Raw genomic sequence first — 230,686 nt, forward strand, 5'->3', positions numbered from 1 at the left:
TGTGTACAATTCATCTGAAGTCCTCCTTGGCATGATGGTAGGTATTGTTTGGCACCCCTGCATCATACCAAGAGGGCTTTTTTTGATCAAGTCCCCGGAAAAGCTCCTAACGGGAATGCTCCTTTGTTAAAACCAATAAGTGATGGTATCTAGCATGCCCAGCAATACCATCACAATTCCAGCGAGTTGCTGAGTGAGCTTCCCTACCCGTCTTCCCTTTTTCATAACAGTCCCGCTCAATCCTAAGTACCAAAGGATGAGAATGAAGAAAATAACCGGTACAGAAGTTCCGACCGCAAAGACGCTCGGCAACAACACTCCGTAAGACGTTGAGTATGCGAGAGGCATTAGCGTCACAAAAAAGAGAACAAACATCGTTGGACAAAAAGCCAACGAAAAGCCGAATCCCATGAAAAACGAACCGATTTTTCCTTTTGCCCATCTCTCTGGCACTCTGAACAACGTGACATTCCAATACATGTTAAAAACCCCTAATAAATACAAGCCTGTAAGAACAAGAATCGGGCCAATGAGCTTCCTTAACCATGGGAAATACAATGTTAGCGTACTTTGAATCTCCTTCCCCATCAGCCAAACGATCAAGCCTAACCCGGAAAAAGCGATGATCTTCCCGAAAATAAATAAAAATAGTTCTTTCCAGGCGATCTCCCTTTGCAAGGATTGGTTGCTATACAATGTGATTGCGCCTAAGTTGCTAGTCAGTTGGCACGGAGCCATCGCTCCGACTATGCCAAGAAGAAACGCTGACAAAACGGGAAACGCTGTTGTGCTGTTGGCCATGGTAAGAAACGGCTGGCTTAGCAAGTTGCTGATTTGGCTTAGGAATGAGTACACCCTTCTCTCACCCTCTTCATCCGTTATTCAATATTGTAGCAGCAAATTTTGCAAAAATGATGGAGCGATATATTGGGGCAAACAAAAAGACATGCGCCCGCATGTCCCTATATTTCCCCTTCCGATGCTAGTTTTGTCCAACTCTCACCATTATTTTTCGTCATAAAAATATCCCCGTTCATCGTAACGATCACTATTTCTTTGTCATTTGCTGGATTAGAAGCGATATATATGATATGGTCTTTTTCCTTCAACCTAGGCACAGAAAGAACTTCTTCTCGTTTTGTGTCTATTGATTGTTTAACGAGGATAGGCTGATCGTCCTCTACAGCCGCAAATACAATGAATTTTTCTTGGAACGCAAACGTCGTCGTATTGATTTTTCGGGTGAACCGTTCAAACGTATTCCCGTTATCCCTTGAAATGAAAACCCCCTCGGCTGTACTAATCCCGACTATATTTTCATCCGTTGGGTGAGCCGCAATCGTTCCCGCTGCCGTTTGCGGCAGGCCGTTCAATTGACTTGGCGACCACGTTTTACCGTCGTCTTTGCTGTAAAATACTCCTCGTCCAAGCGTCTCGTTTTCTTCTTGATTCACCACATAGATGGTATGGCTTTTATAACCGACCGTCATATAATGGAAATCGGATTCTTGATAAAATCCTAAATTCATTAATGTTTGTCCATTATCAAAACTTTTCACAAGACCAAGTGGATTTCCCAACGACGAACCTTCTTCCGGATGCCCTGATGAATAAAAGCCATCGTCTGTAGCCGAAAAACCCATATAATCATGTTTATTGGAAATCGTTTCATACCATTTATTGTTTCGGTAAACGAGCAGCCCTTCATGAGTGGCAAAGTAAACCGCATTTTGATTGCCTGCATAACCAACTCCATGCAAATGTTCGATTTTCCCTTCCTTTTTTTCCTTAAAGAAAGGATTATTGGTAACGGATACATTCGATTTTGCCTGCTCTTTGCTCGTGATAAACGCCTGCTCTTTTTCGTTGGACGATGAACAGGCGCCTAGAAGAAAAAGAGCAGATGCCATGATGATGGCTTTTTTCATTTTTGTCATGGATGCTCATTCCCCTTTATACATGGTGTAAACCGTTGCATATTTTTATATTTTACCGGATAAATTTGCAGAATGTATGGATTTCAATAACCTGTAACGATTTGAAGATATTTTATCGCCATTGTGAAATTAATCACAGCAACCTCCTCCGTTTGCCCATATCATGTCGGTAGACTCAACCTAAAGCAAAAGGAGGAAACCGCTCATGCGCAAAACTGCGATTGTATGGTTATCGTTATTGGCGATGTTGGCGTTTGTTCTCGGAGGGTGCACCAATTCCCCTCAAGACAAAGCCGAACCAAAGAAAAACGGGCAGCCAGCCGCCTCTGAACAAACACAAGAAACGAACAAATTCTACTTTACCGCCAACGAAGGCGGAAGCATTTCCAAAGTTGATGCCGAAACAAACAAAGTAGTCGGAACGATCGAAGTCGACGGCGCTGTCCACAACGTCCAAGTTTCCCCTGATGGAGCTATTCTCGGCGCTACGCTAGTTCCGGCCATGCACCACGGACATGACCAGTCGATGGATATGAAAGGAATGGCATTGTTTTATGATACGAAAACGAATAAATTAATCAAAAAAGTGGAAGTCGGACACCATCCCGCCCACATTGTGTTTACTGAAAACGGCAAATACGCCCTTGTGACCAATAATGAAGACAATAACGTTTCCGTTATTGATCTGGCGAACTACTCGGTCATTGCAACCATTCCGACCGGAAAAGGCCCGCACGGGTTTCGCATTTCCGACGACAGTCAATACGCATACGTCGCCAACATGGGGGAAGACAGCGTCAGTGTTCTCAACTTAACAACGATGAAAGAGGAAAAGAAATTCACCGTCGGATCCACTCCCGTCACCACCGGCATTACTTCGGACGGCAAAACGTTGGTCGTCACGTTGAATGCCGAAAATGCCTTGACCATTGTTGACGTAACCAGCGGAAAAGTCGAAAAAGTCCCTGTCGGGCAAGGGCCGGCCCAAGTGTACGTGTCCCCTGACGATGCGTTTGCGTATGTGGCGAATCAAGGGACGAAAGAGACGCCCTCCCATTCTGTAAGCAAGATAAACTTAAAAACGAAACAAGTCGTGGCCACGATTGAAACAGGAAACGGGGCGCACGGGGTCGTCACAAGTCCGGATGGCAAGTATGTTTTCGTGACGAATATGTTCGACAACACCGTGAGCGTCATTGACCAAGAACAAAACAAAGCCATCCAAACGGTTCAAGTAGGCAAAATGCCCAACGGGATCAGCATCATGCCGTAAAGGAAAAAGCAGCAGGTTGGACGTTCCAGCCTGCTGCTTTTTCTGCGGCACAACGAATTTTCATTTTTCCCTTTTCCTCGGGCTCAATACGGCAATATACACATTGCCATCTTGAATATAAGCGTCAAATGTATCTAACGGTCTTGGCGGCGGCCCCCCTACATTGATGCCATATTCGTCATATTGCCCCGCGTGGCACGGACATAAAAAGCGGGTGCCTGTTTTCTGCATGTTCTCCTCAGCATCTCCGACGGTGCACCCTAGATGGGTGCAAATCGGGGACATAATGAGCAAAGAACCGTCTTGATTTTTGTTAATGTACACAAACCCTTCCCGCTCCTGTTCGGTCCATGCATCTTTTATGGTGATTTTATACGGCACCTTTTTCGGAAATTCCCCTTTTTCTAATTCGCTTAGAGGACCGAGATTAGCCATTGAACTTGTATTGACCTTTTTCTGATCGTTGCTGCAGGCAGCCAGTCCTGCAGGCAATACCGAAACAGCCAGCAGTCCAGCCGCCCCCTTTAACGATCTGCTAAGAAATTCCCGTCGATTCAACATCAGATTTCCCCTCCTTGCCGTCTTGAATATAGGAGAGCTGCAAATAGGAAACGAATTGATTATCGTTTATCGCGCAATGCAAATTTTACTGCCCAATACACGACCAATCCAATGGCAAGCAAATTCAGAAGCCAGCCGAGAATGCCAAGGCCCATCATCCCCCAACCGCTCATCATCCCGCCCATCATCCTCATCACCCCCTGCATGATCGAAAAATCATTCCCGTCTATCGCTAGTCATTTCTGTCATCTTTTAAAACTAATTAGAACGCCAAATCCCTTTTTCCTTACCTTTACCATGTACCAATACTCTTATCCACACTTAATGCAGTTCAAAATCGGTTCACCACGTTTTCACCATCTTCCCCTTTTGCTTTACTTTTAGAATAGAGAAAAAGTGTGGAGAAAATATTGATAAAAACCTGCAAATATTTGTCAATGTTTTCACAAATACTCCGCCCTCTTTTCGTCGCCGCATCTTCTATTAGTCAAAACAAATGCCGAGAAAGTCTCGGCAGCCATCATCTTATGAAACTTTCACAAATCCAACCATCAGTGAGGGGCTTCCCGTTTCAGGGGGATAAATGAGCATCAAGAAAAACGGCATTGCTGCCGTTTTCTCTTCTCTCGTCCAACCCCAGGCGCCCCCGTTGCGTCAAACAGAGCGGCTTGCCGCTGGCCCTAGTTGTCTAACGCCATTTGAAACACACATCATTGAACTTCAGCAGTCGGATCTTTCCATAGTGAGGTTACAAAACCTTTTTTTGTACTTCCAATAATACTTTTTCAACGGATGATTCGCGTTCCAAGGCTTATTTTCCCCAGTGTAATGGATGATCGCCGGTTTCAGTTTAGGGATGGGATCGTACAAATGGTATGTTTGAAAATTCCATTTTGGATCCAACGGCAGCCATTGGCCGTGAAGCACCGCATTGAGCGCATCTTGGTCGCAATACCGAATACGGTCCCGGTGCGTACGAATGAACTCGATCACCTTTTCTTTCACGTGATGCTCGCGCCACATTTTTAAATTGATCAAAAGGACACCTGCATTAAAATACTTGGCCTCCTCCGGCATCAACAAATCCGCGTTTCTTGACTGTTTTATCCAACGATCCTCGACTGCGCCTAATAAATGCCCGTTAATGTCTGTATGCCATAGCTCCGTAATGTCCTTTTTGACAACGATGTCACAATCCAAATAGAGCACTTTCTCCACCGTCTCATCGAACAAATCCGGAATGGAAATCCGGTAATACGTTTCCTCTGTCAAATAGGCAAATGTCACAAACTCGCTGTACACGGTTGAGTCAATGCGGTGAAACTGTATTGTTGCCTCATATTTTTTTGCTAGTTTCGCTAGCCGCGCTTGATGCTTTTCGCTTATATTGCTGTCAATGACATGGATATGGATAGGGATTTTCGATGTTTTATTTTTTAAGAGCGAATATACCATCACGGCAAGCGGTTCAGCGTAACGGTCGTTGGAAACGGTCACAATGTGGATGGCCTCGTTTCGTTCGGCTTGTGTACCGCTTTTTTTGCGGTTCTCTTCTTGTACCGGTTGAAACATGCTTTCGGCGCCGGAAAGGACTTGTTTCATTTTTTCCTTGTTTCCAACCGCTGCGTAATACTGTTCCCGAAGCAGTAAATTGCGCTCGCCGTTCGGGTTGTTTTCATAGCCGACGACCGGATGCCATAAGTGATAAATCGTGTGCTCAAGCCGTTTATAATGGCCGCACAACGTATTGACGGCGCTGCTGAACGCATCATCCTCCCCTCCCCATCCGGAAAACCGCTCATCAAATCCGCCGACCGCCAAAAAGTGCTCGCGGGGGATGACATTGAATCCGCCGACATAAGTGAACGGCGACGTATGAATGATGTCAAAGTCCGCCACTTCAACCGGCCACATCGGGGGCGCACTTACGAGATGTTTTGAGTTTTCCTCGGAGATTCTGACGATTTTTCGGAAAGGGATGACCCACGGCGCATCTTGCAGATGCCGAATGGCCTCCTTCATCACTTCGGGATCGCAAAAAATATCGCCATCGACGATTACGAAGATGTCTCGGGTCGCCTGTTTGGCCGCCAAATTAATCGCCCGTGCCCGGTTAAACGGCTCATCGGTCGAGACTCCGACGCAAATTTCCGCTTCAGGAACCATCGTTTCGTAAAAAGTTTTAATCCAATTGAAATTGACGTCCCGAATCCCATTATCAGGTTTGTACGGGATGAGAATCGATACACGCTCAAACAATTGCACCGACCTCCCTATAGAAATATTGATGTATCAACGCTTCACAGTCTCTCCTTAACGGTCAGCATCAAAGCGCTTATGCCGATGGGAGCGGTTTTTCCCATAACGATTTTTTTAAGTATTTCAAATACTCTTTCGTGAACGGGCTTTTGGAATTCCACGGTTTTTCGGGGCCAGTAAAGTGGAGGATCGCTGCTTTTTTGGGCGAGAACTTTCGGCAATGGGCGGCGGTAAAGTTCCATTTATCATCAAGGCGGAGCCAGCGATTGTAAAGGACGGCGTTTAACGCATCTTGATCCATCAACGCCAGTTTATCCGGATTGGACTTGATAAATTGGATCAGTTCAGCGGAAATGTTTTTCTCGCGCCATCGTTTGAGGTTTATCAACAACAAGCCGGAATTAAAATAATGCGCATCTGGCGGCAGCGACAGACGGGCCATGCGAATTTCCCGATCCCGTTTGGTGACGACCCGCGATTCGTCTACTGCGGCTAGATCGTACCCATCAATATTCGTTTCCCACAATTCCGAGATGTCGGTTTTCACCATCATATCACAGTCCAAGTACAGCGCCTTGTCGATCTCTTCGCTTAACAAGTCCGGGATCATAATCCGATAGTACGCCTCTTTGCTAATGTACTTTTGCCCTCCCGATCCCGGCGCAACGTCTTTAAACAGCCCAACATCCACCTTCAGAAAAGTCACGGGCGCTTGGAACTTTCCGGCTGTCCTTTCTAGCTTTCTCATGCTAATCGCAGAAAGGTCTCCGTAAAGAATATAAATATGGATCGGGTAGTCCGGTTTTTTATGCGTTAATAGCGATGTGAGCATCACGGCCAAAGGTTGTGCATAATGGTCATTTGTCGCAGCTACAATCACCAAAATGACCCACTCCTTTTTTCCTATCCCCTGTTGTATTGTATGTGTGGCGAAATAGCCTTGCCTGTACAGTCGTCCATTTTTCAGGCAGTATCATGCATTCGGCAGGCGCGGCTCGGGCTAGAAGCGGACGGTGTGAATAACAGGCAGATTTCACAAAACAAGAAACTGGCAAAAAAAAAGCCGTCTGCCCTTCAGTCACATATAAGGTGTGGAAGTACAAATCGGGTTAATGTTTATCGATCGCAGTAAAAAAAGGTGTCTCGTTGTTTTTGAGACACCCTCCTGTTCTGCACGAGCAGCCTGCCGCATCAGCGCCCGACCCATTCGATAAACCGCCCGATCACTTGATCCAAAAATTCCACCGTCGCGGCATCAACGAGATTGCCCGCTTCATCGAATTTTTGGCTGGCGACATTCACCAGCACTTCGTTCCCGGCCGGCGGCAACACTTTCGCCGCCAGCCCCGGGCTTTGCAAGATCTGACGCAAATGAAGCTGGGCCCGGATCGTTCCCATCATCCCTGTTGACACCCCGGCGATCATCACAGGTTTATTGACCAACACTTTGTCCACACGCGACAGCCAGTCCAGCGCATTTTTCAGCACGCCGGGAACAGACCAGTTGTACTCCGGTGTTACGATCAATATACCGTCCGCATCCGCCACTTGCCGCTTGAACGCCGCCACGACAGCCGGCGGGTTGAGTTCATCATCTTGATTGTAATGTGGCAAAGCGCCGATATCGGCAATGTCCAATTGGAATTTGTCTTTGTACCGCCCCTTGATCCACTCTGCCAGTTTCCGGTTATACGATTCTTTCCGCAAGCTGCCGACAAGGGCAACTATGTTCATTGTTTGTCCCTCCTCTAAATCGGATTGATGGTTGATTTCACCGATAGCGCACTCGTTTATTCCTTTACCACCCGTTCCGTTGCATGTTCCACGGAACGATGCACCGTCTCCATTACAATTGTTCCCCATTCGTTGCGATGACGTTTTAATACCGGTAAAAATCGATCGCTTCGTGGTTCGGGTATGTATACTTCTCTTTATTAATGACCAACTGCACCCCTTTTTCCTTAAGCAGTTGTGGCCGCATCTTTCCTCCCGGAAGCACATCGGCAATGCTTACCCCTTTGTTGCCTTCGCCAAATCCTCCTTCGAACTGGTTGGCCGCCGTCGCCCCTCCCCATAAAAAGCCTTCAGGAAAGCCTTTGTGCATCTAATCCATGGCCCACTCCTCCTACCGGAAACAGAATTGCAGAGGGAAGGGAACATACAGTGTCCGTCCCCTCTCCACTAGCTTACCACAGTTTGGTGAAAAGATTGACCGCTAATGCTCCTTGGCCGCCGTTTATATGGACAAAAACAGCGGCCGCCATCCACGCTATAGACAAAAAACCACCCTTACAAAGGGTGGTTCACATTTGAAGAAACACGGATCGTTTGCCTTTTCGTCAACTCTTCATCGATGGTTAACAGCTCTTTTTTCTCCCAACTGACGAAGCGGTCTTCCCATAGCACATGGCACGAATGGTCATTGACTTCCAGCACGATTCCTCTGGCCCCATCGCAGGCGAAGACGACGCAATCCCCGATGTGGAACATAACGATCATCCTAACCGAAAGACGATCCCGTGACCGCCCCTCGGATACTCCCAGCGAATATTTCCGTACGGACAGCCGATGCGGCAGCTGCCGCATTCATGACACCCTTCATATCCGACATGCATCCGCGTTCCCTCCCATTTATACACGGCCGCTGGGCAGAAAATCGTGCAAATTTTGTCCGGGCATTTCGTCAGGCAAATATCGTGGTCAAGGACGTGAAGATGCGACCTCGTATCGGCATTAAAGCGGACTAAATACTGCTTTTCCTCAATCGTTGGCATATTCCCCATTACTTCATCACCTCCCAAACCTTCATCACATCCCGCGCCAGTTTCAGCTTCTCTTTCACCGAGCCAAGATCACGCCAAATGGTTTTCTGCTTCTCCCACTTTGAAGAGCCATCGACCGTAAACAGTTGGCTCGCCGCCCGGTTGAGCAGCGGAATGTACCGCTCAAAATATTGCGGGAACGAATCAAAATGGTGGGTCGCGTCTTTATACTTTTTCAAATCTTGGACGATAAAGCTTTCCATCAGCTTCAACCGATAGTGGTCAAGCATGCTTTCGGAAAAATCGTTGTATGTTTTCGCCATAATGATCGTTTCCGCGGCCAGGCGCCCGGATGTCATGGCCATATTCGATCCTTCACGGTGAATGGCATTGACCAACTGGGCGGCGTCCCCAACGACAAGCACGCCGTCACCGACGACTTTCGGCATCGAATGGTAGCCGCCTTCCGGGATCAAATGCGCCAAATACTCGACCGGTTCGCTTCCTTGGAGATACGGGCGGATCATCGGATGGTTTTTGACATACTCAAGCAGCTCATACGGTTTGATTTTATGTTTGATCAGCCCGGAAAGGAGCGTGCCGACGCCGATGCTTAAGGTGTCTTTATTGGTGTATAAAAATCCCGTTCCTAATATGCCTTTTGTCGCATCGCCGAGCAGCTCGATCGTGCATCCTTGCTCCGGCTCAAGGTTAAACCGTTCTTCGATCACTTTTTTATCGAGCTTGACAATTTCCATCACTGCGAGCGCGACTTCATCGGGCCGCCATTCGCGGTGAAACCCGAGCTGTTTCGCCAACAACGAGTTCACGCCGTCCGCCAGCACGACGACATCGGCATACACCTCGCCATCCGGCCGGTCCGTGCGGACGCCGATGACACGGCCGTTTTCCACGATGCATTCCAGCGCCACCGTTTCACAAACGAGCAACGCCCCTTGCTCGACCGCCTTCTCGGCAAACCATTGGTCAAATTTCGCCCGCAACACGGTGAAGTTGTTATACGGCTCGCGCCCCCATTCCAATCCTTTATAACTGAACGTCACCGCCGACTCTTTATCCATCAACATAAACCGCTGCTCAACGATCGGCCGCTCGAGCGGGGCCTCTTTATAAAACTCCGGAATGATGTCTTCCATCATTTTTCGATAAAGCACGCCGCCCATCACGTTTTTCGCCCCGGGGTATTCCCCGCGCTCTAAGAGCAGCACATTCACCCCGGCTTTGGCGAGTTCATAGGCGCACGCCGTTCCGGCCGGCCCCGCTCCAACGACAATACAATCAAACTTTTCAGGCATGGCGGACCCCCTCCTTCACATCAACGGATGCTCTTCGTTTTGGCATCTCTTCTTTCAGCCGTTCGATTAGCAGCGGCACAATCTCCAACGCATCGCCGACAATGCCGTAATGGCACGACTGGAAAATCGGCGCGTTCGGGTCTTTATTAATGGCGATGATCAGCTCGGAATTTTGCATGCCGACGATATGTTGAATCGCACCGGAAATGCCGATGGCGAAATAAATTTTCGGCGTCACCGTCACCCCGGTTTGCCCGACTTGGTGATCATGGCTGATCCATCCGGCTTCGACGGCATCGCGGCTCGCGCCGACCGCAGCGCCGAGGACATTCGCCAGCTCATGGATGAGCTGGAATCCTTCTTTGCTGCCCATTCCTTTGCCGCCGGCTACGATGATTTCCGCTTCATCGATACGCGCTTTTTTCACCGTTTCCCGAACGACTTCAAGCACTTTCGTCCGCATTTCTTCCTCATGCAGCTCGATCTGCTCTTCAACGATTCGGCCAGTCCGCTCCGGATCGGGACGAAGCGCCTTCATGACTTTCGGCCGAACCGTCGCCATTTGCGGACGGTACTTTTTGCACAAAATCGTCGCCATAATATTGCCGCCAAACGCCGGCCGGCTCGCCAGCAACAACCCGGTGTCCTCTTCAATATCCAAAATGGTCGTATCGGCCGTCAGTCCGGTCGGCAAATCAGTGGCAATGGCGCTCGCCAAGTCTTTCCCTGTCGGCGTCGCCCCATACAACAGCACTTCCGGTTTATACTTTTGACAACAGTCAAGCAAAGCGCGCATATACGGCTCGGTCCGGTAATGGGCAAAAATCGGGTCGTCGTATACATAAACGACATCCGCCCCATAGGCAAACAACGTCGGCGCGAGCGTTTTGACACCGCTTCCAATTAACACTCCGCCAAGCTCGGTGCCGCGCTTATCAGCGAGCGCCCGCCCAGCCCCAAGCAGCTCCAAGGAAACCGGAGCCACCGTTCCGTCTTTCACCTCAATGTAAACCCATATCCCTTGATAATCGCTTACGTTCATGGCCATATCCCCTCCCTATGAACAGAAACTATGAATAGACCCTACCTTGTCTTTCCCTAAGGCGCCTTTACGATGGGAACAGCTCTTTTTTCGCCAGCATGATGGAAAGCAGCTGTTCCACTTTTTCTTCCGCCGTTCCTTCAAGCATCTCGCCGCCTTTCGGTTTCGGCGGTGTCCATATTTTTGAAACAATCGTCGGGGAACCTTTTAATCCTAACTGTTTGCGGTCAACGTTTTCCAAATCATCGGCCGTCCAAATCGTCGGTTGATATCGTGCGGCTTTGATCATGTTCGGCAAAGGGGCAAAGGAGATATCGTTAATTTCTTTCTCGACGGTGAATAAACACGGCAATGTCGACTTCACGACTTCATAGCCATCTTCAAGCTTGCGGTGGACGATCGCGTACCCTTTTTCTTTGTTGATTTCCACCACTTTGTTGACGCCTGTAAGCGGGGGAATATTTAAACGGCGGGCGATGCCTGGCCCAACTTGGCCTGTATCACCGTCAATGGTCATTTTTCCGCAAATAACCAAGTCAATCGGTTGCTTTCTTGCCATCTTTTCCAACGCTTTCGCCAGCGCATAACTCGTCGCCAGCGTATCCGCCCCGGCGAACGCACGGTCGGAAATCATATATCCTTCATCAGCGCCAAGCTCAATGCACTTGCGGATCGCCTTCACCGCTTGCGGCGGGCCCATCGTCAGCACGGAAACAACGCCGCCGTACTTCTTTTTCAAGCGAACGGCTTCCTCGACCGCATGCGCATCATACGGGTTTAAAATCGCCGGAGCACTGGCGCGGTCGATCGTATTCGTCTTCGGATTGATCTTGGCGACCTTCGTATCCGGCACTTGCTTAATGCAAGCAACGATATGAAGCATACCTTCCCCTCCCAAATAAATTCTCTTTCTTTATAAATATTCTATCGCAATTATGAAATTTCTTGAAGTTTTCGACAGAAAATTTTCTATTTTGTTCAAAAACTTCTAATCCTGTCTGATAGAAACAAGCATTCCTATTATATAGATAATAAAAATGATATTAATATTGTTTTAACACTCAACTAACGCGATCCAACCAAAGATAAAACACTTTTTCAAAAAAATATACTCAATCACTCGCCGCCAGTGAACAAAACGAACGGCCGCTCCCTCCATATGGAAAGAAGCAGCCGTTCAAGGGGGAGTTCGCACCCGTTTCAAGAACATCCCGACGGTCATTTATGCGCCGCAGCCGGACGGTGCGGATGATTCGGGCGATGCATGCTTCCCATCCGCTCACGGAGATACGGCAATACCCAACGGTCCAAACCGTAGCGGCCCGCGTTCGCCCCGGCGACGAGAATGAACACCGTCAGCAGCACCATTTGCGGGTTCGTGCTCGTCGTGCCTGAAAACATAAAGGCGAAGTTCATCACCGCTCCCATGAGGGCGGCAAATGTCGTAAACAACCCGAGAATGAGTGCTAATCCAACGAGAAATTCGCCCCATGGCACGAGGAAGTTAAACAACCCGACGTTCGGCAGCGCCACATTTTCGATAAACGCCGCCCACCAGCTTTGCACGGCCGGGTGTTCGCCGGTCGCCTTCGCCAACGCTCCTTTCAAAAACCCGGTCGCATCAAAGCCATGCGTAATTTTCCCCCATCCTCCCATGAGCCATTCATACCCTAAATACAAGCGGAGGACGACCATCAACGCCGACGCCGTAACATGTTCGCGCAACCATTTGACCACCATTGCCCTTTCCCCTTTCGTTTTAAAAGATGTTCCTTACACTTTTATCATACTCCTTTTCCGAGCGGATGAAATAAGTTTGTTCACCATTTCACAATACGTTCAAAAAGTTATGGCCAAATGGTGAAAAGGCATGTGCGGCGGCAACGATATGAAGGGAAATGAAGCGAAAAAGAGGGACGTCCTTGCGAAAAAGCGATTTGTCGATTTCCCATAAGGTTGGAGAAGAACCCCGCTTTCCTTGCATCGTGGACTTCGAGTGGAGGGGCGGCAGCGCATCTTCTGTCCCGTCACTCCTGGCTGAGACTAACGAAGACAAGCCTATAGCTTGCCTTCGCCAAGCCTTCGTGTGACAGCCGAACACCGCCTCTTCCTAGGCGTATGTTAATCAAGGCAACGTTTTTCGATTTCGTCTCACTTACCGCGACTGTACAATCACCCCCGCAAAATCTCCTTGCAACACAACCTTTTCCTGTTGGTTTGTGCAGACAAACGATGCCGCAATCGCGATGCGGCCGTTTTCTTGCCGCTCGTATTTCCCGATCGTCACATCGCAACGGATCGTATCGCCCGTAAACACAGGCCGCAAAAACTCAAAATTCATCGTGCGGGCCAAGACATTGTAATCCCCACCCACCTTCGTCGGCAGCGTCGCCGTCAACAACCCTTGCACGACAAGCCGCCCTTGTTCATCCGGCGTGACATGGTGAACTCCCCTGTCGCCCGAAACCGCTGTAAACTGCCGAACATCCTCAACCGTAAACGTCCGCTCAAACGTAATGACATCTCCCGCCTTTAAGGACATCAACCTCTCCCCCTTGTGGTTATACCATTTCATCTTATAATCAGAATATTATAACAGAGTGGAAGGAGATTCAACGATGGCGGGACTTTTCGCTTTACTAGGTTGCATTTAACAAGGAAGTAGATACGACAATGGCGATCTAAAAGCAGTCCGCTCTCTTCCGGGGTTATGTTGCACTTTTTTCGTTCATACTATAATATACCACACCATTTTCACTTTACTTTCATTTTATTTGAACTTCATTTGAACTTTATTCTGAATCTTAGTAGAATGGAGGTGAGGAGGTGACATACATGACAACAGTAGCCGATAGGGAAAAAGCAGAGCGTTGGGTGCGACATCAAATTCAACAAATCAAAAACACTGCGCACCAGCACAAAGCAGAGGAGTTAGCCTCTTTTTTGAAATACTTAACGAACTTAATCGGGCGGATAGAACCACAAAAAACCGCAAAACTCTCTCCAGCGCTCGAACAATCACAAAGTCTAGAAGAACTTACTTCTTGGTTTGAACAGCTATGCGAATTTATGCTTGAAGCAGGAGAAAGTCATACGTTACCAAAAATGTACAAAACAAGTGAAGTGGCCAAATTCATGGGAGTAACAGTCGCGACTGTGAACAATTGGATCAAAGAGGGGCGAATTAAGGGCGTCATCAAAGAAGGAAAACACGCACACGCGAAAATCCCGGAAACAGCCATGTATAGGACATCATCGAATGAAGTCATGACAATCAAAGAAATCGCTAACCTCTATCAACAAGAACAAAAGCAGCGCTTGGTGCAAACGGCAGAACATGATGAGCTATTGGAAACCATTCGGTTTTTCTCGCAAAAATATGGCGGTACTTACGTTGAAACGCTGGTCAAAAAGGATGTGTTAACCCCACAGGAAGAGCGGGATGCATCGGAGTGGAAATATGCGTTGAAAAAGGCTGGTTTACTCAATGAGTAGAAGGCGGAGCCCATCTTCACGGGAACAGAGACAGGCAAAACTAAGAACCGGATCACAAACGAACAATTCCATTCCCACCACCTCCTGCCAACCAGCCAACGTTTTTTCTTTTCTGGAACGCGACTTTGCTGAAATTATCTTTGAAATTCGCGACGGCGGTGCAGACGGCCGTCTTTCAACAAAGAACTGTGCCAGAAAAACGATAATCTTTCGCAATGAGACGAAATTACATGTGACAGAATACGTGACCCCGGACGGCTGGATTGATTACTATTACTACGACTGGGTCACGCCGGAAGGGAAAACGATTCTGAAATGGCACTCAGAGCCCCATGACACGGACAAGCGATACCAAACCGTGACTGAGCCATACCATATTCATCTTCCCTCCTCCGAGATTTTGCACAACATGTATCGTCTATCAAACTTTGAACACCAAACGTTAAGAAGCATTATTGAATTCATTTTGTTGTTTGATAAAATCATGTCTTCTTTTCATGGATATTTTCCTTATCGCCAAAAGAAAAGCTAATTCTTCGCCCGGACTTAATCCAAGTTCGACAGCGGCGAGACAAACGAATGCCTCTCAATCCTTGCCGCAAAAAGGATGAGAGGCATTTTGGCAAACTTCAGGCTTGTATCTAGGCGCAATGGGGATCTAAGGTCTCCGAAAAAGATTCGATCCCTAGAACCCCCGAAAAGCTGCACCTGTTTGGCTATCAGTTTGATTGTCCGATCACCGAAATCCTTCTGCGTGTTTCCACCATCTCCCGCAGTTCTTCAATAGACAAGTTCCCCCGATGCAACATGGCGTGACAATTCGGGCAGACCGGGCGCAAGTCATCAAACGGGTTCACCGTATATTGCTCGCCGATCTCGCTTAATGGAATGAGATGATGAACTTCGATGAATCCTTTGCCGATTTCTCCGTAAACTTCTTCAAAATCAAATTGGCAGACGGAACAACGGTAGCCGTGCCTTTGCAGACAAAGCCTCCGCGCTCTTGCATTTCGCTCATAGCGATTAACGGCAACCAGCTTTTTGCCCCCTTCACGCAACGGAATGTCCTCAAGCTCGCTCGGCAACAACGCCCCCTCTTCATGACGATCCATTTCTTGCTGCTCGTACCGCCGCACCGCCTCACGCAATTCAGGGCGCAATTGCCAAGTGTACCTGCCAGGATGTTCCTCACCTAAAAATGGAATGTTCCACCATCTGACTTTCCCTTCCCTTTCCATCGGAAACTGAACGTCAGGGTATTTTCGAACAATACGGTTTCCCAATCTTCCTACTTGAGCGTTTAAAGGAGAATGGCTCACTTTGTTTAAAAAACGTGCTAACTCTTTCCCCGATGCACGGCAATCAGGAAAATAATATAAAGTTCGAATCAGCTCCACATCTTCTCCATGAAAAACACTCGGATCATTTAACATGGCCAGCCATTGATCAGCCGATATCGCCAGCGGCTCGTCATAAATTTTCATCGTCATCCCCCACAACGCAATCATGATTGGATCAAGCGAACAGCATCACCGCTGTCCGCCTGATGAACACAATACTTCTTTTAACAACTCGACCGCGTGTTCGTCGTTGGGATCATTTGTGCCAAGTTCCCCGCGGAAGGCTTTGTGGAGAATGGATTGTTTCAATAAATCAAGTTTTTCTTCCACGGCCAAAACGAGTTGTTTTTCATTCTCCAATTTCTCTAATAAGCTGTCGAGTTTCTCGGCGATGCGTTTTTGTTCCGAAACAGGAGGCAGGGGAACGATAAGCTCTCCGATAATCCGAGCATTGGCTCCCGGTTGAGCGATTCCCTTTTTTACAATAGTGATCTGCTTCCAATACATTGAGCTTTTTAAATAATTCCATAGGTAGTATGGGTTCAAATTATCATTCGTCGTCAATCGAATTAAATAAGAAGCAAAAACAGAACAAAATGGCACGTCATTAATCAAAAAACTTTTTCCAGTAGTTGCTCCTGTTCTTGCAATAACGATATCTCCTTTATTCAGTTGATATTTCCCTAGTAGTTTCTTGTCTATTTTACAGTATGGGACTGCTTCCCAATCAACATTGTCATTTTGTATATCCGTTATACGCAGATACTTCGGTCCTTCCGCCAAAATCGACGATGCTGCTGTGTATCCATATTGCAATCTTCTCAAACATGATTTTAGCTTGGTCCACGTCCAATTCCCCGGCACCTCATAAGGCCATTGTTCTTTTGGAATAACGTCTTTTTCACTTAGATCGTCAGACATTGCTAATATACTTTTCTCGCTCGGGTCATTTGTCCCTAGCTGTCCCCGAAACGCCTTGTCCAAAACCGCCGCCCGTCTTCGCTCAATCGACTCCTTCACTTCCTCAATCAACCGCTTCGCCTCGTCAATTTTCGCAAACAGCCGCTCGATTTTGTCGGTGATGCGTTTTTGTTCGTTTAACGGTGACAGTGGAAACGGAAGGTTTGACATAGCTTTAGGGGAAATCCTAGGTAAATTTATTCCATTGCTATTTTCGTTCGCATATTTTATTACGTATGGTAACCCAAGAAAAATGTCTAGGAGTTTATTTAATACTAAGTATCGGCTTCGGAATACAATAATATCTGTCGAAGCTACCCCTTCAAAATCCACAACTGTATGTTTGTTGAGGTAGGGACGTAACTTACCATACAATACGTCCCCTTTTTTAAATACAACTTTTTTACTTTTTAACCCTTGTGTATCACCTACTTCAACGATGCCACCTCCACTGAGTAAATGTTCTAAACCGATATATTTTTCTGCCCCAGTTGGCTGAATTTGTTCTTTTTCCTGTTCAAATATAGCTCCCAACCTCACCCACACCCAATTCCCCGGTACTTCGTACGGCTGTTCGTCTTTTGGCACGAGTGCTTCTTCGAGCAGTTGTTCGATGGATGGTCGTTTCGCCTTGCTCATCGTTCCCACACTCCGGATTGTTCAGCGACTTTGAGCGTTTCGTTTTTCGTAGGTTCGTAGCGGGGCGAGTGTTCGGCCGCTTTCAATTCAGCGATCACGTCTTGAAGCAGCGAGATGGCAAGCTCCAGCTTTTCCACCGCTTCTTCGGCGGAGTCGATCGGGTCGGGCAAATTGTCGTAGACGGACAGCGATTCGTCGGCGATCAATCCGATGTCGAGCGTGTCGCCTTTTTTGGCGATGTCGTCGCGGGTGAAGACGTTCCACCGTTCGTCGTTGACTTGGCGGCGGTCTTCTGCCGTGTAGGCTTCGATAAATCCTTCAAAATGTTCTTTCGTCAACGGATTCCGTTTACCGAAGGAAGGCATGTTCGTCCGCAAATCGTACACCCATACTTCTTTCGTATTGCCGACATCGGTTTTCCCGCGGGTGAAAAATAAGACGTTCGTCTTCACCCCTTGGGCGTAGAAAATGCCGGTCGGCAATCGTAAAATCGTATGGACGTTGCATTTGTCCATCAAGTCGCGACGAATGTCAGCGCCAACTCCGCCTTCAAACAATACGTTGTCAGGTACAACAACAGCGGCTCGTGCTTTTCCATTCGGTTTTAAAGCTCTGTAAATATGTTGCAAGAAATTCAGCTGTTTGTTTGATGTTGTAAAGGTAAAGTCTGTTCGTGTTGCCCGCTCGCCGCCTTTTTTCGTTCCAAACGGCGGATTCGTTAAAATCACATCATAATTTTTCAAACTCTCACCAAGTGATGAGAGGGTATCGCCTAACAAGATTTCTCCATGAATATCATGGAGCAACGCATTCATGACCGCTAAGCGATGCGTATCTCTGACAAGCTCCACTCCTGAGAAAGCTTTATATTTTTGGAACTCGATTTCTTCTTGTGACAAATCAAAATAATCATCCGTTTGCTCCCGAACATGACGGTCCGCCGCAATCATAAAACCGAACGTTCCAGCAGCCGGATCGTGACAACGTTCTCCCGGCTGTGGATTCACAAGTTCTACAATAACATCAATGAGGACGCGAGGCGTAAAATATTGCCCCGCTCCTGATTTGACTTCACTCGCGTTCTTTTCTAACAGTCCTTCGTACAAATCGCCTAAACCTTCTTGCTTCGCGTTGTACCAATCTAAGTTATTGATGGATTGAATAATTTTTTCTAGGTTCTTTGGTTCTCTAATATTCGATGTCGCGTCCGTATAAATTTGTTTTAATAATTCATTTCCCTCTTTTCCTAAATCAAGTAACAACTGTTGGTAATGCTCTTTTAGTTCAATCCCGTCTTTCTTCACTAATGAATCCCAACGATATTTTTCCGGAATGATATATTCTTGACCGGTCTCTTTCATCATTTTTAAGAACAACAAATACGTTAGCTCTGTCACATATTGATGATACGTAATGCCGTCATCACGAAGCACGTTACATAAATTCCATAGCTTTTGCACGATTTCTCTGTTGTTCATCTACGCTTGCTCCTTCTTAGAATAGTTGTATAAGTTGTAATTAATTTCCCGAATAATGTGAGGTAATTGTCCGTCGAAAATTTTATTTAATTGTTTAAAACCTCCGTGGCTTTTAAATGGCTCATATTCAAACGCTTTTTCCGGATCTGGATGAAGAACATATTCTTGCAGTAATTGCTTTTCAATGCGTTCGAGCCATTTCTTTTGCACCGGCGGCCATGCTTTCATTTGGTAAATTTTCCTCATGGCGTTTTTAATTCGGTCTTCATGGCTAATGAGCGGGTCACCTAGCGCTTGCTGGCGAATGAAGGCGATGACGTCCGCCGCGATGTCTTCGTTTTTCGCCTCCCGCCATGCCGCTTGCAGTTTTTTCTCGGAAAAGCCTTTTTGGTCCAATTCGAGCAGCAGCTGTTTCAATTCTTCTCTCGTTAACTCGGTTGGACGTTGACAAACAATCATTAAAGCTGGGATTTTGTTCATATTGTTGCGAATAAATTCACCGAACGATTGCAAGTAGTCATCTGGCTTTTCCGCATTTCCGTATCCGCGTTTAACGGCAATCAGCCGATCCTCATGTTGGGAAATATATTGCTTATTTTCCCGGTAGCGGTTTTCATCCATATAGCGGAACATCGATTTGTACTCTTTTAATTGTACAGGTAATTCATCCGGCTGCAAGGCTTTTACCCAATCGATAAACTCATCGACCGTTTTACCGCCGGACAGCACTTTAAAGTCTTGATGCTGCCGATCGGACCATTTTCGCTTTTTCCGCTGGATTTTGGCAATCATTTGTTCTTTTTGATATTGCAGATGTTCCGTTTTTTCTAGCCCCTCTAATTCTTCGACTAATTGCGTCAGCGAAATATTCGGGCGCGTCACGACCGGCTTCATGCTTGTGTATGGTTTTAAAGATTCGTAAATCCCAACCGCATCAAAAATTTTAAAGTGGTCTTTTTGGATGTCTTCGCATCTTCTCGTTGCGCGTCCTAACATTTGTTCGTACAGAATGCGCGAGCGAACACGCCGCAAGAAGACAAGATTCGTAATCGCCGGCACGTCCACACCCGTCGTCAGCAAATCAACCGTAACGACAATTGTTGGATATTTTTCGTTTTTAAAACGGCGGATCGCACCGGAAGGATCTTTAATCGAACCGGTAATTTTCATCACCGCGTTGTCTTCGACTTCACCGTATAGTGTTTCGAACTCTTCTTTTAAAAGGCGAACGACTAAGTCGGCGTGATCATCCGTAGCAGCAAAAATTAACGTTTTTCCTTCATCATCCGGAGAAATATATTTCGTCAATTCACGAATGATGACACGATTAAAGCTTTCCGTAATGACTTTTGTGTTAAACTGAGACACATCAATATTGACTTCGTCTTCTAAATATTCTTGGGAAATCGTTCCTGTCACCGTGTCATACACCTCGGCCGTTTCCCCTTTCGCCCACGTTATCCCTTCTTTTTTCAACACCGTTTCAAATTGGTACGGGGGTTCATGGTCGACTAAATAGCCATCCACTACCGCTTCCCGGTAAGAGTACGTGAAGACAGGCGGACCAAAGATCTCTGTCGTATGAAGTGCCGGCGTTGCCGTCAACCCGATGCGGACGGCATCAAAATAATCGAGCACTTTGCGGTATTTGCTGACATAGTCTTGATGATCCCTAAATTGCAGTTCCACCTCATCCATTTCTTTATCTAACGTATAGCCGCGATGGGCTTCGTCCACAATGATGCAGTCATATTGATCCACCGGCGGGATGTCTTCCGGGCGGTCGTTATAAAAAATTCGTTTTAGCATCCCTTGTACGGTAGCGATATGCACTTTCGTTTCGTCATCTGGTTTTTGATCGTACAACGATTGTAAGCTATAAATTTCGGTGAACGTATGGAAACTTTCCATCTTGCTTTCTTTAAAAGCACTTTCCGCTTGTTCCGCTAGCGCTTTTCGGTCAACAAGGAATAAAATTCGGTGAAACCGCTTTGCTTTGAGCAATCGGTAAATGAGGCCGATCGCCATTCGCGTTTTTCCTGTTCCGGTTGCCATTGCGATTAAAATGCTGCGTTTTTTCTCTTCCAGTGCTTTTTCAACGGCTTGAATGGCTTTCACTTGGTAAGGTCTTAATTTCAGATAACCAAATTTTTCACCACGCAAAAATTGTTCCGAACGTTCGATATCTTGCTCCAACAATTTTTTTAACCCGCGAGGAGTGTACCAACCTTGCAGCGGGCGTGGATGGTTCGTCGATTTTCGGGCATCTAAAAACCAAATGCCTGATTTTTGTTCGAGTTGTTTTAAATATGGCCGCCCATTTGTCGCAAAGAGAAATGGGACAAAGTAATCTCCCCACGGTTCATGGATCACTTCATCACCATGTCGAACGACTAATTTTGCATATTCTTTTGCTTGTTCAATGTCGGATGGAATATCTTTGCTGGCGCGTTTCGCCTCAATGATTCCCACTAGTTCAAGGCCAATAAATAGTGCGTAATCGGCGTAACCGCGTTTTAAAGGCCATTCCGCGATGGCCATGTTTCGTCCCTTTTCCGGACGAGCTCCTTTAGAAAACCGTAATTTTTCAGAGTCAGCCTCCCATCCAGCATCCCGTAACTGTTGGTCAATAAGAATACGGGTTTCTGCCTCTGTCAATTCAAAGTTAGCGACGGCGCGTTGAGAGAATTCACGTCGTTTTTGCTTTTCTTCACTGCTAATATATAGCTGTTCTTTCCGTATCTTTTCAAGCTCTGTTTTCAATTGAGCAAGCTTTTCTTCGTATGACTTGACGACATGATCCAACTCATCCGCTGATATAGATGCTTGTGGTGTCGGTTCAATATACTCTGGAGCTTGGAATGACCAATCGCCATACACTTCCATAAACCAAACGGCTATGCGGAACGCCATATGCAATAAAGCTTTTGCTTCGTTTACTTCTCCATAACCCGGATTATGTACCGCTTCATTCCCTTTCAACCGAATAACCGTAAATAAGTCATATATTTCTTTCGGGATAATTTGCTCGTAAAACAGAACTCTTAGACGTTCTTGCTGATCAGTTCCCCGTTCTTCCCGAATTTCTTCTAAAGCTAAAATATATTTTGTAATCGTTTCCGCAAATTTTCTCAACTCACTAATCGTCACGTTTGGATTTTGATATACATTCCGTTCCGCCGTTTCCCCAACACGGGCGAGAATTTCCCATTTTTCTTCTAAGAAACGAAAATTGTGTAACATATACACACCTCACCCATACATATTTCTCTGCGCACTCAGTCTAATACTTAATAAATATTTGCCAATACATTATTGCCTGAAAGAAATTATCATAGTTCTATTTTATCATGAAATTTACATTACTCTTATAGCACCATCAAGAATTTTGTGTAATGCAAGATAGATGGGGTGTCTCTGATCTGAGTTCGACAGCCACTAGGCAAACTTTTATACATCATCGCATTCCCTACTCCTTAAGAAACTCTATTATAACAACTTCAACTTCTTACCATCAGATGCAGAATAGTTTTTATAAATATATTCTGATAAAGCTAATGCATCGTCCTGTATTTTCTCCACATCCCATTTATCGTTGGATAAACGTCTCTTTGCAGTTAGCGCAATATTTCTATATCCTTTCTTTATTTCCCAATCATACGCAAAACTGACTTGTTGATTAGCTTCCATAAGTATGTCCCGGATTGTTTCAGCATGATCCTGTCTGCGTAGCCAGATGTTTGGCTCTCTTTGCCCATGGCCGTCACAACTCATAGAAGTATATAACCCGACTTTATTTAATGCAAATACTAGACTAGCAATGCCGCTATCCAAATCCAATATAGAGAGGTCATTGTCTGGATTATGATTCCATGCAACTGGGACTTCTTGTGGTCTGAAAACAGAAAACCAGTTCCATCCTTGTCGATGAAAAAACTCTATTTGCTGGAATAGTTCATCCGAAACAAGGGTATTCGGCTTCAGCCGAATCCCTTGTTCGCCAATGCTAACGCCTATTTGTAATGCTGTTAATAAACTGACCATTTCGATGAAGTTGGATTTTGAATACCATACATCCAAAACTAATTCTTCATCTACTACGTCCACCCAAAATCCTCGTCTTCTTAGACTATTTCTTAATTCAAGAAGAAGTTTCTTTTTCAACACTCATTCCCCCTGCTTTGTCATTGGTCGGATAAAAGCTCCGATGCCAAACTTTTGATAAGCATCAAAGTATTTTTGCTTCCTCTCTTCATAAGCTTTGCGAATTAATTCATCTGCTTCTTCCAGTTGTCTAATCATCTCCTGTTGCTGCTCAATAGGAAGCAAAGGCAACTCAATGGAACGAATATCATTTGGAGTTAGAACCGTTGCAATGGATCCGCTTTGATGAGCTTCAAAAAAGTATTGACCAATCGGACTTTCTAAGAAACGTTTGACGTAGACAGGATCGACTTCTTTCGTAGAATGAAGGCGAATGATAATAAACATATTCGATACTAAAATCGTTCCGTCGTATTCCGGAACAATGGCAATTTTCTGTTGGGTTCCCCTGCTTGACACTAAAATGTCCCCCGGCTGTGCGGTAACACGCTGTACATCTCTTGTTTGAATCGGAAATTCATCAATGGTTTCAAATCGTATTTCTCCATTTTCGATATCTCGTATTTGAATAACAGGGAATAACTCCCCGTCTGCACTTTCGATTTGTCTACGGGTTGGAAGATTCACGCCGCGGATGACCTCCGCAATATCCCCGATCTGCACAAGTTTTTCCGCTTCGCTTTCGTATTTTTTCTTATTAAAGACGATCTTGCCGAATTCTGTGTCCAGTTCCACATGAATGAAGTATAAGGATGGGTTTAAGTCCCAATTATTTTCGGCAATTTCATCTATAGCAACAATGCGTGAGTATTTTTCTTTGTTTTCATATTCCTCGAGCGTTTCAATGATTTTCTGGACATGTTTGGAAGTCAAATATTTCTGTGTTCTTGTCCGCTCATAATCCCCTTCGGCATTAATGAATTGCACTTTGCCTTTTTTGTGGCTTGGTTTATGTTTATTCAATAGAAGAAGCGCCACCTGAATACCCGTTCCGCTAAATAAATTGTTTGGAAGGGAAACAATGCTTTCGATTACATCGTCTTTTAATAAGATGGAGCGAATTTTTCTTTCTGCCGCACCTCTAACCAGTGTTCCAAAAGGAACGATTAATGCCGCTTTCCCTTCCTGATTTAAAGACGCCAATGCATGTAATATAAAGGAATAATCTCCTTGTGATTTAGATGGAAGATCATATAATTCAAATCGATGATAAGGGTCATTGATGGCAAACTCATATCCCCAATCTCTTAAACCGAATGGGAAATTCATCATAATATAGTCAAATTGCATCAGACGCCCATTTTCAAGCCATTTCGGGTCACGAATGGTATCACCTAATTTCATATCCCCCTGTTCTGGCAAGATATGATTGACAAACAAATTCAGCTTGCCAATAACATATAACTCCTCATTAATCTCTTGTCCATAAACAGTAATATCTTTTCCTTTGCCTTTAGCGTATCGGTAAGCATCAACCAGTATATTTGCAATTCCAGCAGTTCCGTCATATACGGATCCCGTGGTTGGCTTTAATGCCTGAATCATTAGCTGTGACAGACCATCAGGTGTGAAGTCATAACCTTTTGAGGACGCAAGCAGCTCTTTTATTAATGTTTCAAAAAAAACTGCCGTAGCCTCGCTATGTTGATACTCCGTTTTCGTTAATCCATATCGTTCAAGAAGAACCACTAATTTATAAAGAGTGGTTTCCTCGATGTTCTTGAATGTATCGTTAAGAAACACGCCAGAGAGTGAAGGCTCTATACTTTCAAGCATACGGTATAAAGATTGGATGGTCTCTTTTACATTTCCGCCGCGATTTTTAAGTTCTTCCCTTGTTATGATGTTTGTGAACTTCTCACCATATTTTTCATTCTCCATGGCAAAAAACAGAGTATGCAGCTTTAATAATTCGACTGTTAATCCTTTTTCCGCTTCAATTTCTTTCTTATTAAATTGATTTTCTAATTCATGAATAAATTGCAACGCTTTGTCGCGGCTCATTATTTTACCTCCTAATTTTTAAATAAAGTATTATTAATTCCTTTTTAATTTTAATACAAAAAAGAAACTTCCTTATTCAATAATTCCATTGTCGCAAGGATTGTCTTCAAAGACATTACTCATTATTTAATGAAGTAACTTATGGTTGACCATCCCTGCGTTTTTAATATAACATACAATGAAATTTTTGTAAAGGGTATTTTTAATTCCTTTTTAGTTTTAATACAATCCCCCCAAAAAAGTAAAATTCGGCCATGGCAAGGGCGGCTTTCCTATGCCTTCTTTTTTGTCCCCGCCGCCCTTGACGACTCTTCCGCACCTTTGGCGGGTGTTGGTCAAGGGTGAATCCGGCTCCCAGGATGCCTCACGATGCTCAATGCGATGATCTGTATGGAGTTTTCATAGAACTTTTGACGGTACCTACTTCCACATTTATAGATAAAACTCTCAATCACTAACTAGGACTTAACTATTCTCCTGTATCTAATTAGGTTTTCAAAACCTCTAGACAAAACATTTTAACCCATTTTCTCTACTTTTTTGGTTCTTCAGATTAAGGGGTGAAAACCGTTAATTTCGGAATTATATAAAGTAGACACATACTGCGACATAGGGGGATTTTAAGAATTCTTTTTGATGTTACTGTCCAGCTTCTTTGAGCAATAAAAGCAGAATAAGCCAACAGCTAAACTCAAAAAGGCTGGTACAATGGCATAAACGAAGAAGATTGTCCAAATAAATAGGTATCCACTTATTGCAAATATAAGCCAACTGGTAATAAGTAAAAAACTAGATAAAAACTCTTTCATAAATGTCACCGTCCTAAGAATGTAATTTAATTCTATCATAGGACTACCCATAATATCGGAATAACTTGTTGCACAGTTCGAAAAAAATAGTGTAACAAAACACTAGGGGATAACTAAACCTAAATTGTATTCCACCAGATGATCCGAATACCCTTTTTTAAAGTGAAGAAAAAATAACATGGACAGTAGATGAGGTAAATCGATTTCTGAATCTGATTAAAGATAGCTCTATAGATCCCTTACCTTCTTGCGATTTTCACAGGAATGCGATTTGCGGCATACACATGCAACCATCTTAATGCAGCAAGGAGAAAATCCAAAAGTGGTTAGCGAGCGGCTGGGACATTCTCGCGTTGGTATAACTTTAGATTTATACTCACATGTCAGCGATGATTTACAAGAGCAAGCGGCAGAGAAATTTGAAAATGCCCTGTTAAAACAGAGTTAAAATCCTTTAGTTGACTAAAGGTGCAAGTTTTGTGCAAGTTTTTAAATCACGGAGATTGCAACACAATTGCCAATAAAACGAAAAAGCTTGAAACCCTTGATACGCAAGGATTTCAAGCCTCTCATTTTAGTGATTCCGACTGGGCTCGAACCAGCGACCTCCACCCTGTCAAGGTGGCGCTCTCCCAGCTGAGCTACGGAATCATATTTTGCTGTCCGCTATCGAACACATTTTTTATTATATAGACGGGCCTATACATTGTCAACAACTTTTTTTAAAAAAATCGCTGTTCATGTTGAAAAAGGGGAAGAGGCCTTCCCCGTGAACTACCCGCCACCTACGCTTTGCTTAAAGGCAGGGCTTCAAGCGACTCGTGCTTGTTCGCCGAACGGCAAGCCGCACACAAGGACCCTTTACGCTTCCCTTCGCTCCGAAGATGTCCGTTCTCACCATCTTCGATCATATTCGTTGGCGAACGCCACCCGACATTTCTCTCCCACCTGCTCACTCGGTTGCCCCCTTCGCGTTCCTTGAGGCGGGAGACTTCTTTCGGAAATCTGTTAAAGAAACAGCCCGCGTTTGAACGGTTCGAGCAAGAGCGGAACATAGCGGCGGCGGGCGGTTTCGTATTGGGCGATGATGCGGTGTTGTTGGTCTTCGGCAAAGGCGACGGTTTCAAGCAAATCCGTTTCGAGCTGCGGGCTTGCGGTCGAAACGACGCAACGCTCAAGGCCGATGGAGGCGGCGAAGTCGAACACTTTGAACCGGTAGCCGAGCATGACGGCGGGGACGCCGGCGGCCAGGGACAGGACGTTGGCGTGGAGTTTGAAATTGACGGTGGCGGTGAACGGGCGGAGAAGGTGCAGCAGCTGTTGTTCGTTGTATGGCGCACGGTCGAAGGTGACGCGCTCGGGGCAGTTGATTTTCCGGTATAGCCGCTCGCAGGCGGGGCGGTCGTTCGGCCAGACGGTGTACAAATAAATGCGATAGCCGTTGGCGATCCACATTTTCGCGGCGCGGGCGAGGGTGTCTTCGACGAGCGCTTCGTTTTGGCCGAAAAGGCGGTTGTATGTCGTCCCCCAGTTGAGGCCGATCGTTTTTTCTTTATTTGGCGGTTCAGCTTGGGCAGGCGGCGCTAACAACAGCCCGGGATCACCGATGACGCGGACGTTTGAAGAGCAGGCGCCTAGCGTTTGCAATGCCGCTTCGCTGAGCGGGCCGCGGATGCCGGCGAAGGCGGCCGCGGCGAGGACGGTGCGGAACCGCTCGGCGTCGTTGGCGGAGAAATGGCTGCCGAGCGCGGGGTTAGCGCCCGCAAGCAACGCGGCGGTCGCGCTCGGGCCGATCCAGTCGATGCCGCTTCCCCATATCCATATTGGTTTTCCCGCTTCATGCGCCTCATGCAACACGGCCATATACCCCGGCAGCAACAGCGACCCGCCGCCGAGCACAACAGCGTCGTACGGGCTAATGTCTTTCCAGTTGACCGTAGGTGTGGACGGCGTGATGCGGACGTCGGGGGCGTATTGGCGGGCATAGGCAGCAAAAAGGTTCCATAACAGCTCATCGCCAACGTTGTGAAAGCCGAGCCAGCCGATGTACAGCACATGTTTCATCATCACGATTCCCCTTTCAATAAGGATGCATAGACGTCAAGCACTTGATCAACACACGTTTTGATATAAAACTGCTGCCTTACCCACTCCCGCCCGGCCTGGCCGAGTCGTTCGCGATCAGACGATGAAGAAAGCAGCCGTTTTAAATCTTGAGAAAGAAGATAGCGGCTGCACCCTTGACGCGAGCCGTGATCGCCGAAGTAACATTCCCACGCTTCGGCGTAATGGCTCGGTTCGACAATGCCGAAGTAGCCGTGGTTGCCGGCGGCGAGCACCGGTTTGCCGCATGCCATGGCTTCTAAAGCGACGCGTCCGGTGCCGACGACGGCATCAGCAAGCGAGTAATAGAAAGCCATATCGCGTTGTTCGCCAACGAGATGGAGAAACGACTCGCGGCACGTTTGGTGGATAAGGCGGACTAGGTTTTGCGCGTCGGAAAAACGCGGGCCGTCCCCGACCACGACGGCGTGCAAGTTCGGAAACAGCCGTTTCAAATCTTTGCACGCTTTTAAAAACATGAAACAAATCCCAGCTTTCGCCCAGGCGAGACGGCTGCTGTAGACGATGACCAAAGCGTCGTCCGGGATGCCGAGCGCCTGCCGCCCTCCGCAGCCGCGCGGGGCAAATTCGTTCATATCCACGCCGTTTGGGATGAGAACCCGTTTGGAAATGAGCGGGGCAATATGCCGCTCGACCGGCGGGCTGACAGCAATTGCGGCGGAGGCAAGACGAAGCATTTCTTCCAGCTCGGCGGGCGGGTAGTACGTGCCATGGGCGGTAAAGACGACCGGAATGCCGCGGCGGCGCGCCGCTAATGCGGCGAGGATGCCGGATGGGGTTTGATGGGCGTGAACGATCGAGATGTTTTCCTTCTTCATCACCGCTTCAAGTTGCTCAATCAGCTGTTGTTTCCGTTGTTCATCTATATCGATCGCCGTTGGAAAACCGATAAGGTGCAGCGGACAGCCCACTTCCCCGAAGCGGTTGGCCAGCGCCCCGCCGCGGGCGGCGACAGCAACATGAACACCGCGGGCTGCCATTTCCTTCGCCAAGCTGAAGGCGTGCGTTTCCGTCCCGCCGAAGTCAAGGCCATCAAGCACGAGAAGTACGCGCATCGTCAGCTCCCTCCCTTCTTATAAAACTGGCGCGAGCGCTGTTGCGGATGGCTGCGGTAGTAGTACAAAATGTCAGGCAAATTTTCCACTTCCAGCTTGGCGTTTAAAAATTTGACGATAAATTCATAATCTTCTGCCCCGTGAATCCGCCTTGTCGGCCCGCCGAGTTGGTCAAACACTCCGCCGCGAAACATGATCGTGCCATGGCAAATGCAATGTTTTCCTTCCGCATAGACGCGGCGGATGTCGCGCCCGTACGCGAGCCAGTTGGCGGGCGTCTTTTGCTCGAAATGGCCGTCGGGAAAGGCGGCGTAATTCGTGCCGACTAAGGCGATGTGCGGGTGCCGGTGTAAAAAGGAAAGTTGTTTTTCAAACCGTTCAGGATGGGAAATGTCATCAGCATCGTGGACGGCGATATACTCGCCTTGGCTTAAAAAATAACCGACCGTTAACGCGCCGGCAAATCCGACGTTGCGCGGGAGCTTCAGATAAACGATAGGGAAAAATGGGGAATGTTCGTTCATCCATCGTTTCACCGCTTCTTCGCTCCCATCGCCCGATCCATCGTCGACAATAATCGCCTCAAACTGGCGATACGTTTGCTTGATTAGCCCATTTAGGCAGTCTTCTATATAACGCGATGCGTTATAACACGGAATGACGACGCTGATGAAGTCTTTTTTTCGCTCTGGCGCCATCAGCAATCACCTCATTCACTATATATCCATTTCTCTTCTTCATCGTGAGAGTCGAACGCTGATTTTTTTGCAAAACAGTAGAATATACCCCCTCCTTTCTATCTTTTTTCCTATCGTTCATCCACCGTTTCTCCTGACAAAAATCGACCGTTTTCCCTACACCCCAATTCAAAAAATCGTTCTTTTTTCTCCGGATATGCACCCGTGTCGAATGAAAGAATCGCGCATAACGTAGTTAACGAACGAAAGAAAAGGAAGGAGGAACAGGCGTTGGGCCATAAACGTTTGCGTGAAGTAGCGAAAGAGTTGAAAAAGATCCGCAAATGGCTTGAAAAGCTAGACTTGGATGACTCTACTGTTGAACAGATTGTCTCTTTATTAGAAGACATCGCCGATCACGGAGGCGACACCGAACGGATTTTGCGCCGCATTCTTGACGAGGAGCAGGAACAGCGGGCCATTTTAGAAGATGAGCGGGAACTGTTGCAAGCCATTTTGGCCGAGCTGCGCACAGGAGCGCCACCCGTGGAAGATATTGGCGACGAGCTGGAGGACTTAATTGGGGAAAGGGTGGAAATCACAGTCAATTTCGGCCCGGTGGCCGGCACGGTCATCGCCGTCCGCACTGATTATGTCGTGCTTGAAGATGCGCTCGGGCGGTTCGTTTATGTTCCGTTTGCCAGCATTCAAGCCGTCGCCCGTTTGGACTGAAAGGAGGGAGGAAACGATGGACTTTGCGGCCACATTCGAAGAGCAGCTCCGCCGCCTCATCGGAGAGACGCTCCAAGTCGCGACGGACAACAACTTGATTGAAGGACAATTGACCGACGTCGAGGACGGAACGATCGAGATTCAGGCGGAAGCAGGCGGATATGAGCGGGAAACGCGGACAGTGCTCATTCCGCTGACGGCTGTCAATTTTGTCCGGGAAGTGTAGCGGGCGGCTCCCGCTTGGCTTTCCCTGACGGAACGACGACAACGAAGGTATGCACCTAAAAGCGGTGCATACCTTTGTTGTTACCGCGCAGGGATGGCCGATGGCCGTTCGTTGACATATGACAGCGCCTGCTCGAAATCGGCGATCAAATCGTTCACATCTTCCAGCCCGACGCTCAGCCTCAGCAAGCCGTCGGTAATGCCGCGGCGGAGCCGTTCGTCTTTCGGCATGGCCGCATGCGACATTTTCGCCGGATATGACAAAATCGACTCGACGGCTCCGAGGCTGACAGCAAACACGGGCAGGCGGACGTTTCGGACGAACGTCCGGGCTGCGTCTTCATCGGCGAGTCGGAACGACAAGACGGCGCCAAACCCGGCCGCCTGCTGGCGCTGAACCGCATGGCCCGGGTGGTGCGAAAGCCCCGGATAGTACACCTCTTCCACTTTCGGGTGGCGCGCCAAATACTCGGCGATGGCTAGGGCGGATTCGGATGACTGCTTCAGCCGGACGTGGAGCGTTTTGATGCCGCGCAGCACGAGCCAGGCGTCTTGGACGCCGAGGATGGCGCCAAAGGCGTTTTGCAGCTTGTAGAGCTGTTTTCCTAATTCCTCATCCTTCACAGCCGCCAGCCCGGCGACGACATCGCTATGGCCGGCTAAAAACTTCGTCGCGCTATGGAGGACGACGTCGACGCCAAGGTCAAGCGGCCGTTGCAGCGCCGGCGTCATAAACGTGTTGTCGAGAAACGTCAAACAGCCGTGCGCCTTCGCCAGCTTGACGACGCCTTGAATGTCGGTCACTTTTAACAACGGATTGGACGGCGTTTCCATATAAATGACTTTCGTGTTCGGCCGGATGTTTTCGGCCACGGCATGCAAATCGGTCATATCGACAAACGTATGCTCGATGCCAAACCGGTTCAACACTTCCGTGACCATCCGATACGTGCCGCCGTAGACGTCTTCGGTCACAACCACATGGTCGCCTTTGGACAAAAGCAAAAACGCGGTCGAGATGGCCGCCATGCCGGAGGCGAAGGCGAATCCGCGCACGCCGCCTTCTAAGGCGGCGATCGCTTCCTCAAGCGCCTCGCGCGTCGGGTTGCCGGAGCGGCTGTAGTCGTATTTGCCGAACGCGTCGAAATCAAACTGATGGAACGTGGAGGCGTGCTGGATCGGCACACTCACCGCTCCCGTTTCGCGGTCGACTTTCCATTCGTTATGGAGCAGTTTCGTTGAAAACGACCATTCCCGTTCCATCGCTCACACCTCTTTCATGTTTTTGAATGCTTGCGCCAGGTCGGCGATTAAATCATCGGCATGTTCGATGCCGACCGAAAAGCGGAGCAATCGGTTGCAGACGCCGTTTTGAATGCGGATGTCTTCCGGAATGTCGGCGTGTGTCTGCGTCGCCGGGTACGTGATGAAGCTTTCGACTCCGCCTAAGCTTTCGGCGAACGTAATGAGACGCAAGCTTTTTAAAAATCCGTTCACCCACTTCTCATCGGCAATCCGGAATGACAACATCCCGCCTCTTCCCGGATATAGGACGTCTATGACATCTTCATGTTCGCGCAAAAACGCGCTGATGCGCTTGGCGTTTTCTTCATGCTGGCGCATCCTTAGCGCCAACGTTTTCATCCCGCGGATGAGCAGCCACGAATCAAACGGCGACAACACCGCGCCGATGGCGTTATGGTACTCGGCCAACCGTTGACAAAGCTCCTCGCCCTTGGCGACAACAAGCCCGGCCAACACGTCGTTATGGCCGCCTAAGTATTTCGTCGCGCTATGGATGACGATATCGGCTCCTTCTTCAATCGGACGCTGGAGCACCGGGGTGTAAAACGTGTTATCGACGATCAACAACAGCCCGTGCCGCTTGGCGAGTTCGGCCACGGCAAGGATGTCCGCTTCCTGCATGAGCGGGTTGGTTGGCGTTTCCAAGAAAATGGCTTTCGTTTTTTCCGTTATCGTTTTTTCCACCGCACTAGGATCAGTGAAGTCAACGTAATGAAACCGAAGACCGTATTTGCGCCAGCCGCGCTCAAACAGGCGGTACGTGCCGCCGTAAAGGTCGGCCGATACGAGAAACTCGTCTCCGCTCTCAAACAAGGCGAGCACCGTCTGGATGGCCGCCATGCCGGAACTAAAGGCATAGCCTTGGTCACCGCCTTCTAGCTTGGCGATCGCCTCTTCGACGATTTTGCGCGTCGGATTGCCGGTACGGATGTAGTCAAACCCGGTCGACTCCCCGATTCCGGCATGGCGATAGGCGGTCGAAAAATAGACGGGCGGGTTGACCGTCCCGGTCACCGTTTCACTTCGGTTGCCAATTTGCGCCAACAATGTTTCCAGTTTCTCCATCTCATCTCTCTCCTTCTGCTGAAAAATTCTCTCGTGGTCAAACGGCCGACGGCCATGACGCCTAAAGCGCACCGCTGCTTGTCTCGGCAGCCGGACACCTCGGCTCCAACACGCCTCACCGGTCGGCGGAGCGGCCGCCTAAACAAAGGCAAATAAAAAAAGTCTTCTAAGAAGAAGACTTTTCCATACCCATGGTCATGCTTCTTCTTATCTTCCGAATTGAATGCTCAATTCGCTGGATTTAGCACCTGACCGGTTTCCGGCTGGTTGCTGAAGCTTCGCAGGGCCAGTTCCCTCCGCTTCTCTCGATAAGAACAGAACGTATATTTAATTTTGTTAATTTAGTGAACTACCCACTACCTACACTTCGCTTAGAGGTGAGGGCTTCAAGCGACTTGTGTGTGTTCGCCGAACGGTAAGCCACACACAAGAACCCTTTACGCTTCCCTTCGTTCCGAAGGTGTCCGTTCTCGCCATATTCGATCATATTCGTTGGCTAACGCCAACCGACATTCATCTCCCACTTTCACTTCACTTAGAAGTGGGAGACTTCTTTCGGAAAGACGTTAATTTATTAAAAAATGTAACGTATTCCGGCCGTTTTTGCAAGTCATTTTTTTGCCGCTGCCAATGTTCGGCAAATTCGCGAAAAATTCGCGCTCTCCATTAACATCTTTTCGCCAAAATATGTTACAATAACAGGTGAACTTATTGTGTTCATGGAGGATGGTCATGGCAGCCGCAGCAGGAACGATGCGTGATTATGCGCTTTACAGCGGGGAGCTTCAGGAGAAAATTGAACTGCTCGTGTATTTGCCAAGCAATTTTTCTCCGCTTCACAAATATTCTTTACTAATCGCTCAAGACGGCAAAGATTATTTTATGTACGGAAAAATCAAAACCGTCATCGAGACGCTCATGGACGAAGGAACGATCGATCGGACGGTTGTCGTCGGTATCCCGTATCGGAATGTGAACGACCGCTACGAGAAATACCACCCGGCAGGGCAAAAGCACGAGGCGTACATTCGTTTTTTAGCCCATGAACTCGTTCCGTTTTTGGATCACGAGCTGCCGACCTACCAAATCGGCAAAGGCCGGGCGCTGATCGGCGATTCGCTCGGCGGAACGGTCTCGTTGTTAGCCGGGCTGTTGTATCCGCATACATTTGGAAACATCGCCATGCAGTCCCCTTACATCGATGACTCGGTGTTGGCGCGTATCCGCGCGTTCCGCGATCCGTCGCTTCTTTCGATTTATCATTCCATCGGCGCGGAAGAAACAGCCGTGAAATCAACGGACGGCCGTGTACGCGACTTTATTACACCAAATCGTATGGCACGGGACTTATTTATGGAAAAACGGTACGCCTACACGTACCATGAGTTTGCCGGCGGCCATGCGTGGACGTATTGGCAGCCTGACGTGCCGAGGGCCGTATCCGCTCTTTTGTCGCTGTAAACCATTGAAATACAACCATCTAAGGAGGGAAATCGGGATGAAATACGGCATTGTATTATTTCCGTCAAAACGCATTCAAGACTTTGCCAACTCGTACCGGAAACGGTATGACAGCCATTACGCCCTCATTCCGCCGCACATTACGCTGAAATATCCGTTTGAGGCGGATGAGGGGCAACTGAAAGAGATGACGAAAGAGCTGCGCCGCATCGCGGCGGAAACGGAGCCGATTCCGGTTAAAGTGACGAAATTCAGCTCGTTTTACCCGACAAGCAACATCATTTATTTGAAAGTCGAGCCAAACGATGTGCTTGAGCGCCTCCATCAGCATCTGCACAGCGGCTTGTTTGCCGGAAAGCCGGAGTTTGTGTTCGTGCCGCACATTACAATCGGCCGCGATTTGCCGGGTGCGGAATATGCCGATGTTTACAGCCAGCTGAAGCTGCAAAACGTCCATTTTGAAGAGACGATCGACCGGTTCCACCTTCTTTACCAGCTTGAGAACGGGTCATGGACCGTCTATGAAACGTTTGTCGTCGGAGGAAAGGAAACGGTATAACATGAACATCGCCATTGGAACAACAAAAGATCGCCCCTTGTATGAGGACGCTTTGCATGTCCGCCGGCTCGTATTTATTGAGGAGCAAAATGTGCCGGAAGAGGAAGAAATTGATGCATTTGAACAAGAATCATCCCATCTCGTCTTGTATGATGGCGAAAAACCAGTTGCGGCCGGACGGCTTCGCTTGATCGGCGAAAGCATCGGCAAAGCGGAGCGCATCTGCGTTTTGCCGTCTTACCGCGGCCGCGGCGCCGGCCGGATGGTGATGGAAGCGTTGGAGCGGCTCGCGAAAACAAAAGGGGCAAAAAAAGTGAAACTGAACGCCCAAACACACGCCGAACCGTTTTATGAAAAGCTCGGCTACGAGACGGTATCCGGGGTGTTTATGGATGCCGGCATTCCACACGTCACGATGGTGAAATCGCTCGAATAAAAGGGAGCTTGCGCGCGCACAGCTCCCTTTTGCTTATTTTTTATTGTTCAGCATATTGGCGATCGTATTAAAATCAATTTGTTTGCCGCTATGGACGATCGTTTTGACGATCTGGTCTTCGAGTTCTTTCGGCACTTTTCGGTTGGCGATTTGCGCCACCCGCTTCACCACTTGGCGCACCGTTTTTTCATCGTTGAAATTGGCGTTTTGCAGCGAGTTGGCAAGCTCGAAAATGTCTTTCATGTTCACGCCTGTTTTTTTCTCAATGTTTTTAAAAAATTGCTGATCCATTTTTCTGCCTCCTTCTCCCTGTATATCGTATGACGCCTCCCTAAGAAGGTGCATCAAAGGGGAAAGAAAAAATACGAGCCGCTCCGCAGCGCCGAAACGGCCCGTATACGATTCGTTTTTTCCGTTAGCCGACAAATGCCGCGCCGACAATAATTAACAAGATGAACAAAACAACAATCAGCACAAAGCCACCGCCATAGCCAAAGCCGCCATAGCCGTAGCCATAGTACGGAAATCCGTAGCCGCAGAAGCCCATCCTCGTGCACCTCCTTCTCCGTTTACTGTATCGTATTCACCGGTCTGAAGCGACGTATGGGCGCACGCGTCATTTTGTCAACCAAATAGGCGGAACAGCTCGGCAAACTCCTTTTCCTTTTTCGTAAACCACTGCTCGATATAGCCTAAATTGCCTTGCACGCTTTTTAAAAACCCGTTGTTGAGTTTTTCGATTTCTTGCAGCTGTTTGTTGAAATCATTCCCCCATTGTTCAAACAAACGAATGAACTGCTCATGTCCTTCTTTTCTTGATGCAACCCACGCTTCGAGCGCTTTTTCCAGCTCTTTGCTCACACCTTTCCCCCCTTTCTTTCTGTTGTATGCAAAACCGGTGTCCGAAGGTGAAGGCGTTATCGTTCTTTTTTTCCTGCACCATATGGTAAAGTAAAGATGAACGATAACATGAAATGGGGGAAAAAGGCATGCAAAACATCGAAACGAACGATCAGTTCACGGCGGCCATTTCTGGCAGCAAACCGGCTGTCGTCAAATTTTACACAACTTGGTGTCCTGACTGTGTACGCTTGAATATGTTCATCGATGACATCATCCGCGATTACGGGCAATACGACTGGTTTGAGATCGACCGTGATCACTTTCCGGAACTTGGCGAGAAATACCAAGTGCTCGGCATCCCAAGCCTTCTTGTGTTCCAAAACGGAGAAAAAATCGCCCATCTGCATAGCGCCAACGCGAAAACGCCGGAAGAAGTGCGCGCCTTTTTGCAGTCGCTGCCTTCTTAGCCGCCTCTTCCCGGTCCATTTTGGAGCGGACACTCCCCGGGCGGCATGAATGCAGTCATTTTCGGATCATTGTTTTTTCCGTCTATACGGTCATAAAGAAGAGGTGTCCCGGTACGTTGCCTGGGACACCTTTTCGATCACAGAGCGCTTAATATTCGATCTCATCGTAATCTTTCGGCTGGCGTGTCAATTGCGGATCATCGAACATAAATTCAATCGAAATTTCCTCGTCGGTCGTCCGCGCCCGTTCGGGACGGCCATCTGTTTTCAGCTGAATTTGGATTTCCTCGTCCGTTGTTTTTGTCCGCTTATTTTCCATGATCTGATCCTCCCTTACCGCTCATTAATTTCGCAATAACGGCTCGACCTTTTGGATGAGCTCCGTCATTTTCGCTGCATTTTTTTCATAGACCGCTTTCGCCTCTTGCGAATCGGTTTGCAGTGCATACAATTCGAAGTCGGCTTGCACTTTTTTCATTGCCGCCAACAACAACTTTTTCTCTTGCGGCTCCGCCACTTGAATTTTGTCATCGTACAAATCAATCGTCAGCTGGCCATAGGAATCGACTTGGGCGAGGAAGACGTTTTCGACCGCCACCCCTTGTTTGTCAAGCTGTTCTTGCAGCCAGCCGCGGCCGAGCCCCATCGTCGCAAGCGGCTCATCCAAAATCATGCCGTCCATAATGACGGTTTGCGGCTCTTTTTCCCGCGGCGGGTTCGGAAATACATCGCCGACCGTGAGCGGCTGTTTTTCCCGCTTCAGCAAGACGTTGAGATCGCCGTTTGGTTCCAACAAGGCAAACTCCACGTCGGCCACACGAAACACGTCTTTTTTGCGCAGCTGTTCAAGCAGCTCGTCGACCGTGTATTTTTCCCTCTTTAAGTTTTCCTCTAAAATTTTGCCGTTTTTAATCAAAATGGTGGAATTCCCTTCGACAAAATCGCGGAACTTTTTATTGCGCAACGAAATGCGGGCGGCCAACACCGGAATGAGCGACCAAATTAAAATGCTCGTGATCCCTTCCTGAAGCGAAATCCCTAAATCGACGGACATTGTTCCGGCGATGTCACCGACCGTAATGCCGACAATATATTCGAAAAATGACAGCTTGGCCAATGGCTTTTTGCCAAGGATGCGAGTAATGATAAACAGTCCGATCAAAATACAAATGGAACGAATGGCGGCTTCTAACCATACAGGCATGGATCATGCTCCTTACTTTCCATGATATTGCGGCTCCTCAAACTCGAGCCGGCCAACGCGATCTTTCAGTTCAGCGATGATCTCCTCGGTTGTGAGCATCGCCTCATGAAACGTCCGCTGCGCTGTTTCGTCCTGGGATGTAAGCGCCAACTGCTGCAACCCGGCGTGAATCCCCTTTAAGCTCGCTAACGTTTGTTTTACTTGTGAAGCAACGGTCATATACGTCCCTCCTATCCTTTCGGGCGGAACAAAAGCGCCCCGATAAACCCGAAGACGATGGCGGCGGAAATGCCGGCGCTTGTGACTTCAAACATGCCGGTCAACACGCCGACAATGCCGTGTTTTTCCGCTTCTTGCATCGCACCGTGGACGAGAGAATTTCCAAAACTTGTGATCGGAATCGTCGCCCCGGCTCCGGCAAAATCAATCAGCGGCTCGTATAACCCGAACCCGTCCAAAATCGCCCCAGCGACAACAAGAATCGTTAATGTATGGGCGGGAGTCAACTTAAAGACATCCATTAAAATTTGTCCAATAACACAAATCAACCCGCCGATGACAAACGCCCAAAAAAACATGGCCAACACGCTACGCCTCACCTCCATACTCGATCGCCACCGCATGAGCGATGCACGGAATCGTTTCGTTTTGCTGAAACGACAACGGCGATAATAACGCCCCTGTCGCCACCGCTAAAATGCGCTTCAGCTCGCCGCGCCGCATCCGCTTAAGCAAATGCCCATAAATGACGACAGCGGAACAAGCCGCTCCGCTTGCCCCGGACAGCACCGGCTGACCGTCGCGGTAAATGAGCAACCCGCAGTCTTGATAGCGCTCCTCATCGAGCTCAATGCCGTGCTGACGAAGCAAATCGAGGGAAACTTGGCGCCCGATTCTTCCTAAGTCGCCCGTAACAATCAAATCGTAGTGCGATGCGTCAATTTGCATATCGCGCAAATGCGCTTCAATCGTATCGACCGCCGCCGGCGCCATCGCCCCGCCCATGTTGAACGGGTCGGCGAGCCCCATATCAACAACACGGCCAATCGTCGCTGCCGTCACGCGCGGTCCGTCTCCTTTCGGACTGACGATCGCCACCCCGGCTCCGGTCACCGTCCATTGCGCTGTCGGCGGCTTTTGGCCGCCGTATTCGGTCGGATAGCGGAACTGTTTTTCAACAGCGGCGTTATGGCTCGATGCGCCGGTCAAGATATAGTCTGCCCCGCCATAGTTGGTGATAAAAGCGCTGAGCGCCAACCCTTCCATCGACGTAGAACAAGCTCCAAAAACGCCGAGATACGATGGGCCGAGCGTCCGGGCGGCGAAACTTGTCGGCGTCATTTGGTTAATTAAATCGCCCGCAATCAGAAATTGAATTTTCTCCTTTTCCAATCCGGCTTTCTCCATTGCTTGAAACGCGGCTTCCTCAAGCAATACACGGTGCGCTTTCTCATACGACTCCTCGCCAAGCCACAAATCTTCATGCAGCAAATCGAAATCCTCAGCGAGGCGGCCGTTTGCTTCAAACGGCCCGCCGACGGCCGCTGTGGCAATAATCGCCGGCTTATTGGCAAACACCCACGTCCGATGCCCTTTTAACATTACAATCCCCCCCATTGTATGGCGATCGTTTTAATGAGGGCGACGACAAACGCGGCAAATGTGCCGAACAAAATGACGGAGCCGGCGAGCTTAAACATGTTCGACCCGACGCCGAGCACAAATCCTTCTGTCCGGTGCTCAATGGCGGCGGAAATGACGGCGTTTCCAAACCCGGTTACCGGCACAGCGCTTCCCGCCCCGGCGAATTGGGCGATCCGATCATAGACGCCGAGGCCGGTCAAAATCATCGAGATGAACACCATCGTCGCCACTGTCGGATTGCCCACCGTTTGCTCCGTGAAATCGAAAAAGTACATGTAAAAATACGAGATCGCCTGCCCAATTACACAAATGATTCCGCCGACAAGAAACGCGCAGGCACAGTTGCGGACGATCGGGCGCTTCGTTTCCCGTTTCTTTTCAAATAAGTGGTACTCCTGTTGAACCGGAGTTAACTTTTTCCGCTTTTCATTCGCCATAGTGACACCTCTTATGTCTGCTCTTTGCTCAACTTTTCAATGCGTCCGATTTCCCGGTTGACCTCTCTCCCATCCCAGCGTTTGTTGACCATCTTTGTTTTTAATTGCTGCGTTTTCCAAAAGATTTTCAAGTCGCTTGAGGAGATCACCTTATAGCCGGGAAACATCTGACGCAATCGGTCTTCAACGTCTTTTTCGATGTTCTTTCGGTTCCATCGCTGCATATGGGGAATTTGATACGCAACAAGCAGCCGGTCCCCGCTGTTGACCGCCACGACATCCCGGATGTCCTCGCGTCCGCGCAAATAAGCGGCAGCCCGCTCGGCCGGCCCTTGATCAAGCCTGGCTCCTTGTGCCGTCCCGGATGTTTGGGCCCGCATCAAATCCGCTCCTTGCAGCGATTGTTTTTGTTCAGTTTCCTCTCTCGCGCAGCCGCTGACTACCACGAAGGCGGCCATAGCTGCCAACCACCATTGTTTCATCGCCATCAACCCATTCGTTTTATGTATTTCTGTCAAGCGGGGAAAAGGTTGGCGTGCCGCCAACCTTTCCGCCCGAACCGCAACATTTGTCTCAACAAATGTTACTGTTGTTTATATTGTGGCTCTTCGTTTTGAATTTCTTGCACGCGCGAGTTCACTAAATCGATCACCGCTTGAGTTTGTTGGGCAGCTTGTTGGTAAAGCTGCTTCGCCGCCTGGTTTTCTGTTTGCAGCGCAAACGTTTCAAAGCTGGCTTGGGCGGTTTTTAGTCCAGCTAACGTTTGTTTTACTTGTGTAGCAACAGTCATGATTCGTGTCCTCCTTGTGTGGTGTAAAATTGGTGGTGACACTGATTAGAATGGTTTTTCGCCGTTAAATTATAATTGTCATTTACTGTAAAACAATCCACCTTCCTTTTCGCTTTTCAGACGCAAAAAGGGCGCCGTTGCCACAGGCGCCCTTGCCGTTTATGACTTTTTGTCGGTTTTGTCAGAATAACCGCGGCCGAGCGATGGGTTGTTTAAAATGCCGGCCATCACCAAAATGCTTAACAGCGCATGATACAGCTGCTCGTATTTGCCAAGATCGATATCGACGCCGAACGTCTCAAGCGCCAGCGCGGCAAACGACCCGACCGCAAGCCAAAGCCCGTAATTTTTAAAGCGCTCCACCGTTCATATCCCCCATTTGCTTCATGGCTAAATCCATGAGAACGGTCTCCGTTCCCCTTCGTCCCGATCATGATCCCCCTCGTCGCGTCCTTCTTCATCCCGTACATCTTCGATGGCTTCGATCTCAGCATCAGCACGATACGGGAACAGCCATGGATCGCGAATGCGTCTGCGCGGCACAATCACGACGTCATCGGCGTGAATGATCAGCTTATCGACGTGAATGACTTTTGCCTTTTTTCGATCTGACATGCCTAGCCCCCCTTCCTTTCGCCTAGTTGCACTGTTAGACTATGCAAGGAAAGGGAACGGAGTATAGGCGCCTCTCACGGCCTCTTGCTATTTCTTTACAATCGGCGGTCGGCCGCAACCGCATCCTCTCGGACGCCGCACGGGCTGAGTTGTTGAGGAAAGCACCCATGTCGTCGGTTTCGGCGGCGTTGGTTTCATCATGGCTTCATCCCCCTGTATAAAAAATGTATGGCTACTGCTATTGTATGGTCATGTAGGCCAAGGGTGCCTCTCATTTTTCTTTGCTTCGCTCCGGGCGGGGCGCAATAGCGTTTTCTTGCCTTAGTGTATGGAAAAACCAACTGTCCGGCCGTTCTTCCTTGTAGGCATCGCCCGTTTCTTCCGGTTGCGGTCGTTGTTGCAGCTGACGGCGAAGTTCGTCGTTTTGTTTCATCAGCTGTTTGATTTGTTCGTAGCGCTGTTCGCTTTGATACGCTAATTCCCGTAAGACAATATTTTCCGCTTCCACCTCTTTCAACCGGCGCTCTAGCTCGGCAATGTGTTCAATCAACCGTTGTTCATCTACTCCTCTTTTCTCCGTATTGATCGTCCCTTGTTTCTCTTTCATTCGTCATCTCCCCCTTTGTTTCGTCTCTGGCATGCGCGTGTCGGCAAAAAATCCGCATCTGTCCCAACACATTTACCCATGTCGTTCATAGTATACAGTAGTCCCAAACCATCAGGCGTTGGGGAATAAATGAACGATAGGAGGAACGAAGAAAATGGGCCATTATCACCGTCGCGATAAAGAAAAAGTATGCATCCGAACCCGCAAAGTTTACGACTGGGTAACGCGTCAAATTGATGTACCGTTACGAAGCTTCAGCGGCGACGATTTGGAAATGATTTTTCCACAGGCCAATTGCCAGCGGGAAGGAACAATTTGTGAATTTTTGTCAGGGCAAGCTATGGACCCGCAAGCGTTTACGATCCGCTGCTTCTTGACTGATGCTGAAGGAAATCCGATCGACCCAGTCGTGGACCAAAACGCGTTGATTTGCCAGGAAATTACGCAACCAAACGGCCGGCAGCCTGTAAACGTCACCCTTCCTTCTGGTGAAACCGTAACGCTGCAAAAAGTCAAGGCGCTCGTCAAAGGACACGTCGTCGTGCAAATCGTCAGCCCGACCGGCATGGTCATTTGCCAGTCGTCGCCAATTCCGTTTGCCACGGCGCAAACATTCATCTTATGCGCTCCAGAAGGCACGCAGCTCAATTGCCATATTTCTTTCTTCGAATGCGACACGAGCCTAGTTTGCACGGACAACTTTGCCCAGCTCGACGTTTCCATCACCTTGTGCCTCGAAGTCCAAATGGAAGCCGATGTCAAAATCGAAGTCGAAGCCCGTTTCTGCCAGCCGCGGGAAGAACTGGCTGAAGCCGTGCTCTGTCCGACGAACAAATTCCCGCCGCAATGCCCGGACGTATTCCCGGCAATGTAACGTCCTGCACCGTTCAGGCTGTTGTTCTTAACAACAGCCTTTTTTATATGGCATTTGCCCGCCGTGCATACATAAGATAAAAATGGAAGGGGTGGAAAGCAAGTGAAAAACACGAACGATGACCAACACCTCCGCCTGCAGCAGCTAATCATCCACTACCGATCGGAAGCTGCCTCATGCAAGCAACAGTTGCAGCAACTTGAAGCCGAACTAGCCAAGGAAAAAATGCGCAGCTCCTACTGGAAAGAAAAGTTCCGCGAAGCAGAAACGGTTAACGTGGAAACGTATGAGAAAAAAATCGCTGCCTTGGAACGCCAACTTTTGCTGTACGAAATCGCTTTGGAAGAGGCGGAACATAATCGCTCCGAATGGAAACAACCGACCGCCGAGCCGGCTGCCTCGGTGTTGGCGCTGTTCCACCATTCTGTTGTCATTCCACCGCAGCTTGACGAAGAAGACATAACCGTAATCGGCGATTTCATCATTCGCAACAGCGGGACAACGCCGCTTCACCATCTCATTGTCTGCCTCCGTCTCTCGCCGCCGAAAACGGCGGTGCTGAGCGGAAAAATTGTGCTGCCGCAAAGCGCCCGGGCTGAACAAGAACGGCTTGCCGCAAGCGGCGGAGAAAGCTGGACGTTCACACAAGAAAACTGGCGGGAAAAAGTGCGGCAAAACGGCGAATATTGGATCGCCCCGCTTCATGGCACCCCGCTTGAACCCGGGGAAGAGAGGCGCTTTTCCCAGTTTGAAATCGCCGTCCGCCCGTCCGATAGCACCCGATCGTTGACTGTTGACGGCTTTGTGTATTGCGCCGAATTGCCAAAAGGCGTTCCCGCGGCCAACCATATCTCCATCCAATGGTAAACGGTTTGGCCTTCGTTTCGCGCCGCCCGGCGGCGCGCTTTCTTTTCTTGGCCGGTCTGCTCTTAGGCCAGCTTTCTCCATCCAGGCGATCAACAACGCCCCCATGGTGGTGTCCCTTGTAAAGCCGCTATGGGCTTGCGATAGCTTCCATGTCCCTCTGACTGATCACGGTGTGGGTGGACGTTGCCTCTTTATGACAGCCATTTGCCGACGACGGTCTCAATGAGTGCTGCCCCTCCGGCAACGGCAAGCAACACGATAAGCGGTTGAAAAACGGACGGCCAAAGCATGACACCGGCGTAACAAAACGCTGCACACCATATTCCGGTGCACCAGTGGCAGCTTAGCAGTTCGCCGATCCAGCGCCGCAGTCCACCGCCCTTCAAAACAAGAAATACTTCTTTTCTTCCATCGGGAAGCTCCTCTTCAACCCATTCATGGAAAGGCCGGCGCAGCCAGTTCGTGATCGCATCATACACGACAAGTCTCGTCAGACGGAAGCTGGCCAAACAAAGAAGGATAAACGAAAACGGACCATCCATATTCCTCTCCCCTTTCCGCTGCCATAGTGGCCAAAAGGGGCACCTTTTCCCCTTCGCCTCATCTAGCGGCGGGCGAATTCGTCTTCGTGCGGACGTTTACCCAAACGCTCTCCTACGCCAATCATATGATGGAGTATAGGTTTTTAACACAAGAGACAAGAAAGGAGGCGACATGATGTATCATGTATTTTTCGACCGGCGGCCGGCCCGCTCCCGCCTTTCCCATGCTCTTTACAACCAACTGACCACCTTGCCGCCCAACACGGAAGTGAACGTGCATACCGCCAACGAGACGTATTACAATGCGCTTTTTCTCCGTTTCGAGCCGCAGACGAACACCGTTTCACTGTTGGTTGACCGTTTTTATGAAGACGGAGGGCGTCCGCTCACCCTCAATGCGGCTGCGATCACCGCCATTGATCTCCCTGCTTCCATGCGGCCGGCTCCGTCAACGAATTCAGATGACGAAGACGAATAAACGTGGGAAACAGCGTCGTCGGCTGGCGTTCGCACAGCGCAGCCGGCGCTTATTTTTTGGCGATGGCGTTTTCCCATCGGTTAGTGCGCTTGTCTATACCAACTCTCTTTCTTTTACATACACTTTTACTAATCGACAACTGCGCTAGGAGGAACTGACTTTGGCTTCGAAACGATCTCGTCTGTTATCCGACGTTTTAAGCGTTTTAAGCAATTACGGCCTATCGAAAACCGAGACTGATATCATCGGTGAGCTGAAGGAGGAAAAGGTATGGCTTGTACAAAACAAAAAAACGGGCAAACGGTATGTACTCAAGCGTCTAAATGAGGATAAAACCAATTTCCCCATCTTGCTTCATTCCAAACTGTATGAAACAGGCTTTCATGTCCCGGAAATTTTCCAAACCAAAACAAAACAATATTACGTTCACCGAAAAAACAGTTATTACTATTTGATGGATTATATCTCCTTAAGCGAAACAAGACCCTCTTTCCGGCAGCGAATTGAAGGGCTGGCCCGCTTCCATGCCGACAGCCTGTTTCCTGACTGGATCGGCTCCCACTCCCCTTCCTTTCCGAAGTCGAAGGAGGTGTTGCACGCACACCGTCAAAAAGTCGCGCAATTGCAGGAGATGGCGAAGGCTGCTAATGGAACTGCGCTTTCTCATATAATGAAACAGATGGCGCAACTGGCCAACCAGAGCTACGTACTGCTTGAAAAAAGTGATTTAGCCGACTTTTGCCTTGAGGCAGCGGAACGAAAAGCCATTTGCCATGGAGATTATAACAGCAACAATCTTTTATTAGCGGAGAACGATAACGTGATGATGATCGACTTTGACCGCGCCTACTACGGCCTTCCGCTTGACGATTTTCGTTTTTTGCTCATTTCGTTGACGAAAAATCCAAAAAACGATGTAATCAAGAGACTTGAGCCATTATTTGACCTGTACTTCTCCATCTGCTCGCTGTACGCTCCGTATAAAAACGTCTACTTAGCCGACGCCATGTTTCCGCACGTGTTTTACAGCGAAATGGCCATCGTTGAAAAACGAAAGCAGACGGCAAAGAACCGCTCGTCTTTAGACTTGCTCACCCGTCTCGCCGAGCAGGAAACGAAAAAATTCGCTTTTTTGTCCGATTTATTCAAAAGCGAGGGATCAAGAACATGAAACAAACGATCGCCCACTTTATCCATGAAAAAATGAAAATTAACCAACGCTTTATTTACAACCAAATGGTTCATCTAAAAAAATATCGGTCGATCATTATCGGATCGTTCGCTGATGACGGCAGCCACCCGTTTCCTCTTGTTAATTATTATCACCTCAACGATATCAACAATTTCGGCCGTTTCGTCAAAGAACAAAATATCGTAGCCATTCATGCTCATCACGGCAAACACGCCATTGAAATTCTCCCGCTTTGCATCACCCATCGCATTCCGCTTGTCGTCAGCATCCGCGGCCGCGACGGCTCCGCCAAAGGCAACAGCCTGCGGCGCAACCAAAAGCGGTATAGCCTGCTCAAGCAGCACGGGGCACTCTTTCTCCCCGTCTGCCGTTACCTAGCCGATGAACTTGTTACGCTAGGGTTTCCATCGGAAAAAATTCATGTCCTCTATGGCGGCATTGAACTCGATTTATTTCCGTATCAGGAACGGACGATCCCGGAACATGGGGACATCGTCATTCTTTCGATCGGCCGGCTCGTCGAGAAAAAAGGCTTTTTAACGCTCGTGCGCGCTTTTCAACGCGTGCACGCGAAACATCCGCGCTGTCGTCTTCGTATTATCGGCAGCGGTAAAGACGAAGAAAATATCCGCCGGCTCGTCAACGAGCTCGGATTGACCCCATTTGTTGAATTGCCCGGGGCTATGGATGCAGCCGCTATCGCGCAAGAAATGAACCGCGCCCACCTGTTTTGCCTAGCGAGTGAGACAGCCTCTGACGGGGACATCGAAGGCATTCCGAACGTGCTGAAAGAGGCGATGGCAAGCGGGCTGCCGGTCATCTCGACGAATCACGCCGGCATCCCTGAATTGATCGAACACGGACGCACGGGCTACCTCGCACCGGAAAAGGACGACAAAGAGCTGGCGAACGGCATCCGCTTTTTTCTTGAACATCCGGGACAGATTCCGTCGTTTACAAAACGGGCGCGCAAAGTGATCGAACAGCAGTTTGACGTCGCCAAACAAATTAAAGAGCAGGAACGGTTGTACGATTGGCTAAGAAAAAAAACCAGGTAGTCTTTACCTGGTTTTTCCTGTTCCGAACGGGAACTCCCCCGCTTCCAAGCGCAGGCATAGGCGGGGGAGCGTTCAACGTTCTTTCCAAACGGCCGAAAGCAGTGACATGTAACCGTCAGCCGTCCCGATGTCAAACCGTGTTCCGGCGATGAGTTTCCCTTGGCATCCTTCCTCGGCCGCCAGGCGACGGATCGCCTCGGTCAATTGAATTTCTTCTTCCCCGGGGCTTGGCAGCGTTTCTAAATATGAAAAAATGGCCGGTGTGAACACGTAGCGGCCGATGACAGCCAAGTCGGATGGCGGATTGGTTTTTGGCTTTTCCACCATGTCGGTGATGCAGTACGCGCCATTGTCAAGCGGCTCGCCGCGGATCACGCCGTATTTGTGCAACTCGTTTCTCTCCACTTTATTTAAACCGACCACGCTTTGTCCGCACCGCTCATAATGCTCAATCAGCTGACGAATGGCCGGAACCCCTTTATGCAAAACGATATCATCGGGCAGCAACACGGCAAACGGCTCACCGCCGGCAAACGACTTGCCAAGCCGGACGGCATCCCCCAATCCCCTCGCGTACGGCTGGCGCGTATAATAAATTTGGCCGGAAGGGATAAACTCCTCTTTTAACAAATGTGTCTTGTTCCGCCGTTCCAAAAACGCCTCGAGCTCTAAAGAGCGGTCAAAGTAGTCGACGATTAAACTTTTCGCCCGCGAGACAATAATGAGCAGCTCCTCAATTCCCGAGGCAAACGCTTCTTCCACAATATATTGGATCGCCGGCTTGGCCCCGACAGGGAACATCTCTTTCGGGATGACTTTCGTCACCGGCAATCCTCTTGTCCCATACCCGGCCGCGGGGATGATCGCTTTTTTAACCATGACTTCCCCCCCTTGTCTTCTATATCTTTATCGTATTCGCTTCCAAATGGCACGGAAGGTTGTCCATGGAAAATAGGCCGTCTGATTTCCAGCGTTTTAGGCGCTTGCCATGTGGCAAACAAAGGTTGTCCGTTAATACGCTATAAAAGCCGGAGATTTCGCGAAGGAGGCCTATTAGCATGAACATCTGCATCATCGGCGCTGGCTACGTCGGACTGACCACCGCAGCCGTCCTTGCTGAACTTGGGCATGAGGTGCATTGCATCGATCATGATGAACGGAAAATCCGTCTGCTCAACAACGGGAAAATCCCGTTTTATGAGCCGGGGTTAGAAGAGTTAATTACAAAAAACTGCAACTATTTAACTTTTAGCGGCCGCTGGGATTATATCAAACGGGCGGCCGTCATTATCATTTGCGTCGGCACCCCGCCGCGGCCGGACGGCAGCGCTGACTTGCGCTATATCGAGGCGGTGCTCGACCGCTTAGCCGCAACGATCGAATCGTACAAAACGATCGTCACGAAAAGCACTGTCCCGCCGGGAACGAATGAATGGATGCGCGCTGAGCTCGCCCGGAAAGGGGTGAAGCCGCATTTGTTCCGCATCGTATCCAATCCTGAGTTTTTGCGGGAAGGATCAGCCGTTTATGATATGCTTCACCCGGACAAAATCGTCGTCGGCCTTGAACCGGACGACGATCGCTCGCTCGCTGTCGTGCAGTCAATGTATGCCGGCATCGATGCGCCTTACGTTACGACAAGCCTAACCGGCGCCGAACTGATCAAATACGCCGCCAACGCCTTTTTGGCAGCAAAAATATCCTTTATCAACGAAATGGCACGCATTTGTGACGCATTTGCCGCCGATATCAACGATGTCGCCCGCGGGATCGGCTTCGATCCGCGCATCGGTCCACATTTTTTGCAAGCCGGCCTCGGCTATGGCGGCTCCTGCTTTCCGAAAGATGTCAAGGCGCTTGAACATGCAGCGCGCTCGCGCCATGTCGAACCGCATCTGCTGCGCGCAGTGCAGACAGTCAACGCCACCCAGCTTGACGTTTGTTTCAACAAGTTGAACAAAGAGCTGGCCCCGTTAGGCGGCAAAAAAATTGCCGTACTCGGCATCGCCTTTAAGCCGAATACAGACGATACCCGCTTTTCTCCTGCCGAAGCGCTCATCCGGCGGTTAAGTGAGGCGGGCTGTATGGTCGCCGCCTATGACCCGAAGGCGACGCTGCCAGCGCCGCTCGCCAATGTCAGGCAAGCACAGTCGGTGCACGAAGCGATCCAAGGGGCCGATGGCTTGGTCATCGCCACTGACTGGAAGGAATTTTGTACGCTTGACTGGGCAGAGGTAAAAGCGATCATGAACGGAACACTCGTCTTTGACGGTCGAAACTGCTTGGACCGCCGCGCTGTCGAAGAAAGCGGTTTACGCTATATGGGGGTGGGACGGGGATGAACATTCTCGTTACCGGAGCGGCCGGATTTATCGGCTCCCATTTATGTGAAAAACTGCTCGAAGATAACCGACACCGGGTGATCGGCGTTGACGGCTTTATCGGCCCGACACCGGCGCCGCTCAAGACGAAAAACGTCGCCCCGCTGCAATCCCATCCGCGGTTTACATTCGTTGAGACCGATTTACTGACGGCCGACTTGTCGGTGCTGTTAGACGGCGTAGAAGCGGTGTACCATTTGGCCGGCATGCCCGGCGTGCGAACGAGTTGGGGAACGGACTTTGCCGCCTATGCAGTGCATAACATTTCTGTTACACAGCGGCTGCTTGAAGCGTGCAAAAACTTGCCACTCAAACGGTTTATCTACGCTTCGACCTCGTCCGTTTACGGCGAGCAAAGCGGCAAGCTGTCTGAAACACTCGAGCCGGTTCCGCTCTCTCCGTACGGCATCACGAAGCTCACTGGCGAGCATTTATGCCGCGTCTATTTCCGCGAGTTCTCCGTGCCGGTCGTCATTTTGCGCTATTTTACGGTTTATGGCCCGCGCCAGCGCCCCGATATGTCGTTCCACCGCTTTATCCGCCAACTGCTCACCGGCCAGCCGCTCACCGTATTCGGCGATGGAACACAGTCGCGCGATTTCACCTATATTTCCGATTGCATCGCCGGAACAGCAGCCGCGCTCGAACGGGATCACGTAGTCGGGGAAACGATCAACATCGGCGGGAAAGAACGGGCATCGGTGAATGATGTGATTCGCTTGCTTGAAACGCTGACCGGAAAAAAAGCGACTGTCCACTATACACCCGCCGCCCGCGGGGAGCCGAAACAGACATGGGCCGACTTAACAAAGGCAAGGCAGCTGCTTGCATACGAACCGACCGTCACGCTCATCGATGGGTTGCAAAAAGAAATTGCCTACATCCGTTCGTTATACAAGGAGGCCCAGACATGAACATCGCTTACGTCTGCACAGAAAAGCTGCCTTCGCCGGCCATAAAGGGCGGTGCCATTCAGGTGATGATTGACGGCATCGCCCCGCTCATAGCCCGCCGCCATGAACTGACCATTTTTTCCGTAGCCGACCCGCTCTTGCCCCCCGAAGAGACGGACGGAAACATCCGCTATATCCGCTTTCCGAAGCTGACATACGAAGCCGATGTGGCGCGTGAGCTGGCCGCAAACTGTTTCGACGTCGTCCATGTGTTCAACCGCCCTGCGCCGCTTGTCAATTACAAGGCGGCGGCGCCGCACAGCGCCTTTGTGCTGAGCCTTCATAACGATATGTTTTCGCCCTTGAAGATCACGGCAGAGCAGGCGGAGCGGGCGCTAAACGCCTGCACCTTGCTGACCGCTGTCAGCGAATACATCAAACGGACCGTGACGAACCGTTACCCCATCGACCCCCGGAAAGTAAAAGTCATTTATTCCGGGGTCGATCTTGCGCAATACATCCCCATCTGGACGGAAGAAGGCCAGCGCATCCGCCGGGCAGAGCGCCAAGCGTACGGGCTTGCCGATCAAAAAGTCGTGCTGTTTCTTGGCCGGCTCAGCAAAACAAAAGGGCCGCACTTGCTTATTCAATGCCTTCCATCCCTTTTGGCGCGCCATCCTGAAGCCGTTCTTGTCATCGCCGGTGGAAAGTGGTTTAGCGACAACAGCCGCAGCGAATATGTCGATTGGCTGCACGAGTTGGCAGCGCCGCTTGCGGATCGGGTCATCTTTACGAATTACATTCCGCACAGTCATATTCCAAAACTGCTCTTAATGGCCGACGTGTTTGTGTGCAGCTCGCAATGGCACGAACCGCTCGCCCGCGTCCATTACGAAGCGATGGCCGCCGGCATTCCAGTCGTAACGACCAACCGTGGCGGCAATGCCGAAATCGTTCGCCACGGACAAACAGGCATCGTCATTAGCGACTACGCCAACAGCCAAGCGTTCACTGGGGCGATCAGCTATATGCTTGAACAGAAAGAACACGCCCGGTACATGGCCGAGACGGCGCGGGCTATGGTAGAAGCGAACTTCCAATTTGAACACGTGGCCAGGCGCCTTGAAGCCGTCTACGAAGAGGCGCTTGCCACTCATCGGCGGCAAACAGCCGGCCTCTAACTGCCAAAGCGCTTACGAAAAAAGAAAGGATGCCTGCTAGCTGCGCGGCATCCTTCTCTTTATCCGATTGTAAAGATGTTTCCCTTTTGATGCCCCCTTCCTGCTTTCGGTTGGGGAACAAGGGCGGAAGAAATGGCAAACGAGACAGCCATGCGCCGCTTGGACGGTTTTCCTCTTTCTTGTTCTGCCGACTCATGTTGTGTTGGACGATTGGCGGCGACCTGCTTCCTCGATGGCTTCAGTTGCCCGTTTTCCCTCTCCTCCGTCCGCCGCTCCTGCCTTTCCTTCGCTTTCTGTTTCGGTCGGCTTTCTTTGTTCGGCTTAGCGAGACGCTTTTCCTTTTTGCGTCCTGCAATCGGCGCGAGCGGGACAACTGCTTCTTGCCCCTCTCCGGCCAGCTCGACAAGGATGGGCGGCAAGTCTTCCACTGTTTCCTCTTCCTCCTCGGCACCAAGCAACAGTTGCTCAAAAAACTCGTTATCTTCCACCCATCCCCATCCCATCGGCCCGGGCGGGGAAAAACGGAACGACTGTAAATCGAGCTTTGGAATATGGCTCAATCTCTTACACCTCCTTTACAAAAGCGATGGCAACGGTGTGCGGCGGAGTGCATCTTGTTTTGTCCGCTCAACCGTGATGACCGTCTGCAGCTCCCACATATATTTTTCATCTGACCAATTGTCTTTCGCCCCTAAATAATATTTGCGGGCGATGGAGGCAAACAAGTGCGGAAACAACAGCTCCGCCTCGAGCAGCCTGTACTGTTCGTCGGTGAGTGGATGGGCCCGATGGTACGCTTGCAGCAGCCGCGCGGCCAAGTCTTCATCCCACACCGCCATCTTTTTCATGACTTTATGAAGCAGCACTTGGATGTCGCGCACCGGCAAATCGATGACGACTGCCGGGAGATAGCGCATCATCATCGTCTCCTCCGTTTCGACGAGATGTGACAAAGAAATATCTTTATGAATAAACCCTGTCCACCGGTCCGGACCAGCTGTCCATGCGGCGTACGTATCGCTTTGTAGTTGATCGGCCGCTTCCTTGCCCGCAGCGAGCATCGCACCAGCCATCTCCGAAAACAAGGCGGAAAACGGATCATCGATAAACGAATCAGCCATTTTTTTATAGCCGGACAGCTCTTGCAGCTTCCATGTATACGCCTTGGGCCACTTTCCGAGCCGGTTTCTCTTTTTCGTCTTCGAACTTGGCGAAAACTGTTGTGAGGCGACATGGAACAAACCGAGAAATTCGAACACATTTTCAAGCTGTTCAACATCGTAATAGCCTACTTCCTTGCCGCTGATGCCATCATATAGCGCGTACGCCTGTGTCCCGCCGGCGACACACAACCCCCCGTTTTTCGTCCGGCATAACGCCGCAATCGGAAATTGCCGCTGTTGCAAATGACGGTGCGCCTCGGCATAAAACAACATTCGCTCCGGCGCCGCCTTCTGTTGGCGCAACACTTTCTCCCCTTCGTCTGTAGCAACCGTCCAGACGGTTTCTTTCGGCCGTATCGATTGAAGTCTGATGTCTTCGATTTTGCATGGATACAGTTCAAGTACCTTAGCAGCAATCCATTGTGACTGCAATCACTTTACCCCCTTTCTGCCCCGTAAGCGCGCAACAGCTTCGCCGCTACCGCTTCCCAGCTAAATTCGCGTTCCGCTTTCTGTCGCCCGTATTTGCCCATTTGACTGGCGGATGACAGATTGTCAAACAGCTTGTTAATGAGTGCGGCGTACGCTTCGGGATTTCTGAAATCATTGACAATATACCCGTTCCTTCCATTTTCAACCACTTCAGGATTTCCGCCGCGGTTGCTCGTAATGATCGGCAACCCAGCCGCCATCGCCTCATAATGAACACGGGCCAGCGGCTCTTGCCACTGTGACGGACAAACGAACAAATCCGCCATCGTGTACAGTTGCGAAATTTGTTCCGGCTTGACGAACTGAATGAACATCGCATTATTTTCGTACAGCGCTCCGAGTGTGTACAAGTAACGGACGTAGCTGTTCACCTCATTGGCGCCAAACCATTTCGAGCCGACGAACACCATCACTGCTTCTGGATGCTTTTCGGTGATTGACGGCAGTGCTTCAAGAAGCAAATGGGCGCCTTTCACTTTGCTTAACCGCCCGACAAACAGCACGACTTTTTTTCCCTCAAGCCCGAGTTCACGACGGACAGCCGCATTGATTTTTGCTCCTTGCGCTGTCCATTTCGGTTGGAACGTCTTTATATCGACCCCTGAATAAACGGTCGCTACTTTTTCAGCCGCCTCCGGAAAACGGTCGCAAATGGTCGTCCTGATATAATCACTCACGGTGACAATTTTTTGAACGGTATGAATGCAATCTATCCCTTCGGCATAAGAAATTTTATCATCGCGGAACATTTCATTATGGACACTCAACACAATGGCACTGTCCGGCGAAGCATCATGGACATGGCGAACCCATTGCGGCCGGTTGCACACATGAATAATGTCATACGTTTCCGTACGCAGATGGCTCGCCACTTCTTGCACATACGTCTCTTGGGCAAACCGTCGATAGGTCACCCCATTTTTGTTCCTTTCCTCATTTGGCAATTCACGGTCGCGAATCGACAACACAGTGACGTCGTGTTTTCGCGCCATGATCGCCGCTGTCGCATCGAGATAAATTTGTGTCGCTCCCCCCCGGATGGCCGGCACGGGCAGTTTTTCAGTCGCAATCATGGCGATTTTCATGAAAATCCCCCATCCTCTAGAAACATTCAGGCAAAAGCTTGTTTTTATATCATACGTGTACTCCTTTCCCCCTGTGCATCCCCCCAACGCAAACGGGCATCCGCCAATCGCCCTTCTAGATAATGAATCGGCTGGACGTTCGCCTGTTTTTTCATCTCGGGATAAACGGCTATAGACAGCCGTCGCCACCGGCCATACAGTAGAAAAAAAGGAGAAAGCAGGGACTGACGATGGCTGACCAAACTATCTATTCAACCGCGCCCCCAGCCGCCAATGAACGGCTCATCCATATGGCGCGGCTGTTGTTAAAGCAGTGGGACGTAGAAGCGAGGGCGATCGACGTCGTGCAAAGCGGACAAATGGCACTCGTCTGGAAAGTGCATACCGATGACGGGCCGAAATGCTTAAAGCGCATTCACCGTCCGGAGAAAAAGGCGCTCTTTTCAATTTACGCGCAAGACGTTTTAGCCAAAAAGGGGCTTTATGTCCCGCGCATCATTAAAACACGCGACCATCGCCTATTTAAAAAGTACGGACCGTTTTTATTTGTGCTGTACGACTGGATCGAAGGGACACCGTTTGATTTGACTGTCCGCGACGATTTGACTGCTATGATCAACGCCCTTGCCCACTTTCATGTGCAGTCAACTGGTTACGAACCGCCGCCTGGCGTTCCAGTGTTCAGCAAACTCGGCAAATGGCCGAAGCATTATATGAAGCGATGCCGGCAGCTCGAGGCGTGGAAACAGCTCGCTGCATTGGATCGTGATGACCCGTTTTCCCGCCTATATTTAGAGGAAATCGACCGCTTTATCGAAAGAGGAGAGGAAGTGTTGCAACAGCTTTTAGAATCGCATTACGAAGCGTGGGTTGAGCAACTAAAGAAACGACCGTCGCTTTGCCATCAGGACTATGGAACGGGGAACTCGCTGCGCGGGGAAGACGGAAACGTCTGGATCATCGACCTCGATACGGCTGCCTTCGACTTGCCGATTCGCGATGTCCGCAAAATGATGGCTCCGCTTCTTTTTGAAACAGACCGGCAAGGAAAAGCAAAAGCCGATATGGTGCTCGAGGCTTATGAGGCGGTGCGCCCGCTGGCAACAAAGGAAAAAAAAGTGCTGTTCATCGATCTATTGTTTCCGTACGATTTGCATGAGCTGGCGGTGGAAAAATATATTCGGAACGTGCCCCTCGCCGAGGCGGAACTGGCCGAGACAATGGCATATGAACAGACAAAATGGGAGGAAATCAGCAGGCGGCTCGCTTCGTTGTAGAAAAAACAAGCGTTCCCAAGCCGGCAGACGCGTTTGGGAACGCACTCAACCGTAAACCGGACCGGCGGGCTGCGAATGCGCCCCAAACAGCATGTATGCCCGCCGACTTCTTAACGTCTTGAACAACGGCAACTCGGCGAAAAGAATCATTTGATCAGGAAACGGCTCGTTCGGGGGGCATTTCTAGCGGATTACTGCACAAACCCGATCATCGTCACCGAAAGAAGCTGCGCGCGCTCGATCACCGTTTCTTTCCCTTCTTCATCGGCAACCTCTAGTTCGGCCGCCGTGCACCGTTTTAATACGCCTTCATAGCTTTGTTCTTTCGTGGCAAATTGGCATTTGAGCGGCGGCAAATGGGCGGGCAGCCTCGTTAAAAAAGCAAGCTGCTCATCAAGCGTCATCGCCTGAAACTCCTTTTTGCTGAAAAACGCCCTCTGTTCCTCCCCCTCCCTAACCTGTTCAGCGGCGTCGCCCGTTTCTTTCTGTCGGGGCCGGTTCGTCCATGTAAACGTTTCCTGCATATGCGCCGCGGCCCGCATGGCCTTTGGCTGCACAATATAAAGCAGCGGCTCCGTTTCTACGACCTTTTGTTTTCTCATACAGCTCCCCCTTTCTACCGCTTGCCTTATATATGTATGCCCCAACGCGCGAGAATTGCCCCTAGACGGACAAAAAACAGCCGCCCCGTTGGCCGGGGCAGCTGCCTCGTTGATGTTCAATATCCTAAAATGTGGTACCCAGAGTCGACATGAATGACTTCCCCAGTTATGCCGCGCGACAAATCGCTGAACAAAAACAGGGCGGCATCGCCGACTTCTTCTTGCGTCGTGGTGCGGCGGAGCGGGGCGCGCTCTTCGATTTGTTTTAAAATCGTATTAAAGTCGCCGACCCCTTTCGCTGACAGCGTGCGGATCGGTCCGGCGGAGATGGCGTTGACGCGGATGCCGTATTTGCCTAAATCGTTCGCCAAATATTTCACGCTCGCATCGAGCGACGCTTTCGCCACCCCCATGATATTGTAGTTTTGCACGACTCGCTCACCGCCGAGGTATGTGAGGGTGACGATGCTGCCGCCCTCGGTCATGAGCTCTTTCGCTTCGCGCGCCACCGCGGTGAGTGAATAGGCACTGATGTTATGGGCAAGCAAAAAGCCGTCGCGGCTGACATTCATATACTCACCGCTCAAGTCTTCCTTATTGGCATAGGCGATGCAATGGGCGACGCCATGGATGACGCCGACTTGTTCCTTGATTTGCGCAAAACATTGAACGATGTCTTCATCGTTCGCCACATCGCACGGCAGCAGGAGGGAGCGTTCATCCTCAAGCGTATCGACCAGCGCCCGCACCTCTTTTTCAAACCGCTCGCCGGCGTATGTAAATACGAGTCGGGCGCCGGCGGCGTGAAGCGAGCGGGCAATTCCCCAGGCGATGCTCCGCTTGTTCGCCACCCCCATCACGACATATGTACGTCCTTCCAATGATAATGTCATTCGTTCATCCTCCTAATTGTCATTTATTATTAGTACCAGGTGTTAATTCTATTATAGGATATGCCAAGGACGATGTAAATGCACCGGCGCCCTTTTCCCTCCGCTTTCTTGATGCCAGCGGCGGTTTTTCCCACTTTGCAAAACAAGCCGAATTCGTTAATATGGTATATGGTACATTTGAATGGAGAGGATCGTTCCATGGATCATGATCGTTTTTCCCAATCGAAGCTCGATTATCATTTGTTGTTCCTTTTATTCTTAATGGCCGTCGTCAGCGCCATCGCCATTCATAGCGCGGAACCGATGCTTCCTGAGAAGCTGCAAAACGTCAACTTTGCCTCCAAGCAGCTGCAATGGTACGCCGTTGGCGTAGTCGTCATCGCCTTGACGATGATTATCGACTACGATCGGCTCTTTCAAATCGCCTGGTATTTATATGGGCTTGGCATGTTGCTTTTGCTCGGGCTCGAGCTGAACGTTCCCGGAACTGTCACGATCAAGGGGGCGACAAGCTGGTACAGCCTCCCGGGCGGGAACTTCCAGCCATCGGAGTTAATGAAAATTTTCATGATTCTCGTTTTGAGCCGCATCATCGTCAATCATCGGGAAAAATATCCCGAACCCATGATCCGCGATGATTTCAAACTGCTCGGCAAAATCGCTCTCACCGTCCTGCCGCCTCTCTTTTTGCTCGCTAAACAGCCAGATTTGGGGATGTCGATGGTGTTTACGGCCATCACCGCCACGTTAGTCCTTGTTTCCGGCATCCGCTGGCGCATTATTTTCGGCATCGTCTTTTCCGGAGTAGCGGCTGTGGCGACGGTAGTCTTTATTTTCTTTTATTTTCCTGATTTCTTCCATCAATATATCATTAAAGAAGATTATCAGTTAAACCGATTTTACGGTTGGCTTGCCCCATATGAATATTCAAACGAGCAAGGATTCCAGCTCATCCGTTCGTTGATGGCCATCGGGTCGGGGGAGCTGTACGGAAAAGGGCTCGGCAATTTGCAAGTGTATTTGCCTGAGGCGCATACCGACTTTATTTTCGGCGTCATTGCCGAACAGTTCGGATTCGTCGGTTCGAGCATCGTCGTTTCGCTCTTTTTCCTGCTTGTTTACCGCATGGTTCATATCGCGCTTGAGAGCAACGATTTGTATGGCAGCTATTTATGCGCCGGCGTCGTCGGCATGATCACGTTCCAAGTGTTCCAAAACATCGGCATGACGATCGGGCTGTTGCCGATCACCGGGCTGCCGCTGCCGTTTATCAGCTACGGAGGAAGCTCGCTCGCCACGTACATGCTGGCGATCGGCCTTGTCTTAAACGTCCATTCGCGGACGCGGAAATTTATGTTCGCGAGCGACGAATAGCCGCTTGCCGATCATCGGCAGGCGGCTTCGTTTTTGCCGTCCGTCTCCCATTTTGCGGCTATCTCGGCACAATCTCCTCTTTTCTTTCTATTGCCTGACGGACATACTGGTAGTACACCGACCATAGTGAGAAAGGAGCGCCTCTTATGGCCATTGACATTATCGGCGATATTCACGGCTGCCGCCGCGAATTTGCTGCGTTGACAGAAAAACTCGGCTATATCTGGGACGAAGGGATACCGATTCATCCGGACGGGCGGAAGCTCGGGTTTGTCGGCGATTTGACTGACCGCGGCCCCGAGTCGCTGAACATGATCAAAATCGTCTCCGCCCTTGTCGAGCGAAAGCTGGCTTACTATGTGCCGGGCAACCATTGCAATAAGCTGTACCGCTTCTTTTTAGGGCGCAACGTGCAAATCGCCCACGGTCTTGAGACGACCGTCGCGGAATACCACGCCTTGCCCCCGAGCGAACAAGAGATGGTCCGCCGCCAATTTATCCGCCTGTATGAGCAGGCGCCGCTGTACGCCGTTTTGGATGAGGGGCGCCTTGTCATCGCCCACGCCGGCATTCGCCATGATTATATCGGGCGGACGGACAAAAAAGTGAAGACATTCGTTCTATATGGGGACATCACCGGCGAAACAAACCCGGACGGGACGCCGGTGCGCCGCGACTGGGCGAAGCGGTATCGCGGCGCCGCATGGGTCGTCTATGGCCATACGCCTGTCAAAACTCCGCGGTTTGTCGGACGAACCGTCAACATCGACACCGGCTGTGTGTTCGGCGGTGCGCTCACTGCGTTGCGCTATCCGGAAATGGAGACCGTCTCGGTGCCGTCATCGATGCCATATGTTCCGGAAAAATTCCGTTCGTTCCCATAAACCGACGCTTCATTCGCGCATCGTTTCCATGAGGCGCGCCATATCTTGGGGAAGCGGAGCGGCAAATGTCAACCAGCGGCGTTCAAATGGATGGAAAAACGAAAGCTGGCGGCTATGAAGCGCCTGGCGGTCGATCATCTCCCGGTTTCCGCCATAGAGGTCGTCCCCGGCGAGCGGATGGCCAACATAAGCCAAATGAACGCGGATTTGGTGCGTACGTCCCGTTTCAAGTTGCAACGATACGTGCGTATAGCCGCGAAGCCGCTCGAGCACACGGAAATGGGTGACGGCCGGCTTGCCGTCTGCCCGCACTTCGCGGGCGATGATGCTGTCGCTTCGGCGACCGATCGGCGCCTCAATCGTTCCTTGGTCGTCAACGATGACACCGTGGCAAATGGCCTCGTATGTACGCGCTACGTTTCCTTTTTGCTGGAGCGTGGACAACAAATGGTGAACGTGGCGGTGCTTGGCGACGAGCACAAGCCCGGATGTGTCGCGGTCTAATCTTGTCACAATATGAACGGTGGAGTCGAGCTGCTGCTTTCGGTAATGGTGCAGCAGGCCGTTGGCAAGCGTTCCGCCCGGATGATGGCGCGACGGGATCGTCGCTAACCCGGCCGGTTTGTCGACGACAAGGACGTAATCGTCTTCGTACACGATATGAAGCGGCATCTCTTCCGGATCCATCCAATCGCTCGTCCGCTCCGGCGGAAACACAACCGACAGCGTCTCGCCGGCGTGCAACACGTGACGAACTGTGACCGGACGGCCGTCAACACAGAGCGCCCCACCATGAAACTTGATATCGGTGAGCGCCGTCCTCGAGATGCCCATCTCCTGCAAAAACTGACGCAGCAGCTTTCCATCATGCTGTTTGTCGATCAAAACGGTCAGTGTAAACGGCGGCATGTTCGTCCACCTTTCTATGGGAGTCCTGGTCAATCACCAACGCCCCACCTGTTCGCTGCTTCGCGCCAAACAGGAACACCGGCGCGTTTTCCTCCCGCCGAAGCAGCAGTCGACCGGCGCCGGATGGGCATCAGTCGGTGATGAACGAGTCGCGCACCCGCCGCCAAAACGGAAACGGCCGGAAACGGGCGAAACGCACTTTTTCGTCGGCGACCCGGCATTGAATGGATTTAACTTCTTTATGTACGAGCGACAAATGATCGACTGTAATTTGAAAATCGATATGATTGACCGGCTTTAGCAAGCACGTATGGTGCGCCGGCAGCACAAGCGGCGAGCCGATCGTCCGGAAGACGCGGTTGTTGATGGATGCCATCTCCGTCACTTGAATCGCTTCGAGCGACGGGTGCAAAATCGCTCCCCCAAGCGCCTTATTGTAGGCCGTGCTTCCGGTCGGCGTGGAAATGCACAGCCCGTCGCCGCGAAACCGCTCAAACAAATCGCCGCGAATTTCAACATCCATGACGAGCGTCCCACTTACGCATTTGACCGTGCATTCGTTGAGCGCTAAATACTTTGCCGCACTCCCGCCGTTAATGTAACGGATCGTCACCTCAAGCAGCGGATACTCCACCACTTGGTATGGTGTTTTAGCAATGGCAATTACGAGCTTTTCGATTTCTTCCGGCACCCAGTCGGCGTAAAAGCCGAGATGACCGGTATGAACGCCGACAAACGCCGTCTTGTCCAACCGGTGGCAATAGCGGTGGAACGCGTACAACAGCGTCCCATCCCCGCCGACGGAAATGACCAAATCCGGTGCTTCCTCATCGTAGCGCAAATCAAAATCAAGCAAATACGTTTTCATCTTTTGCGCAAGGGCGTTCGACGTATCGTCCCCTTTTGACGTAATGGCGAAGGCCAGCGGTGCATCGGTTCGTTTCATTGCCCTTCCCCTTTTGCTTCTTGTTTTCGTGAAAAAACAGCTTGCGCTTCTTGAATTTCAACGCGAATTTTTGACATCTCCTCATCGAGACGGTAGGCAGCCTCCGCCGCGCGCTGCAGCCGAGCTTTAATATCTTCCGGAAAGCGGCCGCTATATTTATAGTTCAGCGAGTGTTCAATCGTCGCCCAAAAATTCATCGCCAGCGTGCGAATTTGAATTTCCGCCAAAATGTTTTTCTCGCCGCGGATCGTCTGAACGGGATATTGAATCACGACATGATACGAACGATAACCGCTTTCTTTTTTTTGCGTGACGTAATCGCGCTCCTCAACGATCGTAAAATCGTTGCGCTTACGCAACAACTCAACGACCGTTTTAATGTCATCGACAAATTGACACATAATGCGAAGCCCTGCAATATCTTGCATCTCTTCCTCGAGACGGTCGAGCGGGATGTTTTTCTTTTGGGCTTTATCTAAAATGCTGGCAATCGGCTTCACCCGTCCGGTGACAAATTCGATCGGCGAATGAGCCTCAATCATCTCAAACTGGGCGCGAATCCCCCTTAGTTTCACTTTCAACTCCTCGACCGCCTGTTTATACGGGGCTAAAAACAAATCCCAATGGTTTACCATCGTATCACCTGCCTACATGTGTTCAGTCTGCCTCGGCATCCGCCAGCCTGTTTTGCCGCCCACGCTCTTCCCCCGCCCCCTCTTAAAGGCAGGCAACCGGCTTTCTTATTCGATCCAAAACACGTCTTGCACCGCTTGTTCAAGCATCTCGCCATAATTAGCATTGCCGCGGATATTTTCAAGCAAATAGGCTAACTCTTCACCAAACTGTTCGAGTTCGACCGCCCCTTCCCCGCTTTTCAGCCAAACGGGTTCGTTTTCCGCGAGCGTCTCCTTCAGCTCCGGCCACCACTCTTTCGGAATCATAACATAGAGAAAACGGTCGTTTGTCTCTAAAATATACACAAACGCCAATGCATCCGAATCAACGAGCATATGGCGTTTTGGCGTCACATGGGCGAGCGGAACCGGCACATCGTTAGCATACAGCCAAAGCCGGCTGTCTTTTCGCTCTGCCCGTTCAACGATCACTTTGTTGTTCATACTTTCTCTCCTTCCGCATCAACCATCCGCCCTTTATTTTACCATATTCACCCTATGTGGGCGAAATAATTGATATTCGCCGGAAAACCGTCGATAATAAAAGGAGACTGTTTACTTGAGGAGAAAACAATGCGCCAAGAAATCGAAATCGAATTCAAAAACTTGCTGACTGCGGAGGAATTCGCCGCCGTACGCGCCGCCTTCCGGTTGGATGATGGCGCTTTCCGCCGCCAGGAAAATCATTACTTTGACACCCCTTCGTTCGCCTTGAAAAGGCAGGCAGCGGCACTGCGCATCCGGGTGAAAGAAGGGCGGTTTACGCTGACATTGAAACAAACACGGGCGGACGGGTCGCTTCTCGAGACGCATGAGCCGCTCACCGCTTCCGAAGCCGAAGCGTTGCTCGCGGGCGCGCCGCTGTACGGGACGATCGCGGTCTTGCTTTCAGAAATGGGCGTTGACCCGCACAAGGTGCGCTGTTTCGGCTCTTTGATCACCGAGCGCGCCCAATGTTCGTACGAAAGCGGCCTGCTATGCCTTGACCGCAACTTCTACTTGCAAAGCGAAGATTATGAACTCGAATATGAGACGGACAACGCCAAAACGGGCGAGGAGCGATTTTTGCGCCTGCTTGAGTCGCTTGGCATCCCGCGCCGCCCGGCGCCAAACAAAATCGCCCGCTTCTACGCCCGGAAATGCGAAATGGAGGAAAGATCATGACCGTTTCACCCTTACAATTGCTCGTCGAGCTGCAAGCGCTCAAGACGTTCTCGCCCGGGCGTTCAAGCCTGTTGCCATCGCCCGCTCCGTCACTGTTTTCGACCTTGCTTGCTGAATACCTTAGCAACCAGGCGGAAGCGATGGCGAACGGCCGGCCACATCCCGATTCACCGCCTGCCGGCGGCAGCATCGCCGCCCGGGAAACGGGGGGGACGGGCGCTTCTGATGCACCGTCTTCCATTGATGCCCTCATCGTTGCCGCCGCAAACAAGTACGAGGTCGATCCGCGTCTCATTCGCGCCGTGATCCGCCATGAGTCCAACTTCCGTCCCGATGCGAAAAGCCGGGCGGGAGCACTCGGGCTGATGCAGCTCATGCCGAGCACCGCAAAAATGCTCGGTGTCGACGATCCGCTTGACCCGGCGCAAAATATCGACGGCGGGGTAAAATATTTGCGCCAACTTCTTGACCGGTATAATGGCAACATCACTTTCGCCTTGGCGGCTTACAACGCTGGACCGGGCCATGTCGACCGCTACGGCGACGTGCCGCCGTTTGCCGAAACAAAAGCCTATGTTGAGCGCGTGTTGCAAAGTTATCGCGTGTAAATGGCGGCATTGGAGTCACTTTGTTTGAGATAAACGTTCACTGTTGATAAAATAGCAATCAAATGACGACGAATGATTTTCAAGCAAAAGGAGCATCCGCAATGGGAGAACAATGGCAAACTCTTTATGAGGCGGTCGGCGGAGAGGAAACGATTACGAAACTTGTCGAAGCGTTTTACCGGCGCGTCGCAGCGCATCCGGACTTACGGCCGATTTTCCCCGATGATTTTACAGAAATCGCCCGCAAACAAAAACAATTTTTAACGCAATATTTGGGCGGGCCCCCGCTTTATACTGCCGAGCATGGCCACCCGATGATGCGGGCGCGCCATCTTCGGTTCGAAATTACGCCGAAGCGGGCGGAAGCATGGCTTGCCTGTATGCGGGCGGCGATGGATGAAATCGGCCTGGCCGGGCCGGCGCGCGAACAGTTTTATCATCGCCTTGTGCTCACCGCCCACCATATGGTCAATACCCCGGATCATTTGGACAGAAAGGAGTATTCCCTTGAATAAGAAGTTCGCTGGGAAAACGACGCCGTCTCACGTCCCTTCCCAGCCGTTAGGCAACACGAACAAACCGCTTGAGCTGTACTTATTTATCGATCCTTTATGCCCGGAATGCTGGGGGCTCGAACCCGTCATCAAAAAGCTGAAGATTGAATACGGCCGTTTTTTTACCTTAAGGCATATATTGAGCGGAAAGTGGGCGGCATTAAACACGCGCAAAGGAACCAAACGGGAAGCGATGGCCAGGACGTGGGAATGGACAGCCAATCGTTCCGGCATGTCGTGTGATGGAAACGTCTGGTTGGAGAATCCGATCTCAAGCCCGTTTGCCCCATCCCTCGCCATTAAAGCGGCAGAAATGCAAGGAAAACGGGCCGGCCTTCGTTTTTTGCGCAAATTACAGGAGCAGCTGTTTCTCGAAAAACAAAACGTCGCTGACTTGGCTGTACTGGCGGAATGCGCCGCTGAAGCCGGGCTTGATGTTGATGAATTTCTGCGCGACATGCATTCGCCAGGAGCGGCAAAAGCGTTCCAGTGTGATTTAAAAATCACCTCGGAAATGGATGTCGATGAAACGCCGGCACTCGTGTTGTTTAATGAAAACATTGAAGACGAAGGCATTAAAATTTCCGGATGCTATCCGTATGATATTTACGTCGAACTCATCGCCGAAATGCTTGGCTTCCGCCCCGAGCCGTCCCCTCCCCCTCCGCTCGAGTCATTTTTAAGCCATTTTAAATTTGTCGCCACAAAAGAAGTTGCCGTTGTATACAATTGGAGCATCCAAGAAGCGGAAACAGAAATGAAAAAACTGCAACTGAAGCAAAAAGTAGAGCGGGTACCCGTCAAACACGGAACGTTTTGGCGCTATATCGAAGATGCCCTGTCTTAAGAAAATAGAAAGAAAGAAGAAAGCCCGGCCGATGCCGGGCTTTCTTCTTGTTGTTAAGACAACAAAGGGGATGGGAGAAATTGTTCACGGTCAAACAAAGGGGTATCAGTTTTGTCTTCCGTTCACATCTTTATCTTAACAAACGCCGAAACAAATTGGCAACCTGTTTGCTCGTTTGTTCACATTATTGTCATAATTCGTCCCGCCTTCCCCTCCTGTCATGACGCCATAGACAATGGGCATATATTGAAGTAAAAACAACCGAAAAGGGGCGGGCGTTTTATGAAAAGACGAATGGTCTTATTTCTGTGGGCCGCGGCCGCCATCGTTGCATTTTTTCTCAATCTTTTGGGCCTTATGCAGCTGATTCCACTTTGGATGACGATGCCGCTCCTATTTTTCTCATGGCTTGGACTGCTGACAACTTGGAACCGCCGCCATCAATTTAAAGGGTTTCCGTCCAAACGGATGTGGCCATAACGCCACATCCGCTTTATTTTCCAAGCAGGCGCTCCATTTCCGCCAACTTCTCCGCAAACACTTGGCACGCTTGACGGATCGGCTCAGCGCTCGTCATATCGACGCCGGCTTTTTTCAACACTTCGATCGGGTAATCCGAGCTGCCGGCTTTTAAAAAGTCGATGTACCGTTTCACCGCCGGTTCTCCTTCCTCCAAAATCTGCTTGCTGAGCGCCGTTGCCGCGCTGAAGCCGGTTGCGTATTGGTACACGTAATAGTTGTAATAAAAATGTGGGATACGCGCCCACTCGAGGCCAATTTCCTCATCTACTACCATGTCATCGCCGAAATATTTTTTGTTTAGATCATAATAGAGCGATGTGAGCGCCTTGGCTGTCAGCGCTTCTCCCTCCTGCGCTTTCTGATGAATCAAATGCTCAAACTCGGCAAACATCGTTTGCCGAAAAACGGTGCCGCGGAACCCTTCAAGGTAATGGTTCAGCAAGTATAGCCGTTTTTTCTCATCGTCGATCGTTTTCAGCAAATGATCGTTCAATAAGGCCTCATTGCATGTCGACGCCACTTCAGCAACAAAAATCGAATAGTGGGCGTACGGATACGGCTGTGTTTTACGCGTATAATAGCTATGGACCGAGTGGCCGAACTCATGTACGAGCGTAAACAAGTTGTTTACGTTGTCTTGCCAGTTAAGCAAAATGTACGGATGGGTGCCATACGCCCCCGACGAGTAGGCTCCACTTCGTTTCCCTTTATTTTCGCGTACATCGACCCAGCGATTGTCAAGCCCTTCCTTGACGATCGCCACATATTCCTCGCCAAGCGGCGCCAGCCCGTCAAGCATATATTGCTTCGCTTCGTCGTATGTCACTTCCATTTTTACATCTTGCACAAGCGGAGTATATAAGTCGTACATATGCAGCTCGTCAAGCCCAAGCACGTTTTTACGCAGCCGCACATACCGGTGCAAAAGCGGCAAATGCTCGTGAATCGTGGCGATCAAATTGTCATAGACGCTCTCAGGAATATTGTTCGCATCTAACGCCGCTTCCCGCGCTGAGCTGTAGCGACGGACGCGGGCGAAAAAGTTATCTTTTTTCACTGTGCCCGCAAGCGTGTTGGCAAACGTATTCTGGAACTTCTCGTACGTATGGTACACGGCGCGAAACGCATCACGGCGAACGCGGCGGTCGGTGCTTTCTAAAAAGCGGATAAACCGGCCGTGCGTCACTTCCACCTCTTCCCCGTTTTCGTCACGGATCGTCGGAAAGATGAGGTCAGCGTTGTTTAACGCGCTGAATGTCGATGACGTCGCCTGCATGACCTCGGCGGCCTGCGCCAATAGCGCTTCTTCTTCAGCTGACAAAATGTGCGGGCGTTGGCGCGTGATTTCATCTAACGCATGCGTATACAGGCGGAGCGGTTCGTATTGCTCCAAAAATGAACGCAACACCGCTTCGTCAATGGCTAAAATTTCTGGAACGATAAACGCCATCGCGCTCGACGCTTCGCTATACAACCCTTTTGCCCGGTCGTTGAGCCCTTGGTAAAACGAGTTCGTCGTATCTTGGTCATAGCGCATATGGGCGTATGTATACAGCTTCCCAAGGCGCATCGACACTTCATCTTGGTATTGCAGCGCTTCATACATCACTTCCGGCGATTCGCTAAGCCGGCCTTTGTATTCGCTGAGCTTCGGGATCATCCCTTTCACTTGCTGAAACTCCTGTTCCCAAGCGTCATCGGTCGGGAAAATGTCCTCGAGCCGCCACGTTTCCTCGACAGGTATGTCGCTCCGGGACGGGAGCGACTTCTTTGCCTTATTCTCTTCCACCGTCATAGTCCCTCCTTGAACAATCGGTACATGGATTATTATTCACTATTTTCGCCCTTTTTTCCTGTTTTTTGCTCATTTTTCCCGCCAGTTCCAAACTCAAGCGCCGCCCAATATGGCGCAAGCGCCGGTATCCGGCGAATTTGCTCAAGAAGAGCAGCATCTTGGCGGATGACGTCCTCGACCGTCGCCGGAAACGACAGCGGCTTAGCCAAATAAAGTCCGCTTCCCTCCCCGCGGCGGAGATAGCCGAGCAAACTTAACCAATGCAAATATTCATGGACTGCCTGCCGGTAAGTGTCCGGCCCGGCAAGCGGCAACCGACGTGGTGCAAGCCGCCCGGTGCGGATTTTCTCGTCGATCCACCGGAACAGTGCTGCCAGTGTCATCGGCTTCCCCTCTTGACGAAGGAGCGGCAGAAGGACGTATGTTTGCCAAATGAATGGGGCCGTCTCCCATAAATAGCCGCGCGGAAACGGCCAACCGGCTTCGGTCGGGAACAGTGACGGGGCGATGCCGGCCTGGTAAAAATCAGCGCAAATGCGGCGCATCGCCTTATTCGGATAAAGCGGAAACGTCCGGCGCCATTGTTTTTTTCCTTCAAGCCATTGGTCCCAAAATGTCGGCGGAAGCGGCTGCGGATGGATAGCAGTCAGGGCAGCGAAAGACAATGTGGAAAGGGGATGCGAATCGATGGCGACCAACGTGCGGCGCACCGTCAGCGGCAACGGGCGGGAAAGACGGATGAAACGCTTTGTTTCCGGACTATAGTACCATACATGAGGAACAGCGGAAAGCGGAACGCCGTGGGCAAACAGCCATTGAAACCGGGAGAACGACACTTCATTTGGGCGTTTCGGCGAGCGCCGCAGGTGGTGCGCCCCTAACACCCAAAGCGGCCGGATGCCAAGGCGGCGGTAGCCGTTATTGCGTTCACAAAACAGCGATTCCTCAATGGTGGAACATTGGTATTCGAGGGCATACAGATGGGGGCCGTACCGAAATAACACATCGGGGCGCTGTCTGATGGCAGTCAAATACGGTTCAAGCTTCGCTTCAATCCCCTGGCGGACGAGCCAGGCGAACAAATCGCGCTTTCCGGTTAAATGCCGCTCCGACTCTGGTTCATGCTCGAACGGACAGACCGTCCCTTTCCGGTGAGCAAAATGCGGCAAGCGTTGGCGACCGGACCGCAGCACGACTTCTTCCCGACAAGCGGGACAAAAAAATGGTTCACCGTTTCTTAATTGCACAAGCCGCTCCGGGCTCCACCTTTCCGCTCCGGCAAGCGAAATGGGCCGGCCATCGGCTGAGATGGCGACAAACAAGGCAATCCCTCCCTTTCTTTTGTTGCTGTTTTTTCAAAGGCACACCTTTGTCCTCCGTTCGTCTATGGGTTCGGCAAATGCCCTTATGTTTCCTGCCGGCTTAGGCCGCGTCAATGAAAAAAAGCCCGCCGAGCCGGCGGACTTGGATCATATGTGATCAGAAAATGCTCCTACAGCAGCGGTGACAGCAGGCGGGAAACCGATTCAGCGATCCGCACCCGGAATGGACGCTGCTGAAACTGCTCATAGTCGATCAAAGAGGCATGACAGAAATCTTCTAAAAAATCGCCCACAAGTTTGTTGATGCTATCCGTATAGTACAAAAACGCATTCACTTCAAAGTTTAAATGAAAACTGCGCATATCCATGTTCGCTGTGCCGATCGAAGCCAGCTCACCATCGACGACAATCACCTTGCTGTGCAAAAATCCTTTTTCGTACTCGTAAATTTTCACCCCAGCTTCCAACAGCTCCGGAAAGTACGAGCGCGAGGCGTAAAAGACAATTTTTTTGTCCGGGCGTTTCGGCGCGAGCAGGCGGACGTCGATGCCGCTTAGCGCCGCCACTTTCAGCGCCGTTAAAATGTCTTCATCCGGCACAAAGTACGGCGAGGCAACCCAAATCGACCGTTTCGCTGACGTAATCATAGCAAAATACAACTGTTTAATCACTTCCCACTTTTGATCGGGGCCGCCGGCGATGAGCTGCACCCCGCCCTGGCCTTCCTCGACAATGAGCGGCGGCGACAAATAGTCCGGCGTCAACAACCGCTCGCCCGTCATATAATACCAGTCTTGCAGGAAAATAAGTTGCAGTGTCCGGACGGCCTCGCCCCGAATCAACAAATGGGTATCACGCCAAAATCCGAAATACTTATCTTTTCCTAAATATTCGTCCCCGATGTTCAGCCCGCCGACAAAACCGACGCCCCCGTCGATGACAATAATTTTCCGATGGTTGCGGAAGTTAATTTGGTTGCTTAATACCGGCAGACGCACCGGCGAGAATGGGATCATTTCGACTCCGGCTGCGCGCAGCTCCTCGATGTAAGCGTTTGATAGTTTCCAACTGCCGACGGCATCATATAAAAAACGGACACACACGCCTTGGCGCGCCTTTTCCATCAAAACACGCTTCAGTTTTTGACCGATTTCGTCATGGCGGACGATATAATATTCTAAGTGGATATGGTGCTCCGCTTTTTCGAGCTCGGCAAAAATCGCCGCAAACGTCTCTTCACCATTGGTCAATACCGCCGTTTGCGATGCCAATGACACAGGGTGCTGGCCGACACGATAGGCAAGATGCAACAGCGGGCGCTGATGGAGCGCTATCGGCAGCCGCTCGATGGCAATCGGCGACGGCTCCTGAAACTTCAACAGCACGGCCGCATCAAATTCGGCCTTTCTTTTAAAGCGACGTTGCTGCCAATAGTTGCGGCCGAATAATAAATAAAACAAAAAGCCAACAATCGGAAAGCTGCCTAACACCGCCAACCAGGCGATCGTCTGCGCCGGCTTCCGGTTTTCAAGCGAAATAACAAACGCAATAAACACAACCGAGCAAGAGATTAGTACACTAAAAATACCGAGAAGCTTTCCTTCCCAATAATCGTGTGTCAAGGCCAGCAGCAGGCCAACGATGCCAGCAAGAATGGCAACTCTTGATGCGTTTCTCAACCAAACCCCTCCAACTGATCATCCTCTTCCCTCTTTATACTGCACTCCGCGGCCAATGGTTTCATCCGCTTTTCTTCCCTTCCCTCTCCCACCATCCTTATTAGATGTTTCCAACAAAGAAAACGCCGATTTCTGGAAGCGAAATCGGCAGAATAGAAACGTTATCGAGTTGGAAAATATTGTTTTATTGTTTCGAGCGCGTTGTCGCCCATGATTTCGGTTCCGTATTCTTCGAGACGGTAAATCGTCAGCTGCGAATCATTTCCGTATTCCAAGAGAAGGCTGAGCATATTGTCGACTTCGTGTTCGGTATATTGTTCGCCAAATTCAACGAACAAATAATAGCGCCCTTCAAACCGGAACAGACGGTTCGACAAGCCGGAAAAGTCAGCGCGATGCGCCAAGGAGATGACGTCTTCAATGTCTTTAAACGAAAGCATAAACTGAAGAACATCTTGTTCTTCCCCGTCTCCAGAAGTATCGTTTCGGCCGAAATGGAAATGGTGACCGAACAGCGATTCAATCTTCTCATCAGCTGACAGCGAAAACTCGCGCCATTTTTCCTCCGGAATCGGCAGCTCCAGCTTGCTTCCGTCTTTAGACAACTGTGCTTTCGTCACCACTACTTCAAGCCCTTTTTCCAACGCCTGCACTTGAATCCAAAGCGGGCCGTCGAGCGAAAAATCGCTTTCACCATGGACCTCATCCATCATTTCCCAGAACAGTTCCTCACTTCGTTCCCGATTGTACCAAATTTCTTCACGGTCAAAACCGCGCTCCTCTATATCAACATACGAAATATAGAACTTCACTGTATGGTCGTTGATGCGTTCAATTTCCATCTTCTCAACTCTCCCTTCTAAACCAAAGAAATAAAAAAGGGAAGGGATCGTTCCCCTAGGCATTCTATTGAAATCAAAACTTATATCTTGTACTTTATATTTTATGACAAAAAGCGAAAGAAGGGAAATAAAAAAACGCGTTTTTAAAAATTGGTTATGAAACCGGCCATGCCCTACTATAATGATGATGAACACGGACGGAATGAGGGACGCCTATGGTGGATGAATATATCGTCTCGATCTTATTAATCATCGGCATCGATGTCATTCTAGGTGGGGACAATGCGGTTGTCATTGCGTTAGCGAGCCGCAACTTGCCGGAACAGAAACGGAACATCGCCATTATCCTCGGTACGGCGTTGGCAATCGCTGTCCGCATTTTCCTAACCGCAGCGGTCGTATGGCTGTTAACCATTCCATTTTTGCAGCTTGCCGGCGGCCTCATCCTCTTTTGGATCGCCTTGAAGCTGATCGGGCAGAAGGACGAAAAACCGGTCGCGATTAAAGCCGAGCCATCGCTTTGGAAAGCCGTCCGCACGATCGTTGTCGCCGATGTTGTCATGGGGATGGACAACGTCATCGCCATCGCCGGAGCAGCCCAAGGGCATACCGGGCTTGTCGTTTTCGGCTTTCTTTGCTCCGTTCCTATCATCATTTTAGGCAGCAAAATCGTCCTTTATGCCATGGAACGGTTTCCGTTTCTAATTTATATCGGCGGCGCCTTATTGGCTTACACTGCCGGAAAAATGATCGCCACTGAAGAGCGGTTGCACCCGTTTTACGATCCGCGCTGGGAACTGCTTTTTCCGGTCGCAGCGGCCATTCTTGCCGTTTTGCTCGGCTTTGCGGCCAACCGTCGGGCGCGCGCCATTCGCTGACTGGCACCGATAAAAAACTTCTACATGGCAGGCCATGTAGAAGTTTTTTTGTCACCCGTTCACTAGCCGCTGCGCTTCGCGGAGCTGATACGCCCGTACCTTGCGCGGCAGAAAGCGGCGGATTTCATCTTCGTTATAACCGACTTGGAGCCGCTTTTCATCAATAATAATCGGCCGGCGCAAAATGCCCGGGTTTTTTTGAATAAGCTCGTACAAATCTTGCAGCGGTAAACACTCGAGGTTAATGTTCAGCTTTTGAAACACTTTTGAGCGGGTCGAAATGATTTCATCCGTCCCCGTTTCCGTCATCCGTAAAATCTCTTTAATCTCCTCGACCGTAAGCGGCTCGGAGAAAATATTGCGTTCAACATAAGGAATATCATGCTTCTCGAGCCACGCCTTCGCTTTCCGGCACGACGTGCAGCTCGGTGATGTGTATAGCTTGACCATTTTGATCACTCCTTTTCACAAGGAATCCCTTGCTTTCCCAGCCCGTCGGCTGACGGGCGCATACAGCTATGCCCGCTTTAACAAGCCCGACGGCATAGCGATACGGCCTATGCCACCTGCCGGGCGGCCGGCCGTCTTGTTAATCATTTGCAAATTGAAATGACTTTAACATGATATATTATACAATAAATGAATGAAGAAAGATATAGTTTTTCAACGGATTGATGCAATTTTCTCTGTTCCCCTTCCAATGGGAAGAAAAATCCTCTACAATCAAAGTAGAAGAGAAAAGGGAGGAAAAACAAATGGCCGGCTATTTCGTTGATTTTGCCATTGCTTCAGCATTGATTGTCGGCATCACCGCCTTGATGGGGAGCGTGAGCAACACGATTGGAGAGCGGCTGTTTGGCCGAAACAAGAGAGAAAAGCATGTTGAGGCCTCTCGCCGCATTCAGCAAGGGTGGAATTTCGTCGGGGGAAAAAAATGACGCCCGGAAACGGGCGCATGGCATCACGCCGTCTGCTTCTCCGTTCGTATCAAGCGTCGGTGAAGAGACGGCGCTTTTTCATGCCCGCAGGAGCGGTTCCTTCCTGAACAAGAGCAGAGTTTAGGCATACATCGCCCGGTACCGCTTATACTCTTCCTCCGAACAAAGCACGAAATGGCCCGGTGTAATTTCACGAAATTCGAGCTCTTCCCCGTCTTGATAGCCGTGCTGTGCCGGGTCATAAATGATCCGCTTGCGCGTCCGCTCCGTTTCCGGATCTGGAAGCGGAATCGCGGAGAGCAGTGCTTTCGTATACGGATGGATCGGATTGCGATACAGCTCTTCCGACTCAGCGAGCTCCACCATTTTCCCGAAGTACATGACCCCGATCCGGTCGCTGATGTATTTGACCATCGACAAATCATGGGCGATAAACAAATACGTCAGTCCTTTTTCACGCTGCAACCGTTTCATCAAGTTCACCACTTGTGCTTGAATCGACACATCAAGCGCCGAAATGGGCTCATCGGCGATGATGAATTCCGGTTCGACCGCCAATGCGCGGGCAATGCCGATCCGTTGGCGTTGGCCGCCTGAAAATTCGTGCGGATAGCGGTTCGCGTGCTCGCGGTTCAATCCGACCGTCTCAAGCAGCTCATACACGCGCTGCATCCGCTCCTCTTTTGTTTTCGCCAGTCCATGAATGTCAATGCCTTCCGCAATAATATCCGCGACGGTCATCCGCGGATTGAGCGACGCATACGGATCTTGGAAAATCATTTGCATTTTCCGTCATACAGCCGGATGATCGTCCTTCCTGTCGTTGACTTGCCGCAACCTGACTCGCCGACAAGGCCGAACGTCTCGCCTTTATAAATATCAAACGTTACCCCGTCGACCGCTTTGACCACTTCACCACGGCCGGCCGGGAAATATTGTTTTAAGTTTTTCACTTCGAGCAGTTTTTGTTTAGCCACGCGGTTTGCCTCCTTTCCGGGCAACGATGTCAGCGAACTGTTTCATCCGCTCGCGCACAACGGCCGGCCGTTCCACGTTTGGCGCCATCTCGTGCAAAAGCCATGTCGCCGCATAATGCGTATCCGACACTTGAAACATTGGCGGCTCAAGCTCATAGTCGATTTTTAACGCATACGGGTTGCGCGGCGCAAACGCATCGCCTTTTGGAGGATTTAGCAAATCCGGCGGCGAGCCCGGAATCGAATACAGTTCCGTATCTTTATGGTCAAGGCTCGGCATCGAGGCGAGCAGCCCCCATGTGTACGGATGTTTCGGGTTGTAAAAAATCTCATCGACCGTCCCGATCTCTACGATTTTACCGGCGTACATGACCGCAACCCGGTCAGCCATGTTGGCAACAACCCCTAAGTCGTGGGTAATGAAAATAATCGACATACCTAGCTTTTTCTGAATGTCTTTCATCAGCTCCAAAATTTGCGCCTGAATCGTCACATCAAGCGCCGTCGTCGGTTCGTCGGCGATCAAAATTTTCGGGTTGCACGCCAACGCAATCGCAATGACAACACGCTGACGCATCCCGCCGGAAAATTGATGCGGATATTGCTTCATGCGCAGCTCGGCATTTTTAATGCCGACGAGTTGCAACAGTTCAATCGCCCGTTTGCGCGCCTCGTCTTTCGACAATTTTTGGTGTTTCAAGATCGCCTCCGTAATTTGCTTCCCGATCGTCATCGTCGGGTTGAGCGATGTCATCGGATCTTGGAAAATCATCGAAATTTTCGCGCCGCGGATCGACTGCATCTCGTTTTCCGGCAACTTCGTCAAGTCTTTTCCTTCAAACAAAATTTCTCCTTGTTTAATGCGGCTTGGCGGTGTCGGCAGCAGGCGCATAAGCGCTTTTGACGTCACCGATTTCCCAGAGCCCGACTCACCGACAATCGCCAGCGTCTCCCCTTTATACAAATCAAAGGTGACACCGCGGACTGCCTGCACTTCACCAGCATGAATATCAAAGGAGATGTGCAAATCGTTCACCTGTAAAATTTTTTCCACCGTCTTCACCCCTTCCGTCCGTTATTTGCGCATTTTCGGGTCGAGCGCATCGCGCAGCCCGTCAGCCAACAGGTTAAAGCTTAAAATAAGCAAGCTGATGACAATCGACGGGATAATGATCAAATGCGGATACGTTTGAATCGATTTATACCCCTCATTCACGAGCGAGCCGAGCGATGCTTCCGGCGGACGGATGCCCAGACCGATAAAGCTCAAAAACGCCTCGGTAAAAATGGCCGCTGGAATGGTGAACATCGTCGTAATGATAATCGGCCCCATAACGTTTGGAATCAAATGTTTAAAGATGAGCCGGGAATTCGATGCCCCAAGCGTCCGCGCTGCCAACACGTACTCCATGTTTTTCAGTTTTAAGATTTGTCCGCGTACAATACGCGCCATCGTCGTCCAGCCGGTGATGACCATCGCCAGCGTAATCGAAATAATCCCAGGTTCGAAAATTAAAATAAATAAAATGACGACGATCAAATACGGAATGCCGTTTAAAATTTCGATGATGCGCTGCATGACATTGTCGACGCGGCCGCCATAGTAGCCGGAAATACCCCCGTAAGCAATGCCGATAAACAAGTCAATCAAAGCAGCTAACAAACCGATATAAAGGGAAATGCGCGTCCCGTACCACGTTCTTACCCATAAGTCGCGGCCCAAGTCGTCGGTGCCAAACCAATAGTACTCTTTCACGCCGCGCTCTTTATATACATCGACGCCATTTGGATCTTTTCCATCCAAGTTAAGCCAACTAATATTCTCTAACACAGGGACTTTCGGAGGCAATTTTGCATGGCTTAAGTTTTGATCTTTATAAGAGCGCTCGCTTGCCATCGGTGCAAAAATCGCTAATAAAGCCAAAATGACAATCATAATCAGCCCGACGATCGCCGCCTTATTTTCACGCAGGCGAAGCCACGCGTCATGCCAAAACGTTAAGCTTGGGCGGTTGATTTTTTCTTGCTCACCGACATTTGGCGGGGCGGGCTGGAACCATTCCGGTGAAAGCTGATCGTATTGTTGTTTCGCCATCATTTTTTCCCTCCCGCTAAACGGATGCGTGGGTCAACAATTCCGTAAAGAATGTCCACAATAAAGATGACAAAGATCAATAACGCCGAATAAAACAACGTCGTCCCCATAATGACCGGATAGTCATTTAGCTCGATCGAGCGGACAAATTGCTCCCCAAGACCTGGAACGGCAAAAATTTTCTCAATAACCAGCGTCCCCGTCATTAAGTTGACCGCCATCGGACCGAGGATTGTGATCACCGGGATGAGCGAGTTGCGAATGGCGTGTCTCGTAATGACGTTGGCGTTGCTGATCCCTTTCGCCCGAGCGGTTAAAATGTAGTCAGAGCTTAGCACTTCAAGCATTTCCGTCCGCATAAAGCGGGCGATGTTGGCAATAACGCCGGCAGATAACGCCAACGTCGGCATAATCGTGTACGTAAACCCTTCCCAAAACGCGACCGGCAGCCATTGCAGCTTGACACCGATAAAATATTGCAAAAACCCGGCCAACACAAACGAAGGAACGGAAATCCCAATGACCGCGATTACCGTAGCTACATAATCGCCCCAACCGTTGTGACGGATCGCTGCAAAAATACCAAGCAACAAGCCGACAAGCGTGCCGAAAACGATCGCCTGGAACCCAAGCTGGGCCGACGGACCGATCCGGTCGCCGATCAACTCCGTCACCGGACGGTTGTCGTATTGGAACGAGACACCTAAGTCGCCTTGCAGCAAGTTGCCTAAATATTGCACATATTGAACCGGCACAGGCTTATCAAGCCCGTACTCTTTTAAAATAAGCTCCTTCTGCTCCGGCGTCAATTTTTCTTGGTTTTGCAGCGGCGATCCCGGCAACAGTTTCATTAAAAAGAATGTGACGGTGGCAATAACCAGCAGCGTAATCACCATATACACGAGTCGCTGGATCGTATACCGTACCATGGCGCACCTCCTCTTTTTCATTGAACATAACAATATTTTAATCTTTTATCTTTTTCGACATTTTTCGCCTTGGCAGGCAAAAGGAGAGTATATGCCCTTGCATATACTCTCCCCGGCACTTCATGCAAAACGTTTACTCAATATATGCCCATTTGTAGCTGTAGTCACCGCCGAACGGATGTGAAACAATGTCTTTCACATACTCGCGTTGCAAATATGCAGTCCCGCGCTGATAGAGCGGTGCAAACGGCATTTCTTCAAAGACGATTTTTTCCGCTTGCAACATCGCATCCCAACGGGCTTGCAAATCGCCAAGCAGCGTCGTTTTCGCCTCTTGAATCAACTTGTCATACTCGGCATTGGACCAACCCGTTTGGTTGTGCGGATTAGTGGTCGTCCACAAGTCAAGGAACGTCATCGGGTCTTGATAGTCCGGGCCCCAACCGGAGAACGACAAATCGTACTGCATTTTGCTTTCGAGCTCAAGCTTTTGCGCAAACGGCTGTTGTTTAATGTTAACCGTCAAGCCCGGCAAGTTTTGCTCGAGCTGTGCTTTAATATACTCGCCAATTTTTTTCGAGCTGTCGCTGTCATAGTTCAACAGCTCAATCGTGAATTGATCTTTGCCAAGTTCTTTTTTCGCTTGCTCCCATAATTTTTTCGCTTCATCCACGTTGTACGACACTAAGTCGCCATTCGCATCACGGAAGTCTTTCCCGTCCGGGCCGACAACAAACTCTTTCGGAACGGTAAAGTTCGCGACGATCGAGCCGTTGTTGAGGAGCGTATCCACCATCGCTTGTCTGTCAATCGCCATCGCGATCGCTTTGCGCACGTTCACATTGTTCAACGGTTCTTTTTTCGTGTTCATGCGCAGCCAGAAAAGGGACGGTTCCAGTTCTGTGCTGAAGTTTTTATCATTTTTGTACTTGTCAACGAACTCCGCCGTCAAGACGACGCGGTCAACTTGCTTTGTTTCATACAAGTTGACAGCCGTTGCCGTGTCTTTGACGACTTTGACGTTGATTTTTTCCAGCTTCACTGTATCTTTGTCCCAGTAATTCGGGTTTTTCTCATAAGTCCAGCCTTGTTCATGTTTCCATTCGCTCAAGACGAACGGGCCGTTGTACAGCGTCGTGTTCGCTTCCAGACCGTATTTGTCGCCTTGTGCTTTTACGAATTTCTCGTTTTGCGGCATAAACGTGCCGAATACGGTCAGGCTGATGAAATACGGAATCGGGTTTTTCAGCTCGACTTGAAGCGTGTAATCGTCAAGCGCTTTGACGCCGAGTTGGTCAACCGGCAATTTGCCTGTGTTGACTTCTTCTGCGTTTTTAATGTCGTACATAATGTACGCATACTCAGCCTTCGTTTTCGGATCGAGCACGCGCTTCCAAGCGAATACGAAGTCGTGCGCCGTCACCGGGTCGCCGTTGGACCATTTGGCATCCTGGCGGAGTTTGAACGTATACGTTTTGCCGTCCTCGCTCACTTCATAGCTTTCCGCCACCCCAGGGACCGGTTTGTTGTCTTTCCCTAAACGGTACAGCCCCTCCATGACGTTGTTCAAGACGATAAACGATACTTGGTCGGTAGCGAGCGCCGAGTCAAGAGACGGAATTTCCGAATAATCAAGCAAGTTCAATACTTGCTCTTTTTTCTCCGCCGGCTTCTCGCCGCCTTCGCCGCCTTGGGCGTTGTCATCCCCGCCGCCGCATGCTGCCAAGAACGTCGACAGCGCCAGAAGCAGAACGAGGAAGAAAGAAAATCGCTTCTTCACTTAAAAACCCCCCTTGAGTTTATGTAGTGTATTACAAATCTTCTGAACTATTAGGTTTCAGAAGATTGTACTTACATGCCCTATTATATCCTGTATTAGTATATTTGAAAAGAATTTTTTATTTTATTAAATAAAAAATTTTCGAATTACTTGCAAATTACCAGGAAGATCGGCTTGTATTTACATCTGCATTGTAACGATTTTCAACGCTAATGTAAATAAAAAATTTCTGTAAACATATTAGAAAACGCTTACAATATAATTTTTTTCCTTCCCCCACCGGTTCTAAAGCAAATTATTCCTTCACTTCCAAAATGGTGGTATATTTTTTAATATAACTTTGTTAATAATTTTAACAACCTTTTCACATAGTCGTTTTATGGTACAATAAAAGCGGCAATCAGAAAGGCAGGAGAAACGAGATGAAACAGATCGCTGTTCGAACCGGATGGCTCATCGTTGCGATGTTGACAACAAGCGCGCTGATCGTTTTCCGGCAAGGGACATGGACGGCGGTTTCCTTCATTAACGCCGCATTTTTGCTTTCTCTTGTTCCGCTGTCGCTCGGCGGGCTTTTATTCGTCTACGAGCGCGGGTTTTTCAACGGATTTGCTTACGGATTTCGCCGGCTGCGCAAAAGAGGGACGAAAGCGGAAAGCTATGTGGAGGAAATAGCGGGGGAGCATGAGGCAGACGAGCCCACCGGTCCGGTGCGGTTCGCTATAACGTATCCGCTCCTTTTTTCCGGCCTGCTTCTTTTTCTCGCGATGATCGCTGCCGGGTATGCAGTACAATGAGGTTGCAAAGACGGGGAGTTTCTCCTATAATAAAGAAACAAATATCGAGAAAGTGATGAGAAAGAAGAGTACATATGGCGACGCCTTCAGAGAGCTTGTGGGCGGTGCGAACAAGCGGCTAGCCATATGGAATGGGCTTTCGAGCTTCCGGCCGAACCCGCAGGCAAGTAGGCTGGGACGTCCTCCCCGCGTTATCGGGGCGCCATGAATTTCGCATGGGTTGAGCGATTGCGCTTTAGCGCAGTAACTAGGGTGGCACCGCGGTCCTACCGTCCCTACCAAAGAGGGAAGTAGGGCTTTTTTCATTTTTCGTAAAGGAGTGAAAAGTGGTGAAAACGATTTTTTCCGGCATCCAGCCGAGCGGTGTGATTACACTCGGCAACTACATCGGTGCAATGCGGCAGTTTGTCGAACTGCAGCATGAGTACAACTGCTACTTTTGCATTGTCGATCAACATGCCATTACCGTTCCGCAAGACCCGAACGAACTGCAACAAAACATCCGCCGCCTCGCCGCCTTGTATTTGGCGGTCGGTCTCGATCCAATGAAGGCGACGCTGTTCATTCAATCGGAGGTGCCGGCGCACGCCCAGGCGGCTTGGATGCTGCAGTGCATTGTGTATATCGGCGAGCTTGAGCGGATGACGCAGTTTAAAGACAAATCGGCCGGAAAAGAGGCGGTCAGCGCCGGGCTGCTCACGTACCCACCGCTTATGGCGGCTGACATTTTGCTTTACAACGCGGATATCGTCCCGGTCGGCGAAGACCAAAAGCAGCATATCGAGCTGACGCGCGATTTGGCCGAGCGCTTCAACAAGCGGTATGGCGAACTGTTCACGATTCCAGAAGCGCGCATCCCCAAAATCGGCGCCCGCATTATGTCCCTTGCCGATCCGACGAAAAAAATGAGCAAATCCGACCCGAACCCAAAGGCGTTTATTACGCTGCTTGATGATGCCAAAACGATCGAAAAGAAAATTAAAAGCGCCGTCACCGATTCGGAAGGAACGATCCGCTATGATAAGGAAGCGAAACCGGGCATTTCGAACTTGCTCAACATTTATTCGATTTTATCGGGGCAACCGATTGACGAGCTCGAGCGACAATATGAAGGGAAAGGGTATGGTGTCTTTAAGGCCGATTTGGCCCACGTGGTCATTCAAGCGCTCGAACCGATCCAAGAGCGATATTACCATTGGCTCGAAAGCGAAGAGCTTGACCGGGTTTTGGACGACGGAGCGGAAAAAGCAAACCGCATCGCTTCGGAAATGGTGCGCAAAATGGAGCAGGCCATGGGGCTTGGGCGGCGGCGGTGAACATCCATATGACGCAGCCATACAAAAACGGGCGGGCGCAGGGCGCCTCCGCCCGTTGTTTAATTCACTTTCGGCTCTTGCTCCGTTTCCCAAAGCTTTTCAAAAAACGGCTGGCCTTTAATTAAGTTTTCGCACAGCTGCTCATGGCGTTTTGACCAGCCTTGTTTTGTTTCTTCATACAGCCGTTCCCACGCTTCCTCAAACGACATTTTTTGAATGTCCGCATACTTTTCCGGCGCCCACTCCGTATACCAATAGCGTACTTCCGCGCCATTTTTCGTCGAATACAGCTGATCGAGCGCCATGAACAACAATTGTTTCAGCTGCCGCTCCTTGCGCGTCAGCCCGCACATCAACTCCGGCGCCGGCGATAAAATATGGTATTCTTTTTCATGCTTGGGCAGCGGATATGGTTGTTCGTCTGCCTCGGCTGCCATTTCATAAACGAGCTGCTCTTGCCGCGGAATGAGGCGGCTTTTGCGAATCGGAATGTGGTAGCCGATCGTATCGACAGCCAAAATGCCGGCCCCATCGGTCACGATGAAACAATAGTCGAGTTGGATGCGTTCATGATTTTTGCGGACATACGCTTTTTGATAAACGTCGTCTAAAAGCGGTTTCGGAAGGTCGGACAAACTGTTTTCAATATATTGGAACAGAGCCGGGGACACTTTTAACAGCGGCACTTGGTCGAGCAGCTCGATTTGATCGTCTTTGCGCCATTCATGAAAATGGCAGACGTTGTATCCGTTCTCTTCGCCCTCAAACCAGTTCACCCAAATGTCGTGCAGGTAAAGCATGTGATACCCCTCACTTCCAGACGTGTTTGTCCATCAGTATAGGCAGAGGGGCAGAATTTTATTCCATTTCGCCCTCTTTTCCCCACTATGAACCACGGTCTGGAAATGACAAACTCCCCCACATGAACAGCAGACCGAGCGGCAATAAATAACATTCTGCTCTCGTCGCAATATAAACCATATACTCGCTGAAGCCGCGTTCCGGGGTAATAATGTTTAAATAGGCGATTACCATCATACCTCCGACGACCGAAAAACCGAAGCCGACCAAATAAAAAAACAGGCGGACCATCGGGCTTCCCTTCCTTCTTGTCCACTTCCTTGCTCTACATATATGTCGGCTTTGTGGACAACATGACAATTCGTTTGCCGCCCAATGAATCCCCCTGCTTATTCAATGGCGTCAAAACCGGCTAAGGCAGCGATTTGTTTCGCTTCCATCGCCATCAGTTTGGTCAACGAATGCCCGCTCTCAAGGCAGCGGCGGACGATGGCATAGCCGACCGCATAGCCGACCATATTCGGATACCAACCAAGCCCATACAAAAGCCGGGTGCTAAGCGGATGTGAGGCGTCCATATCTTGGTTTGGGGCGATATAGCGGCGCCAAAAACGCCTCAGTTCCCGATCCGTATAGTACCCCGTCCAGTCCGCGCACTGTCCGGCGCCGACCGTCTCAGCCACCGCATGTTCCGCCAGCCCTTCCATAATCACCGCATCCAACAGTGTCGCCTCTTTGCCGTCAATCGGCAGCATTTGCAGACGGCACACGTGATTGTATTCGTGTGCCACGAGCGCAGCAATCTCACCGTCGCGATGTTCGGGCAGCAAAAAGAAAAACAGCTTATCGGCAAACGCCACCCCGCCTTTTCCGTGAAACTCGCGCGCAAGCTTCCGGTTTTCATCATCGGCCGGCAGCAAAAATACCGGAACGTCCGGCCCGTTCCACCTCTCCCGCTGCCGGTCATACTGGCGGCCGGCCCGCTCCCAAAGACGCTGCGCCTTCATATCCGGCAGCATCCGGACAGCTTGCCGGGCGCTCCGGTACATGCCATACCGACACAAGTATTTATGAATGTCGTGCGCTGACGCATCGCCAAAAAATGGGACAAACCGTGCGCATAGCCGAAGCGGGTCGCCCCGATCTTGTTCGAGCCACTGGTCAGTTGGGAATAATCCCATTTCCTCCCCTCCTTCCCTCTTACATTATGTCAGCAAAGGAGAGACGGTGAACAACGAGCGGCTCGCCGCAAAGCGCCATTCAAAAGAGGGTCTCGCTTTGAACGAACCGGCGATCGTTAGTGATGCCTAACGGTTTCCGTTTCGTTCAACCAAGACCCTCATTTTCGTCCGTCACATATATTTTTTGAAGATTAATGTTGCATTATGGCCGCCAAAACCAAACGAATTGCTCAACACCGCGCGTACGTCCCGCTTGCGCGCTTCATTCGGCACATAGTCCAAGTCGCATTCCGGATCCGGCGTTTCGTAGTTGATCGTCGGCGGAATGACACCATCGCGAATCGCCAACGCCGAGAAAATGGCTTCCACCGCACCGGTCGCGCCAAGCAGGTGGCCGGTCATTGACTTCGTCGAGCTGATGGCAAGCTTATACGCATGATCGCCGAACACTTCCTTAATGGCAATCGTCTCGTACTTATCATTGTACTCCGTGCTTGTGCCGTGGGCGTTAATGTAGTCAATGTCCTCCGGTTGTAAGCCGGCGTCTTGCAGCGCCTGGCGCATCGCCCGCACGCCTCCTTCGCCGCCTGGCGCCGGTGCTGTAATATGGTAAGCATCCGCAGTGGCACCGTAGCCGACAATTTCGGCATAAATCGTCGCCCCCCGGCGCAGCGCATGTTCCAACTCTTCAAGAACGACGATGCCTGCCCCTTCCCCCATGACAAACCCGTCGCGGTTTTTATCAAACGGACGGCTCGCCGTTTTCGGATCTGGATTCGTCGAGAGCGCCGTGTTCGCACAAAAGCCGGCAAACGACATTTTGGTGATCGGCGCTTCAGCTCCACCGGTGATCATGACATCGGCATCGCCGCGCTGAATGACCTTAAACGCGTCGCCGATCGAATTGGCCCCGGTCGCGCAAGCGGTGACCGTGCATGAATTGATTCCTTTCGCCCCAAGGATAATCGATACTTGCCCGGCCGCCATATCCGGAATCATCATCGGCACGAAAAACGGGCTCACTCGGCGGTAGCCGCGCTGTTGGAAAATTTCAAACTGCTGTTCAAACGTCTCCATCCCGCCGATGCCAGAGCCGATCCAGACGCCGACCCGCTCGGCGTTTTGTTCGTTGATTTCCAGCTTGGCATCTTTCACCGCCATGAGCGCCGCCGCTACGGCGTATTGCGTAAACCGGTCCATCTTTCTCGCTTCACGACGGTCCATAAACGACGCCGGGTCGAAATCTTTGACTTCCGCCGCCACTTTCGCTGGAAAATCATCCGGATTGACACGAGTGACAGTATCGATACCGGATTGGCCTGCAATGATGTTTTTCCACGTCGTTTCGACGTCATTGCCGAGCGGGGTGACGGCCCCCATCCCGGTCACGACAACTCGTCTTCTTTCCATCGTTTCCGTCTCTCCTTTATCCAAAATGTACAAGCCGTTAGCGGCCCCAGCGCAAAGCAATCGCGCCCCATGTCAGTCCGCCGCCGAATCCGACCATGATGATGACGTCATCGTCTTTAATTTTGCCCGCTTCGATTTCCTCGGCGAGCGAAATCGGAATGGACGCTGCTGACGTATTGCCGTATCGGGCAATCGTTTTTGACATTTTCTCTTCCGGCAGTTCCAGCCGCTGTCTGGCCGCCTCCATAATACGAATGTTCGCCTGGTGAGGAATCAAAAAGTCAACATCATTTTTCGACAGACCGGCTTTTTCAAGCACACGCAAGCTTGATTCCCCCATTTGCCGGACAGCGAACTTAAATACTTCCCGGCCGTTCATGATGATATATTCGTCTTGATATAAATGTTTTCCTCCCGTTCCATCAGCACCTAATTCAAAGGATAAAATGCCGCGCCCCGGCGACACCGGCCCCATGACGACCGCTCCGGCGCCATCGCCAAACAGCACCGCTGTATTTCGGTCGGTCCAGTCAATAATTTTTGATAGTTTTTCTGCGCCCACTACCAATATATACTTATATGCGCCGTTGTCAATGAACTGGCTCGCTGTCACGACCCCATACATAAACCCGGCGCAGGCAGCGCTAATGTCCAACGCTGCGGCATTGACAGCGCCGAGCCGCTCCTGCAACATGCAGGCGACAGACGGAAACGGGCGATCCGGAGTAACGGTAGCAACCAAAATCAAATCAATGTCTTTCGCGGAAATGCCGGCATCAGCGAGCGCCCTCTCAGCAGCAACATACGCCATGTCAGACGTATCGACATCATCCGGAGCGATGCGTCGCTCCTCAATCCCGGTGCGCGTCCGAATCCATTCGTCTGATGTGTCCATCACTTTTTCTAAGTCAGCGTTTGTCACCACTTTTTCCGGCGCATAGTAACCAACGCCAATGATTCCTGCTCCCATACCATTCATCTCCTTTTTCCTCTCAAAATAACCGAAAAACCTCGCAAATACAGCATAATTCCAATGTACAATCAGTCCACATAACCAATTATTATTACTTGGTACTAATTTTAACGAAAAGTGCTCGTATGCGCAATAGAAAAGCGGAGATCCCCGTGAAGCAAAATGAAGGAAATTCGTTGCCTTCTCCGTACTTAAAGGCATTTGTCCAAACCGTTTTTCCTTTCCGCTCATACAATGCAACTAAAAGATGGTACGAAAGGGAGGACATCGCATGGCGAACAACCGACGACCAGAACAGCGCCGCGAGCAGCGTGACCGCTTCTCCCGCCTCATGTTCGGCCCCTTTCCTCCACGGCAGGCCGACCGGCAGGAAGAGCGAGAGGAAACGGAGCCGCTCCCGCTGCCAAACATTGATTTTATGAAACTGTTTGAAAATGTCGGTGTACTGACAGACTCCTTGCAACAGTTAAAACCGCTTGTCAAAAAAATCTCTTCACTCGTCGATCTCATGAAAAAATAGCAGACGCAACACCGCGATGCGTCTGCCTTCGTTGTTTACGGGAGTTCGTTGTACTGGCGGAAAAATTGTCCGATTTGCACCGCCAGCTGTCGTCGTCTTTCCGGTAAATGGTATACGACGCGCACCCGGTCATTCATTGTTTTCATCCATTGCTCGTATTTGCGGCTGTGCAGTGCGGATGGATACCCACTCACGCCGGCGAGCTGCCAAATCGTCACCGGAACATCATGAGGGCTGAGAAAAAGGGACGGAACAGCCCCCGGCACCTCCTCTTCCTTCATTTCGTAGGCAAGCGCGATTTCTTTCACCATCCGTCGATACATTAACGGGTGTTCCCGTTCATGACTGAGCTGGGCGCGTACATCAAGGCAAGGGTTGAGCATGGCGACGGCACGGATTTGCCCCGGCATGGCGCCAAGCAGCTGTAAAGCGACGAGTGCGCCCATTCCTTCAGCAACAATATAAATGCGCTGGTTGACAATTTCGCTTTTCAGTACGGAGTAGATAAGCTGGCGCGCCAGCCGGACTGCCCTTGGACTTCCCCAATGCCGGCCGTACAAGTGGGAGGAAAATACCGTATACCCTTGTTCAAGCCAATCGTCCAGCCACTGGCGCCGCCCCGGATGCTCGAGCCAAAAACTCGTTTGTTCGTTCACAAACTGGTCACCGTCGCCGATTAAAAAAAGGGCAAACCCGTTCGGGCGCTCCGGCACGTGAACGATGCACCATTGCCCATCAAGTTGGAAAAACCGTCGTTGTCCTGCCATCGTTTCCATTCACCCTTGTTTGGCGATACAGAATTGTACAGTATACGATATGCCGGGCAGAAAAAAACGTCCGGGTATATGCCTAAATGAACAAATTGTGATAAGATAAGAAAAGGAATGATGCGAAGATAGGGGGAAACAAGATGCGCCTGTTTTGGACGTTTTTCTGGACGTTTTTGCTCGTGCAAATGGCGACGTACGTCATGGGCTCGATGCAAGGCATCGGCTACGATTTTGCGACCGGCGCCTTGCTTGGCGTCATCGTCACCATTTTGATCGTCGTTGTCGCGGCTTTGATTCCGGACGAGCCGGCCGGGCATCATCACCATTAATCAGTACAAGCAACGCCTTGGAGGAAACCTCCAAGGCGTTGCTTTTTGCAGCTGTCTATACGGTTTCACCGTCCGCCTCGGCCGGCGCTTCCCGTTCTTTTTCCAGCCATACAATAAGGCCGGGCAGCAGCATCCCGCGAATCAAAAACGTATCAAGCAAAATGCCAATGGCGACAAGAAAACCAAACACAAACAACAGTTGTACAGGCTGGGTCATCAGCACGGCGAACGTCGCCGCCAAAATGAGGCCAGCCGAAGAAATGACGCCGCCGGTATGAGCCACCGCCTGTTTCACCGCTTCATGAAGCGAATGCGTTCTCCACTCCTCTTGGAAACGGGAGATGAGCATAATATTGTAGTCAATGCCGAGCGCCACTAAAAATACAAACGCATAAATCGGCACACGGTCGCTGACAGCGCCGATGCCAAACAGCCAATCGGCCAGCCAAATTCCAACCCCGAGCGCGGCCGCAAACGAAACGAGAATCGTCGCCATCATATACATGGACCGCTTCACCGATCGTGTCAGCCCAATGAGCAGCAAAAGAATCAAGAGCGTTTCCAATGAAACAATCACGATCATATCGCGTTTGTTCAACGCCCGTTCATCCACTTTCGCCGCTGTTTCCCCGACAAAATAAAGGCGACCGTCAAGCCCGCTTTGTTTGACGATCGTTTCCTTCCGGTCAATGATCTGTTCCATCGCATCGATCGTTTTGACATCGTACGGGCTTTCGCGAAACGTAAGCGTAAAAGTGGCAACGCGGCCCTCATCGGCCGTACCGGTCGGGCGCACTTCGCTGACGAGCGGCTGTTTTTCGAGCTGATTTTGCAGCTGTTCCAGCTGTTGCGGCGTCACCTTAGCCTTTCCTTCAAACAAAACGGTAGTCGGCGCCAGCTCTCCTTTGGCAAAATGCTGTTCCAACAATTCATATCCTTGGCGCGACGGCATATCGTCTGGAAACGATTTGATCAGATCATACTCATACCGAAGAGCGGTCGTATGGCCCGCCATCACGACAAGAAGCAAGCCGATCAAGGCGACCGTCAGGAGCGGCTTTTCGACAACAAAGCGGCCGATTTTCTGCCAAAATCCGCTTGTCCCTTTTTCATCACTCTCGCCGGCGCGCGGGATGTTCGGCCAAAACGCTTTGCGGCCAAACAGCGTAAACAACGCCGGGAGCAATGTGACCGAAGCGATCATAATAACGGCCATCGCCAACGCAAACGTCGGAGCGAAATTCCGGTAATCGCCGATTTTCGCAAAAAACAAGACAAGCATAGCCGCCAGCACCGTGCCTCCAGAGAAAAACACCGGCAGCCCCGTCTCACGCATCGCCCATTTCATCGCTTGCCATTTGTTCTCGTGCCGCTTCAACTCTTCACGATAACGGGAAAAGATGAACAACGAATAATCAGTGATCGCGGCAAACAGCAAAATCGACATAATCGAAACCGTCTGTTTCGATATGACCAGCCCGGCTTTGCCCAGCACCCCAAGCAGCTGCATAACCACTCCGTAAACCAACCCGGCCGCCACAAGCGGGATCAACGCCAACAGCGGCGAACGGTAAATGACGATCAATAGCACGAGAATCAACCCGACTGTCGACAACATAAGCACCATATCAGCGCGGGAAAACAACGCCAGCGTATCAGCCGCAATACCGGCCGGTCCTGTGATATAGATCGCCACATCGCTTTCCTTTTTGACCCATTTGCGAATCTCGTCGTTCACCGTTTGGATGTCCTTAGATTCCATCGTTGCCCGGTAGACAGCCGGAACAACGATTGTTTTCCCATCTTCCGAAACGAAACCGGCCATCGCTTGCGGCGGAAGCGAAGCAACCGGAACAACTTGTTCCAATGCATCACGATGCGTTTGTTCAATATGACCGACCAAACGTTGCAATTCATCTTTGGCAATCGGGCGGTCATCTGAATGAAAGACAAAAATAGCCGGAACACCGTCGCTCGTTAAAGCATACTGATCCGCCTTTTTCGCCGCCACCATCGATTGCGCCTCGTCTGGAAGCGTTTCTATGCTTGACACTTCATACTCTTTGGCGCTCGGCGCTACAGCCCCCAGTATAGCAACGGCCGCAAGCCAAATGATCAACGTCCACCCCGTTCCTTTTTTCGTTGCCACCCGGTCGGTCAACACATGCAGCCATCGATTCATCACGATCCCCCATTTTTCCTGAATTGCCGAAAGTGACACTTATGTAACTTTCAGCACATTCTTATCATAATGGGGAAGTGACACTACTGTCAATTTCCATTCATCACCCCATACATGATGATCTCCTTAATGCTTTCCGCCCATTGGTCAAGCGAAATGCCAGGAAAATGAGGGACCGTCACCGATTGAAAAATATACGCAAGAACGATCCGGTTGGGAAGGTGCGGTTTCATTTTGCCTTCTTGTTTCCCCCGCTCCACCAGTTGGTCAAGCTCTTCGTACATCCGCTCATGAAACTGCTCAAGGCGCGCCTTATTCGCCCGCACAACCGGAGTCGTATCCGGGACGCGCCTTCCGATCGCGATCATCTGATGAAGATCGTCATGGTACAAAATCAAGTCAAGCAAAAAGCGAAACTGTTCGTCAAACGTCGGATAGTCATGAATATGAACAAGTTTGGCAAACACTTGCTCCATTTCGTCCACCATATACGCCGTAATAACCTCTTCTTTGTTCTCAAAATGTTTATAAATGGCCGTTCTTGACACACCAAGCCGTTCCGCTAACAGCCCAAAGGTAAACCCTTCATAGCCGTGTTCAAGGAGAAGTTGTTTTGTCTGTTGAAACAATTCGTTCAATGAAAATTTCCGTTCGCGCGCCACTTGATCGCCTCCCCCTTTTTCACCTTGTACCAGTACAGACATTTTCGCACTCATTATACATCTGCTTTGAGAAAAAAGAAAAAGGCGCCTGCGAAAGGCAAGGCGCTTTTGACCAAGACGACGGACCGCACACGGATGAGGCAGCCTAAGCTGTGGCCCCTTTTTGCCAACGATATCGATCGTGCGTCATGACCGGACAAAAACAAGCCGTTTTGTTCTCGCTCATGCGCCGACACACAATCCGAAGCGCTTCCTCCGTTTCCTTGTCACAGCATCCTTTACGGCTGTGGACGGATGACAAGCCGGCCGTTTTCGGCATCGACAATGACGGTGCTGTACTCTTTCACCCGCCCGGCGATCAGCTCTTTGGCGAGCGGCGTTTCGACTTGCTTTTGCATAAACCGCTTGAGCGGTCGGGCGCCGTAGACCGGATCGAAGCCCGCTTCGGCGATGTATCGCTTCGCCGCCTCCGTCAGCACAAGTTCAATATGGCGATCTGTCAGACGGTGCGACAGCTCGCGGGCAAACTTTTCGACGATGCCCTTTACTTCGTTCACCGACAGCGGCTTAAACAAGATGACGTCATCAATCCGATTTAAAAACTCAGGGCGAAAATGGGCGCGCAATTGGTCAAACACTTGATTGCGCGTCTGTTCATCGATGTCGCCGTTTTTGTGTTCCAATAACAGCGGCGAGCCGATGTTTGACGTCATGATGACAACCGTGTTTTTAAAATCGACCGTCCGCCCGTGTGAGTCGGTGAGCCGGCCGTCATCCAGCAACTGAAGCAAAATGTTGAACACATCCGGGTGCGCTTTTTCCATTTCATCGAACAATAAGACAGAGTACGGCTTACGCCGCACCGCTTCGGTCAGCTGGCCGCCTTCCTCATAGCCAACATAGCCGGGCGGCGCCCCGATCAAACGGGAAACAGCATGTTTTTCCATGTACTCGGACATATCGAGACGAATGAGCTGCTCCTCGCTATCAAACAGCGCCTCGGCAAGCGCTCTGGCCAGCTCGGTTTTGCCGACACCGGTCGGCCCGAGGAACAAAAACGAGCCGATTGGACGGTTCGGGTCTTTCATGCCGGCCCGCGCCCGCAAGACGGCGTCAGCGACAAGTTCCACCGCTTCGTCTTGGCCGATGACCCGCTCATGGAGCAGCTCGTGAAGGCGAAGCAGCTTTTCCCGCTCCCCTTCAACAAGGCGGGTGAGCGGAATGCCTGTCCAGCGCGACACGATTTCGGCAATCTCCTCTTCCGTCACTTCCTCGCGCAGCAGTTTCCCTTCGCGTTGCTCACTGATTTCTTTCTCAAGCTGCTTGAGTTGCTTTTCCAACTGCGGAATGCGGCCATGGCGGAGCTCGGCCGCCCTGTTTAAATCGTAGTCGTTTTCCGCTTTCTCGAGCTCACGCTTCGCCCGCTCAAGTTCCTCGCGCACGCGGCGGACGCGGTCAAGCGCCTCTTTTTCTTGTTGCCATTGCGCTTTCATGGCGTTCGCTTTTTCACGCAAATGAGCGAGTTCTTTTTGCAGCGCTGCCAGCCGCTCGCGGCTCGCTTCATCCGTTTCTTTGCTTAAAGCCGCCTCTTCAATTTCCAGCTGCATGACGCGGCGCATCACTTCATCGAGCTCCGACGGCATCGATTCCATTTCCGTGCGGATCGTGGCGCACGCTTCATCGACCAAATCAATCGCTTTGTCAGGCAAAAAGCGGTCCGAGATGTAGCGGTCGGACAACACCGCGGCGGCGACGAGCGCCCGGTCGTGAATTTTCACCCCGTGGTGCACTTCGTACCGTTCTTTCAACCCGCGCAAAATGGAAATCGTATCTTCGACGCTCGGCTCTTGGACGAGCACTTGTTGGAATCGGCGCTCAAGCGCCGGGTCTTTTTCGATGTATTGCCGATACTCATCAAGCGTCGTCGCCCCGATGCAGCGCAGCTCGCCGCGGGCGAGCATCGGCTTTAACATATTGCCGGCGTCGATCGCCCCTTCGGCCCGGCCGGCGCCGACGATCGTATGCAGTTCATCGATAAACAAAATGATGCGGCCGTCGCTTTTTTTTATTTCGTTTAGCACCGCTTTCAGGCGCTCTTCAAATTCGCCGCGAAACTTGGCTCCGGCAACGAGCGCGCTCATATCAAGGGCAAAAATCGTTTTGTCTTTCAGCCCCTCGGGAACATCTTTGCGCACGATGCGCTGGGCGAGCCCTTCGACGATCGCCGTTTTCCCGACGCCCGGTTCGCCGATCAGCACCGGGTTGTTTTTCGTCTTCCGCGACAAAATGCGGATGACGCGGCGAATTTCACTGTCGCGGCCGATGACGGGATCAAGTTTGCCGGCTTTTACTTCCGCTACAAGATCACGCCCATATTTCGTTAACGCTTCATACGTCGCTTCTGGATGCGGACTTGTCACGCGCTGATTCCCCCTTACGTTTCTCACTGCCACTAATAGAGCTTCCTTCGTCAAACCAAACGCCGCCAACTGGCCGGCGATTGATTCCGCGCCTTGAGGCAGCGCGAGCAGCACATGTTCAACCGATATGTACTCATCTTTCATCCGTTTCGCCTCTGCCTCCGCTTCGTCAAGCAGCCGCGCCAAGGCAGGGGCAATATACAGCTGCCCTTGTGCCGCCCCGTGCACTTCCGGCTTTTGGCGAAGCCGGTCTTGCAGCCAGCCGATCGCCTGAGCGCGGTCGGCGCCGCAAAGGGCAAACAGCCGCGGCGCCAAGCCATCTTCTTGCTCGAGAAGTGCCACGAGGAGATGCTCAATATCAAGCTGTTGATGATGCCGCTCTTTCGCCAGCGACTGCGCCGTCATGAGCGCCTCTTGCAGTCTTTCCGTCAAACGGCTTGCATCCATGCCGTCCCCTCCATTTGACCTTTTTTGACCATAAATAATTATAGCGGATGGCAACGCACAAGGGCAAATCAAAAGCCACTCCAAATGAGATGGAATGGCTTTTGCATCGCAATTTACGGTTTGCGTAAATACGTCCAATGCCGGTTATGGTTGGACGTTTCCGGGAACGTATCGCCGGCTTTCATCTTCAACTTTTTCGGATGCTTCACGTTGTCTCCCGTTTCGCCGATTTCAATGTACACACCGTTGTTCGGCGCTTTATCGCCTGGCTTAAAATGGCGCGGTTGGCCCATTTCATTCATCCCCCTTGCTTTGATTGCATTTGTTATCATACCCGGTTTCATCGCCGTTCATAAGAAGGGAAATGATGGCAGGCCGCAGGGACACCAAGCCGTTCACAACGACAAAAAGCTCCCCCTTGAAATCCCTCCTAAAACGAAAAAGGAACTCCCGAAGCGGGAATTCCTTTTTTGTTATAAAACGGACACCAAAATCGCTTTTTGCGCATGAAGCCGGTTGCCGGCTTGTTCGAACACGACCGAGTTCGGACCGTCCATGATGCCGGCCGTCACTTCCTCGCCACGATGGGCCGGCAGGCAGTGCAAAAAGAGATAATCCGGTTTCGCCGCTTGGACGAGCTGTTCGTTCACTTGATACGGCTGAAACACGTTCAGCCGCTCGGCGCTTTCGCTCTCTTGCCCCATGCTCGTCCAGACGTCTGTATAGATCGCATCCGCTCCGGCCACCGCCTCGACCGGATCGTGCGTCACCACAACGGCTGCTCCGGTGTTCTCGCCGATCCGGCGCGCCGCCTCAACGTACGCTGCCTTCGGCTCATAGCCCGGCGGACAGGCGATGGCCACATCCATGCCGACTTTGGCGGCCGCAACAAGCAGAGCGTTGGCGACGTTGTTCCCGTCGCCGACATAAGCAAGCTTCACGCCTTGGAACGTTTTTTTTGCTTCATAAATCGTCAGCAAATCCGCCAGCGCTTGGCACGGATGATCATCATCCGTCAGGCCGTTAATCACAGGAACGGACGCATATTCAGCCAGTTCCTCAACTTTTTGGTGCGCGAACGTCCGAATCATGATGACATCGACGTATTGTGACAAGACGCGGGCCGTATCGGCGATCGTTTCGCCGCGGCCGAGCTGCAAGTCGTTGCCATTTAAGTAAAGAGCCTGGCCGCCGAGTTGAATCATGCCGACTTCAAACGAGACGCGCGTGCGCGTCGACGGCTTTTCAAAAATCATCGCCATCGTTTTGCCGACAAGCGGCGTATAGGATACACCGGCCTTTTGTTTCGCCTTTAAATCGGCCGCAAGCGCTAATAAGTCGAAAATTTCATCCGTTGAGAAATCGAGCAACGTTAAAAAGTCTCTTCCTTTTAATGACATGACTGCATTCATGCGATCACCGCCTGTTCTGCCTGTTTTTTCTTCGCCAGCCAATCGTGGATCGGCTGCACATCGAGATGGTCGACATCGAGCGCCTGCAAGAAAAGTTTCACCGTTTCGCGTTCTGTGAAGACGAGCAACTGTCGGGACAACGCAGCCATTCGTTTTGAGGCCTCGCCTTCTTCCTTGCGCAAATCGATGACCGCCAGCGCTGCGCTTCGCTTCACCCACTCGGCCAACGGCACCTTTGACACGATGGCAAGCTGTTTCGCTTCGATTTCCGCGGCTAGCTCCTCATCGATGTCGCCGATCACATAGATTTCCTTGGCGTTTGCTTTCTTTTGCAAGTATGCATAAAACGCTTTGTACGCCGCTTCTTCTTTCGTCGCGGCGATGCTGATGCCTTCGCCGGTCGATTTCATTTCCGGCCCGACCGTCGGATCCACTCCCGGCAGCTTGTATGTCGAGAAAACCGGGTATTTCAATACCGCATACGGCATGACCGCCAACCCGCGCTCTTTGTCGTCCACGATGTCGACAAGCGATTTCCCAAGCAATAATTTTGTCGCAATTTGCGCCAGCGGCACGCCGGTCGTTTTGCTGACGATCGGCACCGTCCGGCTTGCGCGCGGATTCACTTCAAGCACGTACACATTGCCGCCGGCAATGACGTATTGAATGTTCATAATTCCTTTAAAGCCAAGCTTTTTGGCGATCCGGCCTGCGTAGTCGACGATTTTCGCTTTTTCTTCGTCTGTGAGCGTCTGCGCTGGCAGCCATGCGTAGCTGTCCCCAGAATGGACGCCGGCTTTTTCGACGTGTTCAATGACGACCGGCAGCACGATGTCGGTTCCATCTGTCACAATGTCCGCTTCCGCCTCTTTCCCATCCAAGTACGCGTCAATTAAAATCGGGTACGTTAGCTCACCTTGCTCCACCAATGCCGCCAGCTGGGCTTCATCGCGGACGATGAACATGCCGCGCCCGCCGATGACGTACGATGGACGGAGCAGTACCGGGTAGCCGATCTCAGCTGCCTTGGCGGCCAACTCGTCAGCGTTGTTCGCCATCAACCCTTGCACATGCGGAATGTCAAGATCCTCCAATAACTGGTAAAAACGGTCACGGTCTTCGAGCTGGTCAATCATATCGTACGTGACACCCAACAGTGGAACACCGGCTTCCTCAAGCCCTTTGACCAAATTGATGGCCGTCTGGCCGCCAAATTGGACGATGACATGTTTGATTTGCTCCGCCTCGATGACATCGAGGACGCTCTCAAGCGTCAGCGGTTCAAAGTAAAGGCGGTCGGCGACGGCAAAGTCGGTGCTGACGGTTTCCGGATTGTTGTTGATCATCACTGTTTCATAGCCTTCTTGCTGCAGCGCAAACACGCTATGGACCGAACTGTAGTCAAACTCAATGCCTTGGCCGATGCGAATCGGACCGGCGCCGATGATCAGCACTTTCTCTTTGCCGCTCGCTTCCTTCCGCTCGTCTTCGCCGAAATAGGACGAGTAGTAGTAGTCTGTCTCTGAATGAAATTCAGCCGCACACGTGTCGACCATTTTGTATGACGGCATGATGCCGAGCTCTTTCCGTTTTTTGCGCACGTCAAGTTCTGACACGCCCCACGTTTCAGCCAAAAAGGCGTCGCTGAACCCTTTTTCTTTTAGGTAACGGAACGTTGGCTCCTCAATCGTGTCCAGCGTCGCAGCCGCCGCCTGTTTTTCAAGGGCGACAAGCCGCTCGAACGAGCAAAGGAAAAAGCGGTCGATTTTCGTCCATTCATGGATCGCCTCCACCGTCACACCGCGGCGGAGCAGTTCCAAAATCGCGAAAAAGCGGCGGTCGTCTTTGTCGGCAAGCAGCTGTTTCAGTTCATCATTCGTTTTGGCTGCAAGTTCCGGCCAAAACAGTCCGTTGTTTTTCCCTTCAAGCGACTGCACCGCTTTTTGGAACGCCCGCTCCATGTTGCGGTCGATCGCCATCACTTCCCCGGTCGCCTTCATTTGCGTGCCGAGCTTCCGATCGGCATGCGGAAACTTGTCAAACGGAAGGCGCGGAAATTTGACGACAACATAGTCCAACGCCGGTTCAAAGCTGGCGTACGTCGTTTTCGTCACCGGGTTGATCAGTTCCGCGAGCGTGTAGCCGACCGCGAGCTTCGCGGCAATGCGGGCGATCGGGTAGCCGGTCGCTTTGGACGCGAGCGCCGATGAGCGGCTGACGCGCGGGTTGACTTCGATCAAGTAATAGTGTTTGCTGTTTGGATCCAAAGCAAACTGAATGTTGCACCCGCCGATGATCCCTAATGCGGAAATGATGTTCACCGCCGATGAGCGGAGCATTTGGTATTCTTCATCCGTCAATGTCTGCGACGGTGCGACGACGATCGAGTCGCCCGTATGAATGCCGACCGGGTCAACGTTTTCCATATTGCACACCGTGATGCACGTATTCGACTGATCGCGCATCACTTCATATTCAATTTCCTTAAATCCGGCGACGCTCCGCTCGATTAAACATTGGTGGATCGGGCTCTCGCTCAATCCCTTTTCTACGAGTGCGACAAACTGCTCCATGTTTTCGGCGATGCCGCCGCCCGTCCCGCCGAGCGTATACGCAGGACGAATAATGATCGGAAAACCGATTCGTTTGGCGAACGCGACCGCTTCGTCAACGCTTGTGACAATTTCGCTTTCCGGCACCGGTTCGCCAAGCTCATGCATTAACGCGCGGAACGCTTCGCGGTCTTCTCCGCGCTTAATGGCTTCAATCGGTGTTCCGAGCAGTTTCACCCCGTACTTTTCCAACACGCCGGCCTCATGAAGCTGAAACGCCAAGTTAAGACCGGTCTGGCCGCCGAACGTCGCCAGCAGCCCATCCGGGCGCTCTTTGGCGATGACCGCTTCGACCGCTTCGACGGTGAGCGGCTCAAAATACACAGCATCGGCGTGGACGTCATCGGTCATGATCGTCGCCGGATTGTTGTTCACTAAAATGACGCGATATCCTTCTTCTTTCAAGGCGATGCACGCCTGCGTTCCCGAGTAGTCAAACTCAGCCGCCTGACCGATGACGATCGGCCCTGATCCGATCAGGAGAATCGATTGAAGCGATGGATCTTTAGGCATAGACGTTCTCTCCCTTTGCGACGGTTTGCAAAAATTCATCAAAAATATAACCGGTATCTTGCGGCCCCGGATGCGCCTCCGGGTGATATTGCACAGATAAAATCGGTTTATGGCGATGGACGATGCCCTCGACCGAGCCGTCATTGACGTTGATAAAGCGAATGTCAAACGGTTTGCCCGCCAAACTGCCCTCTTTGACGACGTAACTATGGTTTTGCGATGTCATCACCACTTTTTGTTTCACCGCGTCCCACACCGGCTGGTTGGCGCCGCGGTGCCCGAAGCGGAGCTTTTCCGTATCCGCCCCGTACGCCAAGGCGACGAGCTGATGGCCAAGGCAGATGGCGAGCGTCGGATATCGGTCGATGAGCTGACGAATAGTGGGAAGCTGATGACCCAACTGTTTCGGATCGCCCGGGCCGTTCGAGAGGACAAGGCCGTCCGGTTTCAGCGCCTCGATCGTTTCCGGCGCTGTATCGTATGGCACGACCGTCACCCGACAACCGCGCGATAAGAGCGACTGCAAAATCGATTTTTTGCAGCCGAAATCGATAAGCACAAAATGCGGGCCGCCATGGCCGTACGTCTCAATCGTTTTCGTTGATACGTCGCGCACCGGAAACGCCGCTTCCCTAGCGGCTGCCGCCGGAACCGGCGACGCGCTCAATTCCGCCATCATCGTCCCTGCGGTGCGGATTTCTTTCACGAGGGCGCGCGTATCGACGTGGGTTAGAAGCGGAATGTTCCAATGCCGCAAATATTCCGCCAGACTGTATTTCGCCCCGTAGTGGAAGCCTTCACGGCTCGCTTCGTAGACAACGACGGCTTCTACATGCGGCCGCTTGCTTTCAAAGTCGTCTTCATTGATGCCATAATTGCCGATCAATGGATACGTAAAGACGATGACTTGGTTTTTATACGACGGGTCGGTCAGCACTTCTTGGTACCCGGTCATCCCCGTGAAAAAAACAACCTCCCCGACCACTGTTTGTTCAAGCGGAGCGGCGAGTTCGCCGCTGAACGTTTTTCCGCTCGCCACATGCAAGTACGCTTTCACTGACGCCACCCCACTGTTTTGATTTTTTATAACCGATATAGAATTTTTATGCATTAACAAGAATAAAAATGAAGCCGTCAACCGCCCGATCACAAGACGGCTGAGGCATTAGCGTGTTTCAACACGGCCGCTAACACGTCGACTGCTTGATCGATTTCCGCTTTTGTCACGACAAGCGGCGGCAGCAGGCGAATCACCTTCGGCCCCGCCGAGAGGACGAGCAAGCCGTTTTCGTGAATCACAGGCAAGAGCGGGGCAACGTCTGTTTGGCACTCGATCCCGACAAGCAACCCGAGCCCGCGCACATCCGTAACGATGTCAAACGCAGTAAGCGCTGTGGTTAACCGTTCAAGCAAATAGCGTCCCTTTTCTTGCACCTCTTGCAAAAACGCCGGGTCAAACACGACGTCCAACGTCGCTTTCGCCGCCGCCATCGCGACCGGATTGCCGCCAAACGTCGACCCGTGCACCCCAGGGCCGAACGAATCTTTTAAAAACGCTTTGCCGATCATTGCGCCAACCGGAATGCCGCTGCCAAGCCCCTTGGCAGCTGTCATGATGTCCGGCTCGATGCCGAAATGCTGATAAGCAAACGGCTTTCCGGTCCGGCCGATGCCGGTTTGCACTTCATCGATGATCAAGAGCGCACCGTGTTTTTGGCACAGCTCCGCTGCCGTCTGCAAAAACGCCCGGTCAATCGGGCGGACACCGCCTTCCCCTTGGACGACTTCAAGCATGACTGCCGCCACGTCCTCGCCCATCGCCTGCTTAAGCGCCGCCACATCGTTAAACGGCAAATGGACGAATTCTGAAAGAAGCGGACCGAAGCCGCTATGCACTTTCTCTTGCCCGGTCGCCGCCATCGTCGCAAACGTGCGGCCATGAAACGACTGGCGGAATGTGATGACTTTATGTCTCCCAGTATGTTTGCGCGCCAGCTTCAGCGCCGCTTCATTCGCCTCCGCCCCGCTGTTGCAGAAAAAGACATAATCACCGGCGCTATGGGCGACAAGCTGTGCGGCCACTTCCTCTTGAATCGGAATCGTAAATAAGTTTGAGACATGCCAATATTGATTCAGTTGCGTTTCAACCGCCTTTTGCACGTGCGGATGACGATGCCCGAGATTGCAGACAGCAATGCCGGAGACAAAATCAAGATATTGTTTTCCGTTCACATCGGTCACAACCGCCCCTTCCGCCGCTTGAACGGCGATGTTCCAACGGTTGTAGGTCGGAAACAGCGCGCTCATAAATAGACCCCCACTTCTTTGCGAATCGTTGTCCCTTGCCATGTTCCGTTCTGGTAAAACGGCGTTTTGCCGCTGACGATCATCACCTTCGGCAACGCGTCAGATAAGGCGGAGAGCGCCGCCTTCACTTTCGGAATCATCCCGCCGGTGATGACGCCATCCTCAATCAACTGCTCGACCGTTTCGGCTGTCGCTTCCTTAACGAGCGCGCCGTCTTGCAAAATGCCGGGCACGTTCGTCACAAACGCGAGCTCACCGGCGCCGATCGCGGCCGCAACCGCCCCGGCGGCCGTATCGGCATTAATGTTGTACGTTTGCCCGTTTTGGTCGGCGCCAAGCGGAGAAATCACCGGAATGTAGCCGGCCGCAAGCAGCGTGCGCAACAGCTGGGAACGAACGGTTTTCACACGGCCGACATAGCCAAGTTTGGCCAAATCAATTGGTTCGGCTTCCAGCAGCCCGCCGTCCACACCGGAAATGCCGACCGCCGGCAGCCCGTGCTGCGTGAGCATCGTGACAAGCTGTTTGTTCACTTTGCCGGAGAGCACCATTTCCACAACGGCGAGCACGTCTTTTGTCGTTTTGCGCAAACCGTTGACAAACTCGCTCGATACGCGAAGCGTTTTGAGCATCTGTCCGATTTCCGGCCCGCCGCCGTGGACGATAACGACATCCATCCCTTGTTCCCGCATCGCGTTCACGCTGGCAAAAAAGGCGGGGGACAGCTCTTCTAACACGCTGCCGCCGCATTTGATGACGACCGTTTTTCCCATTTCTCTCTCCCCTTACGTCCGGTAACTGGCGTTAATTTTCACATAATCGTATGTCAAATCGCAGCCCCACGCAACGCCGACACCATCGCCCATGTGCAAGTCGACCTCAATGACGACGGTCTCTTGCTGCAAATACGCCGCCGCTTCTTCTTCCGAGAACGGCTGCGGCTCGCTTCCTTTCAGCATCACAATCGGCCCGATCGCGACGTCGACATTGTCCGGGTTGACGTCTGCATCCGCATAGCCGATCGCGCCGATGATCCGCCCCCAGTTGGCATCCGCGCCGTAGACCGCGGTTTTCACCAAGTTCGAACCGACGATTTGCTTCGCCACTTTTTTCGCCTCATCGTCCGTTTTCGCGCCGCGCACGCGCACTTCAATGAGCTTCGTCGCTCCTTCGCCGTCTTTGGCGATTTGTTTCGCCAAGTCTTCGCACGTTTTCCGCAGCGCTTCGTAAAAGCATTCCCAATCCGGATGATCCGGCGTCAATTCGCCGTTTCCGGCAAGCCCGCTCGCCATCACAACGACCATATCGTTCGTCGACGTATCGCCGTCAACGGTAATTTGATTGAATGACACATCCGTAATCGAACGGAGCGCCTCCTGAAGCACCGGTGAAGAAATGTTGGCATCGGTCGTGATGAAGGCAAGCATCGTCGCCATGTTCGGATGGATCATCCCCGACCCTTTCGCCGCCCCGCCGACAGTGATCGTTTTGCCGTCGACCGTCGTTTCGTAACAAGCGTGTTTCATCACCGTATCGGTCGTTAAAATCGCTGTTTGAAACGCCTCTGCATCCGCCGCTGTCGCCCCTGGGACGAGCTGTTTGATGCCGGCGCGGATTTTCTCCATCGGCAAGCATTCGCCAATGACGCCGGTGGAAGCTACCGCCACATAATGAGGCGCCAACCCAAACTGCTTCGCGCACAGCTCGCGCATTTCATAGGCGTCTTTAAGCCCTTGCGCACCGGTGCAGGCGTTCGCACACGCGCTGTTGACGATGACGGCTTGCAGTTTTTGCTCGGCGGCAAGGCTCTCTTGCGTCACTTTCAGCGGCGCCGCCTGAAAACGGCTTTGCGTATACACTGCCGCCGCCGAAGCCGGCACATCGCAGACAATAACTCCTAAATCTTTTTTCGAATAGCGCAGCCCGGCATTCACTCCGGCCGCTTGAAATCCTTTCGGCGTGACCACTGTTCCGTCGGCGACCGCCGTCACTTGCCCCGTTTGTTTTGTGATCGTCATCGTTTTTCCCCTTCCCTCACGGATACATCGGCAAGGAGTGGAGGCCCTCAGCCTCATCCCAGCCCATCATCAAATTGAAGTTTTGCACCGCCTGCCCGGCAGCGCCTTTCATCAAGTTGTCGATCACCGACACGACCGTCACCCGTCCCGTCCGCTCATCGTAGGCGAGGCCGATGTCGCAATAGTTCGAGCCATACACTTCCTTCGTCGCCGGAAACTGCCCCGGCTTGCGGATGCGAACAAACGGCGAATCTTTATAACTTGTTTTATATAAATCGACCAAGTCGCCAAGCGAAAGCGGCTGTTTCGCCTTCGCATAGATCGTCGCCATAATGCCTCGCGTCATCGGGATCAAATGAGTGCTGAACGTGATCGGCGCCACCGCTTCATTCCACGTCTGCAGCATTTGCTCAATTTCCGGAATGTGTTGGTGGGCGTTCACTTTATAAATTTTCACATTTTCGTTCACTTCGGAAAAATGCGTCCCGAGCCCGGCTTTCCGTCCCGCCCCCGATACGCCCGATTTGGCGTCCACGATGATCGAGTCTTCTTCAATGAGCCTTTCTTTAACAAGCGGGGCGAGACCAAGCAGCGTCGCCGTCGGATAGCAGCCCGGGTTGGACAAAAGCACGGCCCCGCGGATCGCCTCCCGGTTCCACTCCGTCAGCCCATATACGGCTTTTGCCAAATATTCCGCAGACGCGGCCGGCCGCCCGTACCATTGTTCGTACACCGCCCCGTCTTGCAAACGGAAATCGCCCGATAAATCAACCACCTTCACTCCCCGGTCGACAAGCGCCGGCGCCCACTCCCCCGACACTCCAGGCGGCGTGGCGAAAAAAACCGCATCATAACGGGAAAGCGCCTCGATGTCAAGTTTATGCAACACCGCACCACCGATATCACCGACGTGCGGGAAACTTTCCGATAAATGCATTCCGTCCTGAGACGATGAGAACACATCGCAGCGGCTCACATGCGGATGCCCGTGCAACAAGCGGACCAGCTCTGCGCCGCTGTACCCCGTCGCTCCAATAATGGCTACGTCCATAACCGTTCCCCCTCATCCGTATGCCTCATGTAGTTTTCATTATAATACTGTATAAAAATAAAATCAAATGTATATTTAATAATTTTGCGGAATTTTTCTCCTCTCTCTACAAAACAGCGAACGCCAAAGCTGATGTAGGTGTCCGATCAAGCTTTTTCGTTCCTGTTCGGGCCGACGTTCCTTTAAAATGAAAAAGGGACATTCCCTAAACAAATGTTCAACAATTTTTCAATATTTCCACTGTATTTATATTGACTTCCCTTTTCTTTACTGTAAAATTTTCTTATAGGGTTATATGTAAATAGAAGGTTGTGATGGAATGGATCGTATATCTTCGGAACTGCGGGAGTTGTTGACAACCATTTACCGCACAATTCCGGTCAAGAAAGGGACGTTCTTGTTTCAAGAAGGGGAAAAAGCAGACGACATTTACTATATACAATCCGGCAAAATCCAAATCAGCAAAACGAACATGGACGGTCAGGAACTGACGCTGCGCATTTGCAGCCAAGGCGACTTGATCGGCGAGCTGACGCTCTTTTGCCCCGGCGCCCGCTACATGCTGACGGCGAAAGTGCTCGAAGACGGCACCGTTTCCGCCATTCGGCGTGAAACGCTCGAGACAGAGCTGGCCAACAACCCGAAACTGGCGATTGAGTTTATGAAATGGATGAGCCTTCATTTCCGCAAAACGCAGACGAAATTCCGCGACCTCATTTTACATGGCAAAAAAGGGGCGCTTTATTCAACGCTCATCCGTCTGTGCAACAGCTACGGGGTGATGAAAGAAGACGGCATTTTGATCGACGTGCCGCTGACGAACCAAGAGCTTGCCAACTTTTGCGGCACCGCCCGCGAAGTCGTCAACCGCATGCTCGGCGATTTGCGGAAAAAAGGCGTCATCTCCGTGGAGAAAGGAAAAATCCACGTCCACGACCTGCAATACTTGCGCAACGAAATCGCCTGCGAAGGTTGCCCGCCCGAGCTGTGCAGCATCGAGTGACAAACAGGTGCGGCAATTGAACGCTCTCCCACCTACGCGTACGCTTCGAGGAGGAAGAGTAACGGCAAATCCCGATTTCTCCCCACTTACGCTCACGCGTCGAAGTGGAAGCTTCTCGGTTCAGGATGATAAAAGAGAAGGCTGTTCTCGGCGCCCGGGGACGGCCTTTGCTTTTTTGAAACAAACATTTTATCAAGCCATTTCCATCGCTCCTCATTGCTCATGGGTTGAATGGCTTCTAAGATTTCTTCTGCCGTCATTAGTTTTTCCATCACCATCATCCCCCCTCATCGTGCTCATTGACCAATATAGCCCCCATTCTTATTTTACCGAAAAGACTGGTAAAACACGATGATTCCCATTGATTATGCTCCTTGTGGAAAAAAGCAAAAGAAAAAAACCCCAACGGCCCGTTTTCGGCTCGAGTGCGGGGTTCATTCAAGAATAGAGCACGATCATCGCGATGAAAAAGTACGCTGCATTGGTGATTTCCAAGATGCCCAGTTTCATGATCGGCAGCGACTTGCCGTATAAATAAACGGCGCGGATGACGCTCGGTGCGTAGGCCAAAACGGCGAACGTCTCGCCGATGGCGATAAGGCCGGCAATGAGCAGGGCATGGTAGCCCCATGACAGCCATTTGTACCGCTCGTTTTTCTTTTCCCGAATCATCGTTTTCACGTAAAACGTGCTGCCGAGGAAAAAGAGGAAGGAAAACAAGGCGAGTTCAAACGCTTCGAGCGTCAACGCCCCGCGTCCGGCGTAAAAGGCGGCGAGGCCGCCGATGCAAAACGCCGCAATGGCCGCCACGTCGTTCCAAAAGGCGCGCTCGTTCTTTTTCTTGCTATAGTATGTGTTCACCAAGAAAAACGGCACCATGGCGAGCCCGAAGTAGAAAAGCGCCGGCTGCTGCCAAAGGGAGACGACAAGCCCTAGGGCGGCGATGGTGCCGTAGCGGGCGGCGGCAGGTACGTACGGGTCTTTCCGCTTCGTTTTCACCGCCATTAAAAGCGGATATGTTGCTAAATAGAGGGCAAGCCAGGCGAGAAAAAGCGGCGCGTGAATCCATGAAAGCCCGCCCGCATACGCCCCGAGCCAAAACGGGATGATGAGCATCGCCCAGGCGCCGTGCTGTTTTGGCATCACCCATTTGCTTTTGTTTGCCATTGGTCTCATCCTCCGCTTACTGGTGGAATAAAGGCGACCGTGTCGCCGGCGTGAAGCGGCGCCTCGTCGCGGGCATATTCCTCATTGATCGCCGTCATGACGCGCTCAAGCGAGACGCCATAGCGCTCTTCCACTTCGTCTTTCAGCTTTTTTACTGTTTCCGGGACGTGCGGCCATGTCACTTCCCGTTCGCCGATTTGCTCGCCCAAATGGGCGAAAAACAACAGACGGATCATTCCTCTTTCACCTCCGGTTTTCCAGACGGGTACGCCGTTGTTTCAAGCTGGTCGCCAACCCAGGCGCTTCCGTCCTCCCATTGCTCTTTTTTCCAAATCGGCACGATTTGCTTGATCCGTTCGATGGCGTAGCGGTTCGCTTCATACGCTTCGGCGCGGTGCGGCGAAGAAACGGCGATGACGACGGCGATGTCGCCGATCTCAAGCCGCCCGATCCGGTGGGTGATGGCGGTTTTCGCCCCCGGCCATTTCTCCGCAATTTCCGCCCCGATTCGCGCGAGCATGCTCTCAGCCATCGACACGTACGCCTCATATTGCAAAAACAGCGTCCGCTTGCCGTTCGTCCATTCGCGCACCGTCCCGGCAAAGACAGCAACCGCCCCCGCTTCCGGGCGCATCACTTTTTTCATCACATCCTCGACCGAAATCGGCCGGTCGGTAATGACAAACAACGGTTCGGTCATGTTCGCGTTCTCACCTCATTTATGAGCCATGGAATATATTCATCATCGTCCGCCAGCAAAAACACCGGGTATGACAGCGGTTCGGGAAGCGGCTCCCAGGCGATGACGGCGCGAATGTCGGCAAGGTGCTGGAGCGACGCCCAATCTTTCGCCGAGCGCACAAGCACGACTTTCGGATGCCGCTCTTGTTTGTAGCCTTCAACCAACACGAGATCGAGCCGAAGCGGCGCATAGAGCGCCAACACGTCATCCAACCGCCATAGCGGCCGGCGGAGATGAAGCTGCAACAGCCCATCCCCTTCGACCGCTGTGGCCACCGCCCCGGCCCGCTCGTGGCGGACGGAATCGACGCCTTCGGGCCGGGCGGGTTCGCCGCCATGGCCGTGATGCTTCACCGTCCCGACGCGCCATCCTTCCCGGACAGCGGCCGCCGCCCATTTTTCGACAAGCGTCGTCTTGCCGCTATGTTTATAGCCGACGACTTGCCAGACGTTCATTCGCTTGATCCCTCATCGTCATTCAAAAGCCACACGTCGACCTCATCGCCGGCCGCAAACCCCCGCGTTCCGCCCGGCAGCACCATTAAGGCGTTCGCTGCCGCGAGCGAAGTGACGATGTTCGATTTGTCCATGCCGACCGGCTTCACGACAAGCCGCCCGTCAACCGCCTCCACCCGGCTGCGCACGAAGCGGGTGAACGGATTCGGCTTCGGAAACTCGGCGCCAAGGGTGGCTTTCGCTTTTTTCAAATGCGGCTTGGCCGAAAAGAGCCGCGTGCGCACAACCGGACGGACGAACAGTTCGTATCCGACGTAGCACGCCGACGGGTTGCCGGATAAGCCGAACAGCAGCTTGCCGTCCCATTCCGCGACGGTCGTCACGCTTCCCGGGCGCATGGCGATTTTGTTAAACAACACATTCGCCCCAAGCCGCTCGTAAATAGCGGGCAAATAATCGAAGTCGCCGACCGAAACGCCGCCCGTTGTAATGAGCATGTCCACTTGATCGAGCGCCTCGCGCACCGCGGCGAAGCAGGCGTCCAGGTCATCGGCAAGCTGACCGAAATAAACCGGCTCGGCGCCGCTGTTGAGCACTTGCGCCTCGATCATGTAAGCATTGCTGTTGCGAATTTTCCCCGGCACGAGCGGCTCGGAGACGTCGAGCAGTTCGCTGCCGGTCGCAAAAATGCCGATGCGCGGCCGTTTTGCCACTTTCACCTCCGCATAGCCGAACGTCGCCAAGAGCGCCGCCACCCCGGGATTGATGCGCGTTCCTTTTTCGACTAACGGCTGCCCTTTTTTCGCGTCTTCCCCTTGAAACGAAATGTTGTCGCCGGGGCGGAACGGGCGCTTGATGGCCATGTACGTCTTCCCGTCCCGCTCGTACTGTTTGGCGAGCTCGAGCATGACGACGGCATCGCACCCGTCGGGAATTTGCGCTCCGGTCATCAGACGCACCGCTTGAAACGGGCCGACCGGCTGCTTCGCCACTTGCCCGGCGCCGATCGCTTCAATAACTTCAAACTCGACGGGATGATCCAGCCCCGCTCCTTCCGAATCGGCGGCGCGAATGGCAAACCCATCGTACGGCGAGCGATCAAACGGCGGCACGTCATGGTCGGCGAGCAAATCCTCGGCTAAATAGCGACCGTACGACTGCCGAAGCGGCACCACCTCTTCTTCCCCTCTCCCGGCATAACGCATCACCCGATTGATCGCTTCCGCAACCGGAATCGGGGTTCGTTTTTCCACCAACGGTGTTCTCTCCTTTCTTTTATTCACTTCACTAAGTCCATTTTATCGTTTTATCACAATGATTTCCAATCTTGCAGCTGTCTAATGGTTTTGGCCAATTTTTCATCAACGACGCTGGCATCATCAATATGTTGCAAAATCATCGCCCGCGTTTCCCCAAACAAAGCGGCCGACCGCTCAAGCTCTTGCATCACTTCATCGGCATAACGAAACTGTTCTTGAATATCGTTTAACACGCCACTGACCCGTTTTTCGACTTGATCGATCAACCCGATCATCGCCGACCATGTTCGCGATGTATTGATGCTCATTTGCACTACCGTGTTAATGATAGATGAAATGGCGTCAGTCTGTACGAGCGACCGTTGAATTTCTTGCTGCACCGCATCGGTGAGCTGGTGGATCGTTTCCGTGCTGTCTGCCGTATGTTCAGCCAGTTTCCTGACTTCGGCGGCAACGACGGAAAATCCTTTTCCATGCTCCCCGGCGCGGGCCGCCTCAATCGAGGCGTTTAAGGCAATCAAATTCGTCTGTCCGGCGATTTCTTTAATGACTTTGACGATTTGCTCGATCTCTTGCGAACGGTCGCGCAGCCGATGCATCGCAGCCGATGTCGTCTCCATTTCCGCCCCGAGCTGCCCGATCGCCTGCTCAACCTCCCCGGACATGCGAATCCCTTCTTTCGCCGCCGCCACCATCTGCCCGGCGGTGTCCGCCAAAGCCGTCCCCTGCTCGCGCAGGCGCCCGGAGATGGCGTATGACGATTGACTGAGCGTACGGACATTATCCACTTTTTCTTTCGTTTTTTCCACTAAATCGCCCAAGACATGGTGCTGCCCGTTGACGAGTTCATGTTGGCGGACAATTTCCTGCCATTCCTCAAGCAGTCCGGCCACTGTTTCACGAATGGCCGTTTCTTGCCTTACAAGCTGTTGTTTCATCTCTTCAATCCGGCGTTCAAGTTCCTTTTTTTCTTCCTCCCAGCGGCTTGCCTTGGCCAGCGGCCACATGCTGACTCCTCCTCTTTTTTCGGCAGTTCACACTTTCCATATGGCGTATTCACCGTTGTTTTCCTTATTTATATATTTCGTCTGTTTTATTGTACAAGAAGGAAGAGAGACACTGTTGTGATGTTGATCACATTTCCTTGTTGTCCGCTTTTTTTTGCTTGTGTGAGATGTATCACAACGTTGGCGACCAAAACAAGGTATGCTGAAGCTGTAATGATTTGACGATGGAGGGATCCGAAATGGAACAGCGGTTTACCGAACAATCGTTAATTGGCGATATTGTCACTGTCTTTCCGAAAGCAGCGGATTTGTTTAAAGCGCAGCGCATTGATTTTTGCTGCGGCGGGCAGCGCCCGTTAAAAGAGGCCATCGAAGAGCGCGGGCTGGACGGCAAAGCGCTCCTTCACCAGCTGAACACCTTGTATAACGAAGCGCAAAACAAGCCAACCGGAAACTGGAATGAAGCGCCGCTCGACGAACTCGTCGATCATATTGTAAGAACGCATCACCGCTATTTGAACGAGGAACTGCCGCAGCTCAGCCCGTATGTCACGAAAGTGTTGCGCGTGCACGGCATGCATCACCCACATCTTTCCCGGGTGCATAAACTGTTCCATGAGTTAAAAACGGAGCTTGAGCAACACTTGATTAAGGAGGAAACGGGCGCATTCCCACTCATTTTGCAATTTGCCGACAACCCATCCCCGGAAAACCGGGAGGCGGTCGAACAGGCCGTTCGCGAACTCGTCAATGAGCATGATGTCGCCGGTGATCTCATCAAAGAAATTCGTGAAATCACAAACGATTTCACCCCGCCGGAAGACGCATGCGGCACGTACCGGCTCGTCTACAACCGACTCGCCGCGCTTGAGGACGACTTGTTTACGCACATCCATTTGGAAAACAACATCCTCTTTCCGCGCGTGTTGGCGGCGGTGAAGGCGTGAGCAGAGTAAACAAGACAAGCCATTGGCACGGTTGAAACGCGACCAACGCATAAAAACAGGATCGCTTCCCGAGTTAAGGAGCGATCCTGTTTGTTTATCCGCCAATATACGACATCTCAATTTTCCGCTGTTGTTTTGCCGTCTCCGCCGTCCGTTCTTCCGAATAGCGGTCCGTCCGCCGGTTCCAGATGGCCGTAATGAGCGCCTTCAGCTCTTCTTTCCCCGCGCCGGCACGCAGTTTGTCTTTCAATGACACGCCATTCGCCGCAAACAGGCACGTATACAGCTTGCCATCGGCGGAAATGCGCGCCCTCGTGCAGCTTTGGCAAAACGCTTCCGTCACCGAGGCGATAAAGCCGACTTCGACGTTCGTGCCGACGTAGCGGTAGCGGCTCGCCACCTCCCCGAAGTACTCGTGTTCGACCGGCTCGAGCGGATGCATGGCATGGACTTGTTCATAAATCTCCTTTTTCGTCACGACATAGGAAAAATCCCAGCCGTTCGTCGTGCCGACATCCATGAATTCAATAAAGCGGAGCGGGATGCCCAATTCTTTAAAGTAAGCCGCCATCGGCACGATTTGTGAATCGTTCCACCCTTTTTTGACGACCATGTTCACTTTGACGCCAAGCCCGGCCTTGCGCGCCGCTTCAATGCCTTTCAACACCGGAGCGGCGCCGACGCCGATGCCGTTCATTTTGCGGAAAATGTCATCGTCCAACGCATCCAAGCTGACGTTGACGCGCTTCAACCCGGCCGCTTTCAGCCGTTTCGCCCATTTCACCAAATGGATGCCGTTTGTCGTAAGGGCAACGTCCCGCAAGCCGGGAATCATGGACAACCGCTCAATAAGCGCATCAAGGTCGCGCCGAAGCAGCGGCTCGCCGCCGGTCAGGCGCACTTTTTCGACCCCAAGCTCGACAAAACATTCCGCCAACAGCGCCATTTCATCAACGGTTAACAGCTGGTCTTCCGCCAAAAAGCGAAAATTCGGCCCAAACACCTCTGCCGGCATGCAGTAGACGCAGCGAAAATTGCATTGATCGGTGACCGACAACCGCAAATCGCGCAGCGGGCGGGAGAGGCGGTCGGTGATCTTCATCCGGTCGCGCTCTTCCATGGCGCTCCCTCCTTTCTCGTTTATGGGCCGCATCACGTTCAAGCGGCCTGTTTCTTTATCGTTGCAAACGGCTGAGTTTGGTCACACAAGCCAATAAACTGAATGACAACCCGATCGTGACCGCCACCCATGCCCACGCTAATTTCATCTCTCCTGATTCCATCGCCATATAGACAGCGGTCGGAATCGTCTGCGTTTTGCCCGGGATATTCCCGGCAAACATGAGCGTCGCGCCAAACTCCCCGAGGCTGCGGGCAAACGACAGCACCGCCCCGGAGAATAACGCGTGTTTGGCCAGCGGCAGCGAAATATGCCAAAACACTTGGCGCTCGTTCGCCCCATCGATGCGCGCCGCCCCTTCAATCGCCGGATCGACCGCTTCGAGCCCCGCTTTCGCCGCCTGATACATGAGCGGAAACGACACGACGACCGCCGCCAACACCGCGGCGCCGGGCGTAAACAATATCGTTGTGTGAAACCACGTCTCCATCAACCGTCCGATCGGGCTATGGCGGCCAAACAGCACAACGAGCAAAAACCCGACCACCGACGGCGGCAGCACCAACGGCAGCATCAACACCGTCTCGACGATCGTCTTCCCGCGAAACCGGCGGCGCGCCATCCGCTTTGCCGCCGCTGTCCCGAGGATCGCGACAATCACGCCGGCAAGAAGCGATACATTTATTGATAACCAAACCGGTGACCAAAATTCCGCCATGAATCAACCCTTCTCTGTTACATCTCCATCTCACTATACGAAAATGAGCGGCCATATGCTGTGATGCTGCTCACATTGATTGTATCATATGTGCATAGAAATCCGATTTAGAAAAATTTGTGACAACCCGCACAAAAAGAGGACAAACGGTGATTTTTTTCACTCTCTCCCGCTGTGATGTTTTTTACAATAGAAGTAGCTGAACAAATGGAGGTGCCGACAATGAACGGCGAAAGCCGCACTGCAATGAATCATGATTTCTCCCACTTGCGTTCGTTGCTTCAGTCGTCCAAAAAAGTGATTCCGCTTCGCAAGCACTCGTTTTTGTTTCAGGAAGGCATGCCAGCCAATGAGCTGTATTTGATCCTTTCCGGCAAAGTGCAAGTGAGCAAAATTTGCCCGGATGGAAAAGAAATGTGCTTCCGTATTTGCGGAAGTGGGGAAATTGTCGGCGAGCTGACACTATTTACGAACGATCCGCGTTATTTATTGACGGCCAAAGTGATCGAATCCGGTGAAGCGGCAGTGGTAAATAAAAGTGAACTGGAGGAACAGCTGCTGATCAACCCCACCCTTACCCTCGAATATATGCGTTGGATCAGCAAGCATGCCCGGCGGACACAGACAAAGTTTCGCGATTTGATCATGAACGGCAAAAAAGGAGCGCTTTACTCGACGCTCATTCGCCTTTGCAACAGTTATGGCGTCCCGCTTGAGGACGGAAGCATTTTTATTGATGTCACATTGAAAAACCAAGATTTAGCCAACTTTTGCGGCACGACGCGCGAAAGCGTCAACCGGATGCTCAACGCCTTAAAACAGGAAGGGATTATCTCGATGAAGCGGGGGAAAATTACCGTCCATGACTTGAACTATTTGAAAACAGAAATCCAATGCGAAGATTGCCCGGCGGATATTTGCTGCATTGAGTGAACAAGGCGCGGGCTGTCCCGGAAGGTTGCCAACCGCTCCTCTGCGGACAGCCCGGCTCTTTCGTTAAATTTTTTTCGCCCGCATCCGGCGGTAGACGACGTAACGCCGGTTTAAATATGTCAATGGGACGCTCCACACATGCACGAGACGGGTAAACGGCCAAATGCCAAATAACAACAGGGCGGAAAGAATATGAATTTGAAACCCGACTGGCGCATTGCTGACGAGCTGCGGCAGCGGCCGAAACGTTAAAATACCGCGAAACCACGGGCCAATCGTATCCCGATAGTCAAACGTCCCGCCGGTCGCTGTGTATCCGACCGTATTTGTAAAGCCTGTCAAAATGACAATGGTCAGCAGCACCAATACGACGATATCACTTTTGCTGCTATGACGGAGAAGGCGGCGAACGCTGAGCCGGCGCCATAAAAGCAGCACAACCCCGATTACGGTCGCCACGCCGGCGGCGCCGCCAAACCAAACCGCCCCAAAGTGGTACATCTCCTCGGTAATCCCGATCGCTTCATAAAACGCTTTCGGCACTAAAATACCGGCAACATGACCGAGAAACACAAAGAGAATGCCCCAGTGAAACAGAACGCTTCCCCAACGCAACCGCCGTTTCTCAAGAAACTCACTCGATTTGGCCGACCAGCCAAACTGGTCGGTATTGTAACGGTAAATATGACCGGCGACAAACAGCGTCAACATAATATACGGGTAAATGACCCAGAGAAACTGATCAAGCAGCGTCATGTAGCCTCCTCCGTTCTAACCGGAATGTCACGTTTCGCTGTTTTCTCAAGAAAAGAGGCGATGCCTGCCAGACAGCCGGCGAACACAAAGAAATACGGGTGACCGGTTTTTTGGAGCTTAGCGGTCAGCTCCTTGATGGCTTGTTCGTGAACAAGAAGCACTTTCCTTGCGCTGCTTGCCGGAGCGACCGATGCAAATTCAAGCATGAGCGGCAAATAGTCGGGCAGCTCATCCCCGGCCAGTTCCAAACCGGCTCGGCGAAACTCTTCTTTTAATTTCAGCAGCGCCTGGCCGCGCTCCTTTTGGTCGCCAAACAAGTAGTATGTCATATACATCGTCGTTCGGTCACTCAAATCAAAGGTTCTCACATAGAGTTCGCATAGCTCGTCAATATCTTTTGTTTTCGTATAGTCAAGAAACTGCAAAAACCGTTTGCGAGCCGTACGGTTGGCGAGCTGGGAAATTTCATAAAACAGCTGTTCGTCTTTCAGCCATTCTTGTTCCGGATATTGCAACAAAATGGAAGCGAGTTTAAATAGTTTCTGATGCTCTTCCATCCTCATCCCCCCAATAAAATTGGTGAAAACGGTCCGCCTCATATTCAGAACAGCCGGAACAAGATTCCATAAACGCATAGCCGGCCGTGCCTTGCCCGTAAAACGCATTGCCGGCTTTCTCGCGGTGGGAGGACGGAATGACATACCGGTCGGAATATTTCGCGACGGCGGAAAGTTTATACATCTCTTTGACCGTATGCTCATCCATTCCTACCTTTTCCAATATGCTCCGATCCGGCTCTTTTCCTAAATTCACTGCCCGCATATAACTGCGCATCGCCACCATTTTTTTCAATACGGTGCGAATCACATCCGTATCACCGGCCGCCAACAAGTTCGCCAAATATTCAATCGGGATGCGCATTTGGTCAATCGCCGGAAAGACGACATGCGGGTTGATATCGTCCAATCCGCCGTCAAACGCCCCCATGATCGGGCTTAACGGCGGAACGTACCAAACCATTGGCAACGTGCGGTATTCCGGATGAAGCGGGAGCGCAATTTGCTGCTCAACAGCGAGTTTATAGACAGGCGAGCGCTGTGCCGCTTCGATCCAGTCGTCCGTATATCCAGCCTCACGCGCCGCCTTGATGACTTCCGGATCGTACGGATTTAAAAAGATGCGCAAATGGGCGCGGTACAGTTCTTTTTCATCTTGCACCGAGGCGGCTGCCTCCACTTGGTCCAAATCGTAAAACACAATGCCGATATAGCGCAGCCGGCCGACGCACGTTTCTGAACAAACCGTCGGCATCCCTACTTCAATGCGCGGAAAACAAAACGTGCATTTCTCCGCTTTATGCGTTTTCCAGTTAAAATACACCTTCTTATACGGGCAACCGGTCACGCAAAAGCGCCAGCTCCGGCACGCGTCATGGTCGACGAGCACAATGCCGTCCTCATCCCGCTTATAAATCGCTCCGGACGGACATGAAGATACACAAGGCGGGTTCAGACAGTGCTCGCAAATGCGCGGCAAGTACATCATAAACGTTTGTTCGAATTCAAATTTCACCTTCTCTTCGATCCCTTTGATGTTCGGATCGCGCGTCCCTGTTTCGTAAACCCCGGCCAAATCGTCCTCCCAGTTCGGTCCCCATGTAACGTCCATATATTCGCCGGTCAGCTGCGATTTAGGCCGGGCGACAGGCTGATGCTCCCCTTCCGGACGGTTGATCAGTTGTTCATAGTCGTATGTCCACGGTTCATAGTAGTCGTCGATCACCGTCATATTGGGGTTATAAAAAATGTTTAACAGTTTGTTCACCCGGCCGCCGGCGCGCAGCTCAAGCTTCCCGTCTTTGAGCACCCAGCCGCCTTTTTGCGAGTCTTGGTTTTCCCATTCTTTCGGATAGCCGATGCCCGGTTTCGTCTCCACATTGTTCCACCACATGTACTCGGCGCCGGGGCGGTTCGTCCATGTGTTGTTGCACGTAATGCTGCACGTATGGCAGCCGATGCACTTATCCAAATTCATCACCATGCCAAACTGCGCTCTAACTCTCAAGCCAATCCACCTCTCCTTTTTCCAGCTTGCGGATCACGACTTGTTCATCGCGCTGGTTTCCTGTCGGCCCATAGTAATTAAAGCCGTAGCTTAATTGCGCATAACCGCCGATCATTTGCGTCGGCTTGACGTGAATGCGGGTCGGGCTGTTAAACGTGCCGCCGCGCAATTTGCTGATCGGCGAACCAGGCACGTTAATATGGCGTTCCTGCACATGGTACATAAACGCCACCCCGCGCGGCAGTCGATGGCTGACGACCGCCCGGGCGACGACCACCCCGTTGCGGTTATACATTTCCATCCAGTCGTTGTCAGCGATGCCGACTTCAGCGGCGTCATCGGTATTCAGCCATACGTGAGGACCGCCGCGAAACATCGTCAACATCGGAACGGTATCCCCATATGTGCTGTGGTACGACCATTTAAAGTGCGGCGTCAAGTAACGGAGGGTAAGTTCTTTGCCGCCTACGTTCGGGCGCCGGTCATGGCTGTAAAAAGCGAGCTTCTGCAGCGGCGCTTTAAACGTCGGCAGCTCTTCGCCAAACTCAAACATGAGCTCATGATCCAAATAAAAATGTTGCCTTCCGGTCAACGTCCGCCATGGGATGAGCCGCTCAACGTTCGTCGTAAACGGGGAGTAGCGCCGGTTTCCGGTTTCGCTCCCGCTGAAAACCGGGGTTGTCAACACTTGCCGCGGCTGGACCGTAATCGAATGGAACGTAATATGTTCTTCCGCCCGTTCCATGACCAAATCCTTTAGCGGCTGCATCGTCTTTTTCTCCATTTCCCCCCACGCCTTCAGCGCCAATGCGCCGTTCGTTGTGCTAGAAAGCGCCAAAATAGCCTCCGCTGCATCGCGGTCTGTCAGCAGGCTCGGGCAGTCTTTATACGGACCTTCAAGCGCAGAAGAACCGAGCGTATCAAGCAGCCATTTGTACTGTTCCTTAGCGTCCCAGCTAAGCCCTTTCGCCCCGATTTGCTCGCGGACGACCGGGCCGAGCGCCACAAATTTGTTATACACTTCAGCATAATTCCGCTCCACAATGTGCAAGCGCGGAAAATTCACGCCCGGAACCGGATCGGCCGTCCCGTCTTTCCAGTCGTTCACCACCCCAAACGGCTGGGCGATTTCATCGCGCGTATCATGCAAAAGCGGCGCGGCGACGACATCTTGCACCGGTTTGGAAAAATAGCGGACAGCCAGCTCGGAAAACGTTTTGGCCAATCCTTTAAAGAAGTCCCAGTCCGATTTTGCCTCCCAAGGCGGTGCGATTGCCGGATTGAACGGATGGACAAACGGGTGCATATCCGTGCTGCTTACATCGTACTTCTCATACCACGTCGCTGCCGGCAACACGATGTCTGAATATAGACCGGTCCCGGCCATGCGAAAATCGATATTGACCATTAAATCAAGTTTGCCTTCCGGCGCGTTTTCATCCCAAACGATCTCGCTCGTTTTCAGTTCATCGTTTTGTTCGCTTAAATTCGCATGATGGGTGCCAAGCAAATGCTTCAAAAAGTACTCATGCCCCTTGGCCGAACTGCCGATCAAATTGGCACGCCAGACAAACATCACGCGTGGAAAATTGACCGGGTCGGACGGATTTTCAATGGCAAACTTGATGGTTCCTTTTTTGATTTGCTGAACGACATATTGAACAGCTTCTTCATTCGTCTTCGCGTTCGCCTGTTCCACGAGCGCAAGGCTGTTGACGTTAAACTGCGGATAAGACGGCAGCCAGCCTAACCGGGCCGCCAAATAGTTGTAATCGCCGCCGTGCTCATATCGCGGCTTTTCCACGAGCGGAGATACATGCTCGTTCATGTTTTGGTCTTCGTATTTCCATTGTTCGGTCACGAAATAGAAAAACGACGTTCCATTTTGCAGCCGCGGCGGCCCTCCCCAGTCGCGCGCCATCGCGATCGTCTGCCAGCCTTCGAGCGGGCGCACTTTTTCTTGGCCGACGTAATGCGCCCATCCGCCGCCGTTCACCCCTTGCGAGCCTGTCAGCAGCACAAGGTTCAAAACGGCCCGATAAATGGCGTCAGAGTGGTACCAATGGTTAATGCCCGAACCCATCACAATCATCGAGCGTCCTTTGGAATCGAGCGCATTTTGCGCAAATTCGCGGGCGATTTGTGCGGCCGTCTTTCGGTCAATGCCAGTAATCGCTTCTTGCCAAGCCGGCGTGTACGGCTTCATATCATCATAATCGGACGGATAGTCGCCGGGGAGCCCACGGCCGACGCCCATTTTCGCGAGCAATAAATCGAATACGGTCGTCACGTATACCGTCTCGCCGTTTTGTTTGATGGCTTTCACCGGAACGCCGCGCTCAATCACCGCCTTTTTCCCGGCTTCAAAATGCGGAAATTGGACGATCACCGTATCATCTTGCTGTCCGAGAAGCGTCAAGGCAGGCTGAAGCCCGAGCCGCCGGTTGTCCATGTCGTCAAGCCGCAAGTTCCAGTTGCCGTTATTCTCCCAACGGTGTCCGATCGTTCCGTTTGGCACGGCAAATGTCTGTGACCTCTCATCCCATATGACCGTTTTCCATTCCGCATACTGAAGCGGCATGCCAAGATCGCTCGCCCGCAAAAAGCGGCCGGCTGTATAGCGGTTCCCTTGATTGTTTAACATGACTAAAAACGGCAAGTCGGTGTACGTTTTCGCATAATTCATAAAGTAATCGGCCGTTTGGTCAACGTAAAATTCTTTCAAAATTACATGCGTCATGGCCATCGCCAGCGCTCCGTCCATTCCCGGCTGCACCGGCAGCCAGTTGTCGGCAAATTTCACAAATTCCGCATAGTCAGGGCTAATGGCGACGACTTTTGTCCCCCGGTAGCGCGCCTCGACATAAAAGTGGGCATCCGGGGTGCGCGTTTGCGGCAAGTTGGATCCCCATACGATCATATAGCTGGAGTTAAACCAGTCTGAGCTTTCCGGCACATCCGTTTGTTCTCCCCATATTTGCGGGGAAGCCGGCGGCAAATCGGCATACCAGTCATAAAAGCTGAGCAGCGCCCCGCCAATTAAATTCAAAAAACGGGCTCCTGCCGCATAACTGACCATCGACATCGCCGGAATCGGCGAGAAGCCGAAAATGCGATCCGGACCATACGTCTGGATCGTATAAATAAGGGAAGCGGCGATCATCGTATACACATCATCCCATGCCGCCCGGACGAATCCGCCTTTGCCGCGCGCCCGTTTGTATCGTTTCGCCTTTTCCGGGTCTTCGACAATAGCCTTCCAGGCGGCAACAGGATCGCCTTCGTGCGCCAGCGCTTCCTTCCACAATTTCAAAAGCGCCCCGCGCACATACGGGTAGCGGACGCGCAGCGGGCTGTATGTATACCACGAAAAGCTCGCGCCCCGCGGACAACCGCGCGGTTCGTACTCCGGCATATCCGGCCCTGTCGTCGGATAGTCGGTTTGCTGCGTTTCCCACGCAATAATGCCGTCTTTCACATGCACTTTCCAACTGCACGAGCCTGTGCAGTTCACCCCGTGAGTAGTGCGGACGACTTTGTCATGCTGCCAGCGGCGGCGATACGTCTTTTCAGCATCCCGTCCGTATGGCGACAGTTCTGCGTGACCGGCAATTTTTTCTGACCGGCCAAAGTATTTTAATTTCTGCCAAAATGGGGTAGGCTTTTGGTTCATGCCGTTTTCCCTCTCCTTTCGTTCCGTCCAAATTTAAAAGAGCAGACTTTCCTCATCGGCACTATGGATGCGATTGATGTGAAGCAAGGCGTGAAAACGGGTTAGCACCTCGCCATCGACCTGTTCAGGCAGCCGCTCCCGTATTTCGGCAATCAATTTTCTCATAAGGTCATGGTCACGTTTTAACCGTGCAACCGTTTCAGCCAGATCTTCTCCCTCTCCGGCCTTTTCACGGTAAAACCCTTCCTCTTCGGCCTCGGCGTGGGCAATGACCCGTTTTTCCCAATGTTCGGCAAGCGCATCCGCCACCTCAGCAAGATGCTCGCTGCGCCGCTCGTCATACAGTTTTTCCAGCAAATCGGTCAGACGTTTCGCCTCAGCAAATGCCCCATGATGAATGGAGCGATGCGCGTCCAACTTTCGCAGCGATGGGCCGCCCATTTGATCACCTCACTTCCTGAATACCTATATTTCCCCTTTATTAACCTATGTTTTCCAAACAGTAGGTATGTTATGCCGAATAGGGAGGGGAAAGGAAAAGAAGCTCCTTTTCCCTAATGCGCTCCCCCTCAATTTCTACCGAGAGCAACTTGTGGTGTGACGGAGTTCGCATACAATCTGTACACAAGTTGTTTAAAATGAGGAAAAAGTGAGAAAGAAGGTGGCGAAATGTTGCATCCTCCGATCCGCCTCGGAGTCGATGTACTAGTACAATCATTAGCCGTTCAAGGAATCAGCCGCGTATTTGGCTGCTGCCATGACAGCACATTGCCGGTTCGCCAAGCACTCGAAACCTCCTCCCGCCTGTCGTATATCGAAATGAAGCACGAACAAGCGGCTGTTCATGCGGCGGACGGGTATGCGCGTGCTTCGGGGAAATTAGGAGTGGCGATCATCGGGGCAGGGGGCGGAATCACAAACGGTATTACCGGAATCGCAACCGCATTAAGCGACTCCGTCCCATTGCTTATCATTGTCACGCGTCCCTCTCCGGAAAACGACTTGTATGCTCCTGACCTCGATGTGTTTAGCCTTTGCACACCGGTTACGAAATACCATTTGCAAGTGAACGAAATCAGCGGCATCCCATCAACCATCCAGCACGCCTATGAAATTGCGCTAAGTGGAAGACCAGGGCCGGTGACGGTGGAAATTCCAACTCATCTTCTCCGCCAGGAGGCGACGGCGTCCTACCCGATGCCAAAAGCTTCACTCCCGAAACCGAAGAAAATACCGAAAAAATCGTTGGAAGCCGCCATTGCCGCCATTGAAAGCGCCAAAAAACCGGTCTTGTTTATCGGCGGTGGGGTCATCAGCTCCGGCGCCTCGGAACTGGTGCGCGAGGTGGCCATAAAAGGCCAAATCCCCGTTGTCAGCTCGTTGATGGGAATTGGCGCTTTCGCTCAAAATCCGTTATACTTAGGAATGCTCGGCATGCACGGGACTTATGCGGCCAATAAAGCGGTCCATCAATGCGACTTGCTCATTTGCGCCGGCGTGCGCTTCAGCGACCGGGTGACGGGAAAAATGAGCGGATTTTCGCCAAAATCGAAAAAAATTCATGTCGATATTGACGCTTCCGAGATTAACAAAAACATCCGTGTCGACCTTCCGATTGTCGGGGATGCGAAACAATTTTTCCATTCTTTAATCGATCGGCTCCGCTATCCACTCATCCGGGAACATACGAAAGACTGGGTGGCGGAAGCGACACAGTGGCGGCGGACGGTGCCCCGCTTCGATACGTCTGCAAGCCGCCTAAAGCCGCAAAAAGTCATCCAAATGCTTTCAGCTCTCGCAGGAGACGAGGCGATTGTGGTCACCGACGTCGGCCAACACCAAATATGGACAGCCCATCATTATGCCTTTACCAAACCGCGGTCCTTTTTAACGTCCGGCGGACTCGGGACGATGGGGTACGGCCTCCCGGCAGCCATCGGCGCCGCTGTCGCTGCGCCGGGCCAAACGGTCATTTGTGTGACCGGGGACGGCAGTTTTCAAATGAATCTTCAAGAAATGTTGACGGCTGTTGCACACAACCTCCCGATTAAAATCGCCGTATTAAACAACGGGTATTTGGGGATGGTGCGCCAGTGGCAGGAACTGTTTTACCAAGGGCGCTATTCAGCCGTGAAAATTACTTCGCCTGATTTTGCTAAGCTGGCCGGGGCATACGGGGCGGCCGGGTATGCGGCCGACTCGGAAGCAGAGGCAGAGGCGATCATCAAAAAAGCGTTAGCGCACAATGGACCGGTCTTGCTTGATTTTAACATCGCCGAGGAAGAAAACGTTTATCCGATCGTTCCCCCTGGGCAAAGCAACGACCAAGCTATTTTGGCGCGCTGATGGGAAGAGCGCCCGACCGGCCGTTGTTTGCGGCCTGCCGGACGCTCTTTTTTCTTGTCGGTTGTGATGCGAATCACTTCTTTTTCTTTTTGCCGCCGTATAATAAGAGCTATAGGGCTTTGGGCGGCCATCTCCCGTTTGGGGAAACGGGGGAACATTAATGTCCGCTTGTTTCCGCGCCGTCGTCTTCACCGGTTTCTGTGACTTTCAGCGTGGCGACGGCTCCTTTTTGTGCATGGTTAAACTGATGAGTGACGATCGGGTACGTTCCCGGTTTGGTGACGGTAAATTCGACAACCGCGCCGCCGCTTGCCGGAAGCATCACCGTTTGCATTCCCTTTAGATGATTGCTCGGGTTGCCGTCAAGATACACATCATCGAAGACAGTGCCGACGACGTGGAACGAACTCACCTCGTTCGGGCCAACGTTATTGACATACAAGCGAATTTTCTCGCCGACTTTCGCAAGCAACGGTTTTTCTTTCAGCGTGAACGTATCCCCGTTTGTGTTCAGGTCACCAGGCTTCAGCGCTTTCGTCGAGAAAGCGACGTAGCTTGGCACTCCGTTTTGGAAGTCATTCATATCGTTATATTTGTACCACTCGTTTTGGATGAGCACATATTCGCGGTCGACTTCTTTATCGGTCGGATAGCCGTTTTTCGGCTTGACGATGATCACACCGTGCATGCCGTTGGCGATATGCTGCAACACTGGCTTCGTGCCGCAATGGTACATAAACACACCCGGTTTGTTCGCCGGATACGTGAACGTTCCCGATTCGTTTGGCATCACATCAATAAAATCTTCGGACGGAGCAGCGTGGACGGCATGGAAATCCATGCTGTGCGGGATGACCGGATCCATATTTTTCTGTGAAAATCCATAAAACCCGGTCAACTCTGTATATCCTGTGATCAGTTTGGATACACTACAAATGGCCAAAAAAGACAACAGGAAAGCAGAGGTGCCTTATTTTTAGGCATCTCGTATATTCTGTATTCATTTTGGCTATACTAACTTACTTGTGGTCCCCAAAACGGTTCTTTTCGGGAAAGCATGCAGTAAATGGTGACAAGCATTCGGTGCGCGATCGCAACGAGTGCTTTTTTCTTTCCCCGGCGAGCCGCCAATGACCAAAATTTCGCCGCCAACGGTTGATTCCTGCATCGGGATAACGCCCATGCCGCCTCGCATAACGCGGATTTAATATGAGGATTCCCCTTTACCGTTCGTGTACTTTTGCGTTTTCCAGCGCTTTCGTGATTTCCCGGGGCCACCCCAGCCCAAGAAGCGAGGCGCTGCGGTGTCGGGAACTGTCCCATATCCACTCCGATTTCGGCGATGATGACGGCGGCGGTTTCCTTTTTCACTCCAGGAATCGTCATCAGAAGATCCACTTCCTGTTGATACGGTTGTAAGAGATGGTCGATGCGTTGGTCCATCTCCTGAATCAAGCTTTCCAAATACTCGATGTGCTTCCACGATTGGCGAATCATGAACAACTCATGTTCGGTTAATGTCCCAAAGAGCGATTCCTGAATTTGTTGCTTTTTCCCTTTCATTCTTCCGTGAAGGCAAGCGTCGATATCGGCTTCTTCGATGTACCCCTGTTCCATTAAACGGGTCAAGAGTTTTCGGCCCGATACTCCGAAGATGTCGGAAATCACCGTACCCAGCTTGATATTGGAACACTCCAATACTTTATGAATTCGGTTTTTTTCCGCAATCAATTGACCCACCCACTTTTTGCGTAAACGGGTCAAGTCCCGCAATTCTCGAATTGGCGCGGGTGGCACAAAACTCTTTTCAATCAGTCCATAACGCAATAATTTAGCGATCCATTCCGCATCGGATACATCCGTTTTTCTCCCTGGGACATTCTTGATTCGCTGAGCGTTGGCCAAGGTAATGTCAAAGTAGTCCTCTAAAATGTTAAAGACCGGTTTCCAGTAAACCCCCGTACTCTCCATCGCTAGATGAGTGATTTCTCGATCCTCGAGCCATTTCAGGAGGCGAAACAAGTCTTTGGTAAACGTCGAAAACGTTTCGATCTCCTTTTGAATGTGGTCTTCTTCTCCCCAAAGCGCACAAACGACAATCGTTTTGGCATGAACATCTAAACCTGCGCAACGATGATAAAGCACATCCATGATCCGGACTCCTTCCATTGATGAATTCGCAAACAGTGAGTCCACTTGTTCGTTAGGCATTTTTCTGTTCGTAGTCACCTTTTCCAAATGAAAAGGGCTTACAATGGGTGGAACACCAAATGGACTCAAACAGTTTTTTGTACAGGGTCGAACCACCATTAAAAAGCACGTCTTTCCAAACTGTTTGCGTTCATCCTCCATTATGGAAAGAGAGATGGATTTTCATGCCTGGGTGGGGAGTAAAATTTACTCATGGATGTTTTTAATGTAAAGTGGATTGTGTCCCCTTCATTGACGACGACGAGCGGCCCTGGCGCTTGACCGTTAAACGTCCATGCTTTATACATTTTCCCTTTGTCAATTTCAATATCAGTGATTTGCGCCGTCATTTCAACGCGGACATCATGCGGGCCGATCCGCTCCATTTTCAACGGCACCGGCGCTTGGTTGACTCCTTGATGAGCGGCTAACACGTTTTCGGCAGACTGTTGCGCAGAGGCCGCTGTTCCATTTTTATTTTCCGCCTTTGCCTCCCCTCCCCCATTGCTGCATGCGGCCAAAAGCGAAGCAGCCAACGCGACGGACAACAGCGAAGACATCTTTCGGTTCATCGTTCTTCCCCCTTAAGTGATATCGTCTACACCTTTAGGGTACGGCATCTCCACTTTTCCCCTAGTGATTTGTATCACCGGCAGGCGGTCATGTTTGAATGGTTTGTGAAATAATGAACAATACAGTTTCGCAAGGTAGCAATCGTAAGGAACGTTTTCATGTTGGCTGCCAGAAAACGGAGGCCCCCTCCCTCTTATTGACCCGCTACATCGTGTCGGATAGGCAGGCATTTTTGTATCCTGTGACAGCGCACATCAAGAGATGATAACAAAAGGCCAAAAGCATGTGCCTTTGGCCTCTTTGGTTTCCGAACTATGATATTGTCTTTACGACGCGTACCGTTTCACCGGTTCGCCCGCCTTTTTGCCAAACACGACTCGGTTGAGCAAGAAGCAGATCAAGGTAAACAAGCCAAGAAGCATGAAACCAAGCGCGTATGAGCCGGTTGCGTCTTTAATGATTCCCATTAAAATCGGCGGGAAAAAGCCGCCAAGTCCGCCCCAGGCGCCAACAAGACCGGTGACCGCACCTGTCTCAGCCGGGAACAGCTGCGGAACGAGCTTGAAAACTGCACCGTTGCCTAACCCAGACATTGCCGCGAGCAGCAGGCAAGCCACTGTCATCACCCAAATGTTTTCCATTCCAAACGCGACCGTTAAGGCGCCGAGCGTCATCCCAGCGTACACAAACGTCAATACCCGTTCAGCACCGATTTTATCACCAAGGTAGCCGCCGATCGGCCGGGCGAGCGTCGCGATAACCGTAAACCCGGCTGCGCGCATTCCGGCATCGACCGGTGTCAAACCGTACAAATCCACAAGCAACGACGGCAAGTAAATGCCAAAGGCAACGAACGCCCCAAACGTAACGAAGTAAAAGAGCGACAGCGTCCACGTATGTTTATATTTGAGCACCGACAGCGATTCGCGCATCGTTTTTTGCTGTTTTGGCTTCGGCATATCCGGTGTGAAAAACCAAACGAGAACAAGCATGATGACAACCGGGATGATCATCCCCCAAAACGCCCACGGTACACCGAACGCCGCGGCAATCGATGGAACGGAAAAGCTGGCGACCGCCGTGCCGAAGTTCCCCATCGCGTTAATCCCGAGCGCTGTCCCTTGTTTTTCCGGCGGAGTCAAGCGAGACACAAACGTCACCGAGATCGAAAACGACGTTCCGGCCATGCCGATGAAAAACGCCCAAAACATGAGCATCGCATATGAATCAGCAAACCCTGCCCCAACAAGCGGAATGATTAAAAACAACAGCAACAGCGAAAACAGCCTTCTCCCGCCGATCCGGTCCGTCCAAATGCCAAGCGGCAAACGCATGATCGAGCCGAGCAGCACCGGAATGGCGACCAAAATGCTTTTTTGTGTCGATGTCAGTCCATACATTTCTTGGAATGTACTCGCGAGCGGTGAAAAGACGGCCCATACAGCGAATGAAAATGTCATTGCCAACGTTGTGATCGGCAACAACGCCTTTTGTTTATTCATGAAAAGCCCCTCCCTAACCTTCAAAATATGTGGCTTTGTTTGTAATTCCATCATACGCAGGCACGGAAAATAGATTTGTGAGGTTTATCACATTTGCCGTTGTTGTCACCGTTTCGTCAAAGTTGCTGTCACGTTTTTGTCAAAAATGGCTTTTCATCATTATATTGTTTTCTTGCCCAAGCGGCGCATGTATGACAAAAACAGCCATAAAAAAATCCGTTCCTACCAAGGAACGGATGCAGTCGATTAGGTGAAGCACGTTTTTTGCCGCGTTCAAGGCTTTCCAAACATCCCCGCCCCGCGCAAAGTGCCGGCGCCATGCACCATCGACCACGGAAACCGGAAAAGGCCATGCCCGTTCTCACCCGTGCGCCCGGATTTCCTGCCTCACAAATAACAAATAAGCCGCCGCAAAGCAGATGAGAGTGGCCGCGATCAAGGCGGTCGCCTGCGGCCAAATGAGCAGCAAACTTTGCGAAAATGGCAAAGGACCGGCGATGGCGCCAGCGGTCTGTTCGACGGTGACGATCCCCAGCGCCCGGACGTCCGGCGACAACAGCGCGGCTGTCGACTCGTTAAAGCGAGCCTTGAACCGAAAGGGGGAAGCTTAACACCGACAGGGCCGGAAACGTTTATCGTCAACTTAGAACGCCAATGATGTTTCGCGCTAAACAGCGAAAACGGGGAAGGGCGCCTTCCCCCTTCCCCGTATGTTTCGGACACATCACCAACGTCCGCCGCGTGCACCCGGGCGCCGTCCCGCGAACGCGGCGGCGCCGCCATTTTAGAAGAACCGGCCGGTTTTCACCGCCCCTTTACAATTGACTGCGCTCTTTTGTCCGCAGCGCCTTTGGAATGTAAACACAATACGGCTCGCTTTCCAAATAGTCGCCAGTCACCGCGTACGCCCGCGAGCGCGAGCCGCCGCACACATGGCGAAACTCGCAAACGCCGCATTTCCCTTTGTATTTGTCCGGATTGCGCAAATCTTGGAAAATCGGCGAGTGTCGGTAAATGTCCGCAAGCGGCGTTTCCCGGACGTTCCCTGCCTTCACCGGCAGCAGCCCGCTCGGGTAGACGTCGCCGATATGGGAAATGAAGACGAAACCGTTGCCGTCGTTTACCCCTTTCGGCGCGCGGCCGAGCCCGTCGACCTGCCCGGTCAACCCTTGGTTCAACACGTCTTCGTAACGGATGCCGCCTTTCGCCGCTTTTCCTTCGCGCATTTTCGCCTGCAGCACGACGCGGCGGTAATGCTGGCCTGCCGTTGTTTTGATGTCAAACGGAACGCGCTTGCTCGTTTCATACAGCCAGCGGAACACCCGCTCATGCTCAACCGGAGAAATCATATCCTCCTCTTTTCCCCTGCCTGTCGGCACAAGGAAAAAGACGCTCCAAAGGACGCATTTTAACTTCTCGACGAGCGCCACCATCTCGTCAAGCACATGAACATTGTACCGCGAAATGACGGTGTTGATTTGCACGGGAATGTCAAGTTCATGCAAGTAGTGAATCGCGCGGATCGTCAAATCGAATGAGCCGCTCGTGCCGCGGAAATGGTCGTGAATCTCGGCATTCGGCCCGTCAAGACTGAACGCCCAGCGCGACAAGCCGACTTCTTTCGCCTTGCGGATCGCTTCTTTCGTCACGTTCGGCGTCGCGCTCGGCGTCATCGACACGCGCAATCCTTTGTCGATCGCATATTTCGCCAAATCGTACACATCCGGCCGCATGAGCGGATCGCCTCCCGTAAAGACGAGCATCGGCTGATCCATCTCGTAAATGTCATCGATCAGCTTTTTCCCTTCCTCAAACGTCAACTCGCGCGGATCGCGATGATATTGCGCTTCGGCGCGGCAATGAAGGCATTTTAATTGACACGCCCTCGTCAACTCCCAAATAACGATAAACGGGTTTTCATTGAAATCGCGCATCATGTCCCCTCCTCGGCCTCCATTGTACCGCAACACTTAGGCGCATTATGTGATATCCATCACATCCGCAGCGAGGCCACAACAGATGGCGATCGCACCTTGAATGAAGACGACGGCCGCGTGTACGATCGGATGTGGCGACAGATCCTCAGCTGCAACAAAAAATGATTAAAAGCAGCCCGGATACATACCTGTTGAAATCGCCATTCTATTCCAACAGTTAATGGTGTTAATCGCCATAATTAAGTCTACGTATTCCTTTTCACTAAAAAACTGGCGAACCTTTTCATACAAATGTTGGGGAACCCCATTATTTGAAATAAGCGTAACTGCTTCGGTTAATTCCAGTACCGCCTTTTCTTTCTCAGAAAAAATGTCGTAAGCTTCACGCCAAACGCTAATTAAATTAATACGTTGTGCAGTTTCTCCCATGTTTCGTAAATCCCTAGTGTGCATATCTACACAAAAGGCGCATCCGTTAATTTGTGAGGCACGAATTTTAATTAGCTCATAGAGCGTTTTGTCGAGCCCACTCTTGTTCATAAATTCCTCTAGTTTAGTTAGGGTTTCAAATGCTTCTGGGTTTTCAATACGGTAATTGAAGCGCAGGGTCATCACCGTTCTCCTCCTTTTTAGACAATTTTCTCCGCACTTACCTTGATCCCCCTCTTCAGCCCTAGTATAGAACGCACCACTTCCTTTCGATGCCAGCGAAAATTACACAGCGGTGGATCTATACGCCTTTCCTCTTCTTTCACCGTCGGCCCACGATAATGCCAACGAAGGCAAGCCGCCTATCAAAAGCAGCATCTATCTGAGCGGCTTTCGTATTGTTGTTGTGTATTCACATTGTGCCACACTTTCTCCTCGACACCGAGCTGATTCGTGTCAATATACCGGACGCGAATCCGTTCAAGGAGCGCCGTCATCCGCCGTTCACCGATATCAAGCAGCTCGGCGATCACAGGGCTGAGCCGCCGGTGGTATAAGGCGACCAATGGCTCCGGACGGCCGCCATGGAGCGGGACGATGGCATCAACCATCGGATCGATATAGGAAACAAGCCGATTCGTCACTTCCTGCCGCATGTACGGCATGTCGCACGGCAGGACGAACACCCAATCCGCCTGGCTCTGTTCCATCACGGTGTAAATGCCGGCAAGCGGCCCACAGCCGCGGCAGCGCTCCACGTCAAGCAACACCGGGATGTCCGTTTGCCGGCGGAATTCATCGACAAGCGACGGGTGGCTGACGATATACAGTTCATCGGCGACAGACCGCAATGCCGCAACAGACCAGGTGAAAAACGGCGCGCCTTCGTGCAGCGCAAACGCCTTCGGCCGCCCGAATCGGCGCGACTGGCCGCCGGCGAGCACCGCTCCGGCAATGGTTGGTTTCATCACCCTTCCCCTTTCCGGACATCGTTTGTTTTTACCGTACCATACGAACCGTCGAAAAAAAAAGATTTCCGCCTGCAGACGGAAATCCCGATGAAACGGTGCAGTTATTTCTTTCCGATCGCCACCCGCCATACGTCCGGCCCTTCCTCCAAATACTCCCACGTAAATTCGTCCGGACGCTCCATCATGAACTGGTATTGCAATGGACGCGGGTCGTGGTCGTTCACCAGTTCCATCACTTCCCCCGGCTTTAAGCTGTCAAACAGCCGGAAAATCGCCGGATGGCGATCGCGCGGCGGATAGTCCGGGGCGTGGATTTTTGCGGCAAATTGGCTCATAACGTCGGCCTCCTTTGTAGTATAATGAATTATATACTCATCATAGCCGCTTTGGCCTACGACGGTAGTGACGCGCGTCACAGCCGGACGGTGAACATTTTCAATCCCTGTGAAAGGAGAAATGGCGGTTGGAAGAGCTTGTTGGCTTTTGCGCGCAATGCGGCAAGCCGATCCATTGTCTGCATGGGTTTTTAAACGGTGTCGTCAGCCGGGAAACAGAGACGTTATACTGCTTTCCGTGCCATGACAAGCAAAAAGAGAAAGAAAACAGCGAAACGAGCGAATGCCACGGGCGATAATCTTTATTGGTGAAAACGTTTCAAAATGAAACGCACAGCGGATTCCGCTGTGCGTGTTTGTTTTTACTCTTCTTCAGCTAAGTTTACGACCGGCAGCTCTTCCCCTTCGCGATGCGTCGGTTTGCGCAAGTGGAACATCACTTTCACCGCAAAGGCAAGCAAGGCGACGACGCCGATTAAAAAGATCGTATCCGGAACGAAGCGGATGAGCAACAAGTTTTGCACGATGTCTTGCTGCAGGAAAGACGGCGAACGCGACGCCCAATAGCCGTTCACAAATGCTTCTTTGATTTGCAACACCCCGACCGGAAGAAGCGTGATGACGATCATGCCTGCAAGCCCGATATTTAACATCCAGCACGAGAATTTCAGCCATTTGTCATTCCATGCTTCCGGTTTGACGATGTTGCGCAGCGAGTAAAGAAGCACGGCAATCGCGAACATGCCATACACGCCCATCATCGCCCCGTGGCCGTGGGCCGGCGTTAAAAACTGCCCGTGTTCAAAGTAGCTGACAGCCGGCAAGTTGATGAGAAAACCGAGCACGCCGGCGCCGACTAAGTTCCAAATAGCGGTCGAAATTAAGAACCAGAACGTCGCTTTGTACGGGAAGTTGACCCCGCCGTCGCGCATCATTTTGTATTGTTCGTACGCTTCCAAAATGAGCAGTGTAAGCGGGATGACTTCAAGCGCCGAGAACACCGCCCCAAGGGCGATCCAAATTTCCGGTGAACCGTTGTAGTAATAGTGGTGTCCGATGCCGATCACACCGCTGCCCAACAAAAGAGTAAATTGGAAATAGAGCGCTCGAACGGTCGATTTTTTCGTCACAAGCCGCATTTGCACGAGCAAGAATCCGATCACAACAACGGCAAACACTTCAAAAATCCCTTCCACCCATAAGTGGATGATCCACCAACGCCAAAAGTCGGCCATCGTAAAGTTCGTATCCGGCTCCATAAAGAAGGCGAAAATGTAGAAGAACGGAACGGCGATGGCTGAGTAAAACAGCAAGTGGATGAGCCCGCCTCTGTCGCTTTCCCGCTTCAGCCCGCGTTTGACACCGCGGAAGACGATAAACAGCCAAAGCAGCATGCCCACGACTAAAATAATTTGCCAGACGCGGCCAAGTTCAAGGTATTCCCAACCTTGGTGGCCAAACAAGAACCAGCTGTTTCCTAAGTAACCGTTGACGCCGAGCCATTGGCCGATCATGCTGCCGCCGACAAGGACGACAAGCGCCCAAAACAGGAGATCGACAAGCAGCCCTTGCTTTTTCGGCTCTTGTCCGCCGACAAGCGGAGCGACGAAAATTCCCATGCCAAGCCATGCCGTTGCGATCCAGAAAATGGCCAACTGCAAATGGTAACTTTTAGCGATATTAAACGGCAGCAAGTCGTAAATCCCATCAATGCCAAAGAAACTGTCCGGCTCGGTGTAGTAGTGGGCAAGCAACGCCCCGAACATCGTTTGCACGAAGAACAGTGCCGCGACGACAACGAAATATTTGCCCGCTTTCACTTGCGAAGCGGTGAGCGGCTGCCGCCGCAAATCGATAACCGGAAACTTCCCTTCCGCATACGCCTCTTGCATCCCTAACTGATAGCGGTAAAACACGTACAAAATGATCCCGACGAACAAAATCAAAATCGTGACGCTGGCGCCGCTCCACCAGACAGCCGAGAACGACATCGTATTGCCGGCGTCTTCATAATATGGCCAGTTGTTCGTATACGTAATTTCGTCGCCAATTCTCAACGTGCTCGACAGCCAGGCGGTCCAGAAGAAAAAGTCAGCAATTTGTTGGATTTGATCGCCCTCAGCGACCCAAGCGCGATCCGTTTTTGGCATATCGGTTTCCTTAATCAATCCTTTTTTCAATCCCCAACCGTCGCCATTCGTAAACACGTCGCGGTAATAGTCGCGCACGTTTTCAAGCCCGTACACTTGGGCGTCCGTTAACACCAGCACATCGGTTACCGGATTATAGCGGTTTTTTCGCATTTCGCTGATGACTTGTTCGCGAATGACCGTTTTTTCCTCATCCGTTAACTCGGAAAACGGCTTGTTGTATTTCTCGTTTGCTTTGTAGTCTTGCATGCCTTCCGTGTAAACTTTGAGCGCTTCGGCTGTGTAGTCCGGTCCCATATACGACCCGTGGCCCAGCACGGTGCCGTAATCCATCAGCCCGTATTTTTGGAAGACAGCTTGCCCGCCGATGATCGTTTCTTTCGTCATCAGCACTTGACCGTCTTCGCTGCGCACTTCTTTTGGCCTTGGCGCCATCTCTTTAAAAATCCAATACCCGCCGACAAGCAGGACGGTAAAGCTGATTAAAATGGTGAAAATAAGAATGGATTTGAGAAAACTATTGGTCGTTTGCCGCCCCGGCCGGACATTGGGGCGAACGGATCGCTGAATCTCCATGTAGCGCAACCTCCTTCTCGTTTGTTCGTCCCCATTGTAGCGCTCTTCGCTTTGACCGATTTGTGAGCGGGGGCAAACATCCACTATGATTTATATCACAGCTTTGAAGTGTGAGAATTTATACAATGAAGGCAGAAGGCGCCAAACGGTGCGGCTTTTCAACAAAAGAAAGGCATCGATGTCCCATTGGCAATTGTCACACTTTTGTCACATTTCCAAAGGAGAGAACGCCATGGCGAACCATTGGATGAAAGACCGTCTCAAAACCGTTCCGTTGTTTCGCGAACTGTCCGATTACGAGCTCGACTCGCTTGTCGCCATCTCCCACGTGCGCGTCTACAAGCCGCGGACGTTCGTCTTTATGCAAGGCGACCCGCTCGAGCGCGTCTATTTCATTCATTCCGGCACGGTGAAAATTTATAAAACCGACTTGAGCGGAAAAGAACAAATCGTTTCGCTTTTGCAGACGGGAGAAATGTTTCCGCACGCCGGCTTTTTCTTAAAAGGCACGTATCCGGCTCACGCTGAAGTGGTCGAGGAAGCGACGTTGGTCGCCATTCCGATCCACGATTTCGAGCAAGTGCTGATGGCGAGTCCTGAGCTATGCATGAAACTGTTTCGCGTCATGGGGGAAAAAATCGTCGACTTGCAAAACCGGCTTGAGGCCCAGGTGCTCCATAATACGTACGAACAAATCGTGCTTCTATTGTTGCGGCTGACGCGCACGAACGCCGTCAAGCAAGGGAAATGGCACCGCCTCACCGCCCATGTGACAAACCGCGAACTGGCCAATATGATCGGCACGGCGCGGGAAACGGTGAGCCGGACGTTAAGCCAGCTGAAACGAAAAGGGTTGATTCATGTCGATGAACACGGCTTTTATTTGATCGATCAGGAAGGGTTGGAAAAAGAAATCTTTTTCTAACGATCTATGTGTGAGCCATATCACAACACCGGTTGTTGAAAATGATTATCATAGTAGTCAAAAAGGAGGAAATGTACATGGCTGTCACGATCGAACTCGATGTGCGCGAAGACTTGCGGCAAAAACGGGAACCGTTTGAAAAGATTATGAACGCCATTAAGCCGCTGCAGCCGGGCGATACGTTCATTTTGCATGCCCCGTTCAAGCCGCTGCCGCTGTTTCCGATTATGAAAGCGAAAGGATTTACGTACGAGGCCGAACAAATCGAGAAAAAACATTGGAAAGTGACGTTCACCAAACAGGGGGGAGACAAATGATCCTAGACAACCGCGGATTGGAGCCGCCGCAACCGATGATGCGGACGCTTGCCGCCCTCGCGAAACTCAATCAAGGTGAAACGTTGACGATCATCAACGACCGCCGCCCGATGTTTTTGTACGAACAGCTCGATGAGCTCGGCTACCGGCACGAAACGTTCGCACGCGAAGACGGCAGCTTCGAAATTCGAATTACGAAAGGATGAGCAACGTGTTTCCTACTCGCACGGGAACGGAAACAGACGTCCGTCTGCCGTTTTCGTTTATCATGTTCGCCGTGTTAGCGTTCGCCGTCTCGCAACTTATGCTGCTTTGGGCCGTTCCTGCCCTTAGCGGCGGCACGTTCCGGCTGCCGCTCGTCTGGGCGGCGGCCCACCTCGGCCTGCTCGGGTTCGCCTTAATGACGGCCATGGGGGCGATGTATCAACTCGTTCCCGTCGCCTTTTTGACGCCGATTTGGAGCGAGCGGCTCGGCTTTTGGCAATTTGCCGTGACAGCAACCGGCATTGTCGCGTTTGCCGTAAGCCTGGCGGTGGCGCCCAACCAGGCGTTTCTTCCCGGCTTGCTGCTTTTGCTTGGCATCGTTTTGTTCGTCTGGCAAATGGCGATGACGTTGAGAAAGCAAGAAACGAAAAACGTCATGACGCTCTTTGTCGCCACATCGCTGTTGTTTTTGCTGCTGACGGCAGCCGCCGGGGGGATGCTGGCGTTTCACTTTTTTGCCGCTACAGGCGCCAACAGCCACGAATCGGTGTTCGGGCTGCATGTGCTGTTTGGGCTGTGCGGTTGGTTTACGCTGCTTATCATCGGCTTTTCGTACAAAATGGCGCCGATGTTTTCGCTCGCCCACGGCTTTTCGCTGCGGCCGGCGCGCTACGTCTATGCGCTGTACACCGGCGGGATTGCGGTGGCGTTCGCCAGCCTATTCTCGCCAAACAAGGCAGGGCTTGCGGTCGGTGCCGCTTTGCTCATGGGCGGATTCGCCGTTTTCGCCTGGCATATCCGCGCCATTTTGCAAAAGCGAATGAAAAAAACGCTTGACCGTCCGTTTCAATTTTCCGTGACGGCGGTGGCCATCGGCCTTGCGCTGCACGCGGCCGCCGTCATCGCCATCATAGCCGGCAGCGGACGGTGGCTTGGCATCATCCTCTATCTTTCTACAATCGGCTGGATCGGCTTTAGCATCATCGGCTATTTGTTTAAAATCGTGCCGTTTTTATGGTGGACGCATCGTTACAGCGAAAAAGTCGGCCAACAAAACGTGCCGACGTTAAAACAAATGATGAACGAGCGGGCCATCACCATTCAATGCCGCCTATGGCTCGCCGCCTTGGCGCTGGCGGCTGTGGCGCTGGCTGTCGCCAGCGTGCCGCTGTTGGCCATCGCTCAAGTATTGTTAGCTGGATTAAGCGTTGCTTTTGCCGGAACGATTTTAGCGGTCTTTCGAAAATAAAGGAATGAGGAGGAAAACACGATGGATGTCCGCGAACTTGCCATTCAACAGCTGAAAACGGTCATAGATCCGGAGCTTGGCATTAACGTTGTCGATTTAGGATTAATTTATGACTTGCAAATTGAAAATGGCCATATCGATGTGCTCATGACGCTCACCACTCCCGGCTGCCCGCTTCACGACTCGATCGCCGGCGGCGTCAAACGGGCGCTCGAGCAAATCGACGGCGTCCGCGATGTACGCGTCCAAGTGACATGGAACCCGCCTTGGACGCCGGAACGGATGAGCGAAGAAGCGCTCCGGCAGCTTGGCTATTTTGCCTGAAAAAAGCAGCGCTTCGATTCCCCTTGGGCCGCCCTTCCATACTGACGGAGCGGCCCTTTTCGCAAACAAAGAAAGGCTCATATGAAAAAATGGCTCTTTCCTCACCTAGCGGTTCGTTCACCACACCGCACCAAAACATCCCGATGTCATTCATCCGTTGCATTCCCCTTCCTTATCGTTGCAGTGACCGACACCTTGTTCCCCTAGATGGCTATGCATAGTTTGTTTCTAGTTGGAAACAATGTTGTCTATCAGGATCAATTTCACAGTCAAGAAAGGGAATCACGATGAACGGGCAGCCGCTGAACGTTATACAACTACTAAGTGTGATTATGCTTTCCACCGGCCTGATGAATCACGTTCTTGTTATTCCCATCTTGCTTGAAGCATCGCATCGGGACGCATGGATCGCCGCTGCGGCCGATTTGCTTATTCTCCCTATCTGGCTGCTTCTTCTTTATTTTGTCATTAAACAGACCAACGGTCAGCCGCTGTTCGAGTGGCTGAGCACCCAATTCTCGCCCATCATTGCTTATGCGGTTGCTTTCATTAGCACCATCTTTTTATTGGTGCATAGTTTTGTCACTTTATTTGATACTGTCACCTTTACAACGACATCTTATTTGCCGGCGACGCCACGATGGGCGCTGATTGTTGCCATCACCGGCCTTTGTTTTTATAGCGCTTACCGCGGCATCCAATCCATTGCAAATGTTTCGCTTATCCTGTTGTCATTTGTCACCGTGTTTGGATTTTTTGTTATGTTATCCACTATGCAGCATAAAGATCATTCTTTGTTAAAACCTATGCTTGAACACGGGTGGATGCCTGTTCTGCACGGCATGGCATACGCCGGGGCCGGCTACACGGAAGTGATTATGCTTTTGTTCATCACCCACCGGCTGCCGAACACATTTTCATGGAAATCGCTTCTTATGATCGCCATCTTTACAGGCAGTTTGAGCATCGGGCCGACGATCGGCGCTATTACGGAGTTCGGCCCTGAGCAAGCTACACGCCTTCGCTATCCGGCTTTTGAACAATGGAGGTTGGTTAACTTAGGGACATACATCGAACATGTCGATTTTTTATCCGTCCATCAATGGCTGTCTGGAGCTTTCATTCGCATTTCACTATTTACAGCGCTCATTGTCGAGCTGTTTCCAATTCAACATCGAGAAACGCGCCGGTGGGTATTGATGGTCGTTTATCTCGCCATTATATCGGCAGCGCTCGTTCCGATCGGGGATGATCAATTTTTCCACTTCGTTAAGCATTGGGTTTTGCCGTCATCGCTTGTTTTCTCTCTTTCCCTTTCGGTTTTGCTCAGCCTATTAGGGGTATTTTCCCATCTCCAGCAGAAAAGGAGGTCGTCATAATGCCGACATCGATGCGAGCAGCCGGACAAAAACGGGTAACCGACGATCATACGGGGTTAGAAACTATTGTCATTTCTGAGGAAGCGTTGCGGGCGATGTATGAAAAATGCGATGATGTCATCATCACTGAGGCTGCGGTTCAGTCCACTATAACTGACGGGGATATGGGCGCTGTTCGGCTGTTCTTTCTGTATTGTGAAGAACTATGCGATACACAAATGCTGCAAAAAGCCGTTTATCCGATGCTTCGTGACATGTGCAGACGATGTTCGTGCCGCTCGACAGCCGACATTGAAACGTGTAAACCGGCAACGCTCGAATATATAGGAAAAGAAGTGCGAATCGATGATCTAAACTTCCGGCTGTTTAGCGGCGATTTGCTCATTTATTTCGAAGAGGCGGGCGCGTTATATGCCATGGCCATCGCCAGCCCGCCAAACCGTGATCCGGAAGAACCGAATACAGAAGTATCGATCCGCGGCCCGAAAGACGGGTTTATTGAAGAAATCAGCAAAAATGTCGCGTTAATTCGGAAGCGAATCCGTTCGCACCGTCTCGTTTACGAATCGTTTATTATCGGCACGCGCAGCCAGACAAAAGTAGGGCTGCTCTATATCGACGATATTGCCCATGCCGATGTGATCGGTGAAATGAGACATCGTTTAACGAATTTATATGTAGATTCCGTGACAAGCACAAACCAAATCGAGCATTGGATTTCCGATCATCGGTTTTCGATCTTCCCTTTGTTCGGATATACCGGAAGGCCGGATTTCGCTGTCACTTCGCTTCTTAACGGGCGGTTTGTGATATTGGTTGACGGATCGCCGACCGCTTTAATCGGCCCGGGCAATTTGACGTTTTTATTGAATACTTCCGAAGACAATCATACATTTTTCTTGTTTGTCGTTTTTCAACGTTTGATCCGTCTCGTCGGCACGTCAGTGTCCATTTTGCTCCCGGGTGGATGGGTGGCCTTAACGACATTCCATCAAGACCAGCTCCCGTTTACATTGTTAGCAACGCTTGTCCTTTCCCGGCAAGGGGTGCCGCTTCCTGTATCTTTGGAAATGTTTATCATGGTGATTTTATTTGAAGTGTTTAAAGAAGCGGGAATGCGCCTGCCTCTTGCAATTGGACAGACGTTGTCAGTCGTCGGCGGTCTGATTATCGGCCAGGCGGCCATTAACGCCGGGCTCACTTCGCCGGCGACGCTTGTGGTCGCCGCGATTTCCATTATTTCTTCCTTTACGCTTGTCAACCAAAACTTATCGGGCACTGCTACCTTATTGCGGTTTTTCGTTCTAATTTGTTCCTCGTTCCTTGGATTGTTTGGATTTATGCTTTCGTCTTTTTTAGTCTTGGCGTATGCCGCCAATTTGCAAACATGCGGTGTTCCTTATGTCGCTCCCTTGATGCCCGCCTCGAAAGAAGCCGGAAAAGTTGTTGTGTCAAGCACGTGGAAGCAGTTTCGCACACGCGCCCGCATATTGCATCCGAACGACTCGACACCGAGAGGGGAAAAAGGCGAATGACTAAGCGGTTGCTGGCGCCCCTCCTCGCAGCGGTTTTGCTCAGCGGCTGCTGGGGAGCGCGCAACATTGACCATATCGTTTACATTCATGCGGTTGGCATCGATTATCAAGACGGAAAATTCGTTTTATACGTTCAGCTTGTCAGTTTCAGCGGCTTGGCCAAAGTCGAAGCCGGGGGAGCGAGAGAACAAGCAGCTCTTTCAGTCGGCAAGGCGACAGCGGAAACGTTTGATCTTGCCGCCCATAAAATTTATCAATCCATCCAGCAAATGGTTTCCTGGGGGCACGTGAAAAGCATCGTCTTCACCAAACGGGCGTTGCAGCCGCACGTGATCCGAAACACTATTGACTTATTAACCCGGTATAACGAAATTCGCCATACGATTTGGGTGTATGCCACTGATGAGCCGTTAGAGCAATTGTTTCGGGCCACACCGCTGTTGCTTACCTCTTCGTATTACTCGCTGTTATCGAACCCGGAGGAGCTTTTTCGACAAAGCTCGTTTATCCGCCCGATTCGCTTGAACCGGTTTATCGCCCATCTTGACGAGCCAGCCATGACCGCCCGCCTCCCTTATTTGGGACTGACCAAAACATCATGGACGGAAGACGAAAAAAACAAAACGATGTTGCAGCTCCAAGGTGTTTGCTTTTTGCATCATTACAAGCTGCAGGCATGCGCCCGCTTTCCTGAGGCGAAAGGAATCCGCTGGGTTGAACAAGATATTCACCGCACCCCTCTCGCCATTCGGAAAGAAGGGAAAATAGCGGCTACGCTTATTGTTCGCAGCCCGCATGCCGAGTGGACGCTAAAACGTGACAACGGCAAATACACCGCCCATTTACACGTTCGAATTGATGGGAACATTATAGAAGAAGCGAATGACTCATTGTCCCGGAACGAGCTCGTCCGGCTCGCAAAACAAACCGTCAAACAGGAAATACGGCGCACTTATCAGTGGGGGGCGTCCCGGGGGATCGATACGCTCAATCTCTCCGCCGTTTTCCACCGGAACGCCTTACACGAATGGCGGCGCTTATCGGTCAATGGAACCATTCCGCTGAACGATAGGTTTCTCCCTTCCATCTCTGTGGATCTTATAATCCGTTCAGGTGGAAAAGAAAAAGCCGACTACCGCGTAGGGGATTGAAAAAAGCAACCATTGCGATGAGCAAGCAAAAGGGCAATCATCATCAAATGATCGATTGTCGCGAACAACTGACACCGCTATTCGCTTAAAGAATGACTATATACAACGCAAACAGCACACGACACGGAACGACGGGCATTTCCGTGTTGTGTGCTTTTCTCCTCCGCGGGATCCGCTTCCTGTTGGCGTTTGATCTCCTATTCAAACAACACGTTCAACAACCATGCCAGCAAAGGAACGATGACAAAAAAGGCCAAGGCGACGAATCCGAAGCATCGAATCCACCGGGGAAATCCCCGCCAGTCGAGGGCTTCCCGCTTCATCGCTCCTCCGGCTGTGATCCGATCCAACTCCTCGGTCGGCGAAAACACCCGGTCATCCATCGGTGGAACTTGTTCTGTCAGCTCTGTTTCATGGATCGCTTTTTCCCGAAAATGGTTCATGGCGCCCCCTCCCCGCAGTCGTCAGCAAACAGCTTGCATTTTCGCCAAACCTTCTAACCCTTCACCCGCAACAGGCGCATGCTGTTGAGCGTCACGAGCAGCGTCGCCCCCATGTCGGCGAACACCGCAAGCCAAAGGGTGAGCCAGCCTGGGACGGCAGCCACGAGTGCCAACACTTTGAACCCTAAGGCGATGGCGATGTTTTGTTTAACGATGGCAAGCGTTCGGCGCCCAAGGTGGATCGTGTACGGAAGCTGGCGCAAGTCATCGGCCATCAGCACGACATCAGCCGTTTCCAAGGCGGTGTCGGTCCCCGCCCCGCCCATCGCCACGCCGACATCGGCCGCGGCCAAGGCAGGAGCGTCATTCACCCCGTCGCCGACCATGGCGGTTATGCCGCAACGTTGTTTCAACTCGCGGATCGCCGCCAGCTTCTCTTCGGGAAGCAGCCCGGCGCGAACGTCCGATACGCCCGCTTGGCGGCCGATGGCCTGTGCCGTTTGCCTGTGGTCGCCTGTCACCATCGCGATTTCCGCCACGCCAAGGCGCCGCAATGCCGCGATCGTATCCGGAGCGGACGGCCGCAATGGATCGGCCGCAGCGACAAGCCCCAACAGCCGGTTGGCGGTGCCAACGGCCATCACCGTTTTTCCTTCGCTGCGGAACACAGCGATTTGTTGTTCCGCTTCACCCGGCAACTCCCCGATCAAGCCGGTGAGCAAGGCGGGGCTGCCGATGTAGTATGTTTCGCTTCCGACAACAGCCTTCACCCCTTGGCCGGTCAATGACTGAAACTCGCCAACCGGCACGTCGAGAAACGGCGTCCCCTCTTCTTCCGCCCGACGGACGATGGCTGAAGCCAAAGGGTGCTGCGACCGTTTTTCGATGGCGGCGGCGATGGCCAGCAGCTGCTCGCGTGTTCCTTCATACACGATGACATCGGTCACGGCCGGTTTCCCTTTCGTCAACGTCCCCGTTTTATCCAAGGCCACCGCCCGCAGCCGGCCGATTTGTTCAAGATGCGCGCCGCCTTTGATGAGCACGCCGCGCCGGGCCGCGTTTCCGATGGCGGTGACAATCGCCACCGGGGTGGAGATGACGAGCGCACACGGACAGCCGATCACCAACACCGCGAGCCCGCGATACACCCAATCAAGCCATGCCCCGTCCATCACGAGCGGCGGCACGACGGCGATCAGAAGCGCAACCGCGATAATAAACGGCGTATAATAGCGCGCAAACCGGTCGACGAACGCCTGCGAAGGGGCCCGCTCCGCTTGCGCCTCTTCGACGAGATCGATCATTTTCGCCACTGTCGTCTCATCCGCCCGCTTCGTTACTTCGACTTCGAGGAACCCTTCCCCGTTAAGCGTCCCGGCGAACACCGCAGCCCCCGGTGCTTTTTCTACCGGCAAGCTTTCACCGGTAATCGCTGCTTCATTCACAGTCGAAGCGCCGCTTATGACGATGCCATCCATAGCAATTTTTCCACCCGGCTTAACAATCATCACATCCCCGACGCGAACGTCTTCGACCGGAACGGTCACTTCCTCGGCGCCGCGCCGGATGGTCGCCTCGTCCGGCGCCATTTCCATTAACGACGCGATCGACCACCGCGCGTTTTCCATCGAATAGCGCTCGAGCGCTTCGCTAATGGCAAACAAAATGACAACGACCGCCCCTTCCTGCCATTCCCCGATCGCCGCCGCGCCGAGAACGGCAATCGTCATTAACGTGTTCATGTCGAACTGCCAGCGGATCAAGTTACGAAATCCAGCCCGAAATAGCGAGTAGCCGCCGATCACAATCGCAGCGACATACGCAGCCACCGCCAACCGACCACTGCCCGCCGCCGACGCCGTCCAGCCGATGGCCAGCAACGCGGCGGCGACGTAAACGTTCCGATTCTCCTTCCTCTTCCAAAACGGCTCCGGCCGGACGGTCCGCTCACGTTCTTCACGAATGGTCAACTGTTCAAACGCTCCCGCTTGTTCAAGCTCATCGATCGTCGCCTCGCCCCAAACGGTGAGCTTGGCGGCACCAAAATTCACTTTCGCCTCTTTCACGCCGGGCAAGGACTTCACGTTTCGCTCAAACGTGGCCGCGCAGTTTGGACACGTCAATCCTTGCACCCGGTACGTTTTCGCTTCCCATTGATCCAGCGCCTGTTCACTCCGCACGGCGATCTCCCTCTTTCTGATGGGCGAGCGCGACAAGCAACAGCTCGCGAATATGATCGTCATCGAGCGAGTAAAAGGCCAATTTTCCGTCTTTCCGATATTTCACGATTCCTTGTTTGTACAGGAGGCGCAAATGATGCGACGTCGCTGCCACCGTTGCACCGATGACGTTCGCTAAATCGCAGACGCACAGCTCCCCTTCTTCGCAAAGGGCGTATACAATTTTCGCCCGGTTTTCATCGGCAAGCGCCTTGAAAAACGGCACAATCGCGGCAATGTGTTCATCATGTAGCCTCCGTTGAACCCGTGCGACCTTCTCTTCGTCATAACAGTAAACGTCGCAAATATCACCACGTCCCATCATTAGCCCCCCACAGTCACATTCAAATATTTGTTTGAATATAAAATACCATACATCACTGTCCATATTCAAATATTCATTTGACTGTAAAAAGGTGCTTCCTAACTGCTCAAAAACAAACTAGAGCCCGTCTATGCCACATTAGTTGACGGCATCGCCCGAAATATATCGTTTGGCCATATCGAGATCACTCATCCGCTATGTGATAAAAACGGCTGTATAAGTAAACAGCAAGCTGAACACTCAAATAATCTTCATAATTATCAAAATCCAGTCCCAATAACCCCTCAATTTTTTTGATGCGATGATATAACGTATTCGGATGAATATGAAGCTTTTTCGCTGTGGCCGACATCGAACGGCCACTTTGGACATAGCTGATAAGAGTATGCAAAAGCTCTTGGTATGTCTCTTGATCTGTCCACAAGAGAGAGAGCGTTTCGGACAGAAAGGATTCCATTTCACTCGGGTGATGATGTAAAAAGAGACGTCCAATCCCCATTTCATGAAAATGAAAAACACCTTTCTTATTTTGCTTTTTTAAATAGAGCAACGCTTTTTCCGCTTTGTTATGGTTTTCTTCCGCATACCCATGGTAGTAAATGCCTGTGCTGACTCCAGCTCGAACGGCTACTGTAAATCTTTTGTTCCAATCATCAACCATTTTTTTCACTAAATCGATCCATTTGGACTGGTCATGTTCATTGCTAGTCGTAGAGAACAGAACGATTTTGTTATTGTAAGACATGACCAACCTATTTTCGGGAGGCAGCACCTTCTGCATACGAGTGACGAAGGAGCGGGCATCATTGGCAAGGGCATACGGATCTGAATTCCCGTAAAGCTCGATGACGACTGTCTGAATAAACTTTTTTATGCTCATTCCTAGCTCCCGAATTGCCGCTTCCGCCTGAATAGGATTTTTTATTTTGAGGAATTCATGATATTTTTCATAAGTTTTTCTATACAACACATCGCTTCTCGATAAGTTCTTCATCACTTCCATAGTCAAAATAGGGGCACCTTGTTCCAACACTAGACGCTCCTCTATGGATAAAGGGGCATCTCCTTCAACGATCAAACATCCTAAAAAAGCCGATGCTGACCTTATTGGATATATATAATGGAACGATTCAAAATCTGAAATGCGCGCATAGGCAGGTTTAGTTCTCGTTTTAAAAAGAACAAAAAGGTCTGCCATGACTTTTTCAATCGATAGACTGTCGGAAGGATAACATTTTCCCTCGAGATAATCCGCGAACACAACCGTTTTTCCCATCAACGAGTTCATTTCCATAATGATGGAATCCAATCCTTTATTTTCGATTGATATTTTTGTCAAATGGTTATGGATGCCCATCCTTTTTTGCAACAATTTGTTTGTCGACTCCAATTTATTTAACAAACAAGTGACCTCATCTAAATTTTTTTGAACCTCCTCGTGAAGCTGAGCATTATGAATCGCTATGGCCACATGTGAGGCAAAGCTTTGCAGAAGAAGAAGATCCCTTTCACCCGGCTGCTCTTCCTTCTCAAAACGGTGAAGCGTCATTACACCGATTCGTTTTTCGCCGTACGTAATGGGAACGGATAAAAGGGACTGAACCGTTTTTTTTGATTCGATGGCAGAATGTAAAATATGGAAGTTTTCTTCGCTTAAATCCGCCATCTGGTCGTATATTTCTTTTGTGGTCCTCAACATTCGCACACACCCGTCACGAAACACTTTTCCGACAATGGATTCGCCAATGCTGACACGAAATGACCGAATGCGATCGTTGAACCCGACGTAAGCTCTCACAATGAGTTTCTCGGACTGCTCATCAAATAGCTGGATATACCCGGCATCTGTCGACCGGAACATGGTAAAAGCGCAAAGCATGATTTTGTTCAGCACTTCATCCAATTCCAGAGTCGAGGTGATCGTCCGAAAGCTTTCCAGAAGAATTTTCATATGAAGGTCTGTCTCTTTATCCCCCGCATTCCAACGTTGAGCCGAAGCTTTTTCGCTCATTTTTCCACCCCCTTATGTTGAACTCCACAATTTTTCACCAAAAAGATTGTTTTAGACCACATTCCTAACACTTTTCTTATATTTTATAATATTTAGTAAACTAACAAAAGGGCCTATTCCCTTTCGATCATGAAAAAAGAGGAGGGAAAAAATGAGAAACGTTTCCTGGGACGAGCTGGAAAAGAAGTTTGCCGATCTTGTACAAATTCGTCGTGATCTCCACATGTACCCGGAGCTATCGTTTCAAGAAGTAAGAACCCCTACTATTATTGCCCAATTTTTGCAAGACTGCGGTCTGGAAGTGAAAACAGGCGTTGGCGGGCGGGGGGTGACAGCTCTGCTGCGAGGGGGAAAACCAGGGAAAACAGTAGCGTTGCGCGCCGATTTTGATGCATTGCCTATCCAAGATCAAAAAGATGTTCCATACAAGTCAAAAATTCCCGGTGTGATGCATGCATGCGGCCACGACATTCATACGGCGGCTTTGCTGGGAACCGCATACGCCCTTAGCCGAGTAAAAGAACATCTACAAGGGAATGTATTGTTCATTCATCAGTTTGCCGAAGAAGTCATCCCTGGGGGAGCCAAAGCGATGATTGAAGATGGCTGCCTGGACGGGGTCGATGTAGTGTACGGCGCCCATGTCCTCTCGAACCTTCCCGTTGGCATGATCGGTTACAAACCAGGAGCACTCATGGCTGCCGGCGACAAATTTGAAATCGCTATCAAAGGGAAAGGAGGACATGGCTCAATGCCACACCTTTCGATCGATCCTGTTCTCGTCGGAAGCCAAATCGTCCTCCACCTCCAACAAATTTCAGCGAGCCGAATCAATGCGGTTGATCCCGCCGTTGTCACCGTTTGTTCCTTCCACGGAGGGGACAGTTACAACGTCATCCCCGATCAGGCAACCTTGTCGGGTACGGTTCGATCTTTTTCAAAAGAGGCACAGGAAGCGATCAAAAGCCATATCGAAAAAATCGTGAAATCATCGTGCGAAATGGCAGGAGCGCAATATGAATTCAAATATGAATACGGCTATCCTTCCCTTTGGAATGATCCGGAAGAAACGGAACGGGTGAAACGCATAGCGGAACTTGTCGCAGGAGAGGAACATGTAGTCGAGCTGCCCTTGCAAATGGCGATGGAGGATTTTTCTTACTATATGCTTGAACGACCGGGATCCTTCTTTTTAGTAGGCGGAATGAACCGTGACATCGAGGCGGTGTACCCTCACCATCATCCGAAATTTGACGTTGATGAACGAAGTATTCTTCTAATCGGAAAAATGTTCATTTCCCTTGTATTTGATTATCTCAGTTCACATTGAGACAATCATTCATGTAGACTGTCCTTCCCACAACAGTAACAGAAAGGGGTAACATTATGAATGATATTCCAAGCAAAAATAGCAAGAGACACGTTATTCTCACCTTGCTGTTTACCGGATGGTGCCTGTCTTACCTTGATCGTATGGCGATGAACGTTTCCATTGTTGAGATAGCGAAGGAATTTCATCTCAGCCCGTCCGCTCTCGGCGTTGTGCTTAGCAGTTTTTTTGCCGGCTATGCGTTAATGCAAGTTCCCGGCGGCTGGTTGGCTGATAAATACGGCTCACGGAAGATTATTACGATTGCTATTATTTTTTGGTCTATCTTTACGGTTTTCACAGGATTCGCTTGGTCGCTGCTGGCGATGATTATGATCCGTTTTCTATTTGGTCTCGGGGAAGGGGCGTATCCGGCCGCAAGCTCAAAAGCCATAGCGGATGCGTTTCCAAAAGACGAGCGAGCCAAGGCACAAACCATTATGATGTCATCCAATTCCCTCGGCGGCGTGATCGCTCCGTTAATCGCGACTCCTTTACTCGTCTGGATTGGGTGGAGAAATGTTTTTATCGCCATCGGGTTGTTGGGCATTATCGTCGCATGGCTGCTATGGTATTATTTAAAACCGGAAAACTTGTCTGAAAACACGGGAGAAAACGAAACAAAACGTACAGAAAAACCTTCTTTTAAAGAACTGATGAAAAATGCAACTCTTTGGAAACTTGGCATTATGTGGTTCGGAATGTCCACCTTGATTTGGGGATTGATTTCATGGATGCCTGTTTACTTGACGCAAGTCCGTGGACTTGATTTATTATCGATGGGCATGCTTACTTCCATCCCGGCACTCACCGGGGCTGTTGGCACCATTATTGGGGGACGGTTATTTTTAAGCCATTTTTACGGCAAGGAAAAAATATATGCTACCTTATTTTCTCTTCTTGCGATTTTGTTTTTGTATTTATTGTTTAATGCACCGTCGGTGGCATTAGTGATCACTTATCAATCATTGTGCACGACCTTTCACGGCCTTGTGTTCGCCATCATTATGGCAATGCCGCATCAAGTATTTGAAAAAAACGTTATCGGTTCTTCGATAGGATTCATCAACTTTTTAGGCATGATCGGGGCATTGCTGACGCCGACCGTCATGGGCATGCTTATCGAGATTTTCAACGGCTCTTATCCGGCCGCCTTCAGTTATTTAATCGCTTGCGCCTTTTTATCCGTTCTCGCGTCCATCACATTGGCGCGTCCGGCGGAAAGCGACGTAGACATGCCAGCTCAAAGCGAAGGGTAAACAGTTCGTGTAAAAACAGAGACCGCGGCCTCTGCAGCCGGGGTCTTTGCTTTTGCGGGAAAACCATACTGTTTGCCCATTATACATACTCGCGAAACCAGCGCACCGTCTCCAAAAGCGCCTGGCGCGTCACTTTATGGCCGGCGTGCGGATCAGCGATGAATTGCAGTCGATCTTCGTTTCCTTCATAAAGTGGTTTAATTTGTTCATAAAACTCATATGTATAAGCATACGGGACGACTTGATCAGCTTTCCCGTGCCAGATGAACAGCGGCCGTCCGGCGAGTGTTTCCGGCTGCCTGGACAAATCGTAGCGGGCGATCTTTTCTTTTTCGAACTCAAGCAATGTCGGGGGCAATGGAATATCAATGCGGCGCCGTTTCGCTTCCTCCATCATGGCGTCAAAAAAGGCGCGGTAGTTCGGACAGCCCATGAGCGCCACCGCCACCTTCACCCATGGATAGACGGCAAGCGCGCCGAACGTGGCGATCCCACCCATCGATGTCCCGGCGAGCCCGATCCGTTCCGGGTCGGCCAGGCCACGGTTCACAAGATCATGTTTCATCTCGTCGATTTCGGTAATCGTGCGCACGACAATGTCCCAAAACGACAGCTGCAATTTTCGTTCGCTCAAACCTTCGTCCCGCTCGCCGTGAAACAGCGCATCGGGAAGCACAACGCGATAGCCCGCTTCTGCAAGCAAATAGCCAAAATGCAAATTATGTTCTTTCGCGCTCGTGAAGCCGTGGATAAAGAAAACGAGCGGCAGCCGTTCGCCCCGCTTTTCCGGCTTGACAACGTGAAGCACCGGCACGCCGGCCAACCATTCTTTTTCAACGATGACCATGGCAGTTCAAACTCCTTCTGTCTTTTTCCATCGCTGTCTAGTGTACCATATAGACAGCGATTTTGGAAAAGAGTTACACTAGAAAGTGGAAAGAATAACAAAGCAAAGGAGTCGAGCATGAAGCCGTATTTAATCGCTTTGGATTTAGATGGAACGTTGCTCAAAGAGGATAAAACGATTTCTCCGTTCACCAAAGACGTCATCCGCCGCGCCATCGACGCCGGCCATTTCGTTGTCATCGCCACCGGCCGCCCGTACCGGGCGAGCCAAATGTATTACGAGGAGCTTGGCCTTACGACGCCGATCGTCAACTTCAACGGTGCGTTTGTCCATCACCCGCGCCAATCGTCATGGGGCGTGCGCCATTCCCCGCTGCCGCTTACCGTCGTCAAAAACATTGTCGAGCTCGGGGAAACGTACCGGATCAAAAACATTTTGGCCGAAGTGATGGATGACGTCTATTTTCACGAGCATGACGACGTCTTGCTTGACATCGTCCGCCTCGGCAATCCGACGATCGAAATCGGCGATTTGCGCCGCTCACTCGGCAAAGACCCGACGAGCGTGCTCGTGTATACGGACGGCGATCATATCGAGCGAATCCAATCGCATTTGTCGCACGTCTACGCCAACGTCCTGCACCACCGGCGCTGGAACGAGCCGTGGCATGTCATTGAAATCGTCCGCCATGGCGTTCATAAAGCGGCCGGGTTGAAACAAGTGGCCGACTACTTTGGCATTCCGAGGGAGCGCGTCATCGCCTTTGGCGATGAGGACAACGATTTGGAAATGATCGATTGGGCCGGGCTGGGCGTCGCCATGGGCAACGCCATTGAGCCGTTAAAAACCGTAGCCGATGACATGACCGCAAGCAATGAAGAAGACGGCATCGGCCGCTATTTGCAAGAAGTTTTGCGCTTGTAGCGTCCGCCTGCGGCATGCAAGGCATCCCGCCAGACGGCTCTTTCCCGCCTTGCATCGCCCCGTGCGGTCTGGCGCCCTCCCCCCGATTTTTGCTTCCTTCGGCCAATCGTGTGTTGTAACGAATTTCCTTAGTACTGTTCCCCCCATGTGGTTACACTATACGTGACGCAACGCGCGTCTTCATTTTTTAAAGGGGGAATCCGTCATGGGCAAACGAAATAAATCGAAGCGTTTCGTCCAGCAAGGTGTCGATGCAGTCGAACGGCATGACAAGCGAATCCCTTATCACTTAACATACGCTGAGGCGGAAGCGCGCAAGGCGGAAAAAGCGGTTGAAACATCGCTTGGAGGCGTGTGACGATGGGCAACCGTCTCTTCCAGGAAGCGCGCAAAGCGGTCGCGCAGGCCAAACAAGCGGCCAACGGCGAGATCGAGATGAGCGTCGACCGCGCTGTTGCCATCGCCAAAAACGCCATGTCATCCGCGTATGCGCATTCCAATGCGGCGGAAAAAGCGCAGTTGCGTCAATTTCAAGCTGAGCTTGATCAAATCACCCAATGAAAGGCTGCGGGCCATCCGCAGCCTTCTTTCTGACTCATCGTCTTTTACTTCCATATTGTGTTTCCCCGTCAAAACCGATACACTAAACCTATGAACCGCCATTCATCCCGCCTAAGGAGGGAACGAATATGTCCATTCAACTCATCACCGACAGCGGCGCCGATTTGCCGCAATCGTACATTCGCGGGCACCGGATCGCGTTTTTGCCGCTTGTCGTTCATTGGAACGGTCAAGATTACGAAGACGGCATTACGATCGAGCCGAAGCAAGTATATGACGCCATGCGGGAAGGGCATACGGTGAAAACGGCACAGCCGAGCCCGCTGGCGATGAAGGAACTGTTTTTGCCATACGCCAAAGAAAACCGGCCATGCCTGTATATCGCCTTTTCCTCGAAATTATCCGGTACATACCAAACAGCGATGGCCGTGCGCAGCGAGCTGCTTGACGAATACCCGGAGTTTCGCCTGACGATCATCGACTCGAAATGCGCTTCGCTCGGCCAAGGGCTCGCCGTCATGAAGGCCGTCGAGCTGGCGGAGCAAAACACGCCGTACAACTTGCTTTGTGAAACGATCGAGTCGTACTGCCGCCATATGGAGCACATTTTCACCGTCGACAACTTGGACTACCTCGCGCGCGGCGGCCGCATCAGCAAAGCCGCCGCGGCGTTCGGCGGGCTGCTCAACATCAAGCCGCTTCTTCACGTCGAGGACGGGGCGCTTGTCCCGCTCGAAAAATGGCGCGGGCGGAAAAAAGTGTTGAAGCGCATGGTCGAACTGATGGGCGAGCGCGGCGACGATCTGCAAAAGCAAACGATCGGCATCAGCCACGCCGACGACGAAGAAACGGCGCTCGAGCTGAAGCGAATGATCGAAGAAACGCACGGCTGCACGCGCTTTTTCCTCTCCGACATCGGCAGCGCTATCGGCGCCCACGCCGGACCGGGGACGATTGCCCTCTTTTTTCTGAACAAATATATTGAGATCTGACGCTTTTCCCGTCTGACAAAACACGGGCGCCTGCACAACACAGGCGCCTGTCTTCATCACCGAAGCTGATCAAGAAGGTTGTAGTAGTAGTACGTTTTGGACCGCATCCGGCCATCCGAGAAAATGAGTTGCTGTTCCTCAAACCGATTCAAATAGCGCCGAACCGTCGCTTCCGGCAAACCAGTCAACGCTGCCATCTGCTTAGCGGTAAAAATCGGATGCTGGAACATGACATTGACAACGGTTCGAATATGATGGCTGTTCACAAGCGCGCTTGCCTTTTCCAAATCTTCTTCATACAAATCATACTCTAAAACGAACCATTTGTGAAAAAAATTCTCCATTGATCTTGCCACAAACTACCTTCCCCTATTTCCATATAGTTCATTTCCATTTGCCGCATACTAATGACGAACGATCGAAACAAAGGAGGGCGACCGATGCCAAACACAAGCGACAACGACAAAAAAGCGCGCGACAACCAAGCGAAGCGCCATGAGAAAAACATGATGCGCGAGAAAAACCGCGAAGCCGGGAAGTTCGCGTATTCGAAGAAGACGGATCATTTGTAAACCATGCAAAAGCTGCCTATTGTAAAATATAGGCAGCTCTGATCATTATAGCTTTGCTATTTAACACGGTCTATCAGGATCGTTGCCAATTCCGGGAAAATAGCTAGTACAACGATAAACAACATCATAATAAGGGCATACGGTACTACTCCCCTAACAATCTCTGCAATCGTATTCGTTTTGTCCAGTCCTTTTAAAACAAATAGGTTCAGCCCTACTGGCGGCGTAATAAGAGCTAATTCCATATTGACAACCATAACAACCGCAAACCAAATGGGATCAAACCCCAGAGCCGTTATAATAGGATACAAAATTGGAAGTGTAATCACGAGTATCGATATAGTTTCCAGAAAACAACCTAGAATAAGCAGCACGATATTCACTAAGACAAAAATGACCCAAGGGGATACTTGTTGTGAAGTAGCAAATTGAGTGATGGTTTGTGGGATTTGCAATATAGTCATGATGTATCCAAGCAACATGGCCCCCACGATAATCATCAAAATCATCGCATTCGTTTTAACCGTTGATAATATAATCGCTTTAATGTTAGAAAATGTAAAACTTCTATATACAAAAATGGAAATCAAAATACTGGCCATAGCACCGATGGCAGCAGCTTCGGTGGGGGTGAAGACTCCCGTATAAATCCCTCCGACAACAATGACAGGTAATATAAGTCCCCATACAGCAGTTTTGGACGCTTCCAGTCTCTCCGACCATGTAGCGGGTTTTTCCTTTATGTGGCGTGTCTTCCATGACGCATAGATCATGAATACAATCGTTAATAATATTCCCGGGATAATTCCTGCAACAAACAGCTTTCCGATCGACTCCCCTGTCACGGAACCGTATATAATCATCGGCACACTTGGAGGAATCAAAATGCCTAATGTCCCCCCAGCAGCCAATAGGCCAAGAACTGTTCTTTTATCATACCCCCGTTTTGTCATTTCCGGAAGGGCAACCGCCCCAACGGTTACAGCAGTGGCTACACTCGAGCCGGAAATCGCCGCGAAAATAGCACAACAGAACAATGTGGCAATCGCTAATCCCCCGGGCAGATGCCTGAACCACTTGCTCGCCATTTCATACAAATCGCGTCCAACGCCGCTCACTACTAAAACTTGGCTCATAAGAACATACATCGGCAATGCCGTTAGAGTAAAATCGTCTAGCGATTTATAAGAGATTATAGGAATCTGGGAAAGAGAAAATGCTCCGCCATTAAACAAGTACATCCCACCAATGGCAAGCAGCCCAAGCGCAAAGGCTACAGGGATCCCTATTAGTAGAAGAGCAGCCATTCCCCCAAGAAAAAATGTTATATTCACAAATGTCCTCCTCCTTTTGATACTCCCCCATCAGCGATTTGTAATATAAAGGCAAAACAAAGCAACAAACCTCCTATAGGGAGAAACATTTCCGGGAGATACATAGGAATCCTCAATAGCGATGATGAGGTTGTCCCTAGTTTATACGTGTTTAAAACATGCTCCAAACTATAGATGGTAAAAATAAGGCTGAAAATGAATCCAAATGCATTAGAAACGTATGACAATATTTTTTGAACCCTATGTGGAACAACGTTGATTAGTAAATCAACTGTAATATGGGAATATGTTCGAAGTGTATAGGCAGAACCAAGAAAACAGCTCCCAATAATTGCGTATATACATAATTCCGTGGCCCAAACAGTCGGCCGATTAAACACTGATCTAGCGATAACGTCAAACGTCGTCATACATGTCGTCAATATGATCAATATTCCCGCTATTGCCCCGCCCGCTTGAATTAATCGGTCGAAAAAGTTATATAGTATAGGAAAAATTTTCATATTCCCCCTCCTAAGCAAATAAGGGAGGGAGTCCTCCCTCCCCGATTACTCCCTCTATTTAATTGATCTTCTCCACAATATCGAGCAACTCTTTGCCCAGCTCCCCTGCTCTTTCAATATATACCTCTCTCGCTGGTTGAGCCGCCTCTTCCCACTTTGGAAGATCAGACTCGGGAACAACGTATACCTCCATCCCTTTCGCTGCTAATTCTTTGGCTGTTCGTTCATCTTCTTCTTTCGCTTTTGCCCTAATCCATTGTTCTGTTTGCTGCGCAGCTTCGGTTAGGAGCTTCTTTGTTTTCTCGGGAAGACGATCCCAGAAGTTTTTATTAACTGCAAGGATGAACTCCAAGTAAGAGTAATTGTTAATCGTTAAATACTTAGCTACCTCATCGTAATGGCGCTGAAGCATGGCTGTTGTCCCTGATGTTGCCCCATCAATTGTTTTTCTTTGCAGCGCCGTATAAACTTCCCCTGCTCCCAAAAATACTGGTGATGCCCCGTAAGCCTTGATCATTTCAGACGGAATGTCGCCAATGCTGCGAATTTTCAACCCTTTAAAGTCTTCAGGAGATTTAAGCGGTCGAACATTGTTGGCAAACTGTGCATAGCCATAATCGGCATACATGAGAACTTTTACCCCTTTTTCCTCCATCGCCTTGTTCAACTTTTCCCTCAACTCTCCAGATAGTGCTTTACCGGCCGTTTCATAGTTAGGAAAGGCGTACGGAACATCAAAAATTCCCATCGCTGGAACTGTAGAAGCCCACAGCGTAGAGGAGTTTACCCCCATTTCTACACCGCCTGTTAGTATGGCTTGATTCATCTCTTTATCACCCAACAATTGCCCAGCAGGGTAAACTTGAATTTTCACCTTGCCTCCTGATTGTTCAGTGACCGTCTTCGCAAAATTTTCTACTCCAATCGAAATATGGTGATCTTGCGGAAGATTATAAGCTAATCTTATCGTGACCGGATCATATCCATCGCTTCCTTCCTTACTCGATTGTTGCCCTGCCGTTGAAGAATTTTGACCACATGCACTTAAAACAACTAAAATGAAAAATAAGATACTGGTTAGAAAAGATAATCTTTTCACCTTAAACTCCCCCTTTTTTCTACTTGTCTTATCCTCCCTAATGGTTGATTGGATGTAAGGCTTGCCGCGAAATCAGCCGCTTCCAGCAGTTTTTCAAAATCGATTTCTGTTTTGACCCCCATTCGTTCAAACATATATACTAAATCCTCTGTTGCCAAATTGCCTGCCGCGCCGGGGGCGAAAGGGCACCCCCCTATACCACTCGCGGAGGTTTCAAATATTTTCACCCCTGCTTCCAATGCCGCATAAGCGTTGGCTAATCCCATCCCCCTTGTGTCATGAAGATGAATCGCAATAGGAGTCGATTGCGCAACTTGCAGCACTTCTGCAAGCAATCGTTTGACTTGTTTAGGGGTTGCGATCCCAATCGTATCGGCGATCCCAATCCGATCAGCCCCAGCTTCTACCGCACGTTCTACCAAGGATATAACTTTTGCTGGATTTACTTCTCCCTCATAAGGACAACCAAAACTTACCGCTATGGAAAAACAGACTTTCATATTCAATATCCTGCTCTCTTGAACAATCCGTTTGAACTGTGCAAAATTCTCATCGATGCTCATCCCTATGTTTTTATAATTGAATGTTTCGGTAGCAGCTGTCACCCAGTTGACTTCAGATATGTTTGCTTGTATCGCCCTCTGGAATCCTTTTAGATTGGGGATTAGTGCCACAAACTCAATTCCTGCAAATTCCTTGCATTGTTTCATCACTTGCTCGGCATCGACCATTTGTGGAACTTTTCGGGGGTGAACAAAAGATGTGGCCTCAATTTTCTTCACATTGGACCTAACAAGCATTTCGATCAGTTTTTTCTTCTTTTCAGTGGAAACGACGACCGGTTCATTTTGCAATCCATCCCTAGGACTTACATCAATAATCTGAACATCAGACAAATTTAAATCACCCCTTCATCTTTTAATTCTTTCAGTTGATGACGAGAATAGCCTAATATCTTCATATATACTTCCTCATTATGTTCTCCAAGCTTAGGCCCAATCCACTTCATTTGCCCTGGGTTGTCAGACAGTTTTGGGACGATGCCGGGGAACAAGCAGTCTGTTCCATCCTCTAATTTTACCGGCAACAACATCTCTCTCTCTTTATACTGAATGTCATTGACAATATCTCGAATATTATAAATAGGTCCTGCCGGAACAGAAGCTTTATCCAGAGCTTCTAGCACTTCTTCCAATGTGTGCTGTTTCGTCCACTCTTCTATTGCCTGATCAATCAACTCAGCGTTTTCCGCTCTCCCTTGGTTGTTAGCATATTTAGGATGACGAGCGAGATCCTCGCGTCCAATAGTCTTCATAAGGCGTTGGAATATATTATCACTGTTCCCCCCTATTACAACATGCTTTCCATCTTTGCACTCATACGTATTGGACGGCGAAACTCCGGGAAGAGTGCTTCCTGTTCTTTCCCTCACAACACCGTGTAACACATACTCCGGCAGTGCTCCTTCCAACAGACTGAACACTGCTTCGTAAAGAGCGACATCAATCAACTGTCCTTTTCTTTCTTTATCTTCTTGTCTGACACGCAACGCCATTAACGTTCCGATCACTGCATACAATCCTGCAACGAGATCCCCAATCGCGATTCCCACTCTTACTGGGGGACGATCGGGGTAACCTGTTAAATATCTCAGCCCCCCTATTGCCTCGGCAACACTTCCAAAACCAGCTTTATCACGGTAAGGGCCTGTTTGGCCATATCCAGATATCCTTGTCATAATAATAGATGGATTTATTTTCTTTAACTCCTGATAACCTAATCCCCACTTTTCGAGTGTTCCCGGTTTAAAATTTTCCAACACGACATCAACCTTCGGGATGAGTTGTCTGATGAGCTGTTGACCTTTTGCTTTTCTTAAATTGACTGTAATCGATTTTTTATTTCTTGCCTGTACGTACCACCAGATGGAAGAGTGGCCGTGCATAATCCTCCAACTTCGCAACGGATCTCCTGATACAGGTTCTTCCACCTTAATTACTTCTGCACCGAATTCAGCCATTATTTTCCCTGCAAACGGTGCAGCGACAAAATTCCCCATCTCCAGTACGGTTATTCCTTCTAGAGGCAGTCTATTAGACACCCTTTTTTCACTTCCTCCCTTGGTAAACGTTCACGTAATATTTGTAATCGCTTACGATATGTTCTTTCATGCATTCTCTTGCTTTATCCGCATCCCCTCTTTCAATGGCTTCAAATATTTGAATATGTTCCTGAATAGCCAATTTCATCCGCAACATATTTTGTTTTAAGATCGCAACTCTGTACAAACTGTTAATCCCGCGAATTTGTTCAATCATCCTAATCAAAAACGGATTTCGGCTGGCTGTTACAATCCCCTCATGAAATTTCGTATTCATATCGAGGATTTCTTTTAACCCTAACGGTTGCTCGTCTATCCAAATGAGATGTCGTCTAAGATCTTCAACTTGTTTTTTGGCTATTCTCTGTGCAGCGTAGTAGGCTGCAAGCGGTTCAAGCTCCACCCTACATTCATAAAGATATTGAAAGTTTTCCATGTCTGGACTGAATACCGTAACCCCTCCCCCTTTATTCACCATGACAAGCCCCTCTTTTTCAAGCATACGAATCGCTTCTCGAATGGGACTTCGACTTACTTGAATTTTTTTCGCGATTTTTTCCTCTACAAGTCTTTCCCCCGGTGCAAATCCTCCCGCAATGATTTCTTCACGTAAATATTCATATACTTGCTTTTTCAATGTTTCTTTTTTCACTATTTGTTGTTTCAACTCAACCACCTTCATTTTCGTCGACTGTATACAGGACATGCCCAGTATCGGCCCATTTGCTCTGTTGCCATCATATTTATTAAACAAGAGGATAAATTATTACATTGATTTTTTATAACCAAAAAGATCATTAACTTGGATATGGCACTTCATCCCACATAGAATAAAACTGCTCATCACTCCGAACCCCTGTGTAAAAAGAGGCAGTTAATCTTCTCCCTTCCTCATTGTTGCCTTCCCACCCACCTTTTTCTATAATGAAAGTACATCACACGCCCGGGAGGTCATGTATGTCAAAAGAAAGTTCGTTCGATATCGTATCCAAAGTCGATTTGGCGGAAGTGGCAAACGCGATCAACATTGCCATGAAAGAAATCAAGACGCGCTATGACTTCAAAGGAAGCAAAAGCGACATTTCTCTTGAGAAAGACGAGCTCGTTCTCATCTCGGATGACGAGTTTAAGCTTGAGCAGCTGAAAGATGTGCTCATCGGCAAGCTGATTAAGCGCGGGGTGGCAACGAAAAACATCCAATACGGCAAAATCGAGCCGGCCTCAGGCGGCACGGTGCGGCAGCGCGCCAAGCTTGTCCAAGGGATCGACAAAGAAAACGCGAAAAAAATCAACACGATCATCAAAAACACCGGCTTGAAAGTGAAAAGCCAAGTGCAAGATGACCAAATTCGCGTCAGTGGCAAAAGCAAAGACGACTTGCAAAAGGTGATCGCCGCCATTCGCGAAGCTGATTTACCGATTGACGTGCAGTTTGTGAATTACCGCTAAGCGGGTGGGGAAAACCTCCATCCGCTTTTTGGTGTTTCGTATGAAATGGTTTGCTTCACGGTTATGATGCTGACAAGTTCGTGATTTGTTTCTGCGATATGTTTTTATCTCTAACCGGGAAGCCCCATTTCCACGCGATCAGCTTGGGTGAGGGAATCGGTGTCTTTCATGAAGGATGTTGCCCTTGCACGAAAAGGACCAATAAGGAGGGCCCCACATGAGAAAAGTGGAAGTGATGCCATACCAATTGCGGTGGGCGGCACTATTTGAACAAGAAGCGGAGCGGCTGCGACAAATTTTTGACAAAGAAATTATCGCCATTCACCATATCGGCAGCACATCAGTTCCCGGTTTAAAAGCAAAGCCGATCATTGACATCATGGCTGTCGTTACAGATATTAGCCGGGTCGATGAATGCAATGGGGCGATGGCAGCTATTGGCTATGAACCGAAAGGGGAAAACGGCATACCGGGGCGACGATACTTTCAAAAAGGCGGGGACCGCCGCACCCACCACGTTCATATGTATGAAGCGGGCAATCCCCATATTGAACGTCATCTTGCCTTCCGTGACTACTTGCGGGCCCATCCAAAAGAAGCAGAGCGGTACGGAAATTTGAAAGAAAAACTAGCGTTCCAATTTCCGTACGACATCGATTCGTATATCAAGGGAAAAGAACTGCTCGTCTTGGAATTAGAGCGAAAAGCCAAGGCATGGCGCCGATCACTGAACTGAACGAGTCAAGCGGAGGCTACAGGCCCGCCGCCCTTCCGACCAGCACACCAAACACCACGATCACCAGCGCCGCTCCGACAATCGGCCCCACAAGGCGCATCGCCTCCCCTTCCTCTCCAGGGCGGCCGATGCAGCAGCAACCAGAGCAAAGCGGCCGATGCAGCAGCAACCAGAGCAAAGCGGCCGAAGCGATCCTTAATCTATTATCGATATTTCCGAATGACGGGCATCCAATAGGTGCATCTTCACTGTGCCGCCAAGATGGCGTTGTATTAAATAGGCCAGTTCCTCTAACGCTTGATGAAGCGCTTCATGCCTTGCGTCATCTATTGATTCCATGCAGAGAAAGGCGCGTTTCGTCTGTTCGGTGAGCATCGTCCGTTGGGCTTCCCGCCAATTCCAGCAACGGCATATGACGCCCATGTCATCTTTATACACGATTTCCCCTTCATACGGTGGATCGTTTTCCTCTCCTCCCAACGGGATGAATGGTTCATGGCCATCCGCCAGCGCCAGCCGGATGTCGCCGACAAATGTGTCGATATCCTCTCCTCCACATGGAAGCCCGTAGCTCAATGAAATACAGTTATAGATATCCACAAGCGGGTTGATCGTTGGAATGTGATGGCCGTTTTTCACTCGTTTCAGCAGCGATTCCACTGAACAGCGCGCCCCTTTTTTCGCTTTGAATCGCCGAAACGCCTCTCGCCAAACGGCGGTGGCGGGATTGCGGCTCCACTCCTCAAACTCGAGGAATTTCCGCGCTTCTTTCTCCGCCTCCCGCAGCATTTGTTCGTAAACACCAGCATTCTTGATACCGTTGTCAATCCCTTGGGCAACGACCACACCGATTTTGACGTTGGGAAATATAGCCCAAATATCGTCTTCAACAATAAAACGGGTCATCATCCACTCCTCCATTCCCTTACGGTTTCGAAGGGCTCGCTAAGGCAGAGAATAGTCCTAACAAAATATAACAACATCCCGCCACTCGATTCATCACCTTCACACTTTCCTTCTTGGCGGCCAACCGTCTGCGGATGCCTGCGGCCAACATGGCGTACAAGCTGTCATTCAGCAAGGCGAGAACAACAAATATCGCCCCTAAAAACAAAAATTGTCCGGCCACCGACCCAGCAGAGGGAGAGATAAACTGCGGAAAAAAGGCGAGAAAAAAGAGTGCTGTCTTTGGATTGGTCACTTCGACCAACAGTGATTCATAAAATACTTTGGCCAATGTTTTCTCCTTCACCTTCATGGCCGATGTTCCCTCATCCTTATCAGAAGCGAAAAATAACGTTTTGCCTCCCAAATAGATGAGATACACAGCGCCTAAAGATTTGACCACTGTAAAGGCAGCCGCCGATGTCATCAAAATTGCGGAAACGCCTACGGCTCCAAGGACAACGTGGACAGCGCCTCCCAAAGCTACACCGAGCACCGATACAACCCCTGCTTTCGTTCCTTGGCTCATGCTCCTAGCCATGATGTACAATACCGCCGGTCCGGGGACGATGAGCAGCGCTGCGGCTACCGCGACAAACAAGCCGATCGTGGAAAGGTCCATCCCCATCTCACTCCTCTCTTTTCTGATTTCACGGCCGCTGCTTTTTCATCAAAGAAGCGATTCGCTTTTCGTTTTCAAACGGCATTTGCTCAAGCTGCTTGATGATCCGTTCTTGTCGGTGTGCAGGATGGTTTTGGCTCAACTTGGCTTTTCCTTCGGTTCGCTTGATGATGATTTTGAAAGCTTGAATTCCTTTGCTCATACCGGACAGCATCCCAGAATCGACCCTCGACAGCTGGTAAAGACTTCCCGGCGCTTCGTATTTTTTTACCATATCGTGCAGCGACTGCATGATTTCCTCTTCATCGTCGATCAACTCCACGTTTCCGTACACATGGACGGCCACATAATTCCATGTCGGCACCGCCTGGTTCGTTTCATACCAGGAAGGAGAAATGTAACAATGTGGACCGTGGAATATCGCCAAGACCGCCTGATGTTGAATGTCGCTCCATTGCGGATTCGAACGGGCAAAATGGCCGTACAAACACGTTTTCTCCCGATCAAGCAATAGAGGCAAATGGGTGGCAAACAGTTCCTCTTGATGCATCGATACCAAGGTGGCAAAGCTGTTCTCCTCGATCACCTGATAGGCGACATCCGGATCATTGATGGCAAAATGTTTCGGAATATACATCGGTCCTCTCCCCTCTTTTTTTCATTCCAACCTTTCATCCTTTACGATGGCATCATATAATGAAAACTGACATAAAAAAAGTGACAGTAATAAAAAAATAAGCATGTCAGGAGAGATGAACATGAAGACGATCATTTTTGCCTTGAACGACCACTCACCTAAATACAAACAAATCTATGAAAAATTGAAATCATTGATTGAACGAGGCGACATTCAAGCAAATGAGCCACTGCCTTCGATTCGCCAACTCGCCGAATCATTGAATGTCAGCCGAAACACGACTTTAATGGCCTACGAACAGCTAGCAGCGGAAGGATATATTCGCGCGGAAAAACGAAAAGGGTATTTTGCCAATGAAGTGGAACCTCTTTTCATTCCAAAAACCCGCATTTCGGCGCGCCCACCGGCAAGAGAAAGAGCAACACCTGTTGTGGTCGATTTTCGCGCCGATGCCGTTGATGCCGATCATTTTCCCATTCAGGCATGGAGAAGAATCTCCAATCAAGTATTCACAGCCAAAGATTGCTTTCGCTATGGGGATCCATTTGGGGAATTATGCTTACGCCAACAAATCGCCATCTACCTTCTTGAATCCCGCGGAGTGGACGTAGAGCCAAACGCCATCGTCATCGGAAGCAGCACACAGCAAATGCTTCTCTTACTTGGTCATATTTTAAAAGACGAGTTCAACAGCATCATCGTCGAAGACCCGGGCTATGACGGTGCTAGAGAAGCATTTTTGTTTCATGATTTTCAACTGGAAACGATCACCGTTTCTGAAACAGGTTTCGATCTCTCTCCCCTCGAAACGAGGCAATCACGGCTCATCTATGTCACCCCTTCGCATCAAAGCCCGATGGGAGTCAGCATGCCAATCCAGCAGCGGCACAGACTTATCCAATGGGTGAACAACGTCAATGGTTATATTATCGAGGACGATTACGACAGCGAATTCCGTTACACGCAAAAACCGTTTCCCGCTCTTGCCTCCATTGATTCGTCAAGAGTCATTTACCTCGGCAATTTTTCAAAATCGTTTCTTCCCGGAATTCGCTTAAGTTACATGGTGTTGCCGCCGTCGCTTTTGGACCGTTACCAACAATGCTTTCGCCTTTTTGAAAGCACCACGTCCATCCTCAGCCAACTGGCAATGGCTAAATTTATGGAAGAGGGGGAATGGGTTCGCCATATTAAACGCATGCGCCTAGTGTACAGACGAAAAATGGAGCATTTAACAGCGAGGCTGCGAACGTCATTCGGGGATATGATCTCCATTATTGGCGAACAATCCGGTTTATACGTGCTAATCAAAGTCCATTGTGACTGTTCAGAAGAACAACTACTTCAACGCGCCCGATCGTATGGAGTGAACGTGTACCCCACCTCGCGCTATTTTGTGAACCAACAGCCTGACCGACCCATGATCAAGCTTGGTTTTAGCGGCTTATCGCTCGAAGATATTGAACTTGGGGTGACGCTGCTCCAAAAAGCATGGTGTTGACGATGCCTGCGCGAAAATCAATTTTCCTTTTTCAAGAAATTACCTCACTAAAAAGGCGGTTGGCATTAGATGCTAACCGCCGCCCTTCCGACCAGCACACCAAACACCACGATCACCAGCGCCGCTCCGACAATCGGCCCCACAAGACGCATCGCCTCCCCTTCCTCTCCGGGGCGGCCGATGGTGGCCGCAACTAAGGCGAGCCGCGCCGGTGAGGCCATTGTCATGTTCGATGCGGCGACGTTTTGCGCCGCGGCGTACCAAATGGCGGGTTCGTGCAATTGATCGGCCATCGCCCGCTGAAACGGGGAAAACATGGCGTTCGCCGCGCTGTTGCTTCCGCTCATCCAACCGGCAAGCGCACCGACGAGCGGCGACACGGCAAGAAACGCCGATCCCGTCCAAGCGGCGGCTTGTGATGCCAGCACGCCCGTCATCCCCGCCCCATCCATCACCGACGACATCGCGATAAATCCCATGGTCGCCACGGCAGCTGGAAACACTCGGTTCAACGTCTTCTGGAGGCAAGCCACTCCCTCGGCCAAGCGAAGGCGATGCCATCCAAACGCTGCCACGGCGGCCAGACATAAGGCAAATCCGGGACTGTACAAAAGCTCAAGGCGGAAGCCATAAGCCGGCCAGTGCCAAACGCCGGCCGTGGTAGCGATATGCCGGATTGCAGGAAAGAAATGGGTGGCAAAAATATAGCCAACCAGCACAGCATACGGCCATAACGCTTTCCCAAGCGGCGGCCGTCCTCCCTTCTCGATCGGTTCGCGTTTGCCAAGAAGCTCTTGGCACTGCCAGTATCCGACAAGCGCGAGCGCCGCCATCGCGCCGGCCGCCGCCCCGGCCAGTTCGACCGACACATAGACGCTGACCGCCCACGTGACCGATGCCAAGCTGACAAACACGATCAAGATGCCATCAAGATGCAGGCGAACCGCCCGCCACCCTTCGCTGATGACCACAACCGCACAGACGTACAGCAAATAGAGCGGGACATGAAGCCATGCGCTGTATTCGCCAAGCTCGCGAAGCGGAACGCCTGATAGTTCGGCATTGATGACCGTGCCGATGGCGAGCGCTCCCCACGGCACGGCGGACTGGGTCAACAAGGCCAATGTCATCGCCTTGCGGGCCGGAAACCCAAGGGCCGCATACAACGGGGCGACGATGACAACCGCCAATCCAAATCCGCTCACCGCTTCGAAAAATGGGCCTAACGCCGCCGACAACAGCAGCGCTTGCTCCGACGGCGTCCGTCCGACACGGGAAATCCAAACAGAAAGCGCGTCGATCGCTCCCCCGGCTTCCAGCACATGGTGCAAGAGCAGCCCAAACACAAGCACATACACCACAATTAGCGCCAACAGCACGCCGTGCACGGTAAAATGCATGACTTCCCCGGCCGAAGCATGAAATGGAAACAAGGCGAGCCCTGCCGCCAGCGCATAACAGCCGAGCGCCGCCTTCATCGCCGGCATCTTTCGCCATCCAATCGCAGCCAATGCCCATAAAAGCGGCAGCGCTGCCAGCAGCCAACGGATCGTATCTCCCACGTTTTTCTCTCCCCCTCAATCTGTTTATCCACTATTTTGCCGTCACATAGAAAGAAATCACCGCATCGACGGCGAATAGAAAGAGATGACCTTTCTTTGAAGGAGGTGCATGAATGAACATCGGCCAAGAATATTTGCGAGCAGTGCGCGCACGCTTTCTCGACATGAAAAAGACCGCCGAACAGGCTATCGACCAATGTTCGGAGGAACAGCTGTTCCATTGTTTTCATGAAGAGGTCAACAGCATCGCCATCATTGTCAAACATATGAGCGGAAATATGGTGTCGCGCTGGACAGACTTTTTGTCGTCGGATGGGGAGAAACCGGACCGAAACCGCGATGATGAATTCATCAACGACTTCCATACACGCGAAGAAGTCATGGCTTGCTGGGAAAAAGGGTGGTCTGCTTTCTTGCAAACGCTGAACGAATTGCAGGAAACAGATTTGTTGCGGACGGTCACGATCCGCGGCGAACCCCATTCCGTCATCGAAGCCATTGAGCGGCAAATGTACCATTATTCGTATCATATCGGACAAATCGTCTATATCGCGAAACAGCTGAACGCAAACAACTGGAAAACACTGACCATACCAAGAAATCGAAAAACAACATAGGAAGCTCCCTATTCGAATGATCATGCAAACGTCATCCGCCTATCGGAGCCGTCAACCGATAAAGGCGGATGGCTTTTTTTGTTGCTTGCTGTTCCTTCCCCATCATATCGCTTCGGGATCATGGTCAGCGCCTGGAAAGTTTCACAATACCGACCAGCAAACAAACCATCCCCGCTCCCCACGCCAATCCCGCCTTGCCGAGAAGAAGGGAGATTTCTTCGGATGCGTGTATATGGGTAAGATCAAAGGAAATGGCTCTTAACGCAAAGTAGGCGGCAATAGAGAGCAGCAGAAAATGAGCAAAAATCCAATGGAATGACAAACGACGCGTACGATTCTTCCGCCAAAGGGAAACGACCGTCATGGTGGCGATCAACATCACGACGGAAAAACCGCCAATGAGTAAATCCATCACTTCCTCTTCCATCGGCAAATGTTTATGCAATGTTTACAGCCCCTTTCATCAAGGTAAGGTGATATTTCTTCTATACTTCTCTTTCCATTCCTCCTCTTCCTTCTTTAATATTGGCTCTTCACCACAAAATGCACTTGACAAAGAAAGATGTTCATAATAAAGAAAATCAAAATAACAATTTTCCTTTTTATACCATTTGCCTCATTTGAGCAATATTACTTTTTTTTTTCACATATAAAGCAACCGCCGTGTTTCATATCCTAACGTACAATATTGTTCTGCAACAAAGAAGCAAGTCATCAAGACTTTGTGAAAACTTTCTCATCAAAATATGACAATTTTTCGAACAAACTTGCCGAACATTCGGAGAAAATGGACGAAATCTTGGCACATTTCCCCTATAAAATCTCTTTAGGCGCTGGCGAAACACATTTATTTCTTCTCAACCGCTTATTCGCCAATCCTAAAGAAGAAGGCGGCCGTATTGCTTTTCAAACTCAGAAACTTGCTTGCTTGAAAAGTTCTTTCACTTTATCACCGGTTCCTTTTCCCCGTCACTATTGCTTGGCACGATTTTTGCGTTTCATAGCAGATGAAACAAAAAAACTTTATAAAGGAGATGGTGAGAATGAAAGCCGCCGTTGTTCACAAATTCAAACAAAAACTTCAAATTGAAGAAGTGGAGAAACCAAAACTAGGGTATGGCGAAGTGCTTGTGAAAATTGAAGCTTGTGGCGTCTGCCATACCGATTTGCATGCGGCCCATGGAGATTGGCCGGTAAAACCGAAACTTCCGCTTATTCCTGGTCATGAAGGAGTAGGAATCGTTGTTGAGGTCGGCGAGGGAGTGAAATCAATCAAAATTGGCGACCGTGTTGGCATTCCATGGTTATACTCGGCATGCGGTGAATGTGAATATTGTTTAAGCGGTCAAGAAACACTTTGTCCACATCAATTAAATGGTGGATACTCTGTCGATGGCAGTTATGCAGAATATTGCAAAGCCCCGGCCGATTATGTCGCACGAATTCCTAAAAATCTCGATCCTGTACAAGTTGCTCCTATTCTTTGTGCTGGAGTCACAACGTATAAAGCATTAAAAGTTTCAAATGCCAAGCCTGGTGAATGGGTCGCTATTTATGGAATCGGGGGATTGGGCCATATTGCTCTTCAATATGCCAAAGCAATGGGATTAAATGTCGTTGCTGTTGATATCAGTGATGAAAAGGCAGAGCTTGCAGCAAAGTTAGGAGCTGATATTACAATCAATGGCCTGCGTGAAGACCCCGTAGCAACAATTCGTGAAAGAGTAGGCGGAGTGCATGCAGCTATTAGCGTTGCTGTAACGAAAAAAGCTTTCGAACAAGCCTATCAATCCGTTCGACGCGGTGGTTGCCTTGTCATCGTTGGACTGCCTCACGATGAACTACCGATCCCTATTTTTGACACTGTATTAAATGGCGTTACAATAAAAGGTTCGATCGTCGGTACACGAAAAGATATGCAAGAAGCTTTAGATTTCGCCGCACGCGGAAAAGTTCGCCCCATTGTGGAAGCGGTACCATTAGAAAAAATTAACGAAGTATTTGAACGGATGGAAAAAGGCCAAATCAATGGCCGCATTGTTTTAACAATGTAACACAAAGCGGCAGAAGAACAATCCTAAATTTTCTAGGGGAACGGAGAAAAATGGCGATTTTTTCAGCATTGCCTGTTTTTAGTTTAGGCACAGATCGATATCATAAAGTTTCTCATTTTGAGAAATCGACCGGTTCAACCACCAGTGCCTAATAAATCACCTGCTTTCTAGTATTACGAAAAGTGCTATCCGATTATGTCAAACTCTTAGGGGAAGATTCCCCTTCCCCTAAGAGCATATCTGAATGGAAAATAGCTTAATTTAAACATCTTTCTGAAACCTTATTACACAAGGAGGATGCAAATGATTTACAGCAAACCAGGCGAAAGAGACGCAAAAGTTCAATTCAAAGCAAGATACGATAACTATATTAACGGAGAATGGGTGCCGCCTATTTCAGGCCAATATTTCAAAAATATCACGCCCATAACAGGAGAAGTGTTTTGTGAAGCAGCACGCTCGCAGGCTGAGGATATTGAATTGGCATTAGATGCCGCGCACGCGGCAAAAGAAGCTTGGGGAAAAACATCCCCGGCTGACAGAGCGTTGATTTTAAATAAAATCGCTGATCGAATGGAAGAAAACTTGGAAATGTTAGCGGTTGCCGAAACATGGGATAACGGCAAACCGATCCGTGAAACGTTAAACGCCGACCTGCCCCTAGCCATCGATCATTTTCGTTATTTCGCTGGAGCCATACGCGCCCAAGAAGGAACAATCAGCCAAATTGATGACGATACGATCGCGTACCATTTTTATGAACCACTCGGCGTTGTCGGGCAAATTATCCCATGGAATTTTCCATTATTGATGGCAGCATGGAAAATTGCTCCTGCGCTTGCTGCCGGAAACTGCATTGTGCTAAAACCAGCTGAACAAACTCCGGCATCGATTATGGTGCTTATGGAGCTGATTGGCGATCTGTTGCCTCCTGGAGTGCTCAACGTTGTCAATGGGTTCGGATTAGAAGCTGGCAAACCATTAGCTTCTAGTCCACGTATCGCCAAAATCGCGTTTACCGGTGAAACAACGACAGGGCGGCTGATTATGCAATACGCTTCACAAAATATTATTCCTGTTACACTGGAATTGGGCGGCAAATCCCCAAACATCTTCTTTCCTGATGTAATGGAAAAAGACGATGACTTTTTAGATAAAGCGATTGAAGGATTTGTCATGTTCGCTTTAAACCAAGGCGAGGTTTGTACGTGCCCTTCTCGTGCTCTCATCCATGAGTCCATTTATGACGAATTTATGGAGCGCGCTCTTGAACGCGTGAAAAAGATTCGAACAGGAAATCCGCTTGATACAAGCACAATGATGGGAGCGCAAGCTTCAGCAGAACAAATGGAAAAAATTCTTGCATACATTGATATTGGAAAACAAGAGGGCGCCGAATGCCTAATCGGCGGCGAAAAAAACATAATCCCTGGATTCGAAAACGGGTATTATATCAAGCCAACCGTATTTAAAGGACATAATAAAATGCGCATTTTCCAAGAAGAAATTTTCGGTCCAGTAGTCTCAGTAACAACGTTTAAAGATGAACAGGAGGCTTTGGAGATCGCTAATGATACGTTGTACGGCCTTGGTGCCGGGGTATGGACGAGAAACATCAACTTGGCTTACCGTTTCGGAAGAGGCATTCAGGCAGGAAGAGTTTGGACAAATTGCTATCATGCTTATCCGGCCCATGCTGCTTTTGGAGGATATAAACAATCTGGGATCGGCCGTGAAACCCATCATATGATGTTAGCGCACTATCAACAAACGAAAAATTTACTCGTTAGCTACAATCCAAAACCATTAGGATTTTTCTGATCAATCAAGCAACAAAAAGCTGATCCGAAAGCCATTTACGCTTTTGGATCAGCTCCTTTTTCTTTTAATAAATATCTTAATGTTCGTACGGTGATATTTAACCGTTCTGCTGCTTCTTTACGATTTCCTAACGTTTCTTTTAACATTTTCAGTACAAAAGATCGGCCGATTTTCGTTTCTAGTTCTTTCACTGAAGATAATACATGTTCAAGATCTAACCGATCACTGTTTCTCCATAGTGCTAGCACACCATTCATCCATTCTTGCAAATAGGCTTCTAAGTCTTCTACTCCATCTTTTGGACTTCGCACGCTATTCGATACTTGCCCTAAATGCAACGGAATCTTAAGCTTCTCCGGCAAATAGTCAAGGGTGATCACCTCTGTTTCTCCTTCCGCTAAAGTTACCGCCCTTTTAACAACATTAAACAATTCTCTCACATTCCCCGGCCAATGATACTGTTTCATCTGGGAAATACAGTCCTGTGAAAACGATAGAGGTGTATTAAGTTTTTTTAAAAAATAATCAATCAAAATTGGAAGATCTTCGAGCCGCTCTCGAAGCGGAGGAATGGTAAGTTTCACAACATCTAATCTGTATAATAAATCCTCTCTAAACGTCTTCTCCTCGACTGCTTTTGCCAGATTGACATGCGAAGCAGCAATAATGCGTGTATTCGTTTTGCGGATCGTTTCACCCCCGACGCGAATATACTCCCCTGTTTCCAGCACTCTTAACAGTTTTACTTGCGTTGCAAGAGACGCTTCTCCAATTTCATCTAAAAATAACGTGCCACGGTTAGCAATTTCAAAAATCCCCTTTTTTTCTTTTACCGCTCCTGTGAACGCCCCTTTTTCATGTCCGAACAATTCGCTTTCTAACAGTGTTTCCGAAACAGCGCCACAATTCACCCCAATAAAAGGCTGATCATAGCGCATGCTCGCGTTGTGGATAAAATGAGCGAGCACTTCTTTTCCAGTCCCAGTCTCTCCTTCAATCAACACATTCACATTTTTTTTCGCAATTTTATAAGCTAATTTAAGCAAATCATTCATCTCTTTATTTGTTCCAACGATGAAACCGAGCGTCTCAGCCAACTTATACATATCATCTTGGGATGAAAGAGGACCATCACTTAATAATTCATCGATTAATCGCTCTAACTGTTCAATATCGTCAAACGGTTTTTCAATATAGTCGTTTGCTCCATGTTTAATCGCTTCAACTGCTGTCTTTATTGTGCTATAGCCTGTCATTACAACCGCTTTACAAGAAGGATATGAGCGTTTTAACTGTTTTAATAAATTTAAACCGTTTGCATCTGGAAGTTTCACATCGATGAAAGCAAGATCAAACTTGTATTGTTGAATCAACTGAAAAAAATCTTTCCCGCTAAATCCAAGCTTGACCTTGTTCCCTTTCCCTTCTAATAAATGTTGAAAAAACGTTCCAACTTCCCTTTCGTCATCAATAACTAAAATATTCCCCACTCATCTCCCCCCTTATTTCTTTTTTGGAAGTTTTAATATAAACTCACTTCCTTTACCAAGTTCGCTGACCACCTCAATCGTTCCACCGTGCGCCTCAGCAATCCCTAAACTAACAGACAGCCCAAGCCCGGTTCCCTTACCTGGCCTCTTCGTTGTAAAAAATGGATTAAAAATTTCCTGCAAATGTTGTTCTTCTATTCCTTTTCCGTTGTCACGGACCGATAGAACAACCCAATGTTCTCCGGCTTCAACGATCGACTTTGTTTCTATGACAATGATTTTCTCTGGAATATCCATCTCTTCAAGCGCATCTTTAGCGTTTATTAATAAATTTAAAATAACCTGGCTTATCTGTTGAAGGTTTCCTTCAATCAATTCAATGGAAGCGTCTAATCTTTTTTGAATACTAATATTTTGTTTGCAAATTTGATCACCAATTAACCCTAATACTTGTTCAACGGCATCATTTATAGAACAATCTTCAAACCTATATTCATCTTGTCTTGAAAATGTCAATAAATTTTGAATAATGGTTTTGCAGCGTTTCCCGCATGAATAAATATCAAATAGCAGTTTATATATACGATCATCTTTTGAAAAAGACCTCAACAACAGCTGGGCATTGCCAAGAATGGCGGTGAGAGGGTTATTCAATTCGTGCGCAATTCCAGCAGCCATTTCCCCAATTGCAGCTAACTTTCCTGATTGAACAAGTTGGGCTTCAATCTGCAATTTTTCAGTAATGTCATTGAGATACATAATCACAGCGTACATATTTTGTTTTTCATTCAAGACGGGATAAGAACGCAATTCGCATACCCTCTGCTGGATATGAATACGCCGATGAACAGATTTTTTTGTTTCTAAAATTTCCACGATCGGGCTTTCCTTTGGATTAATTGATAACAATTTACATATATCTTTTTTATACAAGTCAACTTGAAAAAACTCGTTAGCTGCATCATTATACCGTAAAATATTCCCTTCTAGGTCGACGAGGAATATCATTTCTGAAACAGCTCGGAATGTCTCTTCCCATTCTTTTTTACTGGTAAGTACCTCATTATAAAGACGGACATTTTCAATACAAACCGCCAGTTGGTCGCAAAATTGCTGAAAAAAGGACAGATCATCTTCATCATACACCACTTTTTCCTTGCTTCCTATACTCAGTACCCCGATCACCTTTCCTTTGCTAATAAGTGGGATCAATAATACACTGCGGACTCCTAAGACGTTATATACAGCTGCTTCAACATACAAATCTTCGTCTTCTTCTATTTGATAAAAAATTTTTTCGAGCGATTGTATGACTTGCCAATAGAGCGATCGCTCTTTTGGAAAAACAAAACCAATAGGAAAATACAAAGAGTGAGCGGGATATACATTTGTTAACACTAATTTATGATTTTCACATAACGATAAGCTGATTCGTTCCACTGGGAAAATTGCTTTCAATTTATCCATACTATTTTTTAACATTTCATCCATTGACATATCAATATTAAAACTTTTGGTAATATCATTAATAATCTCCAACTGCATATTTTTCTTTTTTAACTCTGTGACCATCTTTTTTAATTCTGTGTAATAACTTTTTTTCGAAGATTGAACTCCTGTTAAAAGGCCAATGAGTTGTTGCCGGTCATTCATTTTGTTTACCACGCCTTTCTGAATATTCCTTCAATTTCTTCTACAGTGATATCACGAGGGTTGGTGATCATACATGCATCATGAAAGGCAACCAAACTCATTTTCCGTATTTCTTCTTGTTTCACTCCTATATCAGATAATCGCTGCGGCACCCCAATATCCTCTGCCAATTGTTTTACATACTCAATCGCCTTTCTTCCCGCTTCCATATAGGACATGCCGCGAGTATCCATTCCGAGAAAATAAGCAATATCAGCAAATTTTTTCGGATTCGCCAACAGATTGAACTCCATCACATGCGGAAGCAATATAGAGTTTATATCCCCATGAAGAAGAGGATACCTTCCCCCGACAGCATGGGACATTGCATGAACAGCGCCTAAAATCGCGTTAGAAAAAGCCAATCCTGCCTGTAAACTCGCCATTGCCATATTGGTTTTTGCCTCTTGGTTGATTTTAGAGGCGACAGAAGGGCGCAAATATTTTCCTACTAAAGAAATAGCGTTTTGAGCTTGAACATCTGTAAGCGGTGTAGCTGCTAGACTTACATACGCCTCAATGCCATGCGTTAAAACATCTAATCCTGTTGAGGCAGTTAAATGAGCGCTTTTTGTCGACAATGTTTCTGGATCAATGATTACGATATCAGGAATAAGAGATCGGGAAATGATCGTCATCTTTTTTTTCTCTTTTGTATCAACAATAACAGAAAATTGGGATACTTCTGATCCTGACCCTGCTGTTGTTGAAACCATCACTTGAGGAGGAAGAGGCAATTGAATTTTATCCACTCCCTCATATTCATGAATTTGTCCCCCGTTTGTGGCAAGAATGGCGACAGCCTTTGCGGCATCAATAGAACTGCCTCCACCGATTCCAATGATAGCATCGCATTCATTCTCAAGATATGCTTCACAGCCTTTTTTTACTTCTTCGTCCTTTGGATTTATTGTTACATCACAAAATGTCGTGTATTTTAATCCTACTTGCCTGCAACTCTTAATGACAACATCGAGCCAACCAGCTTCCGCAACACCTGGATCGCTGACAATCAACACATTTGTCGCACCAAGCCTTAGACAACTTTCCCCTACTTGATGAATGGAACCGCTGCCAAAAATCACTTCGGGCATCACGAACTTATGAATGTTCATCCTCGCGCCCCCTTATTGGCCATCTGCATTTTATTGCTCAACAACCTTATGTTTTAAGCACTCATTCGACATCCCAGATGAGAAATCCTCCTGATTTTCTGCAGGAGAAGGAGAAAGGAGAAAGAGAGCGCCAACCCTCGTGAATGAAGGCGTACGCTCGCTTCGCTGATAGAACGCTGCTTCGTTTGTTTATTTTTGCTGCATCTTGAACTCTAAAAACAACTCGTTGTAGTAGGCGAGCATCTGTTTTCCCAAGTTTTCGTACACTTCGAGATGCCCTGCTGAATCCAAATCGGGGTAGAAGCGGCGATCGGCCGCGATGTCTTTTGGCAAATAGCGAAGCGCCTTTTTGTTCGGCGTCGAGTAGCCGACGTACTCGGCGTTTTGCGCCGCGTGTTTTGGGTCGAGCATAAAGTTGATGAACGCGTGCGCTCCTTCGATGTTTTTCGCTGTTTTCGGAATGACCATGTTGTCAAACCATAAGTTGGAGCCTTCTTTCGGCACGACATAGTCGAGCTTGTCGTTTTCCGCGATGATTTCGGCCGCATCGCCCGACCAGACGACGCCGATGGCTGCTTCTTCATTGGCAAGCAGCAGCTTGATTTCATCGCCGACAATCGCCTTCACGTTCGGCATGAGCCGATCGAGCTTCCGCTTGGCTTCTTGCAAGTGGGCTTTGTTCGTGTCATTGAGCGAATAGCCGAGGCTGTTTAACGCCATCCCCATCACTTCGCGCGCCCCGTCGACAAGCAAAATTTGATTGCGCAAGCTTGGATCCCATAAGTCGTTCCAGCTTGTGATGGTCTTGCCGCCAAGCATCTCGCGGTTGTAGACGATGCCGACCGTCCCCCAAAAATACGGCACGGAATACCGGTTGTGCGGATCAAACGGCAAGTTGAGAAACCGCGGCTCGATATATTGCAAATTGGGAAGCTTTCGGTAATCAAGCGGCAGAAGCAGCTTTTCTTCGATCATTTTGCTGATGGCGTAATCGGATGGAACGGCGACGTCAAACGTTGCCCCGCCTTGGGCGATTTTCGCCATCATCGCCTCATTGGAATCAAACGTTTGGTAAATCACTTTCCACCCTGTCTCTTTTTCAAATTCGCGAATGAGCGCGGGGTCAATGTAATCGCCCCAGTTGTAGACCGTCACCGTTTTGCCTCCGCCGTACCCTTCCGCTTCGTTCAGCCGATGAGTGACAAACATCAGGACGAACGCGGCGATAAACACGGCCGCAAATCCTTGGACAAGCCGTCTCACCTACTTTCGCCCCCCTATCCCGTACAAGCGGCCGCCTTTTTGGCTAAGCACGTAATAGCCGATGACGAGCAGCATGGTAAATAAAAACAGAAGCGTCGACAATGCGTTGATCGACAAGGAAATGCCTTGGCGCGCCCGCGAATAAATTTCCACGGACAGCGTCGAGAACCCATTTCCCGTGACAAAAAAGGTCACGGCAAAGTCATCGAGCGAATACGTGAGCGCCATGAAAAAGCCCGCCCATATGCTCGGAGCCAAAAACGGCAGCACCACACCGGACAGCACTTGCCAATGACTGGCTCCTAAATCTCTAGCCGCATCAATCAGCGTCGGGCTCATTTCTTCCAGTTTCGGCAGCACCATCAACACGACAATCGGCACGCTGAACGCGATATGAGACAACAGCACGGACGTAAAGCCGAGCTTGATGCCAGCGATTGTAAACAGCAGCAAAAACGAAGCGCCGATGATGACATCGGGGCTGACGATCAGCACGTTGTTGAGGGCGAGAAGAGCGTTTTTCGTTCGCTGCCGCTTGACATAGTAAACGGCGAGCGCTCCGATGACCCCAAGTATCGTCGCAACCGCCGCCGACAGCAGCGCAACGACGATTGTATTCAAAACGATGATGAGCAAGCGGTCGTCGGACAGCACGTCGCGGTACCACTTGAGCGTGAACGATTGAAAATCGTGCATCGCCCCGCCGCTGTTGAAAGAATAATACATCAAATACACAATCGGCATATACATCACGGCAAACACGACTAACAAGTACACACGTCCCCACGCCTGCATCCGTTTCATCGGCTTCCCTCTTTTCTTCCGCTTCCTGTCAGGATGACGATGACCGCCATGGCGATCATTAACACAACAGCGATCGTCGCCCCCATCCCCCAGTTTTGGGTGACAAGAAAATGCTGCTCAATGGCGGTGCCGAGCGTAATGACGCGGTTGCCAGCGACAAGGCGTGTAATCATAAACAGCGACAGCGCCGGGATGAATACCGCTTGGCAGCCGGCCTTCACTCCGCCAAGCGTGAGCGGAAAGACGACGCGGCGGAACGTCGTCCAAGCCGAAGCGCCCAAATCGCGGGCGGCATCGACAAGCGATGGCGGCAGCTCCTCCAGCGCGTTGAAAATCGGCAGCACCATAAACGGAATAAAAATGTACACCGACACAAAGACAAAACTGAAATCGGTGAACAACAGCTGCCGCGGCCCGACGCCCAGCGCTTTCAACAAAGCGTTGGCCAGCCCGTACGTGCCGAACAGCCCTAAAAACGCATACACCTTCAGCAGCAAATTCACCCACATCGGCAAAATAAGCAACAACAGCCATAGCTGCTTGTGCCGCGTCTTCGTCAGCCAATAGGCGGTCGGATAGCCGATGAGCAGCGACACAAGCGTGATTAAAAACGCATACCAAAACGAATACGCCATCATTTTCAAATAAATGGGCGTCCACACGGATTTGTAGTTGGACAACGTCCAATGGCCGTCAAGATCCAAAAACGATTCATACACCAAAAAGACAATCGGGGCCACGACAAACAGCACAAGCCAAATGCCATAAGGGATTAAATACCAGTTCCGCCACGCCCGTTCCGTCATGCGTCCTCATCCTCCTTTTCGAGTCGCATGACGTGAATCGCTTCCGGTTCAAAACGAAGGCCGACCGTTTCCCCGACTTCGGCCTTTTTCGTCGAATGGACAAGCCATTCGTTGCCGTTTTCGTCATAGCCGCAAATTTCATAATGGACACCGCGGAATAAGAGCGAATCGACGCGGATGACGATCTGCCCGTCTTCCGGCGCCGCGAGCTCCAAATCTTCCGGGCGGATGACGACATCGACCGGTTCGTTTGGCGCGAAGCCGCGGTCAACACACGCAAACTGTTTGCCGGCAAATTCGACGAGGAAATCGTCGATCATGCGCCCTGACAAAATGTTCGATTCGCCAATGAAATCGGCGACGAATCGATTGACAGGCTCGTCGTAAATGTCTTTCGGCGTCCCAAACTGCTGAATTTTTCCTTTATTCAGAACAAAAATGTAATCGGACATCGCCAATGCTTCTTCTTGATCATGCGTGACAAAAATGAACGTAATCCCTAAGCGGCGCTGCAATTCACGAAGTTCATACTGCATTTCCGTGCGCAGTTTCAAATCCAAGGCTGACAGCGGTTCATCCAAGAGCAGCACCTCAGGTTCATTGACAATCGCCCGGGCAATGGCGACGCGCTGACGCTGGCCGCCGGACATTTCTTGAATGCGGCGGCGCTCATAGCCGTCTAAGTTGACAAACCGAAGCGCTTCCCTCACTTTCTCGCGAATGTCGGTTTCTTTCATCTTTTTCACGCGCAAACCAAACGCAACGTTTTCAAACACATCGAGATGAGGGAACAATGCATAGTCTTGAAAAACAGTGTTGACTTGCCGTTTGTTCGGCGGGACGTTTTGAATCGGCTTTCCGTGGAAATAAATCGTTCCTTCCGTCGGCTCGATAAACCCGGCAATCAGCCGCAAAATCGTTGTCTTCCCACAACCCGACGGTCCAAGCAGCGTATAAAACTTCCCGCGCTCCATCGCAAAACTGACATCATCCAGTACGGCTGCGCCGTCGTATTCCTTCGTCACTCGCTCGAAGCGGATGATTTCTCCGTTCACTTTCAGCCCCCCATCTTCTTGATGTTCACTATTCCTAATTAGAACATAGGAGAGTAGAAAGTGCAACGGAAAAATATGCTTTCCGCCATGTCGGCGACTAAAAAACAAAAAGCGGCTGACTATTCCGCAGAACAGCTTCCAATTTTTCCCGCAATGCGGAAAGCCGCTGTCTCATTGATCGTTTTTTCAAATTTCCTTGCTTCACCGTATTGAATAATTTCAAAAAATACATTAAATTATATAGTAATAGTCAAGACGAAATAAACAACCGCATACGGACATTCTTATCAAGAGAGGGGGAGGGACTGGCCCGGTGAACCCTCAGCAACCTGGCCGCGGCCAAGGTGCTAAATCCAGACAGGCGGACGCCTGGAAGATAAGAAGAAGAAAATAAAAAGTCTTCTTCTTATAGAAGACTTTTTTCTTTTACTACGAAGAAACGGGGGAATCGAACGTGGGATTGCTGGATGAGTTGAAACAACGCATTCTCATCGCCGACGGGGCGATGGGAACGCTGTTATATTCGCACGGCGTTGACCGTTGTTTTGAAGAATTGAATCTATCGAATCCGGACGAAATCGTCCATATTCATGAAGCGTATATCGCGGCGGGCGCCGATGTCATCCAAACGAATACATACGGCGCCAACTATGTGAAACTTGCCCGCTACGGCTTGCAAGACGATGTGCCCGCCATTAACCGCGCTGCTGTAAAGCTCGCAAAACAAGCAGCGAACGGGCGGGCGTACGTGCTCGGGACGATCGGGGGGCTTCGCACGTTAAACAAAAGCGTCGTCACGCTCGAGGAAGTGAAGCGGACGTTCCGCGAGCAGCTGTTTGTGCTGCTTGCCGAAGGGGTCGACGGCGTGCTGTTGGAGACGTATTACGATTTGGAAGAGTTGGAGACGGTGCTGGCCATCGCCCGCAAAGAGACGGACTTGCCGATTATCGCCCATGTGTCGCTTCATGAAGTCGGCGTCTTGCAAGACGGCACGCCGCTCGCCGATGCCCTTAACCGCTTAGAGGCGCTGGGAGCCGATGTCGTCGGGCTCAACTGTCGACTCGGGCCGTACCATATGCTTCGGTCGCTTGAAGAAGTGCCGCTGCCAAAGCAGGCGTTTTTATCGGCGTACCCGAACGCGAGCCTCCCGGACTACCGCGACGGCCGGCTCGTGTATGAGACGAACGCCGAATATTTCGAGGAGACGGCCAAAGCGTTCCGCAACCAGGGGGTGCGCTTGATCGGCGGGTGCTGCGGCACGACGCCGAAACATATTGAAGCGATGGCAAAAGCGCTCACCGACCGGACGCCGGTGACGGAAAAAACGGTGAAACGGCGCGCGGTGCCCGTATCGGTGCAAGCGGATCGCCCCACCCCGACTCCGCTTCCCGAGCTTGCCCGCGCGCGCCGATCGGTCATCGTTGAACTCGACCCGCCGAAAAAACTCGGCATTGACAAGTTTCTCGCCGGAGCGAAAGCGCTCCATGACGCCGGCATCGATGCGCTGACGTTGGCCGACAATTCGCTCGCCACACCGCGCATCAGCAATGTTGCGGTCGGCTCGATCGTGAAAGAACGGCTCGGTGTTCGCCCGCTCGTGCATATTACGTGCCGCGATCGCAACTTGATCGGCTTGCAGTCGCACTTAATGGGCTTGCATACGCTCGGCATCACCGATGTGCTCGCTATTACCGGCGACCCTTCGAAAATTGGTGATTTCCCAGGGGCAACGTCCGTGTACGACTTATCATCGTTCGATCTTATCCGCTTGATCAGCCAGTTTAACGAAGGACTGTCATATTCGGGCAAATCGCTCGGACAAAAAACGAATTTCTCGATCGGTGCGGCCTTCAATCCGAACGTCCGCCATTTGGATAAAGCAGTTGTGCGGATGGAGAAAAAAATCCAATGCGGCGCCCACTATTTCTTGACCCAACCGATTTACTCGGAAGAAAAAATTGTGCAGATGTACGAAGCGACGAAACATCTTGACGCTCCGATTTACGTCGGCATTATGCCGCTTACGGGCACGCGGAATGCTGAATTTTTGCATCACGAAGTGCCAGGCATCACCCTATCGGATGAGATTCGCGCCCGCATGGCTGCTTGCGGCGACGACCCGGTGCAGGCGGCACGCGAAGGGATCGCCATCGCCAAATCGCTCATTGACGCTGCCTTTGATTTGTTCAACGGCATTTACTTGATCACACCGTTTTTACGCTATGACATGACAGTCGAGCTCGTCCGCTACATTCATGAAAAAGAAGCAGCGACTAAAGAAAGGAAGGTTGTTCATGGCTAACATCACCTTAGAACAGCAGCTGCAACGAAACATTCTCGTTATTGACGGCGCGATGGGGACAATGATCCAAAGCGCCAACCTATCGGCCGCTGATTTTGGCGGCGAGGCGTATGAAGGGTGCAACGAATATTTGACACTCACCGCCCCCCACGTCATCCGCCGCATTCACGAAGCGTATTTGGAAGCGGGCGCCGATATCATTGAAACAAACACGTTTGGGGCGACACGCATTGTGCTCGATGAATACGACCTTGGACATTTGGCGTTGAAACTCAACATCGAGGCGGCCAAACTCGCGAAACAAGCGGCCGAATCGTTCTCGACCCCCGATTGGCCGCGCTTTGTCGCCGGCTCGATGGGCCCTACGACGAAAACGTTGTCGGTGACAGGCGGCGCAACGTTTGAGGAACTCGTCGCCTCCTACGAAGAACAGGCGCGCGGATTGCTTTTGGGCGGCGTCGATCTCCTGTTGCTTGAGACGTGCCAAGATACGTTGAACGTGAAAGCGGGCTTCCTCGGCATTTCCAAGGCGTTTGAAGCGGTCGGCCGTCGCGTGCCGCTCATGATTTCCGGCACGATCGAACCGATGGGCACGACGCTCGCCGGCCAGGCGATCGACGCGTTTCTCATCTCGGTGCGCCATATGAAGCCGATCGCCGTCGGTTTAAACTGCGCGACAGGTCCCGAGTTTATGACCGACCATTTGCGCACGCTCGCTTCCCTTGCCGATACAGCCGTCAGCTGCTATCCGAACGCCGGGCTGCCCGATGAGGAAGGGCATTACCATGAAACGCCGGAGATGTTAGCGGAGAAAATTCGCCGCTTTGCCGAGAAAGGATGGATCAACATTGTCGGCGGATGCTGCGGCACGACGCCCGACCATATCCGCGCCATCGCCGAAGCGGTTCGCGGCATCCCGCCGCGGGCGATCCCGTCCTCCTTCGATGTGCACGCCGTCTCCGGCATCGAGGCGCTCATCTATGAGGAAACGATGCGCCCGCTCTTTGTCGGCGAACGGACAAACGTCATCGGCTCACGCAAGTTCAAGCGCCTGATTAGTGAAGGCAAGTACGAGGAAGCGGCGGAAATCGCCCGCGCCCAAGTGAAAAACGGCGCCCATGTCATCGACATTTGCTTGGCCGACCCGGACCGCGACGAACTGCACGACATGGAACAGTTCGTCCGCGAAGTGGTCAAAAAAGTGAAAGTGCCGCTTGTCATCGATTCGACCGACGAACGCGTCATCGAACGCGCCCTTACGTATTCGCAAGGGAAGGCGATCATCAACTCGATCAACCTCGAAGATGGCGAAGAGCGGTTTGCGAAAGTCGTTCCTCTTCTGCATCAATATGGCGCCGCCGTTGTCGTCGGCACGATCGATGAGCAAGGAATGGCGGTTACGGCCGAACGGAAATTGGAAATCGCCTTGCGTTCGTATGACTTGCTCGTCAACCGCTACGGCGTGCCGGCGCGCGACATCATTTTCGACCCGCTCGTCTTCCCGGTCGGCACCGGCGATGAGCAGTACATCGGCGCGGCGAAAGCAACGATCGAAGGCATCCGCCTCATTAAGGAGCGGCTGCCGGAGTGCTTGACGATTCTTGGCATCAGCAACGTCTCATTCGGCTTGCCGCCGGCCGGTCGCGAAGTGCTCAACTCGGTCTTTTTGTACCATTGCACGCAGGCCGGGCTCGATTATGCCATCGTCAACACCGAGAAGCTCGAGCGCTTTGCCTCGATTCCGGAAGATGAAGTTCGGATGGCCGAAGCTCTGCTGTTTGATACAAACGATGAAACGTTAAACGCCTTTATCGAATTTTACCGAAGCAAAATCACCGCCGCCAAACCGGCGCAGACAAATTTGAGCCTTGAGGAGCGGCTCGCCCGCTACGTCATTGAAGGGTCAAAAGACGGGCTCATTCCCGATTTGGAAAAAGCGCTTGAAACGTACTCCGACCCGCTGTCGATCATCAACGGTCCGCTCATGGCCGGCATGGATGAAGTCGGGCGGCTGTTCAACAACAACCAGCTCATCGTCGCCGAAGTGTTGCAAAGCGCGGAAGTGATGAAAGCGGCCGTCGCCTTCTTAGAACCGTATATGGAAAAGAAAGAAGGCAGCACCAAAGGAAAAGTCATTCTTGCCACCGTCAAAGGTGATGTCCATGACATCGGCAAAAACTTGGTTGATATCATTTTAAGCAACAACGGCTATGAAGTCGTCGACCTCGGCATTAAAGTCGCCCCGCAGCAACTGATCGAAGCGGCGCGCGAACATCGGCCGGATATCATCGGCCTGTCAGGGCTGCTTGTCAAATCGGCCCAACAGATGGTCGTCACCGCCCAAGATTTGCGGCAAGCGGGCATCTCAACCCCGATTTTAGTCGGCGGCGCCGCCTTAACGCGCAAGTTTACCGAAAATAAAATTGCGCCCGAATATGACGGCATCGTCTTGTACGCGAAAGACGCCATGGACGGGCTCGCGCTCGCCAACCAGCTCCAGCAAGGCGAGATCGAGTATACAAAAAAAGAAGCAGCCGAAAGCGAGCCAACGCGGTCAACGGTGGTCGCCACCGCAGTCAAATCGAACGTTTCGACCGACGTTCCCGTCTACGTCCCGGCCGACCTCGACCGCCACGTATTGCGACATGTGCCGCTTGACCACGTGCTGCCGTACGTCAACTGGCAAATGGTGCTCGGCCATCATCTCGGCTTGAAAGGAAAAGTGAAACGGCTGCTTGAAGAGAAGGACGAAAAAGCGCTGGCGTTAAAAGCGGTCGTCGACGAACTCATCGCCGAAGCGAAAGAACGCGGCTGGATTCAGCCTGCCGGCGCCTATCGCTTCTTCCCGGCGCAAAGCGACGGCAACCGCGTCTACATTTACGACCCAGCCGATGGCCAAACAGTGCTTGAAGTGTTCGACTTTCCGCGTCAGCCGCGAGCGCCGCACCTTTGCCTTGCCGATTACTTGAAACCGAAAGAAAGCGGCGAAATGGATTACGTCGGCTTGTTCGCCGTCACGGCCGGATACGGCATTCGCGAACTCGCCCAACGTTGGAAAGACGAAGGCGAATTTTTGAAAAGCCACGCCATCCAGGCGCTGGCGCTCGAGATTGCCGAAGGATTCGCCGAGCGCATCCACCAAATTATGCGCGACCGCTGGGGCTTCCCGGACGATCCGGATTTCACGATGGAAGAGCGCTTTGCCGCCAAATACCAAGGCCAGCGCTACTCGTTCGGCTACCCGGCCTGTCCGAACTTGGAAGACCAGGAGAAACTGTTCCGTCTCCTTCATCCGGAAGACATCGGCATCCGCCTCACCGACGGCTATATGATGGAGCCCGAAGCATCGGTTTCGGCGATCGTCTTCGCCCATCCGGAAGCGCGGTATTTCAATGTGTTATAAGCAGGAAACGAGCTGGACTATGCGAGCCAGCTCGTTTGCTTTTTTACGCACCTTGGCGTTTCCCGTTTTGCAGCAAAAAAGACGGGGGATTGGCGCTCTTGGGAAAATCGCGACGTTTGTTCACGTGTGAGCCATCATTGATTCAAATGATGGATTCAGGCATATAGCATTCCCCGCCAAGCCGACGAAAATCTTTTTCGTTCCAGGTGATGATCCCTTGGATGGATGAAGTGTGCTGCGCCAGTGCCGAAAGATACGCATCAGCAAAATCGACGCGGCGGCGGGCGCCGTATCTTTGCCTTGCCGATTACTTGAAAAAAAAGCGGCGAATTTTTACGACAAACGGATCTTCTGGCATTGGACGCCAAAATCTTTTTTGTTATAATAGTTATAACTTGTTATAACTATGAATAAAATAGTATAGAAGGAGAATCGATATGAGTACGGTGGTGAAAGCGATGGAACGAAAAATAACGAAAGTGGGGAACAGTCTAGGGATCACCCTTCCGCAGGAAGTATTGGACCATTTGAAAGTTAAACAAGGAGATGAAATTCAATTCCGTCTCGAAGCGGATGGAAAAGTGATTATAAGCAAACACGCCCCTATTGACTACAGCATCTTAGATGATTTTGGCCAAGATTTTGTGGATGGTCTCAAAGACTTATTTGAGAATTATGACAACACACTCCGAAATTTGGCGAAAAAGTAGGCGAAAACGAATATGACTCGTTTCTTGACGGAAAAAGAAATTATCTTCCTCAATGCCTTGTTGATCGAAAAATACACTCCAGGGGAACAAAAAGGGGTGAAATCTCCAGAGTTGTTGAACAGCGCGGTCAACCGCCCGAAACAAAGCGCTTTCGGACAGGACGCTTATCCAACTCTTTGGCTGAAAGCGGCAGCGTTGTACGCCAGCCTTTGCCAAAACCATCCGTTTCATAACGCCAATAAACGAACAGGATTTGCCGCCATGAAACAGTTCCTTTGGTTAAACGGTTATCGCTTTGCCGCTTCAGAAAAAGAGGCAGAGGACTATACCGTGAAAGTCGTGACCGATAAACCATCAATTGAAGAAATTGCGATGTGGATTGAAAGATGGGCGGAAAAAAGATGACCAACCACTCATTCATTGTTCATGCCCCATCCCCTCTCTGTACATATTTCCCCTCCTCCGTCCCATACTAACGATGACAATACATGCCAAGGAGGAGCAAACATGGTTACGAAGCAACAAACGACCTTGCCCCCGCAGCACCAAACGCGTCAGCCGGGCCTGCAAACGGAGATGAACCCGCAGCCGGTCACCATCAAAGACACGTATCAAGGAAGCGGCAAGCTCGAAAACAGAGTCGCCATCATCAGCGGCGGCGACAGCGGCATCGGCCGGGCGGTCGCCGTTCATTTCGCCAAAGAAGGAGCCGATGTGGCGATTGTTTATCTCAATGAACATGAAGACGCTGAGGAAACGAAACGGCTCGTCGAACAGGAAGGAAGACGGTGCCTGGCCATTGCGGGGGACATCGGAGATGAAGCGTTTTGCAAAGAAGCGGTGAAACAGACGATCGAAGCGTTCGGCAAGCTTGACATCGTCGTCAACAACGCCGCCGAACAGCACCCGCAGCCGAACTTTCTCAACATCACCGCCGCACAGCTGGAAAAAACGTTCCGCACGAACGTGTTCGGCTGCTTTTTCTTAACGAAAGCGGCGCTCCCGCACTTAAAAAGCGGAAGCGCCATTATTAACACCGCCTCGATCACCGCTTATGAAGGAAACGAGCAATTGATCGACTACTCGGCGACAAAAGGGGCGATTGTCGCGTTCACCCGCTCGCTCGCCAAAGCGCTCGTCGGCCAAGGCATTCGCGTCAACGGCGTCGCCCCGGGGCCCATTTGGACGCCGCTCATCCCGTCGACATTCAAAAGCGAGCAAGTCGCCACATTCGGCGCCAACACGCCGATGAAACGGCCCGGCCAGCCGAGCGAGGTCGCCCCGTGCTACGTCTTTTTGGCCAGCGACGAATCGTCGTACATGACCGGGCAAATGCTTCACGTCGACGGAGGAAAGTTCGTCAGCGGATGACGGCAACGGCCGCTCTGAAACGGGCGGCCGTTGCGGTTCATTCTTTTTGCCAAAATCGCGTTATCTTTCCTCACAAAACTGTAGAAACATTGTAAAAAAACCGGTACGATCAAGGTACGATGTTTCTCCACTTCTTTACAAGGTACCCCTCTTCTCTCCGTCCGCCCGTCATAGGGCGGACGGTTTTTGTTTGATTTACCGGCAGAATTCGGCTAGGCGCCTAGCCGAGATAGTTTTTTTATCCGGTTCTCCCCGCACACGACCCCCGCTCAACGAGCCGGTGCGGGATGATGATGCGCTTGACCGGTTCACTTGGGTTATTGATTTTTTCGATTAGACTTTTCGCCGCTTCGTAGCCGAGCTGGAAAATGCCGATGTCGACCGAGGTGAGCGGCGGGCGCGACATTTCGGCGAGCAGCGTGTTGTTGAAGCTGACGATCGACACGTCTTCCGGGACGCGCAGGCCGATTTCATCAAGCGTTTTCAGCATCCCAAGCGCCATCAAATCATCGGCGACGACAAGGCCGGTCGGCGGTTCAGGCAAGGAAAGAAGCTCTCTCATCGCCTCTTGGCCGCCTTCTTGCAAAAATTCTTCATGAACGACGTATTCCGGGCGGTACGGCAGCTCGGCTTCCTGCAGAGCCGCGGCGTAGCCGTTTTGCCGGTCGACGGTCACCAAATATTGCGGGTTGCCGCCGACAAAGGCGATCCGTTCATGGCCGCGGGCAATTAAATAGGCAGCCGCATCTTTTCCCGCCTGGACGTTGTCGTTGTCGACATGGGTGACTTGTTCCGCCTTTTGGTGTGGCTTGCCGATGACGACGAACGGAAAGCCATGCTTTAACAAGTATTTCATGAGCTTATCGTTTTGCCGCGAGTAAAGCAAAATGACGCCATCGACGCGCCGCCCTTGCAGCATCTCCACGACCCGTTCATAAATCTCACTTTCTTTTTCCCCGGTCGACATTTGCAAGGCGTACCGCTTTTCATGGGCGGCTTTGCTAATGCCGCGGATGACCGCTGGGAAAAATGGGTTTTGCAGCGCCTGGTCGGCCGAGCTTGGCATGACGATGCCGATCACTTGCGCCGCCTGGCTCGCAAGGCTGCGGGCGATAAAGTTCGGATGGTAGCCGAGCTCTTTCATCGCCTCGCGCACCCGCTGTTTCGTTTTCTCGCTGATGCGCGGGCTGTCGGCGATGACGCGCGAGACGGTCGACGGTGCGACATTCGCCCTTTTCGCCACATCTTTAATCGTAACGGTCATATGCCCCCTCCTTTCCATCTATTCTGGCATCCGTTTCGCCCGTTTTTTCACCATGTATAAAAACAGAAGAAAGAGCGCGTAAACAATGACGATCGCAGCGATAAACGGGATGTTGAGCCCCGTTTTTTCCCGCAGTTTGTACACCTCCGCCGTTTCGCGGTCCAATATAATGTCGTAGCCGTCATCATCGCCGCGGACAAGATCGTCCAGTAAAAAGCCGCGCAGCTCTTTGTTTTGCGGCAGCTGGTCATTGGTGAGGTGGACGTGCTGCGTTTCACCCGTGTTGTTTATGGCGATGACCGTTGTTTCATCTTCGTATTGCCGTTTCCACACCGCCATGCCGTCTTTTTCATACAAGAGCGTAAAATCGCCGCGCCGCAATGATGGCAGCTGTTGGCGAAGCGGGCCGATTTTTTTCAAGTAATCGATGATTTCCGGATCGGCGCGGAAATCCATCAGACGGCGGTTGTCCGGATCTTCGCCACCGTTCATGGCGATTTCCGTCCCGTAGTACATGATCGGGATGCCCGGGGCGGTGAACAAATATGTCATCGCCACTTTAATGCGCGAAACCGGATTGTTGCGGTTGTCAATGGCGAGTTTCGTAAAGCGGACGTTGTCATGGTTATCCAAAAACGTTCCAAGCAAATACGGGCGGTCGTAAAACGTTTTGTTGTATTCCCAGACGTCATACAGCGGGCGCAGCGACGCATCGCGTTTCGCAAGCGACTGCTTCACCGCGCCATACAGCGGGTAATCGACGAAACCGTCGATCCCGTATTTGCCGTACTCGGCAAGATCGCGCGGGTCGTCGCTCCATACTTCACCAAGAAGGAAAAAGTCTTTTTTCACCGATTTCACTTCTTTGGCGAACTCTTGCCAAAATGATTTTGGCACATGGCGCACCGTATCGAGGCGATAGCCGTCAATGTCCGCTTCTTTGATCCACCATTTGGCCGCATCGATTAAATATTTTTTGACCTCCGGATTTTCCTGCGCCAAATCCGGCAGCCCATACACCCAGCCATTTTCGAGCTGACGTTGATTGCTCCAATCGAAAATCTCTTTTTTCGGATGGAACCAATCTTTTTTCGCCGGGTCATGAAGCCACGGATGATTGTAACCGACGTGATTGGCGACAAAGTCCAAAATGACTTTCATGTCGCGCTTATGCGCTTCTTTCACCAATGTTTTCAAGTCGTCAAGCGTGCCGAAATGCGGATCGACGCGATAAAAATCTTTGATCCAATAGCCGTGATACCCGCCCGGCATGTTTTCAAAAATCGGCGTCAGCCAAATGGCGGTAAATCCCATCTCCTTGATGTAATCGAGCTTCGCGGTCACTCCTTTCAAATCGCCGCCGAAATACCCTTTCGGATCGTTCACATTCACATCTTCGTCGTTCGTCGGGTCCATATTGTTAAACCGGTCGACCATAATGAAGTAAATCGCTTCATCTTGCCACGTCCGTTCTTCTTTCTCCGCCGCCTGCACCGGCCAGGCATAAAAAAGAAGGAACGGAAGGATGAGCAGCGCACAAAGCCGGTTCCCCATTTCCTTCCCCTCCTTTGCCGTCTGTTTGTCCTGTGGAAACGGGTAAGCCCACTATTTATGATAGCGGTTCTTACCCTTTTGTGCCACCGGCAGTTAAGCCGGAAATCAAATAGCGCTGCAAGAACAAAAAGACGACGGCGATCGGCGCGGCAATCAAAATCGAGCCGGCGGCAAAGCGGGTGAAGTTGTTCGCAAACCGGTCGCTGATGAAGTTAAACAGCCCGACCGCCAGCGTAAACTTGTCCGGGTCGCGCAACACGATCGACGGCAGCAAAAAATCGGTGAACGGCGCCATAAAGTTGAACAACGCGACAACGGCCAAAATCGGCTTGGCCAAGGGCAGCATAATGCGGAAAAAGACGCCGAAATGCCCGGCTCCGTCGATGCGCGCCGCCTCATCAAGCTCGCGCGGAATCGTATCAAAGTACCCTTTGACTAGCCATGCGTTAAACGGAATTTGCCCGCCGACGTAAATGAGAATGAGCCCCCACAGCGAATCGAGCAAATGGAGCATGTTAAGCAAAATATAAAGCGCCACCATCGCCATAAGGGATGGAAACATTTGCAAGACTAAAAACAAATACAGACCCGTTTTTCGGCCGACAAATTTGTAGCGCGAAAACGCATAGGCGATGAGCGCGGTGAAAAAGACCGACAGCACGGCATTCACTGCCGCGACAAACAAACTGTTTTTATACCAAAGCAAATAGTCGCTCTGCGGGCTTGTGAACAACCATTTGTAATGGTCAAGCGTCCACTTCTCCGGAATGAGCGACGCCGAGTACAAGCTCGTACCGGGATTGAGAGACATGCTGATGGTCCAAAGGAGCGGATAGGCGATGACCACAAACATGAACGCAATAAATAGATAAATCAGCGTCACTTCGATATGCGATTTCCATTTGCGGCTCATTATATGTTCCCCTCCTCTTTAAAGGAACGGGTGCGCCGGAACTGATAGATGGCAAACCCGCTGACGATCAAGCCGATGATGAGCGAGATCGCTGCCGCCATATTGTAGTTGTTCGTCGTAAACGTCAAATCGTACACCCACGAGATCAAGATGTCCGTTCCACCCGCGTTTTGCCCGCGCACGGCAGGTCCCCCGTCGTTGAACAAATAGATGATGTTAAAGTTGTTGAAGTTGCCGGCATATTGCATAATCAACAGCGGCGCGGTGGCATACAGGACGTGCGGCAAGGTGATCGATGTGAACTTTTGCCAGCGCGTCGCCCCGTCGATGTCGGCCGCCTCGTACCAGTCGCGGGAAATGCTTTGCAAGACGCCGGTAAACAACGCAAACACAAACGGAAAGCCAAGCCATGTCTGAATCAAAATGAGCGCAACTTTCGCCCAAAACGGATCGGTCATCCATGGAATCGACAATCCAAACATGCTCAGCACTTCACGGTTGATCGCCCCAAATTTGTCGTTAAACATCGCCGCAAACACTAAAATTGTGACGAACGCCGGTACGGCCCACGGCAAAATGAGCACCGTGCGGATGAACCGCTTAAACTTGATGCGCGGGTCGTTGACAAGCAGCGCCAACAACAGCCCAAGGGCGATTTGCGCCGTCGTCGCCACCACGGTCCAGACAATCGTCCAGGCGAGAACGCTGAAAAACGTGCTTTTCCAAATCGGGATCGACACTAAGTTTTGAAAGTTTTCAAAGCCAACCCAGTTCAATAAATGGCGCGGCGGCGAGTTGTATAAGTTGTAGTCGGTGAACGCAAGCGACACCATAAACAACAGCGGCAGCACAACGATAAACAGAAGCATCAAAAGCCCTGGCGTGACAAAGATGTACGGAAATCCTTTATCCCAGGCGTTGCGGCACGATTCCAACAGCGACGGAAACGGCTCGCCCCTTTGCCGGCGGCGGGCGTCGTTGCGCGCATCAATGACGTTGGCGATATGCAGCGCGGCGGCAAACGCGATGATGATGACCGAAACCAACCCTTGAATCAACAGAAAAATCGAATGGTCAAGCATCGGGATTTCACCGAGCGTCACAAGCCCCCAAAGCCCGATGTTTAAAAAGTTGTAAAACGTCAGCAAAAACGAAGCTTCAATGATGATGAACAAGATGCCTTTGACATACCGGCGGTTGTACAACTGCCCAAGGCCGGCAAACAACAAAGACAGCGCCATCGCCACCGCCGGCCGATGGCGGACGTTTGCTTCCGGCATTCCAATCCCCCCTATCATATGGATAAGAATAGTGGATAGGGCTGATCCTATCCACCACGACATCACTCGTTATTTTCCAGCGCCGCTGGCGGCGATTTTATCTTGAATCGTTTGGACCGCTTCACCGAGCACCGCTTTCGGATCGTCGCCTTTCGCGATAAATTGCAACGCGTTGCCCATCGGCTCCCATACTTGCGACATTTCCGGCACGTTCGGCATCGGCTCGCCGTATTGGATTTGTTCGGCAAAGCCGGCGATCAACGGATCGTTCGTAATTTTCTCATTCGTCAATGCCTTTTCGTTCGCCGGCATTTCACCCGCCACTTCATAGTAATGGAGCGAATTTTCTTCGTTCGTGACAAACTTCATGAAATCAACTGCCCATTCTTTGTTTTGCGAATACGCCGATAACATCCATGTCTTCACGCCGACGAACGATTTCGGATGCTCGCCATTGTCTAAAACCGGCAGCGGCGCCGTCGCCACCTTATCGCCAAGCGCTTCTTTATACACGGCAATATTCCACGGACCAGTGATGGCGACCGCCACGTTTCCTTTCGTAAACAGCCCGTTCATAATGTCGCCGGTAATCTCTTTCGGAATATAGCCGTTTTTGAACCACGACTGAACGAGTTCCGCTCCTTTGACCGCCCCATCATTGGCCAGCCCGACATCGCTCGTATCGTATTTGCCGTTTTCGTTTTTAAACACATAGCCGCCGTAGCCGGCAAAGAACGGATAGACGAAATAGAAGTTCGCCGCTTCCATTAAAAAGCCGTATTGGTCTTTGGCGGCATTCGTTTTTTCCTTGGCGATCTTCATTAAGTCTTCCATCGTTTTCGGCGCTTCCGGCACTAAATTTTTGTTGTAGAACACGCCGTACGTTTCGACGACTAGCGGCACACCGTACGTTTGGCCTTCATACGTCACGGCGTTGACCGCTGTCGGGCTGTACTCGCTTTTGGCATCGCCAAGGTCGACTGGATCGGCCAGCCCTTGCAGCACAATGTCGCCGATGCGGTCATGCGGCTGATAGAATACGTCCGGACCTTTGCCGGCCGGGCCGTCAAGCGCCAACTTTTTCGTTTGGTCCAACATGTTGACCGCAACCATTTCAATTTGAATGCCCGTTTTTTCCGTATACTTTTGGAAAATGTCTTTCAGCGCTTGTTTCTGCTTTTCGTCATCGTTCACCCAAACGACCAGTTTATCTGGTTTTTCCGCCTTTTCGGTCGTTCCTTGATTTTCTTTCGGCTGTTGAACGTCCCGTTTCGGCCCGCAGGCAGCAAGCACGCCCACGAGCAGCACAGCCATGAGAAACAAAGACAATGCTTTCTTCATGCTCCCCCTCCTCTTTTGATCGGTTCTTTTTCAGTGCAACCATAGCGAAATCGTTTGCACATAAAAAATTTGACAACGCGATGAAAACGATTGCACCTTTCAACTCTATTATATCGCCTATTTTTCATTTTACAAGCTTATTTTCTATGAAATTTGACTTTTTTTTCGCATTGGCGTACGCTTTGTTTAGCAGCGGTCTATCATGCAAACGATTGCTTTTGGCCAAATTGGATTCCAAAGGGGGAACGATGATGCAAAAAGAAGCCATCCACCACCGCCCGACTGACCATTTCGCGTATGCGTACGACAGCGAAACGCTCCATCTCCGGCTGCAAACGAAAAAACACGACATCGACCATGTCGAGCTGCTTTTTGGCGATCCGTACGAGTGGCAAGGCGGCGCCTGGCAGTTTCAGACGATGCCGATGCGGAAAACGGGAAGCGACGAACGGTTTGACTATTGGTTCGCCGAAGTCAAACCGCCATATCGGCGGTTGCGTTACGGATTTATGCTGCAATCCGGAGGAGAAAAGCTCATCTATACGGAAAAAGGGTTTTTTCACGAAGCGCCGACAGATGATACAGCCTACTACTTTTGCTTCCCGTTCCTCCATCGCGTCGATTTGTTTCAAGCGCCCGATTGGGTGAAAGATACGGTTTGGTATCAAATTTTTCCCGAGCGGTTCGCCAACGGCAATCCAGCCATTAGTCCAGAAGGGGCGCGGCCGTGGGGAAGCGAAGATCCGACGCCGACAAGTTTTTTCGGAGGGGATTTGCAAGGGATTATCGATCATCTCGATTACTTGGCTGACCTTGGCATTACAGGCATTTACTTGACGCCGATTTTCCGCGCGCCATCGAACCATAAATACGATACCGCCGATTATTTTGAGATTGACCCGCACTTTGGGGACAAGGAGACGTTGAAAACACTCGTCAGGCGCTGCCATGAACGAGGAATCCGCGTTATGCTCGATGCGGTTTTCAACCATTGCGGCTATGAGTTTGCCCCGTTTCAAGACGTGTTGAAACACGGTGCAGCTTCAAAATATAAGGATTGGTTTCATATTCGCGGGTTTCCGCTGCAAACGGAGCCGCGTCCGAATTACGACACATTTGCGTTCGTGCCGCACATGCCGAAACTCAACACCGCCCATCCGGAGGTCAAACGCTACTTGCTTGATGTCGCGACGTACTGGATTCGCGAGTTTGACATTGACGGCTGGCGGCTCGATGTGGCGAACGAAATCGACCACCAATTTTGGCGCGAGTTCCGGCAGGCGGTCAAGGCGCTGAAACCGGACTTATATATTCTCGGTGAAATTTGGCATGATGCAATGCCGTGGTTGCGCGGCGACCAGTTTGACGCTGTGATGAACTATCCGTTCACGGACGGGGCGCTTCGTTTTTTTGCCAAAGAGGACATCAGCGCCCGTCAGTTTGCCGATATCATGATCCAAATGCTTCATTCATATCCGAAACAGGTCAACGAAGCGGCGTTTAACTTGCTTGGCAGCCATGACACGCCAAGGCTTCTCACCGTTTGCGGCGGCGACGTCCGCAAGGCGAAGTTGTTGTTTTTATTCCAGCTGACGTTCACCGGTTCGCCGTGCATTTACTATGGCGATGAGATCGGTATGACGGGCGGAAACGATCCACAATGCCGGAAATGCATGGTGTGGGACCCGGGGCAGCAAAACCGCGAGCTGTTGGCGCACGTCAAGCAGCTGATTGCGCTAAGGAAGCAACACCAGGCGCTCCGGCGCGGGGACATCGCCTTTCTTTCCGCCGACGACAACCCCAATCATCTCGTGTACGAAAAAATGGATGGCGATGAAACCGTGCTCGTCATCGTCAACCGAAGCAATGATGCCGCCGACATTCCGCTCCCGCTCGATCTCCGTGGAAAATGGCTTGTTGATCTCGTGACTGGGGAGCGGTTTGCGGCCGAGGCGGAAACGCTTTGCGCCGCCTTGCCTCCGTATGGGTTTGTGCTCTATAAGGTTGAAAGCTGGTAAGATGGCGCAGCCATGCGCCGCTTCGGCCACAACCGGTGCAGCCGCTCGCTGCACCGGTTTTATGTGCGCCTGGCCATGCGCCGGTATTCGGTCGGGGTCATCCCTTCCATTTTTTTGAATACACGTGAAAAATACGCGCCATCATCAATGCCGACCCGCTTGGCGACCGCCTCGACTGTTTCATTCGTTTCCGCGAGCCATTGCTTGGCTTTCGACAGCCGGTAATACGTCAAATAGTGGCTAAACCCCATGCCAATCGTTTTTTGCATGCAGCGGGTGATGTAATCGGGATGAAAGCGGAGTTTTTTTGCGAGCATTTCGAGCGTAATCGGCTCGCTGAAATGTCGTTCGATGTACGCCACCGCCGCCGCACTGACTTGTTCCGCAGCGCTCGGGACGGGCAGCTCCTGTTTTTGCAAATGCCAAAGGAATTCCACAAACAACAGCAGCTGCCGAAGCGGCCGGTCTATATCCCGCTCCACGTTCGGCTCGATGAGTTGGGCGAGCAGCTGTTCGGCGCGCTCCCGTTGTTTCAGCTCCCCGTATTGGCGGATCGAAAGCCGGTATTGGATTGGCTCAGTGTACGTCGCCTCTTTTTCCATCACCGTTTGCCGGCTCGCCGGGCAGTCCGAAACAACCGTGTAGTCCGGCAGCAAAAAATGCAGCCAAACAAGCTCTGTTTCCCTTTCGCACGGACGATGCCCGTAATGTTCGCGCCCGGGAATTAACAGCAAATATTGTCCGCCGCCGACGGTAAATTCACGCCCGTTTTCCGTCATATATAAACATCCTTGTTTGACGTAGAGCAAATCGAACACGGTAAACGTGCGGCGAAAATGCCGTTTTCCCTTTGGAAATATGCTCTCCGCCCCTTTAATAAACACCGGCAGCGGCGGCAACGAAAACGTGACATAGTCCATCGTCGTCCCCTCTTTTCTTGTCGGAAAAATGCAAGTAAAATCGCTTCTCTCTCTTTCCATTATGCAACAAACTGGCTAAACTGGATATATCGTTCAAGTCGGAATTTGAAAAAGGAGTTGTCTCGATATGCGCCAAGAGGCCAGAACGTGGTCACTGTTCTCGTTAACGTGGCCCATTTTTATTGAAACGCTGCTCTATATGGTCATGGGCAACGCCGATACGCTTATGCTCAGCCAGTACTCGGACCATGCGGTCGCCGCCGTCGGGGTGGCGAACCAAATCATCGCGTTAACGATCGTGCTGTTCAACTTCGTCGCCTTGGCGACCGCCGTGCTTGTCGCCCAATATTTAGGCGCCCGGCGGGAGCAGGAGGCCATTGACGTGTCACTCGTTTCCCTTGCCGCCAATTTGCTGTTTGGGCTGTTGCTAAGCGCTGTTCTCGCCGTGTTTAGCCGCCCGATTTTGCGGCTGATGGGGCTGCCGGCTGAGCTGTTTGACGAGGGGAGCGGCTATTTGTCGATTGTCGGCGGGTTTTTGTTCATCCAAGCACTGATGATGACCGTCGGCGCCATCTTAAAAAGCTATGGCTTTACGCGCGATACGATGTACGTCACAATAGGAATGAACGTACTGAATATTATTGGAAACTACTTCCTTATTTTCGGATCGTTTGGCCTTTCTCCCCTCGGAGCGGAAGGAGCCGCCATTTCAACGGCGGCGAGCCGGTTGATCGGTTTTGCTGTGTTGGTAGCTTTATTGCGCAAACGAACCGGCATTTCACTTTCCCTGCGGTCGTTTCGCGCCCTGCCGCTTCACCATTTGCGCTCGCTCTTAAAAATCGGTGTGCCGTCAGCCGGAGAACATCTTTCTTACAACACAGCGCAAATGGTCATCACCTACTTGATTACGTGGCTCGGCGCTGAGGCGCTGACCATAAGGGTGTATACGCAAAACATTATGATGTTCGTCTTTTTGTTCGGCATCGCGGTCAGCCAAGGGACACAAATTCTCGTCGGCCACTTCGTCGGCGCCGGACGGTATGAAGAAGCGTACAGGCGCTGTTTAAAAAGTTTATACAGCGCAATTGCTATATCGGTGCTGCTGGCCACAGTTGCCTATTGGTTCGCTGAACCGCTGCTGTCGCTCTTTACTGATGACCGGTCGATGATTGAACTGGGGCGCAAATTGTTGCTGCTAACGATCATTCTTGAACCGGGGCGCTCGTTTAACTTAGTGATCATCAGTTCGCTCCGGGCGGCCGGGGATGTGCAGTTTCCGGTCTATATGGGCATTTTGTCGATGTGGGGCGTCGGGGTGACGGTGGCGTATGTATTCGGCATTGCCCTTGGGTTGGGTCTTGTCGGCATTTGGCTGTCATTTATCGCCGATGAATGGCTGCGCGGACTGTTGATGCTTTGGCGGTGGCGATCGCGCATCTGGATGAAAAAGACGGTGGCGCCGCAGGCGAAAATGGCATGAAGCCTCCTGCTGCCAAAATAAGAGCTGCGCACCAGCGCAGCTCTTATTCTTTAATGGAGATGCCGTAATGATCAAACCAAACGTGCACTTGGCCGAGGTAAGCAAGCAATTGTGGACCGGTCATCAGCTGCCCAAACCACGGCACTTGGAATGACTTCCCTTCCGATTCAACGAGCGCCGTCAACTTTTCCGCGTCAAAAAACTCGTGCAAAATCGAAGAACGGTCGCGAAGCAGCTGTTCCAGCCATTGCTTCACGAGCTTCGTATACAGCGGATGGTGCGTTTTCGGGTACGGGCTTTTTTTCCGATAGAGCACCTCTTCCGGCAACAGTCCTTCCAACGCTTTGCGCAAAATGCCTTTTTCCCGCCCACCATACATTTTCATTTCCCACGGGATATTCCAGACATATTCCACAAGACGGTGATCGGCAAACGGCACGCGCACTTCAAGGCTCGCTCCCATGCTCATCCGGTCTTTCCGGTCAAGAAGCGTCGTCATAAACCAAATCATATTTAAATAAAACAGCTCGCGCCGCTTTGCTGCTTCCGCGCTTTCCCCTTCAAGGCGCGGCACCTCAGCGATCGTTTGTTCATAGCGCATTTGTACGTAATCATCGAGTTGGAGCTTTTGCCGCCATCCTTCCTTCAACAATCCGATGCGCGCCTCAATCGAGCGCATCCACGGGAATCCTTTCCGCGCCAAATCATCCGGGCGGTGGAACCACGGGTAGCCGCCGAAAATTTCGTCGGCGCATTCCCCGGACAAACTGACGACAAACTGCTCGCGAATTTGTTTGCAAAACCAAAGCAGCGATGAGTCGACATCTGCCATCCCCGGGACGTCACGGACGATGACCGCATCATGCAAATGGCGGAACAGCTCTTCTTGGGTGATCACGCAGCGGTGGTGGATCGTTTGAAACTTGTTTGATACTTGTTCAATAAACGGTGCGTCCGTATTGGGCTGAAAATCGTTTGCTTGGAAATAGTGATCGTTTCCTTCATAATCGATCGAGTACGTGTGAAGCGGCCCTTTTCCGTCGGCAGCGAAGGCATTAGCAGCAATCGCCGTAATGGCGCTCGAATCAACCCCGCCCGATAAAAACGTGCATACCGGCACATCGGAAACGAGCTGGCGCGTGACCGCATCGGTCAAGAAAAAGCGAAGCTTCTCAACCGTTTCTTCGAGCGAGTCGCGATGGATGTCGCTTTCCACGTTCCAGTACCGCCAAATGCGAAGCCCGGTGCGGGAGAAGGTCAACGCGTGCGCCGGGCGCAATTCTTGGACGCCGTCAAACACGCCATGCCCCGGCGTGCGCGACGGTCCGAGCCCGAACACTTCCGCCAACCCTTCATAACTCACTTCCGCTTTCACATCCGGGTGGGCTAAAATCGCCTTGATCTCAGAGCCGAACAAAAGCTCCTCGGCATCCCGGCGGTAAAACAACGGTTTGACTCCAAGACGGTCACGCGCCATAAATAACAGTTCCCGCTCTTCATCCCAAACGGCGAAGGCAAAAATGCCGTTTAACCAGTCGACACATTGTTCTTTCCATTCTATATAAGCGGCGAGCAGCACTTCTGTATCAGAATGGCCGTCAAACCGGTAGCCTTTATGCCGCAGTTCCTTCCGGATGTCTTCCGTATTATACAGCTCACCGTTGTAAACGATCGTGTAGCGCCGTCCGTTTTTGTTCCGGATCATCGGCTGTTTGCCGCCGGCCGGGTCGACCACAACGAGCCGCTTATGCCCGAACGCGACATGGACGTCGAGCCACGTATTTGTATCGTCTGGCCCGCGTTTTGCGAGCGTTTCTGTCATATCGGCAATAATGTTCCGTTCACGGCGCAAATCGCGCCCGAAATGCACCCAGCCAGTGATGCCACACATACGAACCAATCCTTTCTTTATCAAAAATGGCAAGTAACTGTTGTTCGCCTGAACTGTTCCCATTATTCTTTGGATCGCCCGTTCTTTTTTCCTTGCGGCAATGTTCAGCTATCGTTCCCCTTGGCAGGACGATAGCCCTCCCCGCATCGGCATGATTCCATTTTATGCATGATCGGCAATTTCGATGAATTGTCCGAAGCCAACAACAGCACGAATAAACAAACAAAAAAGTGGAAAAAAAGAGAAATACAAGGAGGATGAGGAAAATTGGACATTGAAGAGCGCCTGCAGTGTATAGCTGAGCAACCCCGGGCCTACGTGCATGGGACTGTAGAGTTTGTGAACAATGAATGGGTATTTTTCGATGAAGAAGCGGAGGAGGCGGCCTTGGTCGAAGAAATGGCGGAGCAAGACATCGAGCTTTTCCGCTATGGACACTGGCTGTCCGGACAATGGCAGGAGACCGGTGCGATCGCTACTGATCTCGGCCTCTTTCCCCTTACAAACGGTGACCGTATCCGCTTCCGCAAACGGCTGACATACGCATATCGGCAATGGCTCGCCTCACTTCCCGATCCGTCTTTTTTCCAGTTCGTCCAATGGCTGAACCATCTCGGGTTTTCGCTTTACGACTGCCTGTACTGCTACAACGGCTTGTTGTTTGCCAAATCATCCGGCGTCAACTTTATGATTTATGACAACACAGAGCAAATCGCCAGCGTCCATCATTATTATGAACGCGGATCAACGACCAACGACCGATTTGAAATGACGTTTAACAATGGCGAGCGGGCCATTTGTGCCCAAATAGGCTGAGGACAAAAGCGGCCGGCAGCGGCGTATCTCCGCTGCTGACCGAATGTCGCCGGCCAAAAGGCTGCTGCTCTCTTTCTTTTGCAGCGGCAGTCGAACGTCTTTACACCCGGCTCTTCCGGCGCTCGGTCATGTATGCGGCGATCTCCTCAGCGACAAGCGGCGGACAGAGCGCATATCCTTGGGCATAGCTGCATTGCAAGCCGCGAAGCCGCTCAAGCTGCTCCAACGCCTCAACCCCCTCAGCGATCGTTTCGAGTCCAAGTCCGCGTCCCATTGTGATGATCGCTTCGACAATGGCGGCATCGGACGCATTTGTATGGAGACGTTCGATAAACGCCCGGTCGATCTTCAAAATCGTCACCGGCAGCTGCTTTAAATAATGAAACGAAGAATACCCGCTGCCGAAATCGTCGACAGCAATGCCGACGCCGAGCTTCTTCAACTCATCCAGCGTCCGCATCGTGCTCGATAGATGACGGAGCATGGAATGTTCCGTCAGTTCAAGGCGCAAGCATGATGGCGGCAATTTCGACTGCTGAAGCGCTTGCTTCACATCATCAACGAACCGTTCGTGCTGAAATTGCACAGCGGAAACGTTGACGAAAATGGCTAGTTTGTCATTTCCCGTCTCCCTTTGCCATTGCTTTGTCTGCCGGCAAGCGGTTTGCAGCACCCAACGTCCGATTTCATGAATCAATCCCGTCTCTTCCGCCAACGGAATAAACTCGTCCGGACGCACAAGCCCAAGCTTCGGGTGCCGCCAACGGATGAGCGCCTCTGTCGCCATGACCGTGCCGGTATGCACGTCGACAATCGGTTGGTAACAGAGAAACAGTTCGTTTTGTTCGATCGCTTTGCGCAGGTAGCCATCCATTTCAAGTCGGTGCATCGTTTCGTCATTCATTTCGGGGCGATAGCGTTCGACCCGATTGCCTCCGCCTTTTTTCGCTTTATTCACCGCCATATCTGCATGACGCAGCAACGCATGTTCATCCGCCCCATCGTCCGGAAACACGGCTAAGCCAACGCTCGTTGTCAGAAAAAATTGTTTTTGGCCGTACACGGTTGGCTTCGCCACTTCACGCACGATATGAAGCGCCGTCTCCATCGCCGCCTCGGAGCCTGTCCGCAACGGAAAGAATAGACAAAATTTATCGCCATGAAACCGGCCGAGCTGTGCCCCGACTGGCAGCACGCGTTTCATGCGCTCGACAAGCTGACGCAAAATGCCGTCGCCGGCGTAATGGCCGATGCTGTCGTTAATCCATTTAAACCGGTCGAAATCAATCAAAATAACGGCAATTTTCCGCTGTTTCTGCTTCGCTTTCTCCAGTTGCCCGGCCAACAGCTCCATCCATTTCGTCCGATTCGGCAAGTTCGTATCCGGATCGTAGTACGCCAAATAAGCAATTTTCTCCTCGGCCTTTTTTTGCTCGGTAATGTTGTGCCCGATGCCATAAATGCCGACTTTTTTTCCATCAACAATAATCGGAATGTTTTTCATTTGGAAGAGAAGCCGCTCCCCCGATTTTGTTGGAATTTCCAAGTTGTACGTTTGCACGTTTCCGCGCAGCGCCCGATAAAAGTAGCGGGTAACACGGGGGATATCGTTCGGATGAATATACTTGAGCGAATTTGTATATAAAATTTCTTCTTTCCGGTAACCAAGCACCTGCTCAAAAGCCGGATTGACGCTTGTAAAATGGCCGTGCAAGTCGGTCGAATACACGATGTCGGTATTATGGTCAAACAGCGACTTATACCGCTGTTCCGACATCTGCAGACGGATGTGAAGCCGTTCCATATCGCGCGATGCGGTTGACATGAGCTGGGCTAGCGTCGTCACCCCTTCCGGAGGAAACGGCAGCGACAAAACCGGTCCGTCTTCCGCCGTTGCCGCCCCTTCCATCAATGAAACCGCGGCAAATCCCGCCAGCCGTCCCACCGTATACGCGTCTTTCACTGCTACCTCCATAACAGGGAATGGAGCGGCTTGCTGAAGCGATGAAACCATTCCAGCCAGCAATGGGCGTGTATATCCCCCTAACGCTGCGCTATAGTAAAACAACGTCTCTTCAGCCGGCTGTTTGGCGAATTGTCCGGCCCAATCGCGCACACTCCAGTAAAGCGACGGTGCATGAACATAAGCAAATCTCACCTTTTCCCCTTCGCTCACATGGCCGTTTACCATAACAGCCCCGTTTTCCTGAATTGCTGTGATCGGCAGACAGACGGACTGCCCTCCCCGCTCGACGACAAACGGAAACTCCATTCCGGACGCAGGCAGACGATCGATAAATTCTTTTCCTAAATACCGTTCCAAACAAAATGATGCCTTTTGCCCGTCAAGTTCACCAATCCACCGGCCGCCGCCTTTTGTCACGGAAAATGCCAAGCCGACCGGCTCCCATAAAAATGGGGAGAAACAGCGGGCCCGAAGCGCCGCTCCGCTGAATGAGACAGCGACTACGCCACGGTCAAACCGCCCGTCGGGCGAAAATAACACACTGCCTTCCGGAAGAGCGCATCCGACAATGACCATCCGTTCATTTGCGAGCGGCAAATGGCGAAGGAGGGGAAGCAACGTTTCGCGGCAATTGGTAAACAACAAAAGCAGCACTGTTTCGTTGTGGGTGGATGCTTCAGCGATGCATGCCGCCAATTCAGCGGGACGAGTCGAGTCATCAACCGGCACGGTCCATGACGAAACGTCCGCCGCCATGGACGTCAAGTTGGCCAAAAACGTTGTGTCCGCAACGGCCGGCAACATCCCCGCCATTCCGACAATATGGGCGTGCGGCCAACGATGCGCCGCCAATTCGACTGCGTGGCGTACATCTTCTACATGGTCAGCAGCAATTTGAATAAATAACGATTCATGGGACGCAAAGGACTCCTCTTCGACCAGCCGGTGCAGTTCCCCGACATGGTGGCAGCGCAGCGAACGCATCAACAATGGCGCCTCCTCTCATTAGCCGCGTCGTTCAGAAAATGCAAGAAAATTCTATCGGTTTTAACATACCACATTTTTTGGACAAGAAAAAGCGGCAACCTATAGGCTAGGTCGCCGCTTTGTTTAGAACCAATCAAATCCAAGTGGCAGCGACAAACCGAGAAAGAGCGTAACGATGAGCGCAATGATCCACTGCGTCCATCCCGCCGCCGCACGTTTCCCTTTTTTCACTGCCGCTAAAACCATCTCCATCGCCCCGATCACCCATAATCCGGCGAGCGCCTTCAGCAAATAAAGCCCGGAAATCGAGGCAATGCCATGTAACAAAAGCAAACCGGTCATGATCGTTATAATATAAAACAGCCGCAACACCATTTGCACGATGGCCGCCTTCGCCGCCCCCGAACGTTGCATCGACACAGCGATCAAAAACAAAATAATCATAATGAGCCAGCTTGTGATATGCGCATGCGTCAACGTCGATCCCCTCCAACTTTTCCGTATTCCTCCTCATCATAGCATGGGCGGTGAACCGTTGACAAACATTACGAAATACGAAAAGCACCCCCGTTTTCGATGGTGCTTTTCGTCTGCCTACTATTCCTTTTCGCTTATTCCCCGACTTTGTTGCGCAGTATGCCAATTCCTTCGATGGCCACTTCAACGACATCACCCGTTTGCAAAAAACGCGGCGGATTCATTCCTTTGCCGACCCCAGCCGGCGTTCCTGTGGCGATAATATCGCCCGGTTCAAGCGTCATGCCCTTTGAGATCGTCTCAATAATCGATTCGATTGGAAAAATAAACTGTTTTGTGCTCGCCTGCTGGCGCACTTCACCGTTCACCCGCGTTTCGATGCGTAAATCGTTCGGATTTGACACGAATTTCCTTGGCACGATCCACGGTCCCATCGGGCAAAACGTATCCAAGCTTTTGCCGAGCAAATATTGCTGGTGCCGTTCTTGCAAATCACGGGCGGTCACATCATTGATAATTGTATACCCAAATACATAATCGAGCGCTTCTTCACGGTGAATCGCCCGCCCTTTTTTGCCGATGATCAACGCGAGCTCCCCTTCATAGTCTACTTCATCGGTAACATCCGCATGGCGCGAAATCGTTTCCTCGTGACCAATCACAGTCGTCGGCGTTTTCGAGAAAACGATTAAATGTTTTGGCACATCGGCGGCATCCCCCAACTCAAGCACATGGTCGACATAGTTTTTGCCGATGCAAAAAACGTTTTTCGCCGGCCGCGGAATCGGGGCAAGGAGACGAACATCGTCGAGGCGGCAGACATAGTCTGGCTTCGGATGGCGAAGCGCCCAATCCGCTGCTTCTTGGGCCCGGGACAAAAAAGCCTCCCCTTGTGCGATGGCCTCTAGCATCGACGCTGGAATCGTCTCCTTCCCGTCCATGGCCCGCTCGGCACGACGCAAATGGACAGCTGCCTTCTCCCCTTCCGGCACCACTCCAACTACTGTTTCTCCGCTGAAAACAGCCGTAATGAGTTTCAACGTCTTCCTCTCCCTCTCTCCCTAAGTCTTCTGCTGCACGGGGCGGGCAAACGGGACGCATTTGCCCGCCGTTCCACATTGTGGCGCATCAACCATTATATTCGCCGTCTGAGCGAAAAAGTCCTGTTCTTTGTAGAATTTTGTCTAAATTAGGGAATTTACCACTTATTTTCCCGAATCGCTTCCTTTTTCCGTCGTTATATGTATAATAATGTTTAGTTTCCACTATGGCTGTCAGCTGCGACCTTAGCCATCCAACAAAAGTCTTGCTTCGGTCACGGGTAACGGCAAGCCTTAACCAACATTTCAATAGAATTGATGGTGAAGGAAATGGTTCTCCTGCTCATTGAAGAAAAACGGCAACAAATGATCGAATTGGCGCTCACCCACGGGTTTACAGCGAAAGAAACAATCCAATGCAGTCAAGAGCTTGACCGATTGATCAATCAATATTTGCGGCAAACTATGGCTTTTGAACCGTCCGCTCCATCCGTCCAATAAGCGGCGGATTTTTTATTGGCCGAACTGGCGCCGAAAAGGCGGGCGCTGTCCGTACGTTCCCCATCTCCACAGCCATTCCGCCGGACCAAAACGAAATCGGGCGAGCCAACGGCGGCTTGCCCATAGACTGGCAGCATATATCCCAATCGCCAATAGCGCCCCTTGCCATTCGTTTATTCGCCCGTACCATCCGAGCCCATAGCTGTAAAAAAGCGACGTGCAGATGAGCGACTGGCCGAGATAGTGGGTGAGTGACAGCTTCCCGGCGTCTTGCAGCCATCGCCAAACAGGCTGCCATTGCTTTTTCCCGCAAACGAATACGGCAGCAGCGGCATAAAATACAGCTAGGGCGGGACCGCCAACGTTGTCTTGGATATACCGTGTCAAGCTATTCGCTCCGGCCCAATACGGAATGGTTTTTAGCACGAGCCCAAAACATAGCGCTCCTCCCATCAACCAGCGAAGTCTAGCGGCGGCACGCTGTCCGGCTTCGATCCAGCGTTGCTTGGCGGCGTATCCGCCGAGCAGGCAAAACGGCAACACGGTCAGCACCGTGAACAGCAAACCGCCATCACCGTTTATAGAAATCCAATCGTGCCATCGCTGCCAAAACACGTCGCGGAACGTTCCACTTTGATAATGACGAAGAGCAGCGGCGGCCTCTGCCTCTTGGCCATCAGCTGTCCCCGTCCCTCCGGCGGACATACTTAAGGCGAGCAACAATGCCACAAGGCTATGAAAAAGGAAAAAGCCGGCTAACGCCGCCGTCCGCCACCAGCGCATCGGGGCGTCCATAAACAAAAGCAAAATAAGCCCAGCCAGCGCATACGGAATTAAAATATCGCCAAACCATAACCCAAACGCATGCATAACACCACCCGCCAACAAAAGAAGGAAACGGCGCAGCAAAATCGGAATTGGCTGTTCCCCCCGTTGGCGCAGCCGGCCGTAAAGCACGACCGTGCCAAATCCGAATAAAAAGGCAAACAGCGGATAGGCGCTTGCTTCAAACAAAAGATCGATGGCGGCAGCAACCGCGCGATTGAAGGTGCTGCCGCCGACGTCTTCCCTATATAGCATCGGCGCTGAAAAATAGCGCATATTGACAAGCAAAATACCAAACAGGGCGAACCCGCGCAAGACGTCTACGGCCGCGATTCGTTCTGCCGAGCAAGGCGGCGTCATGTTCTCCCTTCTTTCTGTTGCGTCATCTGTAACATACTCCCACCACCTACGCTTCGCTTAGCGATGGGGATTTCTCGGGTAATCCCACCTCATGATGGGAAGTTGACCGAGCGATCCCCCCGTGTGCCCCACGGTTCGGGTAGATGTTAGGATACGCCTAACTGTCTCCTTCCTTCTTTTTTGCTAAAGCCAACCGACATTCATCTCCCACCTACTCATTGGGCTGCGCCCTTCACATTCCTTGAGGATGGGAGACTTCTTCCGGAAAGCCGTTAAAAAAGTCGGCCCGCCCTACCGTTCATCCGCCCGCCCTGTCCGCCGCTGGCCAACCGCTTGTCAGTTCACGTAACGCCCTGTTTTTCCTGCCGCATCCCAATATTGGCGGCGCAAGTGCACTTTTTGAATTTTTCCTGAGGCGGTCTTCGGCAGTTCATCAACAAACGTGACGCCTGTAATGGCTTTGAAATGGGCTAGTTTTTCCCGTGAGAAGGCGATCAGTTCTTCCTCCGTCACATGGTGCCCCGGACGGACGACGACAAACGCATGCGGCGTTTCGCCCCATTTTTCATGCGGCACGGCAATGACCGCCGCTTCAAGGACGGCTGGATGGTCATAAAGCGCTCCTTCGACTTCAATCGAGGAAATGTTTTCCCCTCCGCTAATAATAATATCCTTTTTCCGGTCGACAATATCAATATGCCCGTATTCATCGACTGTCGCCATATCGCCCGTGTATAGCCAGCCGTCACGGATCGTCGCGGCCGTCGCCTCGTCGTTTTTCCAATACCCTTTCATGACGCCGTGGCTACGGACGATCACTTCGCCAATCGTTCGGCCGTCCGCCGGCACTTCCTCGCCATCGTCATTCACTACCTTCACCTCACAGCCGATCATCGGATAGCCCGCCTTTGCCTTGAACCGCTGCTTTTGTTCGGCAGGCAGCCCGTCAAGCTGCGGACGGATGAGCGAAATCGTGCTGAGCGGAGACGATTCAGTCATGCCGTATACTTGGATGAACTCCCAACCGAGCTTTTCTTCGACGCGCGCAACAAACGCAGGCGGCGGCGCGGAACCGGCGATGACAACCCGCACATGTTCCGGAACGTCCGGCTTATGTTGCTCGTAATATTGCAGCAGCATGTTGAGCACAGTCGGCGCCATATGCATGACCGTCACACGATGTTCCTTAACAAGTTCAAAAATGATGTTCGGATCGACTTTGCGCAGCCCGATTTGCGTCGCGCCGTTGGCGGTGTAATAAAACGGCGAACCCCAGCCGTTGACGTGAAACATCGGCAGCACATGCAAGTACGTATCACGGTCAGATACACGCAAATGATGCATCGTCACGAGCGCATGCAAGTAGTTGTTTCGATGCGTCAACATCACCCCTTTCGGATTGCCCGTCGTTCCGCTCGTGTACAGCAGGCTGCACACATCATTTTCATCGATTGACGGGCGCGGAACAGGCGCATCCTTCTGGGCGGCAAGCCATTCGTCGTAAGCGGTTTCATCAAGCGCCGCATCTGTTTTATGATGAACGATGATCTTCTGCACCGTTTCGAGCTTGTCTTTCACCGGCGCAATCAAGCCATACAACTCCTCGTCAACGAACAATACTTTGCTCTCGCTATGATTCAAAATGAAGACGTAATCGTTCGGCTTCAAACGCGTATTGAGCGGCACCATCACTGCCCCTATCTCAAATATGCCATAAAACCCTTCAAGCATTTCAAGCGTATTTGGGGCTAAGTACGCCACACGATCTCCTTTGCGGACACCGAGCTCCCGCAGCCCATTGGCAAGCCTTCGCACCCGCTCGCCAAGCTGCCGATACGTCACTGTCCGTCCTGAACAAATCATCGCCGGCTTGTTCCCGTACAGAGCCACAGCGCGGTCTAAAAAATGGGTAAGCACAAGCGGTACGTTCATCATTCCTATCCCCCGATCGTATATTTTCGAAAATTCACAATTACATTATATAGGATCATGAACAAAAGAAAAAGACGATCTTTTCAATTGTCGATCGTCTAGTTGTTCCCTTTCGCCCCAGCATCGGAGACATCCGGGTCCACTGTATTTGTGACGCTGCAAAACGTATTCGTCTGTAAAAAATCGCCTGTATTGCCGCCGCCGGCGCCTGAATTCGTCTTTGAAGTACTTTTTGGGGCAATTTGCAGCACATCGCCCATGTTCACCGTGCCGTTGCCGCTCACGTTCGTCACTTTAATCCCGCCGATGACGATCGCTGGCATTCCTTTTCCTTCCTTTCTGACCATTTCTTTTTTATCATATGCCGCCAAACCGCCTGCCACTTGGACATCCGCCCCGCATTGAACCGATTTTTCTTCCCCTTCATACAATACAATTAGCGATGCAAAGGGAAGGAGGAGGCCTTATGCCTTCATTTATTAGCGGTCCGATTAAAATTACCCATGTGAGTGGAGATGGAACCGTCAATTTTGGCGATGTCTTGCAAATCGCACCAAAGAGCACAGCCAAATCGCATACCGGTTCAGGCGGCAGCAACAACGGGGATTTCTTGCAGACGAATACGTTCGTCAGCTTTACGAACACAGGCGATCCAGACATGTTGGATTCGAATAATGCCGCGAACAATTAGAGCGAACGTTTTCCGTTTTGTGCCCATACACTGGCATTAACTACGAAGCTAGGAAAGGAGCATGCCCCATGCCGGCTTTTGTCGGAATCGTGAAACTGAACAGCGTCGGGAGCAGCGGCGTGTTCCATATTGGCGATGTATTTGCGATTTCCCCGCAAAGCGTGACAAAAACGTTCGCTGGCGCCGGGTCGTTTAATACTGGCGACGGACTTCATGTTTATAACTATTACAACAATACGAATACGAATGACGCTGATATTGCCGATGAAAATGTCGTCGGAAATGTATAAGGAGGAGAAGGAGGTTGAACTTTTATATTAGCCAAAGCATTTGCATCCATCAGTTGCGGATTGGCTCCGTGACCAATTCATCCGTTTTGCAAATCGGCAGCGCCGGCAGCATCCAGGCGTTGTCAACACTCGCCAACACCGGCGGTTTCACCGGCTCGGCTCCGCAAGCGACCGTGCCGCTTGGCGCCGCCGCCCAGCCGTCCGCTCCTCTCGTCCCTCTCCATTCGGCCACCCGCTAAATGCGGCGAAAAAGAGTGATGAGGACCACGGGCCGTCCATATATTGAAGTAAGAGGGGAATGTAGAGAGGATGATGGTGCACGATGAGTATGTACGACTATTTCGTCCAACTGCACCGCTATATATTATGGCAAACGAACAAAATACGAACGCTCGAACGCCGCCTTTCCGTTCTCGAAGCCCGGCTGCAGGAGCTAGAATCCCAGCCGCGCACAACGATCGAACGGATTGAATATAAATTCGACCAGCTCAAAGTCGAAACGCTTGAAGGGACGCTAAACATCGGGCTTGCCCCCCCTGGGGCCGGGGGAACGATTGAAGATTTTGCCGTCGAACCGGTGAAAACCGTCATTCCAAAGCCCGAACCGGTGCTGATGCGCCCGATTCAAGAAAAAGTGGCCGCCTACTTGAGCAGCGAGGCGGCGGAGACATTGAAACAGCTTGAACAGCGATACAACCGCCGCCTCGATGCGACGTACCGGCAGTTTATTTTGCAAGATATCGCCCGACAGACGGATGAACGCATCCGCTTTTATTTGCAAGAGAAAGCAAACCAAGGCTACGTTCCCCCGGGCGATCGCGATGAGGCGGTCGAAAATGAAATTTTTCAAAAAGTGAAAGCCGATATCGAACAATCGCTTGATGCGTTTCTCAAACATTTGCCTTCAGGGGAGGAATCAACGTGAATTACACGGTCATCAACCGCGATGTGCACGTCGGTGACATCCGCTTGACAGCCGTCGCCAGCGCAGCGCTGTTTTTAATCGGCGACGCTGATGTGATCAACTTATCATCGGCATTTGACACACCACCGGAATCGCTCATCATCGGCCCGTTTGTCCCGCTCGTGCCGGCTCGAGGGGGAGCATCGTGAAACGGACATCGATCGTTCAGTCGCTCCATGCTGAAACACTGATTATTAGTTCCGTGCTGCAAATCGGTGATTCTGAACGGATTTCCGCACGCACGCGCGCCTTGGCCGTCCAACGGCAATATGAGCTGTTTTTTGGCTCAGAAGGAGAACGTATATTCCCTGTTTTTGCAAAACCAATTCCGCGTTGGTCTTCCCCGCCGCCAGTCGCTTCCCGGCGGACGCTTCACCAGAATCCGGTCATTTCGGTCCGGTCGGTCCGCGTGCTCGGGATTTCTTCGTCAGCCGTTGTCCACATTGGCTCCACCTCGATCGCCGAAACCGAAGCACGAATAAAACATATCCGCCAGCTGGCCGGCCCTGCACCGGGAACGCCAACGGGGAGGGGGGATTCGTAATGCCTTCGTTCGTCGGCCCGATTAAAATCAATAACGTCGGAAGCGGCGCCGTCGTCCAAATGGGCGACTGTCTGTACATCGCTCCGAAAGTCGCCACCAAAACACAGGCCGGGTCCGGCGGCTTTAATACCGGCGACTTTATCATGACGAACAACGCCATTAGCTTTACGAACGCGTTTGATCCAGATGTGTTTGACCAAAATGTTGCCGCCAACAACTGAACATCGCCGGAAACAACTTAGGGGGCGGCTTGCCCCCTAGTTTCTTTCCCATCCGTTCTGTTCATTGGATAGGTCGTTCTTTACATCGTTTCCAGCCGGATGCGCGTGCCGCGGCCGGATGGCTCAGCCGGCTCAACGATAAGCCGCCGCGGCAGACGAGTGCGAATTTCTTGAACATGGCTAATGACGCCAACCGCCAACCGCTGTGTATGCAACTTTTCCAAAGCGGAAATGACTGTATCAAGCAGTTCGGCATCAAGCGTGCCAAAGCCCTCGTCCAAAAAGAAAAACCGAAGCGGATATTCGCCGCGCAGCTGAATTTGCGCCGACAGCGCCAGCGCCAATGACAGTGAGGTCAAAAACGTTTCCCCTCCCGAGAGCGTCGCCACCGGCCGTCTGACGCCGCCGTTAGCATCATCGCGGATGAGAAATCCCCCTTGTGAATCAAGCTCAAGCGAGTAACGTTGCCGCGTTAACTGTTGCAACCACTCGGCGGCTATGGCCGTCACTTGGTCGAGTTGCTCTTCGGCCATAAATTCGACAAAACTGTTGCCGCGAAGCAACGTCTGCAGTTGCTTATACCGTTCGATCTGGCGGCTGAGTTGCTCCCGCTTCGCCTCGAGTTCAACAAAACGGGCATGTTTTTTTCTCAGCTCCGCCACTTTGCCTTGAATGGCCCCAAGTTGTTGCGTCATCGTTTCCATTTGCGCTTTTAGCTCAGCGTACACGCGCTGCAGCATGTCCCATTGTTCAGCGCTCACCGCCGCCTCGCCGAGGGCATCCGTAAGTTGATCCCGACGGTGCTCCGCCTGCTCAACTTGACGCCAATAACGGCGGATGGTTTCGTCCCACTCACGGCATTGCTCTTTTGTCGCTTTCGCCCGTCCAACTTCTTCGGCATCGGCAAACGTGGTGTCGGCAAGGGCGCGGCGCCAACGGGCGAGCGCCTCTTCTTCGCGACGGGCCCCTTCTTCGCACGCCTGCTCGGCCGCCTTTGTCTCACTTTCCAACGTTTGATACTGTTTTTGGACGCGTTGCCATTCATCGTACGCCCGCTGCTCACCGCTTTGCAGCCGTCGCCATTCGGCTTCCACTTCCCGAAGTTGCGCAGCCGCCGGGCTGGGGCCGGCTTTCTCGCGCCGCTGTCGTTCATACTCTTCCCACAGTTGCTGTTTGGCGGTAATGAGCGAGTCAAGGCGCACCCGTTCCGTCTCAATCCGGCGTTGTTCTTCGGACGCTTGCTCTTTTGCCCGCTGTTTTTCTTCTAAAAACGGCACGCTATCCTCAAGCCGTTTTTGCACGTCACGCCACTTTTTCTCTTGTTCACGCAGCTGCTCGTACGCGGCGTCAATCGTCTCAAGCAAAAAAGAAGGGTAAGCCTGTTGCCACTGCTGTTCAAGCTGCTGCCTCTCTTCGTTAAGCCGCTGTCTCTCAGCCTGCAACGCTCCCATGTCATCTGCCGCCCACCGGCATGCGTTTTCCGCTTCACGCCGCGCTGCTTCCGCTTCGTTCCATTGCGCGAGCGCCCGGTAAACAGATTCTTTTAGTCCAATAACATCTTGCTCAAGCGCCCGCACTTCAACAGCAACATCGTTCACCTCTTCTGTCGGGCGGCCGGCGGCAAAGAGAGGAGGCGTCCCATGACCGGCGGCCAGCCCTGCGAGCTGCTCAAGCTGCGCCTTTAACGAAAACACAGTCTGCAAGTCTTGGTCGCACCGCCGCCGCTCCTGCTCGAGCCTAGTCAGCCGCCCGTGGCCGGAAAAATGCAGCGCGGTTGCCGGGTGCGGATGTTCGCGCGATCCACACACCGGGCACGGCTCACCGGCACGAAGTCGTTCAGCGAGCACGGCCGCCAGTTCCGCCGTCCGCGCTTCCTCAATCCGCTTTCGTTCCGCCTCCATATCCTGTTGCAGTGCATGCAGCTGTTTTTCGATGTCTTGCTGTCGCTCACAGACGGAATGATAGGTTTTCTCGACAAGCTGAAACAGTTGATGAAGCCGGGCGCTGGCAGCGGCCGCCTGGCGCTCCCGCTTTGTCCGTTCCTCTTCCGCCTGGCGCCAAACAGCTTCTTTTTGCCGGAGTTGTGCATCAACACGGGCGAGGGCGGATGCCGCTTGCTCGATTTGCCGCTTCCCTTCATGCGCCCGCTCTACTTCGTCTTTGCCGGCTAGCGCCTCCATATAGCGTTGCAGTTCTTCTTTTAACTCCTGTTGCCGCTTCATGCCGCGTTCGTACCAGACAGACGCTTCTTCAAGCTGGCGTTGCGCCGCCTTCTCTCGGACGGCCAAGCGGTTTCGCTCCTCATGGAGGGCGGCAAGCTCATGTGTGAGCGCCTCCATTTGCCGCTCGAGCTGTTCCGCCTGGCGCAGCCGTTCCGTTTGCGCCAACAGCTCCGGTTCGCGCCTCGCTTTTTCCTGCCGCGCCTGTTCGTATCGGCGCACCGCTTCCCCGTAGCCGGCCTTGGCCGCCTCGAGATCACGGGCGAGCTGTTCGTACCGCTTGAGCGCCGCTGCTTGCGAGCATCGCGTCTGTTCGTACTGTTCCCAATATGGCCAAATGCGCTCAGCCTGCTCGGCGCGCTCTTTTTTTACTTCGAGCCTGCGGATGTCCGGCTCATGCCGGCGCAGTTCGGCCAGTTCTCTCTCGACCGTCTCTTTTTCTTGCTGCCACGCCCAAAGCTGTTTCGTTCGTTCGACATTTTTTTCGACTTCCTCGAACTCTTTTTTTCGCTTGGCCAGCAAGGCAACCAATTCCCGCTCCTCGGCTTCCGCCTGCTCAAGCGCTGTTTTCGAGGCGTCACCAAGCCCTGCCTTTTCCGCCTCGATTTTTTCTTCTTCTTGCTCAGCAGCGGCAAGGCGGTCTTTCAGCTTTTTATTCAGCTGATCACCGTACCGCTCAAGATGGAACAGGCGCTGCAGCATTTGCCGCCGCTCGGCCCCTTTAAGCAATAAAAATTCGGCAAATTTCCCTTGCGGCAAGACGACAGCCCGGGTGAAATCTTCCATCGTCAAACCAAGCAGTTGACCGATCGCCTTGTCTACATCGGACAGCTTATCCGCGAGCACGACCGGCTCCGCTTGATGTTCGATCAACCGGCAGACAGCGCTGCGCGTCCGCCATTCGTCCACCTTTTTCAAGCTGCGCTCCACCGTGTACCGTTTCGCCCCCAACGCATTTTCCAACTCAAACGTAAACGAGACGAACAACTCTTGTTCGGCATGATTGATGATTGCCTGGGTACGGTTAGCCGCCCGCCCAACACTGCCGAACAACGCCAACGTAATGGCGTCCAAAATCGTTGACTTGCCGCTCCCGGTCGGCCCGAAAATGCCAAACACACCGCCATCGCACAGCAGCGTAAAATCGATCGTCTGCCTTTCGCGGAAGCTATGAAGCCCGGCAATCGTCAATGAAATCGGCTTCACTCGTCTCCCTCCTCCTTCTCCTCTTCCGACGTCAACTCTAAAAAGAGGCGAACGAGCTCTTCATCCGGCGCCTGTCCCCCGGTTTGCCGTTTATAAAAACGGCAGAACATCTCCTCAAGCGAGAGCGCTTCACGGCTCATGTCAGCCGCCTCTTCCGCCCGCTGCGGAAACACGGGACGGATGTGGACAAAACCGGGATGAAGCTTGCGCAGCCGGTAAATGTCTTCCATGGTCAATGATTCGGTCACATGAAGCTCCAAGTCAACCCAGCATGACTGATCTTTCCCTTCCTCACACCAGCGGTACACCTGCGCAATTCCTTCTGTCGCCTTCCAGCGAACGAGCGGCTTTCCGGCGGCAAGCGGAATTTCCGACACATTGGCCGCGCCACCTGGGTGGACATCAATAACCGTGACAGATTTGGCATGCCCAGCCTCGGAGAAACTGTAAGCAAGCGGCGAACCAGAATAGCGTGCTGTTGTCTCTGCCCGCTTAATATGTTGCGGCCGATGGAGATGACCAAGCGCCACATACTGAGCGGCCTTCGGCAAACTCGTTGCCGCCACTGTATAGGCGCCGCCCACTTCAATCGGTCGCTCGGAATCAGACGTATGGCCGCCGGCGACGTAAAGATGGCTCATCACCACATTAACCGTCTCCTCGGTGAATGAGGAGGCCATCGTTGCTAATAACGCACGGATGCGGTCATCGTACCGGTCGCGCAGCGCTGCTTCCTGATGGTCAGACGACAGCAGCTCGGCAAGGCGCGATTCAGACGGATAGGCCAGCGGAGCAAGCATCATCGTTTCCCCGCATGTCGGGATGTCGATCCGGTAAACGGAAGACTCCGGGCGGCCGAAAAGATAAATATGATAATCGGAAAGCAACGTCCGGGCGGCGCTGATGCGGTCCGGATGATCATGATTGCCGCTGATGACAGCAACCGGCCGGCGGCCCTTGTTGGACAGGCGTGCTAAACTTTCGTAAAACAATTGTTCCGCTGCCGCCGGCGGATTGACGGAATCGAACACATCGCCGGCCATTAAGATGACATCAATTCGTTCTTTCTCGACGATCTCGACGAGCTCGTCGAGAAACGCCTCCTGCTCGGTCAGCCGGCTTCGGCCCTCGAGCGTCCGCCCGAGATGCCAGTCCGCCGTATGCAAAATGCGCATCGTCTCTCCCCCTTTACTTCACTCGACGGCTAGAAAATATTCGCCGTCAAACGAATATAGGTAACATTCCGCCACCGGCACGTGCCAAATTTGTTCAATAGCCCGTCGGTATAAGCGCATTTGCGCCCCGTAACGACCAAGCAAAAAGCGGGCGGCCTCCTCTTTTTGGCCGGCAAAACGCCCTGTCACCTCGTCCGTCTTATAGTCGATCATCACATACCCACGCTCATCCGCAAATACGCAATCAATGACCCCTTGCACGAGCAGGCGGCGGCCGCTCTCCATCTCCTCACCGCCGTAAAGTTCGTCAGCCGGAAGCCCCAAGCTGAACGGCACCTCGCGGTATATTTCACGGGCGGCGCAAAGGCGGCGGCCGATATCCGTAGCGAAAAAGGCGACGATCATAGCGGCATCGACCGCTTCAGCTTGCTCAGCCGACAACAATTCTTTCTCCACAAGCCGCATGATCTGACGGCGAATCGATGATTCGTCTATCGGTGCCTGCAAATCGAGATGGCGCATGACGATATGAAGCGCAGTCCCTTTTTCGGCTGGCGTCAACGTTTTTTTCTGCATAAAGCGCGGCCGGGAAAACAGCGGCGCTGTTCCCTTGCGCGGCATCCATTCGTCCGCCTGCTCACCAAACAGCGCACGCTGTTCTTTCAGTTCCGAAACTGACTGTTTGGCGCGCACGGCCGTCTCCTTCCCGTAACGATACCGCCACAACAGGCGACGCCTTGCTTCCTCCTCCCATTCCCCTCCGATTGGAACGGGACGGCCTTGTTCAAGCGCAGCAAGCGTACCGCCATCCTTTTGGTCAGCTGGCGTTTCACCACTGCGCAGCTTGGCCGCCGACACGATGGCAAGACGCCACACGGACGGGTGAGAGGAAATTTCTTCCTCCGCCTCAACCGCCGCAAGGGCGCGCGCGTCACGATGACGGATGAGCGCCCGTCCGATCCAATCCAAGTATGAGCGGGCCGACGCTCGCACATCGTCAGGAAGAAGCCAACCGCTTTCAGCAGCCACTCCTTTCCATTTTTCAATCTCCTTGTTTACATCGTTGACTGAGGCAAGCAAGTACAGTTTCTCTTTCGCCCTTGTAAGCGCGACGTACAAAATGCGCATTTCCTCGGCGAGCAGCTCGAGCCGCTTCTTTACTTGAATGGCCAGCAGCGGCATGGTCGGATAGCTGATGCGCAGCTGCGGATGGACAAATCGGGCGGCAAAGCCGAGCTCTTTATCAAGCAAATACGGATGACGCAAATCGCGCGTATAAAACGGGCGGGCGAGCCCGGCAAGAAAAACGATCGGAAACTCGAGCCCTTTGCTGCTATGGATTGTCATGATGCGCACAACATCTTCCTGCTCGCTGAGCGGGCGGGCCGCCCCTAAGTCGTCGCCGCGCTCCTGCAGCCGCTCAATGAAGCGGAGAAAGCGGAACAGCCCGCGGAATGACGTCGATTCGTATTGCCGGGCGCGGTCATACAAGGCGCGCAAATTGGCTTGCCGCTGCTTTCCGCCCGGCAACGCACCGACAAAATCATAAAACTGCGTGTCGCGATATAGCTGCCAAATCAGATCCGCTAATGAACCGCGGCGCGCCATCGTGCGCCACACTTCCAACTGCTTGAAAAAGGCAGTCGCTTTTTTCTTGGCCTTCTCTTCCTCTTCCGTTTCCGCCGGCTTTTGGCGAAACGATTGCAGCGCCTCGAAAAACGTGCCCTTCGGGTCGCTGAGACGGATCATAGCGAGCTCGTTTTCATCAAAACGGAATAGCGGTGAGCGGAGCACGGCAGCCAGCGGAATATCTTGGTGGGGATTGTCGATCACTTTCAACAGCGACAGCATCACCGAAATTTCTGTCGCCTGGAAATAGCCGGATGATAAATCAGCGGCGGCTGGAATGCCATGCGCCTGCAACTGCTCAATCATTTGCGGCGCATTCGTCATCGAACGGACAAGCACGACGATGTCACGATACATAGCGCGCCGCGGTTGCCCGCTCGAACGGTCATACACATAAAACGGGCGCGAAACAAGCTCTTTAATTTTTTCCGCCATCAGGCGCGCCTCCAACTCGGCCGCCTCAAGTTCGGCCGCTTCTTCTTCATCTTCTTCCGCCGAACATTGCCGGTCGATGATCATCACTTCCGGAACGGCATCCGGCCCGCTTGGATAATCGGCTCCGTACTTTAGTTGGGCCGCTTCATCGTACGTCATCTCCCCGACGGCTTCACCCATAATTTGAGCGAATAAGAAGTTTGTCCCATCAAGCACTTCGGCGCGGCTGCGGAAATTGTTCGCCAAGTCGATTTTCATTCCCCCGGCTTCCCCATCGGCAGTGAACCGCTTATACTTATCGAGAAACAGCATCGGCTCGGCGAGTCGGAACCGGTAAATCGATTGTTTGACATCGCCGACCATAAACAAGTTGCCTGTTCGCTCATTTCCTTTTTTGACGAGCTGCAAAATCGTTTCCTGGACAAGGTTGGTATCTTGATACTCATCGACGAGCACTTCATCGAACTGCCCTTGGTACTCCAAAGCGGCGGCTGACGGCTGCCATTCGCCTGTTTCCGGATCGCGCCGACGCAAAATGCGCAAACAATAATGTTCCAAGTCGGAAAAATCGACAATCCCCTTTTCCCGTTTCGCCGTTTCAAACATGGCGGAAAAGCGGCGGACGAGGGCGACGATCGTTTCGACGACCGGCTTCATCTCGCGCATATGGCGAAGCCAAGCAGACGGACGGAGCGAAAACACATCTTCACGCAATGCCTCAATTTTCTTTTTCGCCTGATCGCGCAGCGCTTTCGCCTCATCGATGAGTTGTGCGTCAAACCCATCGCCGCGGCAGGCCGGAAGCCGACCGAACGAGAGCGACTGCAGCGCATGATACAACTCATCCCACGACCCGGACAGCCTTCTCTCCAAATCAGCGATCAAGTCCATATCTTCGTGCAGCCGCTTTACGTACGGCTTCGGACCCCTTTCCTTCCCAGCAAGCGTCAAAGCCAAGCGAAGGAACCGTCTGGCCGCCGCCAGTTCCATCGTTGCGTGCTGAGCGATATAGCGCGCCGGCGCCAGCGTCTTCACCGGCGTTTGTTCGTCGACATCATACATCGATACTAAACCGGCCAACCATTCATCCGGCGTCGGATGAGAACGGGAAAATTCGTAAAGCGCGAATATCATCTCCTGCAGCTCCGCGTCACTGCGGTCACCGGTATAGGCGTCGACAACGGCAAAAAAGCGTTCATTGTCCGCTTTTCCGTATTCTTCCTCTAGCAGTTCTTCAAGGACGTCTTCTTTCAACAGCTCGATTTCCGTCTCATCGGCAATGCGAAACGACGGATCCAAATCGAGCAAATAATAATATTTGCGGATCACATCCAAACAGAAAGAATGGAGCGTTGAAATCGGGGCGCGGTTGAGCAAGCTGAGTTGACGCCGCAAATGGAGTGAATGCGGGCGCTTGGCGAGCTCTCGTTCGAGCGCTTCGCCAATTCTCGCTCTCATCTCGGCCGCTGCCGCATTCGTAAACGTGACGACAAGCAGCCGGTCAATATCAACTGCCCCTTCTTCCGCCGTCACTTTTTGAATAATTCGCTCGACAAGAACGGCTGTTTTTCCGGATCCCGCCGCCGCGGCGACGAGAATATCCCGGCCGCCGGCCGCGATCGCCTTCCATTGTTCATCCGTCCACCGGCTTCCGGCTGGCTTCGGGCGAAACGTGACGTTCATGACCCTTCCTCCCTTTCCGTTAATGTTTCGATCACCGCATCCTTCGTCTGCGGAGCCAATTTCCGATACCCGTTGCCCGATAACGATTCATCGAATTGACATACCGGTTTAAAGGCGCAAAACTCGCACGCTGTTTTGTTTTTTAGCTTGTACGGGGCGATCGAGATGTCGCCATCGGCAATTTGTTCGCCAATATCAACAAACAAGCGGCGAACGTGCCGGCGCAACGCGGCAAAGTCGGATGCGCTCGCCACTGAAGAACGCGCGTGAATCGCCCCGGTTCTCGTCAGCTGGGCAGGGACAATGAACGACCATTGCCCATTTTCTGTTTGGTTATCCATCAGCCGGATGGCCTCGGCGTCAGCGAGCAGCAATCCGCGCATCCGGAACGGCTCAAGCAGGATTCTTGTCCTTTCTATTTCGTCGTCAAGCCATCGCTTCGCTTGAATAATCGGGTTGTGGATGTGGAAATAAAGCACCCCCGCTGGCAGAGCCGACTGGCCGACGAGCTGTTCGGCATACGTTAGTACAATATCCAAATACGTGAACATTTGCAGCGCTAAACCGTAATACACTTCTGTCAAATCAAGCGTTTTGGCGCTCGATTTGTAATCGATGATGCGCAGGAGCACCCCTTGGCTGCTTTCCGCCTTATCAACGCGGTCGATCCGCCCAACGAGCTCCATTACCGTTCCGTCACGAAGCTGGAAGCGAAGCGGCGGCAAGTCACCGCCCGGCCCAAATGACAACTCGAACCCGATCGGGGCAAAACCGCTCGCCCGCGCATGTTCGCTCAACACTTGCGTCGTGCGGGCGACGACCTTTTTTAATTTCCGTTTCATATATTCATAGCGATTAGAACTCGATAGCACTTGCTGCTGAATGAGCGGGGCAATTCGTTCGACCGCTTCGGCCGACAGCCGCTCACATTCCAATCTTGATAGCTCTTTCCAGTCGAGGTGCCGTTCGCGCACTCGGTCGGCAATTTGCTTGATGGCGGCATGAAACAGTTGCCCGACATCCGGTGCCTCAAGGCGGAAGACATTCCTCTCTTTCAGGCGCAGACCGTGTGAAACGAAATGAGCGTACGGGCATTTTTGGAACTGTTCCATGCGCGAGACGCTCGCCTGAATTTTCTTTCCGTACAGCCGCCGGCTCCATTGTCTTTTGAGCGTTGGCGCCTGATTCGTATAAAACAGCGCCGACACCGCCTGCTGCACTCGCGCCTTCCATTCCGGATGGTTGATCAGCACGTTATACACATCCCACCAAAGCGGAGCAATACCGTAATTTCGTTTCCATGCCCGCAGCTGGCTGATGAGATACGTCTGTGTCGCCCGCGGCGCAGTGACAAACGCCTCCGGTTTCTCCTCCGGGGCATCGAACGGATCATGGCCGCATAAATGAACAGGCAGATGCGGAAACAGTTGAACCAACTGTTTAATAAGCGGGGACGGCATAAGCGCTTTCCCTTCGCCATCGGCGAGCGGATATGTAACGTATAGACGCCGGCTCGGACAGGCCAGAGCTAAGTAAACAAAAAATGGATCGTAAAACAGCTGCTCCCTCCCTCCGGGTGCAAGCGCCATGCCGAATTCGCGCAATTGCTCCCGCTCGACCTCGGCCATGAGCCCCTCTTCCTTCGCCTTGGCCGGGATGACGCCGTCATTAGCCCCGATGATAAACGCATATTTGATCCCAATCAGGCGCGACCGGTCGAGCTGAGCGACGATCACTTGGTCGATCGCCGGCGGAACAAGAGCAAATTCAAGTCGGTCGAGCCCAGCTTCAATAATTTTAGCAAACTCAGGAAGTGGCAGTGATTCCGTCCCAAGCATTTCGACATATTGGTCGAGCAAATCAACGACCGCGTTCCACGCCTGCTCGTGTTGGCGCGCTTCGACGAGGCGTCCATCCGCTTCCGCTTGCGCGCTCATTTGCTCTAGTTTTTTTGGAATTTGCAACTCTTCTAAAAAGAGATATAAAGCCGCGCAAAAATCGCGCCCGTCAGCGGCCCTTTGCAGACGACGCTCAAACCGGCGGAGCGGGGCCGTCAGCGCCTCGCGCCATGCGTTGAGCTTGTCTTCAAGCTGTCGCTCTTCATCCGTCTGCGGTACGTTCAGCCCGTCGAGCGCCTGGTAGCGGCGGTATGTCCAGCGCTCGCCGCTTGTCCATTTTTCACCTTTCACCCCATAGGCGAGCACGTAGTTTTCGAGCTTGTCGGCCGCCTCGCGCCACGCGGCCAAGTCGCCATCAACCGGAAAGAGCAAATCCGTTTTTATGGCGCGAAAGACCGCTTCATAGCGCCAACGCGTCACCACTGTCTCCAAAGCAGCGCGCACGAGTTCCATGAGCGGGTGATGGTGCATCGGCTCTTTTTCATCCACAAAATACGGGATGTCAAAGTCAAAAAACACCGTTTTCACCAGATCGCGATACGCCTCCGCCTGGCGGATGATGAGCGCAATGTCGCGGTAGCGTGCCCCTTCGTCGCGGACGAGACGGATGATTTCCCGAGCGACCGCCTCGATTTCCGCGCGGCGGTTGGCTGCTTCGTAAAGGCGAATCGCGTCGGTCTCCGCTTCGTACGGGGGCAGCGGGCGGCGGTGAAACTGCGCCTCAAGATGGACGAGCGCCCCGTCTTGATGGCGGCGGTTGACAGAAAGCACGACCGGTGGTTCGATCATAATATCGTTAGCCAAAGCAAGTTCGCGCAACTGGCGGTATGTCTGCGCCGGCAAGTAAAAGAGGTTGAGCTCGTCCGGCATCCCGTCATCGTACGGGCGGTCAGCCGTCAAGCAAACGGTGACGCGCCGGCAATGGTGAAGAAGCTGTTCAATGACCATATATTCCTGTGGGGAAAAATGATGAAAACCGTCAATATAAATGTCGGCGCCATGCAAGTAGCCGGAGCGGGGGATGTGCTCGGCAAGCAGGCGCAAATAATCTTCCGAATCAAGATAATGGCCGAGAAGGCTCCGCTCCAACTCCTCATAAACGAGCGCCACATCGCTTAACTTATCGGCCAGCAAACGGCGGCCCGGTTGGCCTGACCCGCTTTCGAGCATATCGGCGTGGCGGCGGAGTTCATCCGGCGCCAGGCAATACCGCTTGCATTCAGCGATCATCTCATGCATTTGTTCGACAAAACCACTTTTGTCCGCCGCACGTCCAAATAGCTTCAGCTCCTGTTTGCGCTGTTCAATAATTTTACGAATCATCATTTGCACGCCAACGTCATGGACGTAGTAACGGCTCATGCCTCCTGTTTCTTGCAACACGCGCCAGGCGAGGCGGGGGAAGCTGAACACTTGAGCGCGGATCATCCCCTCTACTCCCTCGGTATGGATTAACGCGTATTCACATTGAAATGTCATTTGTTCCGGGACAAGGTAGACAATCGTCCTCCCCTTTGGATCTTCTTGCAGCTGACGGCGAATTTCCTCGAGACAGACAGCCGTTTTTCCACTTCCCGACCGACCGAGCAAAAACCGCAGCGACATAACGATCACCACCATTCATTTCCTTATATTTCTTTCATTTTAGCACACACGTTCGTGTTTGACGAGTTGCATCCGTCCCACCCACATTCTGCAGCAGCGAGCCGGCAAAAATGGTTATCGAAAGCAATCGCCCCAAAAAAGCCTCGAACGCTGCTTCTCTTTCCCCCGCAATTCAAACCGTGAGCGCCGGACAACAAATTTCGGCAAAGAAAAAAGCTTTCCTTTCGCCGGCACTTCGACACCACCATGTTTTGTGCCAAAGCAAGCCGCTGCTCTAAAAACGGAAAGCAAACTGTCCAAATGGCCAATAACGGAGGTCGACTTTGCCGACGACCTGGCTGATTTTAACAAAACCGAAATGGCGGCTGTCCCAACTGCCAAGCCGATTATCACCGAGGACGAAAATGCAGCCGGCCGGCACCCGTTTTTCCCCGGTCACCTCTTCAAGGGTAAAATCACCCGTCAGCTTGCCGCTGACCAATTTTTGCTTATAAGGCTGTAAATACGGTTCGTTGACTTTTTGTCCATTGATATACAATCTATCGTTTTTGTATTCAATTCGGTCTCCCGGCAGCCCGATGACCCGTTTTACATAATCTTCCTTTTGATTGGCATGGAAAACGACAATGTCGAATCGGTGTATCGGTCCGATTTCATAGCGCAGCTTATTGACAATCAGCAAATTGCCGCTTTGCAATGTCGGCATCATCGATTTTCCCTCTACCATATAGTTGCTGAAAACAAAAAAACGGAGTGCGGCAATCAAGCAAACGGCGGCCAGCCATGGCCATCGGTGTCTTCGTTTTTTCTTTTTGTTTTCTTCTGTCATTCTCCGTCCTCCCTGCCGCTTTGTTTTTCTGTCAGCGAAAATCTCGCCTCTATCCGTTTTCCTGCATACCAAAGCAACAAGACGATCACAGCAATGCCGGCTGTCCGCAATGGTTGACGAACGAGCGCCACGATGTCATAACCGATAAAACTGATCGTAAAAATCATGATCATCTTTCCGAGCAACACCGCGAGCACAAACTGTTGGCGGCTGATGCCGGACAGCCCGGCGACAATATTGACAAGCGCTGACGGAGTGAAAGGGAAACAATAAAGCAAAAATAGCGGACCAAATCCATGCCGTTCGATCCAATGCATGAACCGGCGCACTTTTGGGTGGCGGCGGACAAAACGAAAAAAACGCTGCTGGCCGATTCTCCGTGTCAGCCAAAATACGATGAGCGAGCCGAGCGAAGCGCCAAGCCAAGAAATGAAAAACCCTTTCCACAATCCAAACGCGGCGGCGTTCGCCATCACAAACACAACCATCGGCAAGATCGGAAAAAACGACTCGAGCAGCGTCGCGGCAATGCCGGGAAACACGCCAAATGAGCGGTAATGTTCGAGCAAGGAAAGCACGTTATCGAGCGTGAACCATTGTTTGAGCGTCTCCATATTCATGCATCTTTCTCCATTCAAATGCCGTTTATACTTTTATTTTACACGCCCGGCCGTGCAATTTGAACTCATGTTTATGAAAACCCATTTTTTATCATCAATGCTCTGTCACATCTTTTTCTTGCTGCATACGGAATATGTATTGCAGCTTGCGTTCTCTTGCCTCCATTCGGTCTGCCAGTTTCGTCCGCAGTTGGGCTGTTCGATACAATTGATTGATAAAGGATTTATAGGAAACATCGAGGAATACGTTTTTTCCGTTACGGAAATAAACAATGGTTCGCTCATATTTGGCGGGCTCATACCGATAGACGTGCATATGGGACAGCCAAACGCAGCCGGAATCTCTCGGGGAAGAAGTCGGGAAGACGTAAATTCCGTTGGACGGTTCGATGGCAATCGGCGCCTTGTGGGTGATACCGATCAATGCCTTTGTTCCGTCTTTTCTGCCTTGGAAGCTGCAGCCGTAATAATCGCAGCTATGTTTAATGATGTCGGTCGGCGTTTTTTTGACAATATATTCACCATCTTCCTCCACTACTTTTGCATAGATGTCACTGTTCAACGGGTACGGGAGAATCGCCATTGTATAACGGCTCACGACGAAATGTTCCAACACAATAAACTCATTCACTTTCATCGGTTCATCCCCTTTCCTATCAACTGGCTCACTACCCCTATCATACCATCAGAAGTTATATTTTTCTATATTTTGAAAAAGATTAATGGCTTTCTATCGTAAAAAAAACCCATGACTATCGTCACGGGTGCCGTTATGCGTTTTCAAATGTTTGACCGATTTCTTTGGCTGCCAAGTATTCATTCGCCTGCTCAAGCGCGGTATGTTCGCCGACCGAATCACCCGCATACGTTTCCTCATTCATCCACCATTGCTCAAAGTGAAGATCTGTACTGACGCGAAATTCAGCGGGCATTAATTCCGGCAGATCGCCTTTTTTCTTCTCCATCCCATCGCCTCCCTCCCCCATAGGATGCCCCACCTTTTTCCTTTTATCCAAAAAAAAAAAAGCCCGGGGAGGCCGGGCTTTCATCTAGATCCGCTGTTGATTCACATTAAGCAGTTGTAAACTGTTCTTCTTCAGTTGACCCTTTTAAGGCGACTGTGGACGACTGACCGCCAGAGATCACTTGAGCGACCTCATCGAAGTAGCCGGTACCGACTTCGCGCTGATGGCGCGTTGCCGTATAGCCGTACTTCTCAGCGGCAAATTCCGCCTGCTGCAGTTCAGCATACGCCGCCATGCCGCGCTCTTTATAGCCGCGCGCCAACTCGAACATGCTGTAGTTGAGTGCATGGAAACCGGCCAGAGTGACGAATTGGAACTTGTACCCCATTTTGCCGAGTTCTTGTTGGAATTTGGCGATCGTTTCATCATCCAATTTTTTCTTCCAGTTAAACGACGGCGAGCAGTTGTACGCCAGCAGCTTGCCAGGGAATCGCTCGTGAATCGCTTCCGCGAATCGGCGTGCTTCCTCCAAATTTGGTTCGCTCGTTTCGCACCAAATGAGATCGGCATACGGCGCGTAGGCAAGTCCGCGGGCAATCGCCTGGTCAAGGCCTGCCCGTGTGCGATAAAACCCTTCCGTCGTCCGTTCGCCGGTTATAAACTGTTGATCGCGCGGGTCAATGTCGCTTGTGATCAAGTCGGCGGCGTTCGCATCGGTGCGGGCGATGAGCACAGTCGGGACACCCATGACGTCAGCGGCAAGCCGCGCTGCGATTAAGTTGCGCACGGCCGTTTGCGTCGGCAACAACACTTTCCCGCCTAAATGGCCGCATTTTTTCTCTGACGACAGCTGATCTTCAAAATGAACACCGGCCGCCCCGGCCTCGATCATTCCTTTCATGAGCTCAAACACGTTCAGCTGGCCGCCGAATCCAGCCTCTGCGTCAGCCACGATCGGCACAAAATAGTCGACATCGCCGCTTCCTTCCAAATGTTGGATTTGATCTGCACGCTGCAACGCCTGATTAATTCGTTTGACAACATGCGGAACGCTATTGGACGGATACAAGCTTTGGTCCGGATACATATGCCCCGCGAGGTTGGCGTCGGCCGCCACCTGCCAGCCGCTTAAGTAAATGGCTTTCAGCCCGGCTTTCACTTGCTGCACCGCCTGATTTCCGGTCAGCGCCCCGAGCGCATGGACGTAATCTTCCGTATTTAACAGCTGCCATAACTTCTCAGCACCGCGCCGAGCAAGCGTATGCTCAATATCGAGCGAACCGCGCAGTTTAATGACATCTTCGGCGCTGTACGGGCGAACGATCCCTTTCCAACGCTCCTCATTTTTCCAACTTTCCTCTAATTGTCGGACACGTTCAGTAAATGACGCCATTTTTCCTTCCCCCATCTGTATTGTTATATTACATTTCTTTATTTACGTTTTTTATTATATAACAGAAAAAAAAAAATGCAAGCCCTTTTTTGAAATTTTCTTCAATTAGGAAAATAGACGCATAACGTTCATAAAAACAGTACTCTTTCTGTCCGCCGTTTTGGTATGATCAATAGTAGAGGAGTGATGATGATGAAAAAATGGTATATGATCGCCGCATCGTTTGTGCTCGCTGGCATCGGTGCCGGCATCTTTTACTTTGCCGTCTATAAACCGTCCGCTATGCATCTGCCGGATGACGTGACGATGGAGACTGCATGGGGAGCCCCTTATTCTTTTGACAGCTTGCCGCCAAAAGTCCGGCTCGTCGAGTTCATTTACACGAACTGTCCGGATATTTGTCCAAATACGACCATGCAGATGGCGAAATTGCGTGACCGATTGCAAAAAGCCGGAGTATTCGGCCGCGATGTAGAATTTGTTACAATCACCATTGACCCTGAGCGCGATACGAAAGAAAAACTGCAAACATACGCAAATACGTTTGGGGTGACTGGCGATGGGCAAGGATGGGTGTTTTTGCGCGGCAGCGAAGTAGCGACAAAAGCGACGGCAGACGCTTTCAACTTCCAATACCGTGACCCGGGAAACGGCATGATTGTGCATACGTCGCTCGCTTACTTGCTCAATCGGGACGGACGGGTCATCGAACAGATCGACATGGGGGGAGCGTCACGATTTCGTGTTGATGAAGTGTACAAAACGATTATGGATGAATTGTCGTGATGATTTGGTAATAGGTGTAACGTGCGGAAAGAAAAAAGAGGGCATTGTCTGCCCTTTTTTTCATTGAATGCCGAACCTTTTACATCAGCATCGAATAGCAACTAAGCACCACAACCGCAGCAAGCACGACAACAATAACATTCGCACCGAGCCAGGCGGCAGTCACCGCCGCCGCAAAACCGATCACCCCAAAGAGAATGTCGTCTTGAATGAAAAAAATATCAGGGATAATCAGCGCGCCAAGTGCAGCATACGGCACATTTTTCAGCACCCCTTGCCAAAACGGCGGCAGCTGGACGCGCCCAAGCAGCACGAGCGGCAACATGCGCGGCAAATACGTGACGATCCCCATGCCGAGAATCATCCAAACGATCGCGTTATTCATCCTCATTCTCCCCCTTCTTCGCCAGCCACTGGACGACGACTGCCGAAAGAAGCGTCGCCAGCACGATCGACCAGCCTTTAGACAGATGAAAGACAAGCGTGCCGAGCGAGTTGAACACGGCAGCTAACCCTGCCAGCCATACCGTTTTCCGCTGCTTTTTCAGCGCTGGGACGAGCAAGCCGATAAACATGGCGTACAAAGCGACCGACATGCTCTCTTGTAAGCTTTCCGGCAAGCTTGCCCCGACAGCATAACCGATGCCGGAATTGACGACCCAGCTGCCGTACGCCATCATGATCAGCCCAAACATATACGAAGCGCTAACCGTCCCCTCTTTCATGGCCGCAACGGAAAACGTTTCATCCGTAATGCCAAACGCATACAGCGCCTTTTTCCAAAGCGCATCCGCCTCCGCTTTTTCGTTGAGCGAAGCGGACATTAAAAAATGGCGAATGTTTAAAATAAATGTCGTTAAAATGATTTCAAATATACCGGTACCGACGGAAAGCAAGCTGAGCGCAATATATTGCGAGGCGCCGGCAAAAACGACGACGCTCATCAGCACCGTTTCTGCAAGCGTCAGCCCGGTCGTCTTAGCGAGCAGGCCAAATGTCAGCGCGATCGGCATATAACCGATGGCGATCGCCACCCCCGCCTGCACTCCTTGGCGAAACGGCGCCATTTTACCAGCCGTCCATGTTGTTTCCATCTATCCATTCCCCCGTTTCACTAGTTTGATATGTTTATTGTCTAAAAATCGCTGTCATTTCGCAACCCGAACATAGGTCAGTTCTTTTATCCTCTTAACTAGGAGGCTAGCGAAAACAACGGATTCGCTTAATTTGCAGGAGATGGAAAGGAATAACGTTACAGCGGCGCAAAACTTCTCAATTTAAAAACTGCTCCGTGAAAGCGGCCTCTCCTTTTCAATGCCCGGCCTTCTAGGAAGCTCCCGCTTTGGCACAAAGCGGGAGTAGGGGAGAAAATCAATCTATGATATAATCGAATTGGTTCATTATTTGCGCAATTGAAAAGGAGTGCACTATTATGTCAGTAAAACCGCACGTATTGACCGAACGTGGCATTTTTCGCTATGAGCAAGTGACGTATCCGATGGAAGAACGCGGCTTGCAGTTTGGCGATGGCGTCTATGAGGTAGTTCGCCTATACAGCGGAGCGTACGTTTGGCTTCAAGAGCATCTCGACCGTCTGTACCGTTCAGCAGCCGCCATTCGCCTGTCCGTCCCGTTCGCTCCCGAAGAGCTGTCCGAGCAGCTCGAACAGCTTCGCCGCATGAACGATGTGCGCGAAGATGCCATTTTGTATTTGCAAGTGACGCGGGGCAGCTTTCCGCGCAGCCACGCGTTCCCAGCCGAAAACCGACCGAACTTGTACGCCTATATCCAACCGATGGCGCGAAAAACAGACGAAATGACGCACGGTGTGCGTGCCACTTTAACGAAAGACGTTCGCTGGGAGTACTGCTATATTAAAAGCTTAAACTTGCTGCCAAACGTGCTCGCGAAACAAGAAGCCGTCGAACGCGGAGCGTTTGAAGCCATTTTTCACCGCGATGGCGTCGTTACCGAAGGCAGTTCATCGAACATTTTTCTTGTCAAACACAACACCGTATACACCCACCCGGCGACGGAACGGATTTTAAACGGCATCGTCCGCACAAAAGTCCAACAGTTTTGCGCCGAACTTGGCATTCCTTTCATCGAAAAGGCGTTTTCAGTCAGCAGCCTCGCCGAGGCGGATGAACTGTTTTTAACGAGCACCACTTCCGCGGTCACCCCGATCGTTCAAGTTGACGAGACAGCAATCGGTAGCGGCGAACCGGGGGCCGTAACGAAAGCGCTGCAAGCCGCTTACCAAAAAGCGACCAAGCCGCGCCCAACAACTTGATCCGCTTCGCTGTACAGAAAACGAGGTGCCCGCAAGCTTCGGACACCTCGTTTCACTTTATGAACTAAGCACAGCGCGGTCACTCGCAAACCGGCTGCCGCGAATGCGCTGAAACTCTTCAAGCAACCGCTCGACCGTCAATTTCTCTTTTTCCTCCCCTTCAGCGGCAAAAATAATTTGCCCGCCGTCCATCATAATAAGCCGATTGCCAAGGCGTATCGCCTGCTCCATATTGTGCGTCACCATCAACGTCGTCAAGCTATGTTGAGCGACGATTTGCTTCGTCAATTCGGTGACAAGCTCGGCGCGCGCCGGGTCGAGAGCGGCGGTATGCTCGTCAAGCAAAAGCACATTCGGCTTTGTGAATGTCGCCATCAACAGCGAGAGCGCTTGCCGTTCTCCGCCGGAGAGGAGCCCGACTTTGGCGGTGAGCCGGTCTTCCAACCCTAAGTGGAGCGTGCGCAGCGTTTCCCGAAACCACTCGCGCTTTTCTCGTGTCACGCCAAGGCGCAATGTGCGCCGCCTTGTCCGGTTGTAAGCGAGCGCCAAATTTTCTTCAATCGTCATATGGGGGGCGGTACCGGCCATCGGATCTTGAAACACGCGGCCGATGTAGCGGGCACGGGCATGTTCTTTAAGCATGGTCACGTTGCGGCCGTTGATCCATACCTCGCCTGTGTCGGGAGACAGCCTCCCGGCGATGATGTTCATCAGCGTTGATTTTCCGGCGCCGTTGCTGCCGATAACGGTGACGAAATCACCGGGCGAAAGCGTTAAATCAATGCCTTGCAAAGCGGCTTTCTCGTCAGCTGTTCCCTCGTTAAATACTTTTGTAATTCGTTTCAGCTCCAGCAACGGACTCCCTCCTTTCCAACTGCCGTGCTTTCCGCTTTTTCCGCCGCTTTTCTTTTTGTACCGCCAACACGTTAGGCACGATGAGCGCTGATATGACAATGAGTGCGGTAATTAATTTTACATCGCCCGTTTCCAAAAACTCGACACGCAAGGCGAGCGCTAAAATGAGGCGGTAAACGATAGCGCCGCCGATGACCGCCCACGTCGCGCGTATGACTGAACGGGCGCCGAACAACGCTTCGCCAATGATCACAGAAGCTAAACCGATGACAATCATCCCGATTCCCATACCGACGTCGCTAAACCCGCCATACTGGGCGATGAGCGCCCCAGAAAAGGCAACGAGCGCATTGGACAACCCAAGCCCAAAGACGATAAGCCAATCCGTGTTGGCGGAAAAGCTTGCCACCATCGGCTTGTTGTCGCCGGCCGCCCGCAGCGCGATTCCGAATTCTGTTTTCATCAGCCAATCAAGAATTCCTTTGATAATCAATACGAGCACGGCCATCGAACATAAAATGGCCCATGTCCGCGGCATGAATCCCGTAAAAGAAAACAGTTGATTGAGCACCGCGTCCAGTCCGGTTTGTTGCCAGACGGCCGTGATTTTCGTCATGATGGTCTCCTGCTGCAACAGCGGCACGTTCGATTTTCCCATAATGCGCAAATTGATCGAATACAAGGCGATCATCATTAAAATACCGGATAAAAGCGGGTTGATCTTCCCCTTCGTATGCAACAGCCCGGTCAACGCTCCGGCCGCAAAGCCGGCCAAAAGCGCCGCAGCTGACGCGGCAAACGGATTCGCCCCATTAAAAATGAGCACCGCGGCAACGGATGCACCGGTGACAAAGCTGCCGTCAACCGTTAAATCAGGAAAATCTAAAATGCGAAACGACAAATAGACGCCAAGCGCCATAATGGCATAAATCAAGCCCGCTTCCACAGAACTGAACATCGCTGTCCACACCGTTCTCACCCACCTTTTGGCGACAAATCCCCCCTTTGCGGAAGGAGGGACAGTCGTTTATTCGATATATTCGGCGATCGAATCCCATTCCGGATTAAGTTCGATTCCCATTTCTTGCGCCGCTTTTTTATTTATGACAAGCTTCAATTTTTGCGGATATTGCACCGGCAAATCGGACGGCTTCTTGCCGTCTTGCAAAATTTGCGCCGCCATTTCCCCTGCTTCATAACCGATGTCATAATAGTCAAACCCATACGCCGCAAACCCGCCGCGCTTCACTGAGTCAAGCTCGCCGACGAAAAGGGGAATATCATGTTCGTTGGCCACTTGAATAACGGACTCAAGCGCTGATACAACCGTATTGTCGGTGATGATATAGAAACAGTCGACTTTGCCGATGAGCGATTCAGCCGCCTGTTTTACTTCAGCCGACGTGGATACCGATGCGGAAACGATGTTCAAATCGGTTCCTTCCATCGCTTTTTTCACTTGATCCACTTGGGCGACTGAATTTTGTTCGCCGGCGTTATACACCATGCCGACACGGCCGCCGCTGATGTACTTATCGATAAACTGCACCGTTTTCGGAATCGCCTCCGGATGAGTGTCGGTCGTGCCTGTCACATTGCCGCCTGGCTGTTCCATCGATTGGACAAGCTGAGCGCCGACCGGGTCCGTCACTGACGTAAACACGATCGGAATGTCTTTTGTTGCGTTGAGCGCCGCCTGCGCGCTTGGCGTCGAGTTGGCGAAAATCAAGTCAACGCCATCCGAGACAAAGTTCGTGGCGATCGTTTGGTTGTTGCTTTGGTCTCCTTGGGCGATTTGTACGTCATACTCGACGGACAGCCCCTTGTCCTTTAACGCCTGCTCAAATCCTTTGCGCGCCGCATCAAGTGACGGATGCTCGACAATTTGTGTCACCCCGACCTTATACGTCTTTTCCTTCGCTTCCTGTCCGCCGCCATTTCCTTGGCTGCTTCCCGTTTCTTTCGCTCCGCCGCAGCCGCCAAGCAGCAAAAAGCTTGCTGCGCATAACATGGCAAGTCGTTGCATCTGTTTGCCCATAATCCGATCCCCCTTGTATAGATACGTTTCATTAACTTTTGCCCTTTTATGCTTTTATGTGTCAAATTATATAGGTTTATCTCTTTGTTTTCAATATATTATTCAAAAAAAAGAGAAGGTGCTGAACATTCAGCACCTCAACTATGGGAAGCGGTCAACCGTTCTTTTAACGTTCTCCGTAAAATTTTTCCTGTTGCGTTTTTTGGCAGTTCCTCTAAAAAGCTGATTTCGCCCGGCACTTTATACTTCGCCAACCGCTCACGGCAGTAGGCGAGCAATTCCTCCTCAGTCAGCCCCGGATTTTTCGCGACGACAAACGCCCGCACCGCTTCGCCGTAATCCGGATCCGGCACACCAATCACAGCCGCTTCAACGACGTCCGGATGGCTGTACAGCACTTCTTCGACTTCACGTGGGTATACGTTGTAGCCGCCGACGATAATCATCTCTTTTTTTCGGTCGACGATATAAAAATAACCATCCTCGTCCATGCGCGCCAAATCGCCGGTGTGCAGCCAGCCATCGCGCAAGGCGGCCGCTGTTTCCTCCGGCATTTTGTAATACCCTTTCATAACATTTGGACCGCGGACGACAAGCTCACCCACTTCCCCGGCTGGCACTTCTTCACCGTACTCGTTGACGACTTTGTTTTCGACGTTTTTAATGCTCGTCCCGATCGAGCCAGGCTTGCGCGGCCGATCAAGCGGGTTGAAGCACGTCACTGGCGACGCCTCCGACAACCCATACCCTTCCGAGACGATCACATTGAATTTTTTCTCAAAGTTTTCAAGCAACGCGACCGGCATAGAAGCTCCCCCTGAGATGCAAAGCCGAAGCGTCTGCAAATCAGCTGCGCTTCCTCCCTCATGCTGATAAAGGAAATTGTACATCGTTGGCACGCCGGCAAAAATCGTCGCCTTTTCCTCGCGGGTTAACGTAAACATGGCGGCCGGGCTGAATTTCGGCATAATGAGCACCGTCCCCCCGTTCATAAGCGGTGCATTTAACGCCACCGTCAGGCAAAAGACGTGGAACATCGGCAAAGCGGCAATGACGCGGTCATGCTCATTGATGCCTAAGTAATCAGCCGTATCTTGGGCGTTGCTGTACAAGTTTTGATGCGTGAGCATGGCCCCTTTCGGCTTGCCGGTCGTTCCGGACGTATACAAAATGACGGCGACATCATCATCATCAAGCTCCGGTCCTGCAAACGCCGGGTCGCCGGCAGCCAACACCTCCGCAAACGGTTTCATCCCGGCGGATAATGCGATTCCTTTTTCCTTTCCTTGCGCCGTTTCGCAAACGATAGCTTGCTTGAGCAATGGCAAACGTTGCTTTGCCATGTCAACGAGCGGAGCGAGCAAATCGAGCCCGATCACTGCCTTCACGTCACCATTGTGCAAAATATAAGCGATTTCTTCCGGCGTATAAATCGGGTTGATCGGAATAACGGTCGCCCCAAGCCGCAACGCCCCGTACAGACTGATGATAAACTGAGGTGAGTTTCCAAGCAACAGGGCGACATGGTCGCCCCGGCGAATGCCAAGCTGCATTAACCCGTCGGCAAACCGGGACGCCGCAGCGTACAATTGTTGGTACGTGCATCGTTCTCCCATAAATACGTATGCTTCTTTGTCCGGCAGTTGTTTGGCGATTTGCGCCAACCGCGTCGTTACATTCATCCAATCTC

General features: G+C 51.2%; 225 protein-coding genes, 1 tRNA gene, 6 pseudogenes, 2 riboswitches and 1 other annotated feature. Of the genes and pseudogenes, 77 read left to right on the forward strand and 155 right to left on the reverse strand.

The features are described 5' to 3' along the window. Positions 1-126: 126 nt before the first annotated feature. Both ACTVDO_RS04110 and ACTVDO_RS04115 read right to left on the reverse strand, forming a co-directional pair. Positions 127-855 (reverse strand): urease accessory protein UreH domain-containing protein, encoded by a 729-nt coding sequence (locus ACTVDO_RS04110; protein ID WP_020959036.1) that lies wholly within the window; start codon positions 853-855, stop codon positions 127-129. A 107-nt stretch (positions 856-962) separates the two neighbouring features. Beyond that, on the reverse strand, positions 963-1,937 hold the full coding sequence (locus ACTVDO_RS04115; protein WP_442901109.1) for a F510_1955 family glycosylhydrolase: 975 nt from the start codon (positions 1,935-1,937) through the stop codon (positions 963-965). 205 nt (positions 1,938-2,142) lie between these two features. Here ACTVDO_RS04115 and ACTVDO_RS04120 point away from each other — a divergent pair, with 205 nt between their 5' ends. Beyond that, entirely contained in the window at positions 2,143-3,210 is a 1,068-nt protein-coding gene (locus ACTVDO_RS04120; protein WP_442901110.1) for a YVTN family beta-propeller repeat protein, read from the forward strand. Positions 3,211-3,270: 60 nt separating this feature from the next. Here the strand turns inward: ACTVDO_RS04120 and ACTVDO_RS04125 are convergent, their stop codons facing one another. The 13 genes and pseudogenes from ACTVDO_RS04125 to ACTVDO_RS04185 form a co-directional block, all read right to left on the reverse strand. After that, entirely contained in the window at positions 3,271-3,771 is a 501-nt protein-coding gene (locus ACTVDO_RS04125) for a QcrA and Rieske domain-containing protein (protein WP_020959033.1), read from the reverse strand. A gap of 59 nt (positions 3,772-3,830) precedes the next feature. After that, positions 3,831-3,959 carry a hypothetical protein gene (locus tag ACTVDO_RS04130; RefSeq protein ID WP_020959032.1) on the reverse strand — a complete coding sequence of 43 codons (129 nt, stop codon included), beginning with the start codon at positions 3,957-3,959 and terminating at the stop codon, positions 3,831-3,833. 532 nt (positions 3,960-4,491) lie between these two features. Beyond that, positions 4,492-6,030, reverse strand: coding sequence for a glycosyltransferase (locus ACTVDO_RS04135; protein ID WP_442901111.1), 1,539 nt, complete (start codon positions 6,028-6,030; stop codon positions 4,492-4,494). Positions 6,031-6,106: 76 nt separating this feature from the next. After that, positions 6,107-6,910 (reverse strand): glycosyltransferase family 8 protein, encoded by an 804-nt coding sequence (locus tag ACTVDO_RS04140; RefSeq protein ID WP_442901188.1) that lies wholly within the window; start codon positions 6,908-6,910, stop codon positions 6,107-6,109. Between the two features lie 311 nt (positions 6,911-7,221). Beyond that, entirely contained in the window at positions 7,222-7,764 is a 543-nt protein-coding gene (locus tag ACTVDO_RS04145) for an NADPH-dependent FMN reductase (RefSeq protein ID WP_442901112.1), read from the reverse strand. Positions 7,765-7,918: 154 nt separating this feature from the next. After that, positions 7,919-8,134: pseudogene (locus ACTVDO_RS04150) on the reverse strand (family 1 glycosylhydrolase); the annotation flags it as partial. Positions 8,135-8,319: 185 nt separating this feature from the next. Beyond that, positions 8,320-8,520, reverse strand: coding sequence for a hypothetical protein (locus ACTVDO_RS04155; protein WP_020959026.1), 201 nt, complete (start codon positions 8,518-8,520; stop codon positions 8,320-8,322). A gap of 5 nt (positions 8,521-8,525) precedes the next feature. Beyond that, positions 8,526-8,813 (reverse strand): ferredoxin family protein, encoded by a 288-nt coding sequence (locus tag ACTVDO_RS04160; protein WP_020959025.1) that lies wholly within the window; start codon positions 8,811-8,813, stop codon positions 8,526-8,528. Then, positions 8,813-10,108, reverse strand: coding sequence for an FAD-dependent oxidoreductase (locus tag ACTVDO_RS04165; protein ID WP_020959024.1), 1,296 nt, complete (start codon positions 10,106-10,108; stop codon positions 8,813-8,815). Before ACTVDO_RS04165 ends, ACTVDO_RS04160 begins: the two co-directional genes overlap by 1 nt. Next, entirely contained in the window at positions 10,101-11,150 is a 1,050-nt protein-coding gene (locus tag ACTVDO_RS04170; protein WP_442901113.1) for an electron transfer flavoprotein subunit alpha/FixB family protein, read from the reverse strand. Before ACTVDO_RS04170 ends, ACTVDO_RS04165 begins: the two co-directional genes overlap by 8 nt. A 67-nt stretch (positions 11,151-11,217) precedes the next feature. Next, positions 11,218-12,033 (reverse strand): electron transfer flavoprotein subunit beta/FixA family protein, encoded by an 816-nt coding sequence (locus tag ACTVDO_RS04175; protein WP_442901114.1) that lies wholly within the window; start codon positions 12,031-12,033, stop codon positions 11,218-11,220. Between the two features lie 335 nt (positions 12,034-12,368). Further along, a complete protein-coding gene (locus ACTVDO_RS04180) occupies positions 12,369-12,890 on the reverse strand; it encodes a DoxX family protein (protein ID WP_020959021.1) in 522 nt (173 codons plus the stop codon). A gap of 415 nt (positions 12,891-13,305) precedes the next feature. Next, positions 13,306-13,692 carry an enoyl-CoA hydratase gene (locus ACTVDO_RS04185; protein WP_442901115.1) on the reverse strand — a complete coding sequence of 129 codons (387 nt, stop codon included), beginning with the start codon at positions 13,690-13,692 and terminating at the stop codon, positions 13,306-13,308. 293 nt (positions 13,693-13,985) lie between these two features. On the opposite strand from ACTVDO_RS04185, the gene ACTVDO_RS04190 reads away from it, so the two are divergent. Then, on the forward strand, positions 13,986-14,645 hold the full coding sequence (locus ACTVDO_RS04190) for a helix-turn-helix domain-containing protein (protein WP_020959019.1): 660 nt from the start codon (positions 13,986-13,988) through the stop codon (positions 14,643-14,645). Continuing rightward, positions 14,638-15,177, forward strand: a complete 540-nt coding sequence (locus ACTVDO_RS04195; protein WP_442901116.1) for a toxin-antitoxin system TumE family protein — start codon at positions 14,638-14,640, stop codon at positions 15,175-15,177. The genes ACTVDO_RS04190 and ACTVDO_RS04195 overlap by 8 nt, the downstream gene beginning before the upstream one ends. 187 nt (positions 15,178-15,364) lie before the next feature. On the opposite strand, the gene ACTVDO_RS04200 is transcribed toward ACTVDO_RS04195, so the two are convergent. The 6 genes from ACTVDO_RS04200 to ACTVDO_RS04225 form a co-directional block, all read right to left on the reverse strand. Then, complete coding sequence (locus ACTVDO_RS04200; RefSeq protein WP_020959016.1) at positions 15,365-16,129, reverse strand: HNH endonuclease; 765 nt, start codon at positions 16,127-16,129, stop codon at positions 15,365-15,367. A 45-nt stretch (positions 16,130-16,174) separates the two neighbouring features. Next, the gene (locus tag ACTVDO_RS04205; RefSeq protein WP_020959015.1) at positions 16,175-17,584 is read right to left on the reverse strand and encodes a restriction endonuclease subunit S; all 1,410 of its coding nucleotides are present in this window, start codon (positions 17,582-17,584) and stop codon (positions 16,175-16,177) included. Beyond that, positions 17,581-19,062, reverse strand: a complete 1,482-nt coding sequence (locus tag ACTVDO_RS04210) for a type I restriction-modification system subunit M (RefSeq protein ID WP_442901117.1) — start codon at positions 19,060-19,062, stop codon at positions 17,581-17,583. The genes ACTVDO_RS04205 and ACTVDO_RS04210 overlap by 4 nt, the downstream gene beginning before the upstream one ends. Beyond that, positions 19,063-22,305, reverse strand: a complete 3,243-nt coding sequence (gene hsdR / locus ACTVDO_RS04215) for a type I restriction-modification system endonuclease (protein WP_442901118.1) — start codon at positions 22,303-22,305, stop codon at positions 19,063-19,065. It abuts the gene before it with no gap. Positions 22,306-22,551: 246 nt separating this feature from the next. After that, complete coding sequence (locus ACTVDO_RS04220) at positions 22,552-23,229, reverse strand: hypothetical protein (RefSeq protein ID WP_020959012.1); 678 nt, start codon at positions 23,227-23,229, stop codon at positions 22,552-22,554. Continuing rightward, positions 23,230-25,170: an N-6 DNA methylase gene (locus ACTVDO_RS04225; RefSeq protein WP_020959011.1), complete on the reverse strand. Its 1,941-nt coding sequence runs from the start codon at positions 25,168-25,170 to the stop codon at positions 23,230-23,232. It lies immediately after the preceding gene. Positions 25,171-26,247: 1,077 nt separating this feature from the next. Between ACTVDO_RS04225 and ACTVDO_RS04230 the strand changes: the two are divergent. After that, positions 26,248-26,427: pseudogene (locus ACTVDO_RS04230) on the forward strand (tyrosine-type recombinase/integrase); the annotation flags it as partial. A 130-nt stretch (positions 26,428-26,557) separates the two neighbouring features. Here ACTVDO_RS04230 and ACTVDO_RS04235 read toward each other — a convergent pair. From ACTVDO_RS04235 to ACTVDO_RS04250, 4 genes are all read right to left on the reverse strand, one after another. Continuing rightward, positions 26,558-26,630, reverse strand: a tRNA-Val gene (locus tag ACTVDO_RS04235). A gap of 357 nt (positions 26,631-26,987) precedes the next feature. Then, the gene (locus ACTVDO_RS04240) at positions 26,988-28,046 is read right to left on the reverse strand and encodes a polysaccharide pyruvyl transferase family protein (RefSeq protein ID WP_020959009.1); all 1,059 of its coding nucleotides are present in this window, start codon (positions 28,044-28,046) and stop codon (positions 26,988-26,990) included. Continuing rightward, positions 28,046-29,158: a glycosyltransferase gene (locus ACTVDO_RS04245; RefSeq protein ID WP_442901119.1), complete on the reverse strand. Its 1,113-nt coding sequence runs from the start codon at positions 29,156-29,158 to the stop codon at positions 28,046-28,048. Before ACTVDO_RS04245 ends, ACTVDO_RS04240 begins: the two co-directional genes overlap by 1 nt. Positions 29,159-29,160: 2 nt before the next feature. Next, a complete protein-coding gene (locus ACTVDO_RS04250) occupies positions 29,161-29,856 on the reverse strand; it encodes a glycosyltransferase family 2 protein (protein ID WP_020959007.1) in 696 nt (231 codons plus the stop codon). A gap of 270 nt (positions 29,857-30,126) precedes the next feature. On the opposite strand from ACTVDO_RS04250, the gene ACTVDO_RS04255 reads away from it, so the two are divergent. Together ACTVDO_RS04255 and ACTVDO_RS04260 are read left to right on the forward strand one after the other, a co-directional pair. Continuing rightward, positions 30,127-30,567 (forward strand): hypothetical protein, encoded by a 441-nt coding sequence (locus ACTVDO_RS04255; protein WP_020959006.1) that lies wholly within the window; start codon positions 30,127-30,129, stop codon positions 30,565-30,567. Positions 30,568-30,583: 16 nt separating this feature from the next. Beyond that, positions 30,584-30,793, forward strand: a complete 210-nt coding sequence (locus ACTVDO_RS04260; protein WP_020959005.1) for a hypothetical protein — start codon at positions 30,584-30,586, stop codon at positions 30,791-30,793. An 80-nt stretch (positions 30,794-30,873) separates the two neighbouring features. Here ACTVDO_RS04260 and metC read toward each other — a convergent pair whose 3' ends face one another. Continuing rightward, positions 30,874-32,055, reverse strand: a complete 1,182-nt coding sequence (gene metC, locus ACTVDO_RS04265; protein ID WP_020959004.1) for a cystathionine beta-lyase — start codon at positions 32,053-32,055, stop codon at positions 30,874-30,876. Between the two features lie 3 nt (positions 32,056-32,058). After that, positions 32,059-33,162 (reverse strand): methionine biosynthesis PLP-dependent protein, encoded by a 1,104-nt coding sequence (locus tag ACTVDO_RS04270; RefSeq protein WP_020959003.1) that lies wholly within the window; start codon positions 33,160-33,162, stop codon positions 32,059-32,061. A 204-nt stretch (positions 33,163-33,366) separates the two neighbouring features. Next, a riboswitch (SAM riboswitch) is annotated at positions 33,367-33,477 on the reverse strand. A gap of 417 nt (positions 33,478-33,894) precedes the next feature. On the opposite strand from ACTVDO_RS04270, the gene ACTVDO_RS04275 reads away from it, so the two are divergent. From ACTVDO_RS04275 to ACTVDO_RS04285, 3 genes are read left to right on the forward strand one after another with little or no spacing between them, the layout of a single operon-like run. Further along, complete coding sequence (locus ACTVDO_RS04275) at positions 33,895-34,623, forward strand: alpha/beta hydrolase (RefSeq protein ID WP_020959002.1); 729 nt, start codon at positions 33,895-33,897, stop codon at positions 34,621-34,623. Positions 34,624-34,660: 37 nt separating this feature from the next. Beyond that, entirely contained in the window at positions 34,661-35,182 is a 522-nt protein-coding gene (locus tag ACTVDO_RS04280; protein WP_020959001.1) for a YjcG family protein, read from the forward strand. Between the two features lies 1 nt (position 35,183). Next, positions 35,184-35,618 carry a GNAT family N-acetyltransferase gene (locus ACTVDO_RS04285; RefSeq protein ID WP_020959000.1) on the forward strand — a complete coding sequence of 145 codons (435 nt, stop codon included), beginning with the start codon at positions 35,184-35,186 and terminating at the stop codon, positions 35,616-35,618. A gap of 33 nt (positions 35,619-35,651) precedes the next feature. Here ACTVDO_RS04285 and ACTVDO_RS04290 read toward each other — a convergent pair whose 3' ends face one another. The 3 genes from ACTVDO_RS04290 to ACTVDO_RS04300 all read right to left on the reverse strand — a co-directional run bounded on the left by ACTVDO_RS04290 (position 35,652) and on the right by ACTVDO_RS04300 (position 36,479). Next, positions 35,652-35,909: a stage VI sporulation protein F gene (locus tag ACTVDO_RS04290; RefSeq protein WP_020958999.1), complete on the reverse strand. Its 258-nt coding sequence runs from the start codon at positions 35,907-35,909 to the stop codon at positions 35,652-35,654. A 124-nt stretch (positions 35,910-36,033) separates the two neighbouring features. Next, positions 36,034-36,165, reverse strand: coding sequence for a YjcZ family sporulation protein (locus tag ACTVDO_RS04295; RefSeq protein ID WP_020958998.1), 132 nt, complete (start codon positions 36,163-36,165; stop codon positions 36,034-36,036). 77 nt (positions 36,166-36,242) lie between these two features. Beyond that, entirely contained in the window at positions 36,243-36,479 is a 237-nt protein-coding gene (locus tag ACTVDO_RS04300; RefSeq protein ID WP_020958997.1) for a hypothetical protein, read from the reverse strand. A gap of 128 nt (positions 36,480-36,607) precedes the next feature. Between ACTVDO_RS04300 and ACTVDO_RS04305 the strand changes: the two genes are divergently transcribed. Further along, entirely contained in the window at positions 36,608-36,928 is a 321-nt protein-coding gene (locus tag ACTVDO_RS04305) for a thioredoxin family protein (protein WP_020958996.1), read from the forward strand. A gap of 148 nt (positions 36,929-37,076) precedes the next feature. On the opposite strand, the gene ACTVDO_RS04310 is transcribed toward ACTVDO_RS04305, so the two are convergent. The 11 genes from ACTVDO_RS04310 to ACTVDO_RS04360 form a co-directional block, all read right to left on the reverse strand. Next, entirely contained in the window at positions 37,077-37,247 is a 171-nt protein-coding gene (locus ACTVDO_RS04310; RefSeq protein WP_020958995.1) for a hypothetical protein, read from the reverse strand. 24 nt (positions 37,248-37,271) lie between these two features. Further along, positions 37,272-38,132, reverse strand: a complete 861-nt coding sequence (locus ACTVDO_RS04315) for a DUF421 domain-containing protein (protein WP_020958994.1) — start codon at positions 38,130-38,132, stop codon at positions 37,272-37,274. Between the two features lie 12 nt (positions 38,133-38,144). Beyond that, positions 38,145-38,351 carry a DUF1657 domain-containing protein gene (locus ACTVDO_RS04320; RefSeq protein ID WP_020958993.1) on the reverse strand — a complete coding sequence of 69 codons (207 nt, stop codon included), beginning with the start codon at positions 38,349-38,351 and terminating at the stop codon, positions 38,145-38,147. 11 nt (positions 38,352-38,362) lie between these two features. After that, a complete protein-coding gene (gene spoVAE / locus ACTVDO_RS04325) occupies positions 38,363-38,719 on the reverse strand; it encodes a stage V sporulation protein AE (RefSeq protein ID WP_020958992.1) in 357 nt (118 codons plus the stop codon). 1 nt (position 38,720) lies between these two features. After that, the gene (gene spoVAD, locus ACTVDO_RS04330) at positions 38,721-39,734 is read right to left on the reverse strand and encodes a stage V sporulation protein AD (protein WP_020958991.1); all 1,014 of its coding nucleotides are present in this window, start codon (positions 39,732-39,734) and stop codon (positions 38,721-38,723) included. After that, positions 39,734-40,213 carry a stage V sporulation protein AC gene (spoVAC, locus tag ACTVDO_RS04335; RefSeq protein ID WP_020958990.1) on the reverse strand — a complete coding sequence of 160 codons (480 nt, stop codon included), beginning with the start codon at positions 40,211-40,213 and terminating at the stop codon, positions 39,734-39,736. Before spoVAC ends, spoVAD begins: the two co-directional genes overlap by 1 nt. 11 nt (positions 40,214-40,224) lie before the next feature. Then, positions 40,225-40,701, reverse strand: a complete 477-nt coding sequence (locus ACTVDO_RS04340; RefSeq protein ID WP_023817513.1) for a YhcN/YlaJ family sporulation lipoprotein — start codon at positions 40,699-40,701, stop codon at positions 40,225-40,227. A gap of 95 nt (positions 40,702-40,796) precedes the next feature. Further along, positions 40,797-41,003 (reverse strand): DUF1657 domain-containing protein, encoded by a 207-nt coding sequence (locus ACTVDO_RS04345; protein ID WP_020958988.1) that lies wholly within the window; start codon positions 41,001-41,003, stop codon positions 40,797-40,799. Positions 41,004-41,162: 159 nt separating this feature from the next. Beyond that, positions 41,163-41,366, reverse strand: a complete 204-nt coding sequence (locus ACTVDO_RS04350) for a hypothetical protein (RefSeq protein WP_020958987.1) — start codon at positions 41,364-41,366, stop codon at positions 41,163-41,165. A gap of 27 nt (positions 41,367-41,393) precedes the next feature. Further along, positions 41,394-41,618 carry a hypothetical protein gene (locus tag ACTVDO_RS04355; RefSeq protein ID WP_020958986.1) on the reverse strand — a complete coding sequence of 75 codons (225 nt, stop codon included), beginning with the start codon at positions 41,616-41,618 and terminating at the stop codon, positions 41,394-41,396. Positions 41,619-41,889: 271 nt separating this feature from the next. After that, a complete protein-coding gene (locus ACTVDO_RS04360; protein ID WP_020958985.1) occupies positions 41,890-42,225 on the reverse strand; it encodes a spore coat protein in 336 nt (111 codons plus the stop codon). 154 nt (positions 42,226-42,379) lie between these two features. On the opposite strand from ACTVDO_RS04360, the gene ACTVDO_RS04365 reads away from it, so the two are divergent. After that, positions 42,380-43,099 carry a hypothetical protein gene (locus ACTVDO_RS04365; RefSeq protein ID WP_020958984.1) on the forward strand — a complete coding sequence of 240 codons (720 nt, stop codon included), beginning with the start codon at positions 42,380-42,382 and terminating at the stop codon, positions 43,097-43,099. A 102-nt stretch (positions 43,100-43,201) separates the two neighbouring features. After that, complete coding sequence (locus ACTVDO_RS04370) at positions 43,202-43,966, forward strand: hypothetical protein (RefSeq protein ID WP_020958983.1); 765 nt, start codon at positions 43,202-43,204, stop codon at positions 43,964-43,966. 191 nt (positions 43,967-44,157) lie between these two features. On the opposite strand, the gene ACTVDO_RS04375 is transcribed toward ACTVDO_RS04370, so the two are convergent. Continuing rightward, positions 44,158-44,508, reverse strand: a complete 351-nt coding sequence (locus tag ACTVDO_RS04375) for a DUF1360 domain-containing protein (protein WP_020958982.1) — start codon at positions 44,506-44,508, stop codon at positions 44,158-44,160. A 172-nt stretch (positions 44,509-44,680) separates the two neighbouring features. Here ACTVDO_RS04375 and ACTVDO_RS04380 point away from each other — a divergent pair, with 172 nt between their 5' ends. The 3 genes from ACTVDO_RS04380 (at position 44,681) to ACTVDO_RS04390 (ending at position 47,236) form a co-directional block, all read left to right on the forward strand. Continuing rightward, entirely contained in the window at positions 44,681-44,986 is a 306-nt protein-coding gene (locus ACTVDO_RS04380; RefSeq protein ID WP_442901120.1) for a hypothetical protein, read from the forward strand. 160 nt (positions 44,987-45,146) lie between these two features. Beyond that, positions 45,147-46,157: an aminoglycoside phosphotransferase family protein gene (locus ACTVDO_RS04385; protein WP_020958980.1), complete on the forward strand. Its 1,011-nt coding sequence runs from the start codon at positions 45,147-45,149 to the stop codon at positions 46,155-46,157. Next, the gene (locus ACTVDO_RS04390; RefSeq protein ID WP_020958979.1) at positions 46,154-47,236 is read left to right on the forward strand and encodes a glycosyltransferase; all 1,083 of its coding nucleotides are present in this window, start codon (positions 46,154-46,156) and stop codon (positions 47,234-47,236) included. The genes ACTVDO_RS04385 and ACTVDO_RS04390 overlap by 4 nt, the downstream gene beginning before the upstream one ends. Before the next feature lie 72 nt (positions 47,237-47,308). Here the strand turns inward: ACTVDO_RS04390 and ACTVDO_RS04395 are convergent, their stop codons facing one another. Next, positions 47,309-48,115: a UTP--glucose-1-phosphate uridylyltransferase gene (locus ACTVDO_RS04395; RefSeq protein WP_020958978.1), complete on the reverse strand. Its 807-nt coding sequence runs from the start codon at positions 48,113-48,115 to the stop codon at positions 47,309-47,311. Between the two features lie 179 nt (positions 48,116-48,294). Here ACTVDO_RS04395 and ACTVDO_RS04400 point away from each other — a divergent pair, with 179 nt between their 5' ends. Genes ACTVDO_RS04400 through ACTVDO_RS04410 form a run of 3 tightly spaced genes read left to right on the forward strand, consistent with a single transcriptional unit; the run spans position 48,295 to position 51,691 of the window. Further along, on the forward strand, positions 48,295-49,578 hold the full coding sequence (locus tag ACTVDO_RS04400) for a UDP-glucose dehydrogenase family protein (RefSeq protein ID WP_020958977.1): 1,284 nt from the start codon (positions 48,295-48,297) through the stop codon (positions 49,576-49,578). Then, positions 49,575-50,531 carry an NAD-dependent epimerase/dehydratase family protein gene (locus ACTVDO_RS04405; RefSeq protein WP_020958976.1) on the forward strand — a complete coding sequence of 319 codons (957 nt, stop codon included), beginning with the start codon at positions 49,575-49,577 and terminating at the stop codon, positions 50,529-50,531. Before ACTVDO_RS04400 ends, ACTVDO_RS04405 begins: the two co-directional genes overlap by 4 nt. After that, complete coding sequence (locus tag ACTVDO_RS04410; RefSeq protein ID WP_442901121.1) at positions 50,528-51,691, forward strand: glycosyltransferase family 4 protein; 1,164 nt, start codon at positions 50,528-50,530, stop codon at positions 51,689-51,691. The genes ACTVDO_RS04405 and ACTVDO_RS04410 overlap by 4 nt, the downstream gene beginning before the upstream one ends. A 59-nt stretch (positions 51,692-51,750) precedes the next feature. Here ACTVDO_RS04410 and ACTVDO_RS04415 read toward each other — a convergent pair whose 3' ends face one another. From ACTVDO_RS04415 to ACTVDO_RS04425, 3 genes are read right to left on the reverse strand one after another with little or no spacing between them, the layout of a single operon-like run. After that, positions 51,751-52,251, reverse strand: a complete 501-nt coding sequence (locus ACTVDO_RS04415) for a hypothetical protein (protein WP_020958974.1) — start codon at positions 52,249-52,251, stop codon at positions 51,751-51,753. 15 nt (positions 52,252-52,266) lie between these two features. Next, entirely contained in the window at positions 52,267-53,286 is a 1,020-nt protein-coding gene (locus ACTVDO_RS04420) for a CotS family spore coat protein (protein ID WP_020958973.1), read from the reverse strand. A 5-nt stretch (positions 53,287-53,291) separates the two neighbouring features. Beyond that, positions 53,292-54,431 carry a glycosyltransferase family 4 protein gene (locus ACTVDO_RS04425; RefSeq protein WP_020958972.1) on the reverse strand — a complete coding sequence of 380 codons (1,140 nt, stop codon included), beginning with the start codon at positions 54,429-54,431 and terminating at the stop codon, positions 53,292-53,294. A gap of 230 nt (positions 54,432-54,661) precedes the next feature. Between ACTVDO_RS04425 and ACTVDO_RS04430 the strand changes: the two genes are divergently transcribed. Then, positions 54,662-55,708 carry a CotS family spore coat protein gene (locus tag ACTVDO_RS04430; protein WP_020958971.1) on the forward strand — a complete coding sequence of 349 codons (1,047 nt, stop codon included), beginning with the start codon at positions 54,662-54,664 and terminating at the stop codon, positions 55,706-55,708. A gap of 191 nt (positions 55,709-55,899) precedes the next feature. Here the strand turns inward: ACTVDO_RS04430 and ACTVDO_RS04435 are convergent, their stop codons facing one another. Together ACTVDO_RS04435 and fabI are read right to left on the reverse strand one after the other, a co-directional pair. Beyond that, the gene (locus tag ACTVDO_RS04435; protein ID WP_442901122.1) at positions 55,900-56,310 is read right to left on the reverse strand and encodes a CotO family spore coat protein; all 411 of its coding nucleotides are present in this window, start codon (positions 56,308-56,310) and stop codon (positions 55,900-55,902) included. Between the two features lie 116 nt (positions 56,311-56,426). Next, positions 56,427-57,203: an enoyl-ACP reductase FabI gene (gene fabI / locus ACTVDO_RS04440; protein WP_020958969.1), complete on the reverse strand. Its 777-nt coding sequence runs from the start codon at positions 57,201-57,203 to the stop codon at positions 56,427-56,429. Between the two features lie 198 nt (positions 57,204-57,401). On the opposite strand from fabI, the gene ACTVDO_RS04445 reads away from it, so the two are divergent. Next, positions 57,402-58,577, forward strand: a complete 1,176-nt coding sequence (locus ACTVDO_RS04445) for an FtsW/RodA/SpoVE family cell cycle protein (protein ID WP_020958968.1) — start codon at positions 57,402-57,404, stop codon at positions 58,575-58,577. Between the two features lie 146 nt (positions 58,578-58,723). Next, the gene (gene prpE, locus ACTVDO_RS04450; RefSeq protein ID WP_442901123.1) at positions 58,724-59,461 is read left to right on the forward strand and encodes a bis(5'-nucleosyl)-tetraphosphatase PrpE; all 738 of its coding nucleotides are present in this window, start codon (positions 58,724-58,726) and stop codon (positions 59,459-59,461) included. A 9-nt stretch (positions 59,462-59,470) separates the two neighbouring features. Here prpE and ACTVDO_RS04455 read toward each other — a convergent pair whose 3' ends face one another. From ACTVDO_RS04455 to ACTVDO_RS04470, 4 genes are all read right to left on the reverse strand, one after another. After that, positions 59,471-60,370: an RluA family pseudouridine synthase gene (locus ACTVDO_RS04455; protein ID WP_020958966.1), complete on the reverse strand. Its 900-nt coding sequence runs from the start codon at positions 60,368-60,370 to the stop codon at positions 59,471-59,473. 130 nt (positions 60,371-60,500) lie between these two features. Beyond that, positions 60,501-61,316, reverse strand: a complete 816-nt coding sequence (locus ACTVDO_RS04460; protein WP_020958965.1) for an NAD kinase — start codon at positions 61,314-61,316, stop codon at positions 60,501-60,503. Next, on the reverse strand, positions 61,313-61,951 hold the full coding sequence (locus tag ACTVDO_RS04465) for a GTP pyrophosphokinase (protein ID WP_020958964.1): 639 nt from the start codon (positions 61,949-61,951) through the stop codon (positions 61,313-61,315). The genes ACTVDO_RS04460 and ACTVDO_RS04465 overlap by 4 nt, the downstream gene beginning before the upstream one ends. 105 nt (positions 61,952-62,056) lie before the next feature. Beyond that, a complete protein-coding gene (locus ACTVDO_RS04470) occupies positions 62,057-62,434 on the reverse strand; it encodes a hypothetical protein (protein ID WP_020958963.1) in 378 nt (125 codons plus the stop codon). A gap of 129 nt (positions 62,435-62,563) precedes the next feature. Here ACTVDO_RS04470 and ACTVDO_RS04475 point away from each other — a divergent pair, with 129 nt between their 5' ends. The 5 genes from ACTVDO_RS04475 (at position 62,564) to ACTVDO_RS04495 (ending at position 65,643) form a co-directional block, all read left to right on the forward strand. Next, on the forward strand, positions 62,564-63,154 hold the full coding sequence (locus tag ACTVDO_RS04475) for a CYTH domain-containing protein (RefSeq protein WP_020958962.1): 591 nt from the start codon (positions 62,564-62,566) through the stop codon (positions 63,152-63,154). Continuing rightward, on the forward strand, positions 63,151-63,762 hold the full coding sequence (locus tag ACTVDO_RS04480) for a lytic transglycosylase domain-containing protein (protein WP_442901124.1): 612 nt from the start codon (positions 63,151-63,153) through the stop codon (positions 63,760-63,762). The genes ACTVDO_RS04475 and ACTVDO_RS04480 overlap by 4 nt, the downstream gene beginning before the upstream one ends. Before the next feature lie 101 nt (positions 63,763-63,863). Next, a complete protein-coding gene (locus ACTVDO_RS04485) occupies positions 63,864-64,277 on the forward strand; it encodes a globin domain-containing protein (RefSeq protein WP_020958960.1) in 414 nt (137 codons plus the stop codon). Continuing rightward, positions 64,270-65,163 carry a ClpXP adapter protein SpxH gene (gene spxH / locus ACTVDO_RS04490; protein WP_442901125.1) on the forward strand — a complete coding sequence of 298 codons (894 nt, stop codon included), beginning with the start codon at positions 64,270-64,272 and terminating at the stop codon, positions 65,161-65,163. The genes ACTVDO_RS04485 and spxH overlap by 8 nt, the downstream gene beginning before the upstream one ends. A 282-nt stretch (positions 65,164-65,445) precedes the next feature. Continuing rightward, the gene (locus ACTVDO_RS04495; protein ID WP_442901126.1) at positions 65,446-65,643 is read left to right on the forward strand and encodes a hypothetical protein; all 198 of its coding nucleotides are present in this window, start codon (positions 65,446-65,448) and stop codon (positions 65,641-65,643) included. Positions 65,644-65,656: 13 nt separating this feature from the next. Here the strand turns inward: ACTVDO_RS04495 and pepF are convergent, their stop codons facing one another. The 4 genes from pepF to mecA all read right to left on the reverse strand — a co-directional run bounded on the left by pepF (position 65,657) and on the right by mecA (position 71,323). Continuing rightward, positions 65,657-67,480 carry an oligoendopeptidase F gene (gene pepF, locus ACTVDO_RS04500; RefSeq protein ID WP_442901127.1) on the reverse strand — a complete coding sequence of 608 codons (1,824 nt, stop codon included), beginning with the start codon at positions 67,478-67,480 and terminating at the stop codon, positions 65,657-65,659. A 32-nt stretch (positions 67,481-67,512) separates the two neighbouring features. Then, complete coding sequence (locus ACTVDO_RS04505) at positions 67,513-68,802, reverse strand: competence protein CoiA (protein ID WP_442901128.1); 1,290 nt, start codon at positions 68,800-68,802, stop codon at positions 67,513-67,515. A gap of 170 nt (positions 68,803-68,972) precedes the next feature. Beyond that, positions 68,973-70,481 (reverse strand): cardiolipin synthase, encoded by a 1,509-nt coding sequence (cls, locus tag ACTVDO_RS04510; RefSeq protein ID WP_020958955.1) that lies wholly within the window; start codon positions 70,479-70,481, stop codon positions 68,973-68,975. Positions 70,482-70,642: 161 nt separating this feature from the next. Further along, positions 70,643-71,323, reverse strand: coding sequence for an adaptor protein MecA (gene mecA / locus ACTVDO_RS04515; protein WP_020958954.1), 681 nt, complete (start codon positions 71,321-71,323; stop codon positions 70,643-70,645). A 215-nt stretch (positions 71,324-71,538) separates the two neighbouring features. Between mecA and ACTVDO_RS04520 the strand changes: the two genes are divergently transcribed. After that, a complete protein-coding gene (locus tag ACTVDO_RS04520; protein ID WP_020958953.1) occupies positions 71,539-72,201 on the forward strand; it encodes a TerC family protein in 663 nt (220 codons plus the stop codon). 51 nt (positions 72,202-72,252) lie between these two features. Here the strand turns inward: ACTVDO_RS04520 and spxA are convergent, their stop codons facing one another. Further along, positions 72,253-72,651: a transcriptional regulator SpxA gene (spxA, locus tag ACTVDO_RS04525; RefSeq protein ID WP_020958952.1), complete on the reverse strand. Its 399-nt coding sequence runs from the start codon at positions 72,649-72,651 to the stop codon at positions 72,253-72,255. Between the two features lie 305 nt (positions 72,652-72,956). Here spxA and ACTVDO_RS04530 point away from each other — a divergent pair, with 305 nt between their 5' ends. Further along, the gene (locus ACTVDO_RS04530) at positions 72,957-73,139 is read left to right on the forward strand and encodes a hypothetical protein (RefSeq protein ID WP_020958951.1); all 183 of its coding nucleotides are present in this window, start codon (positions 72,957-72,959) and stop codon (positions 73,137-73,139) included. Between the two features lie 120 nt (positions 73,140-73,259). On the opposite strand, the pseudogene ACTVDO_RS04535 reads toward ACTVDO_RS04530, so the two are convergent. The 5 genes and pseudogenes from ACTVDO_RS04535 to ACTVDO_RS04555 form a co-directional block, all read right to left on the reverse strand. Then, a pseudogene (locus ACTVDO_RS04535) lies at positions 73,260-74,116 on the reverse strand (ABC transporter ATP-binding protein). Then, positions 74,109-75,170 carry an ABC transporter ATP-binding protein gene (locus ACTVDO_RS04540; protein WP_442901129.1) on the reverse strand — a complete coding sequence of 354 codons (1,062 nt, stop codon included), beginning with the start codon at positions 75,168-75,170 and terminating at the stop codon, positions 74,109-74,111. Before ACTVDO_RS04540 ends, ACTVDO_RS04535 begins: the two are co-directional and overlap by 8 nt. 21 nt (positions 75,171-75,191) lie before the next feature. Beyond that, complete coding sequence (opp3C, locus tag ACTVDO_RS04545; protein WP_023817511.1) at positions 75,192-76,214, reverse strand: oligopeptide ABC transporter permease; 1,023 nt, start codon at positions 76,212-76,214, stop codon at positions 75,192-75,194. Then, positions 76,211-77,140 (reverse strand): oligopeptide ABC transporter permease, encoded by a 930-nt coding sequence (gene opp3b / locus ACTVDO_RS04550; RefSeq protein WP_442901130.1) that lies wholly within the window; start codon positions 77,138-77,140, stop codon positions 76,211-76,213. The genes opp3C and opp3b overlap by 4 nt, the downstream gene beginning before the upstream one ends. Positions 77,141-77,273: 133 nt before the next feature. Next, the gene (locus ACTVDO_RS04555; RefSeq protein WP_442901131.1) at positions 77,274-78,920 is read right to left on the reverse strand and encodes an ABC transporter substrate-binding protein; all 1,647 of its coding nucleotides are present in this window, start codon (positions 78,918-78,920) and stop codon (positions 77,274-77,276) included. A 422-nt stretch (positions 78,921-79,342) separates the two neighbouring features. Here ACTVDO_RS04555 and ACTVDO_RS04560 point away from each other — a divergent pair, with 422 nt between their 5' ends. Next, positions 79,343-79,717, forward strand: a complete 375-nt coding sequence (locus ACTVDO_RS04560; RefSeq protein ID WP_020958945.1) for a DUF3899 domain-containing protein — start codon at positions 79,343-79,345, stop codon at positions 79,715-79,717. Positions 79,718-79,763: 46 nt separating this feature from the next. After that, positions 79,764-79,997: a binding site (T-box leader), on the forward strand. Positions 79,998-80,043: 46 nt separating this feature from the next. Then, positions 80,044-81,033: a tryptophan--tRNA ligase gene (gene trpS / locus ACTVDO_RS04565; RefSeq protein WP_023817507.1), complete on the forward strand. Its 990-nt coding sequence runs from the start codon at positions 80,044-80,046 to the stop codon at positions 81,031-81,033. 59 nt (positions 81,034-81,092) lie between these two features. Here the strand turns inward: trpS and ACTVDO_RS04570 are convergent, their stop codons facing one another. From ACTVDO_RS04570 to ACTVDO_RS04590, 5 genes are all read right to left on the reverse strand, one after another. Then, the gene (locus ACTVDO_RS04570; RefSeq protein WP_020958943.1) at positions 81,093-81,833 is read right to left on the reverse strand and encodes a YjbA family protein; all 741 of its coding nucleotides are present in this window, start codon (positions 81,831-81,833) and stop codon (positions 81,093-81,095) included. Positions 81,834-81,918: 85 nt separating this feature from the next. Beyond that, the gene (locus ACTVDO_RS04575) at positions 81,919-82,125 is read right to left on the reverse strand and encodes a hypothetical protein (protein ID WP_020958942.1); all 207 of its coding nucleotides are present in this window, start codon (positions 82,123-82,125) and stop codon (positions 81,919-81,921) included. A 98-nt stretch (positions 82,126-82,223) separates the two neighbouring features. Continuing rightward, positions 82,224-83,015 (reverse strand): DUF2268 domain-containing protein, encoded by a 792-nt coding sequence (locus tag ACTVDO_RS04580; protein ID WP_020958941.1) that lies wholly within the window; start codon positions 83,013-83,015, stop codon positions 82,224-82,226. Between the two features lie 171 nt (positions 83,016-83,186). After that, entirely contained in the window at positions 83,187-84,425 is a 1,239-nt protein-coding gene (gene fabF, locus ACTVDO_RS04585) for a beta-ketoacyl-ACP synthase II (protein WP_442901132.1), read from the reverse strand. Positions 84,426-84,462: 37 nt separating this feature from the next. Then, entirely contained in the window at positions 84,463-85,395 is a 933-nt protein-coding gene (locus ACTVDO_RS04590; RefSeq protein ID WP_020958939.1) for a beta-ketoacyl-ACP synthase III, read from the reverse strand. Between the two features lie 274 nt (positions 85,396-85,669). Here ACTVDO_RS04590 and ACTVDO_RS04595 point away from each other — a divergent pair, with 274 nt between their 5' ends. Then, positions 85,670-85,918, forward strand: coding sequence for a hypothetical protein (locus tag ACTVDO_RS04595; RefSeq protein ID WP_020958938.1), 249 nt, complete (start codon positions 85,670-85,672; stop codon positions 85,916-85,918). Between the two features lie 35 nt (positions 85,919-85,953). Here the strand turns inward: ACTVDO_RS04595 and ACTVDO_RS04600 are convergent, their stop codons facing one another. After that, entirely contained in the window at positions 85,954-86,694 is a 741-nt protein-coding gene (locus tag ACTVDO_RS04600; RefSeq protein ID WP_442901133.1) for a hypothetical protein, read from the reverse strand. Between the two features lie 134 nt (positions 86,695-86,828). Here ACTVDO_RS04600 and ACTVDO_RS04605 point away from each other — a divergent pair, with 134 nt between their 5' ends. Beyond that, entirely contained in the window at positions 86,829-87,017 is a 189-nt protein-coding gene (locus ACTVDO_RS04605; protein WP_020958936.1) for a YjzD family protein, read from the forward strand. 55 nt (positions 87,018-87,072) lie between these two features. On the opposite strand, the gene ACTVDO_RS04610 is transcribed toward ACTVDO_RS04605, so the two are convergent. The 11 genes from ACTVDO_RS04610 to argC all read right to left on the reverse strand — a co-directional run bounded on the left by ACTVDO_RS04610 (position 87,073) and on the right by argC (position 102,641). Next, positions 87,073-89,199, reverse strand: coding sequence for an MMPL family transporter (locus ACTVDO_RS04610; protein ID WP_442901134.1), 2,127 nt, complete (start codon positions 89,197-89,199; stop codon positions 87,073-87,075). Positions 89,200-89,288: 89 nt separating this feature from the next. Further along, positions 89,289-89,903 carry a TetR/AcrR family transcriptional regulator gene (locus ACTVDO_RS04615; RefSeq protein WP_442901135.1) on the reverse strand — a complete coding sequence of 205 codons (615 nt, stop codon included), beginning with the start codon at positions 89,901-89,903 and terminating at the stop codon, positions 89,289-89,291. 236 nt (positions 89,904-90,139) lie between these two features. Beyond that, entirely contained in the window at positions 90,140-92,728 is a 2,589-nt protein-coding gene (clpB, locus tag ACTVDO_RS04620; protein ID WP_442901136.1) for an ATP-dependent chaperone ClpB, read from the reverse strand. Positions 92,729-92,841: 113 nt separating this feature from the next. After that, entirely contained in the window at positions 92,842-93,021 is a 180-nt protein-coding gene (locus tag ACTVDO_RS04625; protein WP_020958932.1) for a YjzC family protein, read from the reverse strand. A 180-nt stretch (positions 93,022-93,201) separates the two neighbouring features. Continuing rightward, positions 93,202-94,140, reverse strand: a complete 939-nt coding sequence (gene argF, locus ACTVDO_RS04630; RefSeq protein ID WP_020958930.1) for an ornithine carbamoyltransferase — start codon at positions 94,138-94,140, stop codon at positions 93,202-93,204. Further along, the gene (locus ACTVDO_RS04635; RefSeq protein WP_442901137.1) at positions 94,137-97,265 is read right to left on the reverse strand and encodes a carbamoyl phosphate synthase large subunit; all 3,129 of its coding nucleotides are present in this window, start codon (positions 97,263-97,265) and stop codon (positions 94,137-94,139) included. The genes argF and ACTVDO_RS04635 overlap by 4 nt, the downstream gene beginning before the upstream one ends. Next, on the reverse strand, positions 97,258-98,322 hold the full coding sequence (locus ACTVDO_RS04640) for a carbamoyl phosphate synthase small subunit (RefSeq protein ID WP_020958928.1): 1,065 nt from the start codon (positions 98,320-98,322) through the stop codon (positions 97,258-97,260). The genes ACTVDO_RS04635 and ACTVDO_RS04640 overlap by 8 nt, the downstream gene beginning before the upstream one ends. An 89-nt stretch (positions 98,323-98,411) precedes the next feature. Then, positions 98,412-99,572 carry an acetylornithine transaminase gene (locus ACTVDO_RS04645; protein ID WP_020958927.1) on the reverse strand — a complete coding sequence of 387 codons (1,161 nt, stop codon included), beginning with the start codon at positions 99,570-99,572 and terminating at the stop codon, positions 98,412-98,414. Further along, on the reverse strand, positions 99,569-100,345 hold the full coding sequence (gene argB, locus ACTVDO_RS04650) for an acetylglutamate kinase (RefSeq protein WP_020958926.1): 777 nt from the start codon (positions 100,343-100,345) through the stop codon (positions 99,569-99,571). The genes ACTVDO_RS04645 and argB overlap by 4 nt, the downstream gene beginning before the upstream one ends. 12 nt (positions 100,346-100,357) lie before the next feature. Further along, entirely contained in the window at positions 100,358-101,590 is a 1,233-nt protein-coding gene (argJ, locus tag ACTVDO_RS04655) for a bifunctional ornithine acetyltransferase/N-acetylglutamate synthase (protein WP_020958925.1), read from the reverse strand. A gap of 16 nt (positions 101,591-101,606) precedes the next feature. Then, on the reverse strand, positions 101,607-102,641 hold the full coding sequence (argC, locus tag ACTVDO_RS04660) for an N-acetyl-gamma-glutamyl-phosphate reductase (RefSeq protein WP_020958924.1): 1,035 nt from the start codon (positions 102,639-102,641) through the stop codon (positions 101,607-101,609). 319 nt (positions 102,642-102,960) lie between these two features. Between argC and ACTVDO_RS04665 the strand changes: the two genes are divergently transcribed. Then, positions 102,961-103,644, forward strand: coding sequence for a Crp/Fnr family transcriptional regulator (locus ACTVDO_RS04665; protein WP_020958923.1), 684 nt, complete (start codon positions 102,961-102,963; stop codon positions 103,642-103,644). 92 nt (positions 103,645-103,736) lie between these two features. Here ACTVDO_RS04665 and ACTVDO_RS04670 read toward each other — a convergent pair whose 3' ends face one another. The 7 genes from ACTVDO_RS04670 to ACTVDO_RS04700 form a co-directional block, all read right to left on the reverse strand. After that, on the reverse strand, positions 103,737-103,925 hold the full coding sequence (locus ACTVDO_RS04670; RefSeq protein ID WP_128754817.1) for a hypothetical protein: 189 nt from the start codon (positions 103,923-103,925) through the stop codon (positions 103,737-103,739). Positions 103,926-104,082: 157 nt separating this feature from the next. Then, a complete protein-coding gene (locus ACTVDO_RS04675; RefSeq protein WP_020958921.1) occupies positions 104,083-104,811 on the reverse strand; it encodes a YwiC-like family protein in 729 nt (242 codons plus the stop codon). A 5-nt stretch (positions 104,812-104,816) separates the two neighbouring features. After that, on the reverse strand, positions 104,817-105,047 hold the full coding sequence (moaD, locus tag ACTVDO_RS04680) for a molybdopterin converting factor subunit 1 (RefSeq protein WP_020958920.1): 231 nt from the start codon (positions 105,045-105,047) through the stop codon (positions 104,817-104,819). After that, positions 105,044-105,511 (reverse strand): molybdenum cofactor biosynthesis protein MoaE, encoded by a 468-nt coding sequence (locus ACTVDO_RS04685; protein ID WP_020958919.1) that lies wholly within the window; start codon positions 105,509-105,511, stop codon positions 105,044-105,046. The genes moaD and ACTVDO_RS04685 overlap by 4 nt, the downstream gene beginning before the upstream one ends. Then, a complete protein-coding gene (mobB, locus tag ACTVDO_RS04690) occupies positions 105,508-106,008 on the reverse strand; it encodes a molybdopterin-guanine dinucleotide biosynthesis protein B (RefSeq protein ID WP_020958918.1) in 501 nt (166 codons plus the stop codon). The genes ACTVDO_RS04685 and mobB overlap by 4 nt, the downstream gene beginning before the upstream one ends. Beyond that, positions 106,005-107,264 (reverse strand): molybdopterin molybdotransferase MoeA, encoded by a 1,260-nt coding sequence (locus ACTVDO_RS04695; protein ID WP_020958917.1) that lies wholly within the window; start codon positions 107,262-107,264, stop codon positions 106,005-106,007. Before ACTVDO_RS04695 ends, mobB begins: the two co-directional genes overlap by 4 nt. Before the next feature lie 53 nt (positions 107,265-107,317). After that, positions 107,318-108,274 carry a methyl-accepting chemotaxis protein gene (locus ACTVDO_RS04700; RefSeq protein ID WP_442901138.1) on the reverse strand — a complete coding sequence of 319 codons (957 nt, stop codon included), beginning with the start codon at positions 108,272-108,274 and terminating at the stop codon, positions 107,318-107,320. Between the two features lie 239 nt (positions 108,275-108,513). Here ACTVDO_RS04700 and ric point away from each other — a divergent pair, with 239 nt between their 5' ends. Next, positions 108,514-109,221, forward strand: a complete 708-nt coding sequence (gene ric / locus ACTVDO_RS04705; protein ID WP_442901139.1) for an iron-sulfur cluster repair di-iron protein — start codon at positions 108,514-108,516, stop codon at positions 109,219-109,221. Positions 109,222-109,315: 94 nt separating this feature from the next. On the opposite strand, the gene moaA is transcribed toward ric, so the two are convergent. After that, positions 109,316-110,341: a GTP 3',8-cyclase MoaA gene (moaA, locus tag ACTVDO_RS04710; RefSeq protein WP_020958914.1), complete on the reverse strand. Its 1,026-nt coding sequence runs from the start codon at positions 110,339-110,341 to the stop codon at positions 109,316-109,318. A 55-nt stretch (positions 110,342-110,396) separates the two neighbouring features. Next, on the reverse strand, positions 110,397-111,059 hold the full coding sequence (gene modB / locus ACTVDO_RS04715) for a molybdate ABC transporter permease subunit (RefSeq protein WP_020958913.1): 663 nt from the start codon (positions 111,057-111,059) through the stop codon (positions 110,397-110,399). A 222-nt stretch (positions 111,060-111,281) separates the two neighbouring features. Between modB and ACTVDO_RS04720 the strand changes: the two genes are divergently transcribed. Beyond that, entirely contained in the window at positions 111,282-111,992 is a 711-nt protein-coding gene (locus ACTVDO_RS04720) for a Crp/Fnr family transcriptional regulator (RefSeq protein WP_442901140.1), read from the forward strand. A 63-nt stretch (positions 111,993-112,055) separates the two neighbouring features. Here ACTVDO_RS04720 and narI read toward each other — a convergent pair whose 3' ends face one another. Genes narI through ACTVDO_RS04745 form a run of 5 tightly spaced genes read right to left on the reverse strand, consistent with a single transcriptional unit; the run spans position 112,056 to position 118,926 of the window. Further along, positions 112,056-112,748, reverse strand: a complete 693-nt coding sequence (gene narI, locus ACTVDO_RS04725) for a respiratory nitrate reductase subunit gamma (protein ID WP_020958911.1) — start codon at positions 112,746-112,748, stop codon at positions 112,056-112,058. After that, on the reverse strand, positions 112,745-113,305 hold the full coding sequence (gene narJ, locus ACTVDO_RS04730) for a nitrate reductase molybdenum cofactor assembly chaperone (RefSeq protein WP_442901141.1): 561 nt from the start codon (positions 113,303-113,305) through the stop codon (positions 112,745-112,747). Before narJ ends, narI begins: the two co-directional genes overlap by 4 nt. Beyond that, positions 113,280-114,812, reverse strand: coding sequence for a nitrate reductase subunit beta (gene narH, locus ACTVDO_RS04735; RefSeq protein WP_442901142.1), 1,533 nt, complete (start codon positions 114,810-114,812; stop codon positions 113,280-113,282). Before narH ends, narJ begins: the two co-directional genes overlap by 26 nt. After that, entirely contained in the window at positions 114,802-118,485 is a 3,684-nt protein-coding gene (locus tag ACTVDO_RS04740; protein ID WP_020958908.1) for a nitrate reductase subunit alpha, read from the reverse strand. Before ACTVDO_RS04740 ends, narH begins: the two co-directional genes overlap by 11 nt. Positions 118,486-118,518: 33 nt before the next feature. Then, positions 118,519-118,926, reverse strand: coding sequence for a hemerythrin domain-containing protein (locus ACTVDO_RS04745; protein ID WP_020958907.1), 408 nt, complete (start codon positions 118,924-118,926; stop codon positions 118,519-118,521). Between the two features lie 228 nt (positions 118,927-119,154). Between ACTVDO_RS04745 and ilvB the strand changes: the two genes are divergently transcribed. Beyond that, positions 119,155-120,831 carry a biosynthetic-type acetolactate synthase large subunit gene (gene ilvB / locus ACTVDO_RS04750; protein ID WP_020958906.1) on the forward strand — a complete coding sequence of 559 codons (1,677 nt, stop codon included), beginning with the start codon at positions 119,155-119,157 and terminating at the stop codon, positions 120,829-120,831. Positions 120,832-120,988: 157 nt separating this feature from the next. Here ilvB and ACTVDO_RS04755 read toward each other — a convergent pair. The 9 genes and pseudogenes from ACTVDO_RS04755 to ACTVDO_RS04795 form a co-directional block, all read right to left on the reverse strand. Then, positions 120,989-121,711: pseudogene (locus tag ACTVDO_RS04755) on the reverse strand (multicopper oxidase domain-containing protein); the annotation flags it as partial. 134 nt (positions 121,712-121,845) lie between these two features. Then, the gene (locus ACTVDO_RS04760; RefSeq protein WP_020959521.1) at positions 121,846-122,982 is read right to left on the reverse strand and encodes an IS110 family transposase; all 1,137 of its coding nucleotides are present in this window, start codon (positions 122,980-122,982) and stop codon (positions 121,846-121,848) included. 260 nt (positions 122,983-123,242) lie between these two features. Continuing rightward, positions 123,243-123,593 (reverse strand): annotated as a pseudogene (locus ACTVDO_RS04765) (multicopper oxidase domain-containing protein); the annotation flags it as partial. A 327-nt stretch (positions 123,594-123,920) separates the two neighbouring features. Then, the gene (locus ACTVDO_RS04770; protein WP_020958904.1) at positions 123,921-125,096 is read right to left on the reverse strand and encodes an MFS transporter; all 1,176 of its coding nucleotides are present in this window, start codon (positions 125,094-125,096) and stop codon (positions 123,921-123,923) included. Positions 125,097-125,457: 361 nt separating this feature from the next. Then, positions 125,458-125,676 (reverse strand): annotated as a pseudogene (locus ACTVDO_RS04775) (ABC transporter permease); the annotation flags it as partial. A gap of 235 nt (positions 125,677-125,911) precedes the next feature. Further along, positions 125,912-127,030, reverse strand: a complete 1,119-nt coding sequence (locus tag ACTVDO_RS04780) for a TIGR04053 family radical SAM/SPASM domain-containing protein (RefSeq protein WP_020958901.1) — start codon at positions 127,028-127,030, stop codon at positions 125,912-125,914. A gap of 168 nt (positions 127,031-127,198) precedes the next feature. Continuing rightward, positions 127,199-127,645, reverse strand: a complete 447-nt coding sequence (locus ACTVDO_RS04785) for a carboxymuconolactone decarboxylase family protein (protein WP_442901189.1) — start codon at positions 127,643-127,645, stop codon at positions 127,199-127,201. Positions 127,646-127,827: 182 nt separating this feature from the next. After that, positions 127,828-128,430, reverse strand: a complete 603-nt coding sequence (locus ACTVDO_RS04790; RefSeq protein ID WP_442901143.1) for a molybdenum cofactor guanylyltransferase — start codon at positions 128,428-128,430, stop codon at positions 127,828-127,830. A 104-nt stretch (positions 128,431-128,534) separates the two neighbouring features. Then, a complete protein-coding gene (locus ACTVDO_RS04795; protein ID WP_020958898.1) occupies positions 128,535-128,768 on the reverse strand; it encodes a DUF2249 domain-containing protein in 234 nt (77 codons plus the stop codon). Between the two features lie 128 nt (positions 128,769-128,896). Here ACTVDO_RS04795 and ACTVDO_RS04800 point away from each other — a divergent pair, with 128 nt between their 5' ends. Next, on the forward strand, positions 128,897-129,067 hold the full coding sequence (locus tag ACTVDO_RS04800; protein WP_020958897.1) for a hypothetical protein: 171 nt from the start codon (positions 128,897-128,899) through the stop codon (positions 129,065-129,067). Positions 129,068-129,130: 63 nt separating this feature from the next. Here the strand turns inward: ACTVDO_RS04800 and ACTVDO_RS04805 are convergent, their stop codons facing one another. After that, positions 129,131-131,494: a nitric-oxide reductase large subunit gene (locus tag ACTVDO_RS04805; RefSeq protein WP_020958896.1), complete on the reverse strand. Its 2,364-nt coding sequence runs from the start codon at positions 131,492-131,494 to the stop codon at positions 129,131-129,133. A 232-nt stretch (positions 131,495-131,726) separates the two neighbouring features. Between ACTVDO_RS04805 and ACTVDO_RS04810 the strand changes: the two genes are divergently transcribed. The 8 genes from ACTVDO_RS04810 (at position 131,727) to ACTVDO_RS04845 (ending at position 138,578) form a co-directional block, all read left to right on the forward strand. Further along, positions 131,727-132,419 (forward strand): Crp/Fnr family transcriptional regulator, encoded by a 693-nt coding sequence (locus tag ACTVDO_RS04810; RefSeq protein WP_020958895.1) that lies wholly within the window; start codon positions 131,727-131,729, stop codon positions 132,417-132,419. 77 nt (positions 132,420-132,496) lie between these two features. Next, positions 132,497-132,736: a DUF2249 domain-containing protein gene (locus ACTVDO_RS04815; protein ID WP_020958894.1), complete on the forward strand. Its 240-nt coding sequence runs from the start codon at positions 132,497-132,499 to the stop codon at positions 132,734-132,736. Next, a complete protein-coding gene (locus ACTVDO_RS04820; protein WP_020958893.1) occupies positions 132,733-132,942 on the forward strand; it encodes a DUF2249 domain-containing protein in 210 nt (69 codons plus the stop codon). The genes ACTVDO_RS04815 and ACTVDO_RS04820 overlap by 4 nt, the downstream gene beginning before the upstream one ends. After that, positions 132,939-134,189, forward strand: coding sequence for a hypothetical protein (locus ACTVDO_RS04825; RefSeq protein ID WP_442901144.1), 1,251 nt, complete (start codon positions 132,939-132,941; stop codon positions 134,187-134,189). The genes ACTVDO_RS04820 and ACTVDO_RS04825 overlap by 4 nt, the downstream gene beginning before the upstream one ends. Before the next feature lie 21 nt (positions 134,190-134,210). Then, positions 134,211-134,513 (forward strand): metal-sulfur cluster assembly factor, encoded by a 303-nt coding sequence (locus tag ACTVDO_RS04830; protein ID WP_020958891.1) that lies wholly within the window; start codon positions 134,211-134,213, stop codon positions 134,511-134,513. Between the two features lie 287 nt (positions 134,514-134,800). Beyond that, positions 134,801-135,892, forward strand: coding sequence for a GerAB/ArcD/ProY family transporter (locus tag ACTVDO_RS04835; RefSeq protein WP_020958890.1), 1,092 nt, complete (start codon positions 134,801-134,803; stop codon positions 135,890-135,892). Further along, on the forward strand, positions 135,892-137,427 hold the full coding sequence (locus tag ACTVDO_RS04840) for a spore germination protein (RefSeq protein WP_442901145.1): 1,536 nt from the start codon (positions 135,892-135,894) through the stop codon (positions 137,425-137,427). The genes ACTVDO_RS04835 and ACTVDO_RS04840 overlap by 1 nt, the downstream gene beginning before the upstream one ends. Further along, positions 137,424-138,578 (forward strand): Ger(x)C family spore germination protein, encoded by a 1,155-nt coding sequence (locus tag ACTVDO_RS04845; RefSeq protein WP_442901146.1) that lies wholly within the window; start codon positions 137,424-137,426, stop codon positions 138,576-138,578. Before ACTVDO_RS04840 ends, ACTVDO_RS04845 begins: the two co-directional genes overlap by 4 nt. Positions 138,579-138,775: 197 nt before the next feature. On the opposite strand, the gene ACTVDO_RS04850 is transcribed toward ACTVDO_RS04845, so the two are convergent. The 4 genes from ACTVDO_RS04850 to ACTVDO_RS04865 form a co-directional block, all read right to left on the reverse strand. Then, the gene (locus ACTVDO_RS04850) at positions 138,776-139,021 is read right to left on the reverse strand and encodes a hypothetical protein (protein WP_020958887.1); all 246 of its coding nucleotides are present in this window, start codon (positions 139,019-139,021) and stop codon (positions 138,776-138,778) included. A 53-nt stretch (positions 139,022-139,074) separates the two neighbouring features. Next, positions 139,075-141,201, reverse strand: coding sequence for a heavy metal translocating P-type ATPase (locus tag ACTVDO_RS04855; RefSeq protein ID WP_020958886.1), 2,127 nt, complete (start codon positions 141,199-141,201; stop codon positions 139,075-139,077). Next, the gene (locus tag ACTVDO_RS04860) at positions 141,191-141,562 is read right to left on the reverse strand and encodes an ArsR/SmtB family transcription factor (protein WP_020958885.1); all 372 of its coding nucleotides are present in this window, start codon (positions 141,560-141,562) and stop codon (positions 141,191-141,193) included. The genes ACTVDO_RS04855 and ACTVDO_RS04860 overlap by 11 nt, the downstream gene beginning before the upstream one ends. A gap of 187 nt (positions 141,563-141,749) precedes the next feature. Continuing rightward, a complete protein-coding gene (locus tag ACTVDO_RS04865; RefSeq protein ID WP_442901147.1) occupies positions 141,750-143,576 on the reverse strand; it encodes a helix-turn-helix domain-containing protein in 1,827 nt (608 codons plus the stop codon). Between the two features lie 151 nt (positions 143,577-143,727). On the opposite strand from ACTVDO_RS04865, the gene ACTVDO_RS04870 reads away from it, so the two are divergent. Both ACTVDO_RS04870 and ACTVDO_RS04875 read left to right on the forward strand, forming a co-directional pair. Continuing rightward, positions 143,728-144,906, forward strand: a complete 1,179-nt coding sequence (locus tag ACTVDO_RS04870) for a M20 metallopeptidase family protein (RefSeq protein ID WP_020958883.1) — start codon at positions 143,728-143,730, stop codon at positions 144,904-144,906. 56 nt (positions 144,907-144,962) lie between these two features. Then, positions 144,963-146,204: an MFS transporter gene (locus tag ACTVDO_RS04875; RefSeq protein ID WP_020958882.1), complete on the forward strand. Its 1,242-nt coding sequence runs from the start codon at positions 144,963-144,965 to the stop codon at positions 146,202-146,204. 79 nt (positions 146,205-146,283) lie between these two features. Here the strand turns inward: ACTVDO_RS04875 and ACTVDO_RS04880 are convergent, their stop codons facing one another. Beyond that, positions 146,284-147,051 carry an alpha/beta fold hydrolase gene (locus tag ACTVDO_RS04880; RefSeq protein WP_442901148.1) on the reverse strand — a complete coding sequence of 256 codons (768 nt, stop codon included), beginning with the start codon at positions 147,049-147,051 and terminating at the stop codon, positions 146,284-146,286. Positions 147,052-147,168: 117 nt separating this feature from the next. Between ACTVDO_RS04880 and ACTVDO_RS04885 the strand changes: the two genes are divergently transcribed. From ACTVDO_RS04885 to ACTVDO_RS04900, 4 genes are all read left to right on the forward strand, one after another. Further along, on the forward strand, positions 147,169-147,975 hold the full coding sequence (locus tag ACTVDO_RS04885) for a Cof-type HAD-IIB family hydrolase (protein WP_442901149.1): 807 nt from the start codon (positions 147,169-147,171) through the stop codon (positions 147,973-147,975). A gap of 205 nt (positions 147,976-148,180) precedes the next feature. Next, on the forward strand, positions 148,181-148,333 hold the full coding sequence (locus ACTVDO_RS04890) for a hypothetical protein (protein WP_020958879.1): 153 nt from the start codon (positions 148,181-148,183) through the stop codon (positions 148,331-148,333). A gap of 2 nt (positions 148,334-148,335) precedes the next feature. Continuing rightward, entirely contained in the window at positions 148,336-148,536 is a 201-nt protein-coding gene (locus tag ACTVDO_RS04895; protein WP_020958878.1) for a DUF3813 domain-containing protein, read from the forward strand. Positions 148,537-148,664: 128 nt separating this feature from the next. Beyond that, complete coding sequence (locus tag ACTVDO_RS04900) at positions 148,665-149,528, forward strand: DegV family protein (RefSeq protein ID WP_020958877.1); 864 nt, start codon at positions 148,665-148,667, stop codon at positions 149,526-149,528. Between the two features lie 56 nt (positions 149,529-149,584). On the opposite strand, the gene ACTVDO_RS04905 is transcribed toward ACTVDO_RS04900, so the two are convergent. Then, positions 149,585-149,884: a helix-turn-helix domain-containing protein gene (locus ACTVDO_RS04905; protein ID WP_023817504.1), complete on the reverse strand. Its 300-nt coding sequence runs from the start codon at positions 149,882-149,884 to the stop codon at positions 149,585-149,587. A gap of 84 nt (positions 149,885-149,968) precedes the next feature. Here ACTVDO_RS04905 and ACTVDO_RS04910 point away from each other — a divergent pair, with 84 nt between their 5' ends. Then, positions 149,969-150,100 (forward strand): DUF3941 domain-containing protein, encoded by a 132-nt coding sequence (locus tag ACTVDO_RS04910; RefSeq protein ID WP_008879040.1) that lies wholly within the window; start codon positions 149,969-149,971, stop codon positions 150,098-150,100. Positions 150,101-150,156: 56 nt separating this feature from the next. Here the strand turns inward: ACTVDO_RS04910 and ACTVDO_RS04915 are convergent, their stop codons facing one another. From ACTVDO_RS04915 to ACTVDO_RS04940, 6 genes are read right to left on the reverse strand one after another with little or no spacing between them, the layout of a single operon-like run. Next, the gene (locus ACTVDO_RS04915) at positions 150,157-151,434 is read right to left on the reverse strand and encodes a TRAP transporter large permease (protein WP_020958875.1); all 1,278 of its coding nucleotides are present in this window, start codon (positions 151,432-151,434) and stop codon (positions 150,157-150,159) included. After that, positions 151,431-151,937, reverse strand: coding sequence for a TRAP transporter small permease (locus ACTVDO_RS04920; protein WP_020958874.1), 507 nt, complete (start codon positions 151,935-151,937; stop codon positions 151,431-151,433). Before ACTVDO_RS04920 ends, ACTVDO_RS04915 begins: the two co-directional genes overlap by 4 nt. A gap of 58 nt (positions 151,938-151,995) precedes the next feature. Then, positions 151,996-153,036: a TRAP transporter substrate-binding protein gene (locus ACTVDO_RS04925; RefSeq protein WP_020958873.1), complete on the reverse strand. Its 1,041-nt coding sequence runs from the start codon at positions 153,034-153,036 to the stop codon at positions 151,996-151,998. Beyond that, on the reverse strand, positions 153,033-153,932 hold the full coding sequence (locus ACTVDO_RS04930; protein WP_020958872.1) for a hydroxymethylglutaryl-CoA lyase: 900 nt from the start codon (positions 153,930-153,932) through the stop codon (positions 153,033-153,035). Before ACTVDO_RS04930 ends, ACTVDO_RS04925 begins: the two co-directional genes overlap by 4 nt. Before the next feature lie 2 nt (positions 153,933-153,934). Continuing rightward, entirely contained in the window at positions 153,935-155,137 is a 1,203-nt protein-coding gene (locus ACTVDO_RS04935) for a CaiB/BaiF CoA transferase family protein (RefSeq protein ID WP_023817502.1), read from the reverse strand. Between the two features lie 7 nt (positions 155,138-155,144). Next, positions 155,145-155,813, reverse strand: a complete 669-nt coding sequence (locus ACTVDO_RS04940; RefSeq protein WP_235183448.1) for a GntR family transcriptional regulator — start codon at positions 155,811-155,813, stop codon at positions 155,145-155,147. A gap of 281 nt (positions 155,814-156,094) precedes the next feature. Between ACTVDO_RS04940 and ACTVDO_RS04945 the strand changes: the two genes are divergently transcribed. Continuing rightward, a complete protein-coding gene (locus tag ACTVDO_RS04945) occupies positions 156,095-156,586 on the forward strand; it encodes a YajQ family cyclic di-GMP-binding protein (protein WP_020958869.1) in 492 nt (163 codons plus the stop codon). A gap of 217 nt (positions 156,587-156,803) precedes the next feature. Then, the gene (locus tag ACTVDO_RS04950) at positions 156,804-157,322 is read left to right on the forward strand and encodes a GrpB family protein (protein ID WP_020958868.1); all 519 of its coding nucleotides are present in this window, start codon (positions 156,804-156,806) and stop codon (positions 157,320-157,322) included. 195 nt (positions 157,323-157,517) lie between these two features. On the opposite strand, the gene ACTVDO_RS04955 is transcribed toward ACTVDO_RS04950, so the two are convergent. Genes ACTVDO_RS04955 through ACTVDO_RS04965 form a run of 3 tightly spaced genes read right to left on the reverse strand, consistent with a single transcriptional unit; the run spans position 157,518 to position 159,526 of the window. Next, positions 157,518-158,228, reverse strand: a complete 711-nt coding sequence (locus ACTVDO_RS04955) for a B3/B4 domain-containing protein (RefSeq protein WP_020958867.1) — start codon at positions 158,226-158,228, stop codon at positions 157,518-157,520. Between the two features lie 19 nt (positions 158,229-158,247). Continuing rightward, positions 158,248-158,889, reverse strand: coding sequence for a LysE family translocator (locus ACTVDO_RS04960; protein WP_020958866.1), 642 nt, complete (start codon positions 158,887-158,889; stop codon positions 158,248-158,250). A gap of 28 nt (positions 158,890-158,917) precedes the next feature. Continuing rightward, entirely contained in the window at positions 158,918-159,526 is a 609-nt protein-coding gene (locus ACTVDO_RS04965) for an FMN-binding negative transcriptional regulator (RefSeq protein ID WP_442901150.1), read from the reverse strand. Positions 159,527-159,647: 121 nt separating this feature from the next. Between ACTVDO_RS04965 and pdxR the strand changes: the two genes are divergently transcribed. Further along, on the forward strand, positions 159,648-161,027 hold the full coding sequence (gene pdxR, locus ACTVDO_RS04970; RefSeq protein WP_020958864.1) for a MocR-like pyridoxine biosynthesis transcription factor PdxR: 1,380 nt from the start codon (positions 159,648-159,650) through the stop codon (positions 161,025-161,027). Positions 161,028-161,092: 65 nt separating this feature from the next. Here the strand turns inward: pdxR and ACTVDO_RS04975 are convergent, their stop codons facing one another. Continuing rightward, on the reverse strand, positions 161,093-162,589 hold the full coding sequence (locus ACTVDO_RS04975) for an L-lactate permease (protein ID WP_020958863.1): 1,497 nt from the start codon (positions 162,587-162,589) through the stop codon (positions 161,093-161,095). 113 nt (positions 162,590-162,702) lie between these two features. On the opposite strand from ACTVDO_RS04975, the gene ACTVDO_RS04980 reads away from it, so the two are divergent. Continuing rightward, entirely contained in the window at positions 162,703-163,206 is a 504-nt protein-coding gene (locus ACTVDO_RS04980) for a DUF1572 domain-containing protein (RefSeq protein ID WP_442901151.1), read from the forward strand. Between the two features lie 124 nt (positions 163,207-163,330). Here the strand turns inward: ACTVDO_RS04980 and ACTVDO_RS04985 are convergent, their stop codons facing one another. Beyond that, a complete protein-coding gene (locus ACTVDO_RS04985; protein ID WP_442901152.1) occupies positions 163,331-163,651 on the reverse strand; it encodes a hypothetical protein in 321 nt (106 codons plus the stop codon). Between the two features lie 342 nt (positions 163,652-163,993). On the opposite strand from ACTVDO_RS04985, the gene ACTVDO_RS04990 reads away from it, so the two are divergent. The 3 genes from ACTVDO_RS04990 to adh all read left to right on the forward strand — a co-directional run bounded on the left by ACTVDO_RS04990 (position 163,994) and on the right by adh (position 167,081). Continuing rightward, complete coding sequence (locus ACTVDO_RS04990) at positions 163,994-164,296, forward strand: hypothetical protein (RefSeq protein ID WP_442901153.1); 303 nt, start codon at positions 163,994-163,996, stop codon at positions 164,294-164,296. After that, the gene (gene adhP / locus ACTVDO_RS04995) at positions 164,250-165,260 is read left to right on the forward strand and encodes an alcohol dehydrogenase AdhP (RefSeq protein ID WP_442901154.1); all 1,011 of its coding nucleotides are present in this window, start codon (positions 164,250-164,252) and stop codon (positions 165,258-165,260) included. Before ACTVDO_RS04990 ends, adhP begins: the two co-directional genes overlap by 47 nt. 303 nt (positions 165,261-165,563) lie before the next feature. Then, entirely contained in the window at positions 165,564-167,081 is a 1,518-nt protein-coding gene (adh, locus tag ACTVDO_RS05000; protein ID WP_066231186.1) for an aldehyde dehydrogenase, read from the forward strand. A gap of 35 nt (positions 167,082-167,116) precedes the next feature. Here adh and ACTVDO_RS05005 read toward each other — a convergent pair whose 3' ends face one another. The 7 genes from ACTVDO_RS05005 to ACTVDO_RS05035 all read right to left on the reverse strand — a co-directional run bounded on the left by ACTVDO_RS05005 (position 167,117) and on the right by ACTVDO_RS05035 (position 175,306). After that, the gene (locus tag ACTVDO_RS05005; RefSeq protein WP_442901155.1) at positions 167,117-168,571 is read right to left on the reverse strand and encodes a sigma-54-dependent transcriptional regulator; all 1,455 of its coding nucleotides are present in this window, start codon (positions 168,569-168,571) and stop codon (positions 167,117-167,119) included. A gap of 12 nt (positions 168,572-168,583) precedes the next feature. Continuing rightward, positions 168,584-170,224: an ATP-binding protein gene (locus ACTVDO_RS05010; protein ID WP_442901156.1), complete on the reverse strand. Its 1,641-nt coding sequence runs from the start codon at positions 170,222-170,224 to the stop codon at positions 168,584-168,586. A gap of 5 nt (positions 170,225-170,229) precedes the next feature. Continuing rightward, a complete protein-coding gene (locus tag ACTVDO_RS05015; RefSeq protein ID WP_442901157.1) occupies positions 170,230-171,378 on the reverse strand; it encodes an iron-containing alcohol dehydrogenase in 1,149 nt (382 codons plus the stop codon). A gap of 189 nt (positions 171,379-171,567) precedes the next feature. After that, positions 171,568-172,641, reverse strand: coding sequence for an ABC transporter substrate-binding protein (locus tag ACTVDO_RS05020; protein WP_442901158.1), 1,074 nt, complete (start codon positions 172,639-172,641; stop codon positions 171,568-171,570). After that, positions 172,642-173,445, reverse strand: coding sequence for an ABC transporter permease (locus ACTVDO_RS05025; RefSeq protein ID WP_011230228.1), 804 nt, complete (start codon positions 173,443-173,445; stop codon positions 172,642-172,644). It lies immediately after the preceding gene. After that, positions 173,442-174,251, reverse strand: coding sequence for an ABC transporter permease (locus ACTVDO_RS05030; protein WP_023633936.1), 810 nt, complete (start codon positions 174,249-174,251; stop codon positions 173,442-173,444). The genes ACTVDO_RS05025 and ACTVDO_RS05030 overlap by 4 nt, the downstream gene beginning before the upstream one ends. Beyond that, positions 174,248-175,306 (reverse strand): ABC transporter ATP-binding protein, encoded by a 1,059-nt coding sequence (locus tag ACTVDO_RS05035; protein ID WP_023633937.1) that lies wholly within the window; start codon positions 175,304-175,306, stop codon positions 174,248-174,250. The genes ACTVDO_RS05030 and ACTVDO_RS05035 overlap by 4 nt, the downstream gene beginning before the upstream one ends. 281 nt (positions 175,307-175,587) lie before the next feature. Then, positions 175,588-175,689: riboswitch (SAM riboswitch) on the forward strand. A gap of 71 nt (positions 175,690-175,760) precedes the next feature. On the opposite strand from ACTVDO_RS05035, the gene ACTVDO_RS05040 reads away from it, so the two are divergent. The 5 genes from ACTVDO_RS05040 (at position 175,761) to ACTVDO_RS05060 (ending at position 183,092) form a co-directional block, all read left to right on the forward strand. Continuing rightward, positions 175,761-177,608 (forward strand): bifunctional homocysteine S-methyltransferase/methylenetetrahydrofolate reductase, encoded by a 1,848-nt coding sequence (locus ACTVDO_RS05040; protein WP_442901159.1) that lies wholly within the window; start codon positions 175,761-175,763, stop codon positions 177,606-177,608. Beyond that, positions 177,601-181,011: a methionine synthase gene (metH, locus tag ACTVDO_RS05045; protein ID WP_020958859.1), complete on the forward strand. Its 3,411-nt coding sequence runs from the start codon at positions 177,601-177,603 to the stop codon at positions 181,009-181,011. Before ACTVDO_RS05040 ends, metH begins: the two co-directional genes overlap by 8 nt. A gap of 437 nt (positions 181,012-181,448) precedes the next feature. Beyond that, positions 181,449-181,721: an AbrB/MazE/SpoVT family DNA-binding domain-containing protein gene (locus ACTVDO_RS05050; RefSeq protein ID WP_020958858.1), complete on the forward strand. Its 273-nt coding sequence runs from the start codon at positions 181,449-181,451 to the stop codon at positions 181,719-181,721. 12 nt (positions 181,722-181,733) lie between these two features. Then, entirely contained in the window at positions 181,734-182,126 is a 393-nt protein-coding gene (locus ACTVDO_RS05055; RefSeq protein ID WP_020958857.1) for a type II toxin-antitoxin system death-on-curing family toxin, read from the forward strand. Between the two features lie 102 nt (positions 182,127-182,228). Beyond that, complete coding sequence (locus ACTVDO_RS05060) at positions 182,229-183,092, forward strand: SDR family oxidoreductase (protein ID WP_020958856.1); 864 nt, start codon at positions 182,229-182,231, stop codon at positions 183,090-183,092. A 238-nt stretch (positions 183,093-183,330) separates the two neighbouring features. Here ACTVDO_RS05060 and ACTVDO_RS05065 read toward each other — a convergent pair whose 3' ends face one another. The 5 genes from ACTVDO_RS05065 to ACTVDO_RS05085 form a co-directional block, all read right to left on the reverse strand. Next, positions 183,331-184,356: a LacI family DNA-binding transcriptional regulator gene (locus ACTVDO_RS05065; protein WP_020958855.1), complete on the reverse strand. Its 1,026-nt coding sequence runs from the start codon at positions 184,354-184,356 to the stop codon at positions 183,331-183,333. An 18-nt stretch (positions 184,357-184,374) separates the two neighbouring features. Beyond that, on the reverse strand, positions 184,375-185,910 hold the full coding sequence (locus tag ACTVDO_RS05070; protein ID WP_020958854.1) for an alpha-amylase family glycosyl hydrolase: 1,536 nt from the start codon (positions 185,908-185,910) through the stop codon (positions 184,375-184,377). 70 nt (positions 185,911-185,980) lie between these two features. Then, complete coding sequence (locus ACTVDO_RS05075; RefSeq protein WP_020958853.1) at positions 185,981-186,823, reverse strand: sugar ABC transporter permease; 843 nt, start codon at positions 186,821-186,823, stop codon at positions 185,981-185,983. Then, positions 186,823-188,103 (reverse strand): carbohydrate ABC transporter permease, encoded by a 1,281-nt coding sequence (locus tag ACTVDO_RS05080; protein ID WP_020958852.1) that lies wholly within the window; start codon positions 188,101-188,103, stop codon positions 186,823-186,825. Before ACTVDO_RS05080 ends, ACTVDO_RS05075 begins: the two co-directional genes overlap by 1 nt. Before the next feature lie 69 nt (positions 188,104-188,172). Beyond that, the gene (locus ACTVDO_RS05085; protein ID WP_020958851.1) at positions 188,173-189,444 is read right to left on the reverse strand and encodes a sugar ABC transporter substrate-binding protein; all 1,272 of its coding nucleotides are present in this window, start codon (positions 189,442-189,444) and stop codon (positions 188,173-188,175) included. Between the two features lie 251 nt (positions 189,445-189,695). On the opposite strand from ACTVDO_RS05085, the gene ACTVDO_RS05090 reads away from it, so the two are divergent. Continuing rightward, positions 189,696-191,462 (forward strand): alpha-glycosidase, encoded by a 1,767-nt coding sequence (locus ACTVDO_RS05090; RefSeq protein ID WP_442901190.1) that lies wholly within the window; start codon positions 189,696-189,698, stop codon positions 191,460-191,462. A 59-nt stretch (positions 191,463-191,521) separates the two neighbouring features. On the opposite strand, the gene ACTVDO_RS05095 is transcribed toward ACTVDO_RS05090, so the two are convergent. Beyond that, positions 191,522-192,382 (reverse strand): AraC family transcriptional regulator, encoded by an 861-nt coding sequence (locus ACTVDO_RS05095; RefSeq protein ID WP_020958849.1) that lies wholly within the window; start codon positions 192,380-192,382, stop codon positions 191,522-191,524. Between the two features lie 127 nt (positions 192,383-192,509). On the opposite strand from ACTVDO_RS05095, the gene ACTVDO_RS05100 reads away from it, so the two are divergent. After that, positions 192,510-193,862 (forward strand): MATE family efflux transporter, encoded by a 1,353-nt coding sequence (locus ACTVDO_RS05100; protein ID WP_442901160.1) that lies wholly within the window; start codon positions 192,510-192,512, stop codon positions 193,860-193,862. A gap of 43 nt (positions 193,863-193,905) precedes the next feature. Here the strand turns inward: ACTVDO_RS05100 and asnB are convergent, their stop codons facing one another. Continuing rightward, positions 193,906-195,753, reverse strand: a complete 1,848-nt coding sequence (gene asnB / locus ACTVDO_RS05105) for an asparagine synthase (glutamine-hydrolyzing) (RefSeq protein ID WP_020958847.1) — start codon at positions 195,751-195,753, stop codon at positions 193,906-193,908. Positions 195,754-196,020: 267 nt separating this feature from the next. Here asnB and ACTVDO_RS05110 point away from each other — a divergent pair, with 267 nt between their 5' ends. Continuing rightward, positions 196,021-196,569, forward strand: a complete 549-nt coding sequence (locus ACTVDO_RS05110) for a DUF2777 domain-containing protein (protein ID WP_020958846.1) — start codon at positions 196,021-196,023, stop codon at positions 196,567-196,569. A 100-nt stretch (positions 196,570-196,669) separates the two neighbouring features. On the opposite strand, the gene ACTVDO_RS05115 is transcribed toward ACTVDO_RS05110, so the two are convergent. The 3 genes from ACTVDO_RS05115 to ACTVDO_RS05125 all read right to left on the reverse strand — a co-directional run bounded on the left by ACTVDO_RS05115 (position 196,670) and on the right by ACTVDO_RS05125 (position 201,039). Then, complete coding sequence (locus ACTVDO_RS05115; RefSeq protein WP_442901191.1) at positions 196,670-199,519, reverse strand: EAL domain-containing protein; 2,850 nt, start codon at positions 199,517-199,519, stop codon at positions 196,670-196,672. Between the two features lie 126 nt (positions 199,520-199,645). After that, positions 199,646-199,999: a YisL family protein gene (locus ACTVDO_RS05120; RefSeq protein WP_442901161.1), complete on the reverse strand. Its 354-nt coding sequence runs from the start codon at positions 199,997-199,999 to the stop codon at positions 199,646-199,648. Positions 200,000-200,133: 134 nt separating this feature from the next. After that, positions 200,134-201,039, reverse strand: coding sequence for a fumarylacetoacetate hydrolase family protein (locus ACTVDO_RS05125; protein WP_442901162.1), 906 nt, complete (start codon positions 201,037-201,039; stop codon positions 200,134-200,136). Positions 201,040-201,369: 330 nt separating this feature from the next. Between ACTVDO_RS05125 and ACTVDO_RS05130 the strand changes: the two genes are divergently transcribed. Next, positions 201,370-201,540 carry an aspartyl-phosphate phosphatase Spo0E family protein gene (locus tag ACTVDO_RS05130; RefSeq protein ID WP_020958842.1) on the forward strand — a complete coding sequence of 57 codons (171 nt, stop codon included), beginning with the start codon at positions 201,370-201,372 and terminating at the stop codon, positions 201,538-201,540. A 12-nt stretch (positions 201,541-201,552) separates the two neighbouring features. On the opposite strand, the gene ACTVDO_RS05135 is transcribed toward ACTVDO_RS05130, so the two are convergent. The 3 genes from ACTVDO_RS05135 to ACTVDO_RS05145 form a co-directional block, all read right to left on the reverse strand. Next, positions 201,553-202,725 (reverse strand): DUF418 domain-containing protein, encoded by a 1,173-nt coding sequence (locus ACTVDO_RS05135; protein WP_442901163.1) that lies wholly within the window; start codon positions 202,723-202,725, stop codon positions 201,553-201,555. A 336-nt stretch (positions 202,726-203,061) separates the two neighbouring features. Continuing rightward, the gene (locus tag ACTVDO_RS05140; protein WP_020958840.1) at positions 203,062-204,657 is read right to left on the reverse strand and encodes a fatty acid--CoA ligase; all 1,596 of its coding nucleotides are present in this window, start codon (positions 204,655-204,657) and stop codon (positions 203,062-203,064) included. Between the two features lie 98 nt (positions 204,658-204,755). Beyond that, entirely contained in the window at positions 204,756-204,980 is a 225-nt protein-coding gene (locus tag ACTVDO_RS05145; protein WP_041267844.1) for a spore germination protein, read from the reverse strand. A gap of 143 nt (positions 204,981-205,123) precedes the next feature. Between ACTVDO_RS05145 and ACTVDO_RS05150 the strand changes: the two genes are divergently transcribed. The 7 genes from ACTVDO_RS05150 to ACTVDO_RS05180 all read left to right on the forward strand — a co-directional run bounded on the left by ACTVDO_RS05150 (position 205,124) and on the right by ACTVDO_RS05180 (position 207,367). Further along, the gene (locus ACTVDO_RS05150; protein ID WP_020958838.1) at positions 205,124-205,348 is read left to right on the forward strand and encodes a spore germination protein; all 225 of its coding nucleotides are present in this window, start codon (positions 205,124-205,126) and stop codon (positions 205,346-205,348) included. A 68-nt stretch (positions 205,349-205,416) separates the two neighbouring features. Beyond that, a complete protein-coding gene (locus ACTVDO_RS05155; protein ID WP_020958837.1) occupies positions 205,417-205,638 on the forward strand; it encodes a spore germination protein in 222 nt (73 codons plus the stop codon). A gap of 14 nt (positions 205,639-205,652) precedes the next feature. Continuing rightward, positions 205,653-205,877, forward strand: a complete 225-nt coding sequence (locus ACTVDO_RS05160) for a spore germination protein GerPB (protein ID WP_020958836.1) — start codon at positions 205,653-205,655, stop codon at positions 205,875-205,877. Positions 205,878-205,960: 83 nt separating this feature from the next. Then, positions 205,961-206,563: a spore germination protein GerPC gene (locus ACTVDO_RS05165; protein WP_023817491.1), complete on the forward strand. Its 603-nt coding sequence runs from the start codon at positions 205,961-205,963 to the stop codon at positions 206,561-206,563. After that, entirely contained in the window at positions 206,560-206,751 is a 192-nt protein-coding gene (locus ACTVDO_RS05170; RefSeq protein ID WP_020958834.1) for a hypothetical protein, read from the forward strand. The genes ACTVDO_RS05165 and ACTVDO_RS05170 overlap by 4 nt, the downstream gene beginning before the upstream one ends. Next, the gene (locus ACTVDO_RS05175; protein ID WP_020958833.1) at positions 206,748-207,146 is read left to right on the forward strand and encodes a spore germination protein GerPE; all 399 of its coding nucleotides are present in this window, start codon (positions 206,748-206,750) and stop codon (positions 207,144-207,146) included. The genes ACTVDO_RS05170 and ACTVDO_RS05175 overlap by 4 nt, the downstream gene beginning before the upstream one ends. Beyond that, positions 207,146-207,367, forward strand: coding sequence for a spore germination protein (locus ACTVDO_RS05180; protein WP_020958832.1), 222 nt, complete (start codon positions 207,146-207,148; stop codon positions 207,365-207,367). Before ACTVDO_RS05175 ends, ACTVDO_RS05180 begins: the two co-directional genes overlap by 1 nt. An 80-nt stretch (positions 207,368-207,447) precedes the next feature. On the opposite strand, the gene ACTVDO_RS05185 is transcribed toward ACTVDO_RS05180, so the two are convergent. From ACTVDO_RS05185 to aceA, 9 genes are all read right to left on the reverse strand, one after another. Then, a complete protein-coding gene (locus ACTVDO_RS05185; RefSeq protein ID WP_442901164.1) occupies positions 207,448-210,792 on the reverse strand; it encodes an AAA family ATPase in 3,345 nt (1,114 codons plus the stop codon). Continuing rightward, complete coding sequence (locus ACTVDO_RS05190; RefSeq protein WP_442901165.1) at positions 210,789-211,967, reverse strand: exonuclease SbcCD subunit D; 1,179 nt, start codon at positions 211,965-211,967, stop codon at positions 210,789-210,791. Before ACTVDO_RS05190 ends, ACTVDO_RS05185 begins: the two co-directional genes overlap by 4 nt. 18 nt (positions 211,968-211,985) lie before the next feature. Continuing rightward, positions 211,986-215,714 carry a helicase-exonuclease AddAB subunit AddA gene (gene addA / locus ACTVDO_RS05195; protein WP_442901166.1) on the reverse strand — a complete coding sequence of 1,243 codons (3,729 nt, stop codon included), beginning with the start codon at positions 215,712-215,714 and terminating at the stop codon, positions 211,986-211,988. Beyond that, positions 215,711-219,217 (reverse strand): helicase-exonuclease AddAB subunit AddB, encoded by a 3,507-nt coding sequence (addB, locus tag ACTVDO_RS05200; RefSeq protein ID WP_335328898.1) that lies wholly within the window; start codon positions 219,215-219,217, stop codon positions 215,711-215,713. Before addB ends, addA begins: the two co-directional genes overlap by 4 nt. A gap of 274 nt (positions 219,218-219,491) precedes the next feature. Beyond that, a complete protein-coding gene (gene lepB, locus ACTVDO_RS05205) occupies positions 219,492-220,046 on the reverse strand; it encodes a signal peptidase I (protein WP_020958826.1) in 555 nt (184 codons plus the stop codon). Further along, positions 220,043-220,666 carry a TVP38/TMEM64 family protein gene (locus tag ACTVDO_RS05210; RefSeq protein ID WP_020958825.1) on the reverse strand — a complete coding sequence of 208 codons (624 nt, stop codon included), beginning with the start codon at positions 220,664-220,666 and terminating at the stop codon, positions 220,043-220,045. The genes lepB and ACTVDO_RS05210 overlap by 4 nt, the downstream gene beginning before the upstream one ends. 94 nt (positions 220,667-220,760) lie before the next feature. After that, entirely contained in the window at positions 220,761-221,303 is a 543-nt protein-coding gene (locus ACTVDO_RS05215; RefSeq protein ID WP_020958824.1) for a competence protein ComK, read from the reverse strand. Between the two features lie 133 nt (positions 221,304-221,436). Then, positions 221,437-221,631, reverse strand: a complete 195-nt coding sequence (locus ACTVDO_RS05220; protein ID WP_023817487.1) for a hypothetical protein — start codon at positions 221,629-221,631, stop codon at positions 221,437-221,439. A 106-nt stretch (positions 221,632-221,737) separates the two neighbouring features. Continuing rightward, positions 221,738-223,024 (reverse strand): isocitrate lyase, encoded by a 1,287-nt coding sequence (gene aceA / locus ACTVDO_RS05225; RefSeq protein ID WP_020958822.1) that lies wholly within the window; start codon positions 223,022-223,024, stop codon positions 221,738-221,740. Positions 223,025-223,216: 192 nt separating this feature from the next. Here aceA and ACTVDO_RS05230 point away from each other — a divergent pair, with 192 nt between their 5' ends. Next, positions 223,217-223,810 (forward strand): SCO family protein, encoded by a 594-nt coding sequence (locus ACTVDO_RS05230; protein ID WP_020958821.1) that lies wholly within the window; start codon positions 223,217-223,219, stop codon positions 223,808-223,810. Between the two features lie 79 nt (positions 223,811-223,889). Here ACTVDO_RS05230 and ACTVDO_RS05235 read toward each other — a convergent pair whose 3' ends face one another. Together ACTVDO_RS05235 and ACTVDO_RS05240 are read right to left on the reverse strand one after the other, a co-directional pair. Beyond that, the gene (locus ACTVDO_RS05235; RefSeq protein ID WP_020958820.1) at positions 223,890-224,195 is read right to left on the reverse strand and encodes an AzlD domain-containing protein; all 306 of its coding nucleotides are present in this window, start codon (positions 224,193-224,195) and stop codon (positions 223,890-223,892) included. After that, positions 224,188-224,904: an AzlC family ABC transporter permease gene (locus tag ACTVDO_RS05240; RefSeq protein WP_020958819.1), complete on the reverse strand. Its 717-nt coding sequence runs from the start codon at positions 224,902-224,904 to the stop codon at positions 224,188-224,190. The genes ACTVDO_RS05235 and ACTVDO_RS05240 overlap by 8 nt, the downstream gene beginning before the upstream one ends. Before the next feature lie 338 nt (positions 224,905-225,242). Between ACTVDO_RS05240 and dat the strand changes: the two genes are divergently transcribed. Beyond that, complete coding sequence (gene dat / locus ACTVDO_RS05245) at positions 225,243-226,103, forward strand: D-amino-acid transaminase (protein ID WP_442901167.1); 861 nt, start codon at positions 225,243-225,245, stop codon at positions 226,101-226,103. A 57-nt stretch (positions 226,104-226,160) separates the two neighbouring features. On the opposite strand, the gene ACTVDO_RS05250 is transcribed toward dat, so the two are convergent. The 4 genes from ACTVDO_RS05250 to ACTVDO_RS05265 all read right to left on the reverse strand — a co-directional run bounded on the left by ACTVDO_RS05250 (position 226,161) and on the right by ACTVDO_RS05265 (position 230,678). Further along, complete coding sequence (locus ACTVDO_RS05250; RefSeq protein WP_020958817.1) at positions 226,161-226,958, reverse strand: ABC transporter ATP-binding protein; 798 nt, start codon at positions 226,956-226,958, stop codon at positions 226,161-226,163. Next, positions 226,924-227,916, reverse strand: a complete 993-nt coding sequence (locus ACTVDO_RS05255; protein WP_041267843.1) for an ABC transporter permease — start codon at positions 227,914-227,916, stop codon at positions 226,924-226,926. Before ACTVDO_RS05255 ends, ACTVDO_RS05250 begins: the two co-directional genes overlap by 35 nt. Before the next feature lie 69 nt (positions 227,917-227,985). After that, positions 227,986-228,996: an ABC transporter substrate-binding protein gene (locus ACTVDO_RS05260; protein ID WP_020958815.1), complete on the reverse strand. Its 1,011-nt coding sequence runs from the start codon at positions 228,994-228,996 to the stop codon at positions 227,986-227,988. Positions 228,997-229,133: 137 nt separating this feature from the next. Further along, positions 229,134-230,678, reverse strand: coding sequence for a fatty acid--CoA ligase family protein (locus ACTVDO_RS05265; protein WP_020958814.1), 1,545 nt, complete (start codon positions 230,676-230,678; stop codon positions 229,134-229,136). Positions 230,679-230,686: the final 8 nt, after the last annotated feature.

This window comes from Geobacillus sp. BK01 (genome assembly GCF_052220245.1).
In the GTDB taxonomy this organism is placed as follows: Bacteria; Bacillota; Bacilli; order Bacillales; family Anoxybacillaceae; genus Geobacillus.

Bases quoted from the DNA above. Each gene is read 5' to 3' on its own strand.
- ACTVDO_RS04160 (WP_020959025.1), bottom strand. From the start codon at position 8,813: ATGGGGAATATGCCAACGATTGAGGAAAAGCAGTATTTAGTCCGCTTT.
- mobB (WP_020958918.1), bottom strand. From the start codon at position 106,008: ATGAACGTCTGGCAAGTCGTCGGCTATAAACATAGCGGCAAGACGACG.
- ACTVDO_RS05140 (WP_020958840.1), bottom strand. From the start codon at position 204,657: ATGAACGTACCGCTTGTGCTTACCCATTTTTTAGACCGCGCTGTGGCT.
- mecA (WP_020958954.1), bottom strand. From the start codon at position 71,323: ATGGAAATTGAACGCATCAACGACCATACAGTGAAGTTCTATATTTCG.
- ACTVDO_RS04460 (WP_020958965.1), bottom strand. From the start codon at position 61,316: ATGAAACGAACCGATGCACCGCTGGCCTTCGCCATTACGTCAAAAGGG.
- opp3b (WP_442901130.1), bottom strand. From the start codon at position 77,140: ATGGTACGGTATACGATCCAGCGACTCGTGTATATGGTGATTACGCTG.
- ACTVDO_RS04205 (WP_020959015.1), bottom strand. From the start codon at position 17,584: ATGAGCAAGGCGAAACGACCATCCATCGAACAACTGCTCGAAGAAGCA.
- ACTVDO_RS05230 (WP_020958821.1), top strand. From the start codon at position 223,217: ATGAAAAAATGGTATATGATCGCCGCATCGTTTGTGCTCGCTGGCATC.
- pepF (WP_442901127.1), bottom strand. From the start codon at position 67,480: ATGACGGTGGAAGAGAATAAGGCAAAGAAGTCGCTCCCGTCCCGGAGC.
- ACTVDO_RS04740 (WP_020958908.1), bottom strand. From the start codon at position 118,485: ATGAACCAAAAGCCTACCCCATTTTGGCAGAAATTAAAATACTTTGGC.
- ACTVDO_RS04805 (WP_020958896.1), bottom strand. From the start codon at position 131,494: ATGGAGATTCAGCGATCCGTTCGCCCCAATGTCCGGCCGGGGCGGCAA.
- ACTVDO_RS04280 (WP_020959001.1), top strand. From the start codon at position 34,661: ATGAAATACGGCATTGTATTATTTCCGTCAAAACGCATTCAAGACTTT.
- ACTVDO_RS04225 (WP_020959011.1), bottom strand. From the start codon at position 25,170: ATGAGCCGCGACAAAGCGTTGCAATTTATTCATGAATTAGAAAATCAA.
- spoVAC (WP_020958990.1), bottom strand. From the start codon at position 40,213: ATGGCGAATGAAAAGCGGAAAAAGTTAACTCCGGTTCAACAGGAGTAC.
- ACTVDO_RS05050 (WP_020958858.1), top strand. From the start codon at position 181,449: ATGAGTACGGTGGTGAAAGCGATGGAACGAAAAATAACGAAAGTGGGG.
- ACTVDO_RS04575 (WP_020958942.1), bottom strand. From the start codon at position 82,125: ATGGTCCGCCTGTTTTTTTATTTGGTCGGCTTCGGTTTTTCGGTCGTC.
- ACTVDO_RS04320 (WP_020958993.1), bottom strand. From the start codon at position 38,351: ATGACCGTTGCTTCACAAGTAAAACAAACGTTAGCGAGCTTAAAGGGG.
- addA (WP_442901166.1), bottom strand. From the start codon at position 215,714: ATGAACGTCACGTTTCGCCCGAAGCCAGCCGGAAGCCGGTGGACGGAT.
- ACTVDO_RS04480 (WP_442901124.1), top strand. From the start codon at position 63,151: ATGACCGTTTCACCCTTACAATTGCTCGTCGAGCTGCAAGCGCTCAAG.
- ACTVDO_RS04365 (WP_020958984.1), top strand. From the start codon at position 42,380: ATGGGCCATTATCACCGTCGCGATAAAGAAAAAGTATGCATCCGAACC.
- argJ (WP_020958925.1), bottom strand. From the start codon at position 101,590: ATGACGATCACAAAACAAACGGGGCAAGTGACGGCGGTCGCCGACGGA.
- ACTVDO_RS04315 (WP_020958994.1), bottom strand. From the start codon at position 38,132: ATGCCTGTATGGTTAGAAGCCGCCATTCGTTCCATTTGTATTTTGATC.
- ACTVDO_RS04455 (WP_020958966.1), bottom strand. From the start codon at position 60,370: ATGCCGCCGTTTACACTGACCGTTTTGATCGACAAACAGCATGATGGA.
- ACTVDO_RS04390 (WP_020958979.1), top strand. From the start codon at position 46,154: ATGAAACAAACGATCGCCCACTTTATCCATGAAAAAATGAAAATTAAC.
- ACTVDO_RS04120 (WP_442901110.1), top strand. From the start codon at position 2,143: ATGCGCAAAACTGCGATTGTATGGTTATCGTTATTGGCGATGTTGGCG.
- ACTVDO_RS04270 (WP_020959003.1), bottom strand. From the start codon at position 33,162: ATGGAGAAACTGGAAACATTGTTGGCGCAAATTGGCAACCGAAGTGAA.
- ACTVDO_RS04340 (WP_023817513.1), bottom strand. From the start codon at position 40,701: ATGGCGATGAAACAATGGTGGTTGGCAGCTATGGCCGCCTTCGTGGTA.
- ACTVDO_RS04115 (WP_442901109.1), bottom strand. From the start codon at position 1,937: ATGACAAAAATGAAAAAAGCCATCATCATGGCATCTGCTCTTTTTCTT.
- metH (WP_020958859.1), top strand. From the start codon at position 177,601: ATGGCTAACATCACCTTAGAACAGCAGCTGCAACGAAACATTCTCGTT.
- ACTVDO_RS05095 (WP_020958849.1), bottom strand. From the start codon at position 192,382: ATGGACTATGTCACGTTTTCGTTGCCGCCGCTGCCGGTGTTTATTAAA.
- lepB (WP_020958826.1), bottom strand. From the start codon at position 220,046: ATGACAGAAGAAAACAAAAAGAAAAAACGAAGACACCGATGGCCATGG.
- ACTVDO_RS04430 (WP_020958971.1), top strand. From the start codon at position 54,662: ATGGCTGACCAAACTATCTATTCAACCGCGCCCCCAGCCGCCAATGAA.
- ACTVDO_RS04825 (WP_442901144.1), top strand. From the start codon at position 132,939: ATGAGCAACGTGTTTCCTACTCGCACGGGAACGGAAACAGACGTCCGT.
- ACTVDO_RS04285 (WP_020959000.1), top strand. From the start codon at position 35,184: ATGAACATCGCCATTGGAACAACAAAAGATCGCCCCTTGTATGAGGAC.
- ACTVDO_RS05265 (WP_020958814.1), bottom strand. From the start codon at position 230,678: ATGAATGTAACGACGCGGTTGGCGCAAATCGCCAAACAACTGCCGGAC.
- ACTVDO_RS04700 (WP_442901138.1), bottom strand. From the start codon at position 108,274: ATGTGGCCGCTGGCCAAGGCAAGCCGCTGGGAGGAAGAAAAAAAGGAA.
- ACTVDO_RS04485 (WP_020958960.1), top strand. From the start codon at position 63,864: ATGGGAGAACAATGGCAAACTCTTTATGAGGCGGTCGGCGGAGAGGAA.
- ACTVDO_RS04790 (WP_442901143.1), bottom strand. From the start codon at position 128,430: ATGAAACCAACCATTGCCGGAGCGGTGCTCGCCGGCGGCCAGTCGCGC.
- ACTVDO_RS05255 (WP_041267843.1), bottom strand. From the start codon at position 227,916: ATGTTCAGTTCTGTGGAAGCGGGCTTGATTTATGCCATTATGGCGCTT.
- ACTVDO_RS04240 (WP_020959009.1), bottom strand. From the start codon at position 28,046: ATGATGAAACATGTGCTGTACATCGGCTGGCTCGGCTTTCACAACGTT.
- ACTVDO_RS05190 (WP_442901165.1), bottom strand. From the start codon at position 211,967: ATGCGCATTTTGCATACGGCGGACTGGCATCTCGGGCGGACGCTCGAG.
- ACTVDO_RS04830 (WP_020958891.1), top strand. From the start codon at position 134,211: ATGGATGTCCGCGAACTTGCCATTCAACAGCTGAAAACGGTCATAGAT.
- ACTVDO_RS05150 (WP_020958838.1), top strand. From the start codon at position 205,124: ATGCCTTCATTTATTAGCGGTCCGATTAAAATTACCCATGTGAGTGGA.
- ACTVDO_RS04560 (WP_020958945.1), top strand. From the start codon at position 79,343: ATGAAACAGATCGCTGTTCGAACCGGATGGCTCATCGTTGCGATGTTG.
- ACTVDO_RS04865 (WP_442901147.1), bottom strand. From the start codon at position 143,576: ATGAGCGAAAAAGCTTCGGCTCAACGTTGGAATGCGGGGGATAAAGAG.
- ACTVDO_RS04955 (WP_020958867.1), bottom strand. From the start codon at position 158,228: ATGACCCGTTTTATTGTTGAAGACGATATTTGGGCTATATTTCCCAAC.
- hsdR (WP_442901118.1), bottom strand. From the start codon at position 22,305: ATGTTACACAATTTTCGTTTCTTAGAAGAAAAATGGGAAATTCTCGCC.
- ACTVDO_RS04195 (WP_442901116.1), top strand. From the start codon at position 14,638: ATGAGTAGAAGGCGGAGCCCATCTTCACGGGAACAGAGACAGGCAAAA.
- ACTVDO_RS04945 (WP_020958869.1), top strand. From the start codon at position 156,095: ATGTCAAAAGAAAGTTCGTTCGATATCGTATCCAAAGTCGATTTGGCG.
- ACTVDO_RS05085 (WP_020958851.1), bottom strand. From the start codon at position 189,444: ATGAAGAAAGCATTGTCTTTGTTTCTCATGGCTGTGCTGCTCGTGGGC.
- ACTVDO_RS04770 (WP_020958904.1), bottom strand. From the start codon at position 125,096: ATGAATAAACAAAAGGCGTTGTTGCCGATCACAACGTTGGCAATGACA.
- narJ (WP_442901141.1), bottom strand. From the start codon at position 113,305: ATGGAAGAGCATCAGAAACTATTTAAACTCGCTTCCATTTTGTTGCAA.
- ACTVDO_RS04785 (WP_442901189.1), bottom strand. From the start codon at position 127,645: ATGACCCTGCGCTTCAATTACCGTATTGAAAACCCAGAAGCATTTGAA.
- ACTVDO_RS04850 (WP_020958887.1), bottom strand. From the start codon at position 139,021: ATGAACCATTTTCGGGAAAAAGCGATCCATGAAACAGAGCTGACAGAA.
- ACTVDO_RS04820 (WP_020958893.1), top strand. From the start codon at position 132,733: ATGATCCTAGACAACCGCGGATTGGAGCCGCCGCAACCGATGATGCGG.
- ric (WP_442901139.1), top strand. From the start codon at position 108,514: ATGGAACAGCGGTTTACCGAACAATCGTTAATTGGCGATATTGTCACT.
- argF (WP_020958930.1), bottom strand. From the start codon at position 94,140: ATGAATGCAGTCATGTCATTAAAAGGAAGAGACTTTTTAACGTTGCTC.
- ACTVDO_RS04595 (WP_020958938.1), top strand. From the start codon at position 85,670: ATGGCGAACAACCGACGACCAGAACAGCGCCGCGAGCAGCGTGACCGC.
- ACTVDO_RS05075 (WP_020958853.1), bottom strand. From the start codon at position 186,823: ATGAGCCGCAAATGGAAATCGCATATCGAAGTGACGCTGATTTATCTA.
- narI (WP_020958911.1), bottom strand. From the start codon at position 112,748: ATGACGCTGCTTGATCAGTTTCTCTGGGTCATTTACCCGTATATTATG.
- fabI (WP_020958969.1), bottom strand. From the start codon at position 57,203: ATGACATTATCATTGGAAGGACGTACATATGTCGTGATGGGGGTGGCG.
- spoVAD (WP_020958991.1), bottom strand. From the start codon at position 39,734: ATGTTAAAAGGGCATCGGACGTGGGTGTTTGCCAATAAGCCGGCGATT.
- ACTVDO_RS05010 (WP_442901156.1), bottom strand. From the start codon at position 170,224: ATGAATGACCGGCAACAACTCATTGGCCTTTTAACAGGAGTTCAATCT.
- ACTVDO_RS04625 (WP_020958932.1), bottom strand. From the start codon at position 93,021: ATGGGCCAACCGCGCCATTTTAAGCCAGGCGATAAAGCGCCGAACAAC.
- ACTVDO_RS04275 (WP_020959002.1), top strand. From the start codon at position 33,895: ATGGCAGCCGCAGCAGGAACGATGCGTGATTATGCGCTTTACAGCGGG.
- ACTVDO_RS04870 (WP_020958883.1), top strand. From the start codon at position 143,728: ATGAGAAACGTTTCCTGGGACGAGCTGGAAAAGAAGTTTGCCGATCTT.
- asnB (WP_020958847.1), bottom strand. From the start codon at position 195,753: ATGTGTGGCATCACTGGCTGGGTGCATTTCGGGCGCGATTTGCGCCGT.
- ilvB (WP_020958906.1), top strand. From the start codon at position 119,155: ATGTTGCATCCTCCGATCCGCCTCGGAGTCGATGTACTAGTACAATCA.
- ACTVDO_RS04185 (WP_442901115.1), bottom strand. From the start codon at position 13,692: ATGTCCTTAAAGGCGGGAGATGTCATTACGTTTGAGCGGACGTTTACG.
- modB (WP_020958913.1), bottom strand. From the start codon at position 111,059: ATGGCGGAATTTTGGTCACCGGTTTGGTTATCAATAAATGTATCGCTT.
- ACTVDO_RS05215 (WP_020958824.1), bottom strand. From the start codon at position 221,303: ATGAAAGTGAATGAGTTTATTGTGTTGGAACATTTCGTCGTGAGCCGT.
- ACTVDO_RS04570 (WP_020958943.1), bottom strand. From the start codon at position 81,833: ATGCTTTACCTGCACGACATTTGGGTGAACTGGTTTGAGGGCGAAGAG.
- ACTVDO_RS05100 (WP_442901160.1), top strand. From the start codon at position 192,510: ATGCGCCAAGAGGCCAGAACGTGGTCACTGTTCTCGTTAACGTGGCCC.
- ACTVDO_RS04155 (WP_020959026.1), bottom strand. From the start codon at position 8,520: ATGTTCCACATCGGGGATTGCGTCGTCTTCGCCTGCGATGGGGCCAGA.
- ACTVDO_RS04610 (WP_442901134.1), bottom strand. From the start codon at position 89,199: ATGAATCGATGGCTGCATGTGTTGACCGACCGGGTGGCAACGAAAAAA.
- ACTVDO_RS05235 (WP_020958820.1), bottom strand. From the start codon at position 224,195: ATGAATAACGCGATCGTTTGGATGATTCTCGGCATGGGGATCGTCACG.
- ACTVDO_RS04890 (WP_020958879.1), top strand. From the start codon at position 148,181: ATGGGCAAACGAAATAAATCGAAGCGTTTCGTCCAGCAAGGTGTCGAT.
- ACTVDO_RS04720 (WP_442901140.1), top strand. From the start codon at position 111,282: ATGAACGGCGAAAGCCGCACTGCAATGAATCATGATTTCTCCCACTTG.
- ACTVDO_RS05145 (WP_041267844.1), bottom strand. From the start codon at position 204,980: ATGCCAGCGATCGTCATCGGCGGGATTAAAGTGACGAACGTGAGCGGC.
- ACTVDO_RS04125 (WP_020959033.1), bottom strand. From the start codon at position 3,771: ATGTTGAATCGACGGGAATTTCTTAGCAGATCGTTAAAGGGGGCGGCT.
- ACTVDO_RS05220 (WP_023817487.1), bottom strand. From the start codon at position 221,631: ATGGAGAAGAAAAAAGGCGATCTGCCGGAATTAATGCCCGCTGAATTT.
- ACTVDO_RS05065 (WP_020958855.1), bottom strand. From the start codon at position 184,356: ATGACCGTTACGATTAAAGATGTGGCGAAAAGGGCGAATGTCGCACCG.
- dat (WP_442901167.1), top strand. From the start codon at position 225,243: ATGTCAGTAAAACCGCACGTATTGACCGAACGTGGCATTTTTCGCTAT.
- ACTVDO_RS04600 (WP_442901133.1), bottom strand. From the start codon at position 86,694: ATGGAAACGATGGCAGGACAACGACGGTTTTTCCAACTTGATGGGCAA.
- ACTVDO_RS04475 (WP_020958962.1), top strand. From the start codon at position 62,564: ATGCGCCAAGAAATCGAAATCGAATTCAAAAACTTGCTGACTGCGGAG.
- ACTVDO_RS04520 (WP_020958953.1), top strand. From the start codon at position 71,539: ATGGTGGATGAATATATCGTCTCGATCTTATTAATCATCGGCATCGAT.
- ACTVDO_RS05210 (WP_020958825.1), bottom strand. From the start codon at position 220,666: ATGAATATGGAGACGCTCAAACAATGGTTCACGCTCGATAACGTGCTT.
- ACTVDO_RS04950 (WP_020958868.1), top strand. From the start codon at position 156,804: ATGAGAAAAGTGGAAGTGATGCCATACCAATTGCGGTGGGCGGCACTA.
- ACTVDO_RS04245 (WP_442901119.1), bottom strand. From the start codon at position 29,158: ATGCGCGTACTTCTCGTGCTTGATGGCCTTGACTTCGGCGGGACGGAA.
- ACTVDO_RS04645 (WP_020958927.1), bottom strand. From the start codon at position 99,572: ATGAGCGCGCTGTTTCCGACCTACAACCGTTGGAACATCGCCGTTCAA.
- ACTVDO_RS04885 (WP_442901149.1), top strand. From the start codon at position 147,169: ATGAAGCCGTATTTAATCGCTTTGGATTTAGATGGAACGTTGCTCAAA.
- moaD (WP_020958920.1), bottom strand. From the start codon at position 105,047: ATGATCCGTCTGTTGTTTTTCGCCCATTTGGGCGAGCAAATCGGCGAA.
- ACTVDO_RS04795 (WP_020958898.1), bottom strand. From the start codon at position 128,768: ATGAGCCAATTTGCCGCAAAAATCCACGCCCCGGACTATCCGCCGCGC.
- ACTVDO_RS04170 (WP_442901113.1), bottom strand. From the start codon at position 11,150: ATGAACGTAAGCGATTATCAAGGGATATGGGTTTACATTGAGGTGAAA.
- ACTVDO_RS04745 (WP_020958907.1), bottom strand. From the start codon at position 118,926: ATGGGCGGCCCATCGCTGCGAAAGTTGGACGCGCATCGCTCCATTCAT.
- ACTVDO_RS04400 (WP_020958977.1), top strand. From the start codon at position 48,295: ATGAACATCTGCATCATCGGCGCTGGCTACGTCGGACTGACCACCGCA.
- ACTVDO_RS05070 (WP_020958854.1), bottom strand. From the start codon at position 185,910: ATGGGGAACCGGCTTTGTGCGCTGCTCATCCTTCCGTTCCTTCTTTTT.
- ACTVDO_RS04760 (WP_020959521.1), bottom strand. From the start codon at position 122,982: ATGGATGTGCTTTATCATCGTTGCGCAGGTTTAGATGTTCATGCCAAA.
- metC (WP_020959004.1), bottom strand. From the start codon at position 32,055: ATGGAACGGGAATGGTCGTTTTCAACGAAACTGCTCCATAACGAATGG.
- aceA (WP_020958822.1), bottom strand. From the start codon at position 223,024: ATGGCGTCATTTACTGAACGTGTCCGACAATTAGAGGAAAGTTGGAAA.
- ACTVDO_RS05130 (WP_020958842.1), top strand. From the start codon at position 201,370: ATGGTTCTCCTGCTCATTGAAGAAAAACGGCAACAAATGATCGAATTG.
- ACTVDO_RS04665 (WP_020958923.1), top strand. From the start codon at position 102,961: ATGGATCGTATATCTTCGGAACTGCGGGAGTTGTTGACAACCATTTAC.
- pdxR (WP_020958864.1), top strand. From the start codon at position 159,648: ATGAAGACGATCATTTTTGCCTTGAACGACCACTCACCTAAATACAAA.
- ACTVDO_RS04580 (WP_020958941.1), bottom strand. From the start codon at position 83,015: ATGGGATTATTCCCAACTGACCAGTGGCTCGAACAAGATCGGGGCGAC.
- ACTVDO_RS05155 (WP_020958837.1), top strand. From the start codon at position 205,417: ATGCCGGCTTTTGTCGGAATCGTGAAACTGAACAGCGTCGGGAGCAGC.
- ACTVDO_RS05260 (WP_020958815.1), bottom strand. From the start codon at position 228,996: ATGGGCAAACAGATGCAACGACTTGCCATGTTATGCGCAGCAAGCTTT.
- adh (WP_066231186.1), top strand. From the start codon at position 165,564: ATGATTTACAGCAAACCAGGCGAAAGAGACGCAAAAGTTCAATTCAAA.
- ACTVDO_RS04210 (WP_442901117.1), bottom strand. From the start codon at position 19,062: ATGAACAACAGAGAAATCGTGCAAAAGCTATGGAATTTATGTAACGTG.
- ACTVDO_RS04920 (WP_020958874.1), bottom strand. From the start codon at position 151,937: ATGAAAATTTTTCCTATACTATATAACTTTTTCGACCGATTAATTCAA.
- adhP (WP_442901154.1), top strand. From the start codon at position 164,250: ATGAAAGCCGCCGTTGTTCACAAATTCAAACAAAAACTTCAAATTGAA.
- addB (WP_335328898.1), bottom strand. From the start codon at position 219,217: ATGTCGCTGCGGTTTTTGCTCGGTCGGTCGGGAAGTGGAAAAACGGCT.
- ACTVDO_RS04530 (WP_020958951.1), top strand. From the start codon at position 72,957: ATGGCCGGCTATTTCGTTGATTTTGCCATTGCTTCAGCATTGATTGTC.
- ACTVDO_RS04495 (WP_442901126.1), top strand. From the start codon at position 65,446: ATGAAAAGACGAATGGTCTTATTTCTGTGGGCCGCGGCCGCCATCGTT.
- opp3C (WP_023817511.1), bottom strand. From the start codon at position 76,214: ATGATGGCGAAACAACAATACGATCAGCTTTCACCGGAATGGTTCCAG.
- ACTVDO_RS04845 (WP_442901146.1), top strand. From the start codon at position 137,424: ATGACTAAGCGGTTGCTGGCGCCCCTCCTCGCAGCGGTTTTGCTCAGC.
- ACTVDO_RS04875 (WP_020958882.1), top strand. From the start codon at position 144,963: ATGAATGATATTCCAAGCAAAAATAGCAAGAGACACGTTATTCTCACC.
- ACTVDO_RS04990 (WP_442901153.1), top strand. From the start codon at position 163,994: ATGGACGAAATCTTGGCACATTTCCCCTATAAAATCTCTTTAGGCGCT.
- ACTVDO_RS04840 (WP_442901145.1), top strand. From the start codon at position 135,892: ATGCCGACATCGATGCGAGCAGCCGGACAAAAACGGGTAACCGACGAT.
- ACTVDO_RS04295 (WP_020958998.1), bottom strand. From the start codon at position 36,165: ATGGGCTTCTGCGGCTACGGATTTCCGTACTATGGCTACGGCTATGGC.
- ACTVDO_RS04375 (WP_020958982.1), bottom strand. From the start codon at position 44,508: ATGGATGGTCCGTTTTCGTTTATCCTTCTTTGTTTGGCCAGCTTCCGT.
- prpE (WP_442901123.1), top strand. From the start codon at position 58,724: ATGGCCATTGACATTATCGGCGATATTCACGGCTGCCGCCGCGAATTT.
- ACTVDO_RS04305 (WP_020958996.1), top strand. From the start codon at position 36,608: ATGCAAAACATCGAAACGAACGATCAGTTCACGGCGGCCATTTCTGGC.
- ACTVDO_RS04685 (WP_020958919.1), bottom strand. From the start codon at position 105,511: ATGACCGAACCGTTGTTTGTCATTACCGACCGGCCGATTTCGGTCGAG.
- ACTVDO_RS04675 (WP_020958921.1), bottom strand. From the start codon at position 104,811: ATGGCAAACAAAAGCAAATGGGTGATGCCAAAACAGCACGGCGCCTGG.
- ACTVDO_RS04360 (WP_020958985.1), bottom strand. From the start codon at position 42,225: ATGAAAGAGAAACAAGGGACGATCAATACGGAGAAAAGAGGAGTAGAT.
- ACTVDO_RS04250 (WP_020959007.1), bottom strand. From the start codon at position 29,856: ATGGCGCCAGAGCGAAAAAAAGACTTCATCAGCGTCGTCATTCCGTGT.
- ACTVDO_RS04615 (WP_442901135.1), bottom strand. From the start codon at position 89,903: ATGTCTGTACTGGTACAAGGTGAAAAAGGGGGAGGCGATCAAGTGGCG.
- argC (WP_020958924.1), bottom strand. From the start codon at position 102,641: ATGGACGTAGCCATTATTGGAGCGACGGGGTACAGCGGCGCAGAGCTG.
- ACTVDO_RS04605 (WP_020958936.1), top strand. From the start codon at position 86,829: ATGCGCCTGTTTTGGACGTTTTTCTGGACGTTTTTGCTCGTGCAAATG.
- argB (WP_020958926.1), bottom strand. From the start codon at position 100,345: ATGGGAAAAACGGTCGTCATCAAATGCGGCGGCAGCGTGTTAGAAGAG.
- ACTVDO_RS05030 (WP_023633936.1), bottom strand. From the start codon at position 174,251: ATGACGGAACGGGCGTGGCGGAACTGGTATTTAATCCCTTATGGCATT.
- moaA (WP_020958914.1), bottom strand. From the start codon at position 110,341: ATGGAAGAGCGCGACCGGATGAAGATCACCGACCGCCTCTCCCGCCCG.
- ACTVDO_RS04590 (WP_020958939.1), bottom strand. From the start codon at position 85,395: ATGGGAGCAGGAATCATTGGCGTTGGTTACTATGCGCCGGAAAAAGTG.
- ACTVDO_RS04380 (WP_442901120.1), top strand. From the start codon at position 44,681: ATGATGTATCATGTATTTTTCGACCGGCGGCCGGCCCGCTCCCGCCTT.
- ACTVDO_RS04815 (WP_020958894.1), top strand. From the start codon at position 132,497: ATGGCTGTCACGATCGAACTCGATGTGCGCGAAGACTTGCGGCAAAAA.
- ACTVDO_RS04310 (WP_020958995.1), bottom strand. From the start codon at position 37,247: ATGGAAAATAAGCGGACAAAAACAACGGACGAGGAAATCCAAATTCAG.
- ACTVDO_RS04900 (WP_020958877.1), top strand. From the start codon at position 148,665: ATGTCCATTCAACTCATCACCGACAGCGGCGCCGATTTGCCGCAATCG.
- ACTVDO_RS05180 (WP_020958832.1), top strand. From the start codon at position 207,146: ATGCCTTCGTTCGTCGGCCCGATTAAAATCAATAACGTCGGAAGCGGC.
- ACTVDO_RS04910 (WP_008879040.1), top strand. From the start codon at position 149,969: ATGCCAAACACAAGCGACAACGACAAAAAAGCGCGCGACAACCAAGCG.
- ACTVDO_RS04395 (WP_020958978.1), bottom strand. From the start codon at position 48,115: ATGGTTAAAAAAGCGATCATCCCCGCGGCCGGGTATGGGACAAGAGGA.
- ACTVDO_RS04880 (WP_442901148.1), bottom strand. From the start codon at position 147,051: ATGGTCATCGTTGAAAAAGAATGGTTGGCCGGCGTGCCGGTGCTTCAC.
- ACTVDO_RS05015 (WP_442901157.1), bottom strand. From the start codon at position 171,378: ATGAACATTCATAAGTTCGTGATGCCCGAAGTGATTTTTGGCAGCGGT.
- spxA (WP_020958952.1), bottom strand. From the start codon at position 72,651: ATGGTCAAGCTATACACATCACCGAGCTGCACGTCGTGCCGGAAAGCG.
- ACTVDO_RS04895 (WP_020958878.1), top strand. From the start codon at position 148,336: ATGGGCAACCGTCTCTTCCAGGAAGCGCGCAAAGCGGTCGCGCAGGCC.
- ACTVDO_RS04445 (WP_020958968.1), top strand. From the start codon at position 57,402: ATGGATCATGATCGTTTTTCCCAATCGAAGCTCGATTATCATTTGTTG.
- ACTVDO_RS04425 (WP_020958972.1), bottom strand. From the start codon at position 54,431: ATGAAAATCGCCATGATTGCGACTGAAAAACTGCCCGTGCCGGCCATC.
- ACTVDO_RS04960 (WP_020958866.1), bottom strand. From the start codon at position 158,889: ATGGACCTTTCCACGATCGGCTTGTTTGTCGCGGTAGCCGCAGCGCTG.
- ACTVDO_RS04980 (WP_442901151.1), top strand. From the start codon at position 162,703: ATGAACATCGGCCAAGAATATTTGCGAGCAGTGCGCGCACGCTTTCTC.
- ACTVDO_RS04290 (WP_020958999.1), bottom strand. From the start codon at position 35,909: ATGGATCAGCAATTTTTTAAAAACATTGAGAAAAAAACAGGCGTGAAC.
- ACTVDO_RS04780 (WP_020958901.1), bottom strand. From the start codon at position 127,030: ATGCGCGATTTCAATGAAAACCCGTTTATCGTTATTTGGGAGTTGACG.
- ACTVDO_RS04435 (WP_442901122.1), bottom strand. From the start codon at position 56,310: ATGAGAAAACAAAAGGTCGTAGAAACGGAGCCGCTGCTTTATATTGTG.
- ACTVDO_RS04345 (WP_020958988.1), bottom strand. From the start codon at position 41,003: ATGACTGTTGCTACACAAGTAAAACAAACGTTAGCTGGACTAAAAACC.
- ACTVDO_RS04810 (WP_020958895.1), top strand. From the start codon at position 131,727: ATGGCGAACCATTGGATGAAAGACCGTCTCAAAACCGTTCCGTTGTTT.
- ACTVDO_RS04835 (WP_020958890.1), top strand. From the start codon at position 134,801: ATGAACGGGCAGCCGCTGAACGTTATACAACTACTAAGTGTGATTATG.
- ACTVDO_RS04180 (WP_020959021.1), bottom strand. From the start codon at position 12,890: ATGGTGGTCAAATGGTTGCGCGAACATGTTACGGCGTCGGCGTTGATG.
- ACTVDO_RS05240 (WP_020958819.1), bottom strand. From the start codon at position 224,904: ATGGAAACAACATGGACGGCTGGTAAAATGGCGCCGTTTCGCCAAGGA.
- ACTVDO_RS05165 (WP_023817491.1), top strand. From the start codon at position 205,961: ATGAGTATGTACGACTATTTCGTCCAACTGCACCGCTATATATTATGG.
- ACTVDO_RS05060 (WP_020958856.1), top strand. From the start codon at position 182,229: ATGGTTACGAAGCAACAAACGACCTTGCCCCCGCAGCACCAAACGCGT.
- ACTVDO_RS05115 (WP_442901191.1), bottom strand. From the start codon at position 199,519: ATGCGTTCGCTGCGCTGCCACCATGTCGGGGAACTGCACCGGCTGGTC.
- ACTVDO_RS04635 (WP_442901137.1), bottom strand. From the start codon at position 97,265: ATGCCTAAAGATCCATCGCTTCAATCGATTCTCCTGATCGGATCAGGG.
- ACTVDO_RS04145 (WP_442901112.1), bottom strand. From the start codon at position 7,764: ATGAACATAGTTGCCCTTGTCGGCAGCTTGCGGAAAGAATCGTATAAC.
- clpB (WP_442901136.1), bottom strand. From the start codon at position 92,728: ATGGATGCAAGCCGTTTGACGGAAAGACTGCAAGAGGCGCTCATGACG.
- ACTVDO_RS04130 (WP_020959032.1), bottom strand. From the start codon at position 3,959: ATGATGGGCGGGATGATGAGCGGTTGGGGGATGATGGGCCTTGGCATT.
- ACTVDO_RS05025 (WP_011230228.1), bottom strand. From the start codon at position 173,445: ATGAAACGGATGCAGGCGTGGGGACGTGTGTACTTGTTAGTCGTGTTT.
- ACTVDO_RS04465 (WP_020958964.1), bottom strand. From the start codon at position 61,951: ATGGTAAACCATTGGGATTTGTTTTTAGCCCCGTATAAACAGGCGGTC.
- fabF (WP_442901132.1), bottom strand. From the start codon at position 84,425: ATGGAAAGAAGACGAGTTGTCGTGACCGGGATGGGGGCCGTCACCCCG.
- ACTVDO_RS05090 (WP_442901190.1), top strand. From the start codon at position 189,696: ATGCAAAAAGAAGCCATCCACCACCGCCCGACTGACCATTTCGCGTAT.
- ACTVDO_RS04410 (WP_442901121.1), top strand. From the start codon at position 50,528: ATGAACATCGCTTACGTCTGCACAGAAAAGCTGCCTTCGCCGGCCATA.
- ACTVDO_RS04470 (WP_020958963.1), bottom strand. From the start codon at position 62,434: ATGAACAACAAAGTGATCGTTGAACGGGCAGAGCGAAAAGACAGCCGG.
- ACTVDO_RS04405 (WP_020958976.1), top strand. From the start codon at position 49,575: ATGAACATTCTCGTTACCGGAGCGGCCGGATTTATCGGCTCCCATTTA.
- ACTVDO_RS04175 (WP_442901114.1), bottom strand. From the start codon at position 12,033: ATGCTTCATATCGTTGCTTGCATTAAGCAAGTGCCGGATACGAAGGTC.
- ACTVDO_RS05080 (WP_020958852.1), bottom strand. From the start codon at position 188,103: ATGCCGGAAGCAAACGTCCGCCATCGGCCGGCGGTGGCGATGGCGCTG.
- ACTVDO_RS04965 (WP_442901150.1), bottom strand. From the start codon at position 159,526: ATGTATATTCCGAAACATTTTGCCATCAATGATCCGGATGTCGCCTAT.
- ACTVDO_RS05135 (WP_442901163.1), bottom strand. From the start codon at position 202,725: ATGACGCCGCCTTGCTCGGCAGAACGAATCGCGGCCGTAGACGTCTTG.
- ACTVDO_RS04860 (WP_020958885.1), bottom strand. From the start codon at position 141,562: ATGGGACGTGGTGATATTTGCGACGTTTACTGTTATGACGAAGAGAAG.
- ACTVDO_RS04355 (WP_020958986.1), bottom strand. From the start codon at position 41,618: ATGTCAGATCGAAAAAAGGCAAAAGTCATTCACGTCGATAAGCTGATC.
- ACTVDO_RS04190 (WP_020959019.1), top strand. From the start codon at position 13,986: ATGACAACAGTAGCCGATAGGGAAAAAGCAGAGCGTTGGGTGCGACAT.
- ACTVDO_RS04260 (WP_020959005.1), top strand. From the start codon at position 30,584: ATGGACTTTGCGGCCACATTCGAAGAGCAGCTCCGCCGCCTCATCGGA.
- ACTVDO_RS04670 (WP_128754817.1), bottom strand. From the start codon at position 103,925: ATGATGGTGATGGAAAAACTAATGACGGCAGAAGAAATCTTAGAAGCC.
- ACTVDO_RS04165 (WP_020959024.1), bottom strand. From the start codon at position 10,108: ATGCCTGAAAAGTTTGATTGTATTGTCGTTGGAGCGGGGCCGGCCGGA.
- ACTVDO_RS04200 (WP_020959016.1), bottom strand. From the start codon at position 16,129: ATGAAAATTTATGACGAGCCGCTGGCGATATCGGCTGATCAATGGCTG.
- ACTVDO_RS05055 (WP_020958857.1), top strand. From the start codon at position 181,734: ATGACTCGTTTCTTGACGGAAAAAGAAATTATCTTCCTCAATGCCTTG.